Source organism: Rhodococcus sp. NPDC003318 (assembly GCF_042879035.1).
In the GTDB taxonomy this organism is placed as follows: domain Bacteria; phylum Actinomycetota; class Actinomycetes; order Mycobacteriales; family Mycobacteriaceae; genus Rhodococcus_G.
Genome location: NZ_JBIAOU010000003.1, coordinates 246,166 through 423,355 on the forward strand (window position 1 = coordinate 246,166; position 177,190 = coordinate 423,355).

The window sequence follows — 177,190 nt, forward strand, 5'->3', positions numbered from 1 at the left end:
GCGCAGCGCCGGCGGCGGGCCGGGGGCGCGGGGGCTCCCGCCCCCCCCCCGCCGCCGCGGGGGGGGCGCCCGGCGCCCCCCCCCCCCCCCCCCCCCCCCCACCACTGCGGGGTCAGCGCAGCTTGATGCTGCCGCCGTCGACCATGAGGGTCTGGCCGGTCATGTAGCTCGCGTCGTCGCTGGCGAGGAACACCGCGACGCGGCCGATGTCGGACTCCGGATCACCGAACCGGTGCAGTGGCGTCTTGGCGAGAAGCACGTCCTCGACACCGGGGTTCGCCTCGATGTACGCCTTGACGCCCTCGGTCGCCGCCAGCGGCGAGATGACGTTGACGTTCACGTTGTGAACGGCCCACTCGTTGGCGGCGACCCGGCTGATCGCGCGAATGGCCTCCTTGGCCGCCGCGTACGACGCCTGGTTCACCTGGCCCTCGATGCCGGCGCCGGACGCGAAGTTGATCACCGACCCCTGGTTCGCGGCCAACTGCGCGTGCGCAGCCTTCATCAGCCGGAACGTCGGGTGGAACCCGGTCCCGAACGACAGGTCCAGCATGTCCTGGGTGGTCTCGAGCAGCGGTGCCTGCCGCGACGCGTGCGCGTTGTTGACCAGGATGTCGACCCTGCCGAAGGCCTCGATCGCGGCGTCGACGATCACCGCGGCGTTCTCCTCCCGGGAGATGTCCGCGTTGAGAAACCTTGCGGCGCCGCCTAGTTCGCCCTCGAGCGCGGCGCCCGCGTCGTCGTTGACGTCGACGAACAGGACCTGGGCGCCCTCCTTGGTGAACGCCCGGACGATGCCCCTGCCGATGCCACCGGCGCCGCCGGTGACGATCGCCACCTTGTCTGCGAGTCTCATGTCACGCCCCCTGTCGTCAGTCGACCGCCAGCGCGGCCTTCTCCAATTCGGCCACCCCGTACGCCGCGTAGGTCTCGTACGGTCCCCGGCCGGTGAAGTACGACGACAGCTGCTGGTCGAGTTCCTCCACGGTGAACGCCGAACCGGCTGCGTCGAAACGGTTCTCGACCTTGGGTGCGGCCATCAGTGCGACCATCCTGCCGTAGACCACGAACACCTGACCGGTGATCTCCCGCGACGCGGGGGACGCCAGGTACGAGACCAGGGTGCCGACCCGCTCCGGAGCGAGGGGGTCGAGGCCCGCGGTGGCGTCGGCGTCGCCGAACGCCTCGGCGGTCATCGCCGTCCGGGCGCGGGGGCAGATCGCGTTCGCGGTGACGCCGTAGCGGGCCAGCCCCTGGGACGTGGACAGCGTCAGGGCGGTGATGCCCGCCTTGGCGGCCGAGTAGTTCGGCTGCCCGGCGGAGCCGAACAGGAACGCCTCGGAGGAGGTGTTGACGACGCGGCCGTAGACCGGTCCTCCCGCGGCCTTGCTTGCATTGCGCCAGTACACGGCGGCGGCGTGCGAGGTCGCGGCGTGGCCCTTGAGGTGCACGCGGATCACGTCGTCCCAGTCGGATTCGGACAGGTTGAAGATCATCTTGTCGCGCAGGATGCCCGCGTTGTTGACGAGTATGTCGAAGGAGCCGAAGTTCTCGACCGCCGTGTCGACGAGGCGGCCGCCGAGCGACCAGTCGGAGACGTCGCCGGTGACGGCGACGGCCTGGCCGCCCGCGGCGACGATCTCCTCCGCGACGTCGTGTGCGGCCTGTCCCATGTCGTTGACGACGACCGCGGCGCCCGCCTGTGCGAGGGCGAGGGCCTCCGCGCGTCCGAGTCCGGCGCCGGCGCCGGTGACGACGGCGGCACGGCCGCCGAGGCTGACAGTTTCACCCATGGTGATCTCCCGTGTTCGGGTGCCCGCGGTTCCTCCGCCGACACTGAACCGGAAATTAGTATTCATTCTAGTTCTGGGCAAGGCTCGTCCCACTCTCCGGAGGCACTCCCGGTGTCCGGGAGTGACCGCCGCCACTCTCGCCCGTCGTGGGACCGTCCCGTCCGTACCCGCGCCGCACTGATCCAGCCACGCCACCTGCCTTCCGGAGGACCACCGATGTCGCTGAACCTTGCCGATCTCTTCGAAGCCGCGGCGGATGCCGTGCCCGACCGCCTCGCGATCGTGTGCGGGCAGGACCGCCTGACGTACCGCGCACTCGACGCCGAGGCCAACCGGTTCGCCCACCACCTGACCGGTGCCGGGGTGGGTGCTGGGGACCACGTCGGTATGTACATGCGCAACAGCGCCGAATTCGTCGTGGCGCTGCTCGCGTGCGTGAAGATCCGCGCCGTCCCGATCAACGTCAACTACCGGTACGTCGACGCGGAACTGGCCTACCTGTTCGGCAACGCGGAACTCGTCGCAGTGGTCGCCGATGCCGAGTTCGCCGCGACCACGGCTGCGGTGCTGCCGCAGACCCCGACCGTCCGGCACGTCGTATTCGTCGGCGGTGCCGACTCCGATGCCGTTGCGGCGTCGTCCGTCGAGTGGGGGACGGTCACCACCGGCGACTACCGCGATGCCGTCGCGGAGCGGTCCGCCGACCGCGACTTCCCGCAGCGCAGCGAGGACGACCTGTTCGTCATCTACACCGGCGGCACGACCGGCATGCCGAAGGGCGTGATGTGGCGTCAGGAGGACTTCTTCCACGCGGCGCTCTCGGGCGGCAACCCGTTCGGCGAGCCGTACAGCGGTCCGGCGGCGGTCGCCGCCGCGGTCCCGAACATCCCGGAGATGACCTGGATGCTGACCGCGCCGCTGATCCACGGCGCCGCGCTGTACTCCCTGTTCACCGCGTTCTGCGTCGGCGCCACCCACGTCCTGATGCCGCGATTCGACGCGCTCGACGCCGTCGCCCTGATCGAGCGCGAGCGTGTGATGACGGTGACGGTGGTCGGTGACGCCATGGCCCGGCCGTTGGCGGACGCGATCACCGAACACGGCGCCGGGCACGACCTGAGTTCGTTGCGGGTCGTCGGGTCCGGCGGTGCACTGTTCTCCCAGGCGGTGCGTGAGCAGCTCGTCGCGGAGTTGCCGCAGCTCACGGTGCGGGACGGGTTCGGCGCGTCGGAGTCCGGGGTGGACGGCAACCTCGAGATCGGCGCCGACGGGTCGATGCGGCTCGCCGCGAAGCCGACGGTGCACGTCGTCGACGAGCGGCTGCGTCCGATCGAGCCCGGCTCCGACGAGCTCGGCTACATCGCCCGGTCCGGACACGTGCCGCTCGGCTACTGGGGCGACGCGGAGAAGACGGCCGCGACGTTCCCGGTCGTCGACGGTGTCCGGATGTCGATCCTCGGGGACCTGGGCCGGGTGGAGGCAGACGGGACGGTCGTGCTGCTCGGACGCGGCTCGACGTGCATCAACACCGGCGGCGAGAAGGTCTTCCCGGAGGAGGTGGAGATGGCGATCAAGAGTCATCCCGCCGTCCTGGACGCTCTGGTCGCCGGCATCGACGACGCGCGCTACGGGCAGCGAGTCGGCGCCGTCGTGCAGGCCCGCGCCGGTTTCGACGTGCCCGGAGTCGACGAGCTGATCGCTCACGTCACCACGCGGGTCGCCCGCTACAAGGCGCCGCGGACCGTGGTCGGCGTCGACACGATCCGCCGTACGCCCGCGGGCAAGGCCGACTACCGCTGGGCCAGGCGCACGCTGGAGGAGTGGGTCGCCCGCCCCTGACCGGGCCCCACCCGTGGCTGAAGGTCACCTTCGTGCGCGTCACGCGCACGAAGGTGACCTTCAGCCGGGAACAGAGGGGGCGCGGTCAGAGGGCGGAGGAGAGGATGCCGCGGCCCTCGTCGCCGCCGTCGAGGACCCGGCCCACCCGGCGGGTGACCTTCCACTCGCCGTCGATGCGGGAGAACTCCCAGCGGTTCGCGGTGATCCGCGCGACCCGGTAGACGCCGGTCTCGTTGTCCCGCAGCACCAGTTGGGAGTGGCAGGTCGCGACCGCGCTGTCCCCGTCCAGGGTGATGTGCGGCGGGTACAGCAGGTGGCCGCTGCCGCTGTGGATGTACGACTGGTGGTTGCGGGAGTGGACCATCGCCTCGATCTCGGTGCGGCCGTGCATCGCGCCGGTGTCGACGTCGTAGACGCCGTCCTCGGTCCACAGGCCGGACACCTTCGCGGCCTGACCGCTGTCGACTGCCGGTCCGTAGGACGCGATCAGGTTCGTGATCGCCAGCCGGTCCTCGAGGGCTTGTACGCGGTCGGTGAGCGTGGTGACGAGGTCGTCGGTCGTGGTCATGAGGTGTCCTCCTGGTTGCCGAAACGGGTTGTAGGTCAGTCGAATTCGATGTCCACGGCCTGGGCGAGATGCTTCAGGGTGGACAGTTGGTCGCAGTAGTGCGTCGCGCTGGTCGCGGCGAGGGTGACGCCGGCGATCGTCGCGCCCGCGTCCCGCAGGCGGGTCAGCGCGCGGACGGCGGTGTCGGGTGCGGCCGCGGGATCGAGCGGACGGGACGTGCCGAGCACGACTGCCATGCCGTCCGGAACCGTCGTCCGGGCGAGCATCTCCGTCAGGTCGCCGAGGCCGAGCCCGAACGGCACCCAGCCGTCGCCGAGTTCGATCGCGCGCCGCAACGACCGTGCGCTGCGGCCGCCGATCCACAGCGGCACCCGCTCCTGCGCGGCGTGCGGCTGCACGACGACGTCGTCGAAGTCGTAGAACTCGCCGCGGTAGGTGGGGTTCGGCCGGCCCAGCGAGGCGCGCAGTGCACGCAGTGCGTCGTCGGCCCGGTCGCCGCGACCGGCGAATGTCGCTCCGAGAAGGTCGAACTCCTCGCGGAGGCTGCCGACGCCGAGCCCGAGGACGACGCGCCCGCCGCTGATCCGGTCGAGGGTGCCGTATCGTTTCGCGATCTCGAGGGGGTGGTGGTAGCCGAGGACCAGGACCTGCGTGGCGAGGCGGATCCGGTGGGTGCGGGCCGCCAGGAATCCCAGGGTGGACAGGGGGTCGAAGTAGGTGCCGCCCCGTTCGGACGCGACCGCGGTGGGCACGGCGACGTGCTCACTGCAGGTGAGATGGTGGTAGCCGAGCCGGTCGGCCGACTCGGCGATCGCCGCGACCTCGTCGATGCCGGCGGCGGCCTCCCAGGGTCCACGCGTGGCCGGGTGCTGGATCAGTACCGGGGTGACGATCCCGATTCGCATGGCCTTCTCGCTTCCCTCGGTGCCGGCCCGTGTCGCGGGCCCCGGGTGGGCTTTGTACCGCGGTGGCGGGGGAGCTGGGGGCCGATTCCCGGTGGTCGAGAACCCCCGCGCCGCGGAAGTGTTCTGGATCACTCTTCGGGCTGCTACAATTTCAGAATTCGTTTCAGTTTTGGATCGGAGGAAGTCGACATGACGGTCGTAGCCGACGCGCCCACCACCAAGTCCCGCGATGCACGGGACGTCCCGCCCTCGATGGTCGAGCGGATGACGCTGATCCTCGACGCGTTCGACGGCCGGGCCGCCCGGCTCACCCTCGAGGAGGTCGCCTGCCGCTCCCGACTGCCGCGGTCGACGGTGCATCGGATCCTGGATTCCCTGGTGAAACTGAACTGGGTCGAGCACGCCTCGTTCGGATACCGGCTCGGCCGCAGGGCGCTGGGGACGGGCGCCGACGGCGGGCACGCCGAACTCCGGGAGGCCGCCGCGCCGCTGCTGCACGAGCTGCATCTGCAGATCGGCATGGTCGTGCAGCTGTCGGTGCTCGACGCCCACGAGATCGTCTGTCTCGACAAGATCGGCGGTCGGATGGCCAACTCGATTCCGTCGCGGGTCGGCGGCCGGATCGCCGCGCACTCCAGCGCGTCGGGCAAGGCGATGCTCGCCTGGCTCGACCCCGAACGTGTCGACGCCGTGTGTGCGGGCCGTTTCGTCCGGTCCACGCCGAACACCATCACGTCGCTGCCCACCCTGCATCTGGAACTGAACCGGATCCGCCAGCGCCGCGGCCTGTCGTTCGAGCGGGAGGAGTCGGCACGCGGGGTGGCGTGTGTCGGCGTCGCCGTCCGCGGTCCCGAGGGGCCGGTCGCGGCGGTCTCGCTCAGCGGGGACGTGCGGACGGCGCCACTCGAGCGAGTGGCGCCCCTCGTGGTCGACGCCGCCCGGGAGATCAGCCGGACCCTGTTTCCGGAGTTGGGCGCGCCGCGTCGAGCCGCCCGGCTGCGGGCTCCGGTGCCCGCCGACACCTGGTCACCCGAGGCGCGGACCCGGGTGCTCGGCGGCCGTGTCGGCGGCTGGATCTGACGTCCCGGCGCCCGTCAGGGGCCGGTCCCGAGGGGCGTCAGCGGCTGTCCTTCTCGGCCTGACGCCGCGCGCCCGTCGCGATCGTCGACGCCTCGTACTTCTTGCGGCCGGGTGACTCGCGGGTCCGGTCCACCCGGGCGATACCGCTCGCCGGGACCTTGCCGTCGGAGTCGGGTCCGCCGAACGACGGTGCGTCCTTGCGTGCCCTGGCCAGGCGTTCCTGCTTGAGTTCGAGCGCCGTCTGCTCGGCCACGACCGCCAGCCGACGGCTGACCCGGGCGAGCGCGTCCTCGAAGACCTCCGCCTTGCGGAAGTTCTGCTTGTTCGCGGCCTTGCCCGCGCCGCGGCCGCCCTTCTCGGTGACCTTCTTCGCACCCGCGCGTCGGTAGAGCTTGACGTACTTGTTGCGGGCCTTGCGGATTCGGCTGTGCAGAACGAGGAGGTCGTCCTCGTCGAGTTCCGCCATCGCGGTCTTCCTGGTCTCGCGGACCAGTAGGGCCTCGTCTTCGCTCAGGGACTTCGGCACCTTGGCCATGTTGCCCTCCGCTCCGTGTCGGGTTGGACGCCATGGTAGTCGAACCGACATCTCGCTGATCGGGAATCTCTCTCCCGGGGACCGCCACGTGCTGGCACCGTCGGCGCCATGACGAGCGAACTCACCTACGAGTCCACCCAGAGGGAGGTCGCGACCGACCTCGGCACGCTGAGATACCACGAGGCCGGCGACGGTCCGCCGCTACTGCTCCTGCACGGTTCCGGGCCGGGGGTCACCGGCTGGCGGAACTACCGGGGGGTGCTCGCCGACTTCGCCGAGCACTTCCGCTGCCTCGTGCTCGAATTCCCGGGCTTCGGCGTGAGCGATCCCGGCGACGGCCACCCGATGGTGATGGCCGGCGCCTCCGTCGGGGTCTTTCTCGACGCGATCGGCGTCGACGGCCCGGTCCACATGATCGGAAACTCGATGGGTGGGGTCGTCGCCACCAACGTCGCGATCAACGAGCCGCACCGGGTGGACAAGCTGGTCACCATCGGTGGCATCGGCAGGAACGTCTTCGTGCCCGCCCCCGGCGAGGGCATCAAGTTGCTGATGGAGTTCACCGACAACCCGACGCGTGAGGGCCTGATCCGGTGGTTGCACTCGATGGTGTACGACCCGGCCGTGGTCACCGAGCAGCTGATCGAGGAACGCTGGGCGCTGGCCACCGAACCGACGACGCTCGAGATCGCCGCCCGGATGTACAGCAGCAAGGCCTTCGCGGCGAACACCGAGGCGGCGCGGGCATCCGGCGTCACTCCGTACTGGGCGCAGCTGCACAGGATCACCGCCCCGACGTTGCTCACCTGGGGCCGCGACGACCGTGTCAGTCCGGTCGACATGGCGATGCTGCCGATGCGCGACATCCCCAATGCCGAGTTGCACGTCTTCCCGAACTGCGGGCACTGGACGATGATCGAGGCCAGGGAGGCCTGGACGTCCGCGGTTCTCGCCTTCCTGACCCGCAAGGACAGCTGAGATGGCACAGACCTGGGACACCACCGTCGACTTCCTGATCGTCGGCAGCGGTGGCGGCGGCATGTCCGCCGGCATCGCCGCCGCGGACCTCGGACTCGACACCCTGATCATCGAGAAGGGGAAGAAGTTCGGCGGTTCGACCGCCATCTCGGGCGGCGGTATCTGGATCCCCAACGCCCCCACCCTCACTCGCAGGGGCATGGTCGACGATCCGGCCGCCGTCCGCCGTTACCTGCGGACGCTGACGGCGGGCACGGTGTCGGACGCGCGGATCGACGCGTACGTCGACAACGGGCCGAAGCTGATGCAGCTGCTCGACCGCAGCAAGCACATGAAGCTGTACTGGGTGAAGGGCTACTCCGATTACCACCCGGAGGAGGACGGCGGCAGCCCGCTCGGCCGCACCATCGAGTGTCTGCCGTTCGACACCCGAAAGCTGAAGGAGAACGAGCAGTTTCAGCGTCCCAACAGCATGAAGGGCCCGCTCGGGTTGTGGGTGACGTCGAAGGACTACCACGACCTGGCGATGGTCAAGCGGACCTGGGCCGGTCGCCGTGCGTCGCTCGTCGCCGCCTGGCGGGTGGCGTCGAACATGGTGCGCCGCAGGCACATGGCGACCGGCGGACGGGCACTGGTTGCACGACTGCGGATGGCGCTCGCGGACGCCGGCGTCCCGCTGTGGCTGCGCACGTCGATGACCGAACTCGTCACCGACGAACGCGGCACCGTGATCGGCGTCGTCGCCGAGCGGGAGGGCAGGCAGGTGCGGATCCGCGCCCGCCGCGGGGTTCTGCTCGCCACCGGAGGGTTCGACCACAACCAGCAGATGCGCGACGAGTACCTGCCCGAGCACGGCCGGGCGAACATCAGTGCGGGTGCCAGGGAGAACGTCGGTGACGGCATCACCGAAGGCCTGCGGCTCGGCGCGGCGGTGGACCTGATGGACGACGCCTGGTGGATGCCGTCGGTGTTCCACCCGATGGGTGCGGTGATCCCGCTGGTCTCCGAGCGGTGCATCCCGCCGTCGGTGATCGTCAACGCCCAGGGCGAGCGCTTCACCAACGAGTCGTCGCCGTATGTGAACTTCGTCCACGACCAGCTCGAGGGCGGCCACGTCCCGGCATGGTTCGTGATGGACACCAAGGCCAAGAACCGGTACCCGTTCGCGCAGGTGCTGCCGAACATGCCGTTCCCCCAGGGCTTCTACGACTCCGGAGTGGTGCACCGGGCGGACACGCTGCCGGAGCTCGCCGCCGCGATCGGCGTTCCCGCCGAGCGGCTGGTCGCGACGATCGAGCGGTTCAACGGATTCGCCAGGGCAGGGAAGGACGAGGACTTCGGTCGCGGCGACAGCGCGTACGACCGCTACTACGGCGACCCGACGATGAAGAACCCCAACCTGGACGAGATCGTCAAGGGCCCGTTCTACGCGATCCGCTGCGAGGCGGGCGACCTCGGCACCAAGGGCGGTCTCGTGACCGACGAGAACAGCCGGGTGCTGCGCGGCGACGGAACCGCGATCGACGGGCTGTACGCGACGGGCAACACCACCGCCTCGGTGATGGGCAACGAGTACGCCGGCGCGGGCGCGACGATCGGACCGTCGATGGTTTTCGGATATCTCGCCGCGAAGTACGCGGCCGCGCATACGCTCCCACTGAGCGAGAGCACCGAGGCCGCGTCCGCCTGAGGACTGCGACGTTCACATCGACAGGCGGCGCGCCGCCGGATTCAGCGAAAGACGAGGGAAACCATGGGGCAGGTCCTGGATCGGATCGAACAGTACGCGGACGAGATCCGCGCGGACGGCGTCGAGGGCGACAAGCTGATGCGGCTGACCGACGCCAACGCCAAGCGGCTCAAGGAGGCCGGAGCGATCCGGATGCTGCAGCCGAAACAGCACGGCGGTCTGGAGGTGCATCCGCGCGAGTTCGCGGAGACCGCCATGGCGATCGGGGCGATGGACGGCGCCACCGGCTGGGTCACCGGCATCGTCGGAGTCCACCCGTGGGAGCTGGTCTTCTTCGACCCGAAGGCGCAGGACGAGGTGTGGGGGCAGGATCAGGACACCTGGATGGCGTCGCCGTACGCGCCGATGGGCGTCGCGGTCCCGACCGACGGCGGCTACATCCTCAACGGGCGCTGGTCGTTCTCGTCGGGCACCGACCACTGCCAGTGGGTGATGATCGGCGCGATGGTCGGCAACGCGGACGGCTCCCCGCAGATGCCGCCGAAGATCCTGCACGTTCTGCTGCCGCGCAGCGACTACGAGATCGACCAGGACAGCTGGGACGTCGTCGGCCTGCGCGGCACCGGCAGCAAGGACCTGATCGTCAAGGACGCCTTCCTGCCGCAGCATCGGACCCTCGACGCGGCCACCGTGTACGACGGCACCGCGCCGAAGATCGCCGGACGCACCGAGACGCTGTACAACTTCCCGTTCTCGTGCATCTTCCCGCTCGGCATCACGTCGTCGCTGATCGGGATCGCGGAGGGCGCGCTGGCATGCCACATCGCGGCGCAGAAGGACAGGGTCGCGATCACCGGGGTGCCGATCAAGGAGGATCCGTACGTCCTGTTCGCGATCGGTGAGGCGGCCGCGGAGATCGCCGCCTCGCGGGCCGCGATCCTCGAGACGGTGGACCGGTTCTGGGACCTCACCGAGAAGGGCACCGAGGTGACCTTCGAGCAGCGGGCCGTCGGGCGTCGCACGCAGACCGCGGCAGCGTGGCGGGCGGTGCGGGCGGTGGACGAGATCTTCGCCCGCTCAGGTGGCGGTGCGCTGCAGATGAAGACGCCGCTGCAGCGGTTCTGGCGGGATGCGCACGCCGGCCTGTCGCACGCGATCCACGTGCCGGGTTCGATCTTCCACGCGTCGGCGCTCACTCAACTCGGCGGTGAGCCGCAGGGCATCCACCGCTCGATGATCTGATTTCTCGAAAAGGACTGGTGGAGAAGATGACCGACATCCGATCGCTCGGATATCTCACGGTCCGCACGCAGGACGTGCCGCGCTGGCGCGAGCTGGTCGTCGACGGACTCGGCATGGCCGTCGGATCCGGGCCGGACGAGGACGGGCTGTACCTGCGGGTCGACGAGCGGACCTCGCGGCTGCAGGTGCTGCCCGGTGACGTCGACAAGGTCGTCGCCGTCGGCTGGGAGGTGCGTGACCAGTTCGCGCTGCAGGCCGTCCGCGAGCAGGTCGAGAAGGCCGGTGTGGAGGTCCGCGAACTCACGCAGGACGAGGCGGACCACCGGCGCGTCGAACGGGCGATCACGTTCACCGACCCGGCCGGCACCGTGCTCGAGGTGTTCTTCGGTCCGGTCCTCGACCACAGCCCGGTCGTCACCCCGCACGGCGGACGGTTCGTCACGGGGGGAGCGGGGCTCGGCCACGTGGTGCTCCCGACCCCCCACTACGAGCAGACCTACGCCTTCTACACGGAAGTGCTCGGATTCCTGCCGCGCGGCGCGATCCGGCTCGGCGGGCCCGGCGCGCCGGGCCCCGCACGGCGGGTGCGGTTCCTCGGGGTCAACGAACGACACCACAGCCTGGCGATCTGCCCGGCGCCCCCCACCGAGGCGCCCGGCCTGGTGCACCTGATGATGGAGGTCGACACCCTCGATGCCGTCGGCCAGGCACTGGACCGGGTGAACGCACTCGGGTTCTCACTGTCCTCGACACTGGGCCGGCACACCAACGACAAGATGATCTCGTTCTACGTGCGCGCGCCCGGAGGGTGGGACATCGAGTTCGGCACCGACGGGATGCTCGTGGACGAGCGTCACTTCACCGCCGAGGAGATCACCGCGGACAGCTACTGGGGCCACGACTGGTCCGGGTCGGAGCCGCTCGCGGCGTTCACCCCGAAGTCCTGATCCGGGCGGGAGGGCACACGAAGCCGGATGCGGCGGTCGCGGAGGAGTCGACCGCCGCATTCGGCTTTCGCGTCGCCGGGATCGTCCCCGACGCCTATCGTGGTACTGCGGATCCGCCGTCCCACGGAGGTGCCCGATGTCCCGTCCCTCGCAGTCTGCGCAGCGCCCCGACTTCACCGGACTGCTCGCGGTGTACGTCAACTGCACGTTGAAACGGTCGCCGGAACGCAGCAACACGCAGGGGCTGGTCGACCGCAGCATCGACCTGATGCGTGACGTGGGCGTCGCGGTCGACCAGATCCGGGCCGTCGACCACGACATCGCCACCGGCGTGTATCCGGACATGACCGAGCACGGCTGGGCGACCGACGAGTGGCCACGGCTGTTCGAGCGGATCATCGCCGCCGACATCCTGGTCCTTGCCGGACCGATCTGGTTGGGCGACAACAGTTCCGTCATGAGACGGGTGATCGAGCGGCTGTACGGGTGCTCCTCGATCCTCGGCGACAAGGGGCAGTACGCGTACTACGGCCGGGTCGGTGGGGCACTGTTCACCGGCAACGAGGACGGCGTCAAACACTGTGCGATGAACGTGCTCTACAGCCTGCAGCACCTCGGCTACACGATCCCTCCCCAGGCCGACGCCGGATGGATCGGCGAGGCCGGACCGGGGCCGTCCTACCTGGACGACGGCTCCGGTGGACCGGAGAACGACTTCACCAACCGCAACACCACCTTCATGACGTACAACCTCATGCACGTCGCCGCAATGATCAAGGCGGCGGGCGGAATTCCCGCCTACGGCAACCAGCGATCGCAGTGGGACGCCGGCTGCAAGCCGAGCTTCGCCAATCCCGACTACCGCTGAAGGGGGTTCGTCGTGACCATCTCGTTCAACCACACCATCGTCGCTGCCGAGGACAAGCAGCGCTCCGCCTACTTCCTCACTGGGCTGTTCGGGCTGCCGGACCCGGTTCCCGCCGGGCACTTTCTCGCCGTCGAACTCGACCACGGCGTGACACTGGACTTCGCCGAGCCACCCCCGAACACCCACATCGCTCCCCAGCACTACGCCTTCCTGGTCTCCGAAGAGGACTTCGACACCATCTACGGCCGGATCCAGGAACGGGGGATCGAGCACTGGGCGGATCCCCGCCGGTCCGCGCACGGCATCAACCGCAACGACGGCGGCCGGGGCACCTACTTCCTCGACCCGTCCGGGCACTACCTGGAGATCATCACCCGCCCGTACGGATCGGGGCGCTGACGTCCCGCGGCCAGCCGGCCTCGAGGTCGGTTCCGACGTGCACACGGATGGTGAGCCGTTCGAAGGAGGCGGTCCCGGACTCGACGCGGCAGGCCGCCGAGTACGTTCCCCAGCCGAGCATCGATCGGTTCTCGCCGCGGCCCGTGAAGCCGAAGTAGCAGTCGAGCTCCGCGATCTCGGCCGAGCTCGCGCGTACCTCCGGCGCGCAGACGAAGTGCCGCTTCTCCGAGTCGTCGAGGGCCGCAGCACGGCGGAAGAACGCCGCGATCTCGTCGCGCCCGCGATACGTCCCGCGGCTGGTGTCCAGCACGCCGTCGGCGACGAACAGGCGCGCGAGCACCTCGGGGTCGGGACGGTCGAGGGCGGCCGCGTACCGGTGCGCGAGGTTGCCCGCGGCCCGCTCGGCCTCGAGCGCCGCGACGCGGGCCGTCAGGGTCGCGAGCGCGGCGCGGGGGTCGTCGTCGGACATGTCTCTCCTGGTCGTCGCCTCGAACACTGATGTGATGCAGATTATATTCATAAATATTGATCGGCATCGGCCGGTGACTGCCCGGCCGCCGTGCTCAGGGCAAGGCGGCCGGGCAGTCCGTACCGCGCCGACCCGGTGAGGTCGCGGACCGGTGGCGGGCGGCCTCCGCTTCGGCCGCGCGCAGGAAGCCGGGCGTGTTCGACGCGCACGCGAGGCAGATCGCCTGATGGCCGGCCGAGGGGTCGCGATCCATCTCGTAGGCGATGTACGAGTCACCGCATCGATGGCACTCGACTCGTGACTCCCACGGATCGTCGACCTCGTTGCGTGGATCGAGGGGACGATCGAGCGTGAACCACCACGGCCTGGAGAACCGGAGCGCGACCGTGTAGAGGGCAGCCGCGAGTACACAACTCACGGGAGGTGCCCACACCGTGCCGGACGTGCCACCGAAGGCCACCATCACGATCCCGGTCAGCGACGAGGCGCCCCAGGCGACCACACCGGCGGGATTCACCGCCGGTACACGTCCCGGCCGGAACTCCGCCGCGGCGAGGGCTCTGCCCCTGCCGTTCGACGTGAGCGCGATGTGCGTCATGGCGATGGCGACCCAACTGACGATGATCACGCCCTGGTAGCTCAGTGCCTGCAGGATCCACGACAGGACGTTGGTCAGCATCATCACGTAGACGACGACCGCCACGACCGCGAGCCAGAACACGCGGGGGAGCGTGAGCTTGAAGACGCGGGCGAAGAAGTTCTGCAGATTCGTCGAGGCGAGATAGAAGTTCCCGGTGTTGACGCGGGTCTGACTGACCACCACCCAGAGCAGGCCCCAGAAGCCCATCATGGCGACGATGCCCAGGATCGCGGACTCCTCGTCGAGCGCGCCCTCGATGTCGATCGTGTGCGCGAGGAAAATGCCGACGAGGGCGTTCGCCAGCAGGGTCATCACGTAGAACGGCGTCCCGAAGGTGATGCGTCCGTTGAACTTCGCGTCCTCGGGGCGACCGAAGCGGGCGAAGTCCCAGGCCATCATCGTCACCACCCACACGCCCATGTAGACGGTGAAGGCGAACCACCAGCCCGGCACCCCGAAGTCGACGGCGTCGGCGGGTTCGTAGGTGAGCCAGTCGTTGCTGTACCCGTACCGGGTGATTGCCCAGACCACCGACCCGACCAGCCCAACGAGGTACAGCGGCAGCAGCAACCCGTTGATCTTGTCGAGCCAGGTGGTCACACCGCGCATGGCGAGTGGAGCCTGGTACAGCACCACGATCAGACAGCACACCGCAATCGGGAGCGTCGGAACGTAGGCGTGCAGAGCGCTGGCGACGATGGCGCCCTCCGCCACGACGTAGTAGGTGATCGTGATGCCGAACAGCGCGGCCGCGAACGCGGAGCCGGCCCGGCCGAACAGGGCGCGTGAGAAGAGGGACACACTGGTACCGGTCCTGGCGGCGTACCGCGCCGCGACCGAGTTGATGGCACCGTATGTCACTGTGGAGAGGGCGATTCCGATGATGGTGTCCACCGTGCCCACCGAGAGGGTGACGGTGCTTCCGACGACGACCCAGAACATCGCACTCATCAGACCGAACCAGGCCATGGAAACCGAGAGGCGTCCGCTCCGCCACGAGAGCGGGACGATGTGCAGCGAGTAGTCCTCGGCGGCGGCGCGTTCGAGGACCTTGGGATCGTCGGTGGAGGACAGTGCGAGCGTGGGTACCTCGCGGGTACCCGGATGCGGCGTAACTGACATGAGTCTTCCTGTTCGATGATGTCCTTGGCGCCGTTGCCAGTGGATTTCGGGGAGGATCCGCACCCGGGTGCCCGCACAAGGGGTACCCGGGTGCGCGGGGAATCAGACCGCTGCCGGCTCCGACACCGTCAGCGTGCCCTTGACGTAGTCGATCGTCGGGTCGTCGGTCCAGTGCACGATGGTGCGTCGGCGCAGCATCGCCCGGAACTGCTCGGTGGTCTTGACGAGGACCTCGCCGCTGCCCCAGTCGAGGATCACGCCGTACTGCCGTACGCAGTCCATCTCGTTGATCAGCCCGGACCGGTACTCCTCCGAGACCTCCTGCGCGTCGCGTTCCATCCAGGCGTGCCGGTTGTCGCGGATGTACGCGCGGGCCTTCTCCGTGGCCGCGACATCCACTTCGTACTCGAAGATCTCGGGATCGACCTCACGGATGACCACGCCGTAGTCCTTCTCGGCGCGCTCGATCGAGACGTAGCCGTCGATCACGTCCTCCAGGACCGCGTCGACGTCGCGTTGGAGCGCGTCACCGAGTCCGCCGCCGCCGGCGGAGGGGCGGGTGAACTCGTCGCCGGCCTTGATCGGAACCGCCGCGAAGATCGACCCGAGGTACTGCTCGTCGTCGGTGCCCTTGTTCAGCCAGACGCCGTGCGGGATCGACGGCAGGCCGCCCCACAACCCCCAGGTCACCGAGCGTTCGCGGTCGCAGCAGTACGACATCACCGTATTGCTGCTTCCCAGGAGCCGGCCGCCCTTCTCCGCGCCCAGGCCGCCCCGGTACTTGCCCGGACCACCGGAATCGGGGAGGAGATCGTGGCACGAGGTGAGGACGGGCGCCAGGCGTTCCTGCCCCTCGAAGGGCTGGGTGCCGTACTGGACGCCGAACACCGCGGCGGACGCGTTGTAACCGTCGGCGCCGTTGCGGGCGCCCCAGCCGCCCATCATCCAGTCGTACCACATGAAATTGGGGCTGCCGTTCTCGCGACCGTCGCGGCCACCGACGAGGAGGTACTCGAGGTTGAAGGTGCAGGCCATCGCCCGCTCGGGCAGGATGTCCGACCACACCTCGAACACCGAGCTCATGATCTTCTCGAACGGGCCCGAGCAGAAGCCGGCGCACGGTGACGGCCAGTCGGCGTTGACGACCGACCCGAGCGGGCCGAGATCGGCGGTGACGACACGGTAGAACCCCGAATTCAAAGGGATGTCGGGGAATTGCATCTTCGTGCCGGCGACGATCCCGGCGAACGAGCCGCCGAAGCCCGCGTTCAGCATCGACGAGATCGACGCGTGCGAGTCGCTCAGGTCGTAGTGCACGGTGTCGCCGGAGATCGTCATCTTCATCGTGACGGGGATCAGCCCCTCACCCAGCGCCGGATCCTGGTCGATGTAGTCCTCGGTGTACCAGACACCGTCGGGCAGTGCCGCGATCTTCGCCCGGGTCAGCTCCTCGACGTAGTCCTGGACCTCCACCATCGCGGTCTTGATCGTCTCGACGCCGTACTTGTCGCACAGACGCTGGATCTCGCGCTCCGCAACCCGGGTGGCCTCCGCCTGCGCCTGCATGTCACCGATGATGTCCCGCGGATTGCGGGTGTTCTTGGCGATGAGATACGCGACATCCTCCAGGAATTCGTCCTTGCTCCACAAGCGGGTCGGCGGGATGCGCAGACCTTCACCCATGTGGTCGAGCGCCTTGACGTTGAACGAGCCGGGGGTCGCGCCTCCGACGTCGGCCCAGTGGCCGTTGGCCTGCGCGTAGCCGAGGAGCTCGCCCTGGTAGTAGATCGGGCGGATGATCCGGGTGTCGTTGAAGTGGCTGCCGCCCTCGTAGACATCGTTGATGACGAAGACGTCACCCGGGTGGATGTCGCCCTCGAACTGGCGGATCACGGCCTTCGCCGTGTAGTGCAGTGTGCCGACGTGCGCGGCGATGTCACCCGTGCCCTGCATGACGGTGTTGCCCTCGGGATCGCAGATGGCCGAGGAGAAGTCGCGTGAGTAGATGACGAACGAGTAGCAGGTCCGGAGGATCTGTTCCGCCATCTGGTCGACGGTGTTGATGAAGGCGTTCTTGAGGACTTCGAAGGTCACCGGGTCCAGTGATGTGGCCATGTTCATTACCCCTAACGAATTCAGTTGCAACAGAACGAGTTGTATTGGTCTACGCCTGGTGTTCGAGGATGAGATTTCCCCACTCGTCCACACGCGCCGTCGTGTGCGGCGGGACGACCGTCGTCGAGTCCAGCTGGTCGACGATGCACGGACCGGACAGCACGGCTCCGGGCGGCAGCTCGGCGCGGTCGTAGACCGGGGTGTCGAGCCGGTCGACCTCGTCGGGGAAGAGCACCTGTCGCACCTCCGTGGGTGTGGGTGCGAAGCCCGCGGGATCGACCAGCTCCGCAGGACGCGCGTCACGGCGGGGTGTCAGGCCGATGGCACGGACGAGAACGCGGTAGATCTCCACGCTCGAGTCCTCGGACGCGAAATTGTGCTCCCGGAGGTGGGTTTCGTGGAAGGTCGCGACCACGTCGTCGAGGGTGGTCAGCGCAGCGGTGACCGGAACGGCGATGGCGCGCCACTGTCCGAGATACCGCATGTCGAGGTAGTACTCGAAGATCATGTCCGACTCGTCGACGTGCTCCGCCGCGAGGCGTTCACGCCCCTGGGCCTCCAGTTCCCGGAACGACTCCGCGAGGTGGTCGAGGTCGGCCTCGGCGGAGTCCGCGAGGTACATCTTGGTGAGGTCGTGCTGGATGTCGACCAGCATGCAGCCCATCGCGGAGGTGACGCCGGGATGCGGCGGGATGATCACCGTCGGGATGCCCAGGTCCTTGGCCAGGTACGCCGCGTGCAGCGGCCCGGCGCCGCCGAAGCCCACCAGTGCGAAGTCGCGCGGGTCGTGGCCCTTCCTGATCGAGATCAGGCGGATGGCATCGGCCATGTTGGCGTTGGCCACCTTGATGATCGACTGTGCGGCGGTCTCCACATCCAGACCCAGTGGCGCGGCGACCTTCTCGACCGCGGTGCGCGCGAGCGACTCGTCGAGCTCCTTCACTCCGCCCGCGAGCTTCTTGCCGACGGTGCCCAGGATGAGGTTCGCGTCGGTGTTGGTCGCCAGCTCTTCCTGTGCGCCGTAGCAGGCGGGTCCCGGCTCCGAGCCGGCGGACTGGGGACCGTTGCGGAGCGATCCGGCGTCGTCCAGCCAGGCGATGGAGCCGCCACCGGCGCCGATGGTGAGAACCTCGATGCTGGGGAAGCAGATCGGGTAGCCGAACTCGACGCTCCACATGTTGGTGGTGCCGAGCACGCCGTTGTCCGTCAGGGACACGTCGGTGGAGGTACCGCCCATGTCGAACCCGATGGAGTTCTCGTATCCGCACATGCGGGCGATGTGACGACTGGCGATCGCACCGGCCGCGATCCCGGAGGCGGCGAGGCGTGCGCCGTACTTCTCGGCCATCGCCGGCGTCATCACGCCGCCACCGGAGTGCAGCAGGAGCACGTCGTTCGCGTAGCCGTTCTCGGCGAGGCGGCCCTCGAGAGTGCGGGCGTAGGGGCCGATGATCGGTACCAGTGCCGCGTTGGCGACGGTGGTGGAGAACCGCTCGTACTCGAAGATCTCGGGATGCACGTCGCTGGAGGTGGTGATCGCGACGCCGGGCAGCTCCTCGGCGAGGATCTCCGCCATCCGGTTCTCGTGGTCGGGGTTGGTGAACGAGTTCACGAAACAGACGGCGATCGTCTCGACACCCCGGCGCCGCAGGATCCGCGCGACGTCGCGAGCCTGCACCTCGTCCAGCGGCTCGAGGACCGTGCCGTCGTACCCGATCCGTTCACGCACCGTGATCCGGTGGCGGCGTGGGACGAACGGCTTCGCGACCTCCTGGTAGGGGTCCCAGGTCTCGCGGTCGCCCCGGCGGATCTCGATGACGTCGCGGAACCCCTCCGTGGTCACCAGGGCGACCTTCGGGAACTTGCGGGTGATGAGCGCATTCGTCGCGATAGTCGTTCCGTGCGAGAAGAACTCGACGTCCTCCCAGCTCACGCCGGCCTGCCTCATCCCGGCCAGGACGCCCTCGATGGGGTCGGCCTGGGTGGGGTACTTCGCGGTGGTGATCCTGCCGTCCTCGTGCTGAACGAACACGTCGGTGAAGGTTCCCCCGATGTCGACCGCTGTGCGGATCTTCGCGGGCCTGCTGATGGCTTCTGTCATGTCGGCCTCCTGTCGGTGTGTCGCTGTCCGGGTGCCAGAGAACCCGGTGCCGGGGACGTCGACAATTGGTCCTTCGGACGACGAGGCGGGGCCGGATGTTGGAGACCGATACAGGTCGTGGAGCGCCGCCGGGGCCGTGACCAGGCAGAACGGAGGTCATGTCGTTCGTTACCCGGATGTGTCCGACATCCGTTCGCAACCGGCGGTCATCGAATCGCAACAGGGCTGCGCGGTACCGGCCCGCGGCCTCGACTCCGGCGTGTGAGGCGTTGTGGGCGGACGTAGAGTGACCTCACCGCCGCGGGAAGGTCGCCGTCGAGAGGAGCGCACGTGAAGGTCGGCATGCTGTACTCGCTCACCGGCGCGCTCGCCGACATGGAGAAGTCCATCCTCGACGGCGCCCTCGCCGCGGTACACGAGGTGAACCGGGACGGCGGAATCCTCGGCGAGCCCATGACTTTCGCCGTCTACGACGACCGGTCCGAGGTCGCATCGACGGCCCGCGGGATCGACCACCTGTGCCGAGAGGAATCGGTCGACGTGATCGTCGGTGGATACACCTCCGCGAGCCGGGTCGCGATGCGTCCGGCCGTCCACGCGAACCGGACCCTGCTGATGTACCCGACGTACTTCGAAGGCGAGGAGTCGGACCCGCGGGTGTTCTACTGCGGTGCTTCGCCGAATCAGTACATGGTCGACTACCTCGGGTGGATCGCGGGCACCCTCGGTCGCCGGATCTACATCGTCGGTTCCGACTACATCTATCCCCGGGTCCTCGGGGAGTCGATCAACCGGATGGGTGAACACTGGGGCGTCGAGACTGTCGGGAACTGGTACGCCCCACTCGGGGAGACGTCGTTCGGAGCGGTTCTCGCGGACATCGACCGCAAGAAGCCGTCCGTGGTCGTCTGCAATTTGGTCGGGCGCGAATCGACGACGAGCTTCTACACCCAATTCCACCGAGCGGGGTACACGGCGGACACCCTGCCGATCGCCGCGACCGTCACGACCGCGATCGACCTCGCCCACATGCCCGCGGAGGTCAGCGACGGCCACTACATGGTGGGGACGTACTTCTCGCGCATCGAGTCGGAACTCAACGCCGCGTATCGACGGTCGCTCGTCGAGATCCGCGCTCAGGAACGGACGCACGCGGCGCAGGTCGGTGCGTACAACGCCGTCCACGCGCTTGCGCTCGCGGCCGAGCAGTCGCCGTCGCTCGATCCGGACGATCTGGCCGAGGCGCTCCTCCGGGTGCGCTTCGACGGGAACCCCGAGGGGCTGCCGTTCTACTTCCGGAGCAACCACTACAGCGCGCACCCGACGTACGTGGGGCGGGCCTCGGGTGGTGACTACGAGGTGATCGCCGAGTTCCGGCCGCGGCTTCCGGAGCCGTGGTGGGAGGGGCGGGTTCCCGTAGGTCATGGCTTCCGATCCCCTCGAGAGGGATCAGGAGCCACGCCCTGACGCCGTTCACCTGACTCGTACAGGGTGAGCGCGAGGTAGAAGTCGGTCCGGTCGGCGGTGGCCTGTAGTCCGCGCCCGGTCAGCCGTTCGATGCGGCCGAGTCGGTACCGCAACGTGTTGATGTGGATGCCCAGTTCGGACGCCGCCGCACCCCAGTGCCCGTCGAGTGCCAGGAACGTCCTGAGCGTGTGCAGGTACTGCGACCCCTTCTGCTCGTCGTACTCGATCACCGGCTGGAGCAGTGCGCGATGCAGGACGGCGGCGAGCTTCGGCTCGGTGGACAGCAGCGTCGCCGCCAACGGCGCCGGGAGCGGTGTGGCCCCATCGTCGTTTCCCGAGGTGCGCGCCTGACGCTCGGCGAGCTGGCGCGCGCTGATCAGCCCACGAACGAGGTCGTCGCTTCCGTGCAGGACGCACGAACTGGCACCGACGGCCGGGCGGAAGCCGTACTGCCGCTCCACGAGCACTCGTAGGACGTCGAGATCGTCGTCGAAGGTGGGATTCTCGTTCGGATCACCACTGTGCTTGCCCGAGATGGTGATGAGTGCGTAGGCGTTCCCGTCATGGGTTCCCGCGACACAGGGTTGACCGCTGCGGAGTCCGAGATCGCGTAGTGCGGCCGCGATCTCGTCGACCTGCACCCTGGCCGTGTCCGGGGGCACCAGCGAGACCGCGCGGATGCGGCTGCCCGTCGTCAGGCCGAGTGAGCTCGCCCAGGGATCGAGCGCCTCGGTCGCGACCGTTGCCGCGATGAGTTCCCGGATCAGCGCGGACTCCGACTGCTGGCGGGCCGTGCGGGCCACCTCCACCGCCTGCGCGTACGCGTCGAGTTGCTCGGCGAGCGCACGCACCCGGCGTGAATCCCACGGCGTCCGCTGCGGATTCACCAGCGCCATCGTGCGTCCGGACCGGGGCAGGGTCGTGTTGACGACGGCTGGTGCCGCGGCGATCCGGTCCAGCGTGACCGGGTTGCGTGCGAGAACCTTCCGCAGGCGATCCGATGTCGGTGGGGGCCTGCGGGAACCACCGACCACGCATCCCCGCATCACCAGCCAGGCGTCGATCTCGCTCGCCCCGACGAACGAGTCGACGACATCGCCTATCCGGTCGGCAGCCGTCGGCCGCTCGGCAGAGAGGGCACGGTCCGACGGCCGGATCACCGCTGCGACCTGGTCCAAGCGCAGGTTCGACGGGAGCAGGAAGACGGGAAACGACTGCCGCACACACTCGGAGAGGAATTCCGGTGGGAGATTGACGTCGTTGTTGTCGACGATCACCGCGACTCCACCCGCCGACCGCAGGGTGGCCGTCAGCGCCGCCGGTGCGGGCAGCAGCGGCCACGCCGAGGACGGCACGTACACCGCGCTGTTCCCGGGCAGATCCGCGGGCGGGCCGCCGTCCACCCGGTGCACCCCGTCGATCCTGGTCCGTCGCGTCCGCACGAGCGCGTCGGGCGTGAGGGAACGCAGGCCCGCGTGATCGGCGAGATCACCTATCGTGGCCAACCGTCACTCCCTCTCGGCGCAGAATCGTGAGCCGATTATGTCGCCCCGCGGGGATCCTTTCGACTCGTGGCCGCGCCGGGGACGACCGGAGGGCCGGACCTCGCGGTCCGGCCCTCCGGCTTCCGATCACCTGACGGGTTGGTCAGCGGTTCAACAGCGTGCGCATCGCCTCGGCGGCGCCCTTGACCATCCGGTCGCGGGGGAAGCCGCTACGCTTCCGGGCGGCCGGGTAGTTGCCGCCCGCCACCCACACCGGACCGTCCTCGATGTGCTCGAGGCCCTCCCGGGCAGCGTCCTCGGGTTCCTGCACGATCATGCCGGGGACGTCGAAGTTGAGTCCGGCGCGGACCATGGCGGGAGTGCGGGTGACGCCGAGGACGAGTTCGACGACGTGCACGCCGTGCGGTGCGAGCTCGAGCCACAGGCTTTCGGCGAACACCCGGCTGAACGCCTTGGACGCCGCGTAGATGCTCTGGTGCTCGGAGCCCATGTACCCGGCGAGCGAGCCGAGCAGCACGATCCCGCCTCGGCCCCGACTCTTCATCAGCGCGCCGAAGTGGTGCGAGAGCTCGAGCTGCCTGGTGATGTTGAGGTCGATCACGCCACGGAACCCGTCGAGGTCGCCGGTGACGAACTCGTGGCCGTACGAGTTGGCGCCCGCGTTGAAGATCAGCAACCCCACGTCGAGGTCGTCGGTGACCGTGCGGATCTGTGCGAGCGCACTCGTGTCGAGCAGGTCCAGCGACAGGGTCCGGACCTCGACTCCGTGCGCGCGCACCTTGTCCGCGGTCTCCTCGAGGGGGCCGGGTTTGCGGGCGATCAGCACGAGATTGAAACCGGCCGTGGCGAGTTCGTCGGCGAACGCCGATCCGACGCCCTCGGAGCCGCCGGCGATGACGGCCCACGGGCCGTACCTGTCGATGTCGATCATGAAGGTCCCTCTCGTCGGGTCGTGTCAGTGTGCGAGTTGCGGTTTCGGGACCGGCTCCTCGTTGGTGATCGCGATGCGCCCCTCGTGTGCGGCGCGCTCGATGGTCGCGGTCAGCGCCTCGCACCGCATCGCCGGAGCGCCCGGCCGGCCCTCCCGGCCGGTCCAGTCGTGGATCTCCCGGCAGGTGCCGCGCGCGGTCTCGGTCCACTGCACCGCGGTGTGTTCCCAGCTGTGCTTGAGCACCTGCACGCAGGCGCCGCAAGCGTCACACGCCAGCGGCCGCATTCTCGCGGGCCCTTTCGAGGTTGGCCTCGACCTCCTTCTGCCAGGCGGCGACGGCCTTCGTGGTGTCCATCTCGTGCTCGAACCGGTCGACCATCTCGGGGGTGACGTCGGCACGGTCGACGTAGAACTGCTCGTACCAGCGGCGGAGTTGGTAGACCGGGCCGTCCTCCTCGCACAGCAGCGGGTTCTCGATGCGGGTCTTGTTCTTCCAGATCGCGATGTCCTGCTCGAAGCCCCTCGCGATGAAATTGCCGAAGCTCTGCGCCATCTCGTGCGCGGCGTCTCCCTCGAATCGGTCCGACTTCCTGACGATGATGCCGTACATCAGCACGAACTTGTCCGGCGAGACGGGATAGTGGCAGTTGATCAGAACCGACTCCACGTCGTAGCCGTCGTACTGGTACGTCAGGTCGTCGATCATGAACGAGGGGCCGAAGTACGAGGCGTCGGAACGGCTTCCGAGCATTCTCGGGGTGCCCGCCGCGTGGGGCCGCATGTCGTCGCGGGCCTGACCGCGCATGAACTGGCTCGCCACGTTGCCGTCGAAGACGTTCTTGAAGAACGTCGGGAACGAGTAGTGGACGTAGAAGAAGTGCGCCATGTCGACGATGTTGTCGACGATCTCGCGGCAGTTGGTGTCGACGGTGGTGGTGTACCAGACCCAGTCGGACCATTCGTCGGACAGTGCGCCCTCGATCCGGGGAATGTACATGTCCTCCTCGCCCGGGGCCTTCCCCTCGGGGTCGTGCCAGACGAACAGCATGCCGTCCTGCTCGAGTGTGGTCCAGGCGCGGGTGCGGGCCAGCGGGGGAACCCGGCGGGCGTAGGGGATCGACGTGCAGCGTCCCTTTCCTCCCCAGCGCCAGTCGTGGAACGGGCACGCCACCGAATCACCCTTGACCGCACCCTGACTGAGGTCTCCACCCATGTGCCGGCAGTACGAGTCGAGGATGTTGAGCTTGCCCTCGCTGTCGGCGAAGACGACGAGTTTGGTTCCGAATGCCTCGACTCCGTGCGGTGTGCCGTCGGCGAAGTCCTTCGCGAGCCCGAGGCAGTGCCATCCTCGTGCGAACCGGGTCGGTGCGGCACCCGCCTCGATGATGCGGACTTCGTCGGGCTGCGTGCTGGTCACGGGTCGTCCCTTTCGTTCGAGCGGTGCCGCGACGCGCGGCGGGATCGTGGCTTCGGACGCTAACGACGCGGGTGACCGGTGATCGGCGGGGTCTCACTGGCCGGGATCCCCGAACGGGCCGGACTGCGGGTTCCCACGCTCGGCGAGCCGTTAGCATCGGACGAATGGACAACGATGTTCTCGGACGGGTGCGGAACGTGCTGCCCACCCTCGCGGAGCGGGCGCGGGAGACGGAACTGTCCCGCCGGGTGCCGGACGAGACGATCCGGGCACTGGTCGAGGCCGGGGTGTTCCGGATGCTCCAACCGGCACGGTACGGGGGACTCGAGACCGACCCGGTGCACTTCTACGAGACGATCCGCGCGATCGCGGGGGCGTGTGGGTCCACCGGGTGGGTCGCCGCGGTGCTCGGCGTGCACCCCTGGCAACTCGCGCTGTTCGACGACGCCGCCCAGTCGGAGGTGTGGGGCGAGGATCCGGACACACTGATCGCGTCGTCGTACGCTCCGGTCGGCACCATGGTCCGCGTCGACGGCGGCTACGAGGTGATGGGCTGCTGGCGGTTCTCCTCGGGTGTCGACCACTGCGGATGGGCGTTGCTCGGCGGGTTGCTCGTCGACGACCGCGGCGAGGCGATCGACACCACGACCCTGCTGCTGCCGCGGTCGGACTACCAGATCCGCGACACCTGGGACAGCGTCGGTCTGCGGGGCAGCGGCAGCAACGAGATCCTCGTCGAGCGTGCCTTCGTCCCCGATCACCGGGTGATGCGCAACTACGAGTTCTCCCAGTTACGCGGACCCGGTCAGAGGGTGAACACCGGTCCGCTCTACCGGATTCCGTTCGCGACGGTGTTCAGCTCCGCGATCGCGGCACCCGTGGTGGGGGTGGTGGCCGGATGCTACGAGGAGTTCCTGGCCCGGATGCGGGACCGGGTGCGGCTGAGCCTCGGCGGTGGCCGATACGCGGAGGACGTGTTCGCTCAGGTCACGGTGGGGCGGGCGTCGTCGGAGATCGACGCGTCGATCCTGCAGATGGATCGCAACGTGCGCGCGCTGATGGACGTGGCCGCCGCGGGTGGGGAGATCCCGATGCAGTTGCGGCTGCGGGCCCGGCGCGACCAGGTGATGGGCACCGAACGCGCCCTCGATGCGATCGACAAACTGTTCAAGACCTCCGGCGGTAACTCCCTCGACGTCGGCAACCCGATCGAACGGGCGTGGCGGGACGCCCACGCCGGCGGCGTGCACGTCGCCAACGACACCGAGCGCGGCCTCGCCCTCTACGGGCGCGGCGCGCTCGGACTGCCGGTCGAGGACAACATGATCTGACGGCCGGCGCTCAGGGAGCCGGGGCGGTGTCCGGTGTCGTCACGAACCTGCGGGCCAGGTTCGGTTCGTCGGACGGGCCCGGCGTCCAGGACGCGATCCACGGACCCGTTCCCTCGCTCTGGTCCAGTACCCCGGTCTCGAGCCAGGTGTACTCGCCGCCGAGCAGATTGCCCGCGATCCGGTGATCGAGCTCGTCGGTGTTCTCCCACAGGCCCGCGAACAGGCGGTCGATCCGCAGCCGGGACTGCCGGCAGAAGACGTCGGCCAGTTCGACGGCACCCGTGCCGCGCGCCGGGTCGGCGGCGCGTTCGCTCTCGGCGCGCACGCACGCCGCGGACATCGCGAACAGTTCCGCTCCGATGTCGACGATCCGGCCGAGGAACGCCTGGTGTTTCTCCATGCCCGCCTGCCAGCGCGTCATGCCGTAGAACGTGGACCTCGCGAGTTTGCGGGCGTTTCGTTCGACGAAGCGCAGATGTGTTGCCAGTGAGTCGAATTCGCTGTACGAGTTGGGCAACTGTCCCTTGCCCGACACCAGGTGCGGGAGCCACTTCGCGTAGAAGCCGCTGGCACCCAACGCGGCCTTCGCCTTGTGCTGGAGGTCGGCCTTCGGGTCCGCGAGGTCGCCGGCGGCACTGAGATGCGCGTCCACCGCTTCGCGCGCGATCAGCAGACGCATGATCTCGCTCGACCCCTCGAAGATCCGGTTGATGCGCAGGTCGCGGAGCAGCTGTTCCGCCGGGACGGCGCGCTCGCCGCGCGCGGCGAGGGACTCGGCGGTCTCGTAACCGCGGCCACCGCGGATCTGGATCAGCTCGTCGGCGATCCGGCAGGCCATCTCGCTGGCCCACAGTTTCGCCAGGGCCGCCTCGATGCGGATGTCGTTGCGGCCCTCGTCCGCCATCTGCCCGGACAGCGCCAGTGCCGCCTCCATCGCGAAGGTGGTGGCCGCGATGAAGGACAGTTTCTCCGCGACGGCACCGTGTTCGCCGACCGGGTGGCCCCACTGCACCCGTGCCGCGGACCACTCGCGCGCGATCTTCAGCGACCACTTCCCGGCCGCCGTGCACATGGCCGGCAGGGCGAGACGGCCCGCGTTGAGGGTGGTCAGGGCGATTTTCAGGCCGTCACCCTCGCGTCCGATCAGGTTCTCGGCCGGCACCCGCACCTTGTGCATCCGGGTGACGCCGTTCTCGATGCCGCGCAGTCCCATGAACGAGTTGCGGCGTTCGACCGTGATGCCGGGGGAGTCGGCCTCGACGACGAACGCGGTGATGCCGCCGCGGTGACGACCCTCGACCTTCGGCACCCGCGCCATCACGACCAGCAGTTCGGCGACCACCCCGTTCGTCGTCCACAGCTTCACGCCGTCGAGCTCGTACGCGGCGCCGTCCTCGATCGGGGTCGCGGTGGACGCCATCCGTGCCGGGTCCGAACCGACGTCCGGTTCGGTGAGCAGGAAGGCGGAGATCGCGCCCTTCGCGCAGCGCGGCAGGAACTTTCGCTTCTGCTCATCGGTCCCGGCGAGCTTGAGTGGTTCGGGGACGCCGATCGACTGGTGCGCGGACAACAGTGCACCGAGGCTCGGATGGACCGACCCGACGAGCATCAGTACCCGGTTGTAGGCGACCTGGGACAGGCCGAGTCCGCCGTACTCCTCGGGGATCTTGAGCCCGAAGCAGCCGAGTTCGGCGAACCCGCGGACGTACTCGTCGGGGATCATCGCGTCGCGTTCGATCACCGATCCGTCGAGGGTGGCGCAGTACTCGCGCAGTTTCACGAGAAACCGCTCGGTCTTCGCCGCGTCCTCGGCGGAGGGGACGGGGAACGGGTGAACCAGGTCGAGACGGAACCGACCCAGGAACAGCTCCTTGGCGAAGGACGGTTTCTCCCAGCCGCTTTCGCGGGCCTCCTCGGCGACCGCGCGCGCCTGCTCCTCGCTTACCTGGGCGGGTGACACCATGATGCGCCTCCTCGACGACGGCGTCGGAGTGAAAAAGCTACCCGTGAGTATTCTCCTCGCCCGCGGTTTGCGGAACCCCCTTGCAGGGCGGTTCCGCCACTCGTGAGCGGCTCGGCGGTCCAGGGACCCCGAACCGCGCACGAGTGGATGCCAGAATCGAGACACGGGAGGTGGCGATGACGGGTACGGCGAAGCCGCCGGCGTACACGATGCGGCAACTGTTCGTGTTCGTGGCGGTGGCGGAGACGGGCACGATCCGGGCGGCGGCCGACCGCCTGCACGTCTCGCAGTCGGCGGTCTCCCTGGCGCTGACCGAACTCGAGCGGGGGCTGCGCTCGCAGCTGTGCGTGCGACGCCGCGCGCACGGTGTGCAGCTGACCCCGACGGGGGAACGGGTGCTGGTGCGGGCCCGGGCCCTGCTCGAGCAGGCGGGTGACCTGGCGGCCGCCGCGGCCGGTGCGGAGGGCGAGTTGACCGGTCCGCTCGCGATCGGCTGTTACTCGTCGCTCGGGCCGACGCTGCTGCCGCGGCTGCTCTACGAGTTCAACCAGCAGCACCCACGGGTGACGGTCGACTTCGTCGAGGACAACCAGGACCGGTTGGACGGGCGTCTGACGTCGGGTGAACTGGATCTGGCGATCGTCTACGACCTCGACCTGTCGCCGGCGCTGCACCGGACCCGGATGGACACCCGGCAGCCGGCGATCCTGCTGCCGTCCGGGCATCGGCTGGCCGACGCCCCGGTGCTCGAACTGGCCGAACTGGCCGAGGAGCCGATGGTGCTGCTCGACGCTCCGCCGAGTTCGTTCCACGCACTGCAGACCTGCAACCGCGCCGGGTTCACACCGCGAATCCGTTACCGGCCCAAGAACTTCGAGACGGCACGCGCGCTCGTCGGGCGCGGGCTCGGCTGGACGCTGCTGATCCAGCGTCCCCAGTACGACGTCACCTACGAGGGACTGGGGCTGGTGGTACGCCACGAGGTGAACCCGCCGATCGAGCCGGTCGACATCCTGCTGGCGTGGTCGGCGAACGTGCTCCTGAGCAAGGCGGCCCGCGCGTTCATCGACTTCGCGTCGGCGGACCCACGGCCGGATCTGCAGGATTTGTGAGCATTCACCCCTGATTCTTGCGCTTTTCACGGATTGTGATCGGCGTCAAGATGCATGGAGGCCGCAGTGGACGGTCACGCGCCGGTCGGGTGGTTGTCCCGCTCCACCGGCCACGCGTCCCCGGGCGCAGTTCCAGGAGTGAAAGGTCCCAACCATGACCGCTACCGTGTCGGAGCCCCCTGCCCTCGCGCAGTCGCGGCACCGCAAGGCCCGCCGGGCCGCACTGGGCAGCTTCGTCGGCACCGCGATCGAGTGGTACGACTTCTTCATCTACGGCACCGCCGCCGCGCTCGTCCTCGGCCCGCAGTTCTTCCCCGGGACGTCCGACCTGGCCGGCACCCTCGCCGCGTTCGCGACCCTCGCGGTCGGCTTCGTCGCCCGCCCCATCGGTGGTGTCGTGATGGGACACTTCGGCGACCGGGTGGGACGCAAGTCGATGCTCGTCGTGTCACTGATGCTGATGGGCTGCGCGACCGTGGCGATCGGACTGCTGCCGAACTACGAGTCGATCGGGGTCCTCGCCCCGATCCTGCTGGTGACGCTGCGCTTCGTCCAGGGCCTCGGTGTCGGCGGCGAATGGGGTGGCGCGGTGCTCGTCGCCACCGAGAACGCCCCCGAGGGACGCAAGGGCCTGTACGGCGCCGCACCCCAGATCGGCGTTCCCGCCGGTGTTCTCGTGGCCAATCTCGTGTACCTGCCGTTGACGGCGTTCATGAGCGACGGGACCTTCGAGTCGTGGGGTTGGCGAATCCCCTTCCTGCTCAGTGCCGTTCTCGTCGTCGTCGCGATGTGGATCAGGCTCGGGCTGGAGGAGAGCAGCGAGTTCACCGAGTCGAAGGAACTCGCGCAGGACGCGGCGCTGCCGATCCTCGAGGTCCTCACCAGGCACTGGAAGACCGTCCTGCTCGCCGGCGGCACGTTCATCGCCACCAACGGTATCGCCTACGCCTACATGGTCTATGTCCTCAAGTACGGCGAGACCGAACTCGGCTTCACCAAGACCACCATGCTGTTCCTGCTGATCGGGTCGTGCCCGTTCTGGATGGCGGGCATGGCCCTGAGCGCGTGGAAGTCCGACACCCTCGGCCGACGCCCCGTCTACATCCGCAGTTCCGTGGCCCTGGTCGTCGTCGCCGCTGCCTTCTTCCCGCTCATGGACACCGCGGTGCTGCCGGTGATGGCCGCCTCGATGATCGCGCTCGGGTTCGTCCTCGGCTGCTGCGCCGGGCCGCAGTCCGCGTTGTTCGCGGAGCTCTTCCCGCCGGCGATCCGCTACTCGGGCGCCTCGCTCGGCTACCAGATCGGCGCGATTCTCGGCGGCGGGCTGGCCCCGATCGTGGCGACCGCGCTGTACGCGAGTTTCGACACCTCCCTGGCGATCACCGGCTACTTCGCCGCGATCGCACTCGTCAGCCTCCTCAGCATCCTGGCGTTGAAGGCGCCCGCCGCCTCGTCGTTCCGTCCGTCTGAGCAGGAAGCGGTGTAGTCCGTGTCGACCTACTACCAGCCCGTGAAGTACCCCGCATCGGACTTCGCGTCCATGACCGCCGCCGACGAGACGCTGCCCGTCGTGGTCGTCGGCGCAGGCCCCGTCGGCATGGCCGTCGCACTCGGTCTCGCCCAGCGCGGCATCCCCGTCACGATTCTCGAAGCCGCGGACCAGGTGTCGTTCGGCAGCCGCGCGATCTGCATCTCCCGGCACAGCCTCGAGGTGGCCGCGCGCCTGGGCTTCGGCGCCGAGCTCGAGAAGATCGTCCTGCCGTGGGTGGGGGGACGCAGCTTCTACCGGGACCGACAGGTGCTGCATTTCCGGATGCGCGACGCCGACCACGACGTCCGGCCCCCGATGATCAACGTCTCCCAGTCGGAGTTCGAGCAGATCATGGTCGACGCGATCGACGCGAACCCGCTCGTCACGCTGCACTGGTCGGCGAGCATCGCCGGTGTACTGCGCACCGACGACGAGGTGACGCTCGAGGTGGCCACCGCGTCCGGCACGCGGCACCTGCGGGCCCGCTGGGTGGTCGCCGCCGACGGCGGACGCAGCCGGATGCGGGAACTCGCCGGAATCCGGATGCAGGGCAACAACTACGACGGACGCTACGTCATCGCCGACATCCACTGGGAGTCGGAGATGCCGGCCGAGCGGATGGTCTGGTTCGACCCGCCGAGCAACCCCGGGTCGACGATCATCATGCACAAGCAGCCCCGCGACATCTGGCGGATCGACTACCAACTCGACTCCTCGGAGGACGCGGAGCTCGAGACCCAGGAGCACCGCATCCGCGACCGGATCACGCGGCATCTGGCGTGGCTCGAGAACGAACTGCCGTGGACGCTCGAATGGCACGGCTTCTACAGCGCCCGCGCGCTCGCGCTGCCCGACTTCACACAGGGGCGCATCGTGTTCGCCGGCGACGCGGCCCACCTCGTCCCGATCTTCGGTGTCCGGGGGCTGAACTCAGGCATGGAGGATGCCGAGACACTCGCCTGGCAGCTGGCCGCGGTGATCCACGGTAACGCGGGAGCCGAACTGCTGCAGGCGTACTCGGTGGAGCGGCACGACGCGTGGCGGCAGAACGTCGCGAACGCGGGCAAGAGCACGCTCATCATGTCGCCCGGCAGTCACGGTTACCGGACGACCCGGGACGCCATCCTCGCGCTGTCGGTGCACCGTCCGGAGTTCAGCCATCTGATCAACCCGCGTCAGTCCAGTGCCACCAACGCACGGATCTCGCCGCTGACGTGGCCGACGGCGCTCGGGACCACCGGCGTGGCATCGGGAGACCCGGTCGAGGACCGTCGGGTGACGACGGGCGACGGCATCATCACTTCACTGAACCTGCTGCGCGGCACCGGTTTCGCCGTGATCGGCGTCGGAGTGGACGCCGGCCGGCTGGCTGCGGCGTCCACGACCCTCTCCGACGCGGTCGCCCCGGAGTCGGTGCGCGCGGTCCTGGTCGGTGCACGTGCAGCGGACGCCCCGGTCGCGGTCGTTCCCGACGCGCAGGGCGACCTGGCCGCTGCGCTGGGTGCCCGGCCCGGCGAGGTGTTCGTGGTGCGTCCCGACGGCCTGCTGCTGTGCCGCATCGACGATCTCGCCCGGATCGACGACGTGGTCGCGCACCTGGCACTCGGCGATGCACCCGCCGGCGCATCTGCCGCGGTGGACGGCGGTCCCGCGATCGATCCGGCCGAACTGCGCCGCGAAAACGTGTGGATGGGCCTGTCCGACGCACTCGACCAGGCCGGCGCCGACGATCGGGAGGGGTTCCTGACCCGGCTCGCTCTCGTGCTGGGATCCCAGGTCGGTCAGCGCGAGTTCGAGGAGGCGATCGCGGTCGCCGCCGACGCCGCGTCGGCGAGCCGGGAGGATGCGGTCGTCCGCTGACGACGGATGGACAACGCCCGGGCCGCAGGCACATGCCTGCGGCCCGGGCGTCGTCGTGCGCCGACCGAGCGCGTGGTCACCGCAGCAGCAGTGCGCCCAGCCTACGGGCCGCGGCCATCACGGCCTCGCCGTACTGTGCCTCGTTCGTCGCGTCGAACACCGAGACGCCGATGCTGGCGAGGTCCTCCGGCCGCCGGTTGGGCAGGGCGGCCGAGATGCCGGTGACCGAGTGGGTGACCTCGCCGGACGTCACCGCGAACCCGCGCTCGCGGGCGCGGCTCACCTCGGGACGTTCGCCCTCCCTCGGGGGTAGCGCGGCCAGCATCGCCAGTCCCGCCGACCCCCGGTTCATCGGATCGACCTGTCCGGGGTGGAAGCCGACGTGTGCGCGTGAGTTCCGCGGTTCGATGACCATGAGTGCGCGCACCGCGTCCGCGCCGTCCCGGACCGCGAGGTGGGCGGTGGCCTCCACCGTGTCGGCCAGTTCCTCGAGGATCGGCCGTGCGAGTTCCCGCAGGTCCTGTTCCACGGATCCGGCGAGCGAGACCAGGCCTGCACCGAGCAGGATCCGCTTGCTCTCGGTTCGCCGGCACAGGCGGTGCGCCTCGAGGGTGCGGACGAGGCGGTGCGCGACGGTGCGGTGCACCCCGATCCCGTCCGCGACCTCGGTGATCGTCAATCCGTACTTGTGTTGCGTCAGCAGTTCGAGGATCTCGAGGCCGTTGTGCAGCGTCTTCGACATTCCCGAGTCGAGCTCGACGCGCCCGCTCTGTACTGCGCTTTCGTTCGCGGACTCGCCCGATCGACCGGGTGACATGCAGACCCTCCCTTGACTCCTGTGAGGTGAAGCACCTAGTGTTCACCTTAATCGCACTATGTGTTCGATTATCGCACACATTCAAGGTTGACGCAATCCCCGCCGAGGTGCCGGGATGCCGGAGGAGTTCGACGTCGTGAACGGGATCGCCCACGAGGACATCGGTCTGCTGGCCGAGGTCCACCAGTTGTACGGCCGCCAGAGTCACCTGATCGACGAGGGGGCCGCGGCCGAGTGGGCGGCCACCTTCACCTCGGACGGGGAATTCCACTCGCCGAGCTACCCGGCCCCGGTCGTCGGCGGCGCGGCGCTCACGGAGTTCGCCCAGCGGTTCGCCGACGGCGCGTCCGCGGCGGGAGAGGTGCACCGGCACGTGCTGACCAACATCGCGGTCGCCGCGCTCGGTGACGAGGAGCTCGAGGTCCGGGCCTACCTGCAGATCGTCGCGACCCGGATCGGCGGGGAGTCCCGCCTGGTGCGGTTCACCACCCTCACCGACCGGGTGATCCGGGAGGACGGGCGGTGGCGGATCGCGCGGCGCACCGTCCGTCGCGACGACGCCGCCTGATGTCGCGGCCCGGAACCGCACAGCCGGGCCGCTCGAAACTTGTGCAGTACACAGCAATTTGGAGGAATTTCACATCATGACCGAGACCGCAGCCGAGAACCCCGGACGCACCGACGCCACGCAGATGCTGGCGCTGTACCCGGAGATGGCAGGCAAGGTCGCCGTCGTCACCGGCGCCGCCCGCGGCATGGGTGCCGCCTTCACGGCCGGCCTGGCGACCCGCGGCGTGAACGTGGTGGCCGCGGACATCAACGAGGGGCAGATGTCCGCCACCGCCGACGAGATCAACGCCGAGCTGGCCGAGCGGTCCCTGGCCGACAAGCCCGGACGCGTCCTCGGCGCCCGCGTCGACGTCACGAAGTCCGACGACCACGAGGCCCTCGCACAGGTGGCGCTGAAGGAATTCGGCCGCATCGACTTCTGGATCAACAATGCGGGCATCTTCCCGTTCGCGCTCGTCGAGGACATCTCGCCCGAGCAGATCTCCGCCGTGCTCGACGTCAACGTCGAGGGAGTGCTGTTCGGCTCGCAGGCCGCGGCACGCCACATGGCGGAAGGCAGCGCGATCGTCAACATGTCCTCGGTCTCGGCGGTGCGCAACCGTCGTGGTCGCGGCGCGTACTGCACGTCCAAGGCGGCCGTCGCGCATCTCACCCAGTCGCTCGCGGTCGAGCTCGGCGACAAGGGAATCCGGGTCAACGCCATCGCCCCCGGCTACATCGACACCGAGATGACCCGCTGGGTTCGCGAGGATCCCGCCGCCCTGGCGAACGCCCTCGACTCCGTGCCGCTGCACCGACTCGGCTCCCCGGAAGAGGTCTTCGGTCCGCTGCTGTTCCTGCTCTCCGACAGCGCCCGCTACGTCACCGGACACTCCATCGCCGTCGACGGCGGTTCGCGCCATGTCTGATCAGGCTCGGTACCCCGGGGTCGTCCTCGTCACCGGCGCCGCCGGCGGCATGGGCGCCAACCACGCCAAGGCGCTTGCCGCGCGGGGAGTGCACGTGTGCGTCGCCGACGTCGCGGACACCTCCGCGGTGACGGCCGAGATCGAGGCCGCCGGTGGCAGTGCGTCGGCGCACCGGCTGGACGTCGCGGATTCCGCGGCGTGGACCCGTGTGATCGACGAGATCCGTTCCACCAAGGGCGAACTCGGTGGCCTGGTCAACAACGCCGGCATCAGCAGAAGGCTCGAGTTCATGGACACCCCGGACGACATCTGGGAACTGACCATGCGGATCAACCTGTTCGGCCCGTTCTACGGGATGAAGGCCGCGGCTCCGCTGATGCGGGACAGCGGCGGCGGATCGATCGTGAACATCTCGTCCATCTCGGGTCAGGTCGGCTACTTCTCGCCCGCGTACGCGTCGAGCAAGTGGGGGCTGACGGGGCTGTCGAAATCCGCGGCCGGCCAGTTCGCCGGGTGGGGCATCCGGGTGAACTCGGTGCACCCCGGATTGGTGGGGACGGCGCTGGTCGGCGGAGCCGACGCGTTCATCGGCGCGTCACTGCAGAGCATTCCGGCCGGCCGCATGGGCACGGTCGACGAGATCACGGATGCGGTGCTGTTCCTGCTGTCCGACCGGTCCACGTACATGAACGGCAGCGAGGTGACGGTGGACGGAGGTCTGGTGTCCAACGGGCTGTACCACCGCATCGTCGCCGAGTCGGGAGGAGTTCTCTCATGAGTGAAGACAACTGGGACGTCGTCGTCATCGGCGGCGGCGGAGCCGGGCTCGCGGCGGCGGTGTCCGCGGCCGAGCAGGGTGCGTCGGTGCTGCTGTTCGAGTCGCAGACCGAACTCGGCGGCTCGACGCAGCTGTCCGCGGGCCTGTTCACCGCCGCGGGGACGAGCGTCCAGCGCGGGCTCGGCATCGAGGACACCGCCGAGAAGTTCTTCCAGCACTACATGGACCTCAACCACTGGATGCTCAAGCCGGGGCTGGTCCGCGCGTTCTGCGAGAACGCCGGGCCGACGCTCGAGTGGCTGATCGGCCTGGGCGTGGAGATCCCAGCGCGGGAGTCGGCCAACGCCCACGTGCCCGGTCTGTGCCAGGCCGGTGTCGAGGACGTCTGGCGCGGTCACGTGCCGAAGGACCAGGGCTACGGTCTGGTTCAGGTGCTCGACAAGGCCCGCCGCGACCGCGGTGTCGAGGTGGTCCTCAACACCCGCGTGCAGTCGCTGATCGTCGAGGACGGCCGGGTCGCCGGTGTCGTCGCCGACGACATCGAGGTCCGGGCGTCCACGGTCGTCATCGCCAGCGGCGGGTTCGCGCAGAACAAGGAACTGGTCGACAAGCTCTATCCGTTCGCGAACCGGGGTGGGGACTCCCTCTTCGTCGTGGCCGCGCCGGGCAGCCAGGGCGACCACCTCGGCTTCGGTGAGCAGGTCGACGCGGCGGTGACCGGTGAGGGCTGGGGCCTGATGCTCCCGACCGCGTACTTCCAGCGTTACCACCACTGGCAGTCGGGCTTCCCTCCGAAGTCGCGGATCTACGTCAACGGTGACGGTCGCCGGTTCATGGACGAGGACGCGTCGTACGCGGTCTCGACCGGGATCATCGACGCGCAGCCGGACGGCGCCTGGGTCGTGTTCGACGACAGGGCTCGCACGAATCTTCCTGTGGGCTACACTGATTGGGCTCCAGAACGGATTCTCGACGAGGCCGATTCCGGGCGGACGCTCCGAGCGGACTCGCTGGCGGAACTCGCCGGGGCGATGGGAGTGCCCGCCGACGCTCTGGAGGCAGCCGTCGCGCGATGGAACGATCAACTCCCGAACGGTGTCGACGACGACTTCCTGCGTCATCGCACCCTCGCGAACAAGGGTTCGGACGCCGACCCGGACCCGATCGACCAGGGCCCCTTCTACGCTGCCCGGTTGCTGCCCGCCGAGCTCGTGTGCACCCACGCGGGCGTCGAGATCGACAGCAACGCATCCGTACTGAATCGGACCGGTCGTCCGGTCGACGGACTCTTCGCGGCCGGCGAGGCCGGGGCCGGCATCCTCGGCCTCCGCTACGTGGGCGGCGGCAACGCCGTGGCGAACGCCCTCACTATGGGCCGAATCGCCGGAATCAACGCCGCGCGCACCGCACGCGGTGAGTCGACGACGTCGACGGCACTGACAACTGCAGGAATTTGACACCGAGCGTGTTGCGTACCACACACTTGCAAAGGACCATCCATGCCAACGAACGACACAGTGGAGCCCGCGGTTCGTAACCCCGAGCCCGCCCGAGGACCGGAATCCGTGCAGACAGAGACCCAGCCGAAGCAATCCACCGTCAAGGTGGTTCGTGCTGCCATCGTCGGTACCGTCGTCGAGTACTACGACTTCGGCATCTACGGCTACATGGCGACGATCATCGCGTCGCTGTTCTTCGTCTCGGAGAGCGACACCGCCGCGCTGCTAGGCACGTTCGCGACGTTCGCGGTCGCGTTCTTCCTGCGCGTACCCGGCGGCATCTTCTTCGGCCACATCGGCGACAAGTACGGCCGCAAGAACGCCCTGTCCTGGACCATCCTGCTGATGGTCGTCGCGACCGCGGCGATCGGCCTGATGCCGACGTACGTCACGCTGGGGATCTGGGCGACCGCGATCCTGGTGCTGGCGCGCTGCCTGCAGGGCTTCGCGGCCGGCGGCGAGCTCGGCGGTGCGAACGCGTTCGTGTCGGAATCGGCTCCGGCCAGGTGGCGGGCGTTCCAGACGTCGATGGTCAACACGGGTACGTACCTCGGTTCGCTCGTCGCGTCGTTGGTGGCGCTCGGCCTGACGTCGGTGTTCACGGACGACCAGATCCAGTCGTGGGCCTGGCGGATTCCCTTCCTGCTCAGCGTCGTCATCGGGGTGATCGGTGTCTGGATCCGAAACCACATGGAGGACACCCCGCAGTTCAAGGAGCTCGAGGACAAGGGTGAGACCGCGAAGGTTCCGGTCAAGGAACTGCTCAGCAGCTCCGGCGGCGCCCTCGTGAGGATCGTCTTCCTCGGCGCGCTGATCACCGGCGGCTACTACATCGCCTCCGTCTACGCGGCGACCTACCTGCAGAAGGCGGGCGGGCAGTCGTCCACCGTCGCGTTCCTGTCCACGTCGCTGGCTCTGGTCCTCGGTGTGATCACGCTCCCGATCGCGGGCTACCTGGCCGACCGCCACGGCCGCAAGCCGGTGCTGTTCGCCGGCACCGTCGCCGCCGTGGTCCTGGGCGTCCCGATGTTCATGCTCATGGCGGGTGGCAGCATCTGGCAGGCGATCGTCGGGCAGTCGGTGCTCTTCATCGCCGTCTCGGTGGTCAACGGTGCGTCGTACGTGACGTACGTCGAGATGCTCAAGGCCTCGGTCCGTTACAGCGGTCTCGCCCTCGGCAACAACATCACCAACATGGCCCTCGGCGGTACGGCACCGTTCATCGCGACGTGGCTGATCTCCGTCACCGGCAACAACCTCGCGCCGGCCTTCTACTTCGTGTTCTGCGCGCTGCTCACCCTCGGTGCGATCTTCTTCGTCAAGGAGACCAAGGGCATCGAGTTGCGGGTCGACTAGAGACCGTCCCGACCGACCACGGGCCCCGCCGACAACGACGTCGGCGGGGCCCGTTCGTACGACAGGAGAAACACCCATGTCGCTCGTCGACAAGCAGGAGATCGCCGAGGTCCTCCATCGCTACGCACGGGCGGTCGACCGCAAGGACTTCGACCGCGTGGCCGACTGCTACTTCCCCGACGCGATCGACAACCACGGTGGCTACGTCGGCACGGTGGACGGTCTGATCGAGGACATGAGGTCCCGGCACGCCACGATCGACTCCTCGCTGCACTACATCACCAACGTGCTGATCGACCTCGACGGCGACACGGCGAACGTGGAGTCGTACTGCCTGTGCTACCTGCGGCAGGCCCCGGCGGGGCCGGGCGGACCGCAGTCGCGAACCACCGTCAAGTGCCGGTACGTCGACCGCTTCGAACGACGAGACGGGCAGTGGCGCATCGCGGACCGCATCGTCGTGTTCGACGAGTCCGTGACCGAGGAGATCGTCGACGGCCTCGACGCCGCCTGGGTCCGGTCCCGCCGTTCGCCCGAGGACCCGGTCTTCACCCGCACGCCCTGACCGGGACTACTCCTTCGAATAGTCGGTGCTGAGCCACTTCTCGGGCCGCATCCGTACCAGGATCGACTTCGCGGTGACGTTCTGCGCGGCGTACGCCGTGCCTTCCGCCCTGCCGAGGTAGCGCACGGCGATCGCGTTGGCCTGGTCGGCGGTGATCGCCGCGATCGAGGTGACGGGCCCCTCGGCCGTGACGTACTTGTAGGGGACCTGTTCGACCTGCGCGGTGAGTGAGAACCGGCCGGCCGCCGCGAGCAGATCGTGCTTGACCGTGTCCGTCTCGGTCCACAGCAGAATCTCGCCGCCGGGTTCGTAGCCGTACCAGATGGGGACGGCCAACGGCGCCCGGTCGGGTCTCTCGACCGCGATCACCCCGACATGTGGCTCTGCCAGGAACGCCTCCCGTTCCGCCCTTGTCATCGTCGGCATCGCACGATCCTTTCGACAGGCCTCGTCTCCGGAGACAACGAGGTGCCCTGGCCGAGGTGTTCCCGAGCACACCGCAACGAAACGGGGGTGTGGAACCCTCCCCGGTCCGACCGGTTGTCGTTCCCCACCCACTCTCGTGACGCCACGCCCTGGAAGTAGTTAAGATACATATCAATTTTGCGGCGGGGTGGGGTTCTGGGCATCCGGCCCCGGTGATGCCCCGGGATAGGGTGGCGGGATGAGCGGGCAGGGTGCGCGGACCACGCGCGACGAGTCGGAGCACGGGCCCGGGCCTCTCGACTTCTGGTCCTTCATCGATCTGGCGAACGAGCGGCTGAGCACGGAGTACGGGTCGTCGCACCAGCTCGCGACGCAGGTGCTGCTCACGCTGAACCGGGCCGCCAACGTGGTGACCTACGACCTGGAGTCGTCGGTGCACCGGCCTCGGGGCCTGTCGTGGTCGGCGTTCCGGCTGCTCTTCGTGACCTGGTTGGCCGGTCCGATCGAGTCCAAGACCGCCGCGAAGCTCACGGGGATGAGTCGCGCTGCCGTGTCGAACCTGACGAAGACGCTCGTCACGGCGGGGCTGCTGGACCGGACGCCGGACGAGCGGGACGGTCGCTCGGTGCAGCTCTCGCTCACCGAGCGGGGACGCCGCGAGATGGCGGACACCTACCGGGAACACAACGAGCGCGAGTATGCGTGGGCCAGTGTGCTCACCGAGGCCGAACAGCACGTCCTCGTGATGCTCCTCGACAAGCTGATCACCAATCGCAGTCAGTTCGACGTCCGCGGCCGCAACTGATCCGAGTGCGCCCGCTGTGGTTGCCAACACGCCCACAAAATAGTTAATGTGTTTACTAACGCTCGCGACGTGAGCCGGTGGCGCAGGCCGCACGCAGCCACGTCGGTGCGTCGACAAGCAGACCGGAGTCCGCCGGAGTGGAGACACGAGCGCGAGAACCGGGGAGAATTCGGACCCAGGAGGTCGGCCATGGCGTTCTACCGACAGCTCGGCAGCGTCCCGCCGAAGCGGCACACCCAGCACCGCGACGACGGCGGACAGCTCTACTTCGAGGAACTGATGGGCGAGGAGGGCTTCTCCTCGGACTCGTCGTTGCTCTACCACCGCACCATTCCGTCGGCCATCGTGGACGCGACGGTCTGGGAGCTGCGTGATCAGACCACGACCCCGAACCACCCGCTCAAGCCGCGGCACCTCAAGCTCCACGACCTGTTTCCCGAGCAGGTCTGGGCCGAGACGGATGTCGTCACCGGTCGGCGGCTGATCCTCGGCAACGCCGACGTCCGCATCTCCTACGTGGTCGCGGCGAAGGAATCGCCCCTGTACCGCAACGCGATCGGCGACGAGATGGTGTACGTCGAGTCCGGTGAGGCCGTGGTCGAATCCGTCTTCGGCGTACTGCACGCTCGCCAGGGCGACTACGTCCTGCTTCCGATGTCGACGACGCACCGCTGGATTCCGCAGGGTTCGGAACCGTTGCGTGCGTATGCGATCGAAGCGAACAGCCACATCGTCCCGCCGAAGCGCTATCTGTCCCGGTTCGGTCAGCTGCTCGAGCACGCGCCGTACTGCGAGCGGGATCTGCACGGGCCCACCGAGCCGCTGATCGCGGAGGGCACCGACGTCGAGGTGCTGGTCAAGCACCGCACGTCCCACGGCATCGTCGGGACCCGGATGGTGTACCCGACGCATCCGTTCGACGTCGTCGGCTGGGACGGCTGCCTGTACCCGTACACCTTCAACATCTCCGACTACGAGCCGATCACCGGTCGGGTGCACCAGCCGCCGCCGGCGCACCAGGCCTTCGAGGGCAACAACTTCGTCATCTGCAACTTCGTGCCCCGCAAGGTCGACTACCACCCGTTGTCGATCCCGGTGCCGTACTACCACTCCAACGTGGACTCGGACGAGATCATGTTCTACTGCGGCGGAGACTACGAGGCGCGCAAGGGATCCGGCATCGGTCAGGGCTCGATCTCCATCCATCCCGGTGGTCACGCGCACGGCCCGCAGCCCGGCGCGTACGAACGCAGCATCGGCGTCGAGTTCTTCGACGAGCTCGCGGTCATGGTCGACACCTTCCGTCCGCTGGAGTTGGGCGAGGGCGCGCTGGCGTGCGAGGACCCGGCGTACGCGTGGTCCTGGGCCGGGCGCGGCCCGGAGTCGGCGCAGTCCGGGCGTGGCCCGGAGTCGGCGCAGTCCGTGCAGGGGGACGCGCAGTGACCGGGGTGTCACCCCTGCTCGCCGGCCTGTGTGACGACGCCGCACTGTTCCCGCCCGGCAACGCGCCGCTCGGATCCGCGGTGCCCGCACACTTCGCGCACGAGGACAGTGGCCACGCAGAACTGGTGGGGCCCTTCGTCTTCCCCGCGCCCCGATTGGGGGAGCTGGCTGCGGTACTCGCGGGCAGTGGTCGCACGCTCGCGGTGAGCCTGACCGTTCCGGCCGGCGCCGACGCCGTGCCCGCGGCCGTCGAACAGCTGCGCGGGATCGACGGGGCCCGGCTGGTGGCCCTCGAGATCGCCGTGCCGGTCGACCAGTCCGTCACGGATCTGTTCGCGGGTCTGAAGGAGATCGCCGCCGCCGCACCGGGCGTGGACATCTACGTCGAGGTGCCGCGGGACGATCGGCGCGGTGAGATCCTCGCCCGCCTCGCGGACGCCGGGTATCGGGCGAAGTTCCGCACCGGCGGCGTCGTCGCCGACGCCTACCCCGACGAGGCGGAACTGGCCGCCGCGATCGCGGCGGTGACGCAGCTCGGTGTGCCGTTCAAGGCGACCGCCGGTCTGCACCACGCGGTCCGGAACACCGCACCCGACAACGGATTCGAGCAGCACGGGTTCCTCAACCTGATGCTCGCGACGCACCTCGCCGCGACGGGTGCGGGCGCCGCCGACGTCGTGGCGGCGCTCGCCGACCGCGACGGCGCCCGCGTGGCGGGTGCGCTCGCGGCCCTTCCGGACGAGGAGGCCGCCGCGCTGCGGGGACGGTTCCTGTCCTACGGCACCTGCAGCATCGCCGATCCCCTCACCGACCTGACCGAACTCGGTCTGATGTCCGTCATCGAAACCCCCGCAGCCGACGAAGGAACCCGCGCATGACCGTCATCTCGATCCCCGACGACTCCCTGTTCGGTGTCGACAACCTGCCCTACGGCGTGTTCTCCACTGCCGGAACCGATCCCCGCGTCGGCGTCCGGGTGGGCGACCACGTCGTGGACCTGGCGAAGGCGCTCGGCGACGACGTGTTCGCGCAGCCGACCCTCAATGCGTTCATGGCGCAGGGCCGCCCGCGGTGGGACGCCGTACGCGCCCGGATCGCCCTGCTCGTCACCGGTGAGATCACGGACGACGCGGTGCACTCCGTCGCCGACGTGACGCTGCACCTGCCGATCGCGGTCGCCGACTACGTCGACTTCTACGCGTCGGAGAACCATGCCACCAACCTCGGCCGGCTGTTCCGGCCGGACGCGGAGGCGCTGATGCCGAACTGGAAGCACCTGCCGGTCGGATACCACGGACGGTCGAGCACCGTCGTGGTGTCCGGCACCGACATCACGCGACCCAGCGGTCAGCGCAAGGCGCCCGCCGACGCGGCGCCGACGTTCGGTCCGTCGGTGCGTCTCGACATCGAGGCCGAGATGGGCTTCATCGTCGGTGTCGGCTCGCCGATGGGGTCGCGGATCAGCCCCGACGAGTTCGCCGACCACTGCTTCGGTGCGGTGATCCTGAACGACTGGTCCGCCCGCGACATCCAGGCATGGGAGTACGTGCCGCTCGGCCCGAACCTCGGCAAGAGCTTCGCGACGTCCATCTCCCCGTGGGTGGTGCCGCTGGCTGCGTTGGAGGCGGCGCGCGTCGACACCCCGACGCAGGATCCGACGCCGCTGCCGTACCTGCAGGGCGACGAGAAGTGGGGCCTCGCCATCGACCTCGCGGTCGAGTGGAACGGACACGTCGTGTCCCGCCCGCCCTACGCCCAGATGTACTGGTCTCCCGCGCAGATGCTGGCGCACACCACCGTCAACGGCGCCGCAACCAGGACCGGCGATCTGTTCGGCTCCGGCACCATCTCCGGGCCGGACAAGGACCAGCGCGGTGCGTTCATCGAATTGACCTGGGGCGGAGCGGAACCCGTCGCCGTCGGTGACGAGAAGCGCACCTTCGTCGAGGACGGGGACGAGATCGCGATCTCCGCGACCGCTCCCGGCCCGAACGGCACCCGCATCGGGTTCGGCGAGGTCCGCGCCCGCATCCTGCCCGCGTAGCACCTGTGCGCGAGTTCGGTGGTTCCGGCTACCGAACTCGCGCACAGGGCCACTACACCATGTGGCGGGCGGCGCGGTAGGAGAACACCATCGCGGTGCCCAGCGGCACACCGGGGCCGGGGTACACCTTCTGGCTCAGCGACGCGGACGTGTTGCCCGCCGCGTACAGGCCGTCGATCGCGGTCCCGTCCTCCCGGAGCACCCGTCCGTCGACATCGGTAACCAGTCCGCCCTTGCAGCCCAGGTCGGACAACACGATTCGGGCGGCATGGAAGGGGCCGGTCTCGATCGCGGTCAGCGCGTTGTTCGGGTTGCCGTTCGGCGGGCAGAAGAAGTTGTCGTACGGGTCCTCGCCGCGGCGGAACGCGTCGTCGACGCCGTGCTTGGCGTAGTCGTTGAACTGTTCGACGCTGGCGCGCAGCGCATCCGTGGGCAGGCCGGCCTTCAGTGCCAGCTCCTCGAGGGTGTCGGCCTGCACCCAGGTGCCGGCCTCGAGGTGCTTCGCCGGTGCGGTGTTCGGGATGCTGATGCCCGGCAGCCCGCCGCCCTCACGGGAATCGAAGATCATCCACGACGTCGGGTTGGTTGCGTTGTGCGCGTGCATGGCCCGGCCGAACTGGTCGTACGGCAGCGACTCGTTCAGGTACCGCTCACCGTTCGCGTCGACGACGATGCCGCCGCGGATGCCGACCAGGAAGGCCGCCGTCCCGTCCGGCTGCTCGACGCCCGGGCAGAACCACGCCTGGTCCAGCAGCGCTGTCGCGCCGCCCGCCGCCACACCGGCCGCGATCGCGTCACCGGTGTTCGCGCCGATCGGGCCCATCGACCACTCCGCCTTGCCCGGAGTGCCGTTGTCGGTGCGCGCCTGCGCGTTCCCTTCGATGCCGCCCGCGGCCATCAGCACACCGCGATCGGCCTTGATCCGCAGCGTCTCGCCGTCGCGAACGGCCTCCACGCCGACGACGCGGCCGTCCTCGACCACCAGCGACGTGAGCGCGGTGCCCGTGCGCAGGTCGGCGTTGCCGGTGCCGGCGAGCGCCGCCAGCAGCCGTCCGATCAGGGCGCGGCCGCCGATCATCGGGCCGGGCGCGTGACCCTGTCCGGTGCGGTCCTGGTCGAGTTCGGGGCGCACCTTCTCGGCGAGCTCGCCGATGTCGGCGGGGTCGAGGTCCAGCGGGTTGATCGAGCGACCGGTGTCGAGGCGTCCCTCGGCCCGGTAGTAGTCGGGGAACGCGCGGAACTCGAACTCGATGTTCGGATCCTGCTCGAGCAGTGCCACCACCTCGGGTGCCGTCTCCACGTATGCGTCCTGGCGGTCGGCGTCGACGTCACCGAGCAGGGAACGCAGGTAGGTGCGCGCGAGTTCGGTGGAGTCGGGCAGCCCGGCCCGCTCCTGCACCTGCGTGCCCGGCAGCCAGATCGAGGCACCCGAGTACGACGAGGTGCCGCCGAACAGGTCGGTCTTCTCCAGCACCACGGTCCGCAGGCCCTGCGTGGCCGCGGTGTAGGCGCCGGTCAGGGCGCCGCCACCGGACCCGACCACCACCACGTCGTATTCGTCCGTCCAGTCCTGCATGAGTCCAGCTACCTCCGTCGCATCGAATGTGGTCACAGGCAATCGCAGTGGGCGCGGCGGAGGCAGAGTGGCTCCCACTGAGCGGAACGCGGCACCGGGCGGCCTCGGCGGATGACAGGATTTACGCTCGGTACGACAGCAGTTGACGAAGTGGGGGACCGATGCCGAGACTTGCCGAGGGGCGTGACGCGGCCGAGCCGAGTTCCGTCGAACAGCGGGCACGCCACGGCCGCATCCTGAAGGTCGCCGCACAGCTCGGAGCGGAGAAGGAGCTCGAGCGGGTCCAGATGCAGGAGGTCGCGAAGGGCGCAGGCGTCGCCATCGGCACCCTCTACCGCTACTTCCCGTCCAAGGCGCACCTGTTCGTCGCGGTGATGGTCGACCAGATCGAGCGGATGGGTGTGCAGTTGACGCGGCGGTCGCGGACGCCGTTGACGCCCGCCGACGCCATCTGCGACGCACTGCTCCAGGCCACCCGGGCCCTGCTGCGCTCGCCGCTGCTCGCGACCGCGATGATCCAGTCGAACGCGACGTCGAACGCCGCGACCATCCCCGACGTCGCGAAGATCGACCAGAAGTTCCACGCACTCCTCTACGACGCCGCGGGCCTGACCGAACCGACGGTCCGGGAGGCGACGGTGGTGCGCCTGGTGGTGTCGCTGTGGTTCGGCCTCATCCAGGCCGGGCTGAACGGACGTACCTCCGTCGCCGAGATCGAATCGGATCTGCGCGTCGCCTGCGACCTGCTGCTCGCCGACCTGACGGGCATGCCGCGCTGAGTGATCAGCTCCCGAAGGGGTTCGCCGCCGAGCCCTCTCCCGCCTCGGCGCCGGCGAGCGCGGCCGCCAGCTCTCGGGCGACGCCGACCGGGGTGGCATCGCGGCCGTTGGTGAGGACGGTGACGCCCCAGCCGGTGGACGGCACGAGCAGCGTGACGCTCTGTGTTCCCGCGGTGGTGCCGTTCTTCCACGCGTAGGGCGCGGGGATGCCGTTCCCGGCAGGGTAGAGCTGTCACGCCATCCCATGGTCATGTCGGTAGCGGCCTGTCCCGGTGCGATCGGGTCGAGCATCCGCGGCAGCGTCCGCGACGGTGGTCCGGTGCCGTAGCCGAGGGTCGTCGCAGTCCACACCGACATGTCGGGGGCCGTGCTGATCAGACCGCCGCCGCCGGCGAGGGCGCCGGTGTTGTTCCAGTACGCCGTCGCGGCGCCGTTGTCGTAGGGCACGGCAAGTTGTTGATCCGCAGCGGGATTCGCGGGCTCGAGGTATGTGTCGGACATCCCGAGCGGGCCGGTGGGATTCCTGCGCACCACGTCGTCGAACGGTGGCTGCGCGGGCGCCGGGTCGTCGGCGCAGGCCATCAGCGAGCCGAGCAATCCGAAGCCCCGGTCGGAGTACAGCCAGGACAGTCCGGGTGGTAAGTCGAGTGCTCCGGGAGCCTGCAGTCCCTGCCACAGCATCGCGACGTCGTACGCGGCCTTGTCGTGGGGGCCGAGGTTCGCCGGGTAGTCCTTCAACCCGGAACGGTGGGTCACGAGGTCGGCCAGGGTGATCGACGGTTCCACAGTGTCGGCAGGGTGACGCCCTCGGGAACGTACCGGGCGGCCGGGTCGGTCAGGCGCGAGGTTCCGGCATTGCGGCGCTGCGCAAGCAGGGCGGTGAATATCTTTGTCTGGGAGCCGATCTCGAACTGGGTGTCCGGGCCCGCCGGGGTGTCGGTGGCTTGTCGGCGGTACCGAAGTAGTAGGTGGTGGTGACGGGACCGGCGATGCCGCCGGATTTGACGATGGCGACGGCGACACCCGGGATGGCGCTCAGGTGCCGCGGTACGGCGCTCTGGACGGCGGTGAGTTCACCGCTGTCGCCGGGCTGGGATCCGGGATTGAGGGGCGGCAGGTCCTGACCGTGCGCGAGGGGGCCGGAGATTCCGAGCGTCAGCGTGAGGGCCAGGGCGGCGACGATGCCGAATCGACTGCGACGGCGGGGGCCGTACCGAAAGCGGCGAAAGGGGGCGATCTGTGCGAATCGGATGTACGTGCCGGGACGCTACCGGGCGGTCCGCGGCTCGCGCGTGTCGGCGGGGGCGGACGGCGTCTCGGCGCCGCGGGCGATGTCCGGTCCCGCTCGGTGAGATCGCGACTGCGACGGCGACCGGAATGAATAGAATTCGTTTCAGAAATTGCCGTCGGTAGGGAGTGGGACATGAGCAACGTCGTCATCGTCGAGGCCGCGCGGACGCCGATCGGTCGGCGCCGGGGGCAGCTGTCCGGGGTCCACCCCGCAGTCCTGCTCGGCGCCGCCCAGCAGGCCGTCCTCTCCCGCACCGGACTGCCCGCCGACGAGGTCGGGCAACTTGTCGGCGGTGCCGTCACGCAGGCCGGCGAGCAGTCCAACAACGTCACCCGGCAGGCCTGGCTGCACGCCGGCCTGCCGTACTCGACCGCCGCGACCACCATCGACTGCGCGTGCGGGTCCTCGCAGCAGGCCGTGCACATGGTCGCCGGGCTGATCGCGTCCGGGCAGATCGACGCCGGCATCGGCTGCGGTGTCGAGGTGATGAGCCGGGTGTTCCTCGGCCAGGCCAACGCACCCGGCACCGGCAATCCGTACCCCGACGACTGGACCATCGACATGGGCGACCAGTTCACCTCCGCCGAGCGGATCGCCGCGAAGCGTGGCATCAAACGCGGCGACGTCGACGCGCTGGGTCTCGAGTCGCAGCGGCGGGCAGCGCAGGCGTGGGCGGAGGGACGGTTCGACCGCGAGATCGTCCCGGTGCAGGCGCCCGTCGTCACCAAGGAGGGCGAGCCCACCGGTGAGGTCGCGACCGTGACCCGTGACGGTGGGCTGCGCGAGACCACCGCCGAGGGTCTCGCCGGGCTGAAGCCGGTGATCGAGGGCGGCATCCACACCGCGGGCAACTCCTCGCAGGTGAGCGACGGCGCCGCGGCCGTCCTGCTGATGAGCGAGGAGAAGGCCCGCGAGGCCGGATTGCGTCCCCGGGCACGGATTCTCGCGTCCACTCTCGTCGGTTCCGACCCGTACTACCACCTCGACGGGCCGATCGAGTCCACCCGCGCCGTGCTCGGCCGCGCCGGGATGTCGCTGGCGGACATCGATCTCGTCGAGATCAACGAGGCCTTCGCCTCGGTCGTGCTGTCGTGGGCGCAGGTGCACGACGCCGACATGAGCCGGGTCAACGTCAACGGCGGCGCGATCGCGCTGGGGCATCCCGTCGGCTCCACCGGTGCCCGTCTGATCACCAGCGCGTTGCACGAACTCGAGCGCTCGGACCGTTCCACCGCCCTGATCACCATGTGCGCCGGCGGCGCGCTGTCCACCGCCACCGTCATCGAACGCATCTAGGCGGCTCCGCCGCAGTGGTGCACTTTCGGAGGCTCCGCCGTCCGAAAGTGCACCACTGCGCGGAGCGCCCGAAAGGACTACTCATGACCCTCGGACTGACCGATGAGGACCGCGAGCTCCGCGACTCCGTGCGCGGATGGGCCGGCCGTCACGCCACCCCTGTCGCGATCCGCGAGGCCGTGGACGCGAAGGTCGAGACCCGACCGGCGTACTGGGACTCGTTCGCCGACCTCGGCATGCTCGGGCTGCACCTGCCGGAGGAGTTCGGCGGCGCCGGATACGGCCTGCTCGAAACCGCCGTCGTCGCGGAGGAACTCGGTCGCGCGATGGTCCCGGGTCCGTATCTGCCGACCGTGATCGTCTCGGCGGTCCTGCACCGCGCCGGCCGCACCGCCGAGCTCCGGGGTCTGGCGGACGGGACGCTGTCCGGCGCCGTCGCGCTGCAGCCCGGTGGGTTGCGCGTCATCCGTGACGGTGACCGCATCACGTTGTCGGGCACGTCGGGTCTCGTTCTCGGCGGCCAGGTCGGCGACGTGTTCCTGCTCGCCGCCGACGATGCGGGGACCCTCGCGTTCGTCGTGCAGGGTCGCGACCGCCTCGAGGTCACCGACCTGCCCAGCCACGACGTGGTCCGGCGCAACGCCGAGATCATCGTCGACGGAATCGAACTCACCGAGGCCGACGTGCTGACGCCGGACCCTCAGCGGGTCCTCGACATCGCCGCGGCCCTGTTCGCCGCCGAGGCGTCGGGCCTCGCGGACCGGGTCACTGCCATCGCCGCCGACTACGCACGGGTCCGCCGGCAGTTCGGCCGGGTCATCGGCCAGTTCCAGGGCGTCAAGCACAAGGCCGCCCGGATGCTCAGCCTCGCCGAACAGGCCCGCGTCACCGCCTGGGACGCCGTCCGCGCACTCGGCGAGGACGTCCCGGTCGACGAATCGTCGCTGGCCGCCGCCGTCGCCGCGGCCGTCGCTCCCGAGGCCGCGTTCCAGGTCACCAAGGACTGCATCCAGGTCCTCGGCGGCATCGGCTACACCTGGGAGCACGAGGCGCACCTGTACCTGCGCCGGGCGCAGACGCTGCGGATCCTGTTGGGCTCGAACGCATCCTGGAAGCGGCGCGTCGCGAACCTGACGCTCCGCGGTGCCCGCCGCGTACTCGGCATCGACCTGCCCGCGGAGGCCGAGCAGATCCGTGCCGAGATCCGCGCCGAGCTGGCGCCGGCCGCCGAGCTGGCGGGCGCCGAGCGCACGACCTACCTTGCGGAGCGGGGCTACACGTCGCCGCACCTGCCCGCGCCGTGGGGCAAGGGCGCCGACGCCGTGACCCAGTTGGTGATCGCGGAGGAGCTGCGGGCCGCGACACTCGAGCCGCACGACATGATCATCGGCAACTGGGTGGTGCCCACCCTGATCGCGCACGGCAACGAGGAGCAGATGCGGCGCTTCGTGCCGACCTCGCTGCGCGGCGACATCGTCTGGTGCCAGCTGTTCTCCGAACCCGGCGCCGGATCGGATCTCGCGGGCCTGGCCACGAAGGCCGTCAAGGTCGACGGCGGCTGGAAGCTGGACGGCCAGAAGGTGTGGACGTCGATGGCCCGCGATGCGCACTGGGGCATCTGCCTCGCGCGCACCGACGCCGATGCGCCCAAGCACAAGGGCCTGTCCTACTTCCTGATCGACATCAGGAACACCGAGGGCCTCGACATCCGCCCGCTGCGGGAGATCACCGGTGAGGCCCTGTTCAACGAGGTGTTCCTCGACGACGTGTTCGTCCCCGACGAGTGCCTGGTCGGCGCACCGGGCGACGGCTGGAAGCTGGCCCGCACAACCCTCGCCAACGAGCGGGTCTCGCTCTCGCACGACTCCTCGCTCGGCTCGGGAGGCGAGGCGCTGCTGACCCTCGCCGAGACGATTCCGGGCGGGCCGGACGCCGAGCAGCTCACGGTGCTCGGCAAGGTGCTGTGCGACGCCCAGGCCGGTGGCCTGATGAGCCTGCGCACCACGCTGCGCTCGCTCGCCGGCGCGCAGCCAGGCCCGGAGTCGTCGATCGCCAAACTTCTCGGTGTCGAGCACATCCAGCAGGTGTGGGAGGTCGCGATGGACTGGGCGGGTCCGGCGTCGCTGCTCGGCGAGCAGGATCGCCGGTCGCCGACGCAGATGTTCCTCAATTCGCAGTGCATGTCCATCGCCGGTGGCACGACGAATGTTCAGTTGAACATCATCGGCGAGCGGATCCTCGGTCTGCCTCGCGACCCCGAACCCGGAAAGTGAGCATCATGAACCGCACCTTCGTCGTGGGCGTCGGCATGACCAGGTTCGAGAAGATCGAGAGCCGGGACCGGGAGTACCCCGACATGGTCACCGAGGCCGTCGGCACGGCCCTCGCCGACGCAGGCATCGACTACTCGCAGGTCCAGCGTGCCGCTGCCGGTTACGTTTTCGGGGCGTCCACCGCCGGCCAGCGGGCGCTGTACGAGACGGGGCTGACCGGCATCCCGGTCGTCAACGTCAACAACAACTGCGCGACGGGCTCCACGGCGCTGCTGATGGCGCGGGAATGGGTGCAGGCCGGTTTCGTGGACTGTGCACTGGCCGTCGGCTTCGAGAAGATGACGAAGACGTCGATGACCGGGACCGGTGAGATGCCGAAGGTCACCACGCTCGACGACCAGTTGAAGGTGATGATCGAGAAGTTCGGCTGGGGGACGGGACCGATGACCGCGCAGCTGTTCGGCAACGCCGCCGTCGAACACATGCAGCGCTACGGCACCACCGCCGAGCAGATCGCCGCCGTCGCGGTGAAGAACCACAGGCACTCGGTGAACAACCCGTACGCGCAGTTCCAGGACGAGTACACCCTGGACCAGGTGTTGGCCGACAAGATGATCCACGCCCCGCTCACCCGGTCGCAGTGTTCGCCGACCTCCGACGGTGCGGGTGCGGCGATCGTGGTCAGTGAGAAGTTCGTCCGCGAGCACGGACTCGAGGACCGAGCGGTCGAGATCGTCGCGCAGGCGATCACCACGGACACCGACGAAGCGTTCGCCGCGAGGTCGATGATCGACGTCGTCGGCGTCCCCATGACGCGTGCCGCCGCCGAGCAGGTGTTCGCCCAGTCCGGGCTCACGATCGACGACGTCGACGTGATCGAACTGCACGACTGTTTCGCGATCAACGAGATCATCACCTACGAGGGCCTCGGCCTGTGCGCGCCCGGCGAGGGCGGCACGCTCGTCGAGTCCGGCGCCACCACCTACGGCGGACGGTGGGTGGTCAACCCGTCCGGTGGCCTGATCTCCAAGGGGCACCCGCTGGGGGCGACCGGTCTCGCGCAGTGTGCGGAGCTGAACTGGCAGCTGCGGGGGCAGGCCGGTGCCCGTCAGGTCGACGGTGCTTCCGTTGCCCTGCAACATAACCTGGGTCTCGGTGGAGCGTGTGTGATCACCCTCTACCGGTCCGGAACACTTTCGAAGGAGTCGTAACCGCCATGCCGATCGACGTGAGTGCCGCACTCTCGGCCGCCCCCACCGTCAGCGAGGTCAGCTGGACCGAGCGTGACGTGATCCTCTACCACCTGGGTCTCGGAGCGGGCGTCGACTCGCTCGATCCGGCCGAACTCGGCTGGGTGTACGAGAAGGGTCTGCGGGTGCTGCCGACCTTCGCGATGGTCGCCGGCCGGGGCGTCTCGGCCGGTGCGCCGAGCCGGGTCGGGATGAACATGCCGGGCATCGACATCGACCTGCGCAAGGTCCTGCACGGGGGGCAGTCGCTGACGCTGCACGCGCCGATTCCGGCCTCGGGCGCGGCGATGATCTCGTCACGCGTCGCGAACGTCTGGGACAAGGGGAAGGCCGCGGTGATCGTGTTCGAGCAGTCGGCGACGGACGCGGACGGAAAACCCCTGTGGACCAGCGCAATGCAGATCTGGGCGCGCGGCGAGGGCGGATTCGGGGGAGACGCCGGACCCGAAGCGCCGGGCGCTGTGCCGGAGCGTGATCCGGACAAGGTCCTGGTGTCGCCGACGTCGACGCAGCAGGCGCTGGTGTACCGGCTCAGCGGCGACATGAATCCGCTGCACGCCGACCCCGCGTTCGCGAAGCTGGCCGGCTTCGACCGGCCGATCCTGCACGGGCTCGCGTCGTACGGCGTCGTCTGCAAGGCCGTCGTCGACGGTGTACTGGGCGGAGATCCGGTTCGGGTGCAGTCGTTCTCGGTGCGGTTCGCCGGATCGCTGTACCCGGGGGAGAGCATCGAGACCGCCGTCTGGCGCAGCGGTGACGCCCTCACCCTGCTCGCCACCTGCCCCGAACGGGACGGGCAGCCGGTACTGACCCACGCGACGATGGAGGTCCGATGAGAGTCGACCCGGACGTGCACCCGACCGTCGGGAACGCCGCCGACGGAACGACACTGACGTCGGCCCCGCAGGACACCGCCGTCGATCACGCCACCGCCGCCGCCCGGCGGGTGGTGGACGCACTGCTGCGCACCGACCGCTCCAACGCGAACCTGCAGCGGGTCGCGGAGGAGCTGAACAACATCGCCGAGCACCTCGAGGAACACGCTCCCGAGGTCGCGGAGCGGCTGGTGGACATGTGGCACGGTGAGGGCGTCACCCGGCACGACCCGGTCACCGGACCGGAGAACGCTCTGGCGCCGCCGCTGGTCCTCTCCGGCCGTGACGACGGTTCCGTCGAAGGTGTTGTGTCGCTGAACTTCCCGTACCAGGGTCCGCCCGGACACGTGCACGGCGGGGTGTCGGCGCTGCTCCTCGACCACACCCTGGGTGTCGCGAACGCGTGGGCCGGGCGCAGCGGGGCCACCGCCCAGCTCAACGTCCGGTACCACCGCCCGACCCCGCTGTTCGAGCCGCTCACGATCAGTGGTCGCCTGCTCGCCCAGGACGGACGCAAGATCAACACCGTCGGCGACATCAGGACCGCCGACGGCACGGTGTGCGTGTCCGTCGAAGCACTGTTCGTGGACAAGACCGTCCCCCGTCCGCGGTAGGCGGGCAAGCCCGCCTGTGCGTGGGTTCGGTCGTTCCGGCTACCGAACTCACGCACAGGCGCCGACGAAGGAGGTTCCCGCATGGGCAAGCTGGACGGGCGCGTGGCTGTCGTGACCGGCGCCGGGATGGGCATCGGCCGAGGCGTCGCCGGAGCGCTGGCGCGAGAGGGCGCGAACGTGCTGGTCGCCGAGGTGGACGAGGCGGCCGGCGCGGACACCGCGCGGTGGCTCGGCGACCAGTGGGGCGTGCGGGCGACGTTCCTGCGCATCGACGTCACCGACCGGGCGCAGGTGCATGCGATGGTCGACGCCGCCACCGACGGGTTCGGCCGGCTCGACATCCTCGTCAACAATGCCTGGCGCTCACTGGGATTCGCACGGCTGGAGAAGACGCCGGAGGAGAGCATGCAGGCCGGTTTCGACATGGGCGTGATGGCGGCGTTCTGGGCGATGCAGCGGGCATTCCCCGCGCTGTCGGAACACGGGACCGGCCGGGTGATCAACATGTGCAGCCTCAACGGTGTCAACGCCCACATGTACTCGGTGTCCTACAACGCCGCCAAGGAAGCGCTGCGCAGCATGACCCGCACTGCGGCGCGGGAGTGGGCGCCGAAGCAGGTGTGCTGCAACGTGATCTGCCCGGGAGCCCAGAGCGCGGCGTACCGGCGGGTCGCCGAGGCCAACCCGCAGATGGCTGCGGCGCAGGCCGCGTCGAACCCGATGGGACGCATCGGCGATCCGCTCGACGACATCGGCACCGTCGCCGCGTTCCTGGCGAGCGACGACTCCCGCTACGTCACCGGTAACACGCTGTTCGTCGACGGCGGCGGCCACATCAACGGTGTGCAGTGGGCGCCGGACGTGGACTGACGATCCGCCTTCACAACAGTCTCCGGGCGTGCCCGGTCAGGTCACCGGTGTGGTCGATGCAGCACAGGCGCTGCGTGAACCGCCACCCGCCGTCGCGGACCGCGAACCGGTCGAAGTACCGGCCGGTGAGGATCGGCTGCAGCGGCAGGTCCACGGTTGCCTGCAGAACCGTCACGTACGACGTCGCCGTGGCCTCGGTGCAGTCCTGCGCGACGGCGACGCGGACGTTGGTGGTGACGTGCTTGGTTCGCGGCGACGGCGGGTCGCCGTGCATCCGGACGAATCCCTCGTTGGCCCGCCGCACCGCGGCCGCGTCCCGGTCGACGAGAGCTCCGACCGGGTTGCCGTCGCCGTCGCAGTGCCCGTAGACGGCGTCGCCGAACAGCGCGGCGACCGCTCCGAGGTCGCCGCGGTCGATCAGATGCGAGTACGAGTGGATCAGATCCCGGATCGCCTCGGTCGCGGCGAGCCGTTCGACGGTGTGCCGCAGATCCGTCACAACCGGACCTGCCCGCGGGTGACCTTACCGGTGGCGTTGCGGGGCAACGGTTCCGTGGTCAGCCGCCACCGCGACGGGACCTTGAAGTAGGACAGTCGTTCGGCCGCGAACCGGCGCAACTCCTCCTCGCTCACGGTGGCGCCGGCGCGGACGACGACGATCGCGGCGACCTCCTGTCCGAGATCCTCGTGCGGCTCGCCGACGACGGCGCACTCGGCCACGTCGGGGTGCTCGTCGAGGCACTGTTCGATCTCGGTGGGGTAGATGTTCTCGCCGCCGCGCAGGATCAGATCGGACCTGCGTCCGGTCAGTCGCAGCCGCCCGCCGTCGATCGTGCCGAAGTCGCCGGTGTGCAGCCAGCCGCCGGGGCGGATCGCGGCAGCGGTGGCCTCGGGGTTGTCCCAGTAGCCGAGCATGACGTAGGGGCTGCGAACGCAGACCTCGCCCTCCTCACCGTCCGGGACGGTCTCACCCAGCGGGTCCCGGATCTCCAGTGCGACACCGAAGATCGGCCGGCCCAGGGTGCCGGGGTACTGCTGGACGTCGATCGGGGTGGCGACGGCGATGCCGGTGCTGCACTCGGTGAGGCCGTAGCTGTCGACCAGGGAATCGTGCGCGAACGGCACCTCCTCGCGCAGTCTCTGCTTGAACGCGACCGACGACGGCGCCGAGGCCAACGAGAACGCGGTCAGCGACGACGTGTCGTACCTGCGGACATTGCCGTGCTCGATGAGCCGCGCCGCCATCGTCGGCACCGCACCCCAGTTGGTGACCGTCTCCCGTTCGATCAGTGAGAGCACCCGGTCGACGTCGAACGCGCCCTGGTGGAGGATCACGGCGCTGCCGGTCGCCAGCCGGGGCACCACGAGGTTGTGCAGGCTCGCGACGTGGAACAGCGGCGAGGTGAGCAGGTAGCGAAGGTCGCTGGGTCGGTCCGGGTCGTACTCGTGCCCGGCGAAAGCCCCGGCGAGGGCGTCGCTGTAGCGGTGGTAGTCCACCACGGCAAGCAGGTTGCGCTGGGAATGCAACGCGCCCTTGGGTTTGCCGCTGGTTCCGCTGGTGAAGAGGATGACCGCGGGATCGTCTTCCTCGACGTTCGCGGTGCGCGGTGCGGCGCCTCGATGCGCCTCGATCAGGCGGGGGACGTCCTCCTCCATGGTGAGCACCGGGACGCGAAGGTCGGCGTCGGCGAGCAGCGCGGCCCGCTTGGCGTCCACGATCAGCACCGTCGGGGAGGTGAGTTCGACACCGTACTCGATCTCGCGGAGTACCCACCAGGCGTTCAGCCCGACCGCGACGGCGCCGAGCGACTGAGTGGCCCAGAAGGCGACGACCCACTCGATGGTGTTGGCGGCGAGGATTCCGACGCGATCGCCCGCGCCGATGCCGTACTCCTCCACGAGGGCGTCCGCGAAGGCCGCGACCGCGTCCGCGTGTTCCCGGAACGACATCCGGCGACCCTCGGTGACCAGGTAGTCGCGGTCGCCGTAGGCGCGGGACGCGGTCAGCAGTTCGTGCACGGCGTGCTTCCGCGTCCTCATCACCGGCATCCGGGCGCCTCGGACGTCGTCCTCGACGAGTTCGAACGGCGCGCCGGGTCCGGTCAGCCGGGTGACGACGGCGGCGAGGTAGGCCTGCGGATCGGTGGAAGTGGACATGCACTCGGCCTCTCTGTACTCGAATTGCAGGAAGGATCACACGGAGTGCACGGGGCAGGAGGGGGTTTTCCACTGACCGAGACCCGGTCGATTCGTCGACCGGGCGGAGGTTAGCGTCGGCACGACCGCCTCGAAAGGCACAGGAGCGAGCCGGAAACCGGGGCGGCCGCGGGCCGCAACGGGCAATCGACGCAACAGGCGCTCGGGTGCGGTCTACGGTGGCATTCACCGTGAGCGGAAACGACGTTCGCACCGAGCGTCGTGACCGCCACGGGACCTCGAGTCGAATTCAGGAGCTGGAGTTGGAACGCGCGACGATCGCTGAGATGCTGCTCGACCGCCTCGGGGACGGGCACCCGGGCACCCGGACGCGGGAGCGGGACTGGACGTGGGACGACACGGTCCGGGAGAGCGCCGCGCGCGGCGCCTACGCGTCGAGCCTGCGCACGGAAGGCCCGTTTCACATCGGCGTGCTGCTCGACAACGTCCCCGAGTTCCTGTTCTGGCTCGGCGGCGCCGCACTGAGCGGTGCGACGATCGTCGGCATCAACCCGACGCGACGCGGAGCCGAGCTCGAGGCCGAGATCCGGTACGTGGACTGCCAGCTCATCGTCACCGACACCGACGGGATGGCGAAGCTCGCCCGTCTCGACCTGGGCCTGCCCCCGGACCGGTTCGTGCTCGTCGACGCCCCCGACTACGCGGACACCGTTGCCGCACACCGCGTCCAGCGGCCGGTCGCCGATCCGTCCGTCGACGAATCGTCGCTGTTCCTGCTGCTCTTCACGTCCGGGACGACGGGCATGTCCAAGGCGGTCCGATGCAGCCAGGGGCGACTCGCGCGGCTGGCATACGCGAACTCCGCGAAGTACGGGCACGTGCGTGAGGACGTGGACTACTGCTGCATGCCGCTGTTCCACGGCAACGCGCTGATGGCGCTGTGGGCTCCGGCCCTCGTCAACGGTGCGACGGTGTGCCTGCCCGCGGGCCGCAAGTTCTCCGCGTCCGGATTCCTGCCCGACGTGAGGTTCTTCGGCGCGACGTTCTTCACCTACGTCGGCAAGGCGCTGTCGTACCTGATGGCGACTCCCGAGCGCCCCGACGACCTCGACAACACCCTCCTCCGTGGTTTCGGAACCGAGGCCTCCCCCGAGGACAAGGCCGAGTTCGTCCGCCGCTTCGGGGCGCAGCTGTTCGAGGGCTACGGCTCGTCGGAGGGCGCGGGGTCGGTGCGGCTGGACCCGGACGCCCCGGCGGCGGCGCTGGGCCGACCCGCCCACGACGAGATCGCCGTCGTCAACCCCGACACCCTCGTCGAATGCGTTCGCGCGGTGCTCGACGAACACGGCCGGGTGCTCAACCCCGACGAGGCGATCGGCGAGATGGTCGACCGCGGCGGCGCCAAGCGATTCGAGGGCTACTACAAGAACGAGCAGGCGATCGCCGACCGGATCAAGCACGGCTGGTACTGGACCGGCGACCTCGGCTACGTCGACGAAGCCGGATTCATCTACTTCGCCGGACGCAAGGGAGACTGGATCCGCGTCGACGGAGAGAACACCTCGGCCCTGATGATCGAACGGATCGTGCGCCGCCACCCCAAGGTCGTCGCGACCGGTGTGTACGCCGTGCCGGACCCGCGATCCGGCGACCAGGTCATGACCGCTGTCGAGGTCGCGGACCTCACCGATTTCGATCCGGAGGAGTTCGCCGCCTTTCTCGCCGCACAGGACGATCTCGGCACCAAGTCCGCGCCCCGCTTCGTGCGCGTGTCGACGAACCTACCGGTCACCGGGTCCAACAAGGTCCTGAAAAGGGAACTGCAGGCGCAGCTGTGGCGGTGTGACGATCCCGTGTTCCACTGGGAGGGACGAGGAGAGGCGGATTACGTCCGGATGACCGACGATGACAAACATGAACTCGAAGCGCAGTTCGTGGCGTCGGGCCGTCAACGGTTCCTGGGGGCCTGAGGTGGCGACGACTTCCGGGTCGGCCACGCCGAGCGGTCGCCCCGTCGCGCTGGTGACCGGCGCGAGTCGCGGCATCGGGCGTGAGGTGGCTCTGGCGTTCGCCCGCAAGGGATTCGACGTCGCCGTCACCGCCCGTACCGTCCGCGAGGGTGACGGTCGGGTGCCTCCGCGGACGCGTGGCGCGGGCGGTCCGATCCCGGTCCCCGGGAGCCTCGACACCGCCGCGGCGGAGATCCGGGGCGTCGGCGTCGACGCGCTCCCTCTGCAGATGGACCTGCTGGACGGGAGTTCCGTCCTCGCCGCCGCAGATCGGGTGCTCGAAACCTGGGGCCGCATAGACGTTCTCGTCAACAATGCCTACGCGCAGACCCCGGGCAACATGGATCGCCTGCTCGACATCGAACCCGACGACGCAACGCTGATGATGCGGGGCAACTACCTCAATCAGCTGGCGCTGATCCAGCGGGTGCTGCCGGCGATGGTCGAGGCGGGTTCCGGTGTCCTGATCAATCTGGTCTCGGGTTCGGCGTCCGTCGATCCTCCGGCCGCGCCCGGTGAAGGCGGGTGGGGCCTGTCGTACGCGGCGTCGAAGGCGGCGTTCGGACGCCTCGCCGGCGCGGTCAACGCCGAGTACCGGCACCTCGGGGTGCGGGCGTTCAACCTCAGCCCCGGGTTCGTGGTCACCGAATCCGGAGTCGCGCGTGGTGGCACCGACGCGATCGTCACAGCCGGATTCGACGCGGTCGCCGCGGCCGTTCCCGCGGAGGCGGCGGTGTGGCTGGCAACGGATCCCGACGCAGACCGGTTCCTGGGCAAGGTCGTGTGGGCGCCGAAGCTGGTGGAGTCGTTCGCGGCCTGACGGGGCCGCGTTCCGAATGGAAGGGATGCCTGTGAACCTCGGCGTTGTGATGCCCGTGGAACTCGGGATGGCGGGAGATCCGGCGACGGTACTCGAATTCGCCAGGACGGCAGAAGCATTGGGGTTCGACGAGATCTCTGCCGTCGAGCACGCCGTCGTGATCGCGAACACCGGCAGCGAGTACCCGTACTCGCCGACCGGCAAGTCGCACCTGCCGGACGACTGCCCCCTGCCCGATCCGCTCGAACTGCTCTCGTTCGTCGCGGGCGCCACCAGCCGACTCGGGCTCGCCACCGGGGTTCTCGTTGCGCCCAACCACAATCCGGTGGTGCTGGCGAAGCGGCTCGCGACCCTCGACCGGCTCTCCGGTGGCCGGACCCGCATCTGCCTCGGGGTCGGGTGGATGCGCGAGGAGATCGAGGCGTGCGGCGGCGACTTCACCCGGCGCGGCCGCACCACCGACGAAGCGATCGCAGTGATGCGGGCACTGTGGGCCGGCGGCGCGGACGGCGTCGACTTCGCGGGCGAGTTCCACTCGTTCCACGGCGCCTGCTCGTTTCCCAAGCCGATGCGCGAGAGCGGGGTGCCGCTGTACATCGGCGGGCACAGCGCAGCCGCGGCCCGGCGGGCCGGTCGGCTCGGCGACGGATTCCAGCCCCTCGGGCTGGGCGGCGACGACCTGGCCGCCGCGGTCGCGGTGATGCGCACGGCGGCGTCGGACGCGGGCCGGGACCCGTCGGGCGTCGCCCTCGTGCTCGGCGCGACCCTGCCCCGGATGGACGCGTCGAAGGCCGAGTGGGCCGCGGCGCTCGGTGCCGACCGGATCCTGCTGTCGGCATCACGTCGCGCCACCACCCTCGACGCCGTGCTGGACGAGATGGCCGCCTGCGCGGAGCGGATGCATCTGGCCTGACCGCGGTCGGCCGGGATCCGCGACCGCCGCGGGGCGCGGTTCGCGGCCGGTGAATCGACGGTGCGAGAGCGGTTGATCGGCAAGGTCATCGACGCTCGTCGCCCGCTCATTGACGCCCTCCTCGTGCGAAGCTAGATTAACTTCCTGACCGATTCTCCCTGGTCGGCGGAAGAAACGAGGAGCGCAGATGGATTTGGCTTGGTCGGCGGCCGAGTCGGCCTTCCGGGACGAGGTGACGGCGTTTCTCGACGAGAAGCTGACGTCGGAGCTGCGTAGCGCGGGCAGGCTGATGACGAGCGTCTACTCCGATCACGACGCGAGCATGGAGTGGCAGCGCATCCTGCACGAGCGCGGCTGGGCGGCACCCGCCTGGCCGGTCGAGTACGGCGGATGCGACTGGAGCCTCACCCAGCACTACATCTTCAGTCGGGAGTCGATCCTCGCGGGCGTCCCGTCTCTGTCCCCGATGGGTATCCGTATGGTCGCCCACGCGATCATCGCGTTCGGAACCGAGGAACAGAAGGACTACTTCCTGCCGAGGATCCTCACCGGGGAGGTGTTCTTCTGCCAGGGCTACTCCGAGCCGGAAGCCGGCTCGGACCTCGCGTCGTTGTCGATGGCCGCCGTCGACGACGGTGGCCACCTCGTCTGCACCGGCAGCAAGATCTGGACCACGCACGCCACCGAGGCGAACTGGATGTTCTGCCTGGTCCGCACGTCGCGTCACGCCAAGAAGCAGCAGGGCATCACCTTTCTGCTGATCGACATGAACACCCCGGGCATCGAGATCCGTCCGCTGGTGATGTCCTCCGGCGAAGAGGTCCAGAACCAGGTCTTCTTCGACGAGGTTCGGGTCCCGAAGTTGAACGTCATCGGGCAGATCGACGACGGCTGGACCGTCGCCAAGTACCTCCTGCTGTTCGAGCGGGGTGGCGGCGCCGCGGCGCCCGCCCTCCAGGTGATGGCCGAATCCATCGCAGCGGCCGCCGCCGAGCAGCCCGGGCCGAACGGACGGCCGCTGATCGAGGACCCCCTCTTCGCGGCCAAACTCGCCGAGGCGCGGATCCGGACGAAGGTCCTCGAGATCCTCGAGTACCGCACCCTGTCGGCCGGCGTCGACGCCAACGGCGCCGCGTCGTCCATGCTCAAGGTGCTCGGCACCGAACTCAGCCAGCGCCTGACCGAGATCGCACTCGAGACCGCAGGACCGCGCGGTCGGGTGTACCAGCCGCACGCCACCAAACCGGGTGGGCCGATCGCCGACTTCACCGTTCCGGAGGGTGGGTACGTCAGCGGCGAGCCGTGGCAGGCGGTCGCGCCACTGCGGTACCTCAACGACCGTGCCGGCTCGATCTACGCCGGCAGCAACGAGATTCAGCGGAACATTCTCGCCAAAGCAGCATTGGGGCTCTGATGGACTTCAGCCTGACGAAAGAGCAGGAACTTCTCCGCGACGGACTGACCAAGTTCCTCGCGGCTCGCTACAGCCTCGAGGAGAGCCGTGCGGCGGTGAAGACCGGGGCCGGGTGGCAACCCGAGATCTGGCGCAGCTTTGCCGACGAACTGGGCATTCTCGGCGCGACCCTCCCCGAGAGCGACGGCGGTCTCGGCGGCGGCTCGACGGAGTTGATGATCGTCACCGAGGCGCTGGGGCACGCCCTCGTCGTCGAACCCTTCGTCGACACCGTGGTGATCGGCACCGGCCTGCTGCGGCGCGCCGGTGGCGAGCGGGCGACCGGGATCGTCGAGCAGATCGTCGCGGGTGAGGCGATCACGGCGCTTGCCGCCCTCGAGCCGACGTCCGGCGACAACCGCAACGACATTTCGACCACCGCCCGCCGCGACGGCGACGAGTGGATCCTGAACGGCACCAAGGTCGTGGTGAGCAGCGCACCCCTCGCGAACCACCTTGTGGTCACCGCCCGCACGTCCGGCGACCGGCGCGACACCGAAGGCATCTCCCTGTTCGTCGTGGACGTCGACCGGGCCGACCCGCCGGCCGGGCTCGAACGCCATGCGTACCGCACGATCGACGACCGACAGGCCGCCGACCTGACGTTCACCGACCTCCGCGTGCCCGCGGACGCGCTCCTCGGCGTCGAGGGTGGCGCGTGGCCGTCGCTCGAGCAGGCCGTCGACGAGGCCACCGTCGCGGTGGCGTCCGAGGCCGTCGGCCTGATGCGCAAGGTGCTCGCCGACACCGTCGACTACGCCAAGCAGCGCAAGCAGTTCGGCCAGACCATCGGCAGTTTCCAAGCGCTCCAGCACCGCATGGTCGACATGTACATGGAGGTCGAACAGTCGGTCGCCGCCGTGTATCTGGCGATCCTCAACCTCGACGCCGAACCGGTCGAACGGGCGCTGGCTGTGTCCGCGGCGAAAGCGACCATCGGACGCGCCGCACGGTTCGTCGGGCAGAACGCGGTGCAACTGCACGGTGGCATGGGCATGACCGAGGAACTCGCGATCGGCCACTACTTCAAGCGGCTGACGGCCATCGAGTACGAGTTCGGTTCCGCCGACCAGCACATCGCGCGGTACGCGGCGCTCACCGCACCCTGACCGACCGGTTGCGGTTCCCCGATGTCGCAGACTCACTGTGACATCGGGGAATTCGTGTTTCCGGCGTCAGCGGGTGCGCCCGCGGGCCCGCCACGCCGCGACCGCCGCGTCGACGTCCACCCGATGGACCGGGACGACCGGCTGGCTGGGCGCTCGAATGTACTCCGCGATCCGACGATTCACGTCGGCGACGACGTCCCGAACCGCCTGCTCCGTCGGGAGGTCGGCGACGGAGTCGGGGAGTCGCTCGATCTCGCGCCGCAACTGCAGTGACGGCGGCAGCAATGCCTCGGTGGACAGGCCCTCGGCGGCGAGTTTGCGCTTGACCCACCAGTTCTCGTCCGCATCGTCGACATGGGGCAGCGGCTTGCCCGCGCCCTCGAGGTTGTCGAAGTCGCCACGCTCCTGAGCGAGGCGGATCTGCCGTTCCACCCACGACTCGAACGGAACGTTCCACGGCTTGCGCTCGGTCATGCCCCCATTGTGCGCGCTCAGGTGTGTTCGGAGACGAGGACGGCTCGCGTCCCCGGTTCGAGAGCCTGGAAGGTGTGCGCGACGTCGCCGGGGTAGGCGATGTAGTCGCCGGGGCCGAGTTCGACCGGATCGTCCCGCAGTCCGACGAGGGCGCGTCCGGCGCTGACGATCACGTGCTCGACGGTGCCGGGCAGGTGCGGTTCCGATTCCCGCGCGGGTCCCGGCTCCACGTCGAGACGGTAGATGTCGCGTCGGGCGTTCGGCGGGCAGGACGCGACGAGGGTGACCTGGTAGTCGGTGCGTTCGGAGTACAGCACCGGGCCCTCGTCGGCGCGGATCACCTGCACGCGGGGTCGCGGGGGGTCGACGAGCTGCGCGAACTGGATGTCGAGCGCGACGCTGAGCGCCCAGAGCGTCTCGACGCTGGGGTTGCCGGTACCCGCCTCGAGCTGCGACAGCGTCGACTTCGCGATGCCCGCGCGCCGTGCCACCTCGGTGAGTGACAGTCCCGCGCGATCGCGTTCGCGTCGGAGGGAGGACGCGATGACGTCCAGGGGTGCCTTCGCATCCGATGCCATGGCGTTCACTATATCGGTGCAACTGTTCGACTTGACGAACCAGTGGGCCCGCGTTCAGTATAAAGATCATGCGTTCGATCTGGCGAACACTCGATTCCGGGCTCCGGCGGGACATCGCCCTGGTGTGCCTGGCCGACGGGCTCGTCGGCATCTCCTACGGCGCCATCGCCGTCGGACTCGGCTTCGCGCCGTGGGTACCGGTGCTGATGTCGGTGGTCGTGCTCGCCGGAGCATCGGAGTTCCTGTTCGTCGGAATCGTCGCCGGGGGCGGAAGCCTGCTGGCGGCACTGCTCGGGGGACTGATCGTCAACGCCCGCCACCTGCCGTTCGGGCTGGCGGTCGGCGACATCGCCGGACGCGGCTGGCGCCGGGTCCTCGGCAGCCACCTGCTCAACGACGAGAGCACCGTGTTCGCGCTGAGTCAGGCCGACCCGCGCCGCAAACGCATCACGTTCTGGATGTGCGGGATCGGAATCGGGATCTGCTGGCCGCTCGGCGCCCTGCTCGGTGCGACGGCCGGAAGTCTCATCGACGACATCGCCGCCTTCGGGCTCGATGCGATGTTCCCGACCGTGCTACTCGCCCTCGTGCTCCCGGCCCTGCGCGACCGCACGACCGCCGGAACCGCGCTGCTCGGTGCCGTGATCGCGGTCGCCGCAACCCCGTTCCTGCCGACCGGGATTCCCGTCCTGCTGGCTCTCGTCGCCCTGGTCGTCCTGGTCTGGGTCCGGCCCGGCCCGCGCACCGTCGACACCGACCTGGTGGTGACCGGATGACCGCGACCGTTCCGCTGGTGGTGGCGGTGCTGGTGCTCGGTGCCGGTACCTTCGCGTTCCGGTTCGCGGGCCCGGCGCTGCGGTCGCGGGGCATCGTCCCGGACCGTCTCGAATCCGTCCTCGCGATCGGTGCCGTCGTGCTGCTGGTCGCGGTCGCGGCGACGAACGCCCTCACCGAGGACGGTGGGGTCGCGGGCGTCGCCCGACCGGTCGGCGTGCTCGTCGGGGGTGTCCTGGCATGGCGGAAGGCGCCGTTCGTCGTCGCCATCCTGGCGGCCGCCGGAACCGCCGCGCTCCTGCGTCTGCTCGGCGTCCCCTGACCCGTGTCGGTCGGGTCCGGCGCGCCGGGCGCACCGGGGCGCTCGGGTGGCGTTAGGGGTGAAGGTCGCCTTCGTGTGGTTCAACCGGATGATGGGCGCCTTCAGCCGGGGTCGGTCGGGTCGGGTGCGCCGGGGTGCTCGGGTGGTGTTCGGGGCGAAGGTCGGGGTGACGTTCGGGGTGAAGGTCGCCTTCGTGTGGTTCAACCGGATGATGGGCGCCTTCAGCCGCTAGGGGAGGGTGACGCTGCGGTCCTCGACGAAGTCGACGTTCAGGGTGCGGCGCGCGATCAGCCAGCGCCCGTCGAGCCTGCGGTACGCGTCGCGGTAGCGGATCGCGATCGCGGTGTCCCGGACGCCGCCGTCCCGGCTCCGATAGAGGTGATGGGCCAGGCAGTACACCCATCCGGTGGCGGTGCCCCCGTCGACGTCGATCACGGTCTGGTGGACGGCGTGGTGCGTCGCGTGCAGGTGGGCGGTGCCGCGGAGCACCGCGGCGGCGATCGCGTCCGCACCGATCGTGACCACCTCGCCGGCGCCGCGGGTCACCGCGGGAGGTTGCACGAACTCGGCGTCCGCGGTGAACAGTGCGGCCAGACCGGTGTGGTCGCGGTGGTCGACCGCGACCGCGTAGCGGCCCGCCAGATCGCTCGGATCGGTCATCGCCCGAGTATCCGGTCCCCGGACCGTCGTCGACGAGCCGAATCCACTGAGCGGGAATTCGCGTTCCCCTCCGGCGCACCGCCGTGTCATAGTGTCGGTACTCAAGCTAAATAGCTCGCAGGGAGTGTAAGTGCCGACACCAGTGCGCGCCGGACGCGCTTCCGCTCGTCTCGTCGTCCTGGCCCTGGCCTCCTGCGGTCTGGTCGTCTCGCTGATGCAGACGATCGTGATGCCGCTGCTCCCCGAGTTCCCGCGACTGCTGAACACCACGCCCGCCGGTGCCGCGTGGCTGGTCACCGCCAACCTGATCGCCGGAGCCGTCTGTGCACCGGTTCTCGGACGGCTCGGGGACATGTTCGGCAAGCGCAGGCTCCTGCTCGTCGCGCTCGCGGTGATGGTCGCGGGCAGTGCGCTCGGCGCCCTGTCCGACGCGTTCGTGGTGGTGTTGATCGCGCGCGCGTTGCAGGGCGCGGCGATGGGTGTCGTGCCGCTCGGTATCAGCATCATGCGCGACGAGCTGCCGCCCGAGCGGGTGGGCGGGGGTATCGCGCTGATGAGTTCGACGCTCGGGGCCGGCGGAGCGATCGGGTTGCCGCTGACCGGCGTGGTCGCCGAGCACTTCAGTTGGCATTGGCTCTTCGGTGGCGCCGCGGTGTTCGGGCTGATCGAGATGCTCCTGATCTGGCGGGTGGTACCCGAATCGCCGGTCCGATCCGGCGGACGTTTCGACCTCGTCGGCGCCGCGGGGCTGTCCGCGGCCCTGATCTGTCTGCTGCTCGCGATCACCCAGGGGAACGGCTGGGGCTGGGCCAGTGTCCCTGTCCTCGTGTTGTTCGCTGCCGCGGCGCTGCTGTTCCTGGTGTGGGGTGTCTACGAACTTCGACTCGCCCCGCCCGGTCGTGCCGAGGCGACACGACAGCCGCTGGTGGACCTGCGGGTCTCCGCGCGGCGTCAGGTGCTGCTCACGAACATCGCTTCCGTCCTGGTCGGGTTCGCGATGTTCACCTCGTTCATGGTCAGCGCGCAGATCTTCCAGGCGCCGGACGGCACCGGCTACGGCTTCGGGATGTCCCTGACGGTCAGCGGCATCGCGCTCCTGCCCGGGGGCCTGATGATGGTCGCGTTCTCTCCGGTCACCGCCTACATGTCCAGCCGGTTCGGCCCCCGGATCACGTTCGTCATCGGCGCCGCGATCATGGGGGCCGCCAACCTGGCCCGCGCGGTCACCGCGCACGAGCTCGTCATCGTCATCGTCGCGACCGGGGTGACGTCGGTCGGTGCCGCACTGGCGTACGGGGCGATTCCCGCGATGATCATGCAGGCGGTCCCGGTGACGGAGACCGCCGCCGCGAACAGCCTCAACACCCTCGCGCGCTCGCTGGGCACGTCGACGTGCAGCGCTGTCGTCGCGGCCGTCACCACCGCGTCGGTGATGTACGTCGGGGGCGTGGAGTTCCCGACCGCCTGGGCGTACACGGTGGTGTTCCTCATCGGTGCGGGCGCCGGGTTGCTGGCCTCCGTCATCGGTCTGTTCGTGCCGCGCGACGGTGAGGTGGCGGACCTACCGCTCAGTGAGACGGAGGACCACCGGGTGCGCACAGCTCCGTAGCGTCCCCATCTCGCGGGAACGCGAGGAATGGGAGAGTGCGATGGAGTTGAGGGAGTCGGAGGCGCAGCGCGAGCTGCGGCGGGAACTGCGCGCGTACTTCGCGAGGCTGCTGCCGGAGGAGAAGCGGCGCAGAGCCGGCGAGGAAGGCGTGGGCGGCCAGTACTTCCGTGAGGTCGTCAAGCTGCTCGGCCAGGACGGTTGGCTCGGGATCGGTTGGCCCACCGAGTACGGCGGCCAGGGCCGGTCCATCGAGGAACAGTTCGTGTTCTTCGACGAGGTGCAGCGCGCCGGGCTGCCGTTCCCGTTCGTCACCGTCAACACCGTCGGTCCGACCCTGATGCGGTACGGCACCGAGGAACAGAAGGCGCGCTTCCTGCCCGGCATCCTGGCCGGTGACATCGTCTTCGCGATCGGCTACACCGAACCGGAGGCCGGCACCGACCTCGCGTCGCTGAAGACCCGCGCGGTCCGCGACGGCGACGGCTGGGTGGTCGACGGCAACAAGATCTTCACCTCCGGCGCGAACACCGCCGACTACGTCTGGCTCGCGTGCCGCACCGATCCGGATGCGCCGAAGCACAGGGGCATCTCGATCCTGATCGTTCCCACCGACGACGCGGGCTTCACGTGGTCCCCGATCAACACCGTCGGCGGTCTGATGGTGACCTCCACCTACTACAGCGGTGTGCGCGTCGGCGACGAGAACGTCGTCGGAGAACCGGGCGGCGGGTGGCAGCTGATCACCGCGCAGCTCAACCACGAACGGATCGGGCTCGCCGCGCTCGGCGGACGCACCTACGGCCTGTGGAAGCAGGTGCTGGACTGGGCCCGCGACAACGGTGCCATCGAGATTCCCTGGGTGCAGCAGGAGTTCGCGCGCACCCACGCGAAGCTCGAGGCGATGCGCTTGATGAACTGGAAGATGACGGCCGCGGTCGCCGCCGACACCCTGACCGGAGCCGACGCCGGCGCGACGAAGACGTTCGGCACCGAAACCCATGTCGACGTCTACCGCACCCTGCTCGGCATTCTCGGCGCCGCGGGCCGGATCCGGCCCGAATCGCCGGGTGCGCTGCTCGCCGGGCAGATCGAGCAGATCTCCCGGCAGGGCGTGGTGAACACGTTCGGCGGCGGCGTCAACGAGGTGCTGCGCGACATGGTCGGCACGATCGGGCTCGGGCTGGCCCGCGAGAAGAGGGCCAAATGAGCGACTTTCTCGGCACCCTCCGGTCCTTCGAGGGACAGACCATCGTCCCGACCACCTGGGGCCCCGACGCGGTCAACATTCCGATGATCCGGCACTGGGTGGAGACGATGGGCGACACCAGCCCGATCCACCTCGACGACGAGGCCGCGCGCGCCACCGGGCGCGACGGCGTGGTCGCGCCCGCACAGATGCTGCAGGTGTGGACGATGCGCACCTACGCCGACAAGATGGCGGGGAACGACCCGTCACCGGTGTGGACGGAACTGATCGCCGCCCTCGACGGCGCCGGCTTCACGTCCGTCGTGGCCACCGACTCCGACCAGGAGTTTCACGTGGAACTGCGCCCCGGCGACCGGGTCTCGATGACCGAGGTGGTCGAGTCGATCTCGGACGAGAAGAAGACCGGCCTGGGCACCGGGCATTTCGTCACCACCCTCAAGACCTACCGCAACGGAGACGGGGAGGTGGTCGGCACCCAGCGGTGGCGCACACTGCGTTTTCGGCCGAAGCCCGCGCAGAGCCGCGCGTTGCGTCCCCGTCCGGCGCTCAACGCGGACAACGCCTTCTGGTTCGAGGCGGCCAAACAGCACCGCCTCGTCATCCAGCGGTGCACGTCGTGCGGGACCCTGCGGCATCCCACCGGGCCGATGTGCGGGCAGTGCCGGTCACTGGACTGGGACACCGTCGACGCCTGCGGACGTGGCACCGTCTACAGCTTCGTCGTCAACCACCACCCGAGGATCGACGCCTTCGACTACCCGCTGATCGTGGCGACCGTCGAACTCGCGGAGGGCACCCGGCTGATCGCGAACATGACGGGCATCGAACCCGATCGGGTCGAGATCGGGATGCCGGTGGAACTGGACTGGATCGACGCCGACCCGGATCTGACGCTGCCCGCGTTCCGGCCGGCCGCACGGGAGGACTCGTAATGGACTTCACCTACAGCGAAGAGCAGGACGCGATTCGCACCCTCGCCGACGAGGTGTTCACCGGAAGGGCCGGAATCGACCGGGTCAAGGAGGTCGAGCTCACGGACGAGCGCGTCGACCGCGACCTGTGGCGTGAACTCGGCACGACCGGCCTGCTCGGCATCGCGCTGCCCGAGGAGTACGGCGGCGGTGGGCTGGGTCTCGCCGAACTGTACGTACTGCTCGAACGGCAGGGTCGCCATGTCGCGCCGGTCCCGGTGTGGCCGAGTGTCCTTGCCGCGCTGGCAATCACCGAGTTCGGTGACGCCGCACTGTGCGCCGATCTGGTACCCGGTGTCGCGGACGGCAGCCGATTCCTCACCGTCGGGCTCGAGGAGTTCGGACCGTACCGGTCCGGTGACCCGGCCACCGCCGCGGTCCAGGACGAGGGTGGGTGGCGCCTGCACGGAGCGAAAGCCGTCGTACCGGTGACCCACGTCGCCGACGCGGCGATCGTCTCGGCGACCACCGACAGCGGTGCCGCCCTGTTCGTGATCGACCTGACCGGGGCCGGTGTGGACGTCGAGCAGACGCAGTCGACGACACACGAGATCTGCGGCAACGTGACCCTCGACGGCGCACCGGCGCACCTGCTCGGCCCCGCCGACGGCACCGCCGTGACGTGGCTGCGCGACCGCGTCGAGCTCGCCCTCGCCGCGCTCCAGATCGGGGTCGGCTCCGGCGCGGTCGAGCAGGCCGTCACCTATCTCAACGGCCGCATCCAGTTCGGGCGCCCCCTCGCCACCTTCCAGGCCGTCAACCACCAGCTCGCGGACTGCTACATCGACCTCGAGGCAATGCGGGTGACGCTGTGGCAGGCCGTGACGAACCTGGTCGACGGCGTCGACCCGGGCACCTCCGTGCTCGTCGCCAAGTGGTGGGGCAGCGACGGCGGTCAGCGGGTCGTGCATCGGACCACTCACGTCCACGGCGGCATGGGTGTCGACACCGACTACCCGATCCACCGACACCTGTTGTGGGGCAAGCAGATCGCTGCCACCCTCGGGGGTGCCTCCGCCGACCTCGCACGAATCGGGGCGCTGCTCGCCGCCGGTGCAGAGGTGAACGCATGACCCGCCGCTACGAGGACATCGCCGTCGGCGACACACTTCCGGAACTCGCGATCCCGCTGACCCGGACGCTGATCGTCGCGACGGCCCTGGCCACCCGCGACTTCCAGGACGTGCACCACGACCCCGACCTGGCCCGGGAACGCGGATCGAAGGACGTCTTCATGAACATCCTCACCAGCAACGGCCTCGTCGGCCGGTACGTCACCGACTGGGCCGGGCCCGCGATATCGTTGCGGCGCATCGCGATCCGGCTCGGCGCCCCCAATCATCCCGGCGACACCATGACGTTGAGCGGTGAGGTCCTGTCCGCCCGGGACGGCGTCGTCGAGGTGAAGGTCGTCGGCGTCAACGCGCTCGGCACCCACGCCTCCGGCACCGTCACCGTCGCCTTCCCGGAAGGCGGAACACGATGACCGTCAGTCCCCTGTCCGGCGCAGCCGCGATCGTCGGCATCGGCGCCACCGAGTTCTCCAAGAACTCCGGTCGCAGCGAACTGCAGCTCGCGTGCGAGGCCGTCACCGCGGCGCTGGCCGACGCCGGCATCGACCCGTCCGAGGTCGACGGTCTGACCACCTTCACGATGGAGACCAACGGAGAGATCCTCGTCGCCCGCAACTGCGGGCTCGGGGAACTGACGTTCTTCTCCCGGATCGGGTACGGCGGTGGCGCCGCGTGCGCGTCGGTGCAGCAGGCGGCGATGGCCGTCGCCACCGGAGTCGCGGAGGTCGTCGTGGTCTACCGCGCATTCAACGAACGTTCCGGCATGCGTTTCGGCCTGGGCCAGCACGACCGGCCGATGGACTCGACCGCCGACCGTGCGGCGTACGCATGGCTGACGCCGCAGGGATTGTCGACTCCCGCTCAGTGGGTCGCGATGTTCGCCCGCCGCTACATGCACCAGTACGGTGCGACGAGTGAGGATTTCGGACGGGTCGCGGTCGTGGCGCGCAAGCACGCCGCGAACAATCCGGCGGCGTGGTTCCACGGCAAACCCATCACACTCGAGGACCACCAGAACTCCCGGTGGATCGCCGAGCCGCTGCACCTGCTCGACTGCTGCCAGGAGACCGACGGCGGTCAGGCCCTGGTCATCGTCTCCGCCGAACGGGCGAAGGCGTTGGCGCACAAACCCGTCCTGGTCAAGGGCGCCGCGCAGGGCAGTGCCAGGGATCAGCACATGATGGCGAGCTACTACCGTCCCGACATCACCGGCATCCCGGAGATGGGTCTCGTGGGCCGGCAGCTGTACGCGCAGGCCGGTCTGACGCCGGATGCCATCGACGCCGCGATCCTCTACGACCACTTCACTCCACTGGTGCTCCCGCAGCTCGAGGAACTCGGGTTCTGCCGTCCCGGCGAGGCCAAGGACTTCATCCGCGAGGGCAACCTGGAGATCGGTGGTCGACTGCCGAGCAACACGCACGGCGGTCAGGTGGGTGAGGCATACCTGCACGGCGTCAACGGGATCGCCGAGGCGGTCCGGTTGCTGCGGGGTACCTCCACCAACCAACCCGACGGAGTCGAGAACGTGATCGTCACGGCGGGGACCGCGGTTCCCACGTCCGGTCTGATTCTCGGCGCCGCCTGACCCGGCAGTAGCCGATACAAGAAGCCCTGGAAGGACCGAAGAATGACGGCAGTGGAGCAGAAACCGGCCGGCGCGTGGAAGGGGGTCGATCTCGGCACCCACGCCGTGAGCTACGACGAGCGCGACGCGATCCTGTACGCGCTCGCCGTGGGTGCGAAGGCCACCGATCTGGACCTCGTGATGGAGGACCGGCTTCGGGTGCTGCCGACGTTCGCGCTGACGCTGGCCCAGTGGGCGCCAGACGAACTCGGGTCGCGCGGCGCGTTCGACACCACGACCGCGCTGCACGGTTCGCAGGAACTGACGGTCCTCGCGCCGCTCCCGCGCGCCGGTGAGATCACGCTGTCCGCCCGCGTCGGCGAGGTGTGGGACAAGGGCGCCGCCGCCGTGTTCGAGGTCGTCGTCGAGAGCGAGTACTTCGTCGCGACCTGGTCGCTGTTCGCGCCCGGATACGGGGGATTCGGCGGCGAGCGTGGCCCGTCGAAGCCCGCCGGTCCGTCCGGGGACCCCGACGTGGCAACCGAGCTGGAGACGGCGGAGAACCAGACCGCGCTGTACCGGCTGCTCGGCGACCGGCACCACATCCACATCGACCCGGCCGCTGCCGCGGTGATCGGGCAGCCCCGGCCGATCATGCACGGGCTGTGCACACTGGCGGCGAGCACCTTACCGCTCGCCCAGGCGCTCGGAGCGCACCCGACGGACCTGGTGCAGCTGTCGGGACGCTTTGCCGCCCCGGTCTTTCCGGGAGACCGGCTGCCGATCCGCGGTTGGCGCGGGGAGGGTGGAGTCGACTTCGAGGTCGGCGGCGCCGTCACCGGCGCCCGCGCCCGGTTCGCCGAATGAACGCGGACAATCCGGCCGATTTCACCGGCCGGGCGGTCCTGGTCACCGGCGGCACCAAGGGCATCGGCCGGGTGGTCGCCGAGACCTTCCTCGCGGCCGGTGCGCAGGTCACGGTCTGCGCGCGCAGCGCACCCGACTCACCGGTCGGCGCCGACGGCCGCGAGGCCCGCTTTCTGCCCGTCGACGTCCGTGACGCCGACGCCGTCAAGGCGATGGTCGCGGACGCGTCGTCCCGGATGGGGCGGCTCGACGTGCTGATCAACAACGCCGGCGGTTCCCCCGACGCGGACGCCGCGACGGTCTCGCCCCGCTTCGTCGACAAGATCGTCGCACTGAACCTGTTGGCGCCGTTCTACGTTGCGCAGGCAGTGAATGCGGTGATGCAGCAACAGGACAGCGGCGGATCGATCGTCAACATCGGATCGGTGTCCGCGCACGACCCGCAGCCCGGCACCGCCGCCTACTCCGCGGCCAAGGCCGGACTGCTGGTGCTGACGAAAGCCCTGGCCCTGGAGTGGGCGCCGAAGGTGCGCGTCAACCACATCACCACGGGACTGATCCGCACCGAAGCGGCCGCCTCGGTGTACGGCGAGGACGGCGGCGCCGCGGTCACCCGGACCCTGCCGATCGGACGGATGGCGGTGCCCTCCGACATCGCCGGCGCCTGCCTGTTCCTCGGCGGATCGCTGTCGGCGTACGTCAACGGAGCCGACCTCGCCGTCCACGGCGGCGGCGAGTACCCCGCCCGCTATCTGGCGACGCACCCCGAAACCAACTGAGTCACAGCCTGATCGGAGCATGTTCATGGGAACCCTCGAAGGCAAGGTCGCGCTCGTCACGGGCGCGGGGCAGGGCATCGGCCGGGGCATCGCGTCGGCCCTCGCGAAAGAGGGCGTCGCGGTCGCGGTCGCCGGCCGCACCGAATCCAAACTGCACAAGACCGTCGCGGAGATCGAGGAGGTCGGCGGCCGCGCGATCCCCGTGCGGTGTGACGTCTCCGTCGCCGACGACATCGTCGACTCTGTCGAGCAGACCGTCGACGGGTTCGGTGGCATCGACATCATGGTCAACAACGCCAACGACTCCAAGCCGGGCCGGCTGCTGGACGTCGTGGACGAGGACTTCGAGCGGGCGTTCGCGTCCGGGCCCCTGGCGACGTTGCGGTTCATGCGCGCCTGCCACCCGCACATGGTCGCGCGCGGCGGCGGGTCGGTGATCAACCTGGTCACGTCCGCGGCCGTGCGCTGGGACGCGAGCAACTACGGCGTCTACGGCTCGATCAAGGAGGGCACCCGCGTGCTCACCCGCGCCGCCGCGGCCGAGTGGGGACGCGACGGGATCCGGGTGAACAACGTCGCACCGCACGCGATGACACCGGCGCTGCAGTGGTGGATGGACAAGAACCCGGAGGAAGCCGAGGAGTTCGTCGCCGGCATCCCGCTCGGACGCGTCGGGGAGCCCGAAGCAGACATCGGGCGCGCCGTGGTGTTCCTGTGCTCGGAGGACGCCCGCTACCTGACCGGCGCCACGATTCCCCTCGACGGCGGCCAGTCCCGCTGGGGCTGACGTCCTTGACCGCGGCTGAAGGTCCCCTTCATGCGGTCGGAGGACATGAAGGTCGCCTTCGGCCGGGGGTGGGTCGTCGCACGTCGGTGGCTGAAGGTCCCCTTCATGCGGTCCGAGGACATGAAGGTCGCCTTCAGCCGGTGGGGGCGCGGTCAGAGGATGCCGGCGGCGAGGGCGGCGAGGCGGTACCACTCGGCGAGGGTGTCGACGGTCTCGTGGGCGTTGAGACCGCTCGGGTTGGGCACCACCCACAGTGCCGCGCCCTCGAAGGTCTCCGGCTGCAGGCCGGTGGACGCGCCGCGTTTGCCGAATGCCGTCCGGTACGCGGTGACACCGGCGACCGCGACGACAGCGGGTCGCGATGTGCGTACGACGCGGCGCAGTCGCTCGGGACCGTCGCGCAGTTCCGCTGCCGTCAACTCGTCGGCGCGGGCGGTGGCTCGCGGCGCGAGGTTGGTGATGCCGATCCCGAGGCTCTGCAGCAGGTCCCGGTCGGCGCCGGACATTCCCGCTGTCGGATCGACGGGTCGGGGGAGGATCCCGGCTTTCAGTAACGCGGGATAGAAGCGGTTGCCCGGCCGCGCGAAATGCGCGCCCGTCGCGGCGGTCCACAAGCCCGGGTTGATGCCGACGAACAGTAGGCGACAGCCGGGTCCGATCAGGTCGGGGACCTCGGCGTCGCGGAACGACTCGAGCTGTGCACGCGTGAAACCCACGCGGTCAGTAGACCACCGAGCCTGGAGAGAATGGACGGCGGCTCGCGACCTCGACCGTTCCCGCACAGTTCATTCGGTGGCGGTTGTGCTGACGGGGTTTCTCAGTCTCCTGCCAGTTTCACCCCGTACATTTCCGCCTCGTGCGCACCCGCTTCCTTCCCCGGCACTGGCCCCTCGGACTGGCCGCCCTGATCGTCGCCGCCGGCATCCTCGCGGTGTTCGGCCCCGCACAGATGGACACGAACCCGGTCATCGGCTGGTCCACCTCGCTGTACCGCGACATCGACGCGATCACCGCGTCCTGGCCGAGCGAGGCGGGCACCGTCAGCGACCTCGTCGCCGAGGCCGGGCTGTTCGCGCTCGCCGGCATGCTCGCGCTGTCGCTGTGGTGGGGACGCGGCGACACCCGGACCCTCGCGGTCGGGATCGCCGCGGGCGCCGGCGCCGTCGGATCGGCGCTCGCGACATTGGCGGTCAAATCGGTGGTGACGGAGGAACGACCCTGCACCGCCCTCGCCGGTGTGCACGCCCTGTCCGAGTGCCCGCCGCTCGGGGACTGGTCGTTCCCCAGCAACCACTCCGGGATCGCCGCGGCCCTCGCGACCGCGGTCGCGCTGGCCGGGTACGCCGCCCGCCGACTGTGGATGTCGCTGCTCGCGACCGGCACCGCAATCGTCGTCGGGTTCTCCCGCATCGTCAGCGGCGTGCACTATCCGCACGACGTCGCGGCCGGGCTGGTGTACGGGTCGTGTATCGCGCTGGCCTTCGCCGTCGCACTCACCCCGGTCGCGACGGCCGTGCTGCGCCGGATCGGGTTGGGGTCGGCTGCGGAGGCGGCGCCCTACTGACGCGACCGGAGCACCATCTCGACCGCGTCGGCGGCGGTGATCGGATCCTCGTGCTCCCACACCCGCACGACAGCCCAGCCCGCTGCGGTGAGCCGGGCGTCGGTGTCCCGGTCGCGGACGACGTTCGCGTCGAGCTTGTCGGCCCACCACTGCGCATTGTTCTTCGGTGCGGTCGCGTGGACGGGGCAGCGGTGCCAGAAGCAGCCGTCGACGAACACGGCCACCTTCGCGACGGGAAACACCAGGTCCGCGCGGCGGCGTATGCCCGGCAGCGGCGCCCGGTCCACCCGGTAGCGGCGCCCGCGACGGTGCAGTTCGCGTCGGAGCGCCAGTTCCGGGACGGTGTCGCGGCGGCGCTGCGCACTCATCCGGTCGCGTGTCGACGCGGAATCCGGGACAGGTCGCATGGCCATCCCGCAATTGTCCCGCGACCGTCTGTCCCGCGGACCGTCGAACCCGGTCAGTCGTCGCCGTCGTCCTCGGGGTCGGACCACGTCGGTGCGAAGCGGTTGCGACGCTCCACCTCTCCGCGCACCACGTCGGTGAACTCCTCGAACGAGAGGGTCTGCGCCCGCGTCGGGCGGCCGTTGCGGGGTGGCGGTTCCTCGACATCGAAGAACCGGACGGCGCCGCGGTCGTCGCCGTCGGATTCGTACAGGCCGATGAACACCCGCTCGAACAGGTCGTAGCGGGTGTCCTCCGCGCCGAGGTCGACCCACGCCTTGTCGGGCAGCCCGTGCACCGGCCGCTTGCCCCGCCCGGACCGTTTCGACAGCGTCATCACGTGGTGCGCGAACGACGACTTGCCGGTGTCGCTGGTCTTCGTCGGGTCGCCGTCGTCGCACGCGTCGTACGAGGTGAACAGCACCGCGACCAGCACGCTGTAGGGCTGGCGCTGGTGCAGGACCATCGCCTCGCCCCGCAGCTCGTGGTCGTTGCGGACGATGTTCTTGGTCCAGCGGCCGAGCCTGCCGGACTTCGGGCTGTAGTCCTGGAAGCTGTACGTCTTGATGGACACGCACAACACCAGGCCGAGAGTGGGATCGATGGTCTTGACGTCGAGCCGCTTGCGGCCCTTCACGACGTCGATCTGCGCTTCCTGCCCGGCGCCCGTCGCGGTCGGTGTGATGTCCGGATAGGCCGGCCGCAGCGCGTCGGCGACGGTCTGGGCCAGCTCGTTTGACAGCCGCTGCGCGTAGTTCTTCTTCGCGTCCCGCTCTGCGCGGGGGTCCGGCTTGTCACCGGCCCGGTCGAGGGCACGCCGCAGCGGGTACCGGTTGACGAGGCCGGCGAGGTCTTCGGCTGTGAGCAGTGCCTCGTGCTGCTCGTTCACGCCGCCCTCGCGGGGTCGCCGCCCATCCGCTCGAGGTGCTGGGCGACGTCGTCGAGGAACCCGGGGACGAACCGCAGGTTCCCCGTCCGGGCGCGACGCAGGAACCCGGCGGTCGCCCGCGCCGACAGCAGCTTCGAGTCGTCGAGGAAGTCGCCGAGATCCTCGTACTCGTCCTGCACCGGCCAGGTGCTCACGTTCGCGCGGTACACGGTGCCCCCTCGACCCCACGCCGCGGTCGGCCACGCCGCCCCCGACTTCAGCGCCGTGTCGGACGACTCGTCGTACGGCAACGGAGTGGTCAGGCGATGGCCCACCCACGACGACATCCGGGTGCTGACGGCGTTGCCGACCAGCTTCCACCGGTGCCCGGCGCGCAGGCCGGGGACGTCGAGTGCGGGCCGGGTCCAGTCCGGGTCGAAGCCCTGCAGTCGTTCGGCACCGACGATGCCGGGGGTGACGATCTCGCCGGTCAGCATCCGCACCGCGGGTGGGCTGGCGATGCCGATGGTCGACCCGCCCTTGAGGGTCGGCACCGCGTTGACGGCCCAGCCGAGGCCGCGGACCCCCTCGGTCCAGTAGAAGCCGCACGGATGATCGTTGGGGTCGGCCTCCTCGGCAGGTCCGGCGTCGTCGGTGAGCAGCACCTCGCGAGGGTCCTCGGTGCGCGACGCCAACATCAGCACCCGCTGCCTGCGCTGCGGCAGACCGAACGCGCGGGCGTCGACCACCCTGTAGGCCCACATGTAGCCGAGCTCGTCGAGCGCGGATGTCACATGCCGCATCGCCGCGCCGCGCCCGAGCTGCAGCATGAACGGCACGTTCTCGAGCAGTAGCCAGCGCGGCCCCTTCTTGCGTTTGACCAGCCGGAACACCTCGTCGACCAGACCGGACCGTGCGCCGGTGATACCGACCGTCCGACCCGCCTGGGACAGGTCCTGGCACGGGAAACCAGCCGCCACCAGCTCGACGCCCGCGGGCAGCGAGCGCAGCGTCGTCACGTCGCCGTGCAGCTCGGAGTCCGGGAACCGCGCCGACAACACGGCCTGGGCGCCCTCGTCGATCTCGCAGTACAGCTCGGTGTCCCACCCGTGGTCGCTCAACCCCAATTCGAGGCCGCCGATGCCGGCGAACAACCCCACCGCGCGCCCGCTCACGTGACTCCTTACTGCCGAACTTCGATGTAAGGACCGTACCCGCCACCCCCGACAACTCCCGTCCCGCTGGGCTGAAGGGAGGGGAGGGGAGGGGAGGGGAGGGGAGGGGAGGGGGAGGGGAGTCAGTCGACCAGTGCGGGTCTGTCCGCCGCGTCGCGGCTCGGGGCACGGCGACGGCTGGGGGCGCGGACGGTGATGGCGACCGCCGCGACGATCAGGATCGCGCCGAGCACGCGGGCCGCGTCGGCCATCCCGTCCATGAACACGGAGCGAGCGAACTCGGCGAGTGGATCACCTTGGGGCCCTGCCACTTTCGCCACCTCGAGTGCGGCGGCCAGGGAGGAGCCGACCGGTTCCTTCGCCGGTTCCGGCACGGCGTCGACGACCGGGGCGATGCCGCGGCTGTAGGTGGCGGCCAGCAGGCTGCCCGCGAGGGCGATGCCCACCGCTGCGCCCACCTCCCGCGTGGTGTCGTTCACGGCGGACGCGACACCCTGTTTGTCGTCGGGTGTGTTCTCGAGAATCGCGGTCGTGGCCGGGGCGGAACACAGTCCGATCCCGGAGCTGAAGATCATCAGCGCGAGGGCCGCGGGCCCGTAGCCGTCCCCGGAATCGACGAACGCCAGGGCGAACATGCCCGCGCCGGACAGGCACAGCCCGATGCAGGTCAGCCAGCGCAGGCCGACGCGGGGCAGCAGCCAGGGCATCGCGACGGTGGCCACCATCAGCGGCACGAACATCGGCGACAATGCCAGTCCGGACTGGAGTGGGCCGTAGCCGAGGACCAGCTGCATGTACTGGACGACGAGGAAGAAGAGACCGAACGCCGCGAGGAACTGGAACGTGAGCGACGCCGCGCCTGCGCTGAAGGCGCGATTGCCGAACAGGCGCACGTCGAGGAGGGGAGCGTCACGACGCAGTTCGACCATCACGAACACGGCCGCGCACGCCGACCCGGTCGTGATCGCCGCCAGCGCGAGGGGATCGGTCCACCCCCGGATCGGCGCCTCGAGCATGCCGAGGACGAACAGTCCGATTGCAGCCACCGCGAGGAGCGCGCCGGGGATGTCGAACGGGTGCGGTGACTCCTCACGCGAGGCGGGCACCGTCCACGACAGCGCGAACAGCAGTGCGGCGGCGACGGCGAAGCCGACGAAGATCGACTGCCACGACCAGTTCTCGAGAAGGACTCCCGAGACGAGCAGTCCGACGATCCCACCCGACGCGGCGACACCGGACCAGATCGCGACACCACGGGCCCGATGTTCGGCCGGAAAGGTCGCGCTGACCAGCGACAGTGTCGACGGCATCACGAGCGCTGCACCCACGCCGGCGAGGGCCCGCAGCCCGATCAGCCACTGCGGGTCGTCGACCCAGATCGGTGCCGCCGACGCCGCCGCGACAACCGCCAGTCCGGCGAGGAGGACGCCCCGGCGCCCGTACCGATCACCGAGTGCGCCCGCGGGCAGCAGCAGTGCGGCCAGTCACAGGGTGTAGCCGTCGACGATCCACGTCAGCTCGTTCTGCGTTGCTCCCGTGTCGAGTGCCATCACCGGCAGCGCGGTGTTCAGGGCTGCCGCCGCGGCGATCACCATCGCCACCGCGGAGCACACCAGGATCAGCGTCCACACCTCCCGCGCCGACAAACTGGTGGTGCCGGGCTGGTCGTGTGCGGTCATCCGTGGCTCCCCCGATGGCTGACGAGACTGACAGTATTGGTTGGAGAACAGCGGTTTGACGACGCCCTCCTCGAACAGACGATGCCCTCCTCGAACAACAACAGCACACGCTGATCGACGGGGCGGCGTGTTGTCCGGATTGTCGACAACGTCCTCGCCGCCCGCAAGGACCCCGTAAACCGACACCGGCAATTGCCACGTTCGACTGCGCCGCCCTCGCCGGTGCGCGGATACTGGAGGACGAGCTCGTCTTCCCACGGACCGGGCGTCAGGCCCGGGACGGCGAATCTCCGGAGGGTCGGACGATGGCCAAGAAGAGCGCAGTCGTGGTCGCGATGGTGATCGCGATGTTCGTCTATCTGGGGGTGGGTGCGTCCACCGCGGCGTCGCCGGCGCCGATCGGCGGCGGATCCGGAATCCTCGTCGGCGGCGAAGCCCTGTGCACGTTGACCGCGATCGGACACGACAACGCAGGACGCCTCGTCGGACTGACCGCCGGGCACTGCGGGGAGCCCGGCTATTCCATCGTCGCGGAACGGCACATGGACGCCGGTGCCGTCGGCCACATCCGGGCCAAGAGTCGCGAGTTCGACTACGCCGTCATCGAGTTCGACCCCGCGAAGGTGGTCCCGCTCAACAATGTCGGCGGTGTCACGATCCACTCGGTGGGTGCGCCCGCCGCGTTCCCGGATGTGGTGTGCAAGCAGGGGCTGCGGACCGGCAACACCTGCGGCATCGTGTGGGGCGATCTTCTGCAGACGAACGAGACGTGGACCCAGATGTGCGTGATCGAGGGTGACTCGGGAAGCCCGGTCGTGCGCGGTACTACATTGGTCGGCATGGTGAATGCCTACGTGGGGGTCGCATGTCTCGGCCCCGAGCTCGGAACCGACATCGACATCATCATGGCCGACCTGAACGCCCACGGCGGCGTGGGTGCGGGCTTCCGTCCCGTCTGACCGCGGATGCCACCTCGCACACGTGCCGGTGACCACCTCACCGAACAGGACCTGACCGATCTGGCCGCTGCGGTGTCCGCGGGCAAACGAGCCACCGTCTACCTCGTCGACGCCACACCGAGCCTCGGGCTGCCCTCGGGCTGCTCGGCGAAGGTGGTGTCGGTCGACGGCAGTACCGTGCTGATCCGGCCGAAGGGAGTCAACGACGAACTTCCCTTCGAGGCCGACGAACTGAGGCGCACGCGCAACCCCGCGCCGACCGCGACGAAGGCCGCTCCTGCCGCGAAGAAGGTGGCCCCCGCGGCCCCTCGAACCCGGTCCGCGTCGGCGCGCGCCGCGCTCGAGCGGTCGGCTGCGGCCACCAGGTCACCCGGAACCGACGTACCGCAGACGAAATCGTCCCTCAGCCCATCCATCGCCGCAGCCCCGACGAGCACACCGAAGGTACCCGTGACCGCACCCACGCCCGCCGCCTCCGAGACCACTCCGGCGGCCCGCCGCCCGCGTCGCACCAAGGAGCCGACCGGAGTCAGCGTCACGCTGCACGCCGAAGCCGGCGGGGAGTGGACGGTGACCGTCACGCACGGGGCGAAGCGTCCCGGCAAGGCGGCGCCCGTCTCGCCGGACGCCGTCGAGCGCGCCGTCCGTGAACTCGGCGACCCGGCCGCGGAGGACGCCGTGACGGCGGTGCTGTCCCAGGCCAGGGAGGCCGCGGCCAAACGGGTCGAGGAGCTCAGCAAGCAGTTGGAGGAGGCGCGCAGCGCGCTGGAGTCGCTCGGCACCTGACGGCAGACGGGTCAGCGTCGCAGGGCGTACGCCTCGAGGTGGCTGTAGCCGCGCACGCGCAGCGCGCGCAGTGAGCGCAGGTGGAATTCCCCGACGGTCTGCAGCGCCCCGGCCAGGTTCGCGTCCACCAGAACCGTGCCGGGACGCGCCGAACCGGTCAGGCGCGCAGCGATGTTCACCACCGATCCGTAGACGTCGCCGAACCGGACCAGCACCTCGCCGCGGGCCAACCCGACCCGCAGGTTCGGCAGTTCCTCGGTGCTCTGCGCCGCGTCCTGCAGTGCCAGTGCGATGCGGGCGGCGTCGAGGGGGTCCTCGACGGCGAAGAGGACCTCGTCGCCGACGTTCTTGATCACCCACCCGTGGTTCTGGCTGATCACGTTGGTGACGGTGGATTCGAAGAACTCGAGCAGTTCGGTCAGCTCGGCGATGTCGAGCCGGCGGGTGAGGCTGGTGTAGCCGACCATGTCGGCGAAGCCGATCACCAGGATGCGGCGGTCGACGTTCTCGCTTCGGCTGTCGAGGAATCGGGCCGCGTTCGACGCCAGGTGCCTGCGCCACACGTAGGACTGCAGCTTCTCGAGCGCGGGCAGCATCTGTTCGGCGACCAGCGCCGCCTCCGCGGCCACGGCGGTCGGATCGACCGGGTGGTCCTGGGCGTGGACCCGGTCCACGATGTGGCTGTTGAGCAGACCCAACTGCCACTCGGCGAGCCGCGAGAACGACTGTCCCAGTGCACGGGTCACCGACACCTCGAGTTGCGGGTCGATGATGCCGCGGTCCACCAGGGACGTGATCGTCTGCAGCGCGGCGACGTCGGCGTCGGTGAACATCGGCTCGTCCGGGTTGGTGTCCCTCGCGAAGCCCATCGCCACCCACAGTCGTTGCGCCCGGTCCAGGGGGACGCCGGAGACCTCCGCCACCTGTTCGCGGGTGTACTTGATCTCGCCGCCGAGCAGGTTCCGCTCGACCTCGGACTGGATCATCCGGAACTCGCGGGCCTGCCGCCGCTCGTTCGCCCGGTCAGCCACACACGGCCCCGTTCGACGCGGACCCCACGAGTTTCGCGTACTTCGCCAGCACCCCCCGGGTGTAGCGGGGCGGCAACGGTTTCCAGCCCTGTGCACGCCTGGTCAACTCGCCCTCGTCGAGGAGCACGTCGAGGGTGCCGGTGCCGACGTCGAGGCGGATCGGGTCGCCGTCGCGGATGAAGGCGATGGGCCCACCGTCCACGGCTTCCGGCGCGACGTGCCCGACGCACAACCCCGTCGTACCACCGGAGAACCGGCCGTCGGTCAGCAGCAGTACGTCCTTGCCCAGCCCGGCGCCCTTGATCGCGGCGGTGATCGCGAGCATCTCGCGCATCCCGGGCCCGCCCTTCGGCCCCTCGTAGCGGATCACCACGGCGTCCCCGGCGGTGATGGTGCCGTCCTCGAGCGCGTCGAGCGCCGCCCGCTCACGGTCGAAAACCCGTGCGGTGCCGGTGAACACGTCCGATTCGAAGCCTGCCGACTTGACCACCGCGCCGCCGGGGGCCAACGACCCGGCGAGGATGGTGATGCCGCCGGTCGGGTGGATCGGGGCGTTCATCGCGCGCAGCACCTTGCCGTCGGGGTCGGGCGGGGCGATGTCGGCGAGGTTCTCGGCGACGGTGCGGCCGGTGACGGTGAGGCAGTCGCCGTGCAGCAGGCCCGCGTCGAGCAGCGCCTTCATCACGACGGGAACGCCGCCGATGTGGTCGACGTCCTTCATCACGTAGGCACCGAACGGTTTGACGTCGGCGAGGTGCGGCACCTTGGCCCCGACCCGCCGGAAGTCGTCGAGGGTCAGCGACACCCCGGCTTCGTTGGCGATGGCGAGCAGGTGCAGCACGGCGTTGGTGGACCCGCCGAATGCCATCACCACCGCGATCGCGTTCTCGAAGGCCTCCGCGGTGAGGATGTCCGACGCGGTGATGCCCCGACGCAGCAACTCGACCACGGCCTGCCCGCTGCGGCGGGCGTATCCGTCACGTCGCCGGTCGGTGGCCGGTGGGGCGGCCGAGCCGGGCAGGGACATGCCGAGTGCCTCCGCGGCGCTGGCCATCGTGTTCGCCGTGTACATGCCGCCGCACGCGCCCTCGCCGGGGCAGATGGCGCGCTCGATGGCGTCGACGTCCTCGCGGCTCATCAGTCCGCGGGCGCACGCCCCGACCGCCTCGAACGCGTCGATGATGGTGACGTCCTTCTCGGTGCCGTCGGAGAGCTTCGCGGTTCCGGGCAGGATCGAGCCCGCGTACAGGAACACCGACGCCAGGTCCAGCCGCGCCGCGGCCATCAGCATGCCCGGCAGCGACTTGTCGCAGCCGGCGAGCAGGACCGAGCCGTCGAGCCGCTCGGCCTGCATGACGGTCTCCACGCTGTCGGCGATCACCTCCCGCGACACCAGCGAGAAGTGCATGCCCTCGTGACCCATCGAGATGCCGTCGGAGACGGAGATGGTGCCGAACTCGAGCGGATACCCACCGGCGGCGTGCACGCCGTCCTTCACGGCCTGCGCCAGGCGGTCCAGGGACAGGTTGCACGGGGTGATCTCGTTCCACGACGACGCGACCCCGATCTGCGACTTGCCCCAGTCCTCGTCGCCCATCCCGACGGCACGGAGCATCCCGCGGGCGGCGGTCTTCTCGAGGCCGTCGGTGACGTCGCGGCTGCGGGGCTTGATGTCGGGGCTGGTCGAGTCCGGTCCGGCATTCATGATCCACCTCCGGTCGGCGGGGTCGGTTCGGTTTCGGGACGGGGGTCGCGGCCGGTCAGGGCGATCAGCCGGTCCTGCAGGGGCGCATCGTCGTCGACCTCGACGGGACGGCCGAACAGTCCGCTGGCGGCGAGCATCTCGCGCTGCGAGTCGAACACCTCCCAGACACCGGAGACCAGGGCGGGGTTCAGGGTCGCGTCCACACCCGTTGCCCGCGCGAGGTCCCAGGAGTGGACGGTGACATCGGAAACCTGTTCGCGCAGATAGTGGTCCACGGTGACGACGGCGTACGACAGGTGCACCGGCGCGGCCGGTGGGGCGGTGTCCCAGGCCGCGATCGCCAGCCCGGACCACCGGTGCCACTCGGCGACCAGGTCGTCGCCGAGCGGGCGGATCCGGCTCTCGGCGTCGGCGACGGTGAGACCGCCGAGCAGTGGTGGCACCCACTGCTGCTCGACGATCACGTGCCGGACCAGCGCGGCCGTGTCCCAGTCGGTGTCGGGTGTGGGGGCGGACCAGTCGGTGACCGCCTCGACGCGGGTGGAGAATTCGTGATGGGCCCGGCGCAGCAGCGCGAGCCATTCGAGGGCCACGGCCGCCGCCTACCGCTGGCCGGGGTCGGGGCGGATGACGCTGAACACGCCACCGCTCGGGTCCGCCAGTACCGCGATCCGGCCGGCGCCGGGCACGTCGAACGGGTCCATCTTCACCGAACCGCCTGCTGCGGTGGAGGTTTCCGCGGACGTGTCGGGGTCGTCCGCGGCGAAGTAGACGTGCCAGTGGGGCGGGATCTGCGGCATCCGCGGAGTCGTGCAGCCGCCGATGTCCTCGCCGCCGGCGTGCATCAGGGTGTAGGCGGTTCCGTCCGGCATGTCCGTGCTCGTCGACGTCAGCCCGACCAGCGTGCCGTAGAACTCGAGTGCGGCGGGCGGATCAGGGGTGATCAGCTCCGACCAGACGAGGGTGCCGGTCTCCTTGTCGAGGGTGGCGCCGACGTGCTGCCCCGCCTCCCACAGTCCGACGACCGCACCCGTCGGATCGGCCACGAACGCCATCCGCCCGGCGTCTCCGACGTCGTCGGGACCCATCACCACGTGTCCGCCCGCCCCGGCGACCTTCGCCGTCACCGCAGCGACGTCGTCCGCGGCGAGGTAGGTGTTCCAGTGCGACGGCGTCCCCTCCGGGGTTCCCGGCGGTTGCCCTCCGACCGCGCCCACGCTGTGACCGCGCAGTCGGGCCATCGAGTACACCCCGCCGCCCGGGTTGGGCATGTCCTCGAACTCCCAGCCGAGGAGCCGGGAGTAGTAGTCCTTCGCGGAGGTGGGATCGCCGGCCGACAGGTCGACCCAGCAGGGGACGCCCTCCGGGTAGCTCGAGCGGGTGGGCATGGCGACGTCCTTTCACGTGGAAATTCGGTCCTGCTGGTCCTCGCCCGGCGCAGCGCCGAACGAGGACCACCGCTCACGTTTCCAGTCCGCGGCCCGTTTGGAAAGAGTGGCCGCGTGGCCGTGTCGCGCCCGGAGGGCTACCTGGGGTCCGGGCCCACCGTCAGCGGCAGCGAATCGTCGGCGGTCCACGCGGTCAGCGACCCGTCGTACACGGCGACGTCGTCGCGCCCGACCAGGGCGAGAGCGTGCGCCACCCCGGTCGCGGCGATGCCGCCACCGCAGTACGTCACCAGGGTGATCCCGGGGTCGAGCAGTCCGGCGTCCTCGAACAGCGCCCGCAACTCCGCGGTCGGGCGCAGCGTGCCCTCCTGCGGATCCCGGATCTGCGCGACCGGCAGGTTGATGCTGCCGGGAATGTGGCCGGGGCGGGCGTAGGCGCTGGCGTCCCCGCGGTAGGTTGCGGGGTCGAGGACGTTGACGATCACGGTCTTCTCGTCGTCGATCGCGTCGAGGATCTGCTGCGTGGAGCGGATCAGGTCGTCGCGGCGTCGGGCGGCGAAGGTCGCCGGGGTGGGGGAGGTGGGGGCATCCGTGACCGGCGCGCCCGACGCCTGCCAGGCGGGCAGTCCGCCGTCGAGGACCGCGACGTCGTCGAATCCCTCGAGCCGCAGGTGCCACCAGAAGCGGGTCGCCCAGTATCCGTCGTGCTGGTCGTACACGACGACATGGACACCGTCGCCGATGCCGAGGGCGCCCGCGGCCGCGGCGAATCGCTCCGATTCGGGTGCCGTCCAGGCCTCGGCGGAATCCGGGTCGGCGAAGTCGGTGAGCAGGTCCGCGAACACGGCGCCGGGAATGTGCGCGGCTTCGTAGGTGGCCCGGCCCGGTTCGACCGTGTACGGCCCGTCCTTCGGCAGGGTCAGGTGGGTGCTCGAGTCCACCACGACGAGCGCGGGATCGTCGAGGTGTTCACGAAGCCAGGCGACGGAGACGGTGTCGGGGAACTGCTGACCCATGGATGACCTCCAGGTGCGGGAAGAGTGGCCTCTGTGACCCTAGCGACCGACTCGCGTCCGCGGCGACGTTATCGCGCACGGTGAGCGGTACCGTGCCGGCCGCGCTCGGTATCTGCGGTTCGAGGCGGTGGCGCTCGCGCAGTCACCGTGCCCGGTTGTGAAATATGCTGTGCTGCAATCGAATACGGCTCGGTGACCGGCCGTGCGCGGGAGGTCGGCGGCCGAGGAGTGGTGATCGCCGCCGATGCGGGGGCAGCGCGGCGGTGAATGTTAAGCCCGTCCGGATTTAAACCCGCTGCCTGCATGTTCGGGAGCGCGAGCGTCTCGTGGCGCCGAATCGGCCGCACCCGTGCGGTTACATACTCCTCGCTCACCCACTCAACACATTCGAGGAGAAGTTCAATGGCAGTCGTACGTGCAACCCGCGCTGGTTCCGCCGAGGATCCCATCGCCCTGATCAAGCAGGTTCAGCCGGTCGTCTCCGGTCTCGGCACGATCGTCGTCGGTGCGGGCGCGATCCTCGGCCTCGTCGGTGCACTCTCGACCTTCAGCTGAGGCGGCGTCGCCGCCCGTGCGCGAGTTCGGTAGCTCCAGCGACCGAACTCGCGCACAGGCGCGTAGCGCCTACGTGTAGTTGTAGAAGCCGCGGCCCGACTTGCGGCCCAGGCTGCCCGCGTCGACCATACGGCGCAGCAGCGCCGGCGGGGCGTAGTGCGGCTCGGCGAACTCGGCGTACAGCGACTCCGCCGCGGCGAGCGCGATGTCGAGGCCGACGGTGTCGAGCACGGTCAGCGGGCCCATCGGGTGGCCGCAGCCGCCCTTCATTGCGGCGTCGATGTCCTCGGCCGAGGCGTAGCCCGACTCGAGCATCCGCACCGCCTGGCACAGGTACGGGATCAGCAGCGCGTTGACGATGAATCCGGAGCGGTCACCGGCCTGCACCGTGGTCTTGCGCAGGGTGTCCCTGGCGTAGTCGGTGACCGCGGCGGCGGTCTCCGGGGACGTGACCAGGGTGGAGATGATCTCCACCAGCGGCATGACCGGCACCGGGTTGAAGAAGTGCACACCGACGACCTGCTCGGGACGCTGCGTGGCGCCGGCGACCTTGATCACCGGGATCGAGGACGTGTTGGTCGCCAGGATGCCGGACGGCTTGACGATCTTGTCCAGCTTGCCGAAGATCTCGTACTTCAGCGACTCGATCTCCGAGGCGGCCTCGATGACCAGGTCCCGGTCCGCGAACTCCTCGATGTCGAGGGTGACCCGGACCCGGGCGATGGCGGCGTCCGCCTCTTCCTGGCTGATCCTGCCCCTGGCGACACCGCGGGAGAGCGAGGACGCGATGCGCTGCTGCGCTGCGTCGGCGAATTCCTGCTTGGTCTCGAGCACCAGGACATCGCTCCCGGCCTTGGCGCACACCTCCGCGATGCCGGCACCCATGGTGCCGCCACCGATCACTCCGATCAGTTCCACGGTCATTCTCCAAATCTGCGAAAACTCGTCTTGTTGTCGGCTACATTGTGCTACGCGCCGGTAACAAAGTCTTTAGCCGCCCACGGTTCGTTCGTGAGGCCCCTGGCCGACGGGGTGTCGAGAGCGGTGCGGAGGTGGTCGATCACCCGGGCGGACGCCGCCGACAACTCGCGGTCCTTCCGCCGCAAGCCGACCACCTGCTCGGTGAAATCGGCACCCTCGACCACGACCTCCCGCAGTGCGCCCGCTGCGAGTTCGGCCGAACCGTGCTGCGGAAGAGCAGACTCACGCCGAGCCCCGCCCGCACGGCGGACTTGATCACCTCCGGAGCGTCCGGCCGACAGCGACCGGACTGCAGTACGCCGAGACGACCACCTGCACCCTTGCCCGGCTCGCTCCGTTCACGATGGCCTCGTACCTCGCGCCCGCGACGACCCGGCTCGGCATCGTCGTCACGGTCGAACCCGCTCGGACTGCGGAACCTCGGGGCACTGTCGCGGGTGACCGGTGTCGACCTGACAGGCCGAGCGTTGTCCAGCCCGATAACGGACGCCGACGGCAGTGCGTTCACTCCGGCGGGCGCCGCACTGCTCGACACGGTGGCCCGGCGGACCGGTCGGGGTGCCGGGCTCGGGGAGGATCGCCCGGCGCGGGCAGAGGACCTGCTGTACGCCTACATCGTCACCGGCACCGCGGTCGACATCGCCGACCACATGCAGCAGTGTTCGATGCGGGCAGCTGTGGCGGGCCACCGTCGATGATCGGGCAGTTGGAACGATTCACGTCCGAGGTCGTACCTGCCCTGCGTTCGACGAGATCACCGAGGGCTGGTGATCACCGGGCGAATCCCGGGAAGGCGTCCGGTGTGTCGACGACGGAGAAGTGGGACGCGTCGCCGGTCAGGATCCGGCTGGTCCGGCCGTCCACCGACACGGGGACGTCGCCGGCGAGCGTGACCCGGTGGACGCTGCGCTTGCCCGCACCGAAGTCGGCGATGCCGTAGTGCTGGGTTGCACGGTTGTCCCAGATGACGAGGTCGCCGGGGGTCCAGGCCCACCGCAGGGTGTTCTCGAGTCGGATGATGCGGTCCTGGAGCAGTTCGTAGAGCGCCGTGGACTCCTTGGCCTTGAGGCCGACGAAGTTCTTGACGAAGTGTCCGAGCAGGAGCGACTTCTCGCCCGTCTCCGGGTGGATCCTGACCACCGGGTGCTCGGTTTCGAACACGGTCCGCGTGAACTCCTCGAGATAGCCCGTGCGGGTGGCGGCGACGGAGTTCTTGTCGGCGTGGATCGCCGCGTAGTCGTACTCGTTGCTGTGGACGGCCCACAGGTCGTCCACCAGGGACCTCAGCGGGCGGGGGAGCTGCTCGTAGGCGGCGACCGTCGACGCCCACGTGGTGGCGCCACCGTACGGCGGGATGTCGACGGCACGCAGGATCGAGGCCTTCGGGATCCGGTCGATGAAGCTGACATCGGTGTGCCAACTGTTCGCGGCGCCCTCGATCACGAGTGTCCGGTTGTCTGCCGACGTCAGGGTGGGGTGCGTGGTGGTCGGGGAACCGAGGGTCGATGCGAACTGGTACTGCACGTCGTCGTTCACGTGATGCTGGCCGCGGAAGACGACCACCTTGTTGGCTGCGAGGGCGTACCGGATGGCGTACGCGGTCTCGGCCGAAATGTCGCCGGAGATGCGGACGCCCTCGATGAGCGCGCCGATGTGCTCGCCGAGTTTGGTGACGGTGATGCCTCCGGCGGCGTAGACGTCGGCGGCGGGACGGAATTCGGTGGTGGTCACGTCTTCTCCTCGTGCTGGGCTGCGAGGAGGGAAAGTAAAGACTGGCCATTACATCGGCAATCCATCCGATCGTGGCGCGTTCAAACCTTTACAGACGGTCGGTGGGTTGGGTACGCGTCGAACGTTGTGCGAATCCGGGGTGATCGCCGTTGCCGCGCTGCGTTAGGGTGAGCGGTCATGACCGCAAGACGCGGCCGCTACAGTGCGGGCGAGAAGACCCGGATCCGACTGATCGAGGCGGCAGAGAAATTGTTCGCGCAGCGAGGCTACGACGGCGTCACGCTGGCCGAGATACGCAGTGCCGCAGGGCAGAGCAATGCTTCGGCGATCACCTACTACTTCGGATCGAAGGCGAATCTGCTCAGCGCGATTCTCAAACACCGGCTGCCCGTGATCAAGGCGGAGCGCGACGAGCTCTTCCGCCTGATGGACGAGCGCAGCGGCGCTCCCAGCACCCGTGATGTGCTGTGGTGCTTCGTCCAGCCGTTGGCCGACACCCTCGGGGGCGACAACCACTACGCCGGACTGATCGACCGCCTGCTGGACGCGGACCTCGTCGGTGCGGCGTTCGCGGCCGCCGACCCGGACGCCACCGCGAGCGGCTTCCAGGTCAACCGGGTGCTGGATGCCGCACTCGCCGAACTGCCGGAAGGCATTCGGAGGCAACGTGTCCGGATGGTGTACGACAGCGTCCTGCGAACTCTCGCCCGATACGACAGATCGGGCACCGCACCGGACCACGCGGAGCTGTCCTCGCTCATCGACGCCTGGGAGGGGCTGCTGCACGCGCCCACCCGCTGACGTTGTGGCGCGCTCGATCGGCGGCCGCCTCGAGCATCGGTGGCTGCGTGTGTTGGAGTGTGAAAAAGTTGGGGTGGTACCGAATCGACGATGATTCGGCACCACCCCACGCGACGTCGTTGGGCCCGGAGGGCGCAGCCGTGGGTGGCCACTTGGGCAACTGAGAAGTCCGTCTTCACTGTAGCGCACATCACAGGGGGCGCCAGACGTCTCCGACGACCGAATTCTCGGACATCTGTCCACGAAGGGCGTTGGGAAGCAGGGGAATCCGGCCGTGCGCCGTCGGCAGCGCTCACCCCTCCGCGATGGTGCGCAGCGCCTGGTGGTCGGCGTCGAGATCGCCGTCGTCGCGAACCTCGGTACGAACGGTACCGGTCGCGTCGAACTCGACCCGTCGCACCCGGCTGCCGCTCTCGACGACGATCGTGGCCGACCATGCGCGGCCCGCGGGCAGCGCGCGGGCGGTCACCGTCCCACCGCTGCTGGAGTCGAGCTCGCCGATCAGCGCGGCCCGAACTCGCTGTGCCAGCGCGGGATCGGTGAGGCCGCCGTCGTCGAGCAGGATCACCGCCGTGCCGCGGCGGCGCGCGGCCGCCGTCGCCCGGCACAGGGGTTCGTCGTCCGCGAACACCGGCGCCCGGAGGGTGTCCCGCAGCCGCTCCTCGACCAGCGCGCACTCCTCGCGGTCCCGATCGGTGAACACGGCGCCGGCAGCGGATGACTCGAGCAGGGGACGGGCGAGCACGTCCAGCGCGGCGAGCTGCTGGTCGCGTTCGCGGACGACGGCGGCGGTCATCGCCTCGTCCGCGGCGCGCTCGGCCTCGCGCTCGCGGAGGGTGAACACCGCGAACGCCACCGGCCGGACCGTCACGGCGACGAGCACCGAGATCAGGACGGGTGCGAACACGATCGCGGACAGCCGCAGCCCGACCCCCCACCCCTGATCGGTGAGGCCGGTCCACACCGTGAACGTCGCCATCGTGAGGAGGGCGCCGGCACATGCGTGGAAGATCCTGCCCCGCAACGACATGAAGCAGAGAATCGCGACGATCGGCCGGGCGAACCAGATGTCGCTCATGATCCAGCCGGGAACGTCGACCTGGGGCAGAACCAACAGGGCGGCGACCGGGCCGAGTGCCGTCAACGCCACCGCGACCAGAAGGGGCAGCGGATCCCCGGAGACCCCGACGATCGCCAGTGCCCCGGCCGTCGTCAGCGCCAGCGCCACGAGGACCGGCCACGCGTCGTGTGCGTCGGCGAGATAGGCCGTGGCACGCATCGACGACGTCACGCAGAACAGGAGGACGATCACCTTCGCGATCGGTCGATCGAGCCACAGCAGGGTGCGAATGTCCCGCGCGTGGATCTCGTGCGGCTGCCCGCTGCGGCGGCGAGGATCGGGTGCGGTCACGCAGCGTCCGCCCAGAGCAGCGTCACCTGGGTGCCGAGGCCGGCAGCCGACCGGATCACCGCGGTGCACCCGTCGGCGGTGGCCATCCGATCCCGGATGTTCGTCGTGATCCCCAGCTGGAACCCGGGAACCCGGTCGGGATCGAACCCGCGCCCGTTGTCGGCGACGACGACACGAAGCTCGCCGGGTTCGGCGTCGATCGCGACGAGACGGTCGGCCGGCGCCGCGGCGGTGTCCGCGTGCCGCAGGCTGTTTCGCAGTGCCTCGGCGGCAGCGGACGCGATCGCGCGGGCGGCCCGCCGCGGAACGGGAAGGGTGTCGGTGCGGATCGTCACCTGGACGGGTGTGTGGCCGTCCACGTCGCCGAGCGCGGCCCGGATCAGTCCGATCGCGGTGTCCCGGTCCAGGGCCTCGTCGGCGACGGAACGGGACTGCAGACCGTCGAGCTCGGTGAGCGCGATCGCGGCCTGCTCGCTCAGCTCGGGAGTGTTACCGCGGCGAGCGAGCCCGAGGAGGGTACACATCACGCGGTCGCGGATCAGGGCCTGCAATCGGGTGTGCTCCACGGTGCGGGCGGCAGTCGCGGCGCCGACCGCCGACTGCCGCACGACAACCGCGATCGTCCGGTCGAGTGCACGGGCCGTCTGCACACCCGCGATCGTCGCGATGACGAAGAGACCGCAGAACACGACGACCGCCAGGATTTCCACCGGGAGCACGACGTCCTGCCGACCCGTCCTGGTGACGTAACGGACCACTTCCGCGGTGCCCGCGGCGACAGCCAGGTAGCCGAGGCTCGCGGCCGGCCGCCACCCCAGCGCGGCGGCCATCGTGATCAGGCCCGGGAAGGTGGCGAGCCAGATGTCGCGGTTCGGTGGGATGCTCCCGTGCACGACGAGCAGCCAGGTCACCAGCGTCACCAGGTAGCCCACCGCCGCGACGGTGCCGCAGCGACGTATCCACCGCGGGTCGGCGGCGTGACTGGCCGGCCACAGGGCCAGCATCGGGACCAGGACGAGTGCCGCGGCCATCGGAGTCCACCACGGTGTCACGATCGGAGCCAACGAGGCCGCGCCCGGCGCGAGCAGCACTCCGAACAGCAACGTCGCCGCGCCGATGAACCGGGCGAAGGTGCGGACGATCCGTTCCTCTGCCGGGCCGATGCCCGTCCCGCGTCCCGACGGCCGGGGCGTGTCGGGTACGGAGACCGGGGGCCGGCGCATCGTCGTGGTCATCGCGTTCGGCGCGGAGCGCGGACGGTCACAGTTCGTCGAGGGAAATCAGGCCGTCCTGCACCGCGCGGGCAACCAGGGACGCCTTGGTCGGTGCGGAGCGGCCGACCTGGCTGTACTTCGCGCGGATACGGGCGAGATGCGTGTTGACCGTGCCGATCGACAGGTACAGCTCGGCCGCAACGGTGTTCTTCGAATCGCACCGCAGCCAGCTCAGCAGGACCTCGATCTCACGCGGTGACAGCTGCGGTCGACGGAGGGGTCGGGGGGCACTGTGCACGACCGCCGGAATGTGCGGACGACGGTGATGCGGATCGAGTGCGATTGTCATGTCTACCCCCTGGGACGAAGAGGGGCCGCGACACGGATGTCGTCGGACCCCCCACTGCGATCTGAACCTATACGGCGTACGAGGTGCCGCCCAGACCGAACTTCCGTGCCCCGAGAAGTAGGGGCAGGGCGGTGCGGACACCGGCTAACCCGAATCTCCGCCGGCCGACTCGACCGGTCGGCCGTCGTGCCCGAACTCGCTTCGACGAATACTGTCGGTGTAGCTGGACAGGATGGTCGCCATCGCGGCTCGACCCGGCGGCAGGATCCGCACCGTCACCCGGCCGTCGCGTGCGGACGTCAGTTCGGCGGCGACGCTGTCGAGGAAGCGCCGTTGCGCGTCCGTCGGTGCGGTGTCCATGGCCCGGTCGTCGAGCAGGATCACCTCGACTCCCCGGGCGCGCGCCGTACGAGCGGCGGCCACGACAACCGGGTCGGCCATCGACGGAGCTCGGACGCTGTCGCGCAGGTGTGCTTCGAGCAGTCGGCACGCCAGCCGGGTGTCGGCGTCGAGGGGCTCGCCGGCCGCGATCCGCGCGAGCAGTGGGCGGGCCTGCTCGTCGAGGCGCCGCAGCTGCCGGTCGCGCTCCTCGAGGATCGCGGAGTCGGCCGCCTCCGCCGCCACCCGCCGGGTGGTCTGGTCCCGCAACGTGTAGATCTGCCGGGCCGACGGGCGGAGGGTGAACGCGAAGAACGTCGCCATCAGCAGCGGCGCCAGGTTGATGGCCGTCATCCCGAGACCGAGCGCCGCGCCCTGCCCGGTCAGCGTCGTCCACACCACACAGGTGACGATCATCGACAGCATCCCCAGCCACGCGTAGCCCGGACGGCCACGGACACCCATGAACGCGTAGATCGCGGTCGACGCGGCGAGGGGCCACGTCTGCATCGGATTGGCCTGGGGGATGGGCAGCACGCCGAGCACGAGCGCACACGAGACCGGGCCGACGGCAGTCAACGCCCACGTCGGCCGGATCGGGATCGGGTCGCCGGGGATCCGGACGAGGGCGACCGCGCCGAGGCTGACGATCACGACAGCGAGCACGACCGGCCAGAAGACGTCGACACCTTCGCGTGAGACCACGGCGAGCATCAGGAACGTGGCCGAGTAGAACGCGACGATCGAGTCGGCGGCGGGCCCGTGCATCCCGATCAGGGACTGGACATCGCGGGAGTTCCGCAGGATCGGTTCGAGGCGATCGTCGGGTATGTGATGCGGGCTCACGGCATCGCCCAGGTGAGGTTGACGTGGGTGCCCTTGCCGGGCGCGGAGTCGACGCGTCCCGAGCCGCCGGGAAGCCGATTCATCCGGCCCACGATGCTGACGGTGAGGCCGAGCCGGTGAGTGGGAACCATCCTCGGATCGAAACCGCGCCCGGTGTCGGCGACCTCGACCACGAGGGCCTTCGGGGCGACGCGCACCGTCACCGCACGCGTCGCGTGGGGGCCGGCGTGCTGGATGCTGTTGCGAAGCGACTCCGCGAGGGCGGCGCCGACGGCACGGACGGCGTCCACCGGCATGGTCAACGCATCCGCTCCCGATGCCTCCCGGACGTCGAGTGTCACGGCGTCGTCGATGTCGCCGGCGGCCGCACGCAGGTGAGCGACGATCTCGGTCGCTTCGAAGCGGTGATTCGGCCCTGGACCGGCGCGCAGCGCGTCGAGTTGACGCAGGGTGGCGGAGGCCTGGGCGCTGAGTCTCGGCGTGGCGCCCTGCCGTGCCGCCGCCAGGAGCGTGGACATCACGCCGTCGTGGATCAGTGCGTCGAATCGAGCGTGTTCGACATTGCGGGCGTGGCTCGCCGCCGCGGCCGCCGCGGCCGAGTGGGTGGCCTCGAGCGTCGAATCGAGGACCCGGCCGGTCCGCAGCGCCATCACCGCCGCACCGACGAACAACGTGCAGAACATGATGGAGAAGGCGATGTCCGGGACGAGTGGGTTGGTGACGTCCGGGTCACGGACGACATGGTTGAAGATCTGGACGCCGGTGCACGCGACCACCATGTGCACGAACACGAGGATCGGCCGCCACGCCGCGACCGCGGCCAGGCTGGCGAGCCCGGGGAAGGTGGACAGCCAGACTCCCAGTCCGTTCGTCAGGGGCGGGCCGTTCCACGCGAGCAGTCCGGTCGGAATGGCCACCAGGAACGCCACGGCGGCAGCGGCGCCCGCGATTCCCACCGCTCGGGTGTCGCGCAGCAGCGACGACACCCCGAGCACGAGTCCGGACCCGAACACCGCGACCACGGCGGTGGGTGTCCACCACATGTCGAAGTGGTCGGCCTGCGTGACGATGGACGGAGCCAACAGCAGCAGGTAGAACAGGTAGCCGGCACTGGTGAAGACGGCGAATATGCGCAGAATTCGGTCTGTCGCCTCACGGTGCCCGGCGACAGCGGTGGTCATCCGCGGTCGTGGCGATGGGGGACGGGCAACCACCCGTCCTCGACTGCTCGCTTGTAGAGCTCGGTCTTCGTCCGGGCGGGACGCCCGGCCTCGGCGTACTTGGCGCGGATCCGCGCGAGGTAGTCGTTGACGGTGTGCGGTGCCAGGCCCGTGAGGCTGGCGACGCGCGCCGCCTTCTCCCCGGACGCGTACAGCGCGAGGACGTCACGTTGACGCGGGCTCAGCCCGACGTCGAGCAGGCCGGGATCGCCGTCGATGGCGGCTGCCCACTCGGTCGTCACGACCTGCTCGCCGCTCGCGGCCGCGGTGATCGCGGCGATGACGGTGGCGGTCGGCTCGGACTTGCGCAGGACGCCGAGGACGCCGGCCTTCGCGGCCAGGCGAACGAGGTAGGGATCCTCGGCGCTGGTGAAGACGAGGGCCTCGAGGCCCACGGCGCGCAACTGCTCGACGTTGGAGGTCGGCGACGACCCGTCGGCGAGGCGCAGGTCGAGGATCACCAGATCCAGTTCGCTACCCGTTGCCAACAGTTCGGGCACCGTCGGCGCGGACGCGGTGATCGTCAGGTTCGGATGGCCGGACAGCATGGCCTCGAGTCCCATCACGACCGACTCGTGGTCCTCGACCACGCCGATCCGGCGCGGCAGCACCACGGACGAGGTCGAATCCCCCGCGTCCGCCGATGTCTCGGTCATGTTCCCCCTCACGCACTGACGGACGTCGGTCGTGGTGCGTACCGGGCCCGCCCCACTCTGGTCCGGCGTTGACGGTAGCAGTTGAACGCGCCGTGGACCGCTGTCGGCCACGTCGATTGCGGTGAGACAACTCGCAGCCCCCGGTCGGATGTGGTGGGCCTGCACCCGCCGGCCGGAGGCGATCCGGTCGGCCGCACCGAACGGTGTTCTCCGGGTTACACACATCTCCGGCGAGGGCCGTGTCCCGAAAGTCGGGGACAGCGCTCGCCACGTGAACTGGACGATCGCTCGGGCCGAACTGGACAGATGACCTGAATTCGCGACGGAGCGATTCGCCGCTGTGGTGGATACTTCGCATCGCGGCGCCGGTGGCCCTCGTGCAGACGCGATTTCGAGGCGCCACCGACGGCGAAGTCGCGACCCCAGAACGCGTTCCGGACACACGAAACGAGCCCGCCGAGCGGGTGCACGTCACCAGATCCGAAGACCGACTCCGAACCCCCGACCGGGGCCGACGAAAGCTGGGCACCGATGAACAAGCAGACCAAGGGCACCGCCGCCGGGTGGACCGATGCGAACGGCGCCATCGACATCACCACCTTCAGGGCGGTTCCCGGTGACGTCGTCACCTACAACGCCACCTGTGAAAACCCTTGTGCACACAGCTTCTCGGCCTGGTACACGGTGTTTCGGCGTGGATCCGCGTTGTGCGTGCGGGAAGACCTGTGTGCACAGGGGTTTTCGCACCGGGCAGGGGGAAGCCCCGGCCACCCTGGGCCGGGGCCTTCCCGTCGGGACCGTCAGGAGCCGAAGTCCAACCCGGCAGAGCCGGTGCCGGGGCCGGTGGTCACGCTCGACACCGTGACGATGTGCGGCGTGGACGCCGCTGCCCAGGTACTCCGCGGTGATCGTGTCCACGCCGTCGGTGTTGAAGGACCGGTTGGTCGTCGCGACGCCGTCCACCACCGCGATCGGGCTGCCGAGCGCGACGCCGTCGTCCCGGAACTGGACGCTTCCGGTCGCGGCGTTCGGGACGACCGTGGCCGTCAGCTCCATGTTCGTCCCGGTGACGACCGCGTCGGCGCCGGAGATGGCGATGCTGGTCGGCACCTTCTCCGCCGCGGTGACGGTGACGGTGAACGCCGCCGACGTCGAGGTGGCGAAGCCGGTGTCGCCGGAGTGGACGGCGGTGATCTCGTGGGCGCCCGCCGTGGTGAAGGGGTGGTTCAGCACCGCGGTGCCCGCGGCGACGGTGACCGGTGCGCCGATGGAGGTGTCGCCGTCCGTGAACTGCACGGTGCCGGTGGCGTCCGCCGGGGCGACGGTGGCGGTCAGTTCGACCGAGGTGCCGGTGGCGGTGGTGGCGAGGGCACTGACGGTCGTGGTGGTGGCCACCGCTTCCGCATCGTGTTCGAAGTCGAGCGCGAAGTCGGGGTCGATGCTCCCGTTCTGGGTCTCGTTGCCGGCCTCGAGCAGCATATCCACCACCAGCATCACCTTCGCCCATTCGCCGGGCGCCAGGTGGATGCTGCTGAGTTCGGTGCCGGGCTCGGCGAGGTTGTTGACCAGGTCGACCCTCTGACCGCGCGCGTCGTTGATCTCGGCGCGCACGTAGGCCTGCGTGTTCTCGGAGGTGCTCCAGTTGCCGAGGTACACCTGCAGCCGGCCGCCACTGGTGCCGTCGTTCCTCGCGTAGAACGTGGAGGTGGCCTCACCGCCCGGGACGAGGTCGCCGGCCAGTGCCGGGATCTTGTCCAGGCCGCCCAGGTGGCGTTGTCGGCGGAGTACCACTGGAGATGGTTCGGGTCCGCGTACGCGGATGCGGGCATCAGCACAGGGGCGTACACCGCCAGGAACAGTGCCGCGACCACGCCGCCAACGACAGTGGTCAGCCGGCTGAGGGTGCCCTGTGTGTTGATGGTCGAATTCATTGAGGCAGCGCACGGTGGATCTGTTGATCAAGCGTCCAGATCGGTCGGATTTCTTTGTCGGAGTAGCCGATAGCGGACATTCGCGGATCGCGCTGGTCCGGACCCGGTGTCCGATTGGTGGCGGACGTGGCGTGAGAGGTAGGGTGTTCGGGGATTTCGGGATGCACACACCGACCCCGCAGACGGAGTGCGACATGAGGAGGTGAGGCTTGAAGTGACGAGCCAACCTCCCAGTACCTGCCGAAGTCGTCGCTGAACCGTAACGGTTCCCCCTTCGCGCAGCGGCGATTTCGCGACAGCCACACCGCCCGACCCTTCGTCGGGCCGTCCGTGCCTCTCCTCATGCGAAAGCCGTACCCATGATGCGTGACATGCGCCCCTTCCGGCCCCTGCTTCCCCGCCGCGCCGCCGACCCCATTCGCGACACGATCGTCCCCGAGCACTCGATGGCGCCCCACCCGGCGCCGCCGCGCACGGTCGGAGCTGCCACCACGGTCGCGTCGAGCGTCGTCAACAGCGGTGTCTACCGCGACGGGTGCCGGACGGAAGCCCCGCCCGATCTCTTCGAGGAACTGCGCACACTCCCCGACGAGACGTCGATGGCCTGGATCGGTCTGTACCGGCCCTCCGCGGATCAGCTGCTGGACGCGGCCGAGCAGTTCGGGTTGCACGAACTGGCGGTCGAGGATGCGATCGTCGCCCACCAGCGTCCCAAGCTCGAGCGGTACGGCGACACCCTCTTCGTGGTGCTGCGCGCGGCCCGCTACGTGGACGAGAGCGAACGGGTCGATTTCGGTGAGCTGCACGTGTTCTGCGGACCGACGTTCGTACTGACCGTCCGGCACAGCGAGTCGCCGGACCTGTCCGCGGTCCGTGCGCGGATGGAGAGCGACCCCGAACTGCTGCGGCTCGGACCGGAGGCCGTCCTCTACGCGATCCTCGACGCCGTGGTCGACGGGTACGCGCCGGTCGTCGCCGGTCTGCAGAACGACATCGACGAGATCGAGACCGAGGTGTTCAGCGGCGACCCGAAGGTGTCGCGGCGCATCTACGAGCTCACCCGAGAGGTCATCGAGTTCCAGCGCGCCACCAAGCCGCTGCTCGGCATGCTGTCCGGGTTGTCCGCCGGTTTCGAGAAGTACAAGACGGACGAGGAGCTGCAGCGGTACCTGCGCGACGTCACCGACCACGCGACCACGGTCGTCGAGCGGGCCGACGGGTTCCGGCAGTTGCTCGGCAACATCCTCACGGTCAACGCCACGCTGGTGTCGCAGACCCAGAACGAGGAGATGTCCGCGCTGACGCAGGCCAGCTACGCGCAGAACGAGGAGATCAAGAAGGTGTCGGCGTGGGCCGCGATCCTGTTCGCGCCCACCCTGATCGGCACCGTGTACGGCATGAACTTCGACAACATGCCCGAGCTGCACTGGGCGGGTGGGTATCCGTTCGCGCTCGGGATGATGGCACTGATCTGCGTCGGCCTGTACACGATCTTCAAACGTCGCGGCTGGTTGTGAGCGCTCCGCGCCCGTGAGTCCTTCCGGTCCACATGGGGGCCGAAAGGACTCACGGGTGCCGCAGGCGCCTCAGTTCTGCTGCCGGCCCTTGCCGGTGATCTTCCTCCACTGCGTGGTCGCGAGGTACCTGACCAACAGGCCGTAATTCCTGAGCTTCTCCATGGGTGTCCCCCTCATGTCGGTGAATCGCCGTTTTTCCGCCCGGAACTTGACCACAGTTCGGGGCCGCCAGGCAATAGTCTGAAGTGACCTTGTAGTCACCGAAGAGTGAGGAAGTGCGATGAGTGATCACGTCTACTCCATCACCGAGGTCGTCGGTTCGTCGTCCAAGGGGATCGACGACGCCGTCGCGCAGGCCATCGCCCGCGCGAGCGAAACGGTCCGCAATCTCGAGTGGTTCGAGGTGGTGGGAACGCGGGGACACATCGTCGACGGCAAGGTCGCGCACGTTCAGGTGACGTTGAAACTGGGCTTCCGTCTCGACGCGCCCTGACGCGCGTCCCCTCGCCAATCGGCGCGGTGTGGGTCAGGATGGGGTCGTGGACCTCCCCGTGCGCCCGCCCGTGCAACCGATGCTCGCCAAGGCGGCCGCCGCCGTGCCCGAACAGCCACCCGAGGGTGAACCCGTGTGGTCGTACGAGCCGAAGTGGGATGGCTTCCGCGCCATCGTCTTTCGTGACGGCGACAAGGTGGTGCTCGGCTCGCGCAGCGGCAAGGACCTCGGTCGGTACTTCCCGGAGATGCTCGATGCGGTCCGTGCGGAACTGCCCGAACGTTGCGTCCTCGACGGCGAACTGGTCGTTGCGCGGGAAATCGGCGGACGCACCCGGTTGGACTGGGAGGCGCTGTCCGAACGGATCCATCCCGCCGCGAGCCGGGTCGCGCTGCTCGCCGAGCAGACGCCCTCGCAGCTGATCGGGTTCGACCTGCTGGCGCTCGGCGACGACGACCTGACCTCGGTGCCGTTCGCGCAGCGTCGGTCCGCGTTGCTCGACGCCGTCGGTGGTGGTCCGTCCTGCCACGTCACGACGGCGACCACCGACCCCGCCGTCGCCACCGAGTGGTTCCACGCCTTCGAAGGCGCCGGCCTGGACGGTGTGGTCGCGAAAAAACTTGCAGGCCACTATGTTCCGAACAAGCGCGAGATGATCAAGGTCAAACATTCGCGCACCGCGGACGCGGTCGTCATCGGGTACCGGCCGCACAAGAGTCAACCGGGGATCGGGTCGATGTTGCTCGGCCTGTACCAGGACGGCGACCTGCGGATGATCGGCGGCGCCTCCGCGTTCACCGCAGCCAAGCGCATCGAGTACCAGGAGATCCTCGACCGGCACCGTGTCGGGGAGGACGTCGTCCACGACGGCGAGGCCACCCGGTGGGCCGCCGGACGGGATCGGCAGTGGGTGCCGCTGCGTCCCGAACTGGTGGTCGAGGTCGCATACGACCAGATGGAGGGCGACCGGCTGCGGCATGCCGCCCGGTTCCTGCGGTGGCGTCCCGACCGTGACGCGGACAGCTGCACGTACGAGCAACTGGAGGTACCGGTGCGGTACGACTTCGCCGACGTACTCGCGGGAGGCAAGTGATGGCTGCCAAATCTCCTGCGGTCGAACTCGACGTCGACGGCATCGAGGTCCGGTTGTCCAGCCCCGACAAGGTGATGTTCCCTCAGCTCGGCCCCGAGGGCGGGACGAAACGTCATCTCGCCGAGTACTACCGGTCCGTCGCCCTGTTCGACGGAGGCGGAATCATGACCGCGCTCGGTCAACGGCCGACACACCTGCAGCGGTTCCCGGACGGCATCGAGGGCGAGGAGGTGTACCAGAAGCGGATCCCGGCGAAACGGCCCGAGTACCTGGCCACCTGCACCGTCACGAACCCGAACGGCCGCACGGCCGACGCGCTCCTGGTGCGCCGGCCCGCCGACGTCGTGTGGGCGGCCCAGATGGGCAACGTGACCTTCCATCCGTGGCCGGTGCGATGCGCCGACACCGACCGACCCGACGAGCTCCGCATCGACCTCGATCCGCAGCCCGGCACCGGGTTCGCCGAGGCTCGGGGCGTCGCGCTCGATCTGGTGGTGCCCCTGCTCGACGAGCTCGGGCTCGTCGGATACCCGAAGACGTCCGGTGGCCGGGGTGTGCACGTCTACGTGCGGATCGAACCGCGCTGGGACTTCGTCGACGTCCGGCACGCCGCGATCGCCTTCGCGCGCGAAATCGAACGCCGCGACCCGTCCCGCGTCACCACCGCGTGGTGGAAGGAGGAACGCGGGGCCCGAATCTTCGTCGACTTCAACCAGACCGCGCGCGACAAGACCGTCGCCTCCGCGTACTCGGTGCGCAAGACGCCGCGGGCGACGGTGTCGACGCCGGTCACCTGGGCCGAACTCGCCGATGTCGAACCGGACGACTTCACCATCGCCACGGTGCCCGATCTGCTCGCCCGTCGCGGTGACCCGGCCGCGGACATAGACGAGGTCGCGCACTCCCTCGACGGACTGCTCGAGATGGCGGCGCGGGACGCCGCGAACGGACTCGGCGACCTGCCCTACCCGCCGCAGTACCCGAAAATGCCCGGAGAGCCGAAACGCGTGCAGCCCAGTCGGGATCGGGACCGCCCACAGCAGCTCGAGTGAGAAGACCCGACGGCTCCGTTCACCGCGCTGGACCCCGGGTCCGGCAGTAGGCTGCCGAACAGGTGAACAGCCGAGAGCCGGTCGCCGACCGGATGCCCACCGGCACCACCAGGACGGACGTCGGTGGGTAGGGGCCGTTCGAACGCGCGGGAGGGTGTGCGATGACCGGAAGTCCAACTGTCGGAACGAACGAGGCGATCCTGCGCATCGCCAAGGACGTGTGGTGGGTGCTGCTCGTGCGCGGCATCCTCGCGATCGCGTTCGGTATCGTCGCGCTCGTCTGGCCCCACGTCACCGTCCAGGTGCTCATCGTCGTCGTCGGTGTCTTCTGGATCGTCGACGGCCTGGTGTCCGCGGTCCGCGCGATCCAGGCCCGCAAGGTCGTCACCAGTTGGGTCTGGTGGCTCGCGGGCGCGTTGGTGTCCGTGATCGCCGGCGTCGTCCTGTTCGTCTGGCCGGATCTGACCGCGCTCGCGTTCGCCTACGTGATGGGCTTCTGGGCGATTCTCGTCGGCATCCTCGAGATCATCGGCGCCTTCCAGGTGATGGCCAACGGCGGCCAGTGGATCGGAGTCATGGTCGCCGGTGTCCTCTCCCTCCTGTTCGGTCTGTTCCTCGTCATCTGGCCCGGCTCCGGCATCACCGGCCTGATGTGGCTCGTCGGAATCTTCGCGCTCCTGTTCGGCGTGTTCTTCGTGGTCGGCGCCTTCCAGGTGCGATCCGCGGCCAAACGCGCCGGCGTGGCCTGACACCCGGAGGCATCTGCTTCCACAGGCTCGGCTGCACGGGGCGGCGTCACGGGTGCGGCGCCGCCCCGTGCAGCCGCGAGAACCCCGACCTGACCGTCGGCGATTCGCCAAACGCCGGCGAATCGTGTGTCAATGGGGCGCCCGACCGCGTGGGGGCGTCGGGTTGCACAGACTGTCGATGTGATGGGAACGGAAATGGGTATGCGTTCGAACGGGCGGAACGGGAAGGGGGGCCGCTGGTCGCGGCGGGTCGCGGTGACAGTGGCAGCGGCGACGACGCTGGGCGCGGCGTTGACGGTGCCGACGCAGGCGGCTCCGCTGGTCCCCGGCGGCCCGGACGTGCAGACGTTCGAGCTGCCGCAGTTGCCGGGCGTGCAGTTGCCGCAGATTCCCGGTCTGCCGGTGCCGGCGCAGGCGGTTCCGTCCATCGGTCCGGCGAACTTCTCCACTCCGCGGCTGAACCCGTCCGAGGGCGAGGTGGTGGGGGTCGCGCAGCCGATCGTCATCTCGTTCGCCGAGGCGATCGCCGACCGCGCCGTTGCCGAGCGGGCCATCCGGATCACCACGACACCGAAGGTCGACAGCGGCCACTTCTACTGGATCAACGACCGCCAGGTCCGGTGGCGCCCGACCCAGTTCTGGCCGGCGAACACCGACGTCGTCGTCGAGGCCGGCGGCGCCCGGTCCGCGTTCCACGTCGGCGAGGCCGTGATCACCACCGCGGACGACGTCACCAAGCAGATCACCGTCATCCGCAACGGTGAAGTGGTCAAGACGATGCCGACGTCGATGGGCAAGCCGGGGCACGAGACGCCGAACGGCACCTACATCGTCGGCGAGAAGTTCCGCGACATGTACATGGACTCGTCGACGTACGGCGTTCCCGTCGACTCCCCGGAGGGCTACCGGACCTACGTCGAGTACGCGACGCGCATTTCGTACAGTGGCATCTTCGTCCACGCCGCACCGTGGTCGGTGAACCAGCAGGGCTACAGCGACGTCAGTCACGGCTGCCTGAACGTGAGCACCGAGGACGGCAGGTGGTTCTTCGAGAACGCCCGCAAGGGCGACCCGGTCATCGTCGTGAACACCAGCGGCGGAGTCCTCGACGGCCACGACGGTCTCGGCGACTGGAACCTCTGAGGCGGCCGCGCCGCCTGCGCGCGAGTTCGGTAGTCCTGGCTACCGAACTCGCGCACGGGCACGACGCGATACCGGGTGCGTCGACACCTCTTCTCGCCGCCCTGCAAACACCGCGCAACGCGGTACGCTCGGGCGATGACGGGTCTTGCATACGCACAGCCGATTCCCGCGGCCGAGCGCCGCGCGGCAGGTAAGCGCCAACGGACTAGCGTTCCCCGCACCTCCCATGCCCGGTGGGAGCCGGCCGCGGACCGGCCCGATCCCGTGGTCGTGCTCGAACAGCAGAACTCGCTGCGGGTGCCCGACCTCGTCCCCCTGCGCTACGAACGGATGCTGGTGTCGCCGTTCACCTTCCTGCGTGGCTCGGCCGGGATCATGGCGTGGGACCTCGGCAACGGGCCCCGCACGGATCTGATGGTCGAGGCGTGCGGTGACGCGCACCTGGCGAACTTCGGGTTGTTCGCCGCGCCCGACCGCCGACTCGTGTTCGACCTCAACGACTTCGACGAAGTGCACCGGGCACCGTTCGAGTGGGACATCAAGCGGCTCGCCTCCTCGCTGGTCGTCGCGGCGTTCGACAACGGGCACACCCCCGAGGACGCCCGCTCGGCGGCCAGGTCCGCCGTCCAGTCGTACTGCGAGACGATGCGGCGGGCGGCCGGTATGACGGCCCTCGACATCTGGTACGCGCGCATCGAGGTCGAGGCCGCGTTCGCGCAGCTGCGCAGCGAGTTCAAGAAGTCGCAGCTCGGAGCGGCCGAAGCGGTGCTCGCGAAGGCGGAGCGGCGCACGCAACTGGGCACGCTGAAGCGGTTCGCGCAGCAGACCGAGGTCGGGCTGAGGATCAAGGAGGAGCCGCCGCTGATCGTCCGGTTGCCGTACGAGCGGCAGGCCGAGGCGACCCGCCTGCTGACCGACGCGTTCGAGGACTACCTGGAGACGTTGGCGCCGGATCGCCGACAGCTGGTGCGGCGGTACAGCTTCCAGGACATCGCCCGCAAGGTTGTCGGGGTCGGCTCCGTCGGCACCATGTCCCTGATGGCGCTGTTCGTCGGCGACACCCCCAACGATCCCCTGTTCCTCCAGATCAAGGAGGCGCAGCGGTCCGTCCTCGCACCCTTCGTGCGGGATCACCACTACCCGGACCAGGGGCAGCGGGTGGTCGAGGGTCAGCGGATGATCCAGAGCGCCTCCGATCCGTTCCTGGGTTGGTTCACCGGAACCGGACCGCTCGGTCGCAACTTCTACGTCCGTCAGTTGCGCGACAAGAAGGGCGGATTCGACATCGCGACGATGCGGCCCAAGGGGATGCGGGTGTACGCCCGCCTGTGCGCCGTGGCGTTGGCGCGGGCCCATGCCCGCACCGGGGACCCGGCCGCGATCGCGGGCTACCTCGGGTCGGGGACGACCTTCGAGGATGCGATCGTCGAGTGGGCGGTCGGCTACGAGAAGGTGAACCGCGCCGACTACGAGCGGGTGAAGGCCAGCCGCAGTGGTGCACCTTCGGACGCCTGAACGTCCGTAAGTGCACCACTGGGCAGTGCCCACCTACCAGATCTTGACCCGCTGGTCCGGATCCAGGTAGAGGGCGTCACCGGGGCGGACGTCGAAGGCCTCGTGGAAGCTGTCGAGGTTGCGCACGACGCCGTTGCAGCGGAACTCCGGCGGTGAGTGCGGATCGACCGCGAGCCGGCGGATCGCCTCCTCGTTGCGGGCCTTGGTGCGCCACACCTGCGCCCAGCCGAAGAACACCCGCTGCAGACCGGTGAGTCCGTCGAGTTCGGGTGCTTGCGCGCCGCTCAGCGCGATCTTGTACGCCTCCAGGGCGATCGACAGTCCGCCGAGGTCGCCGATGTTCTCACCGATCGTGAACTCGCCGTTGACCTTGTGGCCGGGCAGGGCCTTCGGTTCGAACTGGTTGTACTGCTCGATCAGTGCCGTGGTCCGCTTGCCGAACTCGGTGCGGTCGTCGTCGGTCCACCAGTCGACCATGTTGCCGTCACCGTCGTACTTGGCGCCCTGGTCGTCGAACCCGTGCCCGATCTCGTGGCCGATCACCGCCCCGATGCCGCCGTAGTTGGCGGCGTCGTCGGCGTCGGCGTCGAAGAAGGGCGGCTGCAGAATCGCTGCGGGGAACACGATTTCGTTCATGCCCGGGTTGTAGTAGGCGTTGACGGTCTGCGGCGTCATGAACCACTCGTCGCGGTCCACAGGTCCGCCGAGCTTCGCGAGGTCGCGGTCGTGCTCGTGCGCGTAGCCGCGCCGGAAGTTGCCGAGCAGGTCTGCGGCGTCGACCGTCAGGGCGCTGTAGTCGCGCCACTTGTCGGGGTATCCGATCTTCGGGGTGAACTTGTCGAGCTTCGCCAGGGCGGCCTTGCGTGTGTCGGTGCCCATCCATTCGAGCTCGGAAATGTTGCGGCGGTACGCCTCCTGCAGGTTCGCGACCAGCTCCTGCATCCGTGCCTTCGCCGCCGGGGGGAAGTGCCGCTCGACGTACAGCTTGCCGACGGCCTCGCCGAGCAGGTCCTGCACCAGCGACACGCCGCGCTTCCAGCGCTCCCTGTTCTCCTCGGTGCCCGACAGCTTCCGGCCGTAGAAAGCGAAGTCCTCCGCGACGAGCGCTTCGGTGAGAAACGCGGCGCGCGAGTGGATCACCTTCCACGCCGCCCACTCCTGCCACTGGGCGAGGGGCCGTTCGGTCCACAGGGCGGTCAGGGAGGTCAGGAAGCTCGGCTGTCGGACCACCAGTTCCGCGAACGCGGCCTCGGTGCCTCCGAGGCCGGAAATCCAGGCGGCCCAGTCGAAGCCCGGGTTCTCCGACGCCAGGTCGGTGAGGGTGTACAGGTTGTAGCTCAGCTCCGCGTCCCGTCGCCGGACCACGTCCCAGTGCCCGGCGGCGACCGCCGTCTCGAGGTCGAGGATGCGCCGGGCCGCGCCTGCCGGGTCGGGCCGGCCGGCGAGCGTCAGCATCGCTTCGACGTGCGCGAGGTACGCGTCCCGGATCTCGGCGTAGGAGTCCTCGCGGTAGTACGACTCGTCCGGCAGCGAGATGCCGGACTGGGTCAGGTGCACCAGGTAGCGCGCGGAGTTCTTGGCGTCGGTGTCGACGTAGTTGCCGATCAGCCCGCCGACACCGGTGCGCTGCAGGCGCCCGAGCAGTGCCGCGAGTTCCGTGAGGTCGGTGACGGCGTCGACGGCGGCGAGTTCGTCGGCGATCGGACCGAGACCCGCGGCCTCGACGCCCTCGGCATCCATGAACGAGCGGTACAGGTCGCCGATGCGCTGCGCGTCCGTGCCCGGCGCGCCGTTCTGTTCGGCGGCCTCGGTGATGATTGTGCGCACGTCGATCTCGGCCTGGTCGTAGAGAGTGCGGAAGGCGCCGTCCACCGCGCGGTCGGCGGGAATCTCGTACGTGTCGAGCCACTGGCCGTTGACGTGGACGAACAGGTCGTCCTGGGCACGGACGCCCGTGCCGAGATGGGTGAGGTCGATTCCGGAACGAGTCATGCCCTCCATCATGGCCGCTCCGCGGCCTGTGCGTGATTCTGGTGGCCCCAACCACCGAAATCACGCACAGGCGCAGCGCCTACACGCCGATGTTGATGGCGCCGCGGTAGCCGTCGGCGGTCTTGACCACCGTCACCATCCCGGACTCGTCGAAGATGGTGTCGGTGGAATTGTCGACGTTCTGCTCGCGGCCGGTGTGCTCGTCGTACGGACTGGTCGCGTAGATCTCGTCGAGCAGATCCTCCTCGAAGAACAGCTGCGTGGTCAGCACCGTCTTCGTGTCGACGTGCACCTTGAGGTGGATGTGCGTGGTCCGGCCCGGGTACCAGCCCGGGAAGATGGTGGTGAACGTGGCGACGCCGTTGCTGTCGGTGGTCTGCGCGCCGCGCAGGTAGGTGCCGTCGTCGGTGGTGGTCGCCTCGATGTCGCCGACGCTGTACGAACCGTTGGAGGTTTCGCCGGACGCCTCGCCGCCGGGAGCACCTGCGCCGCCCTGCGGCGCCTGACCGCCGGTCGGAGGCCGACCCGACGGCGGGGCGCCGTTCGCGCCGAGGGAGCCGGACTCGAAACCGGAGTACACGCCGCCCGCGTCGCAGTGCCAGATCTCCACGACCGCGTTCGCCACTCCGCCGCCACCCTCGGGGGTGCAGGTGGCCGCCTCCTGCACCCGCAGGGCCAGCTCGAACGTCGTGCCGGGCCGGTCCTCACGGATGTCGTTGCGGATGGAATCGACGTCGAACCAGTACGGCCCCTGCGTCTCCTCGAGGCTGGTCACGCACTGCGGTGCCTGCGCCAGCAGTGCCATGACGTCCGAACTCGCGGGGGCAGACCCCGAGGCGCCGGATCCGGTGGTCGCGGCGGCTGCCGACGTCGACGAGCTCCCGGACGATCCGTTGCCCGCGCACGCCGCGATCAACCCGCTCAGGCCGACGGTGCCGCCGAGGGCGAGCGCCCGACGGCGGCTCACCCGGGCCCGGCTCTGTTCGACGTCCTTGTTCACGTACCACTCCGATCGATCTCGTTGTGGTGTCGATCCTGACCGAATGCGCTGGGAGGGCGCTTGGATGAATCCGTGGAGTGGCTGTGAGGTTCCTCAGCGCGGAGCGGGAGTGAGGGTGATGGAGAACTGGTTCTCGACGTTCTGCCGGAACTCGTCCTCGCACCGCTGGACGGCAGCGCTGTCGTTGCCGGCGTCCCGCAGACAGTCGACGAAGTCGCGGCCGCCGATCGTGTTGAAGATGCCGATTCCGACGACCACCAGCACCACGGAGACGACCACCGCCAACACGCCGAGGATGATGCCCGCCAGCGACACTCCACCGTTGGTGGCGAGCCGCTTCCGGTACCGTGACCGCCCCATGATGCCGAGGATCACCGCGAGGACACCGAGCACGATGCCACCGACGATGGTCCAGACGGCGAGGAGGCCGAGGACACCGAGGATCAGTGCCGCGATGCCCACACCGTTGCTGGGTGGCGCAGCGGGCGGATACCCGCCGGGGTACTGCGGGGCGCCGGGGTACGGGTACTGCTGACCGGGATAGGGCTGTTGGCCGCCGGGGTACTGGGGCGACGAGCCGGGTGGGCCGTACTGAGGCGACGAGCCGGGTGGACCGTACTGCGGTTGCTGGCCCTCGGGGGTCTCTTCGGGAGGCGGCGGATTCGTCATCGATGCTCCTCCTGACACGCGGAGTCGACCGGGCACGCGAGGCGCCGGACGGTGCCCCGCCCTCGCAGACTAGCCCGGTTTCCGACCGTGTTGTCCGAATCGTCGAGCCCCGGCGCGACTCAGAGCAAATGGACGCTGGCCTGCGTGCGGGTGAGAACGACCCCGGATGTGTCGACGAGCTCGGTGTCGACCAACGCGAGGCGCCGTCCGGCGCGTACGACCCCGGCCCGGACGCGCATCGGACCGCCGTCGAGAGTGGGGGACCGGACGAAATCGATCCGCAGATCCAGCGCGCGGTAGTGCTGCCCCGCGGCGGTCAACGTCTGCGCGGCGAGCCCGGTCAGCAGGTCGGATACCGAGACGAGGTTGCCGCCCTGAACGGTGCCGAGGTAGTTGGCCATCCACGGCCGGGGCTCGAACTCGGCGATCACCTCACCGCGGTCGACTGCGGTCAGTTCGACGCCGAACAGTCCGGCGAGCGGACCGCGCGCGACGGTGCCGGCGGCGATCGCGCGCACGATGTCGAGTCCGTTCCGGTCGGCGAACTCGCTCGGATCGCTGCCCGTCTCGGGAACCGGGACCGGCAGCGGCTCACCTCCGAACACCGCGTCCGCGTGGGTCGCCCCGCGGGTGACGACGACGGAACGGGCGGTGAGCACGGCGAGCGTCTGCCCGTCGGGTCCGGTCAGCTCGCCGGCGGACAGGCCGATCCCCGCGTCGGGATCGAGGTGCTCGACCCGTCCGCGCGCCGTCACGACGCCGTGGTCGGGCAGCGGCGCGGCCAGTACCGCGGTGATCTGCGACAGCACCGTTTGGGTGTCCTCGGGCAGCGTGTGTGCCACGGCGCCGCCCGGCACGCCGTCCACCAGCGCACCGAGTGAGCCGAGGATGGTACGACCGCGATGATCGTGAAACCGGGGGCCGACCTCCTGGGTGAACTCGACACGACCCGGTTCGACCGCCACGGGACGACCACCCATCATGGTCAGCAGTCGGTCGATTCGCGGCCCACCGGTGGAGGTCATGGCCACTTTTCTATCACCCGGCTCCCGAGCGCGACGCCGCCGGGGAGTTGCGCGCACCACAGCGCCGGGCCCGCGACAGCACCGTCACATCGCACCGCGATTGCGGCGCCCGCGTCCTCGCCGTCGAACCGGGCGGCACGAACTGCCCGCCGGCGGGGGGACCGGGTGGACGGCATGTCGGTTGTCCGGGCCTCGCAACGCGGGCAGGGTGACGGCATGACGATCATCGGTGGGCTCTCGCCCGCAACGCTTCTCGACACAGCCCTCGCCGAGGCCCGGGTCGGCCTCGGCGCCGGAGGCATCCCGATCGGTGCGGCGTTGTTCGCGGCCGACGGCACCGTCCTCGGCCGCGGTCACAATCGGCGCGTGCAGGACGACGATCCGTCGGTGCACGGCGAGACCGATGCCTTCCGGCGCGCGGGCAGGCAGCGTGACTACCGGAACACGATCATGGTCACCACCCTCGCGCCGTGCTGGTACTGCAGCGGACTCGTCCGGCAGTTCGGGATCGGCGCGGTCGTGATCGGGGAGAACCGCACCTTCACCGGCGGCGAGGACTGGCTCCGCGATCACGGGGTCGAGGTCGTCGTCGTCGACGACGACCGGTGCACGGCGATGATGACCGAGTTCATCGCCGCCCGCCCGGAGTTGTGGAACGAGGACATCGGCGTCGCCGACCTGTGACCGACCACGCGGCGCGCGATGACCAGTCCGATCCCGACCGTGGACATCCCGACGTGGCGAGCCGACGGCGCCGCGGCCGACGCGGTGCGCCGGGCCGTCGACGAGAGCCCTGGAGAAGGCTGGCTTCCTGCGCGTCGCCGGGCACGGTGTCGACCCGGACCTCACGGCCGCGCTGCGCCGCGGCCCGAGAGCGCTGCCGAGGTGACGGCGCGGAACGCTGTCGCGGCCGGGCCTCAGCCGCCGAGGCGGGTGTGCATCTCCCAGACGAGGACCTCGGCGGGCTGGTCCGTCGCGGTCAGGCGCTGCCCACCGGTCGCGGTGAAGCGGACCGCGTCGCCCTCGCTCAACCGTCCCGCGTCCTCGAGGTCCACTGCGCCCTCCGCGACGAACAGGTGAAGGTAGGGCGACTCCGGCAGGGTGACGCTGTCTCCGGGACGCATCCGCGCGACGTACAGGGCGGCGCCGGCGTTGTTGATGCGGATCGCGGAGTGACCGCGATGCTTGCGCATCCCCGACGCCACCGGCACCAGTCCGCCGCGGATCAGTTCGTCCTCGACCTCGAGCTGTTCGTAACCGGGGGTGACGCCGGACTCGTCGGGCAGCACCCACATCTGGATGAAGCGCACCGGATCGGAATGCTCCGGCACCTGCGACCCCGTGAGTCGCCACGAATCGTTCTTCTCGGAGTGCAGGATTCCGGTGCCGGCGCTCATGCGTTGCGCGAGACCGGGATAGATGACGCCGGAGTGCCCCATCGAGTCCTGGTGCACCAGCGAGCCGCGCAGCACCCACGTCACGATCTCCATGTCGCGATGCGGGTGGGTGTCGAAACCCTGGCCGGGGGAGACGGTGTCGTCGTTGTTGACGAGCAGGACACCGTGGTGGGTGTTGTCGGGGTCGTAGTGCTGGCCGAAGGAGAAGGAGTGCTTCGAATCGAGCCAGTCGACGCTGGTCGCGAGCCGGACCCCGGCGCGCCGGACGTCGACGGGTGGGGTGATCGCTGCCGTCATGGTGCCTCCTTCGCACAACTTCGTTCTTCAACATAGTCAGGCCCTCCGCTGTTCCCCCCGGGTCGTGACCGCTCCGATGTCTGAACGTGCCGTGGAAGGCGTTCACCGATCCGCTGGATGCGCGGAATCCGGCGCGACGATCACGCGTGACGGTTTACTTGTGTCATGCCGTCGGCTGCGTACGACTTCATCGTGGTGGGTGCGGGCTCCGCGGGGTGCGCGGTGGCCGGACGACTGGCCATGGAGTCCTCGGCGACGGTGCCGGTCGCCCTGCCCCGACGAGGTGTCGCATCGCTTCGTCGCGGCCGCACGTGCGGCAGGCGTCCCCGACACCGACGATGTCAGCGGTCCCGAACTCGACGGTGTCACGATCAGTCTCGTCACCATCCACCACGGTCAGCGCTGGAGCACGGCGCGTGGCTACCTCGATTCTCGGAAGAACCTGACCGTCGTCACCCGAGCCACGGTCAGTCGGTTGATCATCCGAGGCGGTCGTGCCGTGGGTGTCGAATACTCCCGTCGCAGAATGAGCCGAGCCTTCGCGAGCCGGGAGATCATCTTGAGCGCAGGTACTTTCAGAACACCGCATCTCCTGCAACTCTCGGGCGTCGGCCCGGCGGATCACCTCCGCGGCGTCGGGATCACTCCCGTGGTCGACAGTCCCCGCATCGGCCAGGGACTGACCGACCACCCGCCCGTGTGGAATATCTGGGCTCTGGCGCCAGGCCATGTCGGGTTGGCGGACGCCGGCAAACCGACATGGTTTCTGCAGTGGCTGTTGCGCAAGCGCCGCAAGCTCGCCAGTAACGGCGGGGAAGCGCTGGCTCACATCCGTTCGGAGCCCGAGCTTCCGGCATGCGATTTCCAGTTCATCGTCGCTCCCGGCGATGCTCGCGCCGATCCCAGGGGAGGGACATCGAGCTTCTCCGCGTCCGCGGTGTGGAGGGCCTTCGCGTCGCAGACGCCTCGGCGCTGCCCGTCATTCCCCGCGCCAACACCAACGCTCCCGCGATCATGGTCGGAGAACGTTGCGCGGACTTCCGGCTGAACGGTCGTTGAAGTCGCGTGCGGAAGCGTCGCGTGAACATCGCCCGTACGCGGCACGTTCACCTCGCTGTGCTACCCAGTTGCTCGTGCAGTCCCCACAGAGCGAACCCGCCGTCGGATCCACTCTCGCCACCGTCCGCGCCCGTGCCTCCGCCCTCGCGCCGAGTGAACGCCGAGTAGCGGACGTGTGTCTGGCCCGTCCCCGCGAGGTCGCGTGGTGGTCGGCCGCGGACCTCGCCGAGCACGCGTCGACCTCGACGGCGACGGTGGTGCGGGCCTGCCAGAACCTCGGGTTCACCGGCTTCCAGCATCTGCGGATGCTGCTGCTGCGTGACCTCGGTGGCGCGGTCGAGGGCGACGCGAGCCAGGCGTCGCCGGATTCGGGGATGGGCCTGATGCGGACGGTGTTCGAGGAGGTCGCCCGCGACCTCGGTACCGCTCTCGCCCCGCTGGACGAGGAGTCGTTCGACGCCGCGGTGACGGCGCTCGCGCGGGCCCGTCGGGTGCTGGTCGTCGGCAACGGCGGCGCGTCGGCGCCGTGCGCGGGCGCCGTCGCCTTCCGGTTCGTGCTGAACGGGCGCCCGGCGGAGGCGCCGGTCGACGCCGTGGTGCAGCAGCTCACCGCGCGCCATCTGTCGGACGAGGACGTGTGCCTGGCGATCAGTGACAGCGGGATGAACGCGTACACGCTGGAGCCGGTCGAGGCGGCACGCAGCGCGGGCGCGACCGTCGTCGGTGTGACCGGGCACGCGCGCTCGACGCTCGTCGACCGGTCGGACATTGCGCTGGTCGTCGGGGGTGCGGGACCGTACAGCGCGCACGGGGTCTCGTCCACGGTCGTGATGCTCACTTTCCTGATCGGCCTGCAGGTGGCGGTGTCGAGGAATCGGGACGGCTCGGACGAGGCGGCGGAGGCGAGCCTGAAACAGGTTGTGACGCTGCTCAATCCGAAGGAGTGACGGGAGTGGCGACGGTCGGCAACCGTTGCCCCGAGTATCACGAAAGGTTGGAACGGCATTCGACGGCCGTTCACCTGAGACTGGCTAACTACCGATGTAACAGGAATCCCAAACGAGCCGAGTTTGGGTAACGCCATTTCATCGGGAGTTGAGCATGGGCAGCATTCGGATCGAGGGCCTGAGCCGGAAGTTCAAGAACGTCACCGCGGTCGACGACATCTCGATGGACATCCGCGACGGCGACTTCCTCGTCCTGCTCGGACCGAGCGGCTGCGGGAAGACCACCCTGCTGCGCATGATCGCCGGCCTCCTGGAACCGACCGGAGGTCGAATCCTGCTGGACGGCAACGACATCACGTCGACGCCGGCCAAGCGGCGCGACGTGGCGATGGTCTTCCAGAACTACGCGCTGTACCCGCACCTGTCGGTGGGCAAGAACCTCGCCTTCCCGCTGCGGATCCGGAAGGTCGCCAAGGACGAGACCGCGCGACGCGTCGACGAGGTCGCCCAGCAACTGGACATCTCCCACCTGCTCGACCGCAAGCCGAAGGAACTCTCCGGAGGTCAGCGTCAGCGCGTCGCCGTCGGACGCGCGATCGTCCGCAGCCCCAAGGCATTCCTGATGGACGAGCCGCTGAGCAACCTCGATGCGAAACTCCGCACCGCCACCCGGCGGGAACTGACCGACCTGCACCGCAGGCTCGGAGCCACGTTCGTCTACGTCACGCACGATCAGGTCGAGGCCATGACGATGGCCACTCGGATCGCACTCCTCAACGGCGGCCGGGTCGAGCAGATCGGCACGCCTGAACAGGTTTACGACACCCCGGCCTCGGTGTTCGTCGCGGGCTTCCTCGGCAGCCCGCCGATGAACCTGCTGCCCGCCACCGTCGGCACCCGCGGCCGGACGGTCGTCGCGTCGGGCGACGGTGTCGAGGCCGAACTGTGGCCGGGACAGTCCCCGCAGCGCGCGGTCACACTCGGCGTTCGGCCCGAACACCTGCAAGTGGCGGGCATCGTCACCGGCACGGGACTGCGCATGACCGCGCGCGTCGAATCGATCGAGAACCTCGGCAGCGAGCAGATCGCGTACTGCAGGGTGGGTGACGCCGCGGTGTGCGTGCGCGCGCCCCGCCCGATCGCCCTGCTCGCCGGACAGGACGTCACGTTGACCGCGCCCGTCGAGCGGGTGCACCTGTTCGACGGTGACACCGGCCGACGCCTCGAATGGCTCGACGTTCCCGAGATGACCGAGTTCGACGCCCAACTCCTCAGCAGGTGACCCCACCTCCTGCTTTCCTCCCCCGCACCGTATTTCCCCTCACCCCAGGAGTCCTGTAAGCATGCGTACAACCAAGTGGCTGGCCGCCGGGGCACTGTCGGTCGCCGCGCTCACCCTCGCCGGCTGTGCCACCGGCACCGTGGACGCCGCGTCCGGCGAAGCCGGCCAGACCATTCCCGAGCTCGCTCCGGATCAGAAGGTGGAGATCACCTTCGAGTCCTACAACCTCGCGCAGGCCGGTGTCTGGACCGACACGATCACCGGACTGATCGACGACTTCGAGGCCGAGCACCCGAACATCACGGTCAAGGCTCAGCCGCCTCAGGGCGGCTCCTCGGCGACCGCGAGCAGCGTCCAGACCCAGCTGCTCGCCGGGAATCCGCCCGATGTCGCCCAGATGACCTTCGACACGGTCGATTTCTCCGTCAACCAGCTCGGCGCCCAGAACCTCGACAAGCTCGTCGGCGAGGACGCGGTCGAGGAGAACTTCGGCGGCGCGCACCCCTTCCACCCGCGGGCGAAAGTGCTCGGCGACTGGAACGGCGCCACGTACGGCATGCCGTACGTCTTCTCCACCCCGGTCCTGTGGTTCAACGCGACTGCGCTCGAGAAGGCCGGCGTGCCCGCTGACACCGACCTGTCCACCTGGCCGGAGGTGACGGAGGTGGCGAAGAAGATCACCGCCGCCACCGGCAAGCCCGCGCTGTCGATCAACTGCTCGGTCAAGGGCGGCAACTGGTGCATGCAGGCGCTGTTCAAGTCGACCGGCGGCGGCGTTCTGTCCGACGACCGCAAGACCATCGAATTCGGTGAGACCGCCTCGGTCGAGGCCGTCACCGAACTTCGCAAGATGTTCGATGCCGGCGTCCTCGCCAACCAGGCGGCCACCGCGCAGGGCGAGGCGTTCATGAAGGGCGACACCGCGATCACCCTGACCACCTCCGCGTACCAGGGCGCGTTCATCAGCGCCGCCAAGAACGGCGGCTGGGAACTGAAGGCCGCCGAGATGCCCGCCTTCGACGGCCACGACGCGGTCCCCACGAACTCCGGATCGGGATTGTTCATCTTCTCGCAGGACCCGGCGAAGCAGCGGGCCGGCTGGGAGCTGATCAAGTTCATGACCTCCGACCACGCCTACACCGAGATCTCCAGCAAGATCGGCTACCTGCCGCTCCGCACCTCGCTGACCGAGGACCCGGCCGCGCTCGAGCCCTGGGCCGACGCCAACCCGCTGATCGAGCCGAACCTCGCGCAGCTCGACCGCCTGCAGCCGTGGGTGTCCTACCCCGGCAACAGCTACGTCCAGGTCGACGACATGCTCGCGACCGCCATCGAGGAGTCCGTCTTCTACGGCAAGGATCCCGCCGCCACCCTGGCCGCCGCCCAGGAGCGGGCGCAGGACCTGATCTCCTGATCCGACCACCAGAAAGCACATCACCATGACGAGCACCCTGCCGCTGCGCGCGGCGACCCGACGCCTGCCTCTGGCGGGGACCTACAACTTCCGCGACGTCGGAGGTTACGCAGTGGGCGAGCGTTTCACACGCTGGGGCAAGCTGTTTCGCTCCGATGCACTCCATGCCGTCGACCAGACCGGACGAGACACCCTCGCCGGGCTCGGCCTCGGACTCGTCGTCGACCTCCGGGAGAACGACGAGCGGGAAACCGCGCCGAACGCTCTGAACGGGGTCGGTCACCGCGACGTGCACGTGCCGGTGTACGACGGGCCCATCGAGTACACGGCGTCCGATCATCCGGGTGCAGCTTTCGACCTCGAGGGACTCTACCTGCAGATGCTCCGCGAGCACGGCGGCGCGCTCACGAACGCCGTCCGGTTGATCGCCGCGTCCGGTGACGCCCCCGTCCTCGTGCACTGCACCGCGGGCAAGGACCGCACCGGCCTCGTGGTGGCGCTGACCCTCTCCGCGGTGGGTGTCGACGACCGCGACGTGATCGCCGACTACGCGCTGTCCGAGACGATGCTCCACGGCGAGTGGGCCGACGCGATGCTGGCGTCGTTCCGTGACCGCGAGCTGCCCGACGGTTTCGACGTCGAAGGCGTGGTCTCGGCGAGCCCCGCGCCGCTGATGCGGCGCACCCTCGCCGTCATCGAGGCCGACCACGGCGGCGCCCGCCGCTACCTTCTCGCCCACGGCATGACCGAGTCCGAACTGACCGATCTGCGGGCCGCAATCCTGTCCTGAGGCACTTCGTGCCCGTGCGCGAGTTCGGTGGCCGAACTCGCGCACGAGCGGCGGAGCCGCCTGCTTCCGAACAACCCCGTCCGAAGGAAGAGACCATGAGCGAGTACGGAAATCCCGACCACTACATCCTGCACGTGAGCGACACCCACTTCGTCGGTGACGGCGAGCTGCTGCACGGGAAGGTGGACAGCGACGCGAAGCTGGGTCGCCTGTTCGAGCGTCTGGACCGTACCGGGCAGCGCCCCGAGGCGATCGTGTTCACCGGCGACCTCGCCGACGCCGGCAACCCGCAGGCGTACGTGCGGTTGCGTGAGATGGTCGAGCCTGCGGCGGCGAAGCTGGGTGCCAAGGTGATCTGGGTGATGGGCAACCACGACAGCCGGCCCGAGTTCCGCGCCGGGCTGCTCGACGCCGAGCCGACCCAGGAGTCGGTGGACATCGTCCACGACATCGACGGTCTGCGGATCATCGCCCTCGACAGCACGGTTCCCGGTCAGCACCACGGCGAGATCACCGACGAGCAGCTCGACTGGCTGACCGACGTCCTCGCCACCCCGGCACCGCACGGCACCCTGCTCGCGCTGCACCACCCGCCGGTCCCGAGTCCGCTGGCGCTGCTCGAGTACGTCGAGCTGCGGGACCAGCGTCGGCTGGAGGACGTGCTGCGCGGCACCGACGTCCGCGGCATCCTGGGCGGCCACCTGCACTACTCGACCACCTGCACGTTCGCGGACATTCCGGTGTCTGTGGCATCGGCGACCTGCTACACGCAGGACCTGTTCCCGGCCGGCGGTATGCGTGGGCAGGACAGCGGCCAGTCCTTCAACCTGGTGCACGTGTACCCGGACCGCGTCCTGCACACCGTGGTGCCGGTCGAGGTGGGCCCGACGCTGTACGAGATGACCACCGAGCAGATGGCGGCCGTGCAGAACATGACGACGGAGGAGGCCCTCCGTTTCATGTCCCAGCCCGTCGCGCACTAGCCGGTCCGTAGCCGAGGAGATCACCATGCTTGTCGAAATGCCAGCTGCCGCATCGGCTGCGAAAGCGGGAGGTGCCGGGCAGCGGCCGAGTCGCCTGCCCGCTCTGCGACGTCAGCTGGTGCCGTTCGCGTACCTGGCGCCGGCGCTGGCGCTGTTGGTGGTGTGGATCTACAAGCCGCTGGCCGAGACGATCGGGCTCTCGTTCTACAAGTGGAACATGATCCCGACGTCGCCGAAAGTGCCGGTGGGACTGGACAACTACACCACCGTGCTGGCGTTGCCCGAACTGCACCAGGCATTGTGGAACACGGCGGCGTACATCGCGGCGTTCATGGTGTTCTCGCTCGTGCTGCCCGTCGGCATCGCGCTGCTGAGCAACCAGGTGACGGGCCGGTCGAAGACGTTCTACCAGGCGTTGATCTTCGTTCCGTTCCTCGTGACTCCGGTTGCGAGCAGCGCGATCTGGCGCTGGTTGTTCACCCCGGACACCGGCACGATCCCGCGCGTCGCCGCCACCATGGGGTTCGAGATGGGCGACGTGTTCCGCGATCCGAAGGTCGCGCTGATCGGTGTCGTGGTGGTGGTGGGCTGGCAGATGCTCGGATTCGGTGTCCTGGTCGTCGCGGCGGGCATGGCGGGTATCAACCCGGACTACGCGGCGGCCGCGTCGCTGGACGGCGCCTCACAGGCGACGATCACGCGCAGGATCATCCTTCCGCTGCTCTCGCCGACGCTGGTGTTCCTCGCACTGATGACGATCCTGCTCAGCGCCCAGTGGACGTATCCCGTGATCGACATCCTCACCCAGGGCGGGCCGAGCGGGTCGACCACCAACATCTACTACCTGCTCTACGAATTCGGTTTCCGGAACTTCGACGCCGGACTCTCGGCGGCCGCGGGCACCCTCTTCTTCCTGGGTTTCGGTGTGATCGCGTTCGTCTTCGTCCGGCTCTCGGACAAACTGAGTTTCTACGACAACTAGGTGACACCAATGTCCTTCGTCATGGTCGACGCGCCACCGCGTACCACCCCCGTTTCCGCCGAACCCGAACGCCGGGTCGGCGACGAGCCCGTCGGGTCCCGCACCCGCGGGAGGATCGCCGCTGGCCACGTCCTGCTCGCGATCCTGGCTCTGCTGAGCATCTTTCCCGTCTACTGGATGTTCGCGACCGCCTTCCGCCTACCGCAGGACATGCTCTCGTCTAGCCCGATCCCGTGGCCGCTGAGCGTGGAGAACCTCCGGTACGTGTGGGACACGATCCCGATGGCGTCCATGCTGGCCAACACGTTCGTGATGGCCGCGGCGATGGCGGTGAGCCAGCTCGTCGTCGCGATCCTCGCCGCGTACGCGTTCGCGCGCTGGAACTTCTTCGGCAAGCAGGTGCTGTTCCTGCTGTTCGTCGGGTCGTGGCTGGTGCCGTTCCAGGTCACCATGATTCCCAACTACCTGCTGATCTCGCAGATGGGCCTGCTCGACACCGTCGCCGGCGTCGTCATCCCGAACCTGTGCTCCGCCTTCGGTGTGCTGATGCTGCGCCAGCACATGGAGGCCTTCCCCACCGAGCTGCTCGACGCGTCTGCGATGGACGGCCAGAGTTCGTGGGCGACCCTGTGGAAGGTGGTCGTGCCCAACATGAAGCCGGCGCTCGCGGCCCTCGGCATCATGCTGTTCATCTCGGCCTGGAACGAATACCTCTGGCCCGCACTGGTGTTGCGGAAGTCCGACGCGCTCGTGCAGATCGGTATCCGGAGCTTCCTGGGCGCGGAGGGCGACAACTGGGGCGCGGTGATGGCGGCGTCCGGCCTGGCGTGCCTGCCGATCTTCCTGATCTACCTCTTCCTGCAGCGCTACGTCGTCGACGCGTTCGTCCGCTCCGGACTCAAATAGCCGACTCAACAATCCGAGGAGCCTTCGTGAAGATCGTCCAGATCAGCGACACCCACCTGACCGCACACGGCGGCCGGACACAGGAGAACTTCGAGCGCGTCGTCGACCACGTCAACAACCACCTGCGGCCGGACCTCGTCGTGCACTCCGGTGACATCGTGATCATCCACCCCGACGACGCAGCCGACCGTGCACACGCGCGAACACTGATGGCGGAGTTCACCGCCCCGGTCCTCGTCGTGCCCGGCAACCACGACATCGGTGAGCCCGGCGCGGCCCCCTGGGCGGGGATCGGTGTCACCGACGAGCGGGTCGCCGCGTTCGAGTCGGTGTGGGGCACCGGCCACTGGCGCCACGACGCCGGCGGCTGGACGGTCCTCGGCCTCAACAGTGAGCTCTTCGGCTCCGGCCTGGGCCGGGAGGCCGAGCAGTGGGCCTGGATCGAGAACACCGTCGCGGACCTGCCGGCCACCGCCCGGGTGATCGTCTTCCTGCACAAGCCGATCTGGCAGGTGGCCGACGAGCCCACCGATCACAACCTCGACATCGGCGAGTCCCGCGCCCGGCTGCTCGACCTGCTCGGGACGGTCTCCCTCGCCGCGGTCGGCAGCGGACACCTGCACTGCTACCGGCAGACCCGCCGCGGTGAGACGCTCGAGGTGTGGGCCCCGGCCACCGCGTTCGTCGCCGGGGACGGTGACACGTTCGCCGGCCCGCTCCACCAACTCGGCATCGTCGAATACGACTGCGCCGACGGCACCGTTCGCGCGGGCTACCGGTCCGTGCCCGGCCTCGACGACGTGTCGGCCACCGGGGTTCCCGAGGTGATCGCGGCGATCACCGCGCTCACCGACAGCCCCGTCGGCTGACCCCGGATCCGCGGGGACGGGCGGCGGCTGCTCCGTCGGCGCTGTTGACAGCGCCGACGGCGAGGGCCACGCTCGAACGAGTCCGGTTCGGCGAGGAGGCGGGCATGGCCACTGCGGTGACGGTTCCCGATTCGGTGCGTGCCCGCGTCGCGCTCGGTCCCGAGGCGGCGCGGGCGCCGGTCACCGACCCGACACTGGGGATCGCGGTTCCGCAGACCCACCGGGGCGAGCCGCCGCACCGGCTGGTGACCATCGGGGACTCCATCACCCAGGGCTTCCAGAGCGGTGCCGTCTTCCACACCGATCTGTCCTTTCCGGCGATCATCGCGTACGAGCTCGGCTGGCTGGAGCGGTTCCGGTTTCCGCGGTACGGCGGACCGGGCGGCCTGCCGTTGAACGTGGAGCTGATGCTGCGGGAGGTGGAGGCCGAATTCGGCACGCAGCCACGGATCTGGCAGATGCCGCTGGTGCTGTACCGGGTCCGGGAGTTCATGGACGAGGTGGAGGACTACTGGGAACGGGGTCCGGGGACGCGGCTGCCGGACCTGTCGGGGTACCTGCACAACCTGTCGGTCTACGGATGGGATCTCCGGGACGCGCTGAGCAAGACCGCGGAGACCTGCGCGGCCGCCGTCGCGGCGCCCAACGACGCGCTGATCGACCAGATCGTGCAGAACAACGCCGAGCGGGCGGCGCTGCGGGTGTACCCGAGGTGGGCGACGAAGCAGCGGACGATGACGCTGTTCGACGCCGCCGCGGCGCTCGGGGACGATCACGACGAGAGCACCGAGGCCGGCATCGAGACCCTCGTCGTGTTCCTCGGCTCGAACAACGCCCTGCGCAGCGTCACCGACCTCCGGATCGACTGGAGTGGACCGGATTTCGCCGACCTCACGGCGAAGAACAGGTACACGGTGTGGTGCCCGGAGCACTTCGCATCCGAGTTCGCGCAGGTCGTCGACGCGGTACGCGAGATCAACGCGCGGCACGTGATCTGGTGCACCGTCCCCCACGTGACGATCGTGCCGATCGCCCGCGGCCTCGGCGGCAAACTCGCTCGCGGGTCACGCTACTTCCGGCACTACGCGCGGCCGTGGGTGCGTGACGAGGACTTCGACCCGGACGTGGACCCGCACATCACCGGCGAGCAGGCGCGGGAGGTCGACGCCGCGATCGACATGTACAACGACGTGATCGAACGCGCCGTCCGGGAGGGCCGCTCGGGAGCATCGGGGCCGCCGCGGGACTGGTACCTGCTCGACACCGCGGGCATTCTCGACGCCCTCGCCTCCCGACGCTTCATCGACGATCGCAGCATGCGGCAGAACCCGACGCTGCGGCCGGACTGGTGGCAGCGGTACCCGCTGCCGCCGCCGCTGCGGGCGTTGCGTCCGATGCCCAACTCCCACTTCCTCGTCGGTGACGGCCGCGGCGGCCGCGGCGACGGTGGACTGTTCTCGCTCGACGGTGTGCACCCGACGACGGTGGGGTACGGCATCGTCGCCCAGGAACTGATCCACATCATGACCCGGGCGGGCGTCGAGTTCCGCACCGCCACCGGCGCCGTGCGCACCCCACCCGTGGCGGTCGACTTCGATCGGCTGATCGCCCGCGACACCCTCGTCCGCACCCCGCCGCAGAACGTCGGGACGACCCTCGAGACGCTCGGCTGGCTGGATCAAGTGACGGACTGGGTGCAGCGCGTGGTCGGTCGGAAGGTCTAGGCCGTGGTCGCGTGCACCTCCCGGATCAGGACCTCGGCCGGTTCGGTGACGGTGGCCCGCTGACCTCTGGAAGCGGTGAGCCGCAACGCATCCCCCTGTCCGAGCGGCCCGACTCCCTCGACGTCGACGGTGCCGCGGGTCACGAACAGGTGCCCGTACGGCCGGGATACACGACACCGCAGTGGCCGGTCGAATCCTGGTGTACCAGTGACCCGCTCACCACCCAGGTCACGATCTCCGTGTCGCGGTGCTGGTGGGTGTCGAACCCGCTGCCCGCTTCGACGACGTCCTCGTTGTTGACGAGCAGGACCCCGTGCGCGTACCGGGCGTGGTCGAAGTTCCCGGCGAACGGGAAGCTCTGGCGGGAGTCGAGCCATCCGTAGTGCTGGCGGGCCCGATTGCCCGCCCGCCGGATCTCCGTCCCCGCCACGGTCACTCCAGGCTCTCGTGGGCGGCCGGGATCGACCCGAGTCGACCGGCCTGGAAGTCCTCGAACGCCTGGATGACCTCGGCCCTGGTGTTCATCACGAACGGGCCGGCCATCGCGACGGGTTCGCGAATCGGCTTGCCGCCCAGGATGAACACCTCCAACGACTCGGTGCGGGAATCCTGCGTGTCGGCGGCCGCGATCGTGATCGTGTCGCCGCGGTGGAACTCGTCGCCGACCCGCTCGCCGCGACCGAACACGGCCAGCTGTCCCATCCGGATCGGCCGACGCTCGGCGCCGACAGTCCCGTCGCCGGCGAGGACGTAGGCGAGCGCATTGAAGTCGGGGTTCCACGGCAACGTCACGCTGGCGCCGGGCGCGATGGTCGCGTGCAGCAGGGTGATGGGGGTGTAGGTCGAGCCCGGCCCCTGATGGCCGTCGAGGTCGCCGGCGATGACGCGGATCAGTGCGCCGCCGTCGGGGGAGGAGAGCAGTGCCACCTTGCTGCCGGTGATGTCCTGGTAGCGGGGCGCCGCCATCTTGTTGTCCTTCGGCAAGTTGACCCAGAGCTGCACTCCATGGAAAAGGCCGCCGCTCGTCACGAGTGCCTCCGGCGGGGCCTCGATGTGCAGGATGCCGCCGCCCGCGGTCATCCACTGGGTGTCGCCGCCGCTGATCACGCCGCCGCCACCGTTGGAGTCCTGGTGCTCCATCGTCCCGTCGATCATGTAGGTGACGGTCTCGAAACCACGGTGCGGGTGCCACGGGGTGCCCTTCGGCTCCCCGGGTGCGTAGTCGACCTCGCCCATCTGGTCCATGTGGATGAACGGGTCGAGGTGGCGCATGTCGACGCCGGCGAACGCGCGCCGGACGGGGAAGCCCTCGCCCTCGTACCCGGTGGGTGCGGTGGTCACGGCGAGGACGGGACGGGCGGTCGCGCCCGGCGCGGTCTCGGCGACGCGCGGCAAGGCGAGGATGTTGTCGACGGTCACGGCGGGCATGCTGCGCTCCTCGGATCGAGTAGTTGATTTATCAACTATCTTCACCGTAGCTCAACGCACTCGATCGCCGGCTATTCCCCGGGCCCCGCGGCGGCACGCCGGTCAGGGCAGCAGCACGAACTTCCCGCGCGGATGGTCGCCCTGCAGTTCGATGTGGGCGCGGGCCGCGTCGGCGAGGGGGAAGGTCTTCGCGACGGTGACGTCGAGTCCGCCGCGGCCCGCGAGTTCGACGATCTCGAGTCGCGCCGCACGCCGGATCCGGGCACTGTCGGGGTTGTTGGCGCCGATCGCGTGGAAGCCGTCCCGCTCGGCGCGGCCGAACGCGAGGATCGTGACGACCCGGTCGCGGTCGTGGACCAGGGCGAGGGAGGCGTCGACGGCCTCGTCGGTGCCCGCGGTGTCGACCACAGCGTCGACACCGTCCGGGGCGAGCTCGCGGAGCCGGCCCTCGAGGCCGTCGCCGTATTCGACCGCGGTGACGCCCAGTGCCCAGAGGTGCTCGTGGTTCCGCGCCCGCGCGGTGCCGATCACGGTGGCGCCGCGCGCGAGTGCGAGCTGCGCGGTCGCGGTGCCCACGGATCCGGACGCGCCGTGGATCAGGAGGGTGTCGCCGGCCGCGACGCGGACCGTTGTCAGCGCGTCGACCGCGGTGGTCCCGCTCGACAGCAGGGCGGCGGCCTGCTCCCAGGTGAGATTCTGCGGTTTCGCGAAGGTGACCGCGGCCGGCACCGTGATCAGTTCCGTGTAGGTGCCGGTGCCGGGATCGACGATCACCTCGTCGCCGACGGCGATCGGTCCGGTCGGGCCGACGGGGTCGTCGCCGACCGCCACGACCACACCGGACGCCTCGATCCCGGGCCGTACCGGCAGGTTCGCGGGATCGGCGCCGACGGCACCGCTGTACACCTTGTAGTCGAAGGGGTTGACGCCGACTGCGCGCAGCCGGACCTGCACCTGCCCGGGTGCCGGATCCGGTACGGCTTCGTCGACGACGGTGAGTACTTCGGGTCCACCGAACGCGGTCGCTACGACTGTCTTGGCCATGTCCGGCCAACCGTGCAGCCGTGGGAACTATTCCCTCGCGTGCACCTTTTGCACCAGGGATAAATTTGGACTGAGTGCAAGTTTCGTCGTAGTATGGCAGGGTGACCCAGGCATCCGGGCTGCGCGCAGCCAAGAAGCTCGAGACGTGGCGTGCCCTGCGCGCTGCCGCCATCGAGCTGGTGAGCGCCCGGGGATTCGACGCCGTGAGCGTCGAGGAGATCGCCGCCGCGGCCCGCGTCTCCAAGAGCACCCTGTTCAACTACTTCGACTCCAAGGAGTCGGTCCTGCTCGACCCCGACCCCGAGGACCCGGCACGGTGGCGCGCGCTGGCCGCGGCCCGGCCGGCGGACGAGCCGATGTGGCACTCGCTGCGTGAGATCATCACCGCGACGGCATGCCACGACGAGGGCAAACTGCTGTTGCGCAAGGCGATGATCGAGCAGTGTCAGGCGCTGCTGGAACCGGCGATGGCCGCCAGCGCGCCGTTCCGCGGCTTCGTCCGCGAATGGGTCACCGCGCGCGTGACCGACGAGATGGTCGCCGCCCTGGTGGTGAACTCCACGTTCGCGATCGTGCACACCGCGTATCGCTGCTGGCATCCCGACGACGGTGTGCCGCAGTTCGAGACGCTCGTGCGACGCGGCTTCGACGTCGTCGGGCGGGGCATGGTCGCGCTGAGCGAAAATCCTGCAACCGCACCGGAGTCGACGTGACCACCCTGTTGGAGCGGCTCCAGGGGCTCGAGCCGCTCGTCGTCTACCTCGTCGTCAGTGCGTTCGTGTTCGTCGAGGACGCACTGTTCATCGGGTTCGTCGTCCCCGGCGAGACCGCCGCGATCGTCGGCGGCGTGATCGCCAGCCAGGCCGACGTCAACCTGTGGGTGATGGTCGCGGTGGTGATCGTGGCCGCGATGCTCGGAGACACAGTCGGTTTCGGGATCGGCCGCCGCGTCGGTCCTCGAATCCTCAGGTTCCCGTTCCTGTCGAACGGACGCCTCGACGGCGCCCAGGACATGCTCCGTCGCCGCGGCGGGCCCGCCGTGTTCTTCGGCCGGTTCGTCGCGTTCATCCGAACCGTGATGCCGGCCCTGGCCGGGATCAGCGGCATGCCCTACACGCGGTTCCTCGCGTTCAACGCCGTTGCCGCGATCATCTTCGGAACCGGCAACGTACTGCTCGGCTTCTTCGCCGGAAACTCCTACGAGCGTGTCGAATCCGCGCTCGGCAGCGGCGCCTGGCTGCTCGTCGCGGTGGCCGCGGTGCTCGCCCTCGGGTGGTGGCTGCGCCGCCGTTTCAGGCGTACCTCCAGCGGGTCTACGCCGCTCGCCGAGCCTGACGACTCGGCCGCCCCGATGCCGGTCGCCGGGCCCTGACAGCACCGGACGTGGCCGGCGGGAGTCGCCACAGAGGACTCTCAGAGTTGGGCCGGTCGCACTCTTACATACCGTCCGTACGGTCTCGACCATGGATGTCGCCGTCGAACCCGTGTCCCGTCGTCGTCGCCTGTGGGCGGGAGTGGCGGTGATCGCTGTCCTCCTCGTCGCCGCTGCGGGAGTCGCTGCGGGACTGCGTTCTCCGGTGACGCCGCCGCGCCTCGTCGCCGTCGTCAACGACGACACCGGGGCCGCCGCGATCGGCGAGCGCGTGGTCGCCACGCTCGCGCAGTCCGACGAGTTCGACTGGGAGGTGGTCGACTCCGCGGCCGCCACGACCCCCGACCACCTGGCCGTGGTCACCATCCCCGCCGACTTCTCCGACGCCGTGGTCTCACTCGGCACCACGACGCCGCGGCAGGCGGAACTGACGCTGACGCGGGGCAGTGCCGCGGACGACGGCGCCATGTCACGCTTGACCGCAGCGGTGTCCGAGGTCACGTCCGCCACCGGCATCGGAAACCTGCTCGCCGGGATGGCGTCGGCGCGTTCGCAGTTGCAGCAGGCAATGCTGCCGGCGCAGGTCCTGACCGGCGCGACCGCGGCCGCCGACGCCCAGGCGCAGCGCATGCTCGCCGGCGTCGACGACATCCTCCCGTACCTGGAGACCGCGAACGCCGGGGCGAACCAACTCGTCGACGTCGCGGGCCAGGTGTCGGGCATGGTGCAGCAGGCGCGCGGCCCGGCGACGGAACTGTCGGCACGACTGACCGAACTCGACGTCACGATCGGCGACGTCACGGCTGGGACCGAGCGCCTCCGCACCGGAATCGACGCCCTCGCCCGCAGCGTCGAGGGGTTCGACGCCGGCGTCGCGGCATCGCTGGACCGGACGTCGGAGGACCTGACGGCGCTGTCCACCCAGCTGACGGCGATCACGGGATTGCTCGGATCGGACGTGGGCCCCGGGACGGACCTCGGCGCCGCGCTGGCCAGTGGTTTCGGTCAGCTCGAGAGCGTCTCCGCGCAGCTGTCCGGCGCGGGCAGCCAGTTGCAGACGGGGATCGGTCCGATCGCCGAGCAGGCACCCCAACTGCTCGGCAGCGCGGAAGACGAGATCCTCGGAGCGGTCACCCAACTGAAGACGGTGTCCGCACAGTTGAGTGCGCAGCTGACGGCGGGTGTCGACGCGATCCCGGCCCGCACGGCCGGACAGCAACGGGCGATGTCGACGACGATGGCGGCGCCGGTGGCGGTCGTGGACACCGGTGGCGTCGCGGCGAGTGCACTGTTCGACGTCCGCAACCTGATGGTGCTGTTCGCCGGTACCACGGTGGCGCTCGGAGCGGTGTCGGCCTGGATGCTTCTGCGGAACCGGACGGCGCCGAACGCCTCCCGGGCATCGGTCGTGGGGTCATAGTGAAGGCATGGCGAAGATTCGGGTACTGAGCACGGCCACCGCCGTGGCGGGCGTGATCCTGCTGGCGGGCTGCGCGGGGGACACCTCGTCGGGCGGCTCCGACTCGGTCCCGCCGGGCATCAGCACGCAGGGCGTGGGGACGGTCACCGCCTCGCCCGACACCGCGACGGTGGTGCTCGCGGTGCAGACGCAGGACAGCACCGCGAATGCCGCGCTCGCCGCCAACGCGGAACGGGCGACCGCGCTGATCGCGTCCCTCGAGGCCCGGGGTGTGGACTCGAAGGACATTGCCACCAGCGGCCTTTCGATACAGCCGACGTACGCGGCCGCGTCGACGGACATCACGGGATATCAGGTGACGAACCAGGTGACCGCCACCGTCCACGCCATCGACGGCGCCGGTGCACTGATCGACGGTGCGGCCGCTGCGGCCGGGGATGCCGTTCGGGTGCAGCAACTGTCGTTCTCGATCGGTGACGACAGCGCGTTGCGGGCCGAGGCGCGCGCGAAGGCCGTCCGGCAGGCGAAGGCGCAGGCCGGGCAGATCGCGGACGCCGCCGGAGTCGAACTCGGCGGTGTGCGGTCCATCAGCGAGATCGCCGCGGCGACACCGGCGCCCGTCCCGGGCCGGGTGATGTCCGACCAGGCCGCCGCGGCGCCCGTCGAACCCGGAACGCAGGAGCTGACCGTGACGGTCGCGGTCGTCTACGACATCGACTGACCGGCGGAACGCAGGGCGGCGACTCCCGCCTCGGCGTAGGCCGCGTCCTCGTCGGGGGAGGCCCCGCTGACACCGACCGCCCCGACCACGGTTCCCTCCGCCCGCACCGGTATCCCGCCGGGGAGGGTCGTCACCGGCTGCGCGGTCTGGGCGGCGATCAGCTCGAGCAACTCGGGGTAGTCGGCCCGCAGGCCGGCCAGATTCCCGGACGCGACACCCATCAGCGCCGTCGTCGCGGCCTTCGCGCGGGCCACGCCCGTGGTGAACCAGGCGGCGCCGTCGCCGCGGACGACGAGCACGTCGTGCCCACGGTGGTCGACGACGGCAACGCTGATTCGCTTGTTCTGCGCCGCAGCGGCCGCCAGTGCCGCGTCCACGGCGGCTCGGGCCCTGCCCAGATCGAGTTCGGTGTCCATCGGGCGACCGTACCGCCTGGTTCGGCGCGGCGAGGTCTGCTGCCGCGCACGCGTGCCACGAGGGCTCGTCGGGTCCACGGCAGGTGGGGTGTTGACACCGGCGAGTGCTGTCGATCACAATCTGGAGCAGAAGATGACATGACTGTCACGTCACAATTGCTCACACCCATTCACCCGGTGACCCGAGGAGAGCTCTGAAAATGCTGGTCAGCGACATCGTCGAGTACGGCGCGCGGAAGCATCCCGATCGGATCGCACTGCGATTCGAGGACGAGACGGTCGATTACGCCGAGTTGCGTGACCGCAGCCGGCGACTCGCGAACGCACTGCTCGGGGTCGCGGCTCCGGGGGACCGCGTCGCGATCCTGTCGGCCAACTGCACCGAGTACTTCGACTGCTACTACGGCGTCCCCATGGCCGGGATGGCGCTGACCATCCTCAACTTCCGCCTGCACCCGGACCAGATCGCGGCGCTGCTCGCACACTCCGAGGCCACCGTGCTCGTCGTCGGCGCCGAATTCGCCGACGCGGTCACCGAGATCCGGCACCGGATTCCCTCGGTGCACACCGTCGTCGTCATCGGCGGCACCGGCGCCGATTCCTGGGACTCGTTCGTCGGTGGGGCGTCGGCGGAGGCGCCGGCGACACGGCCGTCGCCGGAGGACATCGCGTGGATGGTGTACACCAGCGGCACCACCGGCATGCCGAAGGGCGTGATGCTCAGCCACCGCAACCTGGTCAGCGGCATCACCTCGTCGGCGCTGCAGTGGGCACTGCCCGAGGGCACCGTCTTCCTGTTCTGCTTCCCGCTGTGTCACGTCGGCGGCTACGTGACCCTGCTCAACCACCTGGTGGGCAGCACGGTCGGGATCCTGCGCTCCTACGACAACGCCACCTTCCTGCGTCTGGTGGAGGAGTGGAAGGTCACCCAGACCGGGCTGGCACCGACCATGATCAACTTCCTGCTCCAGGATCCCGCGCTGGACGGCCACGACCTCGGAACCCTCGAAGCGATCGGATACGGGTCGTCCGCGATCCCGGCGGCCGTGCTGCGGGAGGGCCTCGACCGGCTCGGGTGCGACTTCTACCAGGGCATGGGCATGACCGAACTCGCGGGCAACGTCCTGCACTTCGACCAGGAGGCGCACCGTCGTGCCGCGGACGGCGAGACCGAGCTGCTCGCAGCGGCGGGAAAGCCGATGCGGCTGGCCGATATTCGCATCGTCGACGACAACGGGGTCGACGTCCTCGTCGGTCAGGTCGGCGAGATGATCGTCCGGTGCGACCAGGTGATGACCGGGTACTGGCGCGACCCGGAGGCCACCGCAGCAGCGTTCACCGACGGCTGGTTCCACACCGGCGACCTGGTGCGTCGCGACGCCGAGGGATTCGTCTACATCGTCGACCGCAAGAAGGACCTGATCATCAGCGGCGGTGAGAACGTCGCCTCGCTCACGGTCGAGCAGGCGCTCTACCGGCACCCTGCGGTGGCAGAGGCGGCGGCGATCGGGGTCAAGGACGAGACCTGGGGTGAAATCGTCTGCGCGGTGGTCGTTCTCCGCAAAGGGGCGACGGCGACCGCCGACGACATCATCGCCGGCTGCCGCGAGCACATCGGCGGATTCCAGGTACCCAGGCGTGTCGAGTTCGTCGAAGTCCTGCCCAAGAACGTCACCGGAAAGATCCTCAAGCGCGACCTCCGCGACCGCTTCTCCCCGACGGCGGTCTGAGGTAGATCCGTTGTCCCCGGCGGCGACACGACGGTGTCGCCGCCGCTGCGCGCTGCCCGAAAAGCCCGTCTCTGCACGGAACCCGCCCGACGCGCCGGTTTCGGATGCTCACCCCACCACAACCAACGGAGCGATCATGAAACGCACTCTCGCCGTGGGCCTGTCCGCCCTGTGCGCCACCGCCGCGCTGACCGCGTGTTCCGGTCGTGAGAACGCCGCCGCCGCGGGCGACTGCGACCCCGGAATCACCGACACCGAGATCAAGTTCGGCACCAGCCTCATGCAGTCCGTCGCCGGTCCGCAGGCCACCGCGGCGACCGCGCTGTTCGAGGAGATCAACGCCGCGGGCGGAGTCGCCATGGGCGACGGCAAGTCCCGCAGAATCGTCTACACCGCGATGGACGACGGCTACGACCCCGCGCGCACCGTGAGCAACGTGCGCTCGCTGGTCGAGCAGGACCAGGTGTTCGCGATTCAGAACCTGATCGGCACCGCGTCCACCCTCGCGGTCGTCGACTACCTGACCCAGAAGGACGTGCCGCTGGTGTTCCCGATGACCGGCACCGACGAGCTGCTCGCCACCCACGACGAGCGTCCGGTCGTGGCCGGTGCGGTGAACCCGCAGAGCAGCTGGGAGGTTTCGGAGCGGGCGCAGCAGATCCTCCGGGACCACCCGCAGGCGAAGATCGCGGTGCTGTACCCGAACGACAGCCTCGGCAACGGCAGCCTCGGCGCCCTGAAGACCGCGCTCGAGGGCAGCGGCACGCAGATCGTCGCCGAGCAGTCGTACGAGCAGACGACGCCGTCGGTGGACTCGCAGATCGTCAACCTCGCCAACTCCGGCGCCGACGTGTTCGTGAACTTCGCCACCGCCAGTTTCGTGACGCAGTCGCTGAAGAAGGCGCACGAGTTGAGCTGGAAGCCCGACACCTACATCTACTCGGGCGCCACGGACACGAACTTCGTCCTCGCGCCCGCCGGACCGGGTGCCGCCGAGGGGATCCACTCGTTCTACTGGATCTACGACGTCAGCAGCACCGAGCACGACGCCGTCCCGGGTGTGCAGAAGTGGCGGGCCTTCGCCGACCGCAACGCCGGCAAGGTCAAGACCACCGACACCATCGCGGCCACCGGCTACAACACAGCGCAGCTGCTGGTGACCGCCCTGGAACAGATGAAGGGTTGCACCCGCGCCGATCTGCTGGACGCCGTCTCGAACCTGAAAGGTGTGACGACCGACCTGTCCATCGAGGGCATCACCTTCGACACCTCGCCGGACTACCCGTACGCGATCACCTCGATGGCGCCCATGACGTTCCGCGGCGGCAGTTGGCACTACGACGCTGTGGTCACCCGCAGCGCCGAGGGATGACCGCGGTGCCGCACGCGCAGCCGGCGGCCGGTCCCACCGGCGGGGTGCCCGCGCTGCGCGTCGAGGAGGTCCGGCTCCGGTTCGGGGGCGTCGTCGCGCTCGACGGGCCCTCGTTCACGATCGAACCGGGGCAGATCGTCGGGTTGATCGGCCCCAACGGGGCGGGCAAGACCACCCTGTTCAACTGCATCAGCGGTCTCTACCGACCGGATTCGGGTCGAATCACGTTCGGGGACAGCGATCTGCTCGGTCTGCCCGCCGACGGAGTCGCCGACGCCGGGATCGCACGGACCTTCCAGAACATCGGCCTGTTCCCGACGATGTCGGTGGTGGACAACGTGCTCACCGGCGCGTACTCCCGCACCCGGGCCGGTTTCGTCCGCACCGCGCTCGGACTGCCGCTGACCCGGCGGGAGGAACGGCGTGAACGCGACGCCGCGTGGTCGCTGCTCGAGTCGATGAACCTCGCGCACGTCGGACTCGAGCCGGCGGGCAACCTGCCGTACGGCACGCTCAAGCGGATCGAACTCGCCCGGGCGCTGATGCAGCGGCCGACGCTGCTGATGCTCGACGAACCGGCGAACGGGCTCATCCACGAGGAGGTGCTCGAGCTCGCCGACACCGTGCGGGCGCTGCGGGACGAGCGCGGGTTCTCGGTGTTGCTCGTCGAGCACCACATGGCGATGGTGATGTCGATCTCCGACCGGGTGGTGGTGCTGAACTTCGGTCAGAAGGTCACCGAGGGTGAGCCCGCCGAGGTCGCGGCTCATCCCGAGGTCGTCGAGGCGTACCTGGGAGGTGCGGCATGAACCTGCTCAGCGTCGAGGGGCTGCACGCCCGCTACGGCAGCGCGGAAGTGCTGCACGGCATCGACTTCGAGGTGCCGGCCGGTGAGGTGACGGTGGTGCTCGGCGCGAACGGCGCCGGCAAGACCACCATCCTGCGGTCGATCTGCGCGATGGTGCACACCACCGGGCGGATCGTGTTCGACGGACGCGACATCGCCGGCATGCGGACGGATCGGATCGCCCGCCTCGGCATCGCGCACGTGCCGCAGGGACGCGGGACGTTCGGCGACCTGACCGTGGAGGAGAACCTGCGGATCGGCGGATTCACCACCTCGTCCGCCGCCACCGACCGGGCGATCGAGCAGTGGTACGACTTCTTCCCGCGGCTGCGGGAGCGGCGTCGGCAGTTCGCGGCGGGACTCAGCGGCGGGGAGCAGCAGATGCTCGCCATCGCCCGGGCGCTGGTCGCCGGGCCACGGCTGCTGCTGCTCGACGAGCCGTCCCTCGGCCTGGCGCCCCGCATCACCCAGGAAGTGTTCCGCGCACTCGGTCGGATCAACGAGGAAACGGGGACAACGATTCTCGTCGTCGAGCAGAACGCGCACCTCGCCCTCGAGATCGGTTCGACCGCGGTGCTCGTCGACGCCGGACGGGTTGTCGCCCAGCGCCCCGCCGAGGGCCTCGCACACGACGAGTCGGTGCGCCGCGCCTACCTCGGCTACTGAGCACAGGAGTTTGGTCATGCAGGTGTTTCTTCAACAAGTGGTGGACGGTCTGACGTGGGGCGCGCTGTACGCCGCGTTCGCGCTCAGCATCGTCCTGGTGTACCGAGCGTCCGGAATCGTCAACTTCGCCCAGGGTGAGATGGCGATGATCTCGGCGTTCTTCGCGTGGCAGTTCCACCAGTGGGGTGCCCCGCTGTACCTGGCGATCCTCGGGGCGATGGCGGTGGCCTTCCTCTTCGGGGCACTCACCGAGCGTGTCCTGATCCGGCCGCTGGCCGGCTCGCCGAACCACATGCCGCTCGTCATCATCACCCTCGGGCTGATGCTGGTGCTCAACAGCGCGGCCGGGTGGATCTGGGGAGTGCAGAGCAAGGAGTTCCCCGCGATCGTGGCGGGATCGGTGATCACCCTCGGCCCCGTCGTGATGTCCCGCCAGTCCGTGGTGATCGTCGCCGCCGTCGTCGTGGTCGCGGCGCTGATGTACGGGCTGTTCCAGCGGACGAGGGTGGGGTTGGCCATGCGGGCGGCCGCAGGCAACCCGGACTCCGCCGAACTGATCGGCGTCCCGGTCGGCCGGATGCTGATGATCGGGTGGGGACTGGCCGCCGCGATCGGCGCGCTCGCGGCGTCGCTGGCGGCACCGCAGTTGTTCCTCCAGCCGAACATGCTCGCCGCATCACTGATCTACGCGTTCGCGGCCGCGGTGCTGGGCGGCCTCGACAGCCCGGTCGGCGCGATCGTCGGCGGCCTGTGCGTCGGGGTCGCCGAGAACCTCGCCGGCACATACGTCTCATGGATCGGCCACGACTTCAAGCAGGCGGTGGCACTGGCCCTCATCCTCGGGGTGCTCCTCCTCAAGCCCGAAGGACTGTTCGGCGCACGAAAGGTGGCACGGGTATGAGAATTCTCGAACACTTCCGCCGACCGAGGGCGGAACTCGATGCGCCGCTGTGGCTCTCGCGCACCACGGTGGCCCTGGTCGTCCTGGCCGCCGCGGTGGCGCCACTCGTCTCGGCGCCGTACGTCAACTTCGACCGTTCGATGGTGCTGGTGTACATCGTGGTCGGGCTCGGCTTGAACCTGCTGACCGGCAACACCGGTCAGATCTCCCTGGGGCACGGGTTCTTCTTCGCCCTAGGTGCGTACCTGAGCGCCGTGCTGATCGAGAACCACGGTGTGCCCTACCTTCTGCTGATCCCGCTCGCGTTCGCGGTCTGCTACGTCGTGGGCTACCTGTTCGGACTGCCCGCGCTGCGACTGCACGGGCTCCAGCTGGCGCTCGCCACACTGGGTTTGGCGCTGGTGACACCGTCCGTCATCAAACGGTTCGAACACGTCACCGACGGCCAGGCGGGCATCAACATCTTCGCGGCCGAGGCACCCGAGTTCACCGGCCTCGAACGGGACCAGTGGGTGTACTACCTGTGCCTGGTCGTGGCCCTCGTCGCGTACCTGGTGGTGCGCAGGCTGGCCACGGGCCGGATCGGGCGCTCGCTCATCGCGATCCGTGACTACGAAGCGGTCGCCACCACCCTCGGTGTGCCCGCGACACGGACCAAGACCACGGTCTTCGCGCTCAGCGCCGCACTCGCCGGCGTGGGCGGCGTGCTCTACAGCTTCGTCGTCCAGTACGTCGGACCGGAGGCGTTCGGGCTGCCGCTGGCGATCGCGTTCATCGTGACGATCGTCGTCGGCGGACTCGGCACCGTCCCCGGAGTCGTCTTCGGTGCACTGTTCGTCGTGTACGTCCCGCAGTGGACGGCGGACATCAACCAGTCGGCCGCCGGTATCACCTACGGTGCCGCGCTGATCCTGTTCATCTTCGTGCTCCCGTACGGGATCCTCAGTCTGGTCCGGTGGGGGCTCGGTCCGCTCGTCGCGCGAATTCCCGGACGGCGCAGGGATGCCCGGGCGGCGACGATCCCGCGTGACGCCGAGCCCGCACTGGTCACCACCTCCTGAACAGGTGCCCGATCGCGTCGAAAGATGCGGCGAGGACCACACCCACGGTTGCAGCCGGGGGTGTGGTCCCTTCTCGTTTGCGGATCCGCCCGAGAATCCGGAGCCGGAATCAGCCGCTGTCAGTTCACTGCGAAACGCCGAGGCGGACGGGCCACAGCCCGTCCGCCTCGGCGCATTCTCGTTCGGTCCGCCGGCGCCCTCAGGCCGTGGCGCTCTGGTGGCCGAGAGCGAGACCTTCTCGGGGCCAGTCGAACCGGAGCAGCTTGCCCGTGCTCGACGCGGTGACGTACGCCGTCCGCATGTCCGGCCCACCCCAGCAGATGTTCGTGATGCCGGGGTCGCCGTCGGTGTCGATGGCGACGAACTCGACCAGCGCTCCGTCCGGGCTGACCACGCAGATGCCCGGCGTGGCCAGCGACGCGACACAAACGTTTCCGTCGGCCTCGACACCGAGCGAGTCGAAGTAGCGGAAGTCGGGTGATCCGTACAGGAAGTTGCCGCCGCCGGAACCGGCGAGGGTACGGCCACCGACGATCTCGCCCGGGCCCGTGACGTCCCACCACCACACCCGTGCCGTGTAGGTCTCGCTGACGTACAGTCGGGTCCCGTCGGGGGAGAGACCGATTCCGTTGGGGCCGTTCATGTCGTCGGCGACCTTCCGGATGGACGTGCCGTCGGCGGTGGCGTAGTACAGGCGGCCGCGATCACTGACCAGGTCGTTGCTCTTGCCGTGGTCGGTGAAGTAGAACCCGCCGTGCGCGTCGAAGACGATGTCGTTGGGGCCGCGGAGCGCAAGACCGTCGCACTCGGTGTAGAGCGTCTCGACCTCCCCCGTGTCGAGGTCGACGGCCTGGATGCTGCCGCCGGTGTAGTCCTCGGGGATGCCTCCCGCGAAGACGTAGCCGTACACCTCGGTACCGATCATGCCGCCGCAGTTGGCGACGTAGGCGCGACCGTCGGGCCCGATCGCGGCGCCGTTCGGGCCGCCACCGAGATCGGCGACCACCGTGGTGGTGCCGTCGGGGGAGACGCGGGTGAGGGTGCCGCGGAGCAGTTCGACGACCAGGACGTCGCCGTTCGGCAGTGCGACCGGACCCTCCGGGAACTTCAGTCCGGTGGTGACCACGGTGAAGGACATGGTGACTCCAGTGTTCGGGGATTGGGCTTCGGGCGTTCGGGATTCGGCCAGGCAGCCGTCACAGCCACGGCGCGGCGCCGGGATCGCGCAGCAGCCTGCGGGCGGTGGACATGCGGTGCACCTCGTCGGGTCCGTCGTAGACGCGGGCGTAGCGAGCGTGCCGGTACATCCGCTCGAGCGGCGTGTCCGCGGTCAGGCCCAGTGCTCCGTGGACCTGGATGGCGCGGTCGATGACGTTGTGCACCATCCGAGCGCCCCAGAACTTGATCAGGCCGATCTGGACGCGGGCGTCCGCCCCGGAGTCCATGACCCGGGCCGCGTCCAGCGTCATCAGACGCGCCGCCTGGATCTCCGCGGCGGATTCGGCGATGTAGCGCTGGATCTCGCCCTTCTCGGCGAGCAACGATCCGTGCACGAACCGGGTGTTCGCGCGCGCACACATCAACTCGTACGCCCGCTGCGCCTGTCCTAGCCAGCGCATGCAGTGGAAGATGCGGCCGGGGCCGAGTCGGTCCTGCGCGACGACGAAACCCTTGCCGCGTTCGCCGAGCAGGTTCGCGGCGGGTACCCGGACGTCGGTGAGACGGACTTCGTAGTGGTCGCTCGGGTCGTGGCCCATCGTCGGAATCGACCGGACGATGTCGAATCCCGGGGTGTCGGTCGGCACGATGATCGAGCTGATCCGCGAATGGCGTGGCACGTCGTCGGATTCGGTTCGGGCGAACACCGAGCAGTACCCGGCGTCCGCGACACCGGTGGTGAACCACTTGTGCCCGTTGATCACCCAGGTGTCACCGTCGAGTACGGCCGTCGTCTCGATCAGCGTGGGGTCGGAGCCCGCGACCTCGGGCTCGGTCAGTCCCACCGAGGGCAGGAAGTCGCCGGCGACCAGCGGGGGAATCCACCGGCGCTTCTGCTCCTCGGTGCCGTGCTTGCGGAGCATCAGGGTGTCCTGCATGGACACCGAACCGACCGCGAGCTGGCCGAAGTCGGAGCGCCCGATGATCTCGTTGAGGTAGACGAAGTCGAGGAAGTCGACACCTCCGCCCCCGACGTCGGACGGGTGCCCGAGGGCCCACAGTCCGAGCTCCTTGGCCCGCGTGCGTAGTTGGTCGAGAACCCGGCGCGCGTCGTCGTCCTCGCGGACGAGCGCGGACTCGGCGGGGATCACCTCGTCGTCGATGAACGAGCGCATCCGGTCGCTCAACTCGGCGACGTGGCCTTCGGGACGGTTGGTGTTCATGCTCGCTGCTCCGATGCTCGATGCGTCGCGGTGTGGTCCTGCAGGGGCCGGATGGCGGCCGAGTCGACGTATTCGTCGATACGGGTGATCAGTCCGTCCGAGACCCGGACGAACAGGGCGGCGGGCACCTCGATCGGGCCGTGCCCCGGCAGGGTGGCACGCAGAACGTGCTGCTGCGCAAAGCCGTCGGGCAGTTCGTGACGGCGGATGTCCTCGTACCGGAAGTTCTCCAGCGTCCGCGACAGCCAGCGCAGGACGCGGAGGTTCTCCGCCACGGTCTGCTCGAGGCCGTCGTCGTTGTGCCAGATGCGCGCCTGCGGCGCGTACATGTCGATCAGTGCCGCGTCGTCGCCGGCACAGACGGCGGCGAAGAAGCGGTCGGCGAGGTCGTTCATGCGAGAAGTACTCTCCTCATGTCGGTTACACGGGATCCGGCTCCAGGCCGAGTGCGCCGAGGCACATCAGATCGAGGGTGTCGAGCAGGGCTGCCTCGTTCGCCTCGTCGCCCTGGATGAGCCAGAGGTACAGGGTGTGGTCCACCATCGCCGCCATGGTGCGGGCGGCGAGGGTGGGGTCGAGCTCGGCACGCACGAGGCCTTCCTCCTGCCATCGGGCGATGGCTCGTGCGGTGCGTTCGGTCAGTTGACGGCGGTGCTCGTGGCGCAGCTCGCGGAACTCGTCGTTGAACGTCGCGACCTGCTCCACGATCGCCATCAGGCGGGCGTTGCGCCGGTAGGCCTGGTAGTACGACCGGTTCGACGCCACGAGCCGGGCCGCGGGGGAGAGGGTGGCGTCGGTGGGTTCGCGACGGTGCACGTCTTCGAACAGTCGGGTGCTCAGTTCGCGGAAGACGTCTTCCTTCGACTCGAAGTACCGGTAGAAGGTTCCGTAGGAGACGTTCGCCTCCTGGCTGATCTGCTCGACCCGGGCGTCGGGGAACCCGACCGTCTCGAAGACGGTGCGCGCGGCGTCGAGCAGCGCGTCACGGGTCTTGCGTCCCCGCGCGGTCAGGGTCTCGACCGGCGCGGGCACGGACGGGGTGTTGACAGATGACTTGGCCACGGTCAAACTATCCAATAAGATGACATGACTGTCAAGTCATGTTTCCCCCGGCTTCGCTGCATTCACGCCGCTGAAAACTCATCGAAGGACCGAAATGACGTCTTCCAATCCCAAGTTCGAGCTTCGTGGGATCAATCACCTCGCGTTGGTGTGCGCGGACATGAAGCGCACCATCGACTTCTACACCGGAATCCTCGGGATGCCGCTGATCAAGACCCTCGACCTGCCGGGTGGTCTCGGTCAGCACTTCTTCTTCGACTGCGGCAACGGCAACACCGTCGCCTTCTTCTGGCTCGCGGACTCGCCCGACGCCGCCCCCGGCATCGCCGCACCGAAGGGCAGACCCGACGAGGGCGAACTCGCCAGTGCGATCGGCTCGATGAACCACGTCGCGTTCGCGGTGCCGCCGGAGAAGTTCGACGAGTACCGCGCACGGCTCGAGGCCGCGGGCGTCGAGGTCAGCCGCATCCTCAACCACGACGACAGCCCGCAGGGCGTGTCGAAGGACGTGCACGCCGGCACCTTCGTCCGCTCGTTCTACTTCCAGGACCCCGACGGAGTCCTTCTCGAGTTCGCCTGCTGGACCCGCGAGTTCACCGAAGCCGACGTGGCGCACGAGCCGCGGACCGCCGCCGACCGTAAGACGCCCAGCGCCTCCTGACCCCGAGCCGCAACGAAAGGATTCCGACATGCCCCGACTTCGTGAGGTCCCCCGCGCCGAGGTGACCGACGAGAAGATCCTCTTCTTCTACGACCGGCTGTTCGGGCCGGACAAGGATCCCGCCGTCGACCACGGCACCATCCACTACACGCCCGGCGACTGGTGGACCGTGTTCGCGCAGTCCCCGACCGTGTTCCGGCACGCGGTGCGCGGCTTCCAGCTGTACCGGAACGCCGAACTCGATCCGCTGCTGCGCGAACTCGGACAGGCGCGGGCCGGCTACGCGCGCGGCAGCCAGTTCGTGTTCTCCCAGCACTGCAAGCAGATGCGCTCCCTCGGGATGAAGGAGGAGAAGATCGCCGCACTGCCGCACTGGCAGGTCAGCGACCTGTTCTCCGAGCTCGAGCGGGCCGTGCTGGCCTACACCGACGGGCTCGTCTACGACAGCGGGCGCGTGCCCGACGAGGTGTTCGACGTCCTCAAGGCGAACCTGTCCGACGCCGAGATCCTGGAACTGACCTACATCACCTGCATGTACGACATGCACGCCACGATGTGCCGAGCGCTCAAACTCGAGTTCGACGACCGGCCCGAACCGATCGAGGAGGTCCGGGTGCCCGAGGGTGTCGAGGTCGCGGACCTGTCGGCGGACCTGGCCGGCGAGTGATCTCCCCGTGAGTCTTTTCGGCCCGCTGGCGGACCGAAAGGACTCACGGGTCGCTCGGATCACCGCGCGGGCAGTACGTGCGGGTTGAGCATCGTCGCGGGGTCGAGTGCGGCGCGGATCGAGCGCATCACCTCGAGGTCGACCTCGGTGCGCCCGAGACCGACCCACGCCGCCTTCGCCCGTCCGACGCCGTGCTCGGCGCTGATACTGCCCTCGTGCCGCGCGACCCGGCGCAGCACCAGGTCGGTGATCGCCTCCCGCTGACCGACGGCGACGTCGAGCAGGTTGACGTGAACGTTGCCGTCGCCCAGATGGCCGAAGCAGATCGCGCGGACCGCCGGGAACGCCGCGGCGAGGTCGTCCCGTAGGGCGGTGAGGAACGGTTCGATCTCCCGCAACGGCGTGGAGATGTCGAGTTTGACCGGCGGCGTGGAGGATTCAGCGCTGACCGCCTCCGTGTGGCTCTCGCGGTACTGCCACAGCCGGTGCGCCGGACCCGCTTCGACCGCGGCGCCCCGGACCGCGGTACCGGCATCCTCGAGGACGGAGAACAGCGCCGCCTGGGCCTCGTCGCCGCCGGAGACCTCGACCAGAAGGTAGAACGGAGCGTCGACGTCGAGCGGGGCGCGCAGGTCGCGGTGACCGCGGACCAGTGCGACTCCGGCGCGGGTCATCAGTTCCGCGGCCTCGAGGGTCAGCCCCGCCCGCTGCAGGCCGTCCACCAATCGCAGTGCGGCACGAACGGATTCCGCACCCACCAGCGCGACCTGAGTTTCCGAGGGCGGCACGATCAGACGCATCAGGACGCGGGTGACCACGGCCAGCGTGCCCTCCGACCCGGCGAGCAGCCCCGGCAGGTCGTAGCCGACGTTGTCCTTGGTCAGTTCCTTCCATCGGGTGAGGACCCGGCCGTCGGAGAGCACCGCCTCGATGCCGAGGAGCTGGCTGCGGGTGTTGCCGTTCTTGATCACCCGGATGCCGCCCGCGTTGGTGGACACGATGCCGCCGAGGGTCGCCGAGTCGCGCGACGCGAGGTCGACTCCCAGGTCGAGTCCGTGCTCCCGGGCGGCCTGCTGGGCGCGCGCGACCGTGACACCGGCGCCGGCGGCGAGGGTGCGACCGACCGGGTCGACCTGCTCGATCCCGGTGAGCCGCGCGGTGCTCAGCACCACCTCGCCGTGCATGGGGATCGACCCGCCGACCAGTCCGGTGTTGCCGCCCTGGGGGACGACGGCAACTCCCGCACGGTGACAGGCCGCCAGCACGGCGGAGACCTCGGCGGTGTCCGCGGGACGGACCACCGCCACGGTGTGGCCGGTCCAGTGTCCCGTCCAGTCGGTGACGTACCCGGCGACGACGTCCCGGTCGGTCAGGACCTGGGCTGCGCCGACGATGGACGCGAGCTCGTCCACGAACGACTGCGTGTGCACTGCCATGACGCACATCCTCCTCGCCCGGCGGCTCCGCCGCCCGTGCGCGATTTCGGTCGTGGAAGCTGCCAAACCCGCGCACAGACGCCGCAGGCGCCTATCGTGGTGGCGTGGCGCACACCGAGGGAACGTTCACCGGCAATCACGGCACCCGGATCGACTACGACGTCTGGACGCCGGACGGCGATCCCGTCGCGATCCTGGTGCTCGCTCACGGTCTCGGCGAGCACAACCGCCGCTACGACCACGTCGTCGCCCGGTTGGTCGACGTCGGTCTCGTCGTGTACGCACCCGACCACCGCGGCCACGGCCGCTCCGGCGGCAAACGCGTCGAACTCAAGGACTGGCGCGACTTCACCGACGACCTGCACCGCGTGTTCGACATCGCCCGCGACGAGCACCCGGGGCTGCCCGTGTACCTGCTCGGGCACTCCATGGGCGGGGCGATCGCCCTCGACTACGCACTCGACCACCAGGACGACCTCGCGGGCCTGATCCTGTCCGGCCCGGCCGTCGACGTCACGTCCGGCACGCCCGCCATCGTCGTCACCCTCGGCAAGATCATCGGCAAGTACCTGCCGGGGCTGCCCGTGGAGACGCTCGACGCCAACCTCGTCTCGCGCGACCCCAAGGTCGTCGCCGCGTACAACGCAGATCCGCTCGTGCACCACGGCAAGGTCCCGGCCGGCATCGCCCGCGGCATGATCCTCACCGCGGAGTCGCTACCCGACCGACTGCCCTCGCTGACGCTGCCGCTGCTGCTGCTGCACGGCGAGAAGGACGGACTCGCCGCCGTCAGCGGGAGCCGGACCATCGCGTCCACCGCGGGGTCCTCGGACCTGACCTACCACGAGTACGAGGGCCTCTACCACGAGGTGTTCAACGAACCCGAGCAGGAGAAGGTGCTGGGCGACGTCGTCGACTGGCTGCGCGGCCACCTCGACTGAACCGCCGGTTCGCCCGCGAAGGTCGGGCGCAACTCGGTAGCGTCCGGTGTCGTGTCCCGAGTGATCCATCGGCAGGTGTCGGTGAACGGCATCGATCTGCACGTCGCCGAGCAGGGCGAGGGGCCGCCGGTGGTGCTGTGCCACGGCTTCCCGGGGCTGTGGTTCAGTTGGCGGCACCAGCTCGACGCGCTGTCGCGGGCCGGATACCGCGTGATCGCCCCCGACATGCGCGGCTACGGCCGCAGCAGCGCCCCGCCGGATGCGAGCGCCTACGACCGCGAGCACACCGTCGGCGATCTGGTGGGCCTGCTCGACGCCCTCGACGTCGAGCGGGCGGTGTTCGCGGGCCACGACTTCGGTGCGCACCTGGTGTGGGACCTGCCCGCGTGGGCGCCCGGGCGGGTGCGGGCACTGATGCAGCTCAGCGTCCCCGCACACCACGTCTGCCGGTACGGCCCACCGTCGGGTTCGCATACCTGGCGTCCCAGCACTTCGCCCACGTGCACTACTTCCAGCAGGTCGGCGTCGCGGACGCCGAACTCGGCGGGCGGCCACGCGAATTCCTCACGAAGATCTTCCACGCCCTGTCCGGGGCCAACCGGTACCTGGACTGCTGGGAGTTCCCGTCCGAGGGCAACGGCTACCTCGACGTCCTCCCCGACCCGCCCGCGCTGCCGTGGCCCTGGCTCGGCGACGCCGAATTGGATTACTACGTGGACGAATTCAGTCGCACCGGCTTCACCGGCGGGCTGAACTGGTATCGCGCCGAGGACGCGGTGTGGGCGCAGAACGAGGCCCTGCACGACGTCCCGATCGACGCGCCGACCGTGTTCGTCGCCGGAGCCGCGGACCCGGTGCTGGAGATGACGGGACGAGATCCGTTCGGCGCCATGCGCGCACTCGTCCCGGGCCTCGTCGGCGCCCACGTCATCGCCGGCGCCGGTCACTTCGTGCAGATGGAGAAACCCGACGAGGTCAACGCGATCTGGCTCGACTTCCTCGCCGGTCTCGAGGACTGACCGCACGACCAACCGACCAGACGCCTCCTGCCACCCCGGGCTGAAGGCCACCTTCGGTCTCCTGGTCGAGATGAAGGTGGCCTTCGGCCTCGTGGACGAGGTGAAGGTGGCCTTCGGCCGCGAGCGGGGGTGGCTACTTGATGGTGGCCAGCGAGGCGAGGGTGGCGGAGCACGCGTCCGCGACCTCGGCGCCCTTCTTGTCGAAGTGCGCGGTGAAGAAGTCGGCGTGGTCGGCGTGATCGTGGAAGTGGTGCGGGGTGAGCACCGCCGAGAACACCGGGACGTCGGTGTCGAGCTGCACGCGCATCAGCCCGTCGATAACGGCGGTCGCGACGAACTCGTGCCGGTAGATGCCGCCGTCCACGACGAGGCCTGCGGCGACGACGGCGTCGAAGCGTCCGGTGCGGGCGAGGCGCTGGGCGTGCAGCGGGATCTCGAAGGCGCCAGGCGTCTCGAAGAACTCGACGGCAGCAGGGTCGTGGCCGAGCTCGCGCCAGCGGGCGACGAACGCATCCCGCGCGTGATCGACGATGGACCGGTGCCAGGTGGCCTGGACGAAGGCGATGGTCGTCATGGGCAAAATGCTAGACGCGGTGCTTCTCGGCCACCACTTCGGGCGGGCGTAATTTTCACCTCGGATTCCGGGAAATATTGTCCGAAGGAACTTTTCGTAACCGTCACCGACCCGTTGCTACGGTGGGACGCATGGACAAGCCCGACGTGACTCTCGAGAACTCCGACGCCGTCTACGACTACTACCTCGGGCACCAACAGAACCGGATGCTGGCGAAGGCGGCGTACGCGACACTGGCGGCGAGGTTCCGGCCGCGGGTCCGGTACGCCGACGGGGCGCGGGAGAAGATCCATGAGCTCGTGCGGTCGCACACCAGCCTCGTGCTGTCGGTGAACCACCTGTCGGAGTCCGATCCGTACACGGTCGCGGCGGCGGCGTGGCGCAGCCCGCTGCGCGCGGTCATCGGTCGGACCCGGGTTCTCGCGAAGGACGAACTGTTCGCCGAGCGTTCGATGCGGAACCGGATCGACCTGATGGGCTCGATCCCGGTGTTCCGCGGCAAGAACCACGGCATGCGCGCCGTCAACGCCGCGGGCCAGCGGATGATGGACGTGTGCGCCGAGCGGATGCGCAGCGGTGACAGCATCGCGATCTTCCCCGAGGGCACCTGCAACGAGGGTGATCCGACGCGGCTGCAGTCCGTCGGCAGCGGGGTCGGGCACATCACCAGCCGGGCGATGCGACTCGGCGTCACGCCCGTGCTGCTGCACATGGGCATCTACTACGGCGCCTCGGCCGCCGACGGCGTGCGCGACGCGAGCGTCTACTTCGACGTCCCGGTCGCCGACGTCCCCGACAAGCCGGCCGCGATCGCCCGTCTGGTGCACGACCGGTTGCAGGACGCCGTGGACGGCGCGGTCGCCCGGTACCGAGTCGCCGGTACCGAGGCCCGGTACCGAGCCGGCCGGTGCTGACGGGCGAAGGCGCCGCGGCGGCCGTCGGTACACTGGCGGCGACCGTCTGGAGGACGAACATGCAGCAAGTGGATGTGACCGCACTGGAGGAGGCGCTCGCCGCGGGCGCCCCGCTGATCGACGTGCGCGAGGCCGACGAATTCGCGGAGGCGCGGGTGCCGGGCGCGGTGCTCGTTCCGCTCAGCCAGTTCACGGCGCGGCTGGACGAAATCCCTTCGGCGGACACTGTGTACGTGATCTGTGCGATGGGCGGACGCAGTGCGCAGGCCACGAACTACCTCAACGCGACCGGCGTCAACGCCGTCAATGTCGCGGGCGGCACCCAGGCGTGGATCGCGTCCGGGCGCGCCGTCGACAGCGGCGCCTGAGAGCCGGTCCGGGCCGGTGCGTCAGCGCCAGGCCCGGTCGTACCGGTTGATCTCGGCCTCACGGGCGGCGCGCCGCCTGTCGTTGTCGAGGTCCATCGGCAGCCCGTTCTTCTGCAGCCGCCGCGCCCGGTTCTGGTGGATGTACACCACCGAGTAGAAGACGGCCAGCGACAGGCCGAGCAGCACCATCGACGCTCGCAGCCACAGCGGCCCGGGGAAGAACAGGAACGCCACGTACAGCGGGATGAACGGCACCTGCGCGCGGATCAGGTGCCGGACCAGATAGTGATCGCCGGTGATGTCGTTCAGGACCCAGTCGTTCAGGGTCTCGGGTAGCCTCGCGCCGAACGCGTAGGCGATCCACTGCAGCGGGTTGGGCCGGGTGACGCCCATTCTTCCGGTCATTTCTCCAGTGCTCCTGCCTGCAGTGCCGCGTTGTTGATGTCGGTGAGGACCCGGTGCAGCTCCTCGAGCTGCGGCAATCCGACGCCGAGTGCCTCGACGACCGCCGGCGGGATCTGCAGCGCGTCCTCGCGCAGCGCGCGTCCGGCGTCCGTCAGGTCGACCACCAGAGCCCGTTCGTCCTCGGCGCTGCGCGTGCGGGTGATCAGACCGGACGCCTCGAGCCGCTTGAGCAGCGGCGACAGGGTGGGTGAATCCAGTTGCAGCGCAGAGCCGATCGCCTTCACCGACATGGGTGCCTCGCCCCAGAGCGCGAGCATCACCAGGTACTGCGGGTGCGTCAACCCCATAGGTTCGAGGAGGGGGCGGTAGACGGAGAGCACCGCGCGGTTCGCCACGGCCAGTGCGAAGCAGACCTGGCGGTCCAGGGCGAGCGGGTCGGTGTCGGTGGTGGTCACAATTCGAAGCGTACACGAATAAATCGTGCATTAACTAAATGACTCGGAGTAGCGTCCGCAATCGCCTCGGCGGGAGGCGGCCGTCGTCGGATCAGGCGTGTACGTTGCGGACGCCGACGGCAAAGCGCAAGCCCGAGCAGTTGTAGCACCCCACGCACCCGACGCACCGCGTGCACCCCACGCAAGCCACGCACGCGATGCAACGCTTGCAGAACGCGCACGCCGCACATGCGATGCTCCCGGCAACCCCGAGTGACATTGCGGTGACGATACTTCCGGCAACGGCGGCGCTGCCGGCTGTGGCGATCGATCCGGCTACGGCGGTACTGGCCACGGTGGCTGCCGAGCTGGCCACACCGGCACTGGCCACGGTGGCTGCCGAGCCTGCGACGGCGGTGCTCGCGACCGTGGCTGCCGAGCCGGCCACGGCTGAGCTGGCCACACTGGCTACCGACCCGGCCACTGCGGTGCTCGAAGTTCCGGTTTCGCAGTCGGCGGGGCTGCCGTCGCTGCCGAGAGATGTGACCATGGCATTCATCCTCAGTTCATGGCACAACCGCAATTTCGCGCCACCGACACCTCGGTCGTCGGCGCACCACCGCGGAGAAGGCCCGACTGCCACCACCGCTGGCGGTCTGTCCGCGTCTCGATCCGGTGGAGGGCAGCGTGGCCGCGTCGGGCTGTGGTAAACGGTACCGGCGACGGTGATTGCGTGTGAGTCCTTTCGCGATCTTCGGGGTCTAAGGCTCCGGCATGTTGTCCAAGGCGGTTGCGTGATCCTTCCGTGACGTTCGCATCGAAAGGGGGTGGCCCCGCGCGACAAAGTGAGTGATACTTGAAGTGACACACATCTGACGGAGGGTGGCGCGGTGAACCAGGACACGCAGTACGACGCGGTGATCGTCGGCGCGGGATTCGGCGGCATGGGCGCCGCGATCGTCCTGAACCGGCTGGGGATGACGAACCTCGCCATCCTCGAACGCGAGAACGACCTCGGCGGGACCTGGCACGTCAACCGCTATCCGGGGCTCGCGGTCGACATCGCGTCCGTGACGTACTCCTACTCCTTCGAGCCCAACCCGTACTGGTCGCGACTGTTCGCGCCCGGCGCCGAGCTCGAGCGCTACGCCGACCACGTCGCCGACAAGTACGACCTGCGGCGGTACATGAGCTTCGGCGCCGTCGTCTCCGGCGCCCGCTGGGACGAGGACGCGCGGCACTGGGTGGTTGCGGTGGACGGGCGGGAGCCGGTGACTGCCCGGTACCTGCTCACCGCGACGGGATTCCTGTCCCAGCCGAAGATGCCGGACATCGATGGCATCGACACCTTCGCCGGCCGGGTCGTGCACACCACCGCCTGGGACGGCGACATCGACCTCGCCGGAACCCGGGCCGCGATCATCGGTACCGGCGCCACCGCGGTGCAGTTGATACCCGGGGTCGCCCGCGAGGCCGCCGCGCTGACCGTGTAACAGCGGACGCCGATCTGGGTGGTGCCGAAACCCGACGCGCCCATTCCCGCTGCGGTGCAACGACTCTTCGCGCGGTTCCCCGCCACCCAGCGGGCCGCGCGGGCCGTCAGCGACGGGCTGCTCGAGGGGATCATGGTCAGCGCCGTCCTGCACTACCGGCAGGCCAAACTGCTGAACAAGGCCGCCGCGGCGGCGTCCCGGCTGTTCCTGCGCACCCAGGTGCGCGACGCGGACCTCCGACGCAGACTGACCCCCGACTACGACTTCGGGTGCAAGCGTCCGACGTTCTCCAACAGCTACTTCCGCACCTTCACCAAGCGCAACGTCGACCTCGAGACCACGTCCATCGAACGGATCGAGGCGGACGGCATCGTCACCGTGGACGGCCGCAAGACCGAGATCGACACCCTGATCCTCGCGACCGGATTCAACCTGTGGGACGTCAACTTCCCGGCCATCGAGGTGATCGGACGGGACGGGCAGAACCTCGGGAAGTGTTGGCGGGACAACCGGTTCCAGGCATACGAGGGCGTCGCGGTGCCGAAGTTCCCGAACTTCCTGACCCTCGCGAGCCCCTACTCGTACAGCGGGCTGTCGTACTTCACCACCATCGAGTCCCAGATGACGCACATGACGCGGCTGTTCGGCGAGATGCGACGCCGCGGCGCCGACGAATTCGAGGTGACCGAGCAGGCCAACGCCCAGTTCCTGGACCGGATGACCGCGAACCTCGAGGACTCGGTGTTCTACAACGGTAGTTGCGGCACCTCCCGCAGCTACTACTTCAACCCGCAGGGCGAGGCCGCGCTGCTGCGGCCGACGTCGACCACCAGTGCGTTCAAGGAGGCCGACTCGTTTCCCCTCGACGACTACGTGCTGAGCTCGGCGGCTGTCGTGGGCTGAGTCCGGGACGGTACGCGGTCGGGCACCCGTCACGCCCCGATCTCCCGGCATTCACCGTGGCGCGGAGGTGGCGCGGGCGATGACGGACTTCGTGGCGTCGATGACCGAGTCGGGGCGCTGGGTCTGGACGTAGTGGGTGGTGCCGGGGACGGTGACGATTTCGGCACCAGGAACGCCGGCGGCGAACGCGGCCTGCGACCGAGGCCAGGTGTCGTTGACCTTCTGCAGCGACTCCGCGGTCACGTTCGGCGGCAGCGGATCGGGTATCGGGTTGGGTTCGCCCCGAACCATGACAACGACCGGGATCGCAGGCAGCGGCGGCGCGGCCTCGATCCGATCGAACAACTCGTCCACGCTGTAGGCCTCGGCCTGGTAGCCGGACGGGTAGGAGTCCGGTGACATCCGGAGGTCGGCGAACAGCGCCCACTCCTGCGGTGCGAGCATCGACCGCAGTTCCGGCTGCGCGGCGTCGACAGTCACCAGGCCCTGCACCTCGCCGGGGTGGGTGCGAGCGTAGAGCAGACTCAGCGCACCACCGAGCGAGTGTCCGACCAGGACGAACGGCCCTTGTTCGCCGGCGGTGGCGAGCAGTTCGTGCAGTTCGGCGACCACATCGGCGGTGTTCCGGGGCATCGGTACCTGGTCACTGCGACCCGGACTGTCGACGGGTGAGGGGACGACCGTGCCGTCGGAGTCCGTGGTGGTGAGCAGGGCCCCCGGGCGGTCGTAGGCGCACACCCGGGTGTACGCGGACAGCCCTGGGAGCACCGCGGGCGGGTACGCCTCCGCGAGACTCCAGACGTCGGCGGCGTTGCCGTAACCCGACTGCAGGACCACGGTGGGGCTGCCGGTGCCGCGGCACTCCAGGTACAGCTCGCGGCCGTCGTCGAGGCGGACCGTCCCGGTGAAGTCGCGCCCGGCGACCTCCGGCGTCGTGGTGTCGACACCGCAGGACGTCAGGGCGGAGGCCAGGAGGACCGCCGCGGACGTAGTGGTCAGGAAACCACCGCGATCGGACGTCGGGCACCTCCGGTATCGGGAGGACATGTGGTTGGGTCGGACGTCGAGCGGCGACCACCCCGGAACCGACTCTAGCGGACGCGGATGCGGTGCAGGCGTGAACGGCGAGCAGGCCACGGTGCTCGACGAGGGCAACAGTGATTCCGGCCTGTGCACTGCCGTGCGCTGTCGGCCGGCGACGGCATTCGGGATCTCGAGGACCGACCCGGTGTGCGTCGTCACGGAACCGGCTGCGCGGCGCGAGTTCCCGGCCGGGGGGCGAGATCATTCGCCGACGCGCAGTAGGTACGTCCGGCTCGATTCGCCACACCTGGCCGCCGAAGTGGACCGGTGAGGACAGGTGACCGACGGAGCGATGAGCGCGGGAACACTGCGCTGACACCAGCATTGGGGTCGCGTGCGGCGGGGTTCGACCCGAGGATGACGAACCGCCTGGGTGGTCAGGGTGATTTCGCGTCTCGGGCACCCGGCTCTCGGACACCCGCCGGGGTCAGGCCACCGAGGCGCGTCGCCGGCGTCGTGCCTGCCAGCGGGCCGCGACGAGGCCGTGCCGGGGACCGAACAGGTAGACGACGGTGAACAGGATGCCCTGCGCGAGCACGACCATGCCGCCGGGGGAGGTGTCCTGATAGTAGGCGACGTACAGCCCGACGACGCCGCACACCGCCGACGTGGCGGGTGCGATGAGCAGCATCCGGCCGAACCGGTCGGTGAGCAGGTAGGCGGTGGCACCGGGGATGATCAGCATCGCCACCACCAGCACCACCCCGACCACCTGCAGCGCCACCACGCACGTCAACGCGAGCAGTCCCAGCAGCACGGCGCCGAGCACGCGCGGGTTGAGCCCGATCGCGCGGGCGTGGATCGGGTCGAACGCGTACAGCGTGAAGTCGCGGCGCTTCAGGACGAGCGCGGCGAGCACGATGGCGCCGAGGATCGCGATCTGGATCAGGTCCGACGTCGAGACACCGAGCAGGTTCCCGAAAATGATGTGGTTCAAATCGGTTTGGCTGGGCGTGACGGAGATGAGCACCAACCCGAGCGCGAACAGGGTGGTGAACACGATCCCGATCACCGCGTCCTCCTTCACCCTGCTGGTGTCGCGGACCACGCCGATCAACGCGACCGCGAGGAACCCGAAGACGACGGCGCCGATCGCGAACGGCGCACCGACGACGTAGGCGAGCACGACGCCGGGCAGCACCGCGTGCGAGACGGCGTCACCCATCAGCGACCAGCCGATCAGCACCAGCCAGCACGACAGCACGGCGCACACGACCGACGCGATCAGCGTCGCGGCGAGCGCCCTCGTCATGAACGAGTACGCGAACGGGTCGAGCAGGAGATCGAGGAGGTTCACCGGACCGGGCCTTCCAGCGGGTCGATTCCGAATGCGCGGACGAGGTTCTCGGGGCGAAGGACCTCGTCGATGTCGCCGTCGGCGAGGATCTTTCGCATCAACAGCACCGCGCGGTCGGCGAGCTGCGGCAGGGCCTGCAGGTCGTGCGTGGACACCAGCACCGCCGTCCCCGCCGCGGACAACTCGCGGAGCAGTCCGGTGATCGTCTGCTCGCTGCGCTTGTCGACACCGGCGAACGGCTCGTCGAGCAGCAGCACCGACGCCTCCTGCGCGATCGCGCGGGCGACGAAGGTGCGCTTGCGTTGCCCGCCGGACAGCTGCCCGATCTGCCGGTCCTGCAGGTCGGCGAGGTGGACGCGTTCGAGGGCGACGTCGACGGCGTCGTGGTCGCGGCGCCGGGGTCGGCGGGTGAAGCCGAGGCGGCCGTAGCGGCCCGTCATCACGACGTCACGCACCGACAGCGGGAACGCCCAGTCGATCTCCTCGGACTGCGGTACGTACCCGACCGTGCCCGCCTTGCGCGCCGTGGCGGGGGAGCCGCCGGCGATCTCGACGGTTCCGGTGTCGGGCCGGATCATGCCCATCACGGTCTTGAACAGCGTCGACTTCCCGGAGCCGTTCATGCCGATCAGTCCACAGATCGACGCGGGCGCCAGCTCGAGGGAGACGTGGTCGAGGGCCTGCACCTGCCCGTAGTGCACGGTGACCCCCTCGACCCGCACCGCGGGTGCGGCGGTGACGGTCACGGCGCACCCGTCCCGGTCAGTGCCGCCACGACGGTGTCCGCGTCGTGCCGGATCAGATCGAGGTACGTCGGCACGGGTCCGCCCACGTCGGACAGCGAGTCGACGAACAGGGTGCCGCCGAACCGGGCGCCGGTCGCGGACACGACCTGCTGCATCGGGGCGTCGGACACCGTCGACTCGCAGAACACCGCCGGCACCGCGTTGGCCTTGACGAACTCGATCGCCGACGTCATCTGCTGCGGGGTCGCCTGCTGCTCGGCGTTGACCGGCCAGATGTACTTCTCACTCAGTCCGGTGTCGCGCGCGAGGTACGAGAAGGCTCCCTCGCAGGTGACGAGGGCGCGCTGCCGCTCGGGGAGCGAGGCCAGTTCGGTGGTCATCTCGTCCTGCACCTGCTGCAGCTGCTGCTTGTAGGCGTCGCCGTTGGCGGCGAACTCGGCGGCGCCGGCGGGGTCGAGGTCGGTGAACGCCGCGACGAGGTTGTCGACGTAGGTCTGCACGTTGGCCGGGCTCATCCACGCGTGCGGATTGGGTTTGCCCGCGTACGCGTCGGACGCGATGTCGATCGGCCGCACCCCGTCGCTGGCGACGACCCGCGGCACGTCGAGGTCGTGCACGAACTGCTCGAACCATGCCTCGAGGTTCAGCCCGTTGTCCACGATCAGATCCGCGGACGCGGCGCGCCGAAGGTCGCCCGGGGTGGGCTCGTAGCCGTGGATCTCAGCGCCCGGCTTGGTGATCGACTCCACGGTCAGCCGGTCACCCGCGACGTTGCCGGCGATGTCCGCGAGCACGGTGAACGTCGTCAGCACCACGGGCCGGTCGTCGTCGGCCTTCACCTGGCCGCAGCCGGTGAGGGCGGCGATGCACAGGGCCGCCGCTCCGACGAGCGCGGCTGCCCGTCCACGCGTCAGCGGTCGAGCGTGGACAGGGCGAAACATTGGCATAGCGAGATCATAAGTTCGGGTGGCCGAACAATTCAATTGGGCTGGTTGCGCACCCTGAGGTGCGCCGGTCCACCGCCGCGGTCGATACAGTTCCGAGAGCCGCCGCTGCCTCGAAGAGCAAGGACCGTTATGACCTCCATCCACCCGTCTGCCCGCGACGAGAGCTTCGCGGAACTGCAACGGGACCCGTTCTTCGAGGTGGTCACCGATCTGATCGCCGACTACCTCGGCGACGCGTTCGCCGACCCGGCGGGCGGCGAGGTGGACCGGTGGACGCTCAGCGCGCTGCCCCCGGTCGACGCGACCGCCGACCGGCATCGGCTGTTCTCCCTCCACGTCGGGCCGGTGGAGGTGCTGTACGTCGAACGGTTCCTCGAAGGAGGCGAGATCGTGGACTACCGCGTCGTGCTCTGCACCTCCAGGTCCGAGCTCACCGCCGGGGCGGATCTGGACGACCTCCTCGTGCGGTACCCGCTGCTGCGCGTGACCCCCACCGACGCGGCGGGGGCGGACGCTGTGCTCGTCGACTGGTTCGTCTCCGACGACGGCGCCGACGACCAGTTCTTCGACCTGCCGCTCGCCGCGGCGATCCGTCCCTTGGCCGAGCATCTCGCCACCGAGGGCCGTGGACCGTACGCACAACTCCACAACCGGGCCTTCGCGGCGCACGTGCTCGGGCAGGTGGCCGCGCAATGACCGGCGTCAGGTTGCCGCGTGTGCTGCGCGACGGCGACGACGACGCGGCCGTCGACGTGTTGCAGGAGTACTTCACCCGCAGGGTCGTCAAGACCGGCTACCTGCGCCCGGGTGCGCTGTGGGACACCTGGGATCCGAGCGGTCGCCGCGCCGCCGACCGCGACACCTTCACCTCCGACGACCTCGTCGCCGTGACGTTGCTGTCGGTGCAGGTGCCGGCGCAGGGGGCCGTCGCCCTGCTCGGCGAGGCGGCACCCGCGCTGAGCGCGTTGCTTGCGGACGTCGGACCGGACCGGGATCTCGCGGACGAGGACGCGGCGCTCACCGAGGACGCACCGATCGTGCGTCTGGAAACCGCGCTGCGGGAGGTCCACGGCATCGGCCGCATCACCGCGTCCAAACTGATCGCGCGCAAGCGCCCGCGCCTGTACCCCGTCTACGACGACGTCATCGGCCGTGAACTGTGGGTCAGGGCCGAGTACCTCGAACCGCTGCGACGTGCGCTGCGCGAGGACGACCGCGCCCTGCACCGCCGGCTGACGGATCTGCGGGACCGGGCCGGACTCGGCGACACAGTGCCCGCGCTGCGCGTCCTCGAGGTCCTGGCGTGGATGCAGGGCAAGAAGTACGTGCCGCGCACCGCCGGCTGACACGCCGCGATCGGCGAGAGACGCCCGATCGGCGCGTGCGCCGGGGACAATACGACGCGGACCGGAGGACGCTCGGGTCGGTGGGCAGCGGTGCGTACCCACCCGACTCCCATGGATCGATCGAGGACTCACGGTGACAGGCAACTCGGTACGCGGCGCGGTGCCGCACAGCGTCCACGACGCCATCGACGCGAACGGATGGACCGTCCGGGCGGCGTCGCGACAGGGGCTCGCCCGCAGCGAGCGAGGCCACCCCCGGCAGGACGCCTACGCACTGCGTCACGGCGGCGGCCGGATCGCCGTCGTCGTCTGCGACGGGCTCGGCGCGATGCAGTACTCCCACCTCGCCGCGGCCGCGGCCAGCGCCGCACTGGCCGAGCACCTGCTCACCGCGGACCTCGAGGTGTCCGGCGACTGGACCGACCACCTGCGGGTCGCGTCGCTCGCCGTGACGCGGGCCGCGGGCAGGCTGCTCGGCGATCGTGCACCGAGTTTCGACGCCGTCGCCGAGCTCATGGCCACCACCCTCACCGCGCTCGTCGTCGAAGACATCGAGAGCCCGGGGCGGTGGCTCGCGCACACCGTCACCGTCGGCGACAGCAGCGCGTGGTGGCGACGCACCCGCACCGGCGGACTCGACTTCGAACCGTGGCTGCTGATGTCCGGCGGCCGGCTCACCCGCCACGAGATCGCGACCTCCCGCGCGCTCGCCCTGCCCCTGCCCGACGACGCCGTCGTCACCGGCGCCAGCTACGAAATCGGCCGCGAAGAACTGCTGATGGTGTGCAGCGACGGCGTCGCCGACGCCTTCGAGGACGGCGGCAGCTCCGTCGCCGCCGCCTTCGCCGCCGGCTGGAACAACCCACCCCGCCTCAGCGACCTCGCCGACCGGATCGCCTTCGACTCCGGCGACCACCTCGACGACCGCACCGTCGTCGCGGTGTGGACGCCGCGCTGATCGAACTGCCGAACCTGCTGCGCGCCATCCAGTTCCATCCACACTCGGAGGCACTGCCGAGCGAATCGTTGTGACCGGGGTGGCCATCGGCGGCCGCACCCGGATCCGATCCGGACGTGTGGCTCCTGATGCTGTATGCGTCGACCCTCTATCGGGACAACGGAGCGCTGTGCAACGGCGGCATCGATCCCGTCGACCTGTCCGTGGACAACCCGCGCAACCGGCTGATGCGCACCCGGCTCGCGATCGCTGCGTCGCGCATCCGTGAAGCGACCCTCGCTACCCGCGGCCGACCCCCCGCCGCGACCCTCGTGCAGTCCGGGGCCTCGCCTGGCAGATCGGCCGCGGCGAGGCCCCGAGTGGTAGCCGACAAGGAGTCGATCTCACGATGCCGAATGCCGGATCGGTTGTGTCCGGCGTTGGTGGAGCTGCTCTCGGGGCCGGTGTCAGTCGGTGTTGTTGATCCAGAGGTCCTCGGGAAGTATCGATCCCATGCCGTACTGCCGGATTCCGCCGACGTTGCCGTTTGCGACGAAGCCGGGCGCTGAGCGGGTGTAGAAGATGACCGGATTCAGTTCGACGAGACGTTGCTGGACCACTTCGTATGCCGCGTCGCGTTCCGTCTGGTCCTGCGAGGCCAGTGCTCGGTCCAGAGCCGCGTCCATCTGCGGATCCTTGACCCCGCTGTAATTTCCCGGAGAGTCGCCGTGGAGGCCGAACCACAGCCGGGGTTCCGGGTCGCCGGCGAAAACGACGGCGTTCGTGATCACGTCGTAGTCCATCCGGCCGAGGATCTGCCCGACCTGAGCGAAATCGATGGTCCGCACGTTGACGGTGACGTGGTTCAGGGTGCTCAGCTGTGTCTGGATCGCCTCACCCAGTGACCTGCCCGATGGGTACAGCGAGAGGGTGAAGTTGAGCGGTTTGCCCTCGGCGGCGAGCTCGTCGAGGAGGCGCTGCGCCTCGGCGCGATCCTGCTCGGCGAGGGGAATGTCCTTGTAGAACGGCGATGACTCGTCGAACAACGTCGTCGGCAGTTCGCCTGCACCGTTGTAGACCGCGTTGTTGATGCCGTCGAGGTCGAGGGCGATTGCGAACGCCTTGCGGGCACGTACGTCGTCGAATGGTGCCTTGGTGCTGTTCAGCACCAAGGCGGTGCCGCCGCCGGTGGGTACGACCGCGTTCTGCAGTCCAGAATCGTTCGCCTTGGTGATGTTCGTCCAGTTGCCTTCCATGGAGAGGTCGGCGCCGCCGCTGGTGAGGGTGTTGTAGCGCTGATCGGCGTCGCCGATTGCGCGGATTTCGAGCTTGTCCAGGTGTGGGAGCGGTGCGTCGTAGTACTTCTCGTTACGGGCCAGCTTGATGACGTCCTGGCGCGACCACTGTTCGAGGGTGTACGGCCCCGCGCCGATCGGGTTGCTGTCGATGGACTGCTGACCACCCTGCAGTGCGGCGGGGGAGGCGATCCAGTTCATCGACGTCTGCAGAACGGCGTTGGCGTAGTTCGGGACCGCCTCGACGAGTGTGACCTCGAGGGTGCGGTCGTCGACAATGCGGCTGCTTTCGATCAGCGCGGCCTGCGGCTTGTCCGGTGAGGCGGTGGCTGGTTCTTTGATACGGTCCCAGCCGAATTTCACGGCCTCGGCGTTGAAGGGGGTTCCGTCCGAAAACTGGACGCCGTCACGGAGGGTCAGGGTGAACGTCTTTCCGCCATCTTTGGTCGAGAAGTCCTCAGCGAGCTTGTATTCGATCTCACCGGTCTCGGCGTTGTCGATCATCAGAGTGCCGTAGAGCGCATTTCCGAGGACCGGGGAGTTTGCCCATGAGTTGGCGATAACGGCTGGGTCGAGGCTGCGAGGCTCGGCCTGCTCGATGATCAGTCCGGTACCGCCGTCAACCGGCTCGCCGGAGGGGCCGGTCGCGGTAGTGGAAGTGTCAGAATTTCCATTGCCACAAGCGCTCAACGCCATCAGTGCTGCTGCAGCTGCGGCGACCGCCGCCAGCGTACGTCTCTTCGGGATCACTGTGGACCTTTCGTGGTTCGAGAGGATTCCGTCAGACGCAGGGTGCATCTGTCAGATATGCGGGAACGAATCGCGTATGAAGGTGGACGTGAAACTCAGGGGGAGTAAGGGGATCTGACCCGACGACCAACTAATGCAGTGAACGGCGTCTTCGGCATGATCAAACACTCCTCGCGCCGGTTCGGCCTCAGTAGGCCTTTGCGCCGGGAGTAATCATGGCCTGTTACCTAGGTAACATAGTGCTCTAGGTCACTATTGGCAAGCCGATCTCGAAGGCCTTGGGCGACGATTCGTAAGGGCTCCCAGGCGCATCGATTTCGATACTCGGAATGGCTGCCGGATTAGATCTCCTCCTGCATTGCCGAGGTGATGCCGCCACGTCCGGAGGATGGCCGATTCCCGGGGAGGGATTCCGAATTGGTATGTGCTCGACCGGTGTCGGCCTCATTCCATTGATTCGAACGGCCGCTCATCAATCGATATGGGTGGGGCCACATCCCTTGTTGCCAGGTTGGTGGAGATATGTTCGAAAGCACCTCCGGCCCGAGCAGCTCAAATCCACTTCGAGAAGGGATCGTGTGTGTTCAGCGCGCTCGAGGAGGCCCGGAATGATGTCGAGTTGGTCGAGAGTACCGCCGCATTCGGCGTTACACCTCTCAGCTCCGCCGCTCACACTCGGCTCCGAACCCGTGGAGTTGAAGCCGCCGGAGCTGCCAAGTCCAGTTTCCCGGCGTTGACCGCAGCAGGACGCGGTCTCGGTCCAGCCCGTGTCAGAGGGCGTACTGTGCCCGCCACGCCAGTACGCCCGTGCCGACGGCGACCGCGACCAGCAGCACCGTCCACACTGTTCTCGGCAGGTGGGTCAGCGACCGGAGCTGGTCGAGATCGGAACGGCCGGAACGACTTCGGGCCGCCTCGACGATGGTGCGCAGGTTGCCCACGAGCAGCAGCCAGATCGCGGTGTAGGCGAAATGCAGTTGCAGGGTAGGGGATCCGTACCAGGCGACGGCGCCGACCGCGGCGCCGGACGCGAGCAGCACGAGGAAACCGAAGACGTTGCGGATGAACGGGACCATCGCCGCGATCAGCGCCACGGCGGCCCACAGCAGGAAGGTGAGCTGACCGGCCGCGATCAGTGCGGCCCCGGCGAGCCCGAGCAGTGACGGCGCCAGGTAGCCGGCCGCCGCCGTCGCCACCATTCCCGGTCCGCGCGGCTTGCCGTGCGACAGCGTCAGCCCGGAGGTGTCCGAGTGCAGCCGGATGCCGGTGAGCCGGCGTCCGGTCGCGACCGCCGCGATCGCGTGTCCCGCCTCGTGCGCCAGCGTCACCGCGTGCCGCGTCAGGTTCCACAGCGGACGCCACAGCACCAGCAGCGCCGCGAGTGCGAGGGGTAGGTATGCCGACCAGTTCGCCCAGTACGAGTTCACCGGTCCATGGTGCCAATGTCGTCCGAGGCGACGACCGTCGCGATGGTCTCGGGCGGTACCCGCGCCGGGACGACTCGGAGGAACCTCGGAGGTTCTCGGTCTTGCGGGTGGGCCGTCCGGTGGGTACCAATGACCTGCGGCCGGCGGGACATTGTTCGGTGAACCACCCGCCGGCGAGCAGCATCCCCGTAGAAGAAGGAGTTCAAGCATGGGTTCGTCCGACGACAATCTCGCCGCGATCAACTATTTCGCAGGTATCGGTGCCGTCGTGCTCGCGGTGATCGCGACGGGTACAGGGCTGATGTCGCAGTCGTGACACGTCCTGTGTGAACTGCGCCTGTCCTGGCAGCGCGTCCGCGTCACCGAGAATGTGATCAGGCCCACACCCGAATCGGGTGTGGGCCTTGTGGTGTCGACCACGCCGGTCCGATCGTCGCGCGGCGGCCAGGGGTATCGGAGATGCGACCGATCAGGTGCGGAGGGCGCGGACCAGGGCCAGCAGCTGGGCGCGCAGGGCGGTCACGTCGCCGACCGCGGCGGTGAGGGTGGTGTCCTCTCGTTCGAGTTCGATCAGTCGGCGGTAGGTCCGCAGGCCGGAGTCGGTGGCGGTGACGAGTTTGCGGCGTTCGTCGCGGGGATCCGGTTCGCGCGTGACGTGCCCGGCGCGTTCGAGTTTCTCGATGGTCCGGCTCATCGTCTGGTCGGTCACGCGGGCGGTGCGGGCGATCTCGCGTTGCGACGCGGGACCGTCGGCGACCGCGTGCAGGACGAACAGTCCGGCGTGGGTGAGGTCGTGGGCGCGCAGCACCGACTCCCACGACTGCTCGACCAGACGCGCCGCGGCGGACAGCAGCCGGCCGGTCGGCCACGCGTCGATGCCGTCGGGTCTCATCACGCACCTCGCTTCGCTCGACGCCACTTGCATTTGTTCAGCAGGCTGAGCAAACTGGTGCCGAATTCGGACACTACGGACGCCGACCCGTCGGCGGGTGGGGAAGACACGTGACCACGACCACCGGCAAGACGAAACGCCTGCGCTGGATTCTGCCAGCCGTGCTGATCCTCGCCTGGCTCGCACTCGCCGGTGCCGGTGGTCCGTTCGCGGGCAAGCTCACCGACGTCCAGTCCAACGACAACACCTCGTTCCTGCCCGCGTCCGCGGAGGCGACCGAGGTCGCCCGGCTGCAGGACGGATTCCAGGACACCACCTTCGTTCCGGCCATCGTGGTGGCCGAGCGGGATTCGGGCGTCACGCCGCAGGACTCGGCGTTCCTCGCCGACAGCGCGGCACCTCTCGCGGGTGCCGAAGGGTTCGGGCCGCAGTTCTCGCCGCCCATCCCGTCGGAGGACGGCCAGGCACTGCAGATGTTCGTCCCGGTCGACAGCACCGGTGAGGTCGCGGACAGCGTCACCGAGCTGCGCGACATCCTGGCGACCGCACCGGACGGGCTGTCCGTGCACGTGACCGGACCCGCGGGCACCGCAGCGGACCTCGGCTCGGCGTTCGCCGGCATCGACGGCATGCTGCTGCTCGTCGCCGGCGCGGTGGTGATGCTGATACTCGTCGTCGTCTACCGCAGTCCGATCCTGCCGTTCGTCGTCATCTTCTCCGCCCTGTTCGCCCTCGTCCTCGCCAGCCTGCTGGTGTACCTGCTCGCGGACGCCGGTGCCGTCACCCTCAACGGGCAGAGCCAGGGCATCCTGTTCATCCTCGTGTTCGGCGCGGCCACCGACTACGCGCTGCTGCTCGTCGCCCGGTTCCGCGAGGAACTGCGCGTGCACGACGACAGGTACCGCGCGATGCGCGCCGCGTGGCGGGCCACCCTCGAACCCGTGGCCGCGTCGGCGGGCACCGTGATCGCGGGTGTGCTGTGCCTGCTGCTGTCCGACCTCAACTCGAACCGGGGGCTCGGCCCGGTCGCGGCGATCGGCATCGCCGCCTCGTTCGTCGCGACGATGACGTTCCTGCCCGCGGCGCTGGTGCTGTGCGGGCGGGCGGCGTTCTGGCCGCGGCGTCCCGAGCGCACGGGTGAGGCGGAAAGCGATTCGCAGCACGGGTTCTGGGCGTCACTCGCGGCCCGGATCGGACGGCACCCGCGCCGCTTCTGGGTGACGTCGACCCTGGTGCTCGTGCTGTTCGCGCTGCTGCTGCCGCAGTTCCGGGCCAGCGGCGTCGCGCAGTCCGACACCTTCCTCTTCGAGGCGGACTCCGCCACGGGGCAGCAGGTGCTGACCGACCACTTCGACGCGGGCAGCGGGTCGCCGGCGGTGATCATCGCGAACGCAGAGTCGCTCGAGGCCGTCCGGTCGGCCGCGGAGGTCTCCGGTGTGGACGACGTGTCGGTGATCTCGTCCGGGGGCGCGCCCCTGGTCGTCGACGGGCGGGTCGCGATCGAGGCGACGCTGTCCGATCCCGCCGACTCGCTCGCCGCCGAGGACACCGTGGTGCGGCTGCGGGACTCCGTGCATGCGGTCGCCGGTGCCGACGCCCTGGTGGGCGGCCCCACCGCGACCGACCTCGACACCAGGACCACGGCGACGCACGACCGCAACCTGATCATCCCCGTCGTGAGCATGGTGGTCCTGGTGATCCTGTGCCTGCTGCTGCGGTCCCTGCTCGCGCCACTGCTGTTGATGGGCACGGTGATCCTGTCGTTCGCGGCGACACTCGGCGTCTCGTCGATCGTGTTCAACCACGTCCTCGGGTTCCCGGGCGCAGACCCCGTCGTCCCGCTGTTCGCGTTCGTCTTCCTGGTGGCGCTCGGCATCGACTACAACATCTTCCTGATGACCCGGGTCCGCGAGGAGGCGTCCCGAATCGGTACCCGCGCGGGCGTGCTGCGCGGTCTGACCGTCACGGGCGGCGTGATCACCTCCGCGGGTGTCGTTCTCGCGGCGACGTTCTCCGCGTTGGCGGTGATCCCGCTGATCTTCCTGGCGCAGATCGCGTTCATCGTCGCCTTCGGCGTGCTCCTGGACGCGCTGCTGGTGCGCTCGCTGCTGGTGCCCGCCCTCGTCCACGACATCGGTCCACGGGTCTGGTGGCCGAGTGCGCTGTCGCGCAGTGGTGCAGAAACGGAGGCCCCGACGTCCGAAAGTGCACCAGTGCGTCAGCCGTAGCCGGTGCCCCGGGACGACGCTCGCGCGGCGGCGATGTCGTCGGCATGTGCCACCACCCAGTCCGCGAGCGCGGACAGTGGTGTCAGCAGCGAGCGTCCGAGGGGGGTGAGGCTGTACTCGACGGCCGGAGGAACGCTGGGGAAGACCTCCCGGTGCACCAGCCCGTCGGCTTCGAGCCCGCGCAGTGTCCGGGTGAGCATTCGATGGCTGATCGCCTCGATCCCGCGACGAAGCTCGTTGAACCGGTGCGGCCGCTTGCCGAGCAGCACGACCACCAGGACCGACCACTTGTCACCGACGGTTCTCAGTACGTCGGTGACGGGACACTGCTCGTGTTCGGCGGCGGGGACCGGGCTCGGCAGCGGGAAGCTGACCATGGAAGGCACATCGATGTGCGTATCGGACATGAAAGTGCGTCCTTCCGCCGACCCACTCGACTACCGATGATTGCGGTACGTACCGATGGTAGCCACCGAGGAGGCGCGATGTCCGAACCCGCAGAACCCACCGGCCCGCACGGCGAGCGGCGGCGCATCGTCGTCAGCGGCGGCACGGACGGCATGGGCCGTGCGCTGGCTCTCGCGCGCGCTCGCAGGGGCGAGCACGTCGTCGTTCTCGGGAGCAGCGCGGACAAGGGACGTCGACTTCTCGCCGACGTCGACCGCATCGGCGCCACCGACCGAGTGGAGTTCGTTCGGGTCGACCTGTCCGACATCGGCGCCACCCGTGCAGTCGTCGATCACATCCTCGACCGCTACGACGTCGTCGACGCGCTGCTGCTGTTCGCGAACCGGCAGGCGCCTCGACGCGTGGTCACCGCCGACGGACTGGAGAGCACCTTCGCGCTCTACTACCTCAGTCGCTACATCCTCGGTCACGGTCTCGTGCCCGCCCTGCAGCGCAGCGCGGCCCCGGTGATCGTGAACGTCGCCGGTACCGGCATCGAGAAGGGCCGGATCCATTGGGAGGACCTGCAACTCGAGCACGACTACGGGATGGTCGCCGCGCAGCTCCAGGCCGGTCGAGCGAACGATCTGCTCGGTGTCGCGTTCGCCGCCCGGGCCGACCCGACGCCGATACCCTACGTCCTCTACCACCCCGGATTCACCCGGAGCGGCGACCTCAGCCCCCTGTCCCCGCCCCTTCGCTGGATGCTGCGGGCGGCGGCTCGTCTGCGCGCCAGACCGGTCGACGTGTCGGTCGCGCTGATCCACGACTTCATCGATCACCCGCCCGACGCACCGCTCACGGCGATCGACCGGGGCACCCACCTCCCGATGACCTTCGGCACGCTCGATCCGGCCGACGCGCAACGCCTCGCCGCCGTGACCGGAACGCTTCTGGAGTCGATCGCCCCGGCAGGGCGCGAGTAGCTAGTGTCCTGAGTCTGAAATGGTGGTTCAGTTGTTAGAGTTGCCCATGGCAACTCGGGGTCCACGTCCGACGGAGATTGTGCTCAGCGACGCTGAACGCGTCGAACTGGAGGGGTGGGCACGGCGGCGAACGACGGCAGCGGGACTGGCGTTGCGGTCCCGAATTGTCCTCGCAGCAGCCGAGGGCGGTTCCAATTCCGAACTGGCGCAGCGCCTTGGGGTGTCGCGCGGCACCGTACGGCGCTGGCGGGACCGCTTCGTCGAACTGCGTTGCGACGGCCTGCTCGACGAACCTCGTCCAGGGCGGCCGCGCACTATCGACGACGCCAAGATCAAAGACCTGATCACGGCAACGCTCGAGACGATGCCGAGGAACGCGACGCACTGGTCGACGCGGTCGATGGCCGAACACCTGGACCTGTCGCAGTCGACGGTGTCCCGGGTGTGGCGTGCGTTCGGATTGGCGCCGCACAAACAAGATTCGTGGAAACTGTCGAAGGACCCGTTGTTCACCGAGAAGGTCCGCGATGTCGTCGGCCTGTACCTGAACCCACCCGACCGTGCGCTGGTGCTGTGTGTGGACGAGAAGACCCAGATCCAGGCACTCGACCGCACCCAGCCGGTGTTCCCGATGCTTCCGGGCACCCCGGCGCGTGCCAGCCACGACTACGTCCGCAACGGCACCTCGAGTCTGTACGCGGCCCTCGACATCGCCAGCGGCAAAGTCATCGGCGCTCTGCATTCACGACACAGGGCGACGGAGTTCATCGCCTTCCTCCGCAAGATCGACACCGAGGTCCCCGACGACCTCGACGTGCACCTGGTGCTGGACAACGCCTCAACCCACAAGACGCCAGCGGTCAAGCGCTGGCTGCTCGCCCATCCACGGTTCACGGTCCACTTCACCCCGACCAGCTCGTCGTGGATGAATCTGGTCGAACGGTGGTTCGCGGAATTGACCACCAAGAAGCTCCAACGGTCTGCCCACCGCTCGGTTCGCCAGCTCAACCGGGACATCCGCGACTGGATCGAGACCTGGAACGACAACCCCCGCCCGTACGTCTGGGTGAAGACCGCCGACCAGATTCTCGACTCCATCGCCAGCTACTGCACCCGAATTAAAGACTCAGGACACTAGCGCTCGTCGATGCGAGCGAACGGGCGGGCCTGCTCGAGTTCGAACGCCAGCTCGAGCAGTGTCCGCTCGTCTCCGTGGGCGGCCGAGAAGTGCACGCCGAGTGGCAGACCCGATGCCGCGGTGTGCAGAGGCAGCGAGATCGCCGGACCGCCCGCGGCGTTGTTCGCCGGCGTGAACGCCGCGTAGTTGGTCAGCTTCTCGAACAGCTCGTCGAAAGGCTGTGTGGGAGAGAGGTATCCGATTTCGGGGATGGTGTGGCCGAGCACCGGGGACACGATGACGTCGAAGTCGGCGAACGTCCGCGCATAGGTGTGCGCAGTGCGCCGCAGCCGGTACAGCACGCCGGGTGTTCTCCCGACGTTGCGCCGGTACAGTGCGTCCAGGCCGCGGGTGAGGGCATCGGTCCGTGACCGGTCGAAATCCGGTGCCAGCATCCGCTTTCCGCCGGTACTGATCGCGAACGCCAGGAAGCCCCAGTACATGCCGAAGTCGTGGGCGAACTGCGACCCCACGGGCAGCGGGGCGTCCTCGACGTGGTGACCGAGCTCGGACAGCAGATCCGCCGTCGCGGTGACCGCGGCCCGGGTCTCGTCGTCGCTGCGCCGGCCGCCCACCGAGTCGAGGATGACCCCGATCCGCAGCCGCGTCGGGTTCGGTCCCGCCACCAGCCGCACCGGGGGCAGCGACGGATTCCGGCGGTGCGCCTCGGCGGTGGCGTAGTACCGCGCCGCGTCCCGCACCGAGCGGGTGAGGACACCCTGGGTGACCAGCCGAACCGGCATCGCCCGGTCGGTCGGGTCCGGAACCGTCCGTCCCCTGGTCGGTTTCAGCCCGACCAGCCCGCACGCCGCCGCCGGAATCCGGATCGACCCGCCCCCGTCGTTGCCGTGCGCGATCGGCACCACCCCGGACGCGACCAGGGCCGCGGCCCCTCCGGACGAGGCGCCCGGCGAGAACCCCGGATGCCACGGATTGTGCACCGGCTCACGATCCGCGTACTCGCAGGCCGGGCTGAACCCGAACTCCGGCAGCCGGCTCTTGCCGAGGGGCACCAGACCCGCCGACCGCAGCTGCGTCACCACGGGGCTGTCCGCCCGCGCGGGGCGTGGGGTGAACGCGGCACTGCCCTGCCCGGTGGGCAGACCGGCGACGTCGACGTTGTCCTTGACGAACGTGGGGACACCGGCGAACGGTCCGGGCGGCGGGGAGTCCGCGGAACGCAGCGCCCGCTCGAAGTCCGCGGTCTCGACGGCCGCCAGCGGAGCCATCGCCTCGGCGCGCGTGATCGCGGCCTCCACCGCCTCCCGCGCGGTGATCTCGCCCGACGCGATGCGCGCCGCGACACCGGTCGCGTCGAGCACACCGAGGGCATCGTCGTCGAACGCGTGGACTGACATGGTTCTTGCGGACATCGACGTGGACCTCGGGTGGACGCGACGGGACGTTACGGCTACCACGACTCTAGAGCGGATCGACCTCGCTGACACCGGACTCCGACAACTCGAGCCACCAGGTGATGCCGATCTCGCGCAGGAACGGCAGGTCGTGGCTGACGACGAGCACCGCGCCGCGGAACTGCGTCAGCGCCTCGGTGAGGTGCCGCAGGCTCGGCAGGTCCAGGTTGTTCGTCGGCTCGTCGAGGAGCAGCAGCCGCGGGGGCGGCTCGGCGAGGAGGATCGTCGCCAGCGCCGCCCGCAGGCGTTCGCCGCCCGACAGCGTGGACGCGGGCACGTCGGCGTCGCGTCCGCGGAACAGGAAGCGGGCGAGGCGGCCGCGGATCTGTTCGTCGGTGGCGTGCGGGGCCGCGTCCGCGACGTTCTGCGCGAGAGTGCGGGCCTCGTCGAAGACGTCGAGGCGTTGCGGCAGCACCCGCCACGGCACCGCGGGTCCGGCGCCGGTCACCGCCCGCAGCAGCGTCGTCTTCCCGACCCCGTTGCGGCCCACCACCGCTATCCGTTCCGGACCGGTGACGTTCAGCGTCACGTGCTGACCGGTGGGCAGCTCGGTGTCGAGGTCGAACACCCGCTGTCCGGGGTGAACGACGCTGTCGGGCAGGTCGATCCGGATCTCCTTGTCCTCGCGCAGCGCGTCCTGCGCCTCGGTCAGGGTGCGGCGGGCGTCGTCGAGCTTGTCCTGGTGGTTGCCGCGCAGCTTGCCCGCCGACACCTGCGCCTGCCGTTTGCGTTCGCCCGCGAGGATCGGCGGCAGGCTCGACTCCATCTTCCGGCCGTACCGCTGCCGCCGGTCGATCTTCGTCTGTGCCTCGATCAGCTCGCGGCCCTGCCTGCGCACGTCCGCGCGCGCGTCCCGGACCGCCGCCCGCGCCGCCTCCTGTTCCGTCTCCACGATTTCCTGGTAGTGCGTGAAATCGCCACCGAAGAAACGCAGTTCGCCGTCCCGCAGTTCGGCGATCGTGCCCATCCGGTCGAGCAGGTCGCGGTCGTGACTGACCACCACCACGATGCCGGGGAACTGGTCGACCGCCGCGTACAGGCGCTGCTTCGCGTGCAGGTCGAGGTTGTTGGTCGGCTCGTCGAGAAGCAGCACGTCCGGTTCGGCGAGCAACGCCGCGGTCAGACCGAGCAGCATCGTCTCGCCACCGGAGAGCGTGCCGACGGTGCGGTCCAAGGCTTCCGGGTTCGGTGCGATGTGCGCGAGGCCGAGGCGGTCCAGCGTCGCGACGGCGCGCTCCTCGACATCCCAGGCGTTGCCGACGGCCGTGTAGTCGTCGTCGGTACCGTCACCGGACTCGATGCGGTGCAGTGTTTTTCGCTGAGCATCGATGCCGAGCACCGCGTCGACGGCGCGCGTGGAGTCGAGAGTGAGATCCTGGCGCAGGTACGCGAGATCGCCGCCGATCGTGATCGAACCGCGGTCGGGGGAAAGACGGCCGGCGATCAGACGCAGCAGCGTGGACTTGCCTGCGCCGTTGCGTCCGACCAGGCCGGTGCGGCCGGGCGGGAAGACGGCGTCGACGCCGTCGAACGCCGATTCGCCGTCGGGCCAGCAGAACGAGAGGTCGGACAGGACGAGAGAGGGCACGGATGCTCCTTCGGGGTGGCTGCGGAGCGCACGCGAGTACCGCGGCGCGCGGGCACTACCTCCGAATGAGCAATGGTCGTCCGATCGTCGACAACAGGGACGCCGACCAGATTAGGCGCAGTCGTGACGCCGGGCAAGGGAATTTGTCCGACGTCACGCCCAGGGAGTGTCTCCCAATCCCCGTTTCGGCGCCCCCGAGAGGGATCAGGAGACAGTCCCTACAGTTGCGGGCCCTCGGTGCGCAGGTCGTCGACCTTGCGCATCGCCTCCCGCAGCTCGGTGAGCCACTGATCGGCGTGCTGGCCCGCGAGCCGGACCGTCCACGCCAGAGCGTCGGCGCGCGACCGCGCCACGCCGGCGTCGACGAGCGTGTCGAGGACCTTGCGCTCCGGCTGACGCAGACGCGTCATCACCGGTACAGCCAGATGCGTGAACAGGACGTGGTGCTCGCCGACCGTGACGCCCCACGCCACCTTGCGGCCGTAGCGGGCCTCCGCCTCGTCGGCAATCTGCATCCGCTGCGACCGCGTGGACTCGCGGAACCGCGACACCCGACCCTCCACGGCGGCGGGCGTGGCCTCCTCGGGTGGCGCGAGCTCGCCGGTGACGACGATCTCCTCGCGGTCGACCTCGATGGTCGGGGCGGTGGTGAACCAGTCGTCGGGCAGGCGTCCGGAGAACCACTCGGCGACGTCGCGCGTGTCGGGTGCCTGGGCCTGCTGCCAGCCGCCGCTGCGGCCGAACCGTCGGTTCGATGCGTATCCCATTGCTCTCACCTCAGTCGTTGCAATGATTACTTGATTACAATGCTACGCCAGGTGCGGGCCGTTCGTGCACGGTCGCGGGGTCCCGGGACCCCGCGAACCGCGCACGAACGGCGGAGCCGCCTAGGGTCGGGGGATGCGCATGAGACTGGGTGTCGCGGTGATCGCGGTGTCGGCCCTCGCGGTCGGGGGCGTCGCCTGCAGCAGTGGACCGACGGAGACGGAGACGGCGGCGCAGCAGTTCGCCGACGCACTGACCCGACGCGACGCCCAGGCGGCCGCCGCCCTCACCACCGATCCCGCCGCCGCGGCCGACGCGATCCGCCGGATGTTCGACGGACTGAACCCGACGGACGCCCAGTTCACCGTCGAGACCACCGACAGCGACGCGGGCACCTTCACCCTCGCCGCCGACTGGACCTTCGGTACAGCGCCCACACCCTCCGCGACCGCGGACCCGTCGAGCACTCCGACGCCGACCCCGACGACGGCCGCGGCCGCGCCGCAGGACTGGACCTACACCACCACCGGTGGCGGGCAGACCGTCGCCGACGGCGGTGCGATCCCGTGGGATCCGGCGCTGCTGGCGCCCGGGCTCACCGCCGACACCAGCCTGCGGTACACCACGCTGTCCGGCGGATCCCCGGAGGTGCTCGCCGCCAACGGAACACCCCTGATGACCGAGCAGACCGTCACCCTCGTCACCCTCGACCCGGCGACCGTCGGCGACCCCGCCGCCGCCACCGCTGCACTCGCGCCCCTGCTCGCGCCGCTCGCCCCCACCATCACCGCGTCCTCGCTCGGCGCGGAACTCGCCGCCGCACAGGGCCGCCCGGTCACCGTCATCACCCTCCGCGACGCGGACCTCGCGCCGATCGAGGCGCAGCTGACCGCGACACCCGGCCTCACCCTGGTCAAGCAGACCCGGCTGCTGACCGTCGACAAGGCGGTGCAGTCACCCGCGCTCGAGGGCCTGCGAACACTGTGGGAGCAGGGACAGGCCGAGACCGCGGGCTGGGCGGTGCAACTCGTACACCCCGACGGGACGGCCGACCAGCTCGCCGGCCGGGACGGCGCCACGGCCCCCGACATCGCGACCACCCTCGACCCGGCGGTGCAGGCCGCCGCGCAGGACGCGCTCGCCACCCTGCCGCAGCAGGCCGCCATCGTCGCGATCAGGCCGTCCACCGGCGGCGTGCTCGCGGTCGCGCAGAACTCCGCCGCCAGCGCGCAGGGACCGATCGCGCTGACAGGCCTCTACCCGCCCGGCTCGACGTTCAAGACCGTGACCACCTCGGCGGCGCTGCAGGAGGGCTCGGTCGCCGCCGACACCGTGCTGCCGTGCCCGGGCAGAGCGAACATCGAGGGCCGCACGATCCCCAACGACGACAACTTCGACCTCGGGTCGGTGCCGCTGCACACCGCGTTCGCGCGGTCGTGCAACACGACGATGGGGCAACTGGCGGTGTCCATGGCGCCGATGGCGCTGCACGACGCCGCGCAGCAGTTCGGTCTCGGTGTCGACTACGTGACGCCCGGCCTGACCACCGTCACCGGCAGCGTCCCACCGGCCGACACCGCCGCCGAACGCGTCGAATCCGCCATCGGACAGGGCCAGGTCACCGCATCCCCGTTCGGGATGGCGCTCGTCGCCGCGTCCATCGCCCGCGGGTCGACACCCGCACCGGCCCTCGTCGCCGGGCAGCCGGGCGTCGGCGACTCGACCCCGACCCCGGCGCCCGCCGCCGTCACCGACGCCCTGAAGGCGATGATGCGGGAGACCGTGACCGGCGGCACCGCGACACAACTCGCCGACATCGCCGACCTGCGGGGCAAGACCGGCACCGCCGAGGTTGCCGGGCAGCCCGCACACGGCTGGTTCGTCGGTATCGAAGGCGACCTCGCGTTCGCCGTGTTCGTCGCCGGAGCCGACAGCTCGGCGCCCGCCGTCGACGCCGCCGGCCGCTTCCTGCGACCGATCCTGCCGAGGTGAACCCGCTCGACTACCTCCTGCTCGTCGCCGCCGGATTCGGAGCCGGTCTGGTCGGATTCGTCACCGGGCTCGCGTCGATCGTGTCGTATCCCGCGCTGCTCGCCGTCGGGCTGACGCCGATCGCGGCGAACGTCACCAACACCGTCGCGCTCGTCGCGGTCGGGATCGGTGCAACGGCGAACTCGCTGCGGGACCTGACCGAGATGGGCCCGCGGCTGTGGCGGTGGGCGGCGGTCTGCGCGGTCGGCGGACTGGTCGGGGCGCTGCTGCTGCTGTGGGCGCCCGAGGGGTCGTTCGAAGCCGTCGTGCCGTACCTCGTGGTGATGGCGTCGATCGCGCTGCTGGCACAGCCACGGGTTCGGAAATTGGCCGGCAGCAGGAAGTTCCCCGTCCTGTTCCCGGTGGGGCTCGGAGTCGTCGCCGTCTACGGCGGCTACTTCGGGGCGGGTGCCGGGGTCATCTTCCTGGCGCTGACGCTGATCTGCACCGCGATGTCCGTGTGGCAGGCGACGATCCTCAAGAGCTTCCTGCTCGGCGTCGCCAACCTCGTCGCCGCGTTGATCTTCGCCGGATCCGGCGAGGTGAATTGGGGCGCGGCCGCGGCCATGGCACTCGGATGCCTGCTCGGAGGCTGGTGCGGTCCACCCGTCGTGAAGGTGATTCCCCCCGCCGTGCTGCGGGTCGCGGTGGCGCTGGCCGGGTTCGGGCTCGCCGGATGGCTCGCGCTGCGCTGACTCAGGTTCGCCGGGGCTCACGCTGCGCTGACTCAGGCCTGCCGGGCCCGTTCGGCGGCCGCCTCGGCGCGGTCCCGGCGCTGACACCGGTAGATCGACGCATCCCGGCTGCGCACGATCAGGTATGCGGCTGCGACCGCGATCATTCCGCCGGGCAGCACCGCCCAGCCGCCGGTCATCTCCGCGACCATCACCATGATCGCCAACGGCGCCCGCGCCGCGCTGCCGAAACACGACATCATCCCGACCACCACGAACGGGGCCGGGCTGTCCGGGATCGACGACACCAGCGGTTCGAGAATCCGCCACACCGCGGCCCCGACGAACCCGCCGATCACCATGCCGGGACCGAATATTCCGCCGGAACCACCGGTTCCGATCGACAGCGACGTCGCAACGATCTTGAGCAACGGCAGGGTCAGCACGATCCACAGCGGCAGCGCGAGCAACGACTCCCGGTCGAGGGCCTCCTGCACCCAGCCGTACCCGCTGCCGAGCACCTGTGGCACCGCCAACGCGAGCAGTCCGACGAGCAGGCCGCCGATCGTCGGTGTGACGATCCGGCCGCCCGGGAGCTGCGTGCTCACCGCGGCCGTTCCGTAGAAGATCCGGATGTAGAGCAGACCCACCACTCCGCCGAGCACCCCGATCACCAGGAACCACACCAGGTGCGTGGCGTCGTCGAATCGGTAGTCGCGCAACGCGAACCCGAACAGCGGCTCGTAGCCGAGGAACGATCCGAACACCCCGTACGCCGTGATCGACGCGATCAGCCCCGGGATCAGCGCCCGAAATTCGAAGTCCTCCCGATACGCGACCGTCGCGGACAGCACCGCACCGCCCAGCGGGGCGCCGAAGATGGCCCCGATACCCGACCCGATTCCGATCGCGACCGCGATCCGGCCCATGCCGTCGGGCAGATTCAGCCAACGCGTGAGCAGCGAGCCGAACCCGGCGGAGATCTGGGCGGTGGGCCCCTCTCGTCCCGCGGAGCCGCCGGAGCCGATCGTCAAGGCGCTGGACAGCATCTTCACCACCACGGCCCGGACCCGGATCGATCGCGGATCGCGGTGGTACGCCTCGATCGCGGCGTCCGTTCCGTGGCCCTGGGCCTCGGGTGCGAAGCGGGCGACCAGCGTCGCCGACAGCAGGGCACCGCCGGCGACGACGAGCGGAATCGCCCACCAGCGGGCGAACCCGTCGGAACCCGATCCGCCGCCGTCCCCGCTCGCCAGTGGCGGCGTGTAGCCGCCCACCCCTTCGAGCAGCAGCCGGCCCGTCCACTGCAGAAGGACCAGGAACACCACCGCGCCCAGGCCGGCGATCACCCCGATCGCGATCCCCAGGACCAGCCAGGTTCGGGTGTAGCCGGTGAGCCACAGCCCGATTCGCGCCCCTACCGGCCGCTTCATTCGCTGGGCCCGGTCAGTGGACACCGCGCATCATCCGGCTGATCCACGGCGACAGCAGCACCATCACCACCCCGACCGCGATCGATCCGAGACCGATCCACAGGAAGTAGGGGGCCTGGTCGTCGGTGTCGTAGTACTTCGCGAGCGTCCCCGCCATCGAGCTGCCCAGCGCCACCGACAGGAAGAACAGCGCCACCATCTGGGTGTGGAACGCCTTGGGCGCCAGCTTCGTCGACAGCGAGAGCCCGACCGGCGACAGGAAGAGTTCCGCGAACGTGAACAGCAGCAGGATGAACACCAGGGCAAGCAACGGGGTGCCGTTCGTCTGCCCGTCGGAGAACGGCAGGAACATCAGGAAGGCCAGACCCATGATCGTGGTGCCCGCCGCGAACTTCAGCGGCGACGACGGCTGCCGCGGGCCGAGTTTCGTCCACATCGCGGCGAACACCCCTGCGAAGACGATGATGAACACCGGGTTGATCGACTGCACCCAGGACGCGGGGAAGTCCCAGCCGAAGAGGTTGCGGTCGAGGAATTTGTCGGAGTAGATCGCGACCACGGTGAACTGCTGCTGGAACAGCGACCAGAACGCGGCGCTCGCCAGGAACATCGGGATGAACGCGACCACCCGGCTGCGCTCGGTGCTGGTGATCTGCCTGCTGGACAGAATGATCGCGAAGTAGCCGACGGCCGCGGCGACCGTCAGCGCGACCACCACGTCGGACAGGTTGTCGGTGGTGATCACACCGGCCACACACAGCACGACCAGCACGACGACGGCAGCGATCGCCCCCGCCACGTACTTCCACAGCACCGAACCCGGCAGCGGATTCGCCGGCGCCGAGCCGATGTCGCCGAGGCGCTTGCGGCCCAACGTGTACTGGGTCAGCCCGAGCGCCATGCCGATCGCGGCCAGCGCGAAACCGACGTGGAAACCCCAGTTGTCCTGCGCCCACCCGGTCAGCAGCGGCCCGAGGAAGGCACCGATGTTGATGCCCATGTAGTAGATCGAGAATCCGGCGTCGCGCCGCTCGTCGCCCTCGGCGTACAGGTCACCGACCAGCGAGGTGGCATTCGCCTTCAGGCCGCCACTGCCGACCGCGATGAGGATCAGGCCGACCCCGACCCCGGGGAGTCCGGGGATGACCGCCAACGCGATGTGCCCGAGCATCACGAGCACCGCGCTGTAGAACAGCGTCCGCTCGGAGCCGAGGATCCGGTCCGCGATCCAGGCGCCGAGAATCGTCGACAGGTAGACGGTGCCGCCGTAGGCACCGACGATGGAGACGGCCGACGCCTCGGAGATGCCGAGACCGCCCTCGGCGGCCGAGTAGTAGAGGTAGTAGATCAGGATGCCCTGCATCCCGTAGAAGGAGAAGCGCTCCCACAGTTCGACCGAGAACAGATTGGCCAGCGCGAAGGGCTGGCCGAAGAACCCGTGTTCGGACTTGGGGTCCCGGGGTGGCGACGCGAGCTCGCTCATTCGAAAACTGTCCCACGCAGTGGACGGCCCCGCGCGGCGTGATGCGAAGGCGTTACCGCCCGGCGGAGCGCTGGGTGATCAGCCCGTACAGAGCGCGCCAGCCGAGCAGGAACACGGCCAGGACCGTCGCGGCGACGAGGATGAAGCTGAAGGCGGTGCCCTGCCCGGACACCACGCGCAGCAGCATGCCGCCGACCAGCGTGCACAGCCAGATCACGATCCCCGCGGGGACCACCGACGCGGGTACCGACTTGTCGCGGTACAGCGCCTGGTTCGCCAGCCAGCCGAGGGCGAGGCCGCCGAGGAACGGCCACGCCGTGGTCAGCAGACCGGTCAGGGCGTTGGCTTCGTCGTGGCTGCGGCGTCCGATCGCGCAGAACACGACCACCAGAACGATGTCGACGAGCAGGACCGGCAGCACCTTCTTCACGGCGTCCAGCCTAGGCGGTGCCCCCGGCGCGTCCGCCGAACGGGAGTCTTCGTGGGCCGATTCGCGGACGGTGGTCCGGCCGGGCGGTGATACTGCGACGGGACACCGGGAGGCGCGATGACGCGGTGGGACGACGAGTGCGACGTGCTGGTGGCGGGGTCGGGGGCGGGCGGGATGACCGGCGCGTACACCGCGGCTCGGGAGGGAATGGAGGTGACGCTCGTCGAGGCCACGGACCGGTTCGGCGGGACCACCGCGTACTCCGGCGGCGGGGGCATGTGGTTCCCGTGCAACGCGGTGCTGAGGCGGGCCGGGGACGACGACACGGTCGAGGACGCGCTCACCTACTTTCGGTCCGTCGTCGGTGACGGCAGCCCCGCCGAACTGCAGGAGACGTTAGTGGTGGGGGCGGTGGTGTCCCGGGACGGAGAACGGCGGGCGATCCGGGCGCGTCGTGGAGTCCTGTTGGCGGCGGGCGGTTTCGAGCGCAACCAGGACATGCGCGACGAGTACGGCGTTCCCGGGGTGGCGGGACACGATGGGGCCGTGGGGCAACGTCGACAAGGCGCACCGGGCGGGCATCGACGTCGGCGGCGCGACCCGCCTGATGGACCAGGCGTGGTGGTCGCCGGGTCTGACGCACCCGAACGGCCGGTCCGCGTTCGCATTGTGGTTCACCGGCGGAATCTTCGTCGACTCGGCGGGGGAGCGGTTCGTCAACGAGTCGGCGCCCTACGACCGCCTGGGCCGCGACGTCATCGCGCACCTCGACGACGGCGGCGGCGCGGCGTTGCCGTTCTGGATGATCTACGACGACCGTGAGGGCGTCGTGCCGCCGGTCAAGGCGCCGAACGTGCCGCTCGCGGCGACCGACGAGTACGTCGCGGCCGGGTTGTGGCGCACGGCGGACACGCTAGAGGAGCTGGCCGAGCAGATCGCGGTGCCCGGTGACGCGCTGGCGCGGACGGTCCGGCGGTTCAACGCGTTCGCCGCGTCCGGCGTCGACGAGGACTTCGGGCGCGGCGACGAACCGTACGACCGGTCGTTCTCCGGTGGCCGGTCGCCGCTGGTCCCGATCGAGAAGGGACCGTTCCACGCCGCCGCGTTCGGGATCTCCGACCTGGGCACCAAGGGCGGGCTCGTCACCGACACCTCGGCGCGCGTGCTGCGCGGTGACGGCACGGTCGTCGAGGGCCTGTACGCCGCGGGCAACACGATGGCGCCGGTGAGCGGAACCGTCTACCCGGGCGGCGGCAACCCGATCGGGGCGAGCATGGTGTTCGGTCACATCGCGGCGCTGGACATGTCGGCGAGGGGCTGAAAGGCGAACGCGCCCACCACGGCTCGGAGGGGAGAGCCGGGGTGGGCGCGCGATCGGGGGAGGTCAGGCCTGGAGGCCGGCCTCGATCTCGAGGGTGATGGTGATCTTGTCGCCGACGACGGCGCCGCCGCCTTCGAGGGGCATGTCGATGGAGATGT

168 protein-coding genes and 7 pseudogenes are annotated in these 177,190 nt (G+C 69.4%); 99 read left to right on the forward strand and 76 right to left on the reverse strand.

Annotated elements, in window-relative coordinates; genetic code table 11:
- Positions 1-112: 112 nt before the first annotated feature.
- The gene (locus tag ACFYVR_RS08530; protein WP_387471657.1) at positions 113-856 is read right to left on the reverse strand and encodes an SDR family NAD(P)-dependent oxidoreductase; all 744 of its coding nucleotides are present in this window, start codon (positions 854-856) and stop codon (positions 113-115) included.
- Between the two features lie 16 nt (positions 857-872).
- Positions 873-1,793 carry a 3-oxoacyl-ACP reductase gene (locus ACFYVR_RS08535; RefSeq protein ID WP_387471658.1) on the reverse strand — a complete coding sequence of 307 codons (921 nt, stop codon included), beginning with the start codon at positions 1,791-1,793 and terminating at the stop codon, positions 873-875.
- A gap of 216 nt (positions 1,794-2,009) precedes the next feature.
- Here ACFYVR_RS08535 and ACFYVR_RS08540 point away from each other — a divergent pair, with 216 nt between their 5' ends.
- A complete protein-coding gene (locus ACFYVR_RS08540; RefSeq protein ID WP_387471660.1) occupies positions 2,010-3,632 on the forward strand; it encodes an acyl-CoA synthetase in 1,623 nt (540 codons plus the stop codon).
- Positions 3,633-3,717: 85 nt separating this feature from the next.
- Here the strand turns inward: ACFYVR_RS08540 and ACFYVR_RS08545 are convergent, their stop codons facing one another.
- Both ACFYVR_RS08545 and ACFYVR_RS08550 read right to left on the reverse strand, forming a co-directional pair.
- Positions 3,718-4,200, reverse strand: a complete 483-nt coding sequence (locus tag ACFYVR_RS08545; RefSeq protein ID WP_387471662.1) for a nuclear transport factor 2 family protein — start codon at positions 4,198-4,200, stop codon at positions 3,718-3,720.
- Positions 4,201-4,235: 35 nt separating this feature from the next.
- The gene (locus ACFYVR_RS08550) at positions 4,236-5,105 is read right to left on the reverse strand and encodes an LLM class F420-dependent oxidoreductase (protein ID WP_387471664.1); all 870 of its coding nucleotides are present in this window, start codon (positions 5,103-5,105) and stop codon (positions 4,236-4,238) included.
- Positions 5,106-5,294: 189 nt separating this feature from the next.
- Between ACFYVR_RS08550 and ACFYVR_RS08555 the strand changes: the two genes are divergently transcribed.
- Positions 5,295-6,185, forward strand: a complete 891-nt coding sequence (locus ACFYVR_RS08555; RefSeq protein ID WP_387471667.1) for an IclR family transcriptional regulator — start codon at positions 5,295-5,297, stop codon at positions 6,183-6,185.
- Between the two features lie 37 nt (positions 6,186-6,222).
- On the opposite strand, the gene ACFYVR_RS08560 is transcribed toward ACFYVR_RS08555, so the two are convergent.
- Positions 6,223-6,720, reverse strand: coding sequence for a hypothetical protein (locus tag ACFYVR_RS08560; protein WP_387471670.1), 498 nt, complete (start codon positions 6,718-6,720; stop codon positions 6,223-6,225).
- Positions 6,721-6,828: 108 nt separating this feature from the next.
- On the opposite strand from ACFYVR_RS08560, the gene ACFYVR_RS08565 reads away from it, so the two are divergent.
- The 6 genes from ACFYVR_RS08565 (at position 6,829) to ACFYVR_RS08590 (ending at position 12,844) form a co-directional block, all read left to right on the forward strand.
- The gene (locus ACFYVR_RS08565) at positions 6,829-7,698 is read left to right on the forward strand and encodes an alpha/beta fold hydrolase (RefSeq protein WP_387471672.1); all 870 of its coding nucleotides are present in this window, start codon (positions 6,829-6,831) and stop codon (positions 7,696-7,698) included.
- 1 nt (position 7,699) lies between these two features.
- Entirely contained in the window at positions 7,700-9,388 is a 1,689-nt protein-coding gene (locus tag ACFYVR_RS08570) for an FAD-binding protein (RefSeq protein WP_387471675.1), read from the forward strand.
- A gap of 63 nt (positions 9,389-9,451) precedes the next feature.
- Entirely contained in the window at positions 9,452-10,630 is a 1,179-nt protein-coding gene (locus ACFYVR_RS08575) for a hydroxylase (protein ID WP_387471677.1), read from the forward strand.
- A gap of 26 nt (positions 10,631-10,656) precedes the next feature.
- On the forward strand, positions 10,657-11,577 hold the full coding sequence (gene bphC, locus ACFYVR_RS08580) for a biphenyl-2,3-diol 1,2-dioxygenase (protein ID WP_387471679.1): 921 nt from the start codon (positions 10,657-10,659) through the stop codon (positions 11,575-11,577).
- Between the two features lie 136 nt (positions 11,578-11,713).
- Positions 11,714-12,445, forward strand: coding sequence for a flavodoxin family protein (locus tag ACFYVR_RS08585; RefSeq protein WP_387471681.1), 732 nt, complete (start codon positions 11,714-11,716; stop codon positions 12,443-12,445).
- A 12-nt stretch (positions 12,446-12,457) separates the two neighbouring features.
- Positions 12,458-12,844 (forward strand): VOC family protein, encoded by a 387-nt coding sequence (locus tag ACFYVR_RS08590; RefSeq protein WP_387471683.1) that lies wholly within the window; start codon positions 12,458-12,460, stop codon positions 12,842-12,844.
- Here ACFYVR_RS08590 and ACFYVR_RS08595 read toward each other — a convergent pair.
- The 4 genes from ACFYVR_RS08595 to ACFYVR_RS08610 form a co-directional block, all read right to left on the reverse strand.
- Complete coding sequence (locus ACFYVR_RS08595; protein WP_387471685.1) at positions 12,816-13,313, reverse strand: nuclear transport factor 2 family protein; 498 nt, start codon at positions 13,311-13,313, stop codon at positions 12,816-12,818. The genes ACFYVR_RS08590 and ACFYVR_RS08595 overlap by 29 nt on opposite strands.
- A 94-nt stretch (positions 13,314-13,407) precedes the next feature.
- Positions 13,408-15,075 carry a purine-cytosine permease family protein gene (locus tag ACFYVR_RS08600; RefSeq protein ID WP_387471688.1) on the reverse strand — a complete coding sequence of 556 codons (1,668 nt, stop codon included), beginning with the start codon at positions 15,073-15,075 and terminating at the stop codon, positions 13,408-13,410.
- A gap of 102 nt (positions 15,076-15,177) precedes the next feature.
- Positions 15,178-17,190, reverse strand: a complete 2,013-nt coding sequence (locus ACFYVR_RS08605) for a hydantoinase B/oxoprolinase family protein (RefSeq protein WP_387471690.1) — start codon at positions 17,188-17,190, stop codon at positions 15,178-15,180.
- Between the two features lie 49 nt (positions 17,191-17,239).
- Positions 17,240-19,291, reverse strand: a complete 2,052-nt coding sequence (locus ACFYVR_RS08610) for a hydantoinase/oxoprolinase family protein (protein ID WP_387471691.1) — start codon at positions 19,289-19,291, stop codon at positions 17,240-17,242.
- Between the two features lie 330 nt (positions 19,292-19,621).
- Between ACFYVR_RS08610 and ACFYVR_RS08615 the strand changes: the two genes are divergently transcribed.
- On the forward strand, positions 19,622-20,758 hold the full coding sequence (locus ACFYVR_RS08615; RefSeq protein ID WP_387471692.1) for a transporter substrate-binding protein: 1,137 nt from the start codon (positions 19,622-19,624) through the stop codon (positions 20,756-20,758).
- Here ACFYVR_RS08615 and ACFYVR_RS08620 read toward each other — a convergent pair.
- From ACFYVR_RS08620 to ACFYVR_RS08635, 4 genes are all read right to left on the reverse strand, one after another.
- The gene (locus tag ACFYVR_RS08620; protein WP_387471693.1) at positions 20,713-22,263 is read right to left on the reverse strand and encodes a PucR family transcriptional regulator; all 1,551 of its coding nucleotides are present in this window, start codon (positions 22,261-22,263) and stop codon (positions 20,713-20,715) included. The two genes, ACFYVR_RS08615 and ACFYVR_RS08620, sit on opposite strands and share 46 nt — an antisense overlap.
- 142 nt (positions 22,264-22,405) lie before the next feature.
- A complete protein-coding gene (locus tag ACFYVR_RS08625; protein ID WP_387471696.1) occupies positions 22,406-23,194 on the reverse strand; it encodes an SDR family NAD(P)-dependent oxidoreductase in 789 nt (262 codons plus the stop codon).
- Positions 23,195-23,218: 24 nt separating this feature from the next.
- Positions 23,219-23,443 (reverse strand): hypothetical protein, encoded by a 225-nt coding sequence (locus ACFYVR_RS08630; protein WP_387471698.1) that lies wholly within the window; start codon positions 23,441-23,443, stop codon positions 23,219-23,221.
- A 16-nt stretch (positions 23,444-23,459) separates the two neighbouring features.
- Positions 23,460-24,611, reverse strand: coding sequence for a Rieske 2Fe-2S domain-containing protein (locus ACFYVR_RS08635; protein WP_387471701.1), 1,152 nt, complete (start codon positions 24,609-24,611; stop codon positions 23,460-23,462).
- A 164-nt stretch (positions 24,612-24,775) separates the two neighbouring features.
- Between ACFYVR_RS08635 and hsaA the strand changes: the two genes are divergently transcribed.
- Positions 24,776-25,942: a 3-hydroxy-9,10-secoandrosta-1,3,5(10)-triene-9,17-dione monooxygenase oxygenase subunit gene (gene hsaA / locus ACFYVR_RS08640; RefSeq protein ID WP_387471703.1), complete on the forward strand. Its 1,167-nt coding sequence runs from the start codon at positions 24,776-24,778 to the stop codon at positions 25,940-25,942.
- Between the two features lie 10 nt (positions 25,943-25,952).
- Here hsaA and ACFYVR_RS08645 read toward each other — a convergent pair whose 3' ends face one another.
- Positions 25,953-27,905, reverse strand: a complete 1,953-nt coding sequence (locus ACFYVR_RS08645; protein WP_387471705.1) for an acyl-CoA dehydrogenase family protein — start codon at positions 27,903-27,905, stop codon at positions 25,953-25,955.
- Positions 27,906-28,081: 176 nt separating this feature from the next.
- Here ACFYVR_RS08645 and ACFYVR_RS08650 point away from each other — a divergent pair, with 176 nt between their 5' ends.
- The 3 genes from ACFYVR_RS08650 to ACFYVR_RS08660 all read left to right on the forward strand — a co-directional run bounded on the left by ACFYVR_RS08650 (position 28,082) and on the right by ACFYVR_RS08660 (position 32,408).
- Positions 28,082-29,017 carry a LysR substrate-binding domain-containing protein gene (locus ACFYVR_RS08650; protein ID WP_387471708.1) on the forward strand — a complete coding sequence of 312 codons (936 nt, stop codon included), beginning with the start codon at positions 28,082-28,084 and terminating at the stop codon, positions 29,015-29,017.
- Positions 29,018-29,171: 154 nt separating this feature from the next.
- Positions 29,172-30,503: an MFS transporter gene (locus ACFYVR_RS08655; RefSeq protein ID WP_387471711.1), complete on the forward strand. Its 1,332-nt coding sequence runs from the start codon at positions 29,172-29,174 to the stop codon at positions 30,501-30,503.
- 3 nt (positions 30,504-30,506) lie between these two features.
- Positions 30,507-32,408 carry an FAD-dependent monooxygenase gene (locus ACFYVR_RS08660; protein ID WP_387471713.1) on the forward strand — a complete coding sequence of 634 codons (1,902 nt, stop codon included), beginning with the start codon at positions 30,507-30,509 and terminating at the stop codon, positions 32,406-32,408.
- A gap of 76 nt (positions 32,409-32,484) precedes the next feature.
- Here the strand turns inward: ACFYVR_RS08660 and ACFYVR_RS08665 are convergent, their stop codons facing one another.
- Complete coding sequence (locus ACFYVR_RS08665) at positions 32,485-33,225, reverse strand: IclR family transcriptional regulator (protein WP_387471715.1); 741 nt, start codon at positions 33,223-33,225, stop codon at positions 32,485-32,487.
- A 115-nt stretch (positions 33,226-33,340) separates the two neighbouring features.
- Here ACFYVR_RS08665 and ACFYVR_RS08670 point away from each other — a divergent pair, with 115 nt between their 5' ends.
- The 6 genes from ACFYVR_RS08670 (at position 33,341) to ACFYVR_RS08695 (ending at position 38,901) form a co-directional block, all read left to right on the forward strand.
- Positions 33,341-33,793 (forward strand): nuclear transport factor 2 family protein, encoded by a 453-nt coding sequence (locus ACFYVR_RS08670; protein WP_387471717.1) that lies wholly within the window; start codon positions 33,341-33,343, stop codon positions 33,791-33,793.
- 76 nt (positions 33,794-33,869) lie between these two features.
- Positions 33,870-34,703, forward strand: coding sequence for an SDR family NAD(P)-dependent oxidoreductase (locus ACFYVR_RS08675; RefSeq protein WP_387471719.1), 834 nt, complete (start codon positions 33,870-33,872; stop codon positions 34,701-34,703).
- Entirely contained in the window at positions 34,696-35,481 is a 786-nt protein-coding gene (locus tag ACFYVR_RS08680; protein WP_387471721.1) for an SDR family NAD(P)-dependent oxidoreductase, read from the forward strand. The genes ACFYVR_RS08675 and ACFYVR_RS08680 overlap by 8 nt, the downstream gene beginning before the upstream one ends.
- Positions 35,478-36,938, forward strand: a complete 1,461-nt coding sequence (locus ACFYVR_RS08685; protein WP_387471723.1) for an FAD-dependent oxidoreductase — start codon at positions 35,478-35,480, stop codon at positions 36,936-36,938. Before ACFYVR_RS08680 ends, ACFYVR_RS08685 begins: the two co-directional genes overlap by 4 nt.
- 108 nt (positions 36,939-37,046) lie before the next feature.
- A complete protein-coding gene (locus tag ACFYVR_RS08690) occupies positions 37,047-38,336 on the forward strand; it encodes an MFS transporter (RefSeq protein WP_387471725.1) in 1,290 nt (429 codons plus the stop codon).
- Positions 38,337-38,412: 76 nt separating this feature from the next.
- Positions 38,413-38,901 carry a nuclear transport factor 2 family protein gene (locus ACFYVR_RS08695; protein ID WP_387471727.1) on the forward strand — a complete coding sequence of 163 codons (489 nt, stop codon included), beginning with the start codon at positions 38,413-38,415 and terminating at the stop codon, positions 38,899-38,901.
- A 6-nt stretch (positions 38,902-38,907) separates the two neighbouring features.
- Here the strand turns inward: ACFYVR_RS08695 and ACFYVR_RS08700 are convergent, their stop codons facing one another.
- Positions 38,908-39,327: a pyridoxamine 5'-phosphate oxidase family protein gene (locus ACFYVR_RS08700; RefSeq protein ID WP_387471730.1), complete on the reverse strand. Its 420-nt coding sequence runs from the start codon at positions 39,325-39,327 to the stop codon at positions 38,908-38,910.
- Between the two features lie 238 nt (positions 39,328-39,565).
- Between ACFYVR_RS08700 and ACFYVR_RS08705 the strand changes: the two genes are divergently transcribed.
- From ACFYVR_RS08705 to fahA, 4 genes are all read left to right on the forward strand, one after another.
- Positions 39,566-40,132, forward strand: coding sequence for a MarR family winged helix-turn-helix transcriptional regulator (locus ACFYVR_RS08705; RefSeq protein WP_387471732.1), 567 nt, complete (start codon positions 39,566-39,568; stop codon positions 40,130-40,132).
- Between the two features lie 189 nt (positions 40,133-40,321).
- Complete coding sequence (locus tag ACFYVR_RS08710; RefSeq protein WP_387471734.1) at positions 40,322-41,575, forward strand: homogentisate 1,2-dioxygenase; 1,254 nt, start codon at positions 40,322-40,324, stop codon at positions 41,573-41,575.
- Positions 41,572-42,453 carry a hypothetical protein gene (locus ACFYVR_RS08715; RefSeq protein ID WP_387471736.1) on the forward strand — a complete coding sequence of 294 codons (882 nt, stop codon included), beginning with the start codon at positions 41,572-41,574 and terminating at the stop codon, positions 42,451-42,453. Before ACFYVR_RS08710 ends, ACFYVR_RS08715 begins: the two co-directional genes overlap by 4 nt.
- Positions 42,450-43,619, forward strand: a complete 1,170-nt coding sequence (gene fahA, locus ACFYVR_RS08720; protein ID WP_387471738.1) for a fumarylacetoacetase — start codon at positions 42,450-42,452, stop codon at positions 43,617-43,619. Before ACFYVR_RS08715 ends, fahA begins: the two co-directional genes overlap by 4 nt.
- Positions 43,620-43,671: 52 nt before the next feature.
- On the opposite strand, the gene ACFYVR_RS08725 is transcribed toward fahA, so the two are convergent.
- Positions 43,672-45,195: an FAD-dependent oxidoreductase gene (locus ACFYVR_RS08725; protein WP_387471741.1), complete on the reverse strand. Its 1,524-nt coding sequence runs from the start codon at positions 45,193-45,195 to the stop codon at positions 43,672-43,674.
- Between the two features lie 161 nt (positions 45,196-45,356).
- Between ACFYVR_RS08725 and ACFYVR_RS08730 the strand changes: the two genes are divergently transcribed.
- Positions 45,357-45,974, forward strand: a complete 618-nt coding sequence (locus ACFYVR_RS08730) for a TetR family transcriptional regulator (RefSeq protein ID WP_387471743.1) — start codon at positions 45,357-45,359, stop codon at positions 45,972-45,974.
- 4 nt (positions 45,975-45,978) lie between these two features.
- On the opposite strand, the gene ACFYVR_RS08735 is transcribed toward ACFYVR_RS08730, so the two are convergent.
- The 3 genes and pseudogenes from ACFYVR_RS08735 to ACFYVR_RS08745 all read right to left on the reverse strand — a co-directional run bounded on the left by ACFYVR_RS08735 (position 45,979) and on the right by ACFYVR_RS08745 (position 46,975).
- Positions 45,979-46,119 (reverse strand): hypothetical protein, encoded by a 141-nt coding sequence (locus ACFYVR_RS08735; protein ID WP_387471745.1) that lies wholly within the window; start codon positions 46,117-46,119, stop codon positions 45,979-45,981.
- A 206-nt stretch (positions 46,120-46,325) separates the two neighbouring features.
- Positions 46,326-46,760, reverse strand: a pseudogene (locus ACFYVR_RS08740) (serine hydrolase domain-containing protein); the annotation flags it as partial.
- Positions 46,727-46,975 carry a serine hydrolase gene (locus ACFYVR_RS08745; RefSeq protein WP_387472025.1) on the reverse strand — a complete coding sequence of 83 codons (249 nt, stop codon included), beginning with the start codon at positions 46,973-46,975 and terminating at the stop codon, positions 46,727-46,729. The gene ACFYVR_RS08745 and the pseudogene ACFYVR_RS08740, both read right to left, overlap by 34 nt.
- 422 nt (positions 46,976-47,397) lie before the next feature.
- Between ACFYVR_RS08745 and ACFYVR_RS08750 the strand changes: the two genes are divergently transcribed.
- From ACFYVR_RS08750 to ACFYVR_RS08775, 6 genes are all read left to right on the forward strand, one after another.
- Complete coding sequence (locus tag ACFYVR_RS08750; RefSeq protein WP_387471747.1) at positions 47,398-48,561, forward strand: steroid 3-ketoacyl-CoA thiolase; 1,164 nt, start codon at positions 47,398-47,400, stop codon at positions 48,559-48,561.
- A gap of 83 nt (positions 48,562-48,644) precedes the next feature.
- Entirely contained in the window at positions 48,645-50,834 is a 2,190-nt protein-coding gene (locus tag ACFYVR_RS08755) for an acyl-CoA dehydrogenase (RefSeq protein WP_387471750.1), read from the forward strand.
- Positions 50,835-50,836: 2 nt separating this feature from the next.
- A complete protein-coding gene (locus ACFYVR_RS08760; RefSeq protein ID WP_387472027.1) occupies positions 50,837-52,045 on the forward strand; it encodes a lipid-transfer protein in 1,209 nt (402 codons plus the stop codon).
- 5 nt (positions 52,046-52,050) lie between these two features.
- Positions 52,051-52,920, forward strand: coding sequence for a MaoC/PaaZ C-terminal domain-containing protein (locus tag ACFYVR_RS08765; protein ID WP_387471752.1), 870 nt, complete (start codon positions 52,051-52,053; stop codon positions 52,918-52,920).
- Complete coding sequence (locus ACFYVR_RS08770) at positions 52,917-53,573, forward strand: PaaI family thioesterase (RefSeq protein ID WP_387471754.1); 657 nt, start codon at positions 52,917-52,919, stop codon at positions 53,571-53,573. Before ACFYVR_RS08765 ends, ACFYVR_RS08770 begins: the two co-directional genes overlap by 4 nt.
- Positions 53,574-53,654: 81 nt before the next feature.
- On the forward strand, positions 53,655-54,443 hold the full coding sequence (locus tag ACFYVR_RS08775) for an SDR family NAD(P)-dependent oxidoreductase (RefSeq protein WP_387471756.1): 789 nt from the start codon (positions 53,655-53,657) through the stop codon (positions 54,441-54,443).
- A 10-nt stretch (positions 54,444-54,453) separates the two neighbouring features.
- Here ACFYVR_RS08775 and ACFYVR_RS08780 read toward each other — a convergent pair whose 3' ends face one another.
- Positions 54,454-54,942, reverse strand: coding sequence for a nuclear transport factor 2 family protein (locus tag ACFYVR_RS08780; RefSeq protein WP_387471758.1), 489 nt, complete (start codon positions 54,940-54,942; stop codon positions 54,454-54,456).
- Positions 54,939-56,600, reverse strand: a complete 1,662-nt coding sequence (locus ACFYVR_RS08785; protein WP_387471761.1) for a class I adenylate-forming enzyme family protein — start codon at positions 56,598-56,600, stop codon at positions 54,939-54,941. Before ACFYVR_RS08785 ends, ACFYVR_RS08780 begins: the two co-directional genes overlap by 4 nt.
- Before the next feature lie 296 nt (positions 56,601-56,896).
- Between ACFYVR_RS08785 and ACFYVR_RS08790 the strand changes: the two genes are divergently transcribed.
- The 5 genes from ACFYVR_RS08790 to ACFYVR_RS08810 all read left to right on the forward strand — a co-directional run bounded on the left by ACFYVR_RS08790 (position 56,897) and on the right by ACFYVR_RS08810 (position 62,904).
- Positions 56,897-58,570, forward strand: coding sequence for an AMP-binding protein (locus tag ACFYVR_RS08790; protein WP_387472029.1), 1,674 nt, complete (start codon positions 56,897-56,899; stop codon positions 58,568-58,570).
- A 1-nt stretch (position 58,571) separates the two neighbouring features.
- A complete protein-coding gene (locus tag ACFYVR_RS08795; RefSeq protein WP_387471764.1) occupies positions 58,572-59,429 on the forward strand; it encodes an SDR family NAD(P)-dependent oxidoreductase in 858 nt (285 codons plus the stop codon).
- A gap of 31 nt (positions 59,430-59,460) precedes the next feature.
- Positions 59,461-60,342 (forward strand): LLM class F420-dependent oxidoreductase, encoded by an 882-nt coding sequence (locus tag ACFYVR_RS08800; protein WP_387471766.1) that lies wholly within the window; start codon positions 59,461-59,463, stop codon positions 60,340-60,342.
- Between the two features lie 187 nt (positions 60,343-60,529).
- Entirely contained in the window at positions 60,530-61,756 is a 1,227-nt protein-coding gene (locus ACFYVR_RS08805; RefSeq protein ID WP_387471768.1) for an acyl-CoA dehydrogenase family protein, read from the forward strand.
- Positions 61,756-62,904, forward strand: coding sequence for an acyl-CoA dehydrogenase family protein (locus ACFYVR_RS08810; protein ID WP_387471770.1), 1,149 nt, complete (start codon positions 61,756-61,758; stop codon positions 62,902-62,904). The genes ACFYVR_RS08805 and ACFYVR_RS08810 overlap by 1 nt, the downstream gene beginning before the upstream one ends.
- Before the next feature lie 66 nt (positions 62,905-62,970).
- Here the strand turns inward: ACFYVR_RS08810 and ACFYVR_RS08815 are convergent, their stop codons facing one another.
- Together ACFYVR_RS08815 and ACFYVR_RS08820 are read right to left on the reverse strand one after the other, a co-directional pair.
- The gene (locus ACFYVR_RS08815; RefSeq protein ID WP_387471772.1) at positions 62,971-63,378 is read right to left on the reverse strand and encodes a DUF1992 domain-containing protein; all 408 of its coding nucleotides are present in this window, start codon (positions 63,376-63,378) and stop codon (positions 62,971-62,973) included.
- Positions 63,379-63,395: 17 nt separating this feature from the next.
- Positions 63,396-63,956: a helix-turn-helix domain-containing protein gene (locus ACFYVR_RS08820; protein ID WP_387471774.1), complete on the reverse strand. Its 561-nt coding sequence runs from the start codon at positions 63,954-63,956 to the stop codon at positions 63,396-63,398.
- 68 nt (positions 63,957-64,024) lie between these two features.
- Between ACFYVR_RS08820 and ACFYVR_RS08825 the strand changes: the two genes are divergently transcribed.
- The 3 genes from ACFYVR_RS08825 to ACFYVR_RS08835 are packed head-to-tail and all read left to right on the forward strand — an operon-like array spanning position 64,025 to position 65,284.
- Positions 64,025-64,732: an AzlC family ABC transporter permease gene (locus ACFYVR_RS08825; RefSeq protein ID WP_387471776.1), complete on the forward strand. Its 708-nt coding sequence runs from the start codon at positions 64,025-64,027 to the stop codon at positions 64,730-64,732.
- A complete protein-coding gene (locus ACFYVR_RS08830) occupies positions 64,729-65,052 on the forward strand; it encodes an AzlD domain-containing protein (protein ID WP_387471778.1) in 324 nt (107 codons plus the stop codon). The genes ACFYVR_RS08825 and ACFYVR_RS08830 overlap by 4 nt, the downstream gene beginning before the upstream one ends.
- A gap of 58 nt (positions 65,053-65,110) precedes the next feature.
- Positions 65,111-65,284 (forward strand): hypothetical protein, encoded by a 174-nt coding sequence (locus ACFYVR_RS08835; RefSeq protein WP_387471780.1) that lies wholly within the window; start codon positions 65,111-65,113, stop codon positions 65,282-65,284.
- Here ACFYVR_RS08835 and ACFYVR_RS08840 read toward each other — a convergent pair.
- On the reverse strand, positions 65,281-65,712 hold the full coding sequence (locus tag ACFYVR_RS08840; protein WP_387471782.1) for a nuclear transport factor 2 family protein: 432 nt from the start codon (positions 65,710-65,712) through the stop codon (positions 65,281-65,283). The two genes, ACFYVR_RS08835 and ACFYVR_RS08840, sit on opposite strands and share 4 nt — an antisense overlap.
- 130 nt (positions 65,713-65,842) lie before the next feature.
- On the opposite strand from ACFYVR_RS08840, the gene ACFYVR_RS08845 reads away from it, so the two are divergent.
- From ACFYVR_RS08845 to ACFYVR_RS08885, 9 genes are read left to right on the forward strand one after another with little or no spacing between them, the layout of a single operon-like run.
- Complete coding sequence (locus ACFYVR_RS08845; protein WP_387471784.1) at positions 65,843-67,321, forward strand: MFS transporter; 1,479 nt, start codon at positions 65,843-65,845, stop codon at positions 67,319-67,321.
- A gap of 40 nt (positions 67,322-67,361) precedes the next feature.
- Positions 67,362-68,528 (forward strand): acyl-CoA dehydrogenase family protein, encoded by a 1,167-nt coding sequence (locus ACFYVR_RS08850; protein WP_387471786.1) that lies wholly within the window; start codon positions 67,362-67,364, stop codon positions 68,526-68,528.
- Positions 68,525-69,460, forward strand: a complete 936-nt coding sequence (locus ACFYVR_RS08855; RefSeq protein ID WP_387471788.1) for a bifunctional MaoC family dehydratase N-terminal/OB-fold nucleic acid binding domain-containing protein — start codon at positions 68,525-68,527, stop codon at positions 69,458-69,460. Before ACFYVR_RS08850 ends, ACFYVR_RS08855 begins: the two co-directional genes overlap by 4 nt.
- Positions 69,460-70,572 (forward strand): acyl-CoA dehydrogenase family protein, encoded by a 1,113-nt coding sequence (locus ACFYVR_RS08860; RefSeq protein ID WP_387471791.1) that lies wholly within the window; start codon positions 69,460-69,462, stop codon positions 70,570-70,572. The genes ACFYVR_RS08855 and ACFYVR_RS08860 overlap by 1 nt, the downstream gene beginning before the upstream one ends.
- Entirely contained in the window at positions 70,569-70,985 is a 417-nt protein-coding gene (locus ACFYVR_RS08865) for a MaoC family dehydratase (protein WP_387471793.1), read from the forward strand. The genes ACFYVR_RS08860 and ACFYVR_RS08865 overlap by 4 nt, the downstream gene beginning before the upstream one ends.
- A complete protein-coding gene (locus tag ACFYVR_RS08870) occupies positions 70,982-72,160 on the forward strand; it encodes a lipid-transfer protein (RefSeq protein ID WP_387471795.1) in 1,179 nt (392 codons plus the stop codon). The genes ACFYVR_RS08865 and ACFYVR_RS08870 overlap by 4 nt, the downstream gene beginning before the upstream one ends.
- A 42-nt stretch (positions 72,161-72,202) precedes the next feature.
- The gene (locus ACFYVR_RS08875) at positions 72,203-73,006 is read left to right on the forward strand and encodes a MaoC/PaaZ C-terminal domain-containing protein (RefSeq protein WP_387471797.1); all 804 of its coding nucleotides are present in this window, start codon (positions 72,203-72,205) and stop codon (positions 73,004-73,006) included.
- On the forward strand, positions 73,003-73,785 hold the full coding sequence (locus tag ACFYVR_RS08880; protein WP_387471799.1) for an SDR family oxidoreductase: 783 nt from the start codon (positions 73,003-73,005) through the stop codon (positions 73,783-73,785). The genes ACFYVR_RS08875 and ACFYVR_RS08880 overlap by 4 nt, the downstream gene beginning before the upstream one ends.
- A 25-nt stretch (positions 73,786-73,810) precedes the next feature.
- Positions 73,811-74,572: an SDR family NAD(P)-dependent oxidoreductase gene (locus ACFYVR_RS08885; protein ID WP_387471801.1), complete on the forward strand. Its 762-nt coding sequence runs from the start codon at positions 73,811-73,813 to the stop codon at positions 74,570-74,572.
- Positions 74,573-74,724: 152 nt separating this feature from the next.
- On the opposite strand, the gene ACFYVR_RS08890 is transcribed toward ACFYVR_RS08885, so the two are convergent.
- Positions 74,725-75,288 carry a mismatch-specific DNA-glycosylase gene (locus tag ACFYVR_RS08890; protein WP_387471803.1) on the reverse strand — a complete coding sequence of 188 codons (564 nt, stop codon included), beginning with the start codon at positions 75,286-75,288 and terminating at the stop codon, positions 74,725-74,727.
- A gap of 140 nt (positions 75,289-75,428) precedes the next feature.
- Between ACFYVR_RS08890 and ACFYVR_RS08895 the strand changes: the two genes are divergently transcribed.
- Entirely contained in the window at positions 75,429-76,136 is a 708-nt protein-coding gene (locus ACFYVR_RS08895) for a phosphatase PAP2 family protein (protein WP_387471805.1), read from the forward strand.
- On the opposite strand, the gene ACFYVR_RS08900 is transcribed toward ACFYVR_RS08895, so the two are convergent.
- The 4 genes and pseudogenes from ACFYVR_RS08900 to ACFYVR_RS08915 all read right to left on the reverse strand — a co-directional run bounded on the left by ACFYVR_RS08900 (position 76,130) and on the right by ACFYVR_RS08915 (position 80,302).
- Complete coding sequence (locus tag ACFYVR_RS08900) at positions 76,130-76,549, reverse strand: very short patch repair endonuclease (protein ID WP_387471807.1); 420 nt, start codon at positions 76,547-76,549, stop codon at positions 76,130-76,132. The two genes, ACFYVR_RS08895 and ACFYVR_RS08900, sit on opposite strands and share 7 nt — an antisense overlap.
- Before the next feature lie 47 nt (positions 76,550-76,596).
- On the reverse strand, positions 76,597-77,469 hold the full coding sequence (locus ACFYVR_RS08905) for a hypothetical protein (protein WP_387471809.1): 873 nt from the start codon (positions 77,467-77,469) through the stop codon (positions 76,597-76,599).
- On the reverse strand, positions 77,466-78,623 hold the full coding sequence (locus tag ACFYVR_RS08910) for a DNA cytosine methyltransferase (RefSeq protein ID WP_387471812.1): 1,158 nt from the start codon (positions 78,621-78,623) through the stop codon (positions 77,466-77,468). The genes ACFYVR_RS08905 and ACFYVR_RS08910 overlap by 4 nt, the downstream gene beginning before the upstream one ends.
- Before the next feature lie 122 nt (positions 78,624-78,745).
- Positions 78,746-80,302, reverse strand: a pseudogene (locus tag ACFYVR_RS08915) (MFS transporter).
- Positions 80,303-80,607: 305 nt separating this feature from the next.
- Here ACFYVR_RS08915 and ACFYVR_RS08920 point away from each other — a divergent pair.
- Both ACFYVR_RS08920 and ACFYVR_RS08925 read left to right on the forward strand, forming a co-directional pair.
- Complete coding sequence (locus tag ACFYVR_RS08920) at positions 80,608-81,261, forward strand: serine protease (protein ID WP_387471814.1); 654 nt, start codon at positions 80,608-80,610, stop codon at positions 81,259-81,261.
- A gap of 6 nt (positions 81,262-81,267) precedes the next feature.
- Positions 81,268-82,047 carry a DUF6319 family protein gene (locus ACFYVR_RS08925; protein ID WP_387471816.1) on the forward strand — a complete coding sequence of 260 codons (780 nt, stop codon included), beginning with the start codon at positions 81,268-81,270 and terminating at the stop codon, positions 82,045-82,047.
- An 11-nt stretch (positions 82,048-82,058) separates the two neighbouring features.
- Here the strand turns inward: ACFYVR_RS08925 and ACFYVR_RS08930 are convergent, their stop codons facing one another.
- The 5 genes from ACFYVR_RS08930 to ACFYVR_RS08950 all read right to left on the reverse strand — a co-directional run bounded on the left by ACFYVR_RS08930 (position 82,059) and on the right by ACFYVR_RS08950 (position 87,187).
- Positions 82,059-83,078, reverse strand: coding sequence for an adenylate/guanylate cyclase domain-containing protein (locus ACFYVR_RS08930; RefSeq protein ID WP_387471818.1), 1,020 nt, complete (start codon positions 83,076-83,078; stop codon positions 82,059-82,061).
- On the reverse strand, positions 83,071-84,783 hold the full coding sequence (gene ilvD / locus ACFYVR_RS08935) for a dihydroxy-acid dehydratase (RefSeq protein ID WP_387471820.1): 1,713 nt from the start codon (positions 84,781-84,783) through the stop codon (positions 83,071-83,073). The genes ACFYVR_RS08930 and ilvD overlap by 8 nt, the downstream gene beginning before the upstream one ends.
- Positions 84,780-85,376, reverse strand: coding sequence for a TIGR03086 family metal-binding protein (locus ACFYVR_RS08940; protein ID WP_387471822.1), 597 nt, complete (start codon positions 85,374-85,376; stop codon positions 84,780-84,782). The genes ilvD and ACFYVR_RS08940 overlap by 4 nt, the downstream gene beginning before the upstream one ends.
- 9 nt (positions 85,377-85,385) lie before the next feature.
- Entirely contained in the window at positions 85,386-86,171 is a 786-nt protein-coding gene (locus ACFYVR_RS08945) for a VOC family protein (RefSeq protein ID WP_387471825.1), read from the reverse strand.
- Positions 86,172-86,308: 137 nt separating this feature from the next.
- A complete protein-coding gene (locus ACFYVR_RS08950; protein ID WP_387471828.1) occupies positions 86,309-87,187 on the reverse strand; it encodes a sulfurtransferase in 879 nt (292 codons plus the stop codon).
- A 402-nt stretch (positions 87,188-87,589) separates the two neighbouring features.
- On the opposite strand from ACFYVR_RS08950, the gene ACFYVR_RS08955 reads away from it, so the two are divergent.
- Entirely contained in the window at positions 87,590-87,742 is a 153-nt protein-coding gene (locus tag ACFYVR_RS08955; RefSeq protein WP_387471831.1) for a hypothetical protein, read from the forward strand.
- Positions 87,743-87,811: 69 nt separating this feature from the next.
- Here ACFYVR_RS08955 and ACFYVR_RS08960 read toward each other — a convergent pair whose 3' ends face one another.
- Together ACFYVR_RS08960 and ACFYVR_RS08965 are read right to left on the reverse strand one after the other, a co-directional pair.
- Positions 87,812-88,660 carry a 3-hydroxybutyryl-CoA dehydrogenase gene (locus ACFYVR_RS08960; protein ID WP_387472031.1) on the reverse strand — a complete coding sequence of 283 codons (849 nt, stop codon included), beginning with the start codon at positions 88,658-88,660 and terminating at the stop codon, positions 87,812-87,814.
- 50 nt (positions 88,661-88,710) lie between these two features.
- Positions 88,711-88,887, reverse strand: a complete 177-nt coding sequence (locus ACFYVR_RS08965) for a hypothetical protein (protein WP_387471833.1) — start codon at positions 88,885-88,887, stop codon at positions 88,711-88,713.
- A gap of 303 nt (positions 88,888-89,190) precedes the next feature.
- On the opposite strand from ACFYVR_RS08965, the gene ACFYVR_RS08970 reads away from it, so the two are divergent.
- Positions 89,191-89,421 carry a hypothetical protein gene (locus ACFYVR_RS08970; protein WP_387471835.1) on the forward strand — a complete coding sequence of 77 codons (231 nt, stop codon included), beginning with the start codon at positions 89,191-89,193 and terminating at the stop codon, positions 89,419-89,421.
- A 73-nt stretch (positions 89,422-89,494) separates the two neighbouring features.
- Here the strand turns inward: ACFYVR_RS08970 and ACFYVR_RS08975 are convergent, their stop codons facing one another.
- Complete coding sequence (locus ACFYVR_RS08975) at positions 89,495-90,454, reverse strand: TauD/TfdA dioxygenase family protein (protein ID WP_387471837.1); 960 nt, start codon at positions 90,452-90,454, stop codon at positions 89,495-89,497.
- A 177-nt stretch (positions 90,455-90,631) separates the two neighbouring features.
- Between ACFYVR_RS08975 and ACFYVR_RS08980 the strand changes: the two genes are divergently transcribed.
- On the forward strand, positions 90,632-91,255 hold the full coding sequence (locus ACFYVR_RS08980) for a TetR/AcrR family transcriptional regulator (protein WP_387471839.1): 624 nt from the start codon (positions 90,632-90,634) through the stop codon (positions 91,253-91,255).
- A 292-nt stretch (positions 91,256-91,547) separates the two neighbouring features.
- Here the strand turns inward: ACFYVR_RS08980 and ACFYVR_RS08985 are convergent, their stop codons facing one another.
- From ACFYVR_RS08985 to ACFYVR_RS09015, 7 genes are all read right to left on the reverse strand, one after another.
- Positions 91,548-92,666, reverse strand: coding sequence for a hypothetical protein (locus ACFYVR_RS08985; RefSeq protein WP_387471841.1), 1,119 nt, complete (start codon positions 92,664-92,666; stop codon positions 91,548-91,550).
- Entirely contained in the window at positions 92,663-93,901 is a 1,239-nt protein-coding gene (locus ACFYVR_RS08990) for an ATP-binding protein (RefSeq protein WP_387471844.1), read from the reverse strand. Before ACFYVR_RS08990 ends, ACFYVR_RS08985 begins: the two co-directional genes overlap by 4 nt.
- Before the next feature lie 25 nt (positions 93,902-93,926).
- On the reverse strand, positions 93,927-94,229 hold the full coding sequence (locus ACFYVR_RS08995; RefSeq protein ID WP_387471847.1) for a response regulator transcription factor: 303 nt from the start codon (positions 94,227-94,229) through the stop codon (positions 93,927-93,929).
- 144 nt (positions 94,230-94,373) lie between these two features.
- Positions 94,374-95,453 (reverse strand): hypothetical protein, encoded by a 1,080-nt coding sequence (locus ACFYVR_RS09000; RefSeq protein ID WP_387471849.1) that lies wholly within the window; start codon positions 95,451-95,453, stop codon positions 94,374-94,376.
- The gene (locus ACFYVR_RS09005; protein WP_387471852.1) at positions 95,450-96,634 is read right to left on the reverse strand and encodes a sensor histidine kinase; all 1,185 of its coding nucleotides are present in this window, start codon (positions 96,632-96,634) and stop codon (positions 95,450-95,452) included. The genes ACFYVR_RS09000 and ACFYVR_RS09005 overlap by 4 nt, the downstream gene beginning before the upstream one ends.
- Positions 96,631-97,329 (reverse strand): response regulator transcription factor, encoded by a 699-nt coding sequence (locus ACFYVR_RS09010; protein WP_387471854.1) that lies wholly within the window; start codon positions 97,327-97,329, stop codon positions 96,631-96,633. Before ACFYVR_RS09010 ends, ACFYVR_RS09005 begins: the two co-directional genes overlap by 4 nt.
- Before the next feature lie 471 nt (positions 97,330-97,800).
- Positions 97,801-99,120, reverse strand: coding sequence for an Ig-like domain repeat protein (locus ACFYVR_RS09015; protein ID WP_387471856.1), 1,320 nt, complete (start codon positions 99,118-99,120; stop codon positions 97,801-97,803).
- A 586-nt stretch (positions 99,121-99,706) separates the two neighbouring features.
- On the opposite strand from ACFYVR_RS09015, the gene ACFYVR_RS09020 reads away from it, so the two are divergent.
- From ACFYVR_RS09020 to ACFYVR_RS09050, 7 genes are all read left to right on the forward strand, one after another.
- Positions 99,707-100,777: a magnesium and cobalt transport protein CorA gene (locus ACFYVR_RS09020; protein ID WP_387472034.1), complete on the forward strand. Its 1,071-nt coding sequence runs from the start codon at positions 99,707-99,709 to the stop codon at positions 100,775-100,777.
- Between the two features lie 280 nt (positions 100,778-101,057).
- Entirely contained in the window at positions 101,058-101,270 is a 213-nt protein-coding gene (locus ACFYVR_RS09025; protein WP_387471858.1) for a dodecin, read from the forward strand.
- Between the two features lie 46 nt (positions 101,271-101,316).
- The gene (locus ACFYVR_RS09030) at positions 101,317-102,363 is read left to right on the forward strand and encodes an ATP-dependent DNA ligase (protein WP_387471860.1); all 1,047 of its coding nucleotides are present in this window, start codon (positions 101,317-101,319) and stop codon (positions 102,361-102,363) included.
- Positions 102,363-103,415, forward strand: a complete 1,053-nt coding sequence (locus ACFYVR_RS09035) for a DNA polymerase domain-containing protein (RefSeq protein WP_387471862.1) — start codon at positions 102,363-102,365, stop codon at positions 103,413-103,415. Before ACFYVR_RS09030 ends, ACFYVR_RS09035 begins: the two co-directional genes overlap by 1 nt.
- A 161-nt stretch (positions 103,416-103,576) precedes the next feature.
- Positions 103,577-104,164, forward strand: a complete 588-nt coding sequence (locus tag ACFYVR_RS09040; RefSeq protein ID WP_387471864.1) for an HdeD family acid-resistance protein — start codon at positions 103,577-103,579, stop codon at positions 104,162-104,164.
- 195 nt (positions 104,165-104,359) lie between these two features.
- The gene (locus ACFYVR_RS09045; RefSeq protein ID WP_387472037.1) at positions 104,360-105,307 is read left to right on the forward strand and encodes a L,D-transpeptidase; all 948 of its coding nucleotides are present in this window, start codon (positions 104,360-104,362) and stop codon (positions 105,305-105,307) included.
- Positions 105,308-105,442: 135 nt separating this feature from the next.
- Positions 105,443-106,822: a DUF2252 domain-containing protein gene (locus ACFYVR_RS09050; protein ID WP_387471866.1), complete on the forward strand. Its 1,380-nt coding sequence runs from the start codon at positions 105,443-105,445 to the stop codon at positions 106,820-106,822.
- Positions 106,823-106,855: 33 nt separating this feature from the next.
- Here ACFYVR_RS09050 and ACFYVR_RS09055 read toward each other — a convergent pair whose 3' ends face one another.
- The 4 genes from ACFYVR_RS09055 to ACFYVR_RS09070 all read right to left on the reverse strand — a co-directional run bounded on the left by ACFYVR_RS09055 (position 106,856) and on the right by ACFYVR_RS09070 (position 111,508).
- Entirely contained in the window at positions 106,856-108,823 is a 1,968-nt protein-coding gene (locus tag ACFYVR_RS09055; protein ID WP_387472039.1) for a M13 family metallopeptidase, read from the reverse strand.
- A gap of 70 nt (positions 108,824-108,893) precedes the next feature.
- A complete protein-coding gene (locus ACFYVR_RS09060; RefSeq protein ID WP_387471868.1) occupies positions 108,894-109,814 on the reverse strand; it encodes an intradiol ring-cleavage dioxygenase in 921 nt (306 codons plus the stop codon).
- Positions 109,815-109,907: 93 nt separating this feature from the next.
- Complete coding sequence (locus tag ACFYVR_RS09065; RefSeq protein ID WP_387471870.1) at positions 109,908-110,483, reverse strand: DUF4190 domain-containing protein; 576 nt, start codon at positions 110,481-110,483, stop codon at positions 109,908-109,910.
- A 119-nt stretch (positions 110,484-110,602) separates the two neighbouring features.
- Positions 110,603-111,508, reverse strand: a complete 906-nt coding sequence (locus ACFYVR_RS09070; protein WP_387471872.1) for a PaaI family thioesterase — start codon at positions 111,506-111,508, stop codon at positions 110,603-110,605.
- Positions 111,509-111,724: 216 nt separating this feature from the next.
- On the opposite strand from ACFYVR_RS09070, the gene ACFYVR_RS09075 reads away from it, so the two are divergent.
- On the forward strand, positions 111,725-112,192 hold the full coding sequence (locus tag ACFYVR_RS09075) for a nucleoside deaminase (RefSeq protein WP_387471874.1): 468 nt from the start codon (positions 111,725-111,727) through the stop codon (positions 112,190-112,192).
- A gap of 233 nt (positions 112,193-112,425) precedes the next feature.
- On the opposite strand, the gene ACFYVR_RS09080 is transcribed toward ACFYVR_RS09075, so the two are convergent.
- Positions 112,426-113,202, reverse strand: a complete 777-nt coding sequence (locus ACFYVR_RS09080) for a pirin family protein (RefSeq protein ID WP_387471876.1) — start codon at positions 113,200-113,202, stop codon at positions 112,426-112,428.
- A 76-nt stretch (positions 113,203-113,278) separates the two neighbouring features.
- Here ACFYVR_RS09080 and ACFYVR_RS09085 point away from each other — a divergent pair.
- From ACFYVR_RS09085 to ACFYVR_RS09135, 11 genes and pseudogenes are all read left to right on the forward strand, one after another.
- A pseudogene (locus tag ACFYVR_RS09085) lies at positions 113,279-113,836 on the forward strand (GMC family oxidoreductase N-terminal domain-containing protein); the annotation flags it as partial.
- Positions 113,837-114,057: 221 nt separating this feature from the next.
- Entirely contained in the window at positions 114,058-114,261 is a 204-nt protein-coding gene (locus ACFYVR_RS09090; RefSeq protein ID WP_387471878.1) for a GMC oxidoreductase, read from the forward strand.
- A 74-nt stretch (positions 114,262-114,335) separates the two neighbouring features.
- Positions 114,336-115,208, forward strand: a complete 873-nt coding sequence (locus tag ACFYVR_RS09095) for a MurR/RpiR family transcriptional regulator (protein WP_387471880.1) — start codon at positions 114,336-114,338, stop codon at positions 115,206-115,208.
- A 154-nt stretch (positions 115,209-115,362) separates the two neighbouring features.
- Positions 115,363-116,490, forward strand: a complete 1,128-nt coding sequence (locus ACFYVR_RS09100) for an ABC transporter ATP-binding protein (RefSeq protein ID WP_387471882.1) — start codon at positions 115,363-115,365, stop codon at positions 116,488-116,490.
- 61 nt (positions 116,491-116,551) lie between these two features.
- On the forward strand, positions 116,552-117,904 hold the full coding sequence (locus tag ACFYVR_RS09105; protein ID WP_387471884.1) for an ABC transporter substrate-binding protein: 1,353 nt from the start codon (positions 116,552-116,554) through the stop codon (positions 117,902-117,904).
- Positions 117,905-117,929: 25 nt separating this feature from the next.
- Positions 117,930-118,694: a tyrosine-protein phosphatase gene (locus ACFYVR_RS09110; protein ID WP_387471886.1), complete on the forward strand. Its 765-nt coding sequence runs from the start codon at positions 117,930-117,932 to the stop codon at positions 118,692-118,694.
- Between the two features lie 95 nt (positions 118,695-118,789).
- The gene (locus ACFYVR_RS09115) at positions 118,790-119,677 is read left to right on the forward strand and encodes a phosphodiesterase (RefSeq protein ID WP_387471888.1); all 888 of its coding nucleotides are present in this window, start codon (positions 118,790-118,792) and stop codon (positions 119,675-119,677) included.
- 25 nt (positions 119,678-119,702) lie between these two features.
- Positions 119,703-120,659: a carbohydrate ABC transporter permease gene (locus ACFYVR_RS09120; protein WP_387471890.1), complete on the forward strand. Its 957-nt coding sequence runs from the start codon at positions 119,703-119,705 to the stop codon at positions 120,657-120,659.
- A 9-nt stretch (positions 120,660-120,668) separates the two neighbouring features.
- The gene (locus ACFYVR_RS09125; protein WP_387471892.1) at positions 120,669-121,565 is read left to right on the forward strand and encodes a carbohydrate ABC transporter permease; all 897 of its coding nucleotides are present in this window, start codon (positions 120,669-120,671) and stop codon (positions 121,563-121,565) included.
- A 26-nt stretch (positions 121,566-121,591) separates the two neighbouring features.
- A complete protein-coding gene (locus tag ACFYVR_RS09130) occupies positions 121,592-122,434 on the forward strand; it encodes a metallophosphoesterase family protein (protein ID WP_387471894.1) in 843 nt (280 codons plus the stop codon).
- A 104-nt stretch (positions 122,435-122,538) separates the two neighbouring features.
- On the forward strand, positions 122,539-124,158 hold the full coding sequence (locus tag ACFYVR_RS09135) for a hypothetical protein (RefSeq protein WP_387471897.1): 1,620 nt from the start codon (positions 122,539-122,541) through the stop codon (positions 124,156-124,158).
- Here the strand turns inward: ACFYVR_RS09135 and ACFYVR_RS09140 are convergent.
- The 3 genes and pseudogenes from ACFYVR_RS09140 to ACFYVR_RS09150 all read right to left on the reverse strand — a co-directional run bounded on the left by ACFYVR_RS09140 (position 124,155) and on the right by ACFYVR_RS09150 (position 126,630).
- A pseudogene (locus ACFYVR_RS09140) lies at positions 124,155-124,594 on the reverse strand (pirin family protein). The gene ACFYVR_RS09135 and the pseudogene ACFYVR_RS09140 sit on opposite strands and share 4 nt — an antisense overlap.
- Positions 124,591-125,586 carry a pirin family protein gene (locus ACFYVR_RS09145; protein ID WP_387471899.1) on the reverse strand — a complete coding sequence of 332 codons (996 nt, stop codon included), beginning with the start codon at positions 125,584-125,586 and terminating at the stop codon, positions 124,591-124,593. The pseudogene ACFYVR_RS09140 and the gene ACFYVR_RS09145 overlap by 4 nt, the downstream one beginning before the upstream one ends.
- Positions 125,587-125,688: 102 nt before the next feature.
- Positions 125,689-126,630: an NADP-dependent oxidoreductase gene (locus tag ACFYVR_RS09150; protein WP_387471901.1), complete on the reverse strand. Its 942-nt coding sequence runs from the start codon at positions 126,628-126,630 to the stop codon at positions 125,689-125,691.
- A gap of 101 nt (positions 126,631-126,731) precedes the next feature.
- Here ACFYVR_RS09150 and ACFYVR_RS09155 point away from each other — a divergent pair, with 101 nt between their 5' ends.
- From ACFYVR_RS09155 to ACFYVR_RS09170, 4 genes are all read left to right on the forward strand, one after another.
- Positions 126,732-127,343 (forward strand): TetR/AcrR family transcriptional regulator, encoded by a 612-nt coding sequence (locus ACFYVR_RS09155; protein WP_387471903.1) that lies wholly within the window; start codon positions 126,732-126,734, stop codon positions 127,341-127,343.
- Positions 127,340-128,002, forward strand: a complete 663-nt coding sequence (locus tag ACFYVR_RS09160; protein ID WP_387471905.1) for a DedA family protein — start codon at positions 127,340-127,342, stop codon at positions 128,000-128,002. The genes ACFYVR_RS09155 and ACFYVR_RS09160 overlap by 4 nt, the downstream gene beginning before the upstream one ends.
- 91 nt (positions 128,003-128,093) lie before the next feature.
- Positions 128,094-129,422, forward strand: coding sequence for a hypothetical protein (locus tag ACFYVR_RS09165; RefSeq protein WP_387471907.1), 1,329 nt, complete (start codon positions 128,094-128,096; stop codon positions 129,420-129,422).
- 7 nt (positions 129,423-129,429) lie between these two features.
- Entirely contained in the window at positions 129,430-130,143 is a 714-nt protein-coding gene (locus ACFYVR_RS09170) for an SIMPL domain-containing protein (RefSeq protein WP_387471909.1), read from the forward strand.
- Here the strand turns inward: ACFYVR_RS09170 and ACFYVR_RS09175 are convergent.
- Positions 130,128-130,559, reverse strand: a complete 432-nt coding sequence (locus ACFYVR_RS09175; protein WP_387471911.1) for a heme-binding protein — start codon at positions 130,557-130,559, stop codon at positions 130,128-130,130. The two genes, ACFYVR_RS09170 and ACFYVR_RS09175, sit on opposite strands and share 16 nt — an antisense overlap.
- Before the next feature lie 200 nt (positions 130,560-130,759).
- On the opposite strand from ACFYVR_RS09175, the gene ACFYVR_RS09180 reads away from it, so the two are divergent.
- The 6 genes from ACFYVR_RS09180 to ACFYVR_RS09205 all read left to right on the forward strand — a co-directional run bounded on the left by ACFYVR_RS09180 (position 130,760) and on the right by ACFYVR_RS09205 (position 137,136).
- On the forward strand, positions 130,760-132,289 hold the full coding sequence (locus ACFYVR_RS09180; RefSeq protein WP_387471912.1) for a long-chain-fatty-acid--CoA ligase: 1,530 nt from the start codon (positions 130,760-130,762) through the stop codon (positions 132,287-132,289).
- A gap of 136 nt (positions 132,290-132,425) precedes the next feature.
- A complete protein-coding gene (locus ACFYVR_RS09185) occupies positions 132,426-133,661 on the forward strand; it encodes an ABC transporter substrate-binding protein (protein ID WP_387471914.1) in 1,236 nt (411 codons plus the stop codon).
- Complete coding sequence (locus ACFYVR_RS09190) at positions 133,658-134,470, forward strand: ABC transporter ATP-binding protein (RefSeq protein ID WP_387471916.1); 813 nt, start codon at positions 133,658-133,660, stop codon at positions 134,468-134,470. The genes ACFYVR_RS09185 and ACFYVR_RS09190 overlap by 4 nt, the downstream gene beginning before the upstream one ends.
- Positions 134,467-135,174, forward strand: a complete 708-nt coding sequence (locus tag ACFYVR_RS09195; RefSeq protein WP_387471917.1) for an ABC transporter ATP-binding protein — start codon at positions 134,467-134,469, stop codon at positions 135,172-135,174. Before ACFYVR_RS09190 ends, ACFYVR_RS09195 begins: the two co-directional genes overlap by 4 nt.
- A gap of 16 nt (positions 135,175-135,190) precedes the next feature.
- Entirely contained in the window at positions 135,191-136,075 is an 885-nt protein-coding gene (locus ACFYVR_RS09200) for a branched-chain amino acid ABC transporter permease (protein ID WP_387471919.1), read from the forward strand.
- On the forward strand, positions 136,072-137,136 hold the full coding sequence (locus ACFYVR_RS09205) for a branched-chain amino acid ABC transporter permease (protein ID WP_387471921.1): 1,065 nt from the start codon (positions 136,072-136,074) through the stop codon (positions 137,134-137,136). Before ACFYVR_RS09200 ends, ACFYVR_RS09205 begins: the two co-directional genes overlap by 4 nt.
- Positions 137,137-137,335: 199 nt before the next feature.
- On the opposite strand, the gene ACFYVR_RS09210 is transcribed toward ACFYVR_RS09205, so the two are convergent.
- The 4 genes from ACFYVR_RS09210 to ACFYVR_RS09225 are packed head-to-tail and all read right to left on the reverse strand — an operon-like array spanning position 137,336 to position 140,579.
- Positions 137,336-138,274, reverse strand: a complete 939-nt coding sequence (locus ACFYVR_RS09210; protein ID WP_387471923.1) for an SMP-30/gluconolactonase/LRE family protein — start codon at positions 138,272-138,274, stop codon at positions 137,336-137,338.
- 58 nt (positions 138,275-138,332) lie between these two features.
- Complete coding sequence (locus ACFYVR_RS09215; RefSeq protein ID WP_387471925.1) at positions 138,333-139,517, reverse strand: acyl-CoA dehydrogenase family protein; 1,185 nt, start codon at positions 139,515-139,517, stop codon at positions 138,333-138,335.
- Positions 139,514-139,912, reverse strand: a complete 399-nt coding sequence (locus ACFYVR_RS09220; RefSeq protein WP_387471927.1) for a nuclear transport factor 2 family protein — start codon at positions 139,910-139,912, stop codon at positions 139,514-139,516. Before ACFYVR_RS09220 ends, ACFYVR_RS09215 begins: the two co-directional genes overlap by 4 nt.
- Before the next feature lie 25 nt (positions 139,913-139,937).
- On the reverse strand, positions 139,938-140,579 hold the full coding sequence (locus ACFYVR_RS09225) for a TetR/AcrR family transcriptional regulator (protein ID WP_387471929.1): 642 nt from the start codon (positions 140,577-140,579) through the stop codon (positions 139,938-139,940).
- 94 nt (positions 140,580-140,673) lie between these two features.
- Between ACFYVR_RS09225 and ACFYVR_RS09230 the strand changes: the two genes are divergently transcribed.
- Together ACFYVR_RS09230 and ACFYVR_RS09235 are read left to right on the forward strand one after the other, a co-directional pair.
- Positions 140,674-141,240, forward strand: coding sequence for a VOC family protein (locus ACFYVR_RS09230; RefSeq protein WP_387471931.1), 567 nt, complete (start codon positions 140,674-140,676; stop codon positions 141,238-141,240).
- A gap of 28 nt (positions 141,241-141,268) precedes the next feature.
- Positions 141,269-141,907 carry a carboxymuconolactone decarboxylase family protein gene (locus ACFYVR_RS09235; RefSeq protein WP_387471933.1) on the forward strand — a complete coding sequence of 213 codons (639 nt, stop codon included), beginning with the start codon at positions 141,269-141,271 and terminating at the stop codon, positions 141,905-141,907.
- 59 nt (positions 141,908-141,966) lie between these two features.
- On the opposite strand, the gene ACFYVR_RS09240 is transcribed toward ACFYVR_RS09235, so the two are convergent.
- A complete protein-coding gene (locus tag ACFYVR_RS09240; protein ID WP_387471935.1) occupies positions 141,967-143,343 on the reverse strand; it encodes an FAD-binding oxidoreductase in 1,377 nt (458 codons plus the stop codon).
- 104 nt (positions 143,344-143,447) lie between these two features.
- On the opposite strand from ACFYVR_RS09240, the gene ACFYVR_RS09245 reads away from it, so the two are divergent.
- Both ACFYVR_RS09245 and ACFYVR_RS09250 read left to right on the forward strand, forming a co-directional pair.
- Positions 143,448-144,284 carry an alpha/beta hydrolase gene (locus ACFYVR_RS09245; RefSeq protein ID WP_387471937.1) on the forward strand — a complete coding sequence of 279 codons (837 nt, stop codon included), beginning with the start codon at positions 143,448-143,450 and terminating at the stop codon, positions 144,282-144,284.
- A 51-nt stretch (positions 144,285-144,335) separates the two neighbouring features.
- A pseudogene (locus ACFYVR_RS09250) lies at positions 144,336-145,303 on the forward strand (alpha/beta fold hydrolase).
- 133 nt (positions 145,304-145,436) lie between these two features.
- Here the strand turns inward: ACFYVR_RS09250 and ACFYVR_RS09255 are convergent.
- On the reverse strand, positions 145,437-145,877 hold the full coding sequence (locus ACFYVR_RS09255) for a 6,7-dimethyl-8-ribityllumazine synthase (protein WP_387471939.1): 441 nt from the start codon (positions 145,875-145,877) through the stop codon (positions 145,437-145,439).
- A 131-nt stretch (positions 145,878-146,008) separates the two neighbouring features.
- On the opposite strand from ACFYVR_RS09255, the gene ACFYVR_RS09260 reads away from it, so the two are divergent.
- Both ACFYVR_RS09260 and ACFYVR_RS09265 read left to right on the forward strand, forming a co-directional pair.
- Positions 146,009-146,791, forward strand: a complete 783-nt coding sequence (locus tag ACFYVR_RS09260; protein WP_387471941.1) for a lysophospholipid acyltransferase family protein — start codon at positions 146,009-146,011, stop codon at positions 146,789-146,791.
- A 59-nt stretch (positions 146,792-146,850) separates the two neighbouring features.
- Positions 146,851-147,159 carry a rhodanese-like domain-containing protein gene (locus ACFYVR_RS09265; protein ID WP_387471943.1) on the forward strand — a complete coding sequence of 103 codons (309 nt, stop codon included), beginning with the start codon at positions 146,851-146,853 and terminating at the stop codon, positions 147,157-147,159.
- 21 nt (positions 147,160-147,180) lie between these two features.
- Here the strand turns inward: ACFYVR_RS09265 and ACFYVR_RS09270 are convergent, their stop codons facing one another.
- Both ACFYVR_RS09270 and ACFYVR_RS09275 read right to left on the reverse strand, forming a co-directional pair.
- The gene (locus ACFYVR_RS09270; RefSeq protein WP_387471945.1) at positions 147,181-147,564 is read right to left on the reverse strand and encodes a DUF5313 family protein; all 384 of its coding nucleotides are present in this window, start codon (positions 147,562-147,564) and stop codon (positions 147,181-147,183) included.
- Entirely contained in the window at positions 147,561-148,019 is a 459-nt protein-coding gene (locus ACFYVR_RS09275) for a MarR family winged helix-turn-helix transcriptional regulator (protein WP_387471948.1), read from the reverse strand. The genes ACFYVR_RS09270 and ACFYVR_RS09275 overlap by 4 nt, the downstream gene beginning before the upstream one ends.
- A gap of 197 nt (positions 148,020-148,216) precedes the next feature.
- Here ACFYVR_RS09275 and ACFYVR_RS09280 point away from each other — a divergent pair, with 197 nt between their 5' ends.
- Entirely contained in the window at positions 148,217-148,708 is a 492-nt protein-coding gene (locus ACFYVR_RS09280) for a hypothetical protein (protein ID WP_387471950.1), read from the forward strand.
- A 180-nt stretch (positions 148,709-148,888) separates the two neighbouring features.
- Positions 148,889-150,394: pseudogene (locus tag ACFYVR_RS09285) on the forward strand (flavin-containing monooxygenase).
- A gap of 51 nt (positions 150,395-150,445) precedes the next feature.
- Here ACFYVR_RS09285 and ACFYVR_RS09290 read toward each other — a convergent pair.
- The 4 genes from ACFYVR_RS09290 to ACFYVR_RS09305 form a co-directional block, all read right to left on the reverse strand.
- The gene (locus ACFYVR_RS09290) at positions 150,446-151,441 is read right to left on the reverse strand and encodes an alpha/beta fold hydrolase (protein WP_387471952.1); all 996 of its coding nucleotides are present in this window, start codon (positions 151,439-151,441) and stop codon (positions 150,446-150,448) included.
- A 463-nt stretch (positions 151,442-151,904) separates the two neighbouring features.
- A complete protein-coding gene (locus ACFYVR_RS09295; RefSeq protein WP_387471954.1) occupies positions 151,905-152,774 on the reverse strand; it encodes a metal ABC transporter permease in 870 nt (289 codons plus the stop codon).
- Positions 152,771-153,520, reverse strand: coding sequence for a metal ABC transporter ATP-binding protein (locus ACFYVR_RS09300; RefSeq protein WP_387471957.1), 750 nt, complete (start codon positions 153,518-153,520; stop codon positions 152,771-152,773). The genes ACFYVR_RS09295 and ACFYVR_RS09300 overlap by 4 nt, the downstream gene beginning before the upstream one ends.
- Positions 153,517-154,461, reverse strand: coding sequence for a metal ABC transporter substrate-binding protein (locus ACFYVR_RS09305; RefSeq protein ID WP_387472041.1), 945 nt, complete (start codon positions 154,459-154,461; stop codon positions 153,517-153,519). Before ACFYVR_RS09305 ends, ACFYVR_RS09300 begins: the two co-directional genes overlap by 4 nt.
- 135 nt (positions 154,462-154,596) lie before the next feature.
- Here ACFYVR_RS09305 and ACFYVR_RS09310 point away from each other — a divergent pair, with 135 nt between their 5' ends.
- The 3 genes from ACFYVR_RS09310 to ACFYVR_RS09320 all read left to right on the forward strand — a co-directional run bounded on the left by ACFYVR_RS09310 (position 154,597) and on the right by ACFYVR_RS09320 (position 156,771).
- Complete coding sequence (locus tag ACFYVR_RS09310) at positions 154,597-155,163, forward strand: hypothetical protein (protein ID WP_387471959.1); 567 nt, start codon at positions 154,597-154,599, stop codon at positions 155,161-155,163.
- Positions 155,160-155,813 (forward strand): DUF6308 family protein, encoded by a 654-nt coding sequence (locus tag ACFYVR_RS09315; protein ID WP_387471961.1) that lies wholly within the window; start codon positions 155,160-155,162, stop codon positions 155,811-155,813. Before ACFYVR_RS09310 ends, ACFYVR_RS09315 begins: the two co-directional genes overlap by 4 nt.
- Before the next feature lie 133 nt (positions 155,814-155,946).
- Positions 155,947-156,771 (forward strand): protein phosphatase 2C domain-containing protein, encoded by an 825-nt coding sequence (locus tag ACFYVR_RS09320; RefSeq protein WP_387471964.1) that lies wholly within the window; start codon positions 155,947-155,949, stop codon positions 156,769-156,771.
- A 446-nt stretch (positions 156,772-157,217) separates the two neighbouring features.
- On the opposite strand, the gene ACFYVR_RS09325 is transcribed toward ACFYVR_RS09320, so the two are convergent.
- The 3 genes from ACFYVR_RS09325 to ACFYVR_RS09335 all read right to left on the reverse strand — a co-directional run bounded on the left by ACFYVR_RS09325 (position 157,218) and on the right by ACFYVR_RS09335 (position 161,114).
- Complete coding sequence (locus ACFYVR_RS09325; RefSeq protein WP_387471966.1) at positions 157,218-158,549, reverse strand: ABC transporter substrate-binding protein; 1,332 nt, start codon at positions 158,547-158,549, stop codon at positions 157,218-157,220.
- Between the two features lie 1,016 nt (positions 158,550-159,565).
- On the reverse strand, positions 159,566-160,222 hold the full coding sequence (locus ACFYVR_RS09330; RefSeq protein WP_387471967.1) for a M50 family metallopeptidase: 657 nt from the start codon (positions 160,220-160,222) through the stop codon (positions 159,566-159,568).
- Between the two features lie 469 nt (positions 160,223-160,691).
- Positions 160,692-161,114, reverse strand: a complete 423-nt coding sequence (locus ACFYVR_RS09335) for a MarR family winged helix-turn-helix transcriptional regulator (protein WP_387471969.1) — start codon at positions 161,112-161,114, stop codon at positions 160,692-160,694.
- Positions 161,115-161,224: 110 nt separating this feature from the next.
- Between ACFYVR_RS09335 and ACFYVR_RS09340 the strand changes: the two genes are divergently transcribed.
- Positions 161,225-163,342, forward strand: a complete 2,118-nt coding sequence (locus ACFYVR_RS09340; protein WP_387471972.1) for an MMPL family transporter — start codon at positions 161,225-161,227, stop codon at positions 163,340-163,342.
- On the opposite strand, the gene ACFYVR_RS09345 is transcribed toward ACFYVR_RS09340, so the two are convergent.
- Positions 163,333-163,749 (reverse strand): winged helix-turn-helix transcriptional regulator, encoded by a 417-nt coding sequence (locus ACFYVR_RS09345; protein WP_387471975.1) that lies wholly within the window; start codon positions 163,747-163,749, stop codon positions 163,333-163,335. The two genes, ACFYVR_RS09340 and ACFYVR_RS09345, sit on opposite strands and share 10 nt — an antisense overlap.
- 78 nt (positions 163,750-163,827) lie before the next feature.
- Here ACFYVR_RS09345 and ACFYVR_RS09350 point away from each other — a divergent pair, with 78 nt between their 5' ends.
- A complete protein-coding gene (locus ACFYVR_RS09350; protein ID WP_387471977.1) occupies positions 163,828-164,715 on the forward strand; it encodes an SDR family NAD(P)-dependent oxidoreductase in 888 nt (295 codons plus the stop codon).
- A gap of 46 nt (positions 164,716-164,761) precedes the next feature.
- Complete coding sequence (locus ACFYVR_RS09355) at positions 164,762-165,853, forward strand: IS630 family transposase (RefSeq protein WP_387471980.1); 1,092 nt, start codon at positions 164,762-164,764, stop codon at positions 165,851-165,853.
- Here the strand turns inward: ACFYVR_RS09355 and ACFYVR_RS09360 are convergent.
- The 3 genes from ACFYVR_RS09360 to ACFYVR_RS09370 form a co-directional block, all read right to left on the reverse strand.
- The gene (locus ACFYVR_RS09360) at positions 165,850-167,265 is read right to left on the reverse strand and encodes an amidase (protein WP_387471982.1); all 1,416 of its coding nucleotides are present in this window, start codon (positions 167,263-167,265) and stop codon (positions 165,850-165,852) included. The genes ACFYVR_RS09355 and ACFYVR_RS09360 overlap by 4 nt on opposite strands.
- Positions 167,266-167,314: 49 nt before the next feature.
- On the reverse strand, positions 167,315-168,895 hold the full coding sequence (locus tag ACFYVR_RS09365; protein WP_387471984.1) for an ABC-F family ATP-binding cassette domain-containing protein: 1,581 nt from the start codon (positions 168,893-168,895) through the stop codon (positions 167,315-167,317).
- A 218-nt stretch (positions 168,896-169,113) separates the two neighbouring features.
- Positions 169,114-169,662 (reverse strand): hypothetical protein, encoded by a 549-nt coding sequence (locus ACFYVR_RS09370; RefSeq protein ID WP_387471987.1) that lies wholly within the window; start codon positions 169,660-169,662, stop codon positions 169,114-169,116.
- Between the two features lie 139 nt (positions 169,663-169,801).
- Between ACFYVR_RS09370 and ACFYVR_RS09375 the strand changes: the two genes are divergently transcribed.
- Positions 169,802-171,652, forward strand: a complete 1,851-nt coding sequence (locus ACFYVR_RS09375; protein WP_387472043.1) for a penicillin-binding transpeptidase domain-containing protein — start codon at positions 169,802-169,804, stop codon at positions 171,650-171,652.
- Positions 171,649-172,386 carry a sulfite exporter TauE/SafE family protein gene (locus ACFYVR_RS09380; protein WP_387471989.1) on the forward strand — a complete coding sequence of 246 codons (738 nt, stop codon included), beginning with the start codon at positions 171,649-171,651 and terminating at the stop codon, positions 172,384-172,386. Before ACFYVR_RS09375 ends, ACFYVR_RS09380 begins: the two co-directional genes overlap by 4 nt.
- Positions 172,387-172,418: 32 nt before the next feature.
- Here the strand turns inward: ACFYVR_RS09380 and ACFYVR_RS09385 are convergent, their stop codons facing one another.
- Genes ACFYVR_RS09385 through ACFYVR_RS09395 form a run of 3 tightly spaced genes read right to left on the reverse strand, consistent with a single transcriptional unit; the run spans position 172,419 to position 175,711 of the window.
- Positions 172,419-173,798: a chloride channel protein gene (locus ACFYVR_RS09385; protein WP_387471991.1), complete on the reverse strand. Its 1,380-nt coding sequence runs from the start codon at positions 173,796-173,798 to the stop codon at positions 172,419-172,421.
- Between the two features lie 13 nt (positions 173,799-173,811).
- Positions 173,812-175,281 carry a peptide MFS transporter gene (locus ACFYVR_RS09390; protein WP_387471994.1) on the reverse strand — a complete coding sequence of 490 codons (1,470 nt, stop codon included), beginning with the start codon at positions 175,279-175,281 and terminating at the stop codon, positions 173,812-173,814.
- Between the two features lie 52 nt (positions 175,282-175,333).
- The gene (locus tag ACFYVR_RS09395) at positions 175,334-175,711 is read right to left on the reverse strand and encodes a DUF3054 domain-containing protein (protein ID WP_387471996.1); all 378 of its coding nucleotides are present in this window, start codon (positions 175,709-175,711) and stop codon (positions 175,334-175,336) included.
- Positions 175,712-175,828: 117 nt separating this feature from the next.
- On the opposite strand from ACFYVR_RS09395, the pseudogene ACFYVR_RS09400 reads away from it, so the two are divergent.
- Positions 175,829-177,032, forward strand: a pseudogene (locus tag ACFYVR_RS09400) (FAD-binding protein).
- Positions 177,033-177,190: the final 158 nt, after the last annotated feature.

Excerpts from the sequence above, each read along its gene's own strand:
- ACFYVR_RS08530 (WP_387471657.1), bottom strand. The coding sequence starts at position 856 with ATGAGACTCGCAGACAAGGTGGCGATCGTCACCGGCGGCGCCGGTGGC.
- ACFYVR_RS08535 (WP_387471658.1), bottom strand. The coding sequence starts at position 1,793 with ATGGGTGAAACTGTCAGCCTCGGCGGCCGTGCCGCCGTCGTCACCGGC.
- ACFYVR_RS08540 (WP_387471660.1), top strand. The coding sequence starts at position 2,010 with ATGTCGCTGAACCTTGCCGATCTCTTCGAAGCCGCGGCGGATGCCGTG.
- ACFYVR_RS08545 (WP_387471662.1), bottom strand. The coding sequence starts at position 4,200 with ATGACCACGACCGACGACCTCGTCACCACGCTCACCGACCGCGTACAA.
- ACFYVR_RS08550 (WP_387471664.1), bottom strand. The coding sequence starts at position 5,105 with ATGCGAATCGGGATCGTCACCCCGGTACTGATCCAGCACCCGGCCACG.
- ACFYVR_RS08555 (WP_387471667.1), top strand. The coding sequence starts at position 5,295 with ATGACGGTCGTAGCCGACGCGCCCACCACCAAGTCCCGCGATGCACGG.
- ACFYVR_RS08560 (WP_387471670.1), bottom strand. The coding sequence starts at position 6,720 with ATGGCCAAGGTGCCGAAGTCCCTGAGCGAAGACGAGGCCCTACTGGTC.
- ACFYVR_RS08565 (WP_387471672.1), top strand. The coding sequence starts at position 6,829 with ATGACGAGCGAACTCACCTACGAGTCCACCCAGAGGGAGGTCGCGACC.
- ACFYVR_RS08570 (WP_387471675.1), top strand. The coding sequence starts at position 7,700 with ATGGCACAGACCTGGGACACCACCGTCGACTTCCTGATCGTCGGCAGC.
- ACFYVR_RS08575 (WP_387471677.1), top strand. The coding sequence starts at position 9,452 with ATGGGGCAGGTCCTGGATCGGATCGAACAGTACGCGGACGAGATCCGC.
- bphC (WP_387471679.1), top strand. The coding sequence starts at position 10,657 with ATGACCGACATCCGATCGCTCGGATATCTCACGGTCCGCACGCAGGAC.
- ACFYVR_RS08585 (WP_387471681.1), top strand. The coding sequence starts at position 11,714 with ATGTCCCGTCCCTCGCAGTCTGCGCAGCGCCCCGACTTCACCGGACTG.
- ACFYVR_RS08595 (WP_387471685.1), bottom strand. The coding sequence starts at position 13,313 with ATGTCCGACGACGACCCCCGCGCCGCGCTCGCGACCCTGACGGCCCGC.
- ACFYVR_RS08600 (WP_387471688.1), bottom strand. The coding sequence starts at position 15,075 with ATGTCAGTTACGCCGCATCCGGGTACCCGCGAGGTACCCACGCTCGCA.
- ACFYVR_RS08605 (WP_387471690.1), bottom strand. The coding sequence starts at position 17,190 with ATGGCCACATCACTGGACCCGGTGACCTTCGAAGTCCTCAAGAACGCC.
- ACFYVR_RS08610 (WP_387471691.1), bottom strand. The coding sequence starts at position 19,291 with ATGACAGAAGCCATCAGCAGGCCCGCGAAGATCCGCACAGCGGTCGAC.
- ACFYVR_RS08625 (WP_387471696.1), bottom strand. The coding sequence starts at position 23,194 with ATGATCGACATCGACAGGTACGGCCCGTGGGCCGTCATCGCCGGCGGC.
- hsaA (WP_387471703.1), top strand. The coding sequence starts at position 24,776 with ATGGACAACGATGTTCTCGGACGGGTGCGGAACGTGCTGCCCACCCTC.
- ACFYVR_RS08645 (WP_387471705.1), bottom strand. The coding sequence starts at position 27,905 with ATGGTGTCACCCGCCCAGGTAAGCGAGGAGCAGGCGCGCGCGGTCGCC.
- ACFYVR_RS08650 (WP_387471708.1), top strand. The coding sequence starts at position 28,082 with ATGACGGGTACGGCGAAGCCGCCGGCGTACACGATGCGGCAACTGTTC.
- ACFYVR_RS08655 (WP_387471711.1), top strand. The coding sequence starts at position 29,172 with ATGACCGCTACCGTGTCGGAGCCCCCTGCCCTCGCGCAGTCGCGGCAC.
- ACFYVR_RS08665 (WP_387471715.1), bottom strand. The coding sequence starts at position 33,225 with ATGTCACCCGGTCGATCGGGCGAGTCCGCGAACGAAAGCGCAGTACAG.
- ACFYVR_RS08670 (WP_387471717.1), top strand. The coding sequence starts at position 33,341 with ATGCCGGAGGAGTTCGACGTCGTGAACGGGATCGCCCACGAGGACATC.
- ACFYVR_RS08675 (WP_387471719.1), top strand. The coding sequence starts at position 33,870 with ATGACCGAGACCGCAGCCGAGAACCCCGGACGCACCGACGCCACGCAG.
- ACFYVR_RS08680 (WP_387471721.1), top strand. The coding sequence starts at position 34,696 with ATGTCTGATCAGGCTCGGTACCCCGGGGTCGTCCTCGTCACCGGCGCC.
- ACFYVR_RS08685 (WP_387471723.1), top strand. The coding sequence starts at position 35,478 with ATGAGTGAAGACAACTGGGACGTCGTCGTCATCGGCGGCGGCGGAGCC.
- ACFYVR_RS08695 (WP_387471727.1), top strand. The coding sequence starts at position 38,413 with ATGTCGCTCGTCGACAAGCAGGAGATCGCCGAGGTCCTCCATCGCTAC.
- ACFYVR_RS08700 (WP_387471730.1), bottom strand. The coding sequence starts at position 39,327 with ATGCCGACGATGACAAGGGCGGAACGGGAGGCGTTCCTGGCAGAGCCA.
- ACFYVR_RS08705 (WP_387471732.1), top strand. The coding sequence starts at position 39,566 with ATGAGCGGGCAGGGTGCGCGGACCACGCGCGACGAGTCGGAGCACGGG.
- ACFYVR_RS08710 (WP_387471734.1), top strand. The coding sequence starts at position 40,322 with ATGGCGTTCTACCGACAGCTCGGCAGCGTCCCGCCGAAGCGGCACACC.
- fahA (WP_387471738.1), top strand. The coding sequence starts at position 42,450 with ATGACCGTCATCTCGATCCCCGACGACTCCCTGTTCGGTGTCGACAAC.
- ACFYVR_RS08725 (WP_387471741.1), bottom strand. The coding sequence starts at position 45,195 with ATGCAGGACTGGACGGACGAATACGACGTGGTGGTGGTCGGGTCCGGT.
- ACFYVR_RS08730 (WP_387471743.1), top strand. The coding sequence starts at position 45,357 with ATGCCGAGACTTGCCGAGGGGCGTGACGCGGCCGAGCCGAGTTCCGTC.
- ACFYVR_RS08750 (WP_387471747.1), top strand. The coding sequence starts at position 47,398 with ATGAGCAACGTCGTCATCGTCGAGGCCGCGCGGACGCCGATCGGTCGG.
- ACFYVR_RS08755 (WP_387471750.1), top strand. The coding sequence starts at position 48,645 with ATGACCCTCGGACTGACCGATGAGGACCGCGAGCTCCGCGACTCCGTG.
- ACFYVR_RS08765 (WP_387471752.1), top strand. The coding sequence starts at position 52,051 with ATGCCGATCGACGTGAGTGCCGCACTCTCGGCCGCCCCCACCGTCAGC.
- ACFYVR_RS08770 (WP_387471754.1), top strand. The coding sequence starts at position 52,917 with ATGAGAGTCGACCCGGACGTGCACCCGACCGTCGGGAACGCCGCCGAC.
- ACFYVR_RS08775 (WP_387471756.1), top strand. The coding sequence starts at position 53,655 with ATGGGCAAGCTGGACGGGCGCGTGGCTGTCGTGACCGGCGCCGGGATG.
- ACFYVR_RS08785 (WP_387471761.1), bottom strand. The coding sequence starts at position 56,600 with ATGTCCACTTCCACCGATCCGCAGGCCTACCTCGCCGCCGTCGTCACC.
- ACFYVR_RS08805 (WP_387471768.1), top strand. The coding sequence starts at position 60,530 with ATGGATTTGGCTTGGTCGGCGGCCGAGTCGGCCTTCCGGGACGAGGTG.
- ACFYVR_RS08810 (WP_387471770.1), top strand. The coding sequence starts at position 61,756 with ATGGACTTCAGCCTGACGAAAGAGCAGGAACTTCTCCGCGACGGACTG.
- ACFYVR_RS08815 (WP_387471772.1), bottom strand. The coding sequence starts at position 63,378 with ATGACCGAGCGCAAGCCGTGGAACGTTCCGTTCGAGTCGTGGGTGGAA.
- ACFYVR_RS08820 (WP_387471774.1), bottom strand. The coding sequence starts at position 63,956 with ATGGCATCGGATGCGAAGGCACCCCTGGACGTCATCGCGTCCTCCCTC.
- ACFYVR_RS08825 (WP_387471776.1), top strand. The coding sequence starts at position 64,025 with ATGCGTTCGATCTGGCGAACACTCGATTCCGGGCTCCGGCGGGACATC.
- ACFYVR_RS08830 (WP_387471778.1), top strand. The coding sequence starts at position 64,729 with ATGACCGCGACCGTTCCGCTGGTGGTGGCGGTGCTGGTGCTCGGTGCC.
- ACFYVR_RS08840 (WP_387471782.1), bottom strand. The coding sequence starts at position 65,712 with ATGACCGATCCGAGCGATCTGGCGGGCCGCTACGCGGTCGCGGTCGAC.
- ACFYVR_RS08850 (WP_387471786.1), top strand. The coding sequence starts at position 67,362 with ATGGAGTTGAGGGAGTCGGAGGCGCAGCGCGAGCTGCGGCGGGAACTG.
- ACFYVR_RS08855 (WP_387471788.1), top strand. The coding sequence starts at position 68,525 with ATGAGCGACTTTCTCGGCACCCTCCGGTCCTTCGAGGGACAGACCATC.
- ACFYVR_RS08860 (WP_387471791.1), top strand. The coding sequence starts at position 69,460 with ATGGACTTCACCTACAGCGAAGAGCAGGACGCGATTCGCACCCTCGCC.
- ACFYVR_RS08865 (WP_387471793.1), top strand. The coding sequence starts at position 70,569 with ATGACCCGCCGCTACGAGGACATCGCCGTCGGCGACACACTTCCGGAA.
- ACFYVR_RS08870 (WP_387471795.1), top strand. The coding sequence starts at position 70,982 with ATGACCGTCAGTCCCCTGTCCGGCGCAGCCGCGATCGTCGGCATCGGC.
- ACFYVR_RS08875 (WP_387471797.1), top strand. The coding sequence starts at position 72,203 with ATGACGGCAGTGGAGCAGAAACCGGCCGGCGCGTGGAAGGGGGTCGAT.
- ACFYVR_RS08880 (WP_387471799.1), top strand. The coding sequence starts at position 73,003 with ATGAACGCGGACAATCCGGCCGATTTCACCGGCCGGGCGGTCCTGGTC.
- ACFYVR_RS08885 (WP_387471801.1), top strand. The coding sequence starts at position 73,811 with ATGGGAACCCTCGAAGGCAAGGTCGCGCTCGTCACGGGCGCGGGGCAG.
- ACFYVR_RS08900 (WP_387471807.1), bottom strand. The coding sequence starts at position 76,549 with ATGGCCATGCGACCTGTCCCGGATTCCGCGTCGACACGCGACCGGATG.
- ACFYVR_RS08920 (WP_387471814.1), top strand. The coding sequence starts at position 80,608 with ATGGCCAAGAAGAGCGCAGTCGTGGTCGCGATGGTGATCGCGATGTTC.
- ACFYVR_RS08925 (WP_387471816.1), top strand. The coding sequence starts at position 81,268 with ATGCCACCTCGCACACGTGCCGGTGACCACCTCACCGAACAGGACCTG.
- ilvD (WP_387471820.1), bottom strand. The coding sequence starts at position 84,783 with ATGAATGCCGGACCGGACTCGACCAGCCCCGACATCAAGCCCCGCAGC.
- ACFYVR_RS08945 (WP_387471825.1), bottom strand. The coding sequence starts at position 86,171 with ATGCCCACCCGCTCGAGCTACCCGGAGGGCGTCCCCTGCTGGGTCGAC.
- ACFYVR_RS08950 (WP_387471828.1), bottom strand. The coding sequence starts at position 87,187 with ATGGGTCAGCAGTTCCCCGACACCGTCTCCGTCGCCTGGCTTCGTGAA.
- ACFYVR_RS08955 (WP_387471831.1), top strand. The coding sequence starts at position 87,590 with ATGGCAGTCGTACGTGCAACCCGCGCTGGTTCCGCCGAGGATCCCATC.
- ACFYVR_RS08980 (WP_387471839.1), top strand. The coding sequence starts at position 90,632 with ATGACCGCAAGACGCGGCCGCTACAGTGCGGGCGAGAAGACCCGGATC.
- ACFYVR_RS08990 (WP_387471844.1), bottom strand. The coding sequence starts at position 93,901 with ATGACCACGACGATGCGCCGGCCCCCGGTCTCCGTACCCGACACGCCC.
- ACFYVR_RS08995 (WP_387471847.1), bottom strand. The coding sequence starts at position 94,229 with ATGACAATCGCACTCGATCCGCATCACCGTCGTCCGCACATTCCGGCG.
- ACFYVR_RS09005 (WP_387471852.1), bottom strand. The coding sequence starts at position 96,634 with ATGACCACCGCTGTCGCCGGGCACCGTGAGGCGACAGACCGAATTCTG.
- ACFYVR_RS09010 (WP_387471854.1), bottom strand. The coding sequence starts at position 97,329 with ATGACCGAGACATCGGCGGACGCGGGGGATTCGACCTCGTCCGTGGTG.
- ACFYVR_RS09020 (WP_387472034.1), top strand. The coding sequence starts at position 99,707 with ATGGCGCCCCACCCGGCGCCGCCGCGCACGGTCGGAGCTGCCACCACG.
- ACFYVR_RS09025 (WP_387471858.1), top strand. The coding sequence starts at position 101,058 with ATGAGTGATCACGTCTACTCCATCACCGAGGTCGTCGGTTCGTCGTCC.
- ACFYVR_RS09035 (WP_387471862.1), top strand. The coding sequence starts at position 102,363 with ATGGCTGCCAAATCTCCTGCGGTCGAACTCGACGTCGACGGCATCGAG.
- ACFYVR_RS09040 (WP_387471864.1), top strand. The coding sequence starts at position 103,577 with ATGACCGGAAGTCCAACTGTCGGAACGAACGAGGCGATCCTGCGCATC.
- ACFYVR_RS09045 (WP_387472037.1), top strand. The coding sequence starts at position 104,360 with ATGGGTATGCGTTCGAACGGGCGGAACGGGAAGGGGGGCCGCTGGTCG.
- ACFYVR_RS09050 (WP_387471866.1), top strand. The coding sequence starts at position 105,443 with ATGACGGGTCTTGCATACGCACAGCCGATTCCCGCGGCCGAGCGCCGC.
- ACFYVR_RS09055 (WP_387472039.1), bottom strand. The coding sequence starts at position 108,823 with ATGGAGGGCATGACTCGTTCCGGAATCGACCTCACCCATCTCGGCACG.
- ACFYVR_RS09065 (WP_387471870.1), bottom strand. The coding sequence starts at position 110,483 with ATGACGAATCCGCCGCCTCCCGAAGAGACCCCCGAGGGCCAGCAACCG.
- ACFYVR_RS09070 (WP_387471872.1), bottom strand. The coding sequence starts at position 111,508 with ATGACCTCCACCGGTGGGCCGCGAATCGACCGACTGCTGACCATGATG.
- ACFYVR_RS09075 (WP_387471874.1), top strand. The coding sequence starts at position 111,725 with ATGACGATCATCGGTGGGCTCTCGCCCGCAACGCTTCTCGACACAGCC.
- ACFYVR_RS09080 (WP_387471876.1), bottom strand. The coding sequence starts at position 113,202 with ATGACGGCAGCGATCACCCCACCCGTCGACGTCCGGCGCGCCGGGGTC.
- ACFYVR_RS09090 (WP_387471878.1), top strand. The coding sequence starts at position 114,058 with ATGCGATTTCCAGTTCATCGTCGCTCCCGGCGATGCTCGCGCCGATCC.
- ACFYVR_RS09100 (WP_387471882.1), top strand. The coding sequence starts at position 115,363 with ATGGGCAGCATTCGGATCGAGGGCCTGAGCCGGAAGTTCAAGAACGTC.
- ACFYVR_RS09105 (WP_387471884.1), top strand. The coding sequence starts at position 116,552 with ATGCGTACAACCAAGTGGCTGGCCGCCGGGGCACTGTCGGTCGCCGCG.
- ACFYVR_RS09110 (WP_387471886.1), top strand. The coding sequence starts at position 117,930 with ATGACGAGCACCCTGCCGCTGCGCGCGGCGACCCGACGCCTGCCTCTG.
- ACFYVR_RS09115 (WP_387471888.1), top strand. The coding sequence starts at position 118,790 with ATGAGCGAGTACGGAAATCCCGACCACTACATCCTGCACGTGAGCGAC.
- ACFYVR_RS09120 (WP_387471890.1), top strand. The coding sequence starts at position 119,703 with ATGCTTGTCGAAATGCCAGCTGCCGCATCGGCTGCGAAAGCGGGAGGT.
- ACFYVR_RS09125 (WP_387471892.1), top strand. The coding sequence starts at position 120,669 with ATGTCCTTCGTCATGGTCGACGCGCCACCGCGTACCACCCCCGTTTCC.
- ACFYVR_RS09135 (WP_387471897.1), top strand. The coding sequence starts at position 122,539 with ATGGCCACTGCGGTGACGGTTCCCGATTCGGTGCGTGCCCGCGTCGCG.
- ACFYVR_RS09145 (WP_387471899.1), bottom strand. The coding sequence starts at position 125,586 with ATGCCCGCCGTGACCGTCGACAACATCCTCGCCTTGCCGCGCGTCGCC.
- ACFYVR_RS09150 (WP_387471901.1), bottom strand. The coding sequence starts at position 126,630 with ATGGCCAAGACAGTCGTAGCGACCGCGTTCGGTGGACCCGAAGTACTC.
- ACFYVR_RS09165 (WP_387471907.1), top strand. The coding sequence starts at position 128,094 with ATGGATGTCGCCGTCGAACCCGTGTCCCGTCGTCGTCGCCTGTGGGCG.
- ACFYVR_RS09170 (WP_387471909.1), top strand. The coding sequence starts at position 129,430 with ATGGCGAAGATTCGGGTACTGAGCACGGCCACCGCCGTGGCGGGCGTG.
- ACFYVR_RS09175 (WP_387471911.1), bottom strand. The coding sequence starts at position 130,559 with ATGGACACCGAACTCGATCTGGGCAGGGCCCGAGCCGCCGTGGACGCG.
- ACFYVR_RS09180 (WP_387471912.1), top strand. The coding sequence starts at position 130,760 with ATGCTGGTCAGCGACATCGTCGAGTACGGCGCGCGGAAGCATCCCGAT.
- ACFYVR_RS09185 (WP_387471914.1), top strand. The coding sequence starts at position 132,426 with ATGAAACGCACTCTCGCCGTGGGCCTGTCCGCCCTGTGCGCCACCGCC.
- ACFYVR_RS09190 (WP_387471916.1), top strand. The coding sequence starts at position 133,658 with ATGACCGCGGTGCCGCACGCGCAGCCGGCGGCCGGTCCCACCGGCGGG.
- ACFYVR_RS09195 (WP_387471917.1), top strand. The coding sequence starts at position 134,467 with ATGAACCTGCTCAGCGTCGAGGGGCTGCACGCCCGCTACGGCAGCGCG.
- ACFYVR_RS09200 (WP_387471919.1), top strand. The coding sequence starts at position 135,191 with ATGCAGGTGTTTCTTCAACAAGTGGTGGACGGTCTGACGTGGGGCGCG.
- ACFYVR_RS09205 (WP_387471921.1), top strand. The coding sequence starts at position 136,072 with ATGAGAATTCTCGAACACTTCCGCCGACCGAGGGCGGAACTCGATGCG.
- ACFYVR_RS09210 (WP_387471923.1), bottom strand. The coding sequence starts at position 138,274 with ATGTCCTTCACCGTGGTCACCACCGGACTGAAGTTCCCGGAGGGTCCG.
- ACFYVR_RS09215 (WP_387471925.1), bottom strand. The coding sequence starts at position 139,517 with ATGAACACCAACCGTCCCGAAGGCCACGTCGCCGAGTTGAGCGACCGG.
- ACFYVR_RS09220 (WP_387471927.1), bottom strand. The coding sequence starts at position 139,912 with ATGAACGACCTCGCCGACCGCTTCTTCGCCGCCGTCTGTGCCGGCGAC.
- ACFYVR_RS09230 (WP_387471931.1), top strand. The coding sequence starts at position 140,674 with ATGACGTCTTCCAATCCCAAGTTCGAGCTTCGTGGGATCAATCACCTC.
- ACFYVR_RS09235 (WP_387471933.1), top strand. The coding sequence starts at position 141,269 with ATGCCCCGACTTCGTGAGGTCCCCCGCGCCGAGGTGACCGACGAGAAG.
- ACFYVR_RS09240 (WP_387471935.1), bottom strand. The coding sequence starts at position 143,343 with ATGGCAGTGCACACGCAGTCGTTCGTGGACGAGCTCGCGTCCATCGTC.
- ACFYVR_RS09255 (WP_387471939.1), bottom strand. The coding sequence starts at position 145,877 with ATGACGACCATCGCCTTCGTCCAGGCCACCTGGCACCGGTCCATCGTC.
- ACFYVR_RS09260 (WP_387471941.1), top strand. The coding sequence starts at position 146,009 with ATGGACAAGCCCGACGTGACTCTCGAGAACTCCGACGCCGTCTACGAC.
- ACFYVR_RS09265 (WP_387471943.1), top strand. The coding sequence starts at position 146,851 with ATGCAGCAAGTGGATGTGACCGCACTGGAGGAGGCGCTCGCCGCGGGC.
- ACFYVR_RS09270 (WP_387471945.1), bottom strand. The coding sequence starts at position 147,564 with ATGACCGGAAGAATGGGCGTCACCCGGCCCAACCCGCTGCAGTGGATC.
- ACFYVR_RS09280 (WP_387471950.1), top strand. The coding sequence starts at position 148,217 with ATGCAACGCTTGCAGAACGCGCACGCCGCACATGCGATGCTCCCGGCA.
- ACFYVR_RS09290 (WP_387471952.1), bottom strand. The coding sequence starts at position 151,441 with ATGTCCTCCCGATACCGGAGGTGCCCGACGTCCGATCGCGGTGGTTTC.
- ACFYVR_RS09305 (WP_387472041.1), bottom strand. The coding sequence starts at position 154,461 with ATGTTTCGCCCTGTCCACGCTCGACCGCTGACGCGTGGACGGGCAGCC.
- ACFYVR_RS09310 (WP_387471959.1), top strand. The coding sequence starts at position 154,597 with ATGACCTCCATCCACCCGTCTGCCCGCGACGAGAGCTTCGCGGAACTG.
- ACFYVR_RS09315 (WP_387471961.1), top strand. The coding sequence starts at position 155,160 with ATGACCGGCGTCAGGTTGCCGCGTGTGCTGCGCGACGGCGACGACGAC.
- ACFYVR_RS09325 (WP_387471966.1), bottom strand. The coding sequence starts at position 158,549 with ATGATCGACAACGCCGAGACCGGTGAGATCGAATACAAGCTCGCTGAG.
- ACFYVR_RS09335 (WP_387471969.1), bottom strand. The coding sequence starts at position 161,114 with ATGAGACCCGACGGCATCGACGCGTGGCCGACCGGCCGGCTGCTGTCC.
- ACFYVR_RS09345 (WP_387471975.1), bottom strand. The coding sequence starts at position 163,749 with ATGTCCGATACGCACATCGATGTGCCTTCCATGGTCAGCTTCCCGCTG.
- ACFYVR_RS09350 (WP_387471977.1), top strand. The coding sequence starts at position 163,828 with ATGTCCGAACCCGCAGAACCCACCGGCCCGCACGGCGAGCGGCGGCGC.
- ACFYVR_RS09355 (WP_387471980.1), top strand. The coding sequence starts at position 164,762 with ATGGCAACTCGGGGTCCACGTCCGACGGAGATTGTGCTCAGCGACGCT.
- ACFYVR_RS09360 (WP_387471982.1), bottom strand. The coding sequence starts at position 167,265 with ATGTCCGCAAGAACCATGTCAGTCCACGCGTTCGACGACGATGCCCTC.
- ACFYVR_RS09370 (WP_387471987.1), bottom strand. The coding sequence starts at position 169,662 with ATGGGATACGCATCGAACCGACGGTTCGGCCGCAGCGGCGGCTGGCAG.
- ACFYVR_RS09375 (WP_387472043.1), top strand. The coding sequence starts at position 169,802 with ATGAGACTGGGTGTCGCGGTGATCGCGGTGTCGGCCCTCGCGGTCGGG.
- ACFYVR_RS09385 (WP_387471991.1), bottom strand. The coding sequence starts at position 173,798 with ATGAAGCGGCCGGTAGGGGCGCGAATCGGGCTGTGGCTCACCGGCTAC.
- ACFYVR_RS09390 (WP_387471994.1), bottom strand. The coding sequence starts at position 175,281 with ATGAGCGAGCTCGCGTCGCCACCCCGGGACCCCAAGTCCGAACACGGG.